Origin of the sequence: Pseudomonas sp. B6(2017), assembly GCF_002112765.1 — a bacterium.
Taxonomy (GTDB): Bacteria; Pseudomonadota; Gammaproteobacteria; order Pseudomonadales; family Pseudomonadaceae; genus Aquipseudomonas; species Aquipseudomonas piscis.
In genome coordinates this window covers 55280-220191 of the sequence record NZ_NEIQ01000015.1, presented here as the reverse complement: position 1 = coordinate 220191, position 164912 = coordinate 55280, and the positions used below count along the sequence as shown (strand labels likewise).

128 protein-coding genes, 1 tRNA gene and 2 pseudogenes (1 of these 131 cut by a window edge) are annotated in these 164912 nt (G+C 64.3%); 77 read left to right on the top strand and 54 right to left on the bottom strand.

What is annotated here, in order from left to right; all coding sequences use genetic code 11:
- From CAG11_RS34185 to CAG11_RS33330, 4 genes and pseudogenes are all read left to right on the top strand, one after another.
- A pseudogene (locus CAG11_RS34185) lies at positions 1–138 on the top strand (RNA polymerase subunit sigma-24); the annotation flags it as partial.
- Positions 139–472: 334 nt separating this feature from the next.
- On the top strand, positions 473–1360 hold the full coding sequence (locus tag CAG11_RS24670) for a helix-turn-helix transcriptional regulator (RefSeq protein ID WP_085598398.1): 888 nt from the start codon (positions 473–475) through the stop codon (positions 1358–1360).
- 234 nt (positions 1361–1594) lie between these two features.
- Positions 1595–2608: a Fic family protein gene (locus CAG11_RS24660; protein WP_085598394.1), complete on the top strand. Its 1014-nt coding sequence runs from the start codon at positions 1595–1597 to the stop codon at positions 2606–2608.
- A 190-nt stretch (positions 2609–2798) separates the two neighbouring features.
- Positions 2799–3782 (top strand): hypothetical protein, encoded by a 984-nt coding sequence (locus CAG11_RS33330; RefSeq protein WP_143494747.1) that lies wholly within the window; start codon positions 2799–2801, stop codon positions 3780–3782.
- Here the strand turns inward: CAG11_RS33330 and CAG11_RS24655 are convergent.
- A complete protein-coding gene (locus CAG11_RS24655) occupies positions 3760–4218 on the bottom strand; it encodes a very short patch repair endonuclease (protein WP_085598392.1) in 459 nt (152 codons plus the stop codon). The two genes, CAG11_RS33330 and CAG11_RS24655, sit on opposite strands and share 23 nt — an antisense overlap.
- 29 nt (positions 4219–4247) lie before the next feature.
- On the opposite strand from CAG11_RS24655, the gene CAG11_RS24650 reads away from it, so the two are divergent.
- The 5 genes from CAG11_RS24650 (at position 4248) to CAG11_RS24630 (ending at position 13022) form a co-directional block, all read left to right on the top strand.
- Positions 4248–5849 carry a DNA cytosine methyltransferase gene (locus CAG11_RS24650; RefSeq protein WP_085598390.1) on the top strand — a complete coding sequence of 534 codons (1602 nt, stop codon included), beginning with the start codon at positions 4248–4250 and terminating at the stop codon, positions 5847–5849.
- A gap of 88 nt (positions 5850–5937) precedes the next feature.
- Positions 5938–7383 carry an ATP-binding protein gene (locus tag CAG11_RS24645; RefSeq protein ID WP_085598388.1) on the top strand — a complete coding sequence of 482 codons (1446 nt, stop codon included), beginning with the start codon at positions 5938–5940 and terminating at the stop codon, positions 7381–7383.
- A 13-nt stretch (positions 7384–7396) separates the two neighbouring features.
- Complete coding sequence (locus tag CAG11_RS24640) at positions 7397–10201, top strand: Z1 domain-containing protein (protein WP_085598386.1); 2805 nt, start codon at positions 7397–7399, stop codon at positions 10199–10201.
- Positions 10201–11214, top strand: coding sequence for a PD-(D/E)XK motif protein (locus CAG11_RS24635; protein WP_085598384.1), 1014 nt, complete (start codon positions 10201–10203; stop codon positions 11212–11214). The genes CAG11_RS24640 and CAG11_RS24635 overlap by 1 nt, the downstream gene beginning before the upstream one ends.
- Entirely contained in the window at positions 11214–13022 is a 1809-nt protein-coding gene (locus CAG11_RS24630) for an AIPR family protein (RefSeq protein WP_085598382.1), read from the top strand. Before CAG11_RS24635 ends, CAG11_RS24630 begins: the two co-directional genes overlap by 1 nt.
- 54 nt (positions 13023–13076) lie before the next feature.
- Here the strand turns inward: CAG11_RS24630 and CAG11_RS24625 are convergent, their stop codons facing one another.
- The 7 genes from CAG11_RS24625 to CAG11_RS24595 all read right to left on the bottom strand — a co-directional run bounded on the left by CAG11_RS24625 (position 13077) and on the right by CAG11_RS24595 (position 18164).
- On the bottom strand, positions 13077–13358 hold the full coding sequence (locus CAG11_RS24625) for a fructose-bisphosphate aldolase (protein WP_085598380.1): 282 nt from the start codon (positions 13356–13358) through the stop codon (positions 13077–13079).
- A gap of 397 nt (positions 13359–13755) precedes the next feature.
- Positions 13756–14106: a YkvA family protein gene (locus CAG11_RS24620; protein WP_085598378.1), complete on the bottom strand. Its 351-nt coding sequence runs from the start codon at positions 14104–14106 to the stop codon at positions 13756–13758.
- Positions 14107–14224: 118 nt separating this feature from the next.
- On the bottom strand, positions 14225–14644 hold the full coding sequence (locus CAG11_RS24615; protein ID WP_085598376.1) for a DUF6691 family protein: 420 nt from the start codon (positions 14642–14644) through the stop codon (positions 14225–14227).
- On the bottom strand, positions 14641–15081 hold the full coding sequence (locus CAG11_RS24610) for a YeeE/YedE family protein (RefSeq protein ID WP_085598375.1): 441 nt from the start codon (positions 15079–15081) through the stop codon (positions 14641–14643). Before CAG11_RS24610 ends, CAG11_RS24615 begins: the two co-directional genes overlap by 4 nt.
- A gap of 70 nt (positions 15082–15151) precedes the next feature.
- Positions 15152–15979 (bottom strand): sulfite exporter TauE/SafE family protein, encoded by an 828-nt coding sequence (locus tag CAG11_RS24605; protein WP_053128943.1) that lies wholly within the window; start codon positions 15977–15979, stop codon positions 15152–15154.
- Complete coding sequence (locus tag CAG11_RS24600) at positions 15976–17253, bottom strand: FAD/NAD(P)-binding oxidoreductase (protein WP_085598373.1); 1278 nt, start codon at positions 17251–17253, stop codon at positions 15976–15978. The genes CAG11_RS24605 and CAG11_RS24600 overlap by 4 nt, the downstream gene beginning before the upstream one ends.
- 26 nt (positions 17254–17279) lie before the next feature.
- Complete coding sequence (locus tag CAG11_RS24595; protein ID WP_085598371.1) at positions 17280–18164, bottom strand: MBL fold metallo-hydrolase; 885 nt, start codon at positions 18162–18164, stop codon at positions 17280–17282.
- Between the two features lie 253 nt (positions 18165–18417).
- On the opposite strand from CAG11_RS24595, the gene CAG11_RS24590 reads away from it, so the two are divergent.
- On the top strand, positions 18418–19731 hold the full coding sequence (locus tag CAG11_RS24590; RefSeq protein ID WP_085598369.1) for a sigma-54-dependent Fis family transcriptional regulator: 1314 nt from the start codon (positions 18418–18420) through the stop codon (positions 19729–19731).
- A gap of 105 nt (positions 19732–19836) precedes the next feature.
- On the opposite strand, the gene CAG11_RS24585 is transcribed toward CAG11_RS24590, so the two are convergent.
- Positions 19837–20367 carry a GNAT family N-acetyltransferase gene (locus CAG11_RS24585; protein ID WP_085598367.1) on the bottom strand — a complete coding sequence of 177 codons (531 nt, stop codon included), beginning with the start codon at positions 20365–20367 and terminating at the stop codon, positions 19837–19839.
- Positions 20368–20532: 165 nt separating this feature from the next.
- Here CAG11_RS24585 and CAG11_RS24580 point away from each other — a divergent pair, with 165 nt between their 5' ends.
- The 4 genes from CAG11_RS24580 (at position 20533) to CAG11_RS24565 (ending at position 23444) form a co-directional block, all read left to right on the top strand.
- The gene (locus CAG11_RS24580) at positions 20533–22032 is read left to right on the top strand and encodes a helix-turn-helix transcriptional regulator (RefSeq protein ID WP_085598365.1); all 1500 of its coding nucleotides are present in this window, start codon (positions 20533–20535) and stop codon (positions 22030–22032) included.
- Between the two features lie 135 nt (positions 22033–22167).
- Positions 22168–22419 (top strand): CsbD family protein, encoded by a 252-nt coding sequence (locus CAG11_RS24575; RefSeq protein WP_085598363.1) that lies wholly within the window; start codon positions 22168–22170, stop codon positions 22417–22419.
- 1 nt (position 22420) lies between these two features.
- Entirely contained in the window at positions 22421–22681 is a 261-nt protein-coding gene (locus tag CAG11_RS24570) for a DUF1652 domain-containing protein (RefSeq protein WP_085598361.1), read from the top strand.
- Between the two features lie 157 nt (positions 22682–22838).
- Positions 22839–23444 (top strand): trimeric intracellular cation channel family protein, encoded by a 606-nt coding sequence (locus CAG11_RS24565; RefSeq protein WP_256578684.1) that lies wholly within the window; start codon positions 22839–22841, stop codon positions 23442–23444.
- A gap of 73 nt (positions 23445–23517) precedes the next feature.
- On the opposite strand, the gene CAG11_RS24560 is transcribed toward CAG11_RS24565, so the two are convergent.
- Both CAG11_RS24560 and CAG11_RS24555 read right to left on the bottom strand, forming a co-directional pair.
- Positions 23518–24909 (bottom strand): HAMP domain-containing sensor histidine kinase, encoded by a 1392-nt coding sequence (locus CAG11_RS24560; protein ID WP_085598357.1) that lies wholly within the window; start codon positions 24907–24909, stop codon positions 23518–23520.
- Complete coding sequence (locus tag CAG11_RS24555) at positions 24887–25570, bottom strand: response regulator transcription factor (protein ID WP_053128966.1); 684 nt, start codon at positions 25568–25570, stop codon at positions 24887–24889. The genes CAG11_RS24560 and CAG11_RS24555 overlap by 23 nt, the downstream gene beginning before the upstream one ends.
- A 180-nt stretch (positions 25571–25750) precedes the next feature.
- Here CAG11_RS24555 and CAG11_RS24550 point away from each other — a divergent pair, with 180 nt between their 5' ends.
- The 6 genes from CAG11_RS24550 (at position 25751) to hcnC (ending at position 31000) form a co-directional block, all read left to right on the top strand.
- Positions 25751–26101, top strand: a complete 351-nt coding sequence (locus tag CAG11_RS24550) for a hypothetical protein (RefSeq protein WP_068578310.1) — start codon at positions 25751–25753, stop codon at positions 26099–26101.
- A 40-nt stretch (positions 26102–26141) separates the two neighbouring features.
- Entirely contained in the window at positions 26142–26537 is a 396-nt protein-coding gene (locus tag CAG11_RS24545) for a hypothetical protein (RefSeq protein WP_085598356.1), read from the top strand.
- Positions 26538–26726: 189 nt separating this feature from the next.
- Positions 26727–27668 (top strand): hypothetical protein, encoded by a 942-nt coding sequence (locus tag CAG11_RS24540; RefSeq protein WP_085598354.1) that lies wholly within the window; start codon positions 26727–26729, stop codon positions 27666–27668.
- 371 nt (positions 27669–28039) lie between these two features.
- Positions 28040–28357, top strand: a complete 318-nt coding sequence (gene hcnA / locus CAG11_RS24535; RefSeq protein WP_053128978.1) for a cyanide-forming glycine dehydrogenase subunit HcnA — start codon at positions 28040–28042, stop codon at positions 28355–28357.
- Positions 28354–29763 (top strand): cyanide-forming glycine dehydrogenase subunit HcnB, encoded by a 1410-nt coding sequence (gene hcnB / locus CAG11_RS24530; protein ID WP_085598352.1) that lies wholly within the window; start codon positions 28354–28356, stop codon positions 29761–29763. The genes hcnA and hcnB overlap by 4 nt, the downstream gene beginning before the upstream one ends.
- Entirely contained in the window at positions 29756–31000 is a 1245-nt protein-coding gene (gene hcnC / locus CAG11_RS24525; protein ID WP_053128984.1) for a cyanide-forming glycine dehydrogenase subunit HcnC, read from the top strand. The genes hcnB and hcnC overlap by 8 nt, the downstream gene beginning before the upstream one ends.
- Positions 31001–31223: 223 nt before the next feature.
- Here the strand turns inward: hcnC and CAG11_RS24520 are convergent, their stop codons facing one another.
- From CAG11_RS24520 to CAG11_RS24440, 16 genes are all read right to left on the bottom strand, one after another.
- Entirely contained in the window at positions 31224–32204 is a 981-nt protein-coding gene (locus tag CAG11_RS24520) for a D-glycerate dehydrogenase (protein ID WP_085598350.1), read from the bottom strand.
- Positions 32205–32222: 18 nt separating this feature from the next.
- A complete protein-coding gene (locus CAG11_RS24515) occupies positions 32223–33518 on the bottom strand; it encodes an MFS transporter (protein ID WP_085598348.1) in 1296 nt (431 codons plus the stop codon).
- Positions 33519–33592: 74 nt separating this feature from the next.
- Positions 33593–34549, bottom strand: a complete 957-nt coding sequence (locus tag CAG11_RS24510; RefSeq protein ID WP_085598346.1) for a sugar kinase — start codon at positions 34547–34549, stop codon at positions 33593–33595.
- On the bottom strand, positions 34542–35324 hold the full coding sequence (locus CAG11_RS24505) for a sugar phosphate isomerase/epimerase (RefSeq protein WP_085598344.1): 783 nt from the start codon (positions 35322–35324) through the stop codon (positions 34542–34544). Before CAG11_RS24505 ends, CAG11_RS24510 begins: the two co-directional genes overlap by 8 nt.
- Positions 35325–35483: 159 nt before the next feature.
- Entirely contained in the window at positions 35484–36509 is a 1026-nt protein-coding gene (locus CAG11_RS24500; RefSeq protein WP_085598342.1) for a LacI family DNA-binding transcriptional regulator, read from the bottom strand.
- A 170-nt stretch (positions 36510–36679) separates the two neighbouring features.
- A complete protein-coding gene (locus tag CAG11_RS24495) occupies positions 36680–37321 on the bottom strand; it encodes a DUF1345 domain-containing protein (RefSeq protein WP_085598340.1) in 642 nt (213 codons plus the stop codon).
- A gap of 125 nt (positions 37322–37446) precedes the next feature.
- Complete coding sequence (locus CAG11_RS24490; protein ID WP_085598337.1) at positions 37447–38061, bottom strand: glutathione S-transferase; 615 nt, start codon at positions 38059–38061, stop codon at positions 37447–37449.
- A 226-nt stretch (positions 38062–38287) separates the two neighbouring features.
- A complete protein-coding gene (locus CAG11_RS24480) occupies positions 38288–41965 on the bottom strand; it encodes an AAA family ATPase (protein ID WP_085598335.1) in 3678 nt (1225 codons plus the stop codon).
- Positions 41962–43206 carry an exonuclease SbcCD subunit D C-terminal domain-containing protein gene (locus CAG11_RS24475; protein WP_085598334.1) on the bottom strand — a complete coding sequence of 415 codons (1245 nt, stop codon included), beginning with the start codon at positions 43204–43206 and terminating at the stop codon, positions 41962–41964. Before CAG11_RS24475 ends, CAG11_RS24480 begins: the two co-directional genes overlap by 4 nt.
- 87 nt (positions 43207–43293) lie before the next feature.
- Positions 43294–44928 carry a BatD family protein gene (locus tag CAG11_RS24470; RefSeq protein ID WP_085598332.1) on the bottom strand — a complete coding sequence of 545 codons (1635 nt, stop codon included), beginning with the start codon at positions 44926–44928 and terminating at the stop codon, positions 43294–43296.
- On the bottom strand, positions 44925–46667 hold the full coding sequence (locus tag CAG11_RS24465) for a VWA domain-containing protein (protein WP_085598330.1): 1743 nt from the start codon (positions 46665–46667) through the stop codon (positions 44925–44927). The genes CAG11_RS24470 and CAG11_RS24465 overlap by 4 nt, the downstream gene beginning before the upstream one ends.
- Positions 46664–47740, bottom strand: coding sequence for a VWA domain-containing protein (locus CAG11_RS24460; RefSeq protein ID WP_085598328.1), 1077 nt, complete (start codon positions 47738–47740; stop codon positions 46664–46666). Before CAG11_RS24460 ends, CAG11_RS24465 begins: the two co-directional genes overlap by 4 nt.
- Entirely contained in the window at positions 47733–48227 is a 495-nt protein-coding gene (locus CAG11_RS24455; protein ID WP_085598326.1) for a DUF4381 domain-containing protein, read from the bottom strand. Before CAG11_RS24455 ends, CAG11_RS24460 begins: the two co-directional genes overlap by 8 nt.
- On the bottom strand, positions 48224–49165 hold the full coding sequence (locus CAG11_RS24450; RefSeq protein WP_022644091.1) for a DUF58 domain-containing protein: 942 nt from the start codon (positions 49163–49165) through the stop codon (positions 48224–48226). Before CAG11_RS24450 ends, CAG11_RS24455 begins: the two co-directional genes overlap by 4 nt.
- Before the next feature lie 5 nt (positions 49166–49170).
- Positions 49171–50130 carry a MoxR family ATPase gene (locus CAG11_RS24445; protein ID WP_022644092.1) on the bottom strand — a complete coding sequence of 320 codons (960 nt, stop codon included), beginning with the start codon at positions 50128–50130 and terminating at the stop codon, positions 49171–49173.
- A gap of 282 nt (positions 50131–50412) precedes the next feature.
- The gene (locus CAG11_RS24440; protein WP_085598324.1) at positions 50413–50766 is read right to left on the bottom strand and encodes a hypothetical protein; all 354 of its coding nucleotides are present in this window, start codon (positions 50764–50766) and stop codon (positions 50413–50415) included.
- Between the two features lie 521 nt (positions 50767–51287).
- Between CAG11_RS24440 and CAG11_RS24435 the strand changes: the two genes are divergently transcribed.
- From CAG11_RS24435 to CAG11_RS24415, 4 genes are all read left to right on the top strand, one after another.
- The gene (locus CAG11_RS24435; RefSeq protein WP_085598322.1) at positions 51288–56147 is read left to right on the top strand and encodes an NAD-glutamate dehydrogenase; all 4860 of its coding nucleotides are present in this window, start codon (positions 51288–51290) and stop codon (positions 56145–56147) included.
- A gap of 334 nt (positions 56148–56481) precedes the next feature.
- Positions 56482–57900: an aldehyde dehydrogenase family protein gene (locus CAG11_RS24430; protein ID WP_218191785.1), complete on the top strand. Its 1419-nt coding sequence runs from the start codon at positions 56482–56484 to the stop codon at positions 57898–57900.
- Between the two features lie 252 nt (positions 57901–58152).
- Positions 58153–59292, top strand: coding sequence for an NADH-dependent flavin oxidoreductase (locus CAG11_RS24420; RefSeq protein ID WP_085598318.1), 1140 nt, complete (start codon positions 58153–58155; stop codon positions 59290–59292).
- Positions 59293–59511: 219 nt separating this feature from the next.
- Complete coding sequence (locus CAG11_RS24415; RefSeq protein WP_085598316.1) at positions 59512–60708, top strand: MFS transporter; 1197 nt, start codon at positions 59512–59514, stop codon at positions 60706–60708.
- A 221-nt stretch (positions 60709–60929) separates the two neighbouring features.
- Here CAG11_RS24415 and CAG11_RS24410 read toward each other — a convergent pair whose 3' ends face one another.
- The 4 genes from CAG11_RS24410 to CAG11_RS24395 form a co-directional block, all read right to left on the bottom strand.
- Positions 60930–61730, bottom strand: a complete 801-nt coding sequence (locus CAG11_RS24410; RefSeq protein ID WP_085598314.1) for an META and DUF4377 domain-containing protein — start codon at positions 61728–61730, stop codon at positions 60930–60932.
- A gap of 376 nt (positions 61731–62106) precedes the next feature.
- A complete protein-coding gene (locus CAG11_RS24405) occupies positions 62107–62517 on the bottom strand; it encodes a cupin domain-containing protein (protein WP_085598312.1) in 411 nt (136 codons plus the stop codon).
- Positions 62518–62622: 105 nt separating this feature from the next.
- Positions 62623–64056, bottom strand: a complete 1434-nt coding sequence (locus tag CAG11_RS24400; protein ID WP_085598310.1) for a PLP-dependent aminotransferase family protein — start codon at positions 64054–64056, stop codon at positions 62623–62625.
- A gap of 90 nt (positions 64057–64146) precedes the next feature.
- Positions 64147–65511 (bottom strand): glycosyltransferase family 39 protein, encoded by a 1365-nt coding sequence (locus CAG11_RS24395; RefSeq protein WP_085598308.1) that lies wholly within the window; start codon positions 65509–65511, stop codon positions 64147–64149.
- Between the two features lie 324 nt (positions 65512–65835).
- Between CAG11_RS24395 and CAG11_RS24390 the strand changes: the two genes are divergently transcribed.
- Positions 65836–66462 (top strand): FMN-dependent NADH-azoreductase, encoded by a 627-nt coding sequence (locus CAG11_RS24390; protein WP_085598306.1) that lies wholly within the window; start codon positions 65836–65838, stop codon positions 66460–66462.
- Positions 66463–66487: 25 nt separating this feature from the next.
- On the opposite strand, the gene CAG11_RS24385 is transcribed toward CAG11_RS24390, so the two are convergent.
- Entirely contained in the window at positions 66488–66802 is a 315-nt protein-coding gene (locus tag CAG11_RS24385) for a hypothetical protein (protein ID WP_085598304.1), read from the bottom strand.
- A 205-nt stretch (positions 66803–67007) separates the two neighbouring features.
- Here CAG11_RS24385 and CAG11_RS24380 point away from each other — a divergent pair, with 205 nt between their 5' ends.
- From CAG11_RS24380 to CAG11_RS24370, 3 genes are read left to right on the top strand one after another with little or no spacing between them, the layout of a single operon-like run.
- Positions 67008–67703, top strand: coding sequence for an STN domain-containing protein (locus tag CAG11_RS24380; RefSeq protein WP_306108871.1), 696 nt, complete (start codon positions 67008–67010; stop codon positions 67701–67703).
- Positions 67700–68245, top strand: coding sequence for a sigma-70 family RNA polymerase sigma factor (locus CAG11_RS24375; protein WP_053129044.1), 546 nt, complete (start codon positions 67700–67702; stop codon positions 68243–68245). The genes CAG11_RS24380 and CAG11_RS24375 overlap by 4 nt, the downstream gene beginning before the upstream one ends.
- A 38-nt stretch (positions 68246–68283) precedes the next feature.
- Positions 68284–69234, top strand: a complete 951-nt coding sequence (locus tag CAG11_RS24370; RefSeq protein ID WP_085598302.1) for a FecR domain-containing protein — start codon at positions 68284–68286, stop codon at positions 69232–69234.
- A 108-nt stretch (positions 69235–69342) separates the two neighbouring features.
- On the opposite strand, the gene gspJ is transcribed toward CAG11_RS24370, so the two are convergent.
- Entirely contained in the window at positions 69343–69954 is a 612-nt protein-coding gene (gene gspJ, locus CAG11_RS24365) for a type II secretion system minor pseudopilin GspJ (RefSeq protein WP_085598300.1), read from the bottom strand.
- Complete coding sequence (gene gspH, locus CAG11_RS24360) at positions 69951–70412, bottom strand: type II secretion system minor pseudopilin GspH (protein ID WP_022644106.1); 462 nt, start codon at positions 70410–70412, stop codon at positions 69951–69953. Before gspH ends, gspJ begins: the two co-directional genes overlap by 4 nt.
- A gap of 118 nt (positions 70413–70530) precedes the next feature.
- Here gspH and CAG11_RS24355 point away from each other — a divergent pair, with 118 nt between their 5' ends.
- Positions 70531–70965: a type II secretion system protein N gene (locus CAG11_RS24355; RefSeq protein ID WP_085598298.1), complete on the top strand. Its 435-nt coding sequence runs from the start codon at positions 70531–70533 to the stop codon at positions 70963–70965.
- Positions 70966–70968: 3 nt separating this feature from the next.
- Here CAG11_RS24355 and gspI read toward each other — a convergent pair whose 3' ends face one another.
- Positions 70969–71355, bottom strand: coding sequence for a type II secretion system minor pseudopilin GspI (gene gspI / locus CAG11_RS24350; protein WP_085598296.1), 387 nt, complete (start codon positions 71353–71355; stop codon positions 70969–70971).
- Between the two features lie 247 nt (positions 71356–71602).
- Here gspI and gspG point away from each other — a divergent pair, with 247 nt between their 5' ends.
- From gspG to CAG11_RS24305, 9 genes are all read left to right on the top strand, one after another.
- The gene (gene gspG, locus CAG11_RS24345; RefSeq protein WP_085598408.1) at positions 71603–72082 is read left to right on the top strand and encodes a type II secretion system major pseudopilin GspG; all 480 of its coding nucleotides are present in this window, start codon (positions 71603–71605) and stop codon (positions 72080–72082) included.
- Between the two features lie 7 nt (positions 72083–72089).
- Positions 72090–73073 carry a type II secretion system minor pseudopilin GspK gene (gene gspK, locus CAG11_RS24340; protein WP_085598295.1) on the top strand — a complete coding sequence of 328 codons (984 nt, stop codon included), beginning with the start codon at positions 72090–72092 and terminating at the stop codon, positions 73071–73073.
- A complete protein-coding gene (gene gspL / locus CAG11_RS24335) occupies positions 73070–74290 on the top strand; it encodes a type II secretion system protein GspL (protein WP_085598294.1) in 1221 nt (406 codons plus the stop codon). The genes gspK and gspL overlap by 4 nt, the downstream gene beginning before the upstream one ends.
- Positions 74283–74849, top strand: a complete 567-nt coding sequence (gene gspM / locus CAG11_RS24330; protein ID WP_085598293.1) for a type II secretion system protein GspM — start codon at positions 74283–74285, stop codon at positions 74847–74849. Before gspL ends, gspM begins: the two co-directional genes overlap by 8 nt.
- Positions 74846–77239 carry a type II secretion system secretin GspD gene (gene gspD / locus CAG11_RS24325; RefSeq protein ID WP_085598292.1) on the top strand — a complete coding sequence of 798 codons (2394 nt, stop codon included), beginning with the start codon at positions 74846–74848 and terminating at the stop codon, positions 77237–77239. The genes gspM and gspD overlap by 4 nt, the downstream gene beginning before the upstream one ends.
- Before the next feature lie 67 nt (positions 77240–77306).
- On the top strand, positions 77307–78728 hold the full coding sequence (gene gspE / locus CAG11_RS24320) for a type II secretion system ATPase GspE (RefSeq protein ID WP_085598291.1): 1422 nt from the start codon (positions 77307–77309) through the stop codon (positions 78726–78728).
- The gene (gene gspF / locus CAG11_RS24315; RefSeq protein ID WP_053129059.1) at positions 78728–79939 is read left to right on the top strand and encodes a type II secretion system inner membrane protein GspF; all 1212 of its coding nucleotides are present in this window, start codon (positions 78728–78730) and stop codon (positions 79937–79939) included. The genes gspE and gspF overlap by 1 nt, the downstream gene beginning before the upstream one ends.
- A 517-nt stretch (positions 79940–80456) precedes the next feature.
- The gene (locus CAG11_RS24310) at positions 80457–81635 is read left to right on the top strand and encodes a substrate-binding domain-containing protein (protein ID WP_085598290.1); all 1179 of its coding nucleotides are present in this window, start codon (positions 80457–80459) and stop codon (positions 81633–81635) included.
- A gap of 349 nt (positions 81636–81984) precedes the next feature.
- Complete coding sequence (locus tag CAG11_RS24305; protein ID WP_085598289.1) at positions 81985–94512, top strand: filamentous haemagglutinin family protein; 12528 nt, start codon at positions 81985–81987, stop codon at positions 94510–94512.
- Between the two features lie 61 nt (positions 94513–94573).
- Here the strand turns inward: CAG11_RS24305 and CAG11_RS24300 are convergent, their stop codons facing one another.
- Complete coding sequence (locus CAG11_RS24300; RefSeq protein WP_256578690.1) at positions 94574–95470, bottom strand: alpha/beta fold hydrolase; 897 nt, start codon at positions 95468–95470, stop codon at positions 94574–94576.
- Between the two features lie 44 nt (positions 95471–95514).
- Positions 95515–96312 carry a crotonase/enoyl-CoA hydratase family protein gene (locus tag CAG11_RS24295; protein WP_053129065.1) on the bottom strand — a complete coding sequence of 266 codons (798 nt, stop codon included), beginning with the start codon at positions 96310–96312 and terminating at the stop codon, positions 95515–95517.
- Positions 96313–96477: 165 nt separating this feature from the next.
- Here CAG11_RS24295 and CAG11_RS24290 point away from each other — a divergent pair, with 165 nt between their 5' ends.
- Positions 96478–97044, top strand: coding sequence for a TetR/AcrR family transcriptional regulator (locus tag CAG11_RS24290; RefSeq protein ID WP_085598287.1), 567 nt, complete (start codon positions 96478–96480; stop codon positions 97042–97044).
- 44 nt (positions 97045–97088) lie between these two features.
- On the opposite strand, the gene CAG11_RS24285 is transcribed toward CAG11_RS24290, so the two are convergent.
- Entirely contained in the window at positions 97089–97544 is a 456-nt protein-coding gene (locus CAG11_RS24285) for a hypothetical protein (RefSeq protein WP_022644122.1), read from the bottom strand.
- Positions 97545–97690: 146 nt separating this feature from the next.
- Between CAG11_RS24285 and CAG11_RS24280 the strand changes: the two genes are divergently transcribed.
- Positions 97691–97990, top strand: coding sequence for a MafI family immunity protein (locus CAG11_RS24280; protein ID WP_085598407.1), 300 nt, complete (start codon positions 97691–97693; stop codon positions 97988–97990).
- A 10-nt stretch (positions 97991–98000) separates the two neighbouring features.
- On the opposite strand, the gene CAG11_RS24275 is transcribed toward CAG11_RS24280, so the two are convergent.
- Positions 98001–99206, bottom strand: coding sequence for an MFS transporter (locus tag CAG11_RS24275; RefSeq protein ID WP_085598286.1), 1206 nt, complete (start codon positions 99204–99206; stop codon positions 98001–98003).
- A 120-nt stretch (positions 99207–99326) separates the two neighbouring features.
- Between CAG11_RS24275 and CAG11_RS24270 the strand changes: the two genes are divergently transcribed.
- On the top strand, positions 99327–100235 hold the full coding sequence (locus tag CAG11_RS24270) for a LysR family transcriptional regulator (protein WP_085598285.1): 909 nt from the start codon (positions 99327–99329) through the stop codon (positions 100233–100235).
- A 14-nt stretch (positions 100236–100249) separates the two neighbouring features.
- Here the strand turns inward: CAG11_RS24270 and CAG11_RS24265 are convergent.
- Positions 100250–100324: transfer RNA gene (locus tag CAG11_RS24265), tRNA-Gln, on the bottom strand.
- Between the two features lie 169 nt (positions 100325–100493).
- Positions 100494–101198, bottom strand: coding sequence for a hypothetical protein (locus CAG11_RS24260; protein WP_085598284.1), 705 nt, complete (start codon positions 101196–101198; stop codon positions 100494–100496).
- Positions 101199–101396: 198 nt separating this feature from the next.
- On the opposite strand from CAG11_RS24260, the gene CAG11_RS24255 reads away from it, so the two are divergent.
- The 4 genes from CAG11_RS24255 (at position 101397) to CAG11_RS24240 (ending at position 108472) form a co-directional block, all read left to right on the top strand.
- On the top strand, positions 101397–102992 hold the full coding sequence (locus CAG11_RS24255; protein WP_085598283.1) for an FAD-binding oxidoreductase: 1596 nt from the start codon (positions 101397–101399) through the stop codon (positions 102990–102992).
- A gap of 4 nt (positions 102993–102996) precedes the next feature.
- The gene (locus tag CAG11_RS24250) at positions 102997–104592 is read left to right on the top strand and encodes a glycerol-3-phosphate dehydrogenase/oxidase (protein WP_085598282.1); all 1596 of its coding nucleotides are present in this window, start codon (positions 102997–102999) and stop codon (positions 104590–104592) included.
- 13 nt (positions 104593–104605) lie between these two features.
- Entirely contained in the window at positions 104606–106177 is a 1572-nt protein-coding gene (locus CAG11_RS24245) for an FGGY-family carbohydrate kinase (RefSeq protein WP_085598281.1), read from the top strand.
- 168 nt (positions 106178–106345) lie between these two features.
- Positions 106346–108472, top strand: a complete 2127-nt coding sequence (locus tag CAG11_RS24240) for a TonB-dependent receptor domain-containing protein (RefSeq protein ID WP_085598280.1) — start codon at positions 106346–106348, stop codon at positions 108470–108472.
- Between the two features lie 36 nt (positions 108473–108508).
- Here CAG11_RS24240 and CAG11_RS24235 read toward each other — a convergent pair whose 3' ends face one another.
- Positions 108509–109006 carry a hypothetical protein gene (locus CAG11_RS24235; RefSeq protein ID WP_085598279.1) on the bottom strand — a complete coding sequence of 166 codons (498 nt, stop codon included), beginning with the start codon at positions 109004–109006 and terminating at the stop codon, positions 108509–108511.
- 128 nt (positions 109007–109134) lie between these two features.
- On the opposite strand from CAG11_RS24235, the gene CAG11_RS24230 reads away from it, so the two are divergent.
- Positions 109135–109506, top strand: coding sequence for a hypothetical protein (locus CAG11_RS24230; RefSeq protein WP_085598278.1), 372 nt, complete (start codon positions 109135–109137; stop codon positions 109504–109506).
- Positions 109507–109629: 123 nt separating this feature from the next.
- A complete protein-coding gene (locus CAG11_RS24225; RefSeq protein ID WP_256578692.1) occupies positions 109630–110178 on the top strand; it encodes a hypothetical protein in 549 nt (182 codons plus the stop codon).
- A gap of 60 nt (positions 110179–110238) precedes the next feature.
- Here CAG11_RS24225 and CAG11_RS24220 read toward each other — a convergent pair whose 3' ends face one another.
- The 4 genes from CAG11_RS24220 to CAG11_RS24205 form a co-directional block, all read right to left on the bottom strand.
- Entirely contained in the window at positions 110239–111948 is a 1710-nt protein-coding gene (locus tag CAG11_RS24220; protein ID WP_085598276.1) for an amidase, read from the bottom strand.
- 294 nt (positions 111949–112242) lie between these two features.
- Positions 112243–113100, bottom strand: a complete 858-nt coding sequence (locus tag CAG11_RS24215; RefSeq protein ID WP_085598275.1) for a tetratricopeptide repeat protein — start codon at positions 113098–113100, stop codon at positions 112243–112245.
- Entirely contained in the window at positions 113097–113510 is a 414-nt protein-coding gene (locus CAG11_RS24210) for a hypothetical protein (RefSeq protein WP_085598274.1), read from the bottom strand. Before CAG11_RS24210 ends, CAG11_RS24215 begins: the two co-directional genes overlap by 4 nt.
- 19 nt (positions 113511–113529) lie before the next feature.
- The gene (locus CAG11_RS24205; RefSeq protein WP_085598273.1) at positions 113530–114375 is read right to left on the bottom strand and encodes a suppressor of fused domain protein; all 846 of its coding nucleotides are present in this window, start codon (positions 114373–114375) and stop codon (positions 113530–113532) included.
- Between the two features lie 124 nt (positions 114376–114499).
- Between CAG11_RS24205 and CAG11_RS24200 the strand changes: the two are divergent.
- Positions 114500–114697, top strand: a pseudogene (locus CAG11_RS24200) (polyamine ABC transporter substrate-binding protein); the annotation flags it as partial.
- Positions 114698–114888: 191 nt separating this feature from the next.
- On the opposite strand, the gene CAG11_RS24195 reads toward CAG11_RS24200, so the two are convergent.
- Together CAG11_RS24195 and CAG11_RS24190 are read right to left on the bottom strand one after the other, a co-directional pair.
- Positions 114889–116412 carry an NAD(P)/FAD-dependent oxidoreductase gene (locus CAG11_RS24195; RefSeq protein ID WP_085598405.1) on the bottom strand — a complete coding sequence of 508 codons (1524 nt, stop codon included), beginning with the start codon at positions 116410–116412 and terminating at the stop codon, positions 114889–114891.
- The gene (locus CAG11_RS24190) at positions 116412–117440 is read right to left on the bottom strand and encodes a LysR family transcriptional regulator (protein ID WP_085598272.1); all 1029 of its coding nucleotides are present in this window, start codon (positions 117438–117440) and stop codon (positions 116412–116414) included. The genes CAG11_RS24195 and CAG11_RS24190 overlap by 1 nt, the downstream gene beginning before the upstream one ends.
- A gap of 484 nt (positions 117441–117924) precedes the next feature.
- On the opposite strand from CAG11_RS24190, the gene CAG11_RS24185 reads away from it, so the two are divergent.
- From CAG11_RS24185 to CAG11_RS24150, 8 genes are read left to right on the top strand one after another with little or no spacing between them, the layout of a single operon-like run.
- Entirely contained in the window at positions 117925–118191 is a 267-nt protein-coding gene (locus CAG11_RS24185) for a phosphopantetheine-binding protein (RefSeq protein WP_085598271.1), read from the top strand.
- Between the two features lie 13 nt (positions 118192–118204).
- Complete coding sequence (locus tag CAG11_RS24180) at positions 118205–119554, top strand: NAD(P)/FAD-dependent oxidoreductase (protein WP_053129118.1); 1350 nt, start codon at positions 118205–118207, stop codon at positions 119552–119554.
- A gap of 36 nt (positions 119555–119590) precedes the next feature.
- Positions 119591–126982, top strand: a complete 7392-nt coding sequence (locus CAG11_RS24175) for a type I polyketide synthase (protein ID WP_085598270.1) — start codon at positions 119591–119593, stop codon at positions 126980–126982.
- Between the two features lie 49 nt (positions 126983–127031).
- Positions 127032–132356, top strand: a complete 5325-nt coding sequence (locus CAG11_RS24170; RefSeq protein WP_085598269.1) for a type I polyketide synthase — start codon at positions 127032–127034, stop codon at positions 132354–132356.
- A gap of 49 nt (positions 132357–132405) precedes the next feature.
- Positions 132406–134040 carry an NAD(P)/FAD-dependent oxidoreductase gene (locus CAG11_RS24165; protein ID WP_085598268.1) on the top strand — a complete coding sequence of 545 codons (1635 nt, stop codon included), beginning with the start codon at positions 132406–132408 and terminating at the stop codon, positions 134038–134040.
- 1 nt (position 134041) lies between these two features.
- On the top strand, positions 134042–135184 hold the full coding sequence (pltE, locus tag CAG11_RS24160) for an L-prolyl-[peptidyl-carrier protein] dehydrogenase (protein WP_085598267.1): 1143 nt from the start codon (positions 134042–134044) through the stop codon (positions 135182–135184).
- The gene (pltF, locus tag CAG11_RS24155) at positions 135181–136677 is read left to right on the top strand and encodes an L-proline--[L-prolyl-carrier protein] ligase (RefSeq protein WP_085598266.1); all 1497 of its coding nucleotides are present in this window, start codon (positions 135181–135183) and stop codon (positions 136675–136677) included. Before pltE ends, pltF begins: the two co-directional genes overlap by 4 nt.
- 2 nt (positions 136678–136679) lie before the next feature.
- Positions 136680–137462 (top strand): thioesterase II family protein, encoded by a 783-nt coding sequence (locus CAG11_RS24150; protein ID WP_085598265.1) that lies wholly within the window; start codon positions 136680–136682, stop codon positions 137460–137462.
- Between the two features lie 5 nt (positions 137463–137467).
- Here CAG11_RS24150 and CAG11_RS24145 read toward each other — a convergent pair whose 3' ends face one another.
- Positions 137468–138103 carry a TetR/AcrR family transcriptional regulator gene (locus CAG11_RS24145; RefSeq protein WP_085598264.1) on the bottom strand — a complete coding sequence of 212 codons (636 nt, stop codon included), beginning with the start codon at positions 138101–138103 and terminating at the stop codon, positions 137468–137470.
- Between the two features lie 112 nt (positions 138104–138215).
- On the opposite strand from CAG11_RS24145, the gene CAG11_RS24140 reads away from it, so the two are divergent.
- The 7 genes from CAG11_RS24140 to CAG11_RS24110 all read left to right on the top strand — a co-directional run bounded on the left by CAG11_RS24140 (position 138216) and on the right by CAG11_RS24110 (position 146016).
- Positions 138216–139229 (top strand): HlyD family efflux transporter periplasmic adaptor subunit, encoded by a 1014-nt coding sequence (locus CAG11_RS24140; RefSeq protein ID WP_085598263.1) that lies wholly within the window; start codon positions 138216–138218, stop codon positions 139227–139229.
- Complete coding sequence (locus CAG11_RS24135; protein WP_085598262.1) at positions 139226–140995, top strand: ATP-binding cassette domain-containing protein; 1770 nt, start codon at positions 139226–139228, stop codon at positions 140993–140995. The genes CAG11_RS24140 and CAG11_RS24135 overlap by 4 nt, the downstream gene beginning before the upstream one ends.
- A 9-nt stretch (positions 140996–141004) precedes the next feature.
- Positions 141005–142147 carry an ABC transporter permease gene (locus tag CAG11_RS24130; protein WP_085598261.1) on the top strand — a complete coding sequence of 381 codons (1143 nt, stop codon included), beginning with the start codon at positions 141005–141007 and terminating at the stop codon, positions 142145–142147.
- Between the two features lie 4 nt (positions 142148–142151).
- Positions 142152–143270 carry an ABC transporter permease gene (locus CAG11_RS24125; protein WP_085598260.1) on the top strand — a complete coding sequence of 373 codons (1119 nt, stop codon included), beginning with the start codon at positions 142152–142154 and terminating at the stop codon, positions 143268–143270.
- Between the two features lie 21 nt (positions 143271–143291).
- On the top strand, positions 143292–144788 hold the full coding sequence (locus tag CAG11_RS24120) for an efflux transporter outer membrane subunit (protein ID WP_085598259.1): 1497 nt from the start codon (positions 143292–143294) through the stop codon (positions 144786–144788).
- Between the two features lie 65 nt (positions 144789–144853).
- Positions 144854–145459, top strand: coding sequence for a LysE family translocator (locus tag CAG11_RS24115; protein WP_085598258.1), 606 nt, complete (start codon positions 144854–144856; stop codon positions 145457–145459).
- Positions 145460–145578: 119 nt separating this feature from the next.
- Positions 145579–146016 (top strand): HIT family protein, encoded by a 438-nt coding sequence (locus CAG11_RS24110; RefSeq protein WP_085598257.1) that lies wholly within the window; start codon positions 145579–145581, stop codon positions 146014–146016.
- A 16-nt stretch (positions 146017–146032) separates the two neighbouring features.
- Here the strand turns inward: CAG11_RS24110 and CAG11_RS24105 are convergent, their stop codons facing one another.
- Positions 146033–146476 (bottom strand): hypothetical protein, encoded by a 444-nt coding sequence (locus tag CAG11_RS24105; protein ID WP_085598256.1) that lies wholly within the window; start codon positions 146474–146476, stop codon positions 146033–146035.
- On the bottom strand, positions 146473–146688 hold the full coding sequence (locus tag CAG11_RS24100) for a hypothetical protein (protein WP_085598255.1): 216 nt from the start codon (positions 146686–146688) through the stop codon (positions 146473–146475). The genes CAG11_RS24105 and CAG11_RS24100 overlap by 4 nt, the downstream gene beginning before the upstream one ends.
- Positions 146689–147101: 413 nt before the next feature.
- Here CAG11_RS24100 and CAG11_RS24095 point away from each other — a divergent pair, with 413 nt between their 5' ends.
- The 11 genes from CAG11_RS24095 to CAG11_RS24045 all read left to right on the top strand — a co-directional run bounded on the left by CAG11_RS24095 (position 147102) and on the right by CAG11_RS24045 (position 158042).
- A complete protein-coding gene (locus tag CAG11_RS24095) occupies positions 147102–147704 on the top strand; it encodes a transposase (RefSeq protein WP_053129140.1) in 603 nt (200 codons plus the stop codon).
- A gap of 32 nt (positions 147705–147736) precedes the next feature.
- Positions 147737–149425, top strand: a complete 1689-nt coding sequence (locus CAG11_RS24090; protein ID WP_177409167.1) for a ShlB/FhaC/HecB family hemolysin secretion/activation protein — start codon at positions 147737–147739, stop codon at positions 149423–149425.
- Positions 149426–149446: 21 nt separating this feature from the next.
- Positions 149447–151264: a DUF2341 domain-containing protein gene (locus CAG11_RS24085; protein WP_085598254.1), complete on the top strand. Its 1818-nt coding sequence runs from the start codon at positions 149447–149449 to the stop codon at positions 151262–151264.
- Between the two features lie 11 nt (positions 151265–151275).
- Positions 151276–151698 carry a biopolymer transporter ExbD gene (locus CAG11_RS24080; protein WP_053129146.1) on the top strand — a complete coding sequence of 141 codons (423 nt, stop codon included), beginning with the start codon at positions 151276–151278 and terminating at the stop codon, positions 151696–151698.
- 3 nt (positions 151699–151701) lie between these two features.
- Positions 151702–152418: an energy transducer TonB gene (locus CAG11_RS24075; RefSeq protein ID WP_085598253.1), complete on the top strand. Its 717-nt coding sequence runs from the start codon at positions 151702–151704 to the stop codon at positions 152416–152418.
- A 39-nt stretch (positions 152419–152457) separates the two neighbouring features.
- On the top strand, positions 152458–154164 hold the full coding sequence (locus CAG11_RS24070; RefSeq protein ID WP_085598252.1) for a putative porin: 1707 nt from the start codon (positions 152458–152460) through the stop codon (positions 154162–154164).
- A 17-nt stretch (positions 154165–154181) separates the two neighbouring features.
- A complete protein-coding gene (locus CAG11_RS24065; protein ID WP_085598251.1) occupies positions 154182–154829 on the top strand; it encodes a DNA repair protein in 648 nt (215 codons plus the stop codon).
- Between the two features lie 19 nt (positions 154830–154848).
- Positions 154849–155349 (top strand): YbjN domain-containing protein, encoded by a 501-nt coding sequence (locus CAG11_RS24060; protein ID WP_085598250.1) that lies wholly within the window; start codon positions 154849–154851, stop codon positions 155347–155349.
- Positions 155346–156305, top strand: a complete 960-nt coding sequence (locus tag CAG11_RS24055) for a peptidylprolyl isomerase (protein WP_085598249.1) — start codon at positions 155346–155348, stop codon at positions 156303–156305. The genes CAG11_RS24060 and CAG11_RS24055 overlap by 4 nt, the downstream gene beginning before the upstream one ends.
- Before the next feature lie 177 nt (positions 156306–156482).
- Positions 156483–157460, top strand: a complete 978-nt coding sequence (locus tag CAG11_RS24050; protein WP_053129155.1) for a LysR family transcriptional regulator — start codon at positions 156483–156485, stop codon at positions 157458–157460.
- 72 nt (positions 157461–157532) lie between these two features.
- Positions 157533–158042 (top strand): GNAT family N-acetyltransferase, encoded by a 510-nt coding sequence (locus CAG11_RS24045; protein ID WP_022644239.1) that lies wholly within the window; start codon positions 157533–157535, stop codon positions 158040–158042.
- Between the two features lie 142 nt (positions 158043–158184).
- Here CAG11_RS24045 and CAG11_RS24040 read toward each other — a convergent pair whose 3' ends face one another.
- Genes CAG11_RS24040 through CAG11_RS33670 form a run of 3 tightly spaced genes read right to left on the bottom strand, consistent with a single transcriptional unit; the run spans position 158185 to position 162648 of the window.
- Positions 158185–161277: an efflux RND transporter permease subunit gene (locus tag CAG11_RS24040; protein ID WP_085598248.1), complete on the bottom strand. Its 3093-nt coding sequence runs from the start codon at positions 161275–161277 to the stop codon at positions 158185–158187.
- Positions 161278–161286: 9 nt separating this feature from the next.
- Positions 161287–162441 carry an efflux RND transporter periplasmic adaptor subunit gene (locus tag CAG11_RS24035; protein WP_053129161.1) on the bottom strand — a complete coding sequence of 385 codons (1155 nt, stop codon included), beginning with the start codon at positions 162439–162441 and terminating at the stop codon, positions 161287–161289.
- A gap of 60 nt (positions 162442–162501) precedes the next feature.
- On the bottom strand, positions 162502–162648 hold the full coding sequence (locus tag CAG11_RS33670) for a hypothetical protein (RefSeq protein ID WP_022644243.1): 147 nt from the start codon (positions 162646–162648) through the stop codon (positions 162502–162504).
- Between CAG11_RS33670 and CAG11_RS24030 the strand changes: the two genes are divergently transcribed.
- The 3 genes from CAG11_RS24030 to CAG11_RS24020 all read left to right on the top strand — a co-directional run.
- Complete coding sequence (locus tag CAG11_RS24030) at positions 162647–163348, top strand: response regulator transcription factor (protein WP_022644244.1); 702 nt, start codon at positions 162647–162649, stop codon at positions 163346–163348. The two genes, CAG11_RS33670 and CAG11_RS24030, sit on opposite strands and share 2 nt — an antisense overlap.
- A gap of 4 nt (positions 163349–163352) precedes the next feature.
- A complete protein-coding gene (locus CAG11_RS24025; RefSeq protein WP_085598247.1) occupies positions 163353–164651 on the top strand; it encodes an ATP-binding protein in 1299 nt (432 codons plus the stop codon).
- A gap of 93 nt (positions 164652–164744) precedes the next feature.
- On the top strand, positions 164745–164912 hold the beginning of the coding sequence (locus CAG11_RS24020) for a class I SAM-dependent methyltransferase (protein WP_085598246.1). 609 nt of this gene lie beyond the right edge of the window; the window shows 168 of its 777 coding nt (coding positions 1–168); it begins with the start codon at positions 164745–164747; its stop codon lies beyond the right edge, outside the window.

Here is a 164912-nt window from a genome sequence, read left to right as displayed (position 1 = left end):
GGGGTGGTGTTGCGCGGGGAGGGGGAGGTGGTGGCGGTGGTGAGTTTTGGGTATGACGCGGAGGGAAGGGTGAACCGCGTCTTTATCATGCGCAATCCGGATAAGTTGGTGGGGTTGGGGAGTGGGGTGTTGGTGTGAGGCTCACATTGCGCAGCCCTGGGGCTGCGGGCCAACAAACCAAGGCCACTGATCCTATTGTAGGAGCAGCCGGTGGACGCTTGATTGCTCGCGATGCTCGTTAACGATGACCGTGGATTGACTGGATAAACGCAGCTTTTTAAGCCCGTCACCAAGAGTGTCTCAAGACCCTTCATACCTAAGAGAACCCGTTCGCATCTCGTGAGCCTATCGAGATGTTTACGTCAGCGTTCCGGCCTCGTATCACGTATGAGCATGTATCTGTCGATAGATATATTGATGTTTACTCGTTTTCAGAGTAAAAACACATTTTAAGTGTTTTTGAGGGCGAGTGATGGAGCGATTGAAAGAGTTGCGTAAGGCCTTAGGCCTAACTCAGGCGGTATTAGCGGATCATCTAAATGTCTCGCAGCAGACAGTTGCTCGATGGGAGCGAGGGGATGCTGAGCCAAATTTCGCTATGTTGAGGGACATCGCAACGCTAATGGGGACGAGCGTGGACGACTTGCTGGAGTATTCAGTCGGGCGGGCCAAGATACCCTCACAGCATTGGAACCCTCAGGACGAAAATATTGACGGATTTTGGGGGCATATCGGGCTTCTTCTTCCCGGGAAGGCAAAAAGCCAGTGGTATCCGATTACCGAAAGCGAGTGTGGAAGGGTTAGTCGTTTACTGTCGGAGCGGCATTCCTCTTCAGGTTGGCTACTGCTTAGCACGCTTAACAATAAAATTTTGATAGTAAATCCTGATCTGATGCAGAGGATTCGGTTTTTGGATGATGCTGCTGATCAGCCTGATGATGGTGACTGGGTGCTTTCCCTCGATAGCTATCAGGGTTGGGGGGCAGAAATTTACCGTGGAATAGGTGAGTATTTTTGGGACGAGGAGGAGTTCGAGTCCAAAAACTCTCTGGCTATGAAAAAGATTATTGGTGATCTTGTTGAGGAGCATGAGCTCGATGAGAAAGCTGCTTATGAACTTCTTGAGCATACAAAAGTTTATCTGAACAACGGATCTCTAATTAGCTTCAAAGCAGATCGGTCCGATGCCTATCAGCTTGCTATTGAGGCTGATTGTGCAACCCCGTCCACAATACGCTTAGAAAATGCTTACAGCGGGGAGTTGAATTATTTTGCTCCCATGCATGTTGCTTTAGTGGAGGCGCCGCTAACGGAATACCTCGAAGCTGCGCGAGAAATGATGGAGGAGTTAGAGAGTTAAAGAGATAGGCATTGAAAATGGCTCGAAAAGCCACGAGCCCGGTATCATGCAGCCCATCCTAGGCCGTATCTTCGTGATCGGTTTTTCATTTTCCATTGCGCAATTCATCTGCATCGACAGTAGGAATCAGTCCATGACGGGCCAAGAGGCCGCCAGCACTCTCACCGACGGCCAGAACGTGGGAGGTTTGTGCTCGCACCGGCGCAAGCCACTCACAACACAACGGACAACCCCATGAGCCGCTACCGGCCGCCGTTGACCCTAACCCCAACCATGCTCGCCTTGGTCGCCGAGATCAGCGAGCTGGTCGGGCGACTGTCGGCGCGGCATGAGTCGACCCTGACGCCACAACTGCGACGGGGTAATCGTATTCGCACCATCCAGGCTTCGCTGGCCATCGAGAACAACACGCTGACTATCGAGCAGGTCACGGCTGTGCTGGATGGCCGACGGGTGCTAGGCCTGCCCCGTGAGATCCAGGAGGTGCGCAATGCCTTTACCGCCTATGAGGCCATGTCCGGCTGGCAGCCAGACTCACGGGCACACTTGCTGGAGGCTCATGGCCTACTGATGCACGGGCTTATCGACGATGCCGGGCGGTTGCGTCGTGCCGGAGTAGGCATCTACCGAGAGGAGAGGCTGGTGCATATGGCCCCGCCGCCGAGTCGTGTGCCCACGCTGGTGGACGACTTGCTCCGTTGGTTGTCCAGCACTGACCTGCACCCACTGCTTGCCAGCTGTGTATTTCACTACGAATTCGAATTTATCCATCCGTTCGCCGACGGTAACGGGCGGATGGGGCGCTTGTGGCAAACGTTGATATTGAGTCGATGGCGTCCCGTTTTGGCCTGGCTGCCGGTGGAGACGGTGATTCGCGAGCAACAGGATGCTTATTACGCTGCCCTGAGTGCCGCGGACCAACAAACCGAGGCCACGCCTTTTGTCGAATTCATGTTGCAAGCGTTGCAGCAGGCGCTGCTTGATAGCAGCCAAAGCGACCAAGTAACCGATCAAGTAAGCGACCAAGTAGCTCGACTGCTTCAGGTGCTGAATGGCGGTGTTGCCCTCAAAGCGGGGGAGCTGATGCAGCAGTTGCAATTGGCACATCGCCCCACCTTCCGTAACAACTACCTGAACCCGGCATTAGCCGCTGGACTGGTTGAAATGACGGATCCAGATTCGCCACGCAGTCCGGTACAGAAGTATCGACTGACTGCAGAAGGGGGGATGTGGATGGCCAATAACTAGATGACCCAATTTTGTGAGGTCGGGTGAAGCAGTGGTCTGCTTGAGGAGGCAATGAGCTGTCAGAGGGGTAGGGCGAAAATCCGGTACGACTCAACTCTTCTTGGAGGTAGCGGCTTTTCTAGGCATGATAGGGCATGTGGCCATCATGCGTTGTCGAGCATTGCTAGCCGTTCGACTAGGCGAAAAAGATATGGAAGAGACGATAAGAGTAATATGTGGTGGACGTGAAATTGACCGCATTACACACTCTTTCAGAAAGGATAGAGATCGGTCTGTTGTCATCTACAGAGAACAGCTTTGGCCGGTAGAAGGTGGCTGTATCTATATTGAAAAAGAAAGCGGCACGGCAGATATTGATAGGCGACTCGATGCTGCCGAATGGAGAGTGCTTGTCACGCGTCTATTGCCAGTCTCACTTCCGATTCTAAGAGAAGAGTGCTTCTCACTTCTTTGTACGCAGTTTGGAGATAACCTCCCAGACAGTATTGTGCGTGCAATATCTTCATTGACATCCATGGAGCTCGAACAGGAAGCCCGCGAGCTATTAGTGTGTTTCCTATGCGAGAAACACGACTCGGAAAGATTAAGTAGCCTGTTGCAGACTCAACTACCTACTAATGAGGTATCAAATGCGATCGCCCTCTGCGCTAACACAGTTGATGGTTTGGAGTCGGAAATAGAAATCAGGTTAACTATTGAAGACGAAAGCCTGGAGGATTGGGACTGGGCTGCCTCAGATGAGACGCAAACTCCAGAAATAGACGATATGGCACTGAGGATCGCTGCAAGCCGAATTCAGGGAGCTATCGGATCTTATGCTTCTGAGGAAAAGGGTGCAGTAATTCCTGATCTTACCCAACCTTTTAACGACGCTCTGTGGACTGAAAATCCAATCTTTCCTCCACTTGCAAGTGTAAGAACGCCTGAAGAGAGTGCTCTTGTGGAGCGCACTGCCAAGCTCAGCACAGTAGCTCAAGATGTCCTGAGATACTTTGCAGACAATCCGGGAGATAGAGCTGCTCACGCGGAGTTGGTGCTGGGGTACCACGTGGTGGATATCAATAAGCTTCTATCGGGCTCTCTGAACCACTATCTGAAAAAATCCGGATCTGGTGGATGGGAGTGCCATCCGTGGGTTTCAGATATTTTGCTCATCTTGGATAAGGCTTCGTGAGTGGGTTATTCACCAATTTTGGTGAATCAAGCTCCCTCAAACATTTAAGTAGTGCTGGTAATGCTACCTCGGGAGTTTTGAGCTCGCATTCCCATACGGTGAAAACCCGCCATCCGGCTCTATCCAGCTCCTGCAGTACCTTGCGATCTCTATCCACGTTGGATTCCAGTTTTTCTATCCAGAAATCAACACGTGTTTTGGGCAATACGGCGTACCTGCAGCCGGCATGGCGATGCCAAAAACATCCGTGCACAAAAATACAGACTTTCAGTCGAGGCAGTATGATGTCTGGTTTTCCCGGCAGGTCTCTTCGATGAAGCCGGAAGCGGTAGCCATGTGCATGCAGAAAGCGTCTGACAACCAGCTCCGGTCTGGTGTCTTTCCCCTTGATGCCTGCCATCATGCGGGATCTTGTGGCTTGGTCAACGATATCCATTTCGTATTTTCTCAAAACAGCGTGGTTTCATGAGTCGTAGCTATCCCATTCAAGTTGTGGATCTTTTTGCCGGCCCTGGTGGTCTTGGGGAGGGATTTTCCTCTCATTCGGACATTAATGGTGAAACCTTTGAGATAAAGGTCTCCGCCGAAATGGAGGTTTCTGCGCATTCCACCCTTCGGCTCCGGGCCTTCTATCGACTGCTGAAGAATAAACAGCCCGAAGCCCTCGAGGACTACTACAACTTTTGTGAAACTGCTGATGTGCCTGAGCCCCATACGCCCAGGAGTCTGGAAGCATGGAGGCATGCGGACAATGAAGCACAGCTGTTGGAGCTGGGTACCGAAGAGGGGAACACCAGGCTCGACAAAATTCTGGCAAGCCGTCTCGATGAGACAAGGCCATGGGTTCTTATTGGCGGGCCTCCATGCCAAGCCTACTCAATCGTAGGCCGAGCAAGAAACCGCGGGAAGTTGGATTATCGTGCAGAAAATGATCATCGACATTTTCTTTATCGCGAGTATCTGAGAATTATTCAGAAAAAGAGGCCTGCAGTTTTCGTGATGGAAAACGTGAAGGGCATTCTTTCCTCACAGGTCGCTGGCGAGCAGATGTTTCCCCAGATTTTGCGGGATCTTGCTGACCCGGATGCGGCGTTTGGGGAAAGTGGCAATGGCCCGAAGTACAGAATCTGTTCTCTTGTTGCCGATGATATTTACGAAAGCGGAGCAGATTCTGACAGCATCAAACCAAGCAACTACATTATTTGTGCAGAGGAGTACGGTGTCCCCCAAGCTAGGCATCGAGTGATACTTCTCGGTGTTTCCGAGGAGTATCTGGATGCACTGGGCGATCATAAGCTATCCCCTGTCTCTGGACCGACAATAGATCAGATAATCGGTAGTCTGCCGCCATTGCGCAGTAGCCTTACTCGGCTGAAAGACTCTCCTGATGCCTGGGCGGAGATTGTGCGTCAGCACCTGAAGGAACTGAATCATGAATGCCTTCAGCTGGTAAGTGAGACACCTGAAAGGCTTGTGCTGGCAACCAGACTCGGCATTCTTGCCAGCAGTTATGACAGCCGCGACATGAGCCCCGGGGGGCTGCGGGTACTGAAAAAGAACGCCTGGAGTGGAGTAACGGGAACTCCTCTTGATGGCTGGCTGCAGGACCCGAGACTGAAGTATTGGCTCAACCACGAGGCTAGGGGGCATATGAGCTCCGATCTGCGCAGGTATGTTTACGCTGCCGCTTTTGCCGAGATTTACAAGGATTCGCCCAAGGGGCACCAAGATTTCAACCTTCCCGGGCTGGCGCCTGATCACAAGAACTGGACGACGGGCAAGTTCAGTGACCGTTTTCGTGTCCAGAGAGCAGGTATTCCCTCTACCACAATAACCAGCCACATCGCGAAGGACGGTCACTACTTTATTCATTACGATCCGAAGCAATGCCGAAGTCTGACTGTTCGCGAGGCTGCACGACTGCAGACTTTCCCCGATAACTACTTCTTTCTCGGAAATAGAACACAACAGTTCCATCAAGTTGGTAATGCGGTTCCGCCGCTTTTAGCTCGACAAATTGCAGATGTTGTTGCCCGGATCGTTAGGCGTGGAAAAAACGCGAAGTAGGGTCAAATCCACCATTGCAGGTATGACAGGGAGCGTTATTTTGTCACCCACATTCAAGAGCCGAAATGCTCCGCCCAAGGCCAGTGCAATGGTCGAGGCATTGCGAGGGCTGGGCTACAATACGCAGACGGCACTGGCTGACATCATTGATAACAGCATTGCTGCAGGGGCTTCAGAGGTCAGAGTTGAATTCGTCTGGGCCCAGACAGATAGTCGAATTACCTGCCTTGATAACGGTGCCGGAATGTCCGCAGCCGAGCTTGATCTTGCCATGAGGCTGGGAGAGCGCAACCCGCTGGAAGAGCGATCAACATCCGACCTTGGTCGTTTCGGGCTGGGCCTCAAGACTGCATCATTTTCACAATGTCGCAGACTTACCGTGGCAACTATTGGTGTGGATGGGATGCAGTCTCTGCGTTGGGATCTCGACTATCTGGCGAACAGTTCCGATGGTGGCTGGCACTTGCTGGAGGGGTCCCACCCCGGTTCTGAAGGGTTTGCCGAGCCACTTTCCGAAGCTGGCTGCGGGACCTTGGTCCTTTGGGAGGAACTGGACCGGATTATTACTCCGGGAAGCACCGTTCAGGACTTTCTGAACCTGGCCGACAAGGTCGAGCAGCATCTTGGAATGGTGTTTCACAGGTATCTGGAAGGGAGTCGACCACGCCTCAGAATTCTGCTCAATGGCCAACCAGTAAAACCATGGGATCCCTTCATGACGGACCATCCGGGAAAACCCTACAATCCTCCCATATTCAGGCACCCGACCCTAAAGGGGATCGAGGCTGAGTGTCATGTTCTACCACACAAGGACATGCTCTCTGGCGAGGATTTTGAAGTATTGGGCGGTCCTGAAGGCTGGACGGCTCAGCAAGGGTTTTATGTTTATCGAAACGAACGCCTTCTGGTTGCAGGCAGTTGGCTAGGCCTGGGAGCCGGCAGATCCTGGACAAAGGATGAAGCTCACAGATTGGCAAGAATTCGTCTGGACATACCCAATTCTGCCGATGCCGACTGGAAGATCGATATCCGTAAATCTACTGCCAGACCTCCGGTTTACCTACGCGACTGGCTGACCCGTCTTGCCGAAGCGACCCGTGGACGGGCACGCCGAGCCTTCGCTCACAGAGGCAGGCCCACGTTGCTTGGTAATAAACAGGTTGCCGAGGCCTGGAAGATCGAGCGCCTCGCGAGTGGAATACGGTACCGGATAGACAGCGATCATCCCGCGATAAGAGACGTCCTAGATGATGCGGGGGGGCTGCTTCCGCAGATCAGAGCGATGCTGCGGATCATCGAGGAGACAGTCCCTGTTCAGAGGATATGGATCGATACGGCGGAAAACAGGGATACGCCCTGCACAGGCTTTGAGAAGACCCCGTCCAGTGAGGTCAATGAGGTTTTGATGGTCATGTACCGTAGCATGATCGAGAAAAAGGGATATTCGCCTTCTTCTGCCAGAGAGCAACTTCGGACAACGGAGCCTTTCCATGCTTTCCCTTCATTGGTAGATGCCCTGCCCGACAATTTTTAAGGAGCTGCGACGGATGTCTGAAGACAACAAATGGAGCATGGTCAAGTTTGTCCAAGAGATGATTGCGGACGAGCAGGGCAAGTCGGCAATTACACCTGCACTTATTTCGCAAAAGATCGACATGGTGCTAAGGATCATGCCGAACAAGGCTGAAGGGTTGGATCGTGAGGCCGTCACTGACGAACTTATCAGGCGGTTCAGTATCTGGGTCGGAAAGGAGTCCTCTCTTGTCGACATGGCCGGGCATGTGCCCTGGTTGACCAGCGAGGTCAAGAAGGAGTGGCGTTACTGGCGCCGCTATAGAGAGTGGCAGGAAAAGAAGTTGCCATGGAGTGCTGTGGAGGCACTCGATGAAACCACCGACAATGTTCTTTCCATGCTGGAGGACCCTAGGCGTGAAGGTCCCTGGGATCGTCGTGGCATGGTGGTCGGCCACGTGCAGTCGGGCAAGACCGGAAACTATACGGGGCTTATCTGTAAGGCGGCAGACGCTGGATACAAAATCATCATTGTGCTGGCAGGGCTTCACAACAACCTGCGCTCCCAGACTCAGATGCGACTGGATGAGGGGTTTCTCGGCTATGAAACCAGTCCCATAGAGGGAGAGGGAAACGTGGCCATCGGAGTTGGAAAAATTGATCCCTCTCCTGCATTGCGTCCCCAGTACGTTACCAACAGGACAGAGACTGGAGACTTCAACACCAAGTTCGTGAAGAATCTAGGTGTCTCGCCCGAGCAGAAACCGTGGCTGTTCGTCGTCAAGAAGAACAAGACAGTTCTGCAGCGTTTGCTGAAATGGATTCACAAGCATGTCGCAGAAACGACGGACCCGGAAACCGGCCGCCCACTGGTAACCCATCTCCCTCTGCTGATCGTTGATGACGAGGCAGATCATGCCTCTGTGGATACCGGTGAGAAGGTAATGGACGAAAACGGCCAGCCGGATCTCGAACATGAGCCCACGGCAATCAACAGGCTGATTCGCCAGATACTGCATTCCTTCTCGAGAAAGGCCTATGTCGGTTATACGGCCACACCGTTTGCAAACATCTATATCCACGAGCAGGGAGAGACGGCAAAGGAAGGGCCCGATCTGTTCCCGGCAGCATTCATAACCAATTTGTCCGCGCCGTCCAGTTACATCGGTCCGTCCAGGGTGTTCGGACTGGCGGGAGAGAATGGGCGCATCGGCACTCTTGATCTGGTTCGTCCAGTCACAGACCACTGTTCCTCTGACGGAAAGGGCGGCTGGATGCCTGCCGGCCATAAAAGCAATTACGTGCCTTCTGATGTCATGCCTCCTTCGCTGGTCGAGGCAATACAGGCATTCGTACTGGCATGTACCATTCGCCAGTTGCGGGGGCAGGGCGCCGAACACAGCTCGATGCTAGTACACGTCACGCGATTCAACCTGGTTCAGCAGCATGTACACGGGCAGGTTCGCAATTACGTTATGCAGCTGAAGCAGCGGCTCAGAAGGCGCATCGACCATGAGGGTGTGTTGGCCGAAATGCGTAGTCTGTGGGACAGAGACATCCTGGCGACAAGCCACGAAATTGAAACGCAGATGGGAAAGGACTATCAGCGCAAAGCCGACAATTGGCTCGAGATAGAGCGAGCGTTACCGGATCTGCTGGAACAGATCGATGTGCGCATGATCAATGGTACTGCAAAGGATGCGCTGGACTATGTCGACAGCGCCACGGGATTGAAGGTCATTGCAATTGGAGGAGACAAGCTGGCCCGAGGTCTTACGCTTGAAGGTTTGTGTGTCAGCTATTTTCTTCGGGCTTCCAAAATGTACGACACGCTGATGCAAATGGGGCGTTGGTTTGGCTACCGCCCGGGTTATCTGGACTTGTGTCGTCTCTACACCACGACGGATCTGGTTGAATGGTTCGAGCACATTGCCGACGCAGCGGAAGAGCTGAGAGCAGAATTTGACTTCATGATGGAAAGCGGGCTGACCCCACGTCAGTACGGTCTCAAGGTTGTCTCTCACCCTGTATTGATGGTGACTTCACCCCTGAAAATGAGGACCGCCAAAACCCTGCATCTGTCTTTCAGTGGAGATATTGTCGAGACGGTCAGCTTCTTCAGGGACTCCAATCTGCTCAGACAGAATATTGCGGCTTTCAACTCTCTTGTATGCGCCATGGGCAAGGGATCACCGATTCCTCCGCAGAGCCGAAACGGTCGGAGTGATAAATGGAGCGGTGTGAGCTGGAGTGGTGTCGAGGCACAGCCCGTCATTGACTTTCTGAGGGCGTACCAGACACACCCGGATTCCCGAAAAGTGAGAAGTGATCTGCTTGCGAATTTCATCGAGGAGATGAGTCGGTCGGGCGAGCTTACCTCTTGGACTGTCGCAGTAATTGGTGGTGGTATTGCTGATCCAGAGGATGTTGCGGGGTTTCCGGTGAAGCGAATGAAACGGATGAATAAGTCTCAGGGAGATGAAAGCAAATACTCCATTGGCCGCCTGTTATCTCCTCCTGATGAAGCTTTGGACTTTGATGAATTATCGTGGAATGCCGCACTTGAGTGGACTTGTACAGACTGGAAGTCCAGAAGCAAGGAAATGCCCGAGATACCAAGTGGACCTTGCATTAGGCGTGTTCGTGGTCAGGGACGTGGAAAAGTAGCGCCGCATCCCGAAAGAGGGCTTCTGCTTATGTACCTTCTTGACCCAAAGGAATCTAAAGTCTCGGGAGTTGATGTACCTGTAGTTGCATTTGCAATCAGCTTTCCTTCCAGCAATGCGGGAAAATCGGTGCCCTATGTCGTCACTAATCTTATGTGGGAGCAGCAACAATAATGGCGGCAGTGAGTAGTTCCGAGTTGCTTGGTATCTGGCGGGCCCTCCCCGGAAACGCGTCGGTCCCAGGATGGCGGTCGATTGATCTCTTTCAGAAAGCAACAATCAGAGTTAAGGCAGCCAGGCATGCGCCGGGAAATGAAGAGGCGGTTCTGGTCGGTTTTGCAAACTGCAGAACGGCGCCTACCTCGCAGTTGCCTCAGGGGCAGGGATTTCGCATTGAAAGTGTCGGGTTGGGTGAGGCCGCAGGTGATCACCACTGGCTTGCAATCATTCGTCAGCCTGAGGGTAGCCTGGAGCTGTTTGCAGCCGTAGTCTCCGATTTATGCGGACTGCTTGATTCCGGCAATGGCTGTACCGAAGAACTTGTGTATCAGCGACTGCTTGGAAGAGTGCGCGGGTGGCAGGAATTCATGCGAAAAGGACGAGAGGGGCTGGGGCCTGAGGCCGAGCTGGGGCTTGTGGGCGAGCTCTGTTTACTGCGGCATCTGATTGATGAAGGCGTGTTGCTTTTCTCGGCAGTGCAGGGGTGGAAAGGGCCGCTCGACGGGCTTCATGACTTTCAAATTGGCATGGGGGCGATAGAGGTCAAGTCCACAATGGCAACGGACGGCTTCCCGGTGAGAATTGCCTCCTTGGACCAACTTGACGAGTCCCAGTGTCCGCCACTCTTCCTTGCCGCACTTCGCTTCGGATCAGCGGATTCGGGAATGTCACTTCCCGAGTCTGTGACAGATCTGCGCTGCCTGCTGGAGCCTGATCCCGCAGCGGCCAGGCTTTTCGAACAGGCACTTCACCAGGCTGGGTATCTGGATATGCATGCAGAGAACTACAGTCGTCGTTTTTCGTTGAGCGAAATAAGGATGCATCTCGTTGATGCGGAGTTCCCGAGGCTGACGCCTTTCAGCGTCTCGACAGCCATTCGTCGAGCGCAGTACGAGCTCGATTTGGCATTGATACCGGCTGATAACCATCCGCTGGCGGATGTGCTTGAGCAACTTGGAGTCATTTGATGGAACTTGTGGATTTTTTGCGGGACACCCAAGCATCGGTCCGAGAAGAAATTGTGAAGGATGTTGCTCCGGGGGAACTCCCTGTGCCAGCAGAGGCTGTATTTACTGAACATGTGATGACTCATATGGCTGACGAAGGAATAACCTTTGAGCCAACAGTCTGTCATTACGGTGCCAAGGTCGGATCTTACAAGGTCAAAATCAGTGGCTACTCGGTCTCGGATACAACCGACGAACAGGGAAATCCTGACCGACTGGATTTGTTCGTGAGTCTCTACAAGGGACTTGAAGACATTGAAGATATTCCGGACCCTGAAATCGGTAGAGCGGCCAAACAAGGGCTGCATTTTCTCAAGTTCTGCGCCACGGGAAAGCTTTCAAAGGAGCTTGATGAAACGAACGAGGCTTATCCGCTTGTCACGGAAGTTGAGCGTATATTCAAAACTCTGGATAGCATCCGGATTTTCGTAATTACCGATGGTCAGGTTAGGACAAGGAACTATGCCCCCCAAGATATCGAGGGCAAACAGATTCGCCTTGAGGTCATGGATATTCAGCGTTTGTTCAACCATTGGCAGCAGGGGCGGCCGCGGGATGAACTGGTGGTCAACTTTCAGGATCTCTGTGGTACTGCATTGCCGAGTGTATGGGTCCCCGGGGCGGGCAATGATGAATACGACTATGCCCTGACGGCAATTCCTGGCGAGGCTCTGCGCTTTCTCTACGAGAAATACGGGCCGCGCATTCTTGAAGCAAACGTACGTTCCTTCTTGGGGGTTGGTAGCAGAGGAGTAAACAAGGGAATCCGTGACAGTTTGCGGAATAACCCAGATCGATTCATGGCCTATAACAATGGCATTGTTGTTGTAGCCGATGCTGCCAAGCTGGATCGTACATCAGACGGATCGACTGGCATTCTATGGCTTCAGGGAATGCAAATCGTCAATGGGGGACAGACTACAGCCTCCATCTACTTCGCCAAGAAAAAAAGTCCCGACATAGATCTCGGCAGTGTCCGAGTTCCTGCGAAGATTATCGTGCTCCGGAATGGCCAGGGTGATGACGAGGAATTGATCTCGAATATCTCTCGCTATGCCAATAGCCAGAACGTTGTAAAGCAATCAGATCTTTCAGCAAACAAGCCGTTTCACCGAGAGCTGGAAAAGCTATCCATGCGCACATATTGCCCGGATGGTGTAGGACGCTGGTTCTATGAGCGCTCGGCTGGCAGTTACAAAGTGATGCTCGAAAAAGAGGCGACAACGGTTGTTCAAAAGAAAAAACTGCAGGTAGCAATTCCCCCCTACCGCAAGGTCACCAAACCGGATCTGGCAAAGTTTTTGTTCACTTGGGAGCAGAAGCCTCACATTGTAGGGCTGGGCAGTCAGAAAAACTTTCAGGCCTTCATGGATGAGCTGGGAGAGCGGGAAAATGCTGGAGTGGACGTGATTCCGGATCAACGCCAGTTCAAGGATATGATTGCAAAGGCCATTTTGTTCAAATCTGCTCAGAAGGTGATCAGGCCTCTGTTCCCAGCATTCCAAGGCAATATCACTGTGTACACAGTCTCGGTTCTTGCACTTAAACTCGGACATAATTTCAACTTTCACCAAATTTGGCAGGCTCAGGCGATTTCACCTGAACTACAAAGACAGTTGGCTACTTGGGCCCATGAAGTAAATGAAGCGCTTCACCGTGGTGCGGGTGGGAGGATGATTTCCGAATGGGCCAAGAAGCTCGAGTGTTGGTTACAGGTCAAGGAGTTTAGTTTCTCGGAAGCAGCTACTGATATTCCAGAGATATCCTGAATTGTTCTGATCGCTAAAGAAGCCGGCGACGAACCGGCTTCTTTAGTTAGTAAATCACACGCTAAAAGCCCGCGTCTCAATCACCGCCAACACATCCCGCACATCTTGCAGCAACAATCGGGCGGTATTGGTCACGGTGCCAATGTCCTTGTCGCTGGAGTCGCGCAGTCCAGCGCAGGCCATCAAATTCAGATAATCCAGCGTAGTGAGCAACCGCTCGCTGGCGCATGCATGCAGATCCTCTAGCGGGGCGTGGCTGTCGACAAACAGCACTGGTCCATCGCTGGCGATCGGGGTCAGGGGAATAAAGCGTTCAGAGTGATCCTGGGGATTCATGGTGTCGTCCTTTTCAAAAAAATAGAAAAGTTGCCACCTACTGCTGCGAATCAATGGGGTGGCAGCTGTACGCGGGTTCGCAGACCGAGGAAAAGAGTAAACCCGGCAGGCCCGAAGGCCTCCCACGCACAGCCGCCATAAAGCGAAACGCAGGCGAGTGTGCCTGAGTTGTCATTGACGGTGTAGTTCGACTTTTCCGCTGAGGCTGCGAAACCCCATCACCGGCCAGGCCGGCGACGCCAAAAACTATAGGGATGCCGCGCACCAGGAACAACGGCGCCGCTGTAGGACGGATCCTGATTTGCGGTAGGGGCGGGCTGAGTTGCTGAGCTTGCCATGCATCCGATGCTGGCTCGCCTTGGCGCAGGTGCGGTGCGCTCCACCCCGCAGCGCCAGCTCAATCCCCCAACTCCCCAAACCACTCCACCAACCGTCCGGCCGCTTGCTGCTTGACCTCCTGATTGATATGCGCGGCCACCGCCGCGATCGACAGGCTCAGCACACCGAGGTCGTCGGCGTAGCCGGCGCCAGGCAGCAGGTCGGGGATGAGGTCCAGGGGCAGGATGAAGTAGCCCAAGGCCCCGTAGATGGTGCCCTTGGCCCAGGTTGGGGTTTGCGGGCGTTGGGCGGCGTAGTACAGCCACAGGGCCTTGGTGATCAGGATGCGGCCGACATGCAGGGCGTAGCGGCTGATCTTGCGCCAGAGGCAGCGGTGGAAGCTTTGTTCCAGGGCGGGGAGGGTGGCCATGGCGGACTCCTTGTGGGTAACGGGCGCCAGGTCATGGTGGCTGCTGCGTTTGTGCGCTGGCAGCGGAGAGAACTTCCCTGGGAACTGCTGGCAGCCATGGGCGCCGCTTGGGGTGCCCTCAGGCCCGGCGCCAGCCTTCCAGGTAACTGAACAGTCGCATCCCCAATAGCATCGCCAGCACGAACACCCAGGCCTGCCAATGTCCGCTGGGCAGCAGTACCAGCGCCGGGCCGGGGCAGATGCCGGCGATGCCCCAGCCGATGCCGAACACCAGGCTGCCGCCGATCAGGCGGCGGTCGAGGGGGCGTTTGCCTGGCCGTTGCATCGGTGCGCCCAGCAGGGAGTGCGAGCGTTGCCGGGCCCAGCGCATGGGCCACCAGGCGCTGGCGATGGCGCCGAGCATCACCAGGGCCAGGGACGGGTCCCACTGGCCGGCGAGGTCGAGAAAACCCAGGACCTTGGCCGGGTTGGCCATGCCGGCCAGCAGCAGGCCGAGGCCGAACACCAGGCCCGCGGCAAAGGCGCTGAGGCGCTTCATGGCAGTAGCCCCAGCAGGTGACGGGTGACCCACACGGTGGCGAAGCCGGTGGCCATGAAGCACAGGGTGGCGATGATCGAGCGTGGCGCCAGCCGGGAGATCCCGCAGACCCCATGGCCGCTGGTGCAACCGCTGCCATAGCGGGTGCCGAGGCCCACCAGCAGGCCGGCGCCGATCAGGCCGAGGGTGTCGCTGTGGAATTCCACGGGCGGCAGGGCCGCGAACAGCCCCCACAGCAGCGGCGCCAGCAGCAGGCCGAGGATGAACAGGGCCTTTTCCGCCCAGCCTTCGCCGGTCGGTTGCAGCACGCTGGCCAGCAGGCCGCTGATGCCGGCGATACGGCCGTTGGCGGCGATCAGCCAGCCGGCCGAAAGGCCGATCAACACGCCGCCGGCCAGGGCCGACCAGGGGCTGAAGTGCAGCAGGTCGATGGACATGCAAGGGTTCCTCACGTCAGGAAGAGAGCCAGCCCGCCACAGGCCATCACCCGTGGCGGGCCGGGATGCTTCAGTGGGGCAACAGGCCCAGGGCTCCGCCGGCCAGGAGCAGGGCGGCGCAGATGCCGGTGACGGCGAACAGTTGCTGCAGCCGTGGCCCGGCCAGGTGGCTGGCGATCTGGCGGCCGAGCACCAGGCCCAGCACCGCGCCGAGGGCGAAGGGCGCGCCCACCGCCCAGTGCATCACGCCGCTGAGGCTGGCGGTAACCACGCTGCCCAGGGACACCAGGGCGATCACCGCCAGGGAGGTGGCGACGATGCTCTTGCTGTCCAGGTTGGTGTAGCGGCTCAGCGCCGGGATGATCACGAAACCGCCACCGACTCCCAGCAGCCCCGACAGCAGTCCGGAGAGCAGGCCGGTGAAGGTCAGCGCCCGGGCGCAGGGCAGGGTCCAGCGTAGCCGGCCCTGGGCCGGGTTGAGTACGCAGGGCTGGAACGCCGGGCGTGGCGCCGGCCGGCCCTGTTTCAGCTCCAGGCTGGCCTTGCGCAGGATGCGCCCGCAGGCGTACAGCAGCACCAGGGCGAACAGCAGGGCCAATGGCAGGTTCGGCAGGCGATGGGCCAGCCACAGCCCCAGCGGCGCCATGAGGATGCCGATGCCGGCGACGAACCCTGCGGCGCGATAACGCACGATGCCCTGGCGCAAGCCGAGGATGGCCCCGACGCTGGCGGCCAGGCCCACCGCCAGCAGGCCGATGGGGGCGGCCTCGACCATGCTCAGGCCGAGGCCGAACACCAGCAGCGGCACCGCGAGGATGCCGCCGCCGGCCCCGGTCAGGGCCAGGATCGCGCCGATGATCGCCCCCAGGCCCGCACCCAGCAGACTGTGTTCATTCATGCTTGGGAGGTGTCCGTGGCCAGGGTCGGGTGCGCCAGCCATTCGTGGCCCTTGAGCATGCCGCGCCAGTACAGCGGCGGCAGGATCATCTCCTTCAGCCACCAGGCGCGCCGGGTCGGCTGGCGCCCGTCCAGCAGCCAGGCGGGAAAGCTGGGGGCCAGCTTGCCGCCGTAGGTGAACTCGGCGAGGACGATCTTGCCCCGTTCCACGGTCAGCGGGCAGGAGCCGTAGCCGTCGTAATGGGCCAGCCGGGTCAGGCGCTTGAGGGCCACCAGCACGTTGTTGGCCACCACCGGCGCCTGCTTGCGCGCGGCCGCGGCGGTCTTGGCATTGCTGGTGTTGGTGGCGTCGCCCAGGCCGTGGATATTGGCGAAGCGCTTGTGGCGCAGGCTGTGGGGGTCGACATCGACCCAGCCGGCGGCGTCGGCCAAGGGGCTCTGGCGAATGAAGTCCGGGGCGCACTGCGGCGGCACCACGTGCAGCATGTCGAACGGCCGTTCCAGGGTTTCCTGGGTGCCATCGGCCAGGGTGCGGACGAAGGTCGCGCGTTTGGCCGGGCCGTCCACCGCTACCAGGTTGTGGCCGAAGTCCAGGTCGATGGCGTACTTCTTCACGTATTCCATCAGCGCCGGCACGTAGTCGGCGACGCCGAACAGCACGCCGCCGGCGTTCATGAAGCGTGGCTTGATCGCGCCCAGGCGGCCCTGGCGCAGCCAGTGATCGCAGGACAGGTACATGGCCTTTTGCGGCGCGCCGGCGCACTTGATCGGCATCGGCGGTTGGCTGAACAGCGCCTGGCCCTCTTGCAGTTGCTGCACCAGCTCCCAGGTGTAGGGCGCCAGGTCGTAGCGGTAGTTGGAGGTCACGCCGTGCTTGCCCAGGGTCTGGGGTAGGCCGTCGATGGCCGCCCAGTCGAGCTTGAGGCCGGGGCAGACGATCAACTGGTCATAGGCCAGCACGCGCTCGTCGGCCAGCACCAGGGCATTGTGCTCGGGCTCGAAGCGGCTGACCGCCTGGCGCAGCCACTTGACCCCCTTGGGAATCAGCGAGGCCATGTCGCGGCGGGTGGATTCGGCGCTGAACACGCCGGCGCCTACCAGGGTCCAGCCGGGTTGGTAGTAGTGGGTGTCGGCGGGGTCGATGATCGCCACGTCCAGGTGGGGATCGCGGGACAGCAGGCTGGCGGCGACGGCGATACCGGCGGCACCGCCGCCGACGATCAGCACCTGGTGGCTGCCGTCGACGGCACGCGGGGCAGGGTGGATGGGACGCATGGCAAGGTCTCCGTATGGAGTAATCGTTATAGGGTGTTCAGGGGGATCTTCAGGTAGCTCACGCCGTTGTCCTCGGGCTCGGGGAAGTGCCCGCTGCGCATGTTGACCTGCACCGAGGGCAGGATCAGCACCGGCATGTCCAGGGTCGCGTCACGGGCTTCGCGCATCTTCACGAAGCTGTCCTCGTCGACGCCCTGGTGGATGTGGATGTTGTTGGCCCGCTGTTCGGCCACGGTGGTCATGTATTGCAGCTCGCGGCCGTTGGGCAGGTAGTCGTGGCACATGAACAGCCGCGTTTGCGGCGCCAGGGCCAGGATCTTGCCGATGGAGCGGTACAGGGTTCGCGCGTCGGCACCGGGGAAGTCGCAGCGGGCGGTGCCGTAGTCGGGCATGAACAGGGTGTCGCCGACGAAGGCCACCTGCTCTTCGCCCACCTGTACCAGGTAGGTCATGCACGCCGGGGTGTGCCCCGGGGTGTGCATGGCCCGGGCGGTGAGCTGGCCAATGGCGAACTCGCTGCCGTCGGCCAGCAGCACGTCGAACTGGCTGCCGTCGCGGGCGAACACCGGGGCTTCGTTGAACAGCGCGCCGAAGACTTTCTGCACCCGGGTGATCTGGTCGCCGATGGCCACCTGGGCCCCGAGCTGCTCCTTGAGGTAGGCGGCGGCCGAGAGGTGGTCGGCGTGGACGTGGGTTTCCAGGATCCAGTCGACCTGCGCCTCAAGCTCCCGGACCCGGGCCACCAGGCGGTCGGCGGACTCGGTGCGGGTGCGGCCGGACTTGGGGTCGTAGTCCAGCACGCTGTCGATCAGGGCGCAGCGGCGCGTGGCGAGGTCCATCACCAGGTAGCTGATGGTCCAGGTGTGGCTGTCGAAAAAGGCTTCTACACGCAGCGTGTCGCTGATGATCATGGGGCACTCCGGCAATGAAGGGCGAGGGCAGTCTGCGCTGCCGCTCCTGCCTTGGACTGTCAATAAACGTGCCAACCCGGCATAGCGCCGGCCGGCACCCGTTACTGGGTGTGCAAGCTTGCCAAGGCCCTGTTCCGGGGCTTTGGGCGGGGTGACTGTCACCCGGAAGTGGCAGTGAGTTGGCAGTGAGTGGCAGGGAATGGCAGTAGCGGGCGCCTTGCTTTAAGCTTTCGCCATTGCCCTGGAGCCTGTCATGTCCCTGATCGCCACCGACCTTGCCAATTCGCGGATGTCTGCCCTGGTGTCCTACCTGGAGCACGATCCTCAACCGAGCATAGTGCTGGACACCGACTACAACATCATTGCCGCCAACGCGGCCTACCAGCGCCAGTTCGGCGTGGCCGGCAAGCCCCATGTGGGCGCCAAGTGCTACCGGGTGTCCCACCAGTTCGCGGTGCCGTGCGACCAGGCCGGCGAGCACTGCCCGATGCGCAAGGCCCACGATAGCCGGGTGCCGGAACGCATGCTGCATATCCATCACACCCCGCGCGGGCCGGAGCACGTGGATGTGGAGCTGCGGCCGATCATCGATGCCAGCGGGGCGGTGGTGGCCTATGTCGAGCGCCTGAGTTCGGTGGCCGTTGCCTCGGTGCAGCCGCAGCAACATGGCCTGGTGGGGCGCTCGCCGGCGTTCAATGAAGCCCTTGGCGCCCTGCAACGGGCAGCGCCGGCGCCGATCCCGGTGCTGCTGCAAGGCGAATCGGGTACCGGCAAGGAGTTGTTCGCCCGCGCCCTGCATGACGGCAGCCCAAGGGCCGGCGGACCGCTGGTGGTGGTGGACTGCACCGGCCTGACCGAGAGCCTGCTGGAAAGCGAGCTGTTCGGTTACGAGAAGGGCGCCTTCACCGGGGCCCTGCAACGCAAGATCGGCCTGGCCGAAGCGGCCCATGGCGGCACGCTGTTCCTCGATGAAATCGGCGAGGTGCCGCTGGCGATGCAGGTCAAGCTGTTGCGGTTGATCGAGTCCGGTAGTTTTCGTCCGGTGGGCAGCCTGCGCACCGTGCATTCGGACTTTCGCCTGGTGGCCGCGACCCACAAGCCGCTCAAGGAAATGGTCGCGGCCGGCACCTTCCGCCAGGACCTGTACTACCGCATCAGCGCCTTCCCGATCCGCTTGCCGGCCCTGCGCGAGCGCAGCGACGACCTGCCGCTGCTGATCGACAGCCTGCTGCGCCGGCTCGACCCGGGGGCGATGTTGCGGCTCGATCCGGCGGCCCTGGAGCAACTGCGGCTGTACGCCTTCCCGGGCAATATCCGCGAGTTGCGCAATATCCTGGAGCGGGCGCGGCTGTTCAGCGACGACGGGGTGATCCGCCTGCAGGACCTGCCGCCGGAGCTGCGCAGTTCCCAGCCTGCGGCCCCGGTGGCCCGGCGTCGCGGCGGCAAGGACCTGGAGCAACTGGCCCACGCCCTGGAAGTGTTCGATGGCTCGCGCGCCGAACTGGCCAAGGCCCTGGGGTTGAGCGAACGCACCCTGTACCGCCGGCTCAAGGCCCTGGGCCTGTAGCCGCTAGATATCGTCTCGTGTAGCCGCGCCGCCAGAGGGCGGTTGGCCGGGCGCTGGCTGAAAGGCCCGGCGGGCCTTGGCGCAGCTTCGCAGGCGCAGCAGCGCCTACAGGGTGGGGGTGGGCAGGTCGCAGGCCATGACCCACATGCCGATCTGTTCCAGGTCGGTGCTGAAGGGTACTTCGCCGACCTGGCGCAGGCCGGCGCTTTCATAGAAGCGCCGGGCGCCGACGTTGCTCTTGAGCACGTCCAGCCACAGGCAGCGCGCGCCGCCCTGGCTGGCCCGTTGCAACACGTGGTCCAGCAGCAGCCGGCCATGGCCCTGGCCGGCCTGGGACTTGAGCAGGTAGATCTTCTGCAACTCGGCCCCGACCTTGCCGCTGCCGGGCATGGGCCGGTTCCAGTTGAGCTTGGCGAACCCGATGGGCATCTGCTGCGCGTTGAGGGCCAGCAGCCACATATGTTGGTGCCGGGCGGCCAGGGATTGCTCCAGCAACTGGGGCGCGAAGTCCTGGTCGAGAAAACGCTGCATGCCCTCGGCGCTCCAGATCGAGGCGAAATGCTCGCGGTAGGTGGCGCGGCCTATGGTCTGCAACGTTTCCAGATCGCGGTGTTCGGCTTCACGGATGGTGATCATGCTGCGTTCCTTGCCAGGTCGGGGTGGCGCAGCTTACTTCGAGCCTGCGTGCCAGGGCCAGAGTGACAGGGTGCAATGCCCGGGCACGATGGCGCCGGCCCGTGGTCGTAATGGCAGTTGCCCTTGTCCCTTGCCCGGCCATTGCCGTGGCCTTCAGGAGATGCCATGAGCCAGGCCGTACTTGCCACCGAAACCAATCGCCGCCAATTGCAGCAGATCATCTCGGGACTGTCCGACGGGGTGATCCTGATCGAAACCGATAAGGCCAGGAGCCTGCTCTGGGCCAATGAGGCGGCCCTGGCCATGCACGGGGTCAGCGAAGTCAGCCAGCTGGGCGCCAATGCCCGGGAATACGCCAAGCGTTATGCCTTGCGCTATCGCAACAACCATCCCCTGGCCCTGGACAGCTACCCCATCAGCCGGGTGGCCGCCGGCGAGACCTTCAGCGATGTGGTGGTGGAGGTCCAGGCCGAGATCGACGGCCAGTCCAGGCATTGGGTGCACCGGGTGCGCAGCATGATCCTCACTGATCGCAGCGGCGTCCCGGAATCGCTGGTGCTGATTCTCAGCGATGCCACCGACTGGGCCAGCGCCGAGCAGCGCTTCGAGAAGACCTTCAGCGCCAACCCGGCGCCGGCGGTGATCTGCCGCCTCAGCGACCTGCGCTACATCAAGGTCAACCAGGGCTTCCTGGAAATGACCGGCTACGCCCGGGACCAGGTGATCGGCCGTTCGGTGTACGAGCTGGATGTGCTGGAGGACGCCGAGCACAAGGACCTGGCCATCGAGCGCCTGGGGCAGGGCGCGACCATTCCGCAGATGCAGGCCGAGCTGCGCCTGCCCGAAGGCGGCAGCAAGCTGGTGATCGTCGCCGGCCAGCCCCTGGATATCAACGACGAAGACTGCATGCTGTTTTCCTTCATGGACCTGGAGCCGCGGCGCAAGGCCGAGATCGCCCTGCGCCAGAGCGAGGAGCGCTTCGCCCGCTCGTTCCGCCTGACCCCGGTACCGACCCTGGTGTGCAGCGCCGAGCAGCAGATCGTCGACGTCAACGAAGCCTTCCTCAACACCTGCGGCTACAGCAGCGAGGAGCTGCTGGGCAAGACCATCGACAGCATCGGTTTCATCGCCGAGCAGGCGGCGGCCCGGCAGTTGTTCGGCCAGCTGGAGAAGAGCGGCCACGTCATGGGCCAGGACCTCAAGGTGCGCAAGAAGGGCGCCGAGCTGATCGACTGCGTGGCCTACGCCGACACCGTGGTGATCCAGGACCAGCCCAGCTACCTGCTGGTGCTGATGGATATCAGCGATCGCAAGCGTTCCGAACTGGAGCTGGTGGGCGCTATCGAGGAGGTGATGCGCGACGCTTCCTGGTTCAGCCAGACCCTGATCGAAAAACTCGCCAATGTCCGCAACAGCCGTGGCCCTGGCGCCCCGGGCCCGTCCTCGGCCGACCTGACCGCCCGCGAACGTGAAGTACTGGGGTTGATCTACCAGGGCCTGGCGGACAAGGAGATCGCCGCCCAGTTGCAACTGGCCCTCAATACCGTGCGCAACCACGTGGCGACCCTGTATTCCAAGCTCGGCGTGCATAGCCGTGGCGAGGCCATCGTCTGGGCCCGCGAGCGTGGGTTGTTCGCTGGCGCCCTGGTGGGCGGGCCGCGTTGAGCTGGTGCACATGCACTAGTGCGGCTAGTGCATATGCGCCTTTTGCCAAGCGTCGCGGCTTCTTAGGCTGTGAGTGTGCGCAGGTCCGTTGTTGGAACCTGGCGCCCGATCAACCACAGCGAAAGGACAATCGACATGGCGAGCGAACAGCTCAAGGGCAAGGTGGACAAGGCGGCCGGCAAGGCCCAGGCGATGGTGGGCGAACTGCTGGACGATGAGCCGATGCAGGCTCGGGGCATGGCCCGGGAAGCGGCAGGCCAGTTGCAGGAGCACTACGGCCAGGTGCTGGACCGGGGCTTGCAGTGGGCCCGGGAGCGTCCGCTGGCCAGCGCGGCGTTGTTGGCGGGTGTCGGCCTGCTGGCCGGCCTGTTGCTGCGGCGTCGCTGAGATGCCCGGGGTGATTACCCAGGCGCAGCTACGGGCCTGTATCGAACAGCGCCTGGCGCCACTGGCTTGCAGCTTCACCACGGCGGGCGACGGCACCCTGACCCTGCGGGTGTTCGAGCCCCACAGCGGCCGGGTCGACCTGGTGGCCAGCGGGCTCAGCCTCAAGGCCCTGCGCAGCGAGGCCGATGTGGCGAAGATGATCGACGAGCTGCTCTATGAGCTGGACAGCAACTCCCTGGGGCGCATCGGCCTGACGCCCTGAGCCTTCTCGATGGCGGCGCCGCTGGCGCTGGACTATAAGCAAAGGGTCGCTGGCCGCGCTCGCGGCCGGCCTTGCGAGTCGGCTCCATGTCCGCAGTCTTTCCCTGCTCCGATCGTGGTGAACCGTGAACGCCCGGGTCCAGGGTGTGCCCGGTCGTTTGGACAATATCGTCCTGGTGGCGGATCTGGCCGGGACCGCGGTGTTCGCCGTGGAAGGCGCGATCAGTGCCATGCGCGCCCAGCTCGAGCTGCTGGGGGTGATGGTGATCGCCTTTATCGTCGCCCTCGGCGGTGGCGTCACCCGTGACCTGTTGATCGGCGCCAGCCCGCCCAAGGCGGTGGCCGACTGGCGCTATCCGGCCCTGGCCCTGGTGATGGGTGGGCTGGCCTTCGTGTTCCATGAAGGGGTGCTGGGGATTTCCGAGCCGTTGCTGATTCTGCTGGATGCGGCGGGGCTGGGGCTGTTTGCCGTGGCCGGCACGCAGAAGGCCTTGAACGTCGGCATCTCGTCGTTCGTGGCGACCCTGATGGGCACCGTGACCGGGGTCGGTGGCGGGGTGATCCGCGACATCGTGCTGGCGCGCATTCCCCTGGTCTTGCAGGTGGATTTGTACGCCAGCTCGGCCTTCGTCGGCGCGGCAACTCTGATCCTCGCCCGACGCCTGGGGCTGGCACCCATGGCTTGCGCCTGGTTGGCCGGCAGCGCGTGTTTCGCCCTGCGCATGCTCTCGGTGCACTACGGCTGGCAATTGCCCCGGGCCTGACTGGCGCAGACCGCTGCGTGTGGCCGCTGCCGCAGGCTGCGCATGGGCGCGCAGCGGCCACAGGGGGCAGCGGCTATTCGGTGATCAGGTTGGGGTGGCAGTCCAGGCTCAGGCGGGCGCCGCCGCGTTCGCTGGTGCCGACGTCGAGCTTGAAGCCGTGCAGGTCGACGATCGCCGCGACGATCGACAGGCCCAGGCCAAAGCCGCCCTGGGCGTTGTTTTCGTCGACCCGGTAGAAGCGCCGGAACACCGCGGCGCGCTCCGCCGGGGGAATCCCGGGGCCGGAGTCGAGTACTTCCAGGCGCGGGCTGCCGCCGTCGTCCAGGCCACGCAGGATCACCTCGCCACCCGGCGGGGTGAACTTGATCGAGTTGCTCAACAGGTTGGCCAGGGCCTCGAACAGCAGCGCCCGGTCGCCGATCATGCGCGGCAGGCTTGGCGGCACCTCCAGCACCAGGCTCAGGCGGCCTTCCTCGGCCAGGGGCAGGTAGAAGTCATGCAGCTCTTGCAGCAGCGGCAAAGGGTCGAGCTCGAGAAAACCCGAACGGCGCCGACGGTCTTCCAGTTCCGAGATCCGCAGCAACCCGCGAAAGCGCGCCATCAGGGTGTCGGCTTCCGCCAGCAACTGGTCCATCTGCAACGCCTGGGGCGAGCCTTCCTCGGCCTGCTGTTGCAGGCGATAGAGCTGGGCCCGCAGGCGGGTCAATGGGGTGCGCAGATCGTGGGCGATGTTGTCGCACACACCCTTGACCTCATGCATCAGCCGCTCGATGCGTTCGAGCATGGCGTTGACGATGGCCGCCAGCATGTCCAGCTCGTCGCGCCGATTGGACAGCGGCAGGCGCCGGGTCAGGTCGCCGGCGACGATGGCGTCGGCACTGGCCTGGATCTGCCGGATGCGCCGCAACGGCCGGCGCCGCAGCAGGTGCCAGCCGGCCGCGCCGGGAATGATGGTCAGGGAAATCCCCCAGAGCAGGGCGTGGAGGATGATGCGGGTCACCGCGAACAGCGAGCCGTTGTCGCGCACCAGCACCAGCCAGCGGCCGTCGCGGGTCAGGGTGGCCACCGCATCGCAACTGTCCCGGGGCAGGCTCGGGTCGTCGGAGTCGATGCAGTTTTTCAGCTCGTGGATCTGGCCATCCAGGGGCAGGTCCTCGGGGATCTCGCGGATCGGCCCGCTGAGCGGCCGGCGCTGGGCGTCGAACAGGCCGTAGGCGTCGATGGCGCGCATGTCGAAGGTCATGCTGGTGGCCAGGGCCTCCACCAATTGCTCGCCCTCGAAGCGGGCGAACAGGTGCTGGCGCTGCATCAGCGAGTGCTTGGCCAGGCTGTCCAGGTAGTTGGAGACCTCGTAGTACAGCACCCCCATGAGGATGCAGCTCCAGGCCACGAACAGCGAACTGTAGAGCGCCAGCAGGCGGCTGCTGGAAGAGCGCCAGCCCTTAGAGGGGTTCAGCGATGACATAACCCGAGCCTCGCACGGTGCGGATCAGCGGGGCCATGCCGGGTGGGTCGATCTTCTTGCGCAGGCGGCCGATGTGCACGTCGATCAGGTTGGTCCCCGGGTCGAAGTGATAACCCCAGACCTCCTCGAAGATCATCATCCGCGAGAGGATCTGCCCGGTGTTGCGCATCAGGAATTCCAGCAGCTTGTATTCGGTGGGCAACAGGCTCAGCAGTTGCTCGGCGCGGGTCGCCTCGCGGCTGATCAGGTTCAGCTCCAGGTCCGCCACCCGCAGGCTGGTGTCGAAATCCTTGACCGTGTTCTTGCGCCGCAGCAGCACCTCGACCCGGGCCGCCATCTCGTCGGAGGCGAAGGGCTTGGTCAGGTAGTCGTCGCCGCCGGCGCGCAGGCCGCGCACGCGCTCGTCGACATCGGACAGGGCGCTGATCATCAGGATCGGCGTCGACACGCCGATGGTGCGCAGGGTGGTGACGATGGCCAGGCCGTCCAGCTCAGGCAGCATGCGGTCCAGGGTGATCAGGTCGTAGTCGCCGCTGACGGCGCGCACCAGGCCTTCGCGGCCGTTGTCCACCCAGTCCACGTCCAGGCCGTGGCTGCTCAGTTCAGCGACGATTTCCCGGGCCGTCACGGCGTCGTCTTCAATGGTCAGAATGCGGGTCATGGGCGGAGCACCTGTTGCAAGGGTTCATGGCACAGGAGGGCATTCTGCCAAGAAACCGCGGCCTGGATTCTAAAAAAACTTTCATCTATCGCACTCACCCCATCATGGTCAGTGAAATCCAGCGTCACTGGGCCAGAACGCTGATATCATCTGGCCACTTTTTTGCCAGGAGGCACGAGCATGGGCAGGGTGATCCAAATGGGCAGCAAACCCGCTTCATTGCTGTGCCTGGGCCTGCTCCTTTTGCTGGGCAGCAGCGTTGCGCTGGCGGGCAACCAGCCCTGTTCCGGGCGCAAGGGCGGCATCGCCCGCTGCGATGGCGAGTTGTTCCTGTGCCGTGATGGCTCCATCAGCGCCTCGAAGAAAAACTGCGCGCTGATGTTCGGCGAACCTGCACCCAGCCCCCGGGCGCAACCGTTGCTGCGCGACGCCGAGGGCTGCAGTTGCGGCTCCGGCAGCTTCTGCACCGGGCCCAGGGGCGGGGTCTACTGCCTGACGCCCAGTGGCAATAAAAGCTACAAGCGGCGCTAGCCAAGCCGGCGCCGGATCCTTCCATTCCAGACTATCGACGATGAACAAGACCTCCCGTTTCAAACGCCTGGGCTGGCTGCTGCTGGTGAGCCTGGTGCTCAACAGCCTGAGCCAGATCCTGTTGGCATTGCCCGCGGCCATCGCCCTGGTGGGCGCCGTGCCGCATCATGCCTGGAGCCTGTTGGTGACCACGGGCGTCAAGATCCTCCTGCTGACGCCGCTGACCGCCGTGATCCCGGGCCTCTTGATGCTCTTCGGCCTGCGCTTTGGCGCCTGGGCCTGCCTGCCGATGTGCATCCTGCTGATGATCCTGGGGCCCTGGCCTGGAACCAGCATCGGCCAGTTCCTGCTGGGTTACTGGATCATCGCCTTGCTGGGCCGCTTTGCCTGGCTCAAGGGGCGCGACCTGTACTACTACGTCCGGGCCAAGGCCTGAGCCTGACCGTGCAGAACGCCCGCCGGACAACCGATCCAGTGGGCAATCTGCCCGGCCCCTGGCGTTTTGTTCGCGCTGCAACCTACTGAAAAACAAAGCATTCATTGGTTTCGTGCAACTGGCATGACGACTGCAATCCTCTGATCGAGACTTGCTTCGTCACCTTCATCTGCCAGGAGCAGAACAACAATGAACAGACCTTCTGAACACCTGCTTGCTACCACCGATGTCTCCAGCCATGGCTCGGGGGTGTCATGGTCGGCGATCTTCGCCGGCGCCGCGGCGGCTGCGGCCCTGTCGTTGATCCTCTTGCTGCTGGGCCTGGGCCTGGGGTTCTCCTCGGTGTCGCCCTGGACCGGCAGTGGCCTGGGCGCCAAGGGCCTGGGTATCTCCAGCATCGTCTGGTTGGCTCTGACGCAGATTGTCGCTGCGGCCCTGGGCGGCTACCTGGCCGGGCGCTTGCGGGTGAAATGGGCCAACCTGCACGGTGACGAAGTGTATTTTCGCGACACCGCCCATGGCTTCCTGGCCTGGGCCGTGGCGACCCTGGTCACCGCGACGTTGCTGGTAGGCACCGTTGGCAGCCTGGTTGGCGGCGGCCTGCAGGCTGGTGCGCAGTTGGCTGGCGGCGTTGCAGGAGCGGCGACCCAAGTGGCCGGTCAGGCGGCCAGCCAGGGTTCCCGGGAGGATTATGGCTACTTCGTCGACAGTCTGTTTCGCGATGATCGCCCGGTGGCAGTGAGTGACGATGCGGCCCGGGGCACCGTGTCGCGCATCTTCGTGCGGACCCTGGGCAACGATGGTCAGTTGGCTACCGAGGACCGGGCCTACCTTGCGCAACTGGTGGCCCAGCGTACCAACCTCGGCCAGGCCGAGGCCGAGCGGCGGGTCGATGAAGTGTTCGCCAAGGCCCACCAGGCCGTGGAACAGGCCAAGCAAGCGGCCAGGGAGGCAGCCGATACCGCTGCCAAGGTCGCTGCATGGTCCTCGCTGTGGATGTTCATCGCACTACTGTGCGGCGCTTTCTTCGCCAGCCTGGCCGCGCTATACGGCGGCCGTCGTCGGGACGCGGTGGTCTGGGTCGAGACCGACCTCCAGCCACGTACCACAGCGCCCCTTGCCACCCATTGATCAGGAGATATCCCCCATGCGCTCATTACTCTTGTGGTTCCTCGGCGTACCTATCCCGGTAATCATCCTGATTGCCCTGTTCATGCATTGATGCCCGCGCGTTGATGCCACTGTGAACCGCTGCCGGCCTGTGCCCGCAGCGGTTTTTTTTGCCCCTGGCCCGAGACGTCGGGACACTGGCGGCATTTTCATGACGTTGCGCGGGCATTTGCTTGGCCCAAGTCAATACTCGTGTCCGACAAACCGACTAGATTGGCCCGCGCCTGGTTCTGGCAGAGTCTCCGGAACCGTGACGTTGCCACGTCCCCGCGCCGGGACCCGGACGGCAGGATGCCGGCAACCGCCTTTCACTTCTTCACGGATGAACCGCAATGCGTCAGATAGACCGCAACTTCGATATTCAGCCGCTGCAGCATGCGGACATGACCATCAGCCTCAATGGCCAGCCGGTCACCGCCGCGCTGGGCGAGACCGTCCTCAGCGTCATCCAGGCCACCGGCCTGCGCCAGGTGGCCCGCAACGACCATGGGCAATTGGTGGGTGCCTACTGCGGCATGGGCGTGTGCCATTGCTGCCTGGTGCAGATCGATGGCCGGCACAAGCGCCGGGCCTGCCAGACCCTGGTCAAGCCAGGCATGCAGGTGCAGACCCTGACCAACCGCATCAATGAAACGGAGCCCAGCCTATGAGCCAGAATCCGCTAATCGTCGGCGGTGGCCCGGCGGGCATGGCAGCGGCCATCGAGTTGGCCGAGCACGGCGTGCACAGCACCCTGATCGAAGAGGCTTCGCGCCTGGGCGGGGTGGTCTATCGCGGGCCACTGCGCGATGGCGTACAGCTGGATTACCTGGGGCCGCGCTACAGCGAGATGCTGGCCAAGCTGCACGGCGACTTCGGCGACCATGAACAGATGATCGACGTGCGCCTCAACAGCCGGGTGATCGGCGCCGAAGGCAGCCATAGCCTGATGCTGCTCGATGGCGAGGAACAAGTGCAGGAAGTGCCCTACGGGCAACTGGTGCTGGCCGCTGGCTGCCACGAACGCAGCGTGCCGTTCCCCGGCTGGACCCTGCCCGGGGTCAAGCTGCTCGGTGGCCTGCAATTGCAGATCAAGAGCGGGGTGGTCAAGCCCCAGAGCCCGGTGGTGATCGCCGGCACCGGTCCGCTGCTGCCCCTGGTGGCCTGCCAGCTGCATGCCGCAGGCGTGCGCGTGGCCGGAGTCTACGAGGCCAGTGCCCTGGGCAAGATCGCCAAGCAGAGCCTGGCCCTGCTCAACAAGCCACAGTTGTTCCTCGATGGCTTGAGCATGCTGGCCTACCTGAAGCTACACGGCATCGCCCTGCGCTATGGCTGGGGCGTGGTCGAGGCCCAGGGCCAGGATGCCCTCAGCGTAGTGACCGTGGCCCCGTATTCCAGCGACTGGCAGCCGGACATGTCCCAGGCCCAGCGCATCGCCGCCCAGACCCTGGCCATCGGCTACGGCTTCATTCCGCGCACCCAGCTCAGCCAGCAGATGGGCCTGGAGCACAGCTTCAGCGACGACGGCTACCTGCGGGCCAACGCCAACGTCTGGCAGCAGAGCAGCGAGCCGCACATCCACCTGGCCGGCGACATGGGCGGCATCCGTGGTGGTGAAGCGGCGATGCTCAGTGGCCGTATCGCAGCGTTGTCGATCCTGATGCAGCGCGATGTGTTGAGCAACGAAGCGGCCCTGCGCCGGCGCCAGGGCTACGAGCGCAAGCTGGCCTCGATCCTGCGTTTTCGCGGTGCGGTGGACCGCTACACCGCACGTGGTGTCGGACAGATAGAACTGCCCAAGGGCGACACCGTGATCTGCCGTTGCGAGCACACCACTCGCAACGATATCGAACGGGCCCTGGCCCAGGGCGTCGAGGACATGGCCAGCCTGAAGATGCGCACCCGGGTGAGCATGGGCGACTGCCAGGGACGGATGTGCGTGGGCTATTGCAGCGACCGCCTGCGCCAGGCCACCGGGCGCAAGGATGTGGGCTGGATTCGCCCGCGCTTCCCGCTGGATCCGATTCCATTCTCCGCCTTTGCGCCGGCCGACCAGGAGGTCTCCAAGCATGACTAAGCACTATGACGTGGTAATCGCCGGTGGCGGCGTGATCGGGGCGTCCTGCGCCTATCAGCTGTCCAAGCGCAAGGGCCTGAAGGTGGCCTTGATCGACTCCAAGCGCCCGGGCAATGCCAGCCGTGCCTCGGCCGGCGGCCTGTGGGCCATCGGCGAATCGGTGGGCCTGGGTTGCGGGGTGATCTTCTTTCGCATGATGTCGGCCAACCGCAAGCGCGAGGCCCAGGGCTCGGCGGTGGTGGTGGACTCCAGCACGCCGCACATCCTGCCGCAATCGTTCTTCGACTTCGCCCTGCAGTCCAACGAGCTGTACCCGCGCCTGCACCGCGAGCTGATCGGCTTGCATGGCATGGACTTCAAGTTCGAGCACACCGGGCTCAAGTTCGTCATCTACGACGATGAAGACCGGCTGTACGCCGAGCATATCGTCGGCTGCATCCCGCACCTTTCGGAGCAGGTGCGCTGGCTCGACCAGGCAGCCCTGCGCGCCTCCGAGCCGAGTATCAGCCATGAGGCCCAGGGCGCCCTGGAGTTCCTCTGCGACCACCAGGTCAACCCGTTCCGCCTCACCGACGCCTACACCGAGGGCGCCCGGCAGAATGGCGTCGACGTGTTCTTCAACACCAACGTCACCGGTGTCTTGCACCAGGGCAACCGGGTCACTGGCGTGCAGACCGCCGAGGCCGGGGTGTTCCATTGCTCGACCCTGATCAACGCCGCCGGCGCCTGGGCTGCGGAACTGAGCCTGCAGGCCACGGGGATGGAGATCCCGGTCAAGCCGGTCAAGGGCCAGATCCTCCTGACCGAGCGCATGCCCAAGCTGCTCAACGGTTGCCTGACCACCAGCGACTGCTACATGGCGCAGAAGGACAACGGCGAGATCCTCATCGGCAGCACCACCGAGGACAAGGGCTTCGACGTGACCACCACCTATCCGGAGATCAACGGCCTGGTGCAGGGCGCGGTGCGCTGCATTCCCGAGCTGGCCCAGGTCAACCTCAAGCGCTGCTGGGCGGGGCTGCGTCCCGGTTCGCCGGATGAGCTGCCGATCCTCGGGCCGATGGACGGGATCCAGGGTTACCTCAACGCCTGCGGGCACTTCCGCACCGGCATCCTGACCTCGGCGATCACCGGGGTGTTGCTGGACAAGCTGGTGCACGAGGAGGCGCTGCCGCTGGATATCACGCCATTCCTGGCCCGTCGCTTCGCGCTGGAGCCGCAGAAGAAACTGGCGTAGCGCGCCTGGCCTGAACGCCAGCCAAGCCGGCCCGCCGGTGCAAGGTTTCGTTGAGCAACATGCTCGCGAACCTTGCGCCGGCGGGCCTTTTTGTTTCTAGCGCAGTCGTTGTCGCAGGGGGGGCGATTGCTGGAAGGTCCTGCGGACCTTGGCGCAGCTTCGCAGGCTCGGCAGCGGCTACAGAGGCTGCGCACGGTCGCGCAGCGGCCACAGGGGCGCCGAGTTATTGGCGGTTCCAGGCCGCCGGGTTGACCAGGTTCGCCGGGCGATCGCCGGCCAGGGCAGCGAGGATATTGTCCACCGCGCAGCGCGCCATGGCCTCACGGGTTTCGAAGGTGGCCGAGCCGATATGCGGGGTGGCCACCACATTGGAGAGTTGCAGCAGCGGCGAGTGATGATCCAGCGGCTCTCGTTCGAACACGTCCAGCCCGGCGCCGCGAATGCGCCGCTCCTGTAGCGCTTGGATCAACGCCGCCTCGTCCACCACCTTGCCCCGGGAAATATTGATGAAGATGCTTTCGGGGCGCATCAGGGCGAATTCCCGGGCGCCGATCAGGCCTTGGGTCTGAGGGGTCAGCGGCAGGGTCAGGCAGATGAAGTCGGCCTCTTGCAGCAGTTGCTCGAGGCTGCGATAGCGGGCGCCGAAGCGTTGCTCCACGGCCGGCTTGGGGTGGTTACTGTGGTAGATCACCGGCATGCCGAAGCCGAAGTGCCCGCGCTGGGCCAGGGCCTCGCCGATACGGCCCATGCCGATGATGCCCAGGGTCTTGCCGTGTACGTCGCTGCCAAAATGCGCCGGGCCGATGCTGTGGTTCCACTGGCCGGCGCGAACCATGCCGGCCAGCTCCACCACGCGCCGGGCACTGGCCAGGATCAACGCGAAGCCGGTGTCGGCGGTGGTCTCGGTTAGCACGTCCGGGGTGTTGCTCAGCAGGATGCCGCGCCGGGTCAGGTAGTCGATGTCGTAGTTGTCGACCCCCACCGAGACGCTGGCCACGGCTTCCAGCCGGGGCGCCAGGTCCAGCAATGCCGCATCCAGGCGCAAGCTGGCGCCCAGCAGGCCATGGGCCTCGGGCAGGGCCTGGCGCAAGTGCTCCAGGCCGGTATCGTCGAGGTTTTCGATCAGGGTGACCGCCACCTGTTCCTGCAGGCGAGCCATCAGCGACGGCGAGAGTTTCTTGTACAGCAGCAGATGTTTTTTCATGGAAGTCTCTGTGGCGATTCAGGAGTGGGCCAGGCGCCGGCGCAGCGCCAGGGGTTTGGCCTGCGGCGTGCTGGCGCCGGGCTTGAGCAACAGGGTGAGCAGCACCGACAGCAGCAGCGCGCCGCTCATCAGCAGGTAGGAGGCCGCCGGCGAACCGGTGGCGCTGTTCAGGTAGCCCACCAGGTAGGAGCCGCCGAACGAACCCAGGGCGCCCATGCTGTTGATCAGCGCCATGGCGCCGCCGGCGACGTTGGCCGGCAGGATCTCCGGGACGATGGCGAAGAACGGCCCGTAGGGCGCGTACATGCAGGCCCCGGCGATCACCAGCAGGCCGTAGGACCACCAGAAATGCTCGGCCCCCAGCAGGTACGAGCCATAGAAGGCGAAGGCGGCCACCAGCAGCGGTGGCCAGACGAAGCGCTTGCGCTTCTGGGTCCGGTCCGACCCCCAGGACACCCCGAGCATGGCAATCACCGCCGCCAGGTAGGGCAGGGCCGAGAGCCAGCCGGCTTCGACCATGTCCATCTGCGCGCCATGCTTGAGGATCGATGGCAGCCAGAGAACGAAGCCATAGACGCCGATGCTCCAGCAGAAGAACTGCAAGGCCAGGATGATCACCTTGGGCGAGCGGAAGGCTTCGGCATAGTTCTTCACCGCCTTGATGCCTTGCTGCTCGGCGGCCAGGGCGTTCTCCAGGTCCTGTTTTTCCTGCTCGCCCAGCCACTTGGCCTGGCTCGGCCGGTCATCGGCCAGGCGCCACCAGATGAAGGCCCAGAGCACCGCCGGCAGGCCTTCGATGATGAACATCCAGCGCCAGCTGAAATGCTCCACCAGGTAACCCGACACCACCGACATCCACAGCATGGTCACCGGGTTGCCAAGGATCAGGAAAGTATTGGCCCGCGAGCGTTCGGCCCGGGTGAACCAGTGGCACAGGTAGACCAGCATCGCCGGCATCACCGCGGCCTCCACCACGCCGAGCATGAAGCGGATGCCGATCAGCATGTAGGCATTGGCGACGATGCCGGTGAGGGTGGCCAGGCCGCCCCAGAGAATCAGGCTGACGAAGATCAGCTTCTTCACGCTGCGCCGCTGCGCGTAGATCGCCCCCGGCACCTGGAAGAAGAAATAGCCGAGGAAGAACAGTGCGCCCAGCAGCGACGACAGCCCGGGGGTGATGTTCAGGTCGGCGGCCATTCCCGAGGCGGCGGCGAAGCCGTAGTTGGCACGGTCCAGGTAGGCCAGGCTGTAGGTGATGAAGACGATGGGCATGATGTACCACCAACGGCGGGCGGCGAGTTTGAGCGTATCCATGGCAGTTCTCCTGAGCTTGTTGTTCTTGTCGCAACAGGTGGTTGTTGGGTTCTTGGCCTCGAGGCCGGCCGGCTCTAGAGCGCGGCCGCCAGGCATGGCCGGTCGGTGGGCAGTTCATGGCGGTAGGGCAGGCCCTCCATGTCGCCACGGCTCTGCACCGCGCGGCTGCCGCTCCAGTTGGCCCGCTGCACCGCCTCGACCATGCCGCAGCTTTCCAGCAGGGCGCTGACCAGGCCCACGGCGAAGGCATCGCCAGCGCCCACGGTGTCCACCACCTGGGGCACCGGCACGGCATCGACGAAGCCGGCATCCAGTTGGGTGCGGTAGTAGGCGCCATGGGCGCCGAGCTTGATCACCACTGCCTCGGCGCCCTGGTCCAGGTAGAAGGCGGCGATGTCCGCCGGATCCTCGTAGCCGGTCAGCAGCCGGCCTTCGCCCAGGCCCGGCAGCACCCAGTGGGCCAGGGCCGCCAGGCGGTTGATCTCGCGGATCATCAACGCTTCGCTGGCCCACAGGCTTGGGCGCAGGTTGGGATCGAACGACACGCTGCGCCCGGCGGCGCGCTGGGTGCGCATCAGGTAGTGGGTCAGTTCCCGGGTCGCATCCGACAGCGCCGGGGGAATCCCGGTGGCGTGCAGGTGCCGGGCGCGCAGCAGCGCAGGGGCGACGTCGCTGATGTTCAGGTGGCTGGCCGCCGAGCCGCGACGGAAGTACTCGACCCGGGGATCATCGCCGGTCTCTTCCCGGGACTTGAGCTGGAAGCCGGTCGGGTGCAGTGGATCGCAACGCACGAAGCGGCAGTCCAGGCCCTCGGCCTTGAGGGTGTCGAGCACAAAGCGGCCCAGGGAGTCGTTGCCGACCCGGCTCAGCCAGGCCACCTTGAAGCCCAGGCGCGACAGGCCGATGGCCACGTTGCTGTCGGCACCGGCGATGCGCTTGTGGAAGTGCTCGACCTGGGCCAGGTCGCCGCTGTGTTCGGCGACGAACATGGCCATGGTCTCGCCAAAGGACAGGATATCGATCTCAGGCATTGGTGTTCTCCAGTCGCGACTGGCCCAGGCGGGCCAATTGCTCGACCTGGGTCGCGGTCACCCGCACCAGGTCGTCGCCCTGCAACGGGTATTCCACGGCCCGGGTAATACCTTGGGTCATGTGCCGCAGCAGTTGTTCCCACTGATGCAGTTCCGGGCTGCCGGGCGGTATCGCCACCAGCTTGCCGTCGACCCGCTGGCGCACCGCCTTGCAGTGCACGTAGCCGACATGCCGGCCCAGCACGCGCGCGGCGTTGACCGCCGATTGCTCCTGCCATTGCCAGTTGCCGATATCGAAAGTCATGCGCAGCGGCAGGTTGAGGGTTTCCACGGCGCTGAAGAACCGCTGGAACGGCTCGATGCGCCCGCCGTGGGCGGTTTGGTCGTTCTCCACCAGCAGCTGCAGCGGCTGGCGGAACAGCAGGCTGGCCAGGCAGCGCAGGTCGTGATGCTCATTGAAGTGGCCGAGGGATACCTTGAGCTGGCGGGCGCCGAACTCCCGGGCCCGCTGCAAGGTGGCGGACAGCTCCGGCGCCGGTTCGCTGCGCCCCGGCTGCCACAGCTCCAAGGGCGAGGAGTACACGCTGTCCAGCCCGTGTTCACGGGCGCCCTGGGCCAGCTCGGCGGGGTTCTCGCCGCTCAGCAGTTCTTCGCGCCATTCGATGCAGGACGCCCCGGCGGCGGCTACCAGGGGGATGAAGTACCCCTGGCCGTGCTGGCGCACCAGGTCCGCGCCGTAGCTGGACAGGCTGATGGAAACGGGTGATCTAGTCATGTTGCCTACCTCTGAAACCGGTTTCATTTTTGTTCGAGTCAATACTGCGTTGCTGTCTGTCCCTGTGCTTGCTGCACCTTGTGGCCGCTGCGCGCCCATGTGCAGCCTGCGGCATCGGCCATACGCGATGCACCCAGGCTCGTACGGCCTTCCACAGTCTTATCCTCGGGCCTGGCAGGTAGAGCCGCGGACGATCAATTGCGCGGGGAAATCCACTACCCGCGCCGGGCCGCTATCGCCACGCAGGCGCTTGAGCAGGCATTCGAAGGCGCTGGCGCCGATGGCCGCCGTGGGTTGGGCCAGGGCGGTGATGCCGTTGCCCACCAGTGGGTACCAGTCCAGATCATCGAGGGCGATCAGGCCCAGCTCGCCGAACAAGGGACGATCAAGCTGGCGCAGGGCATTGGTGGCTGCCAGGGCAGCCACGCCATTGGCGCAGAACAGCGCCTTGGGCCCGGCGCCGGGACTGTCGAGGAAGGTCTGCAGGCCGGCAGTGAGCCCGGCGCCGGTTTCCAGCACCTGGCCACGCAGGGACGGATGGCGGACGATCTCGGCGTGGAAGCTGGTGCTGCGCTCCAGGCGCGAGCTGGTGCCGTCATGGGGTTCGCTGACCAGCAGCAGGTCGCGGTAGCCCTGTTGTTCCAGGTGCTCGATGGCCAGGTGCACCGCCGCCGGGTTGTCCAGGCCCACGAGGTCAGCCTGCAACTGCGCCAGCTTGCGATCCACCAGCACCATGGGCATTTCCTCCTGCAATTGCTGCAATTGGTCCAGGTGGTGGCCCAGGGTGTTCACGATCAGGCCTTCGATGTTGTAGGCCCGCAGGTTGGCCAGGTGCCGGGCTTCCTGCTGGTCGTCGCGGTCGGTGTTGCACACCACCAGGCTGTAGCCGTGCAGGCGGCAGGCGGTTTCCACGCCGTGCATCACCGCAATCGAATAGGGGTTGCGGATATCGGCCACCAGCATGCCGATCAGGCGCGTGCGCCCGCGCTTCAGGCCGCGGGCCATCTGGTTCGGGCGATAGCCCAGTTCGCTGATGGCTTGCTCGATGCGCAGGGCGATGGCGTCGGAAAGCAGGGCGCGGTCTTCGCCGATGAAGCGCGACACACTGGCCTTGGAGACCCCGGCACGGTGGGCGACATCGAGCATGGTGACGCGGCTGCGCTGGGCGGCGGAAAACTGATTCACGGGCGCTGACCTTGTTCTTGGAATTATCGGTTCGCAGGATCTGTGAGGTTGGCCTGAAACCGGTTTCAGGAAACCGCAGAATCGGTTGCGCCGTCAAGTCTGTTGCAGGGGGAAAACAGCCCGCGTTCTTTGCCCAGCTGACCAGCGGTGGGCTGCGAGCCGCTGCCGGGCTAGCTGAACAGCCCGGCGGCGATATTGATGGAAAAGCCCAGGATCGCGGTGTTGAACAAAAAGCCGATCAGCGACTGGGCGAGGACGATCCTGCGCAGCTCGCGGGTGGCCACGCCGACGTCCGAGGTCTGCACGGCCACGCCGATGGTGAAGGAGAAGTACAGGAAGTCCCAATAGTCGGGATCCTTGAGGTTCTCGGCGAAGCGCAGGGCCGGTTCCGGGCCGTCCCAGGTGTAGTAGAGGCGGGCGTAGTGGACGCTGAAGATCACCCCCACCAGCAGCCAGGAGCCGATCACCGTCAGGCCGGTGAAGCCGTAGTGCAGCAGGCGCTGGGTGGTGTCCAGGTCCTTGCTGCCCACCAGTTCCAGGGTGATGGCCACCAGGCTGGCGATGGCGGCGACGGAGACGATCAGCAGCACCAGCCCGGCGTTTTCGTCCTCGGCCTCGGCGATGCGCTTGACCTGGTCGGCCCGGGCCCGGACCGTGAGCCAGAACATCAACGCCAGGTAGGTCCAGACCGCCACGTTCCAGCCGATGAGGATCTTGCCGGTGAGGGTCTGGGCCGGCACCAGCAAGCCGGCGATGCAGCCGGCCAGGACACCGAAGGTCAGGCGGGGATGGGTACGGATCACGATGGACATGGCGACTCGCCGTTGCAGGACAGGTGCTGAACCTTAGCACGGCAGTTTTGCCGGTTTCGCCTGGTGGTAGCTGCGCAGGCCTGTAGATACCGTCATGCCCGTTACCGGGCAAGCGCAACTCGGTGTCAGGCGGGCTTGGCCATGATCGCGCTGAACAGCTCGGACTCCAGCCAGCCCTGCAACCAGGCTTGCAGCGCCGGGTAGGGCGCCTGGGCGAACCAGTCGCGGTCGACATGGGCGAACTGGCGGACGAAGGGCAGCAGGGCCGCGTCCGCCAGGCTTGGATGGCCGCCCAGCAGATAGCGCTGCTGGCTCAGTAGCCGCTCCAGGCGCGCCAGGAACAGTTCGCCCTGGGCCCGGTAATGCTCCATCGGTGCTTCGGGGTAACGCTCGGCGTACTTGTAGCGATTGAGGTGGACCTTGAACACCTGGTCGTTGTCCTCGATCAGCCCCGCCATCTGCGCCCGGGCTTGAGGATCGCCCAGCAGGCGCCAGTCCCCGGGGTCATTGTGTTCCAAGGCCCAGAGCATGATCTGCAGGCTTTCATCGATCACCTGCCCACCGACGTTGAGCACCGGCACCGTGCCCTTGGGCGACAGCGCCAGCATTTCGGGTGGCTTGGCCTTGAGGCTGACTTCGACTATCCGTGGTCTCACCCCGGCATAGCGCAGGGCCAGCCGGGCGCGCATGGCATAGGGGCAGCGGCGGAACGAGTAGAGGGTGGCCTGGGCGTCGTTCATTTCACCTCCGGGTGGCTTAGGGTCTGTTGCCGTTTCGCCGCGACCGCGCCGGAGCCGGTTTTAGCGCGGGGCTAGGCACGAGACGCGAGGTTTGGCCGTCCAAATGAGCGTTCGAGTAACGACGTACCGCGCTAAAACTGGCCCGTCCCTTCGGGTTGCGCGGCAAATGGCGCCATGCGTCGTTGCGGGACTTGGCAAGGGAACAACCATTGCCTGCGTTCCACGCCTAGCCTGGCGCCATTTGTCGCGGCAACGCGGCTTGCGGCGAAACGGCAACAGACCCTAGTCCATTGCCCTGGCGGCTGACCTGGATCTGCACCGCGATGCGCTCGTGCATCTCCTGCACGTGGGAGATCACCCCGACCTTGCGGCCCTGGGCCTGGAGGCCGTCGAGGGCGTCCATGGCCAGTTGCAGCGACTCGGGGTCGAGGCTGCCGAAGCCTTCGTCGATGAACAGCGATTCGATCTTCAAGGTGCTGGAGGCCATGGACGCCAACCCCAGGGCCAGCGCCAGGGACACCAGGAAGGTCTCGCCGCCGGACAGCGAATGCACCGAGCGCAGTTCGTCGCCCATCTCGGTGTCCAGCACCAGCAGGCCGAGCATGCTGCCGCCGCGCTTGAGGCGATAACGCCGCACCAGCTGGCGCAGTTGTGCGTTGGCGTGGTGCACCAGCAGGTCGAGGTTGTAGGCCTGGGCGATCTTGCGGAACTTGTCGCCCTCGGCCGAGCCGATCAGGGCGCTGAGCCGGGCCCAACGCTGCCATTGCTCGTACGCCTGGGCGATGCCCTGGGCCAGGGCCTGGTTGGCCTCCTGGCGGCGTTGATCTTCGCTCTGCCGGGCGCGCAGCTCGGCCACTTGCTGTTCGTCGGCCAGCGCTTGTTGCGAAGTGGTTTCCAGAGCTTGGGCCAGCTCCTCGGCTTCCAGGTTGCCGTTGTGCTGGGCCTGGTGCTGCTCCAGGCGCTGCTGGCGCTCCTCGAGCAGTACGCGGGCCTGCTCGATGGCCTTGTCGTTGGCCTGCAGGCGCTCGCGCAGTTGGCGGACCTGGCTGTCGTCCAGTTCCAGCAGCCCTTGCAGCCCGGCGTCGTCGAGTTTCGGGTGCTGGGCGCGCCACTGCTCGATGCTGGCGGCCAGTTGCTGCTGCTCGGCTTCCAGGGCCTGGCAGCGCTCCTGGCCGGCCTTGAGCTCGGCGGCCAGCTGGATCAGCTGCTGTTGCAGTTCCTGCGCTTGCTGCTGGGCCGCGGCCTGGGCCATGCGGGCCTGCTCGACGCCCTGTTCCAGCTGCTGCTGCCAGTGCTCGGCGCTGTCGTGGGTTCCCAGCAACTCGGCCAACCGCTGCTGACACGCCTGTTGCTGCTGGTGCAGGGCCTCGGCCTGCTGCCGGGCGTCGTGCAATTGCTGCTGGCGGGTCTGCTGGCGGTCTTGTTCCTTGTCCAGGGCCAGCTGGCGCTGCTGCTGTTCCTGGGTTTCATCCTGCTGTTCGCGCAGTTGCTCGATGCGTTGCAGCACTTGCTGGTCCAGCTGCATGAAGCTCGCCGCCGGGTCACGGCGCAAGCCGTCGAGCAGCTCGCCGGGCAGCCACTGGCTGAAGCCGCCGAGCTCTTCGTCCAGGCGCTGGCGATCGGCGTCCAGCTGCTCGCGCTGCTTCTCCAGTTGCTGGGCGGCCCGCTGGCTGGCATCGACGGCGGCCTGCAACTGGCCTTGCAGGCGTGCGGCATCCTTTTGCAGGGTCAACAGGGCGTCCTGGCGCTGCTCGTCCTGGCCGATGCTCTGTTGCAACTGCTCCAACTGCCGTTGCAGCCAGGCATCGCGCTGGGGCGGGTCCTGGTCCAGCAGCTGGGCGCCCAGGGGATGGGCTTGCAGGCTCGGGGCCATGGCCTGTTGTTGGGTGGCCAGTTGTTCCTGTTGCTGTAGCAGGTCTTTCTGCTGGGCGATCAGGCCCTGGACCTGGGCACGCAGTTCGGCCAGTTGCTCCTTGAGCCCATCCACGACTTTCCGGGCGGCGGCTTCTTCGTTTTCGTCATGGCGCCCAAGGCTCTGCAGCAGGGCCTCGGGTTGGTGATACGGGTGCTCGACACTGCCGCATACCGGGCATGGCTGATCGTCCTGCAGCTGCGCGCGCAACTCTTCCACACTGGCGCTGCGGGCCAGGCGCTGGCGCTCCAGCAGGGCCTGGGTCACGCTCAGGGCCTGCTCGGCCATCACCAGCTCGGCCTTGGCCTGGATCCCGATCTTGTTCAGCTCCTCGCGCTGGGTCGCCGCGGTTTGTTGCTTGTCCTGCAGCGCCTGGGCACGCTGGTCCAGCTCCTGCTGCTGGGCCCAGAGCCGGGCCAGGTCCTCGAACGAGCGTTGCTGCCTGCGGTTGTCCTGGAGCAGGGTGCCCAGCAATTGGATCTGCTCGGCCACGGCCTGGGGTTCGGCGCCGGCTTCGCGGTACAGCAGCTCCAACTGCGACCGCTGCTCGCCCAATTGGCGGGCGGCGGTTTCGGCGCGCTGCTCCAGGCCCGGCAGTTCCGCCTGGCCCTGGTTCAGGCGATTACCGATCTGCACCAGCTGTTGCAAGCGCCCGCGATAGGCATCCCAGGCTTCGCTCAGAGGCGCGAGGGTGGCGCTGTGCTGCAGTTGCCCGGCGATCCGCTCCAGGCGCTCGGCCACCAGGCGTTGCTGTTCCTGCAAGTGCTGGATGTCCTGCTGGCCCTGGGTGTTGGCCTGCTCGGCGCGCTCCCGGGCCTGGGTGGCCTGGGCCAGCTCCTGCTCCAGGCGTTGCAGGTTGCCTTGTTCGGCAAAGGCTTCGCGCAGCAATGGGGCCTTGTCGTTGGACTGTTCCTGGGCCTGGGCCAGGCTGGCGGTACTGTCCTGGACCTGTTGCTGGTGCGTTGCCTGCTGCTGTTGCAACTGCGCTTGTTGCGCCTGCTGTTGCTCGATCCGTTGCCGCAGGGGCTCGAGGGTTGCGCTCAGTTCGACCTGGCGCAGGAACTGATGGCGTTGGGGCGCCAGTTGTTCCAGGCGCTCCAGGCGCAGGCGCTCGGGGGCCAGGACCTTTGCCTCTGCCTCGGCTTCCTGCAACTGTTCGGCGGCGCTGTGCCGGGCCTCCTGCCACTGGCGCAATTCCTTGAGCCAGCCGTGCTGGGCCTCCAGCTGCTTGAGTTGCAGTTGCCGGCCCTTGAGCTGGTCACGGGCGGCGCCCAACTGCTGGTCCAGTTCGGCACGTTCTTCGTCTGGCAGCGGGGCAACGCCGCTGGCCTGGGTGGTGAGGGCCTTGTGCGCTTCGTCGGCTTCCTTGGCCTTGCTGAAGGCGCGCTTGCCCAACTGGCTGTAGATCGCCGTATTGGTGAGCTTTTCCAGCAGTTCGCTGCGCTCTTTGTCGTCGGCCTTGAGGAAGGCGCTGAACTCGCTCTGGGCCAGCATCACAGCCCGGGTGAATTGGGCGAAGTTGAGCCCCAGCTTGGATTCGATCAGTTGTTCGTAATCGCGCTTGCTACTGGTCAGCAATTGATTGTTGTCCAGATCGGTGAGGCTCTGTCGGCTGGCTTGCAGCTTGCCCGTGGCCTTGTCCCGGGCCCGGTTGGTTTCCCAGCGAGCGCGGTAGCGGTGCCCGTCAATGCCGAAAAAATCCACTTCGGCGAACCCGCTGCCGGTGCCACGGCGCAGCAGGGTGCGTGGGTCGCCGGTGGAGATATCGCTGTCGATTTCAGGAACCTTGTTTTCCTTGGCGATGTTGTTCAGCCGAGGCACGGCGCCGAACAGCGCCAGGCACAAGGCGTCGAGCAGGGTGCTCTTGCCGGCGCCGGTGGGTCCGGTGATGGCGAACAGGCCGGCGCTGGCCAGGGGTTCGGCGGTGAAGTCGATCTCGAACGGGCCGGCCAGGGAGGCCAGGTTCTTCAGGCGGATGGCCAGGATCTTCATGGCTGCTCACCTTCGTGCTGGACGTCCTGCAACAGCAGGGCGAAATCCTTGAGGGTCTGTTCATCCGCTTCATTGGCGTAGGCATCGCGCCAGGCCCGGCGGAACAGTTCTTCGGGGCTCAGTTGATCCAGTTCGATCAGCTGGCCGCCACTGTCTTGAGTGTCGTGCGCACCCTGGCCGGCGTATTCGGCCGCGATCCTCACCAGGCGCACGGCCTTGCCTTGCAAGGCGTTTTCCACCTGCTGGCGCAGGTCCGGCTGCGGTTCGTCCAGGCGTACCCGCACTTCCAGCCAGGGCTGGCGCTGCTCCTCGGCCAGCAGGTCGATGTCCGGCAGGGCGCCGAGCTGGGCCAGGATCTCGCCCAGCGGTGCCGGGCCCAGGCGTTGCAGGTTGACGGCCCGCGGGATCAGCCGCGGCTCGACGCTGAGCAACTGCTCACCGTCCAGGCGAATGTCGAGGATCTGGTGCTTGTAGTCGATCTCGGAGAACGACAGCGGGATCGGCGAGCCGCTGTAGCGGATGCGTTCCTCGCCGTTGACCTTCTGTGGCTTGTGCAGGTGCCCCAGGGCCACGTAGCTGATCTGCGGGCCGAACAGGCTGGCGGGCAGGGCCTCGGCGTTGCCGATCACCAGGCTGCGTTCGGAGTCCTCGGAAACCGCGCCGCCGGCCATATGCGCGTGGCTCACGGCAATCAGCGCCTGGCCCGGTTGGCGGCGTTCCTCGGCCGCGGCGATCAACCACTCATGGACCTGGGCGATGCCCTTGAGGTAGTCCTCGCCCAAATGGCGACCGGTGACTTCCGCCGGCCGCAGGAAGGGCAGGGCCAGGCACCAGGCCGCGATCTTGCCGCTGGTATCGGTCAGCGGTAGCAGCAGGCGCCCGGCATCCAGCTGGCCGTCATCGAGCCACAGCACCCGGCCCAGGGCATGGGCGCGCAGGCGCCGCATCAATGGCGCTGGCAGTTCGATGCGCGAGCCGGAGTCGTGGTTGCCGGCGATCATCACGATGCTCAGGCCAGGTTGCTGCTCGTGGGCGCTGACGATGAAGTCGTAGAGCCGTTCCTGGGCTTTGACCGGTGGGTTGACGGTGTCGAAGATATCGCCGGCGATCAGCAGCGCGTCCGGCTGCTCGTGCTTGAGCTGGCGCAACAGCCACTCGAGGAAGCAGGCGTGTTCGAAGTCGCGCTCCTGGCCATGGAGGTTCTGGCCCAGGTGCCAGTCGGAGGTGTGAAACAGACGCAAGGCAAACTCCAGGAAAAGCAGCTACCAGCTGCAAGTGGCAAGCTGCAGGCTCAAGCGGTTCTTGTCGCTTGGGCCATGCAGCTGCATTTATTTGGGATAGAGCGGCGGCAGGCTGATGGTATCGGCCTGGGGCGCCTGGACCCGCTCGGCGGTGGGAATGGCACGGATCGCCCGCCACAGTTCCTCGCCTTGCCAGTACTGGCCGCTCTCGCTGTAGAGGGCGCCGTTGAGGCCGTCCAGGGCATCGGACAGCGGGACGAAGCGTGCCGCCATCTCGGCCAGGGTCTCGGGCTGCTGGCGGGCCCAGGCGTCCAGGGCCTGGCGGGTGGCCTGGGGATCGTTGGCCTGGCAGGCGCGCTTGAGGTCGTCCAGCAGCGAGCGCGGGCTGGGGCCGCTCTGGACCACCCGGGCCACCGCCGGCTGCGAACGGGCACGCCACCACAAGCCGAAGCCCAAGAGGGTGGTGCAGGCCAGCAGCAGGGTGCTCAGTTGCCACAACCACAGGCTGTCGCTGACCGGGCCGACCTGGGCGGTACTGGCCGGGGCGTCCACCACCAGGCTCGGGTTGTCCGCCACCTGCAGGGTACGAGCCGGCAGGCTGCTGGTTTCCAGGCGATCGGCCTGGGTGTTCCACCAGGTGACTTCCAGGGCTGGCAGCTCGACGTTGCCGGTGCGGGTCGGCACCAGGGCCTGGCGCTCTTCGCGGATACCCAGCACGCCTTGCTCGACCTGCTGGTTGCTCAGCTGCGGCTGGTCCGGGTAGCTGCGCAGGCCGTTGATCTCGGCCATGGGCAGGGGCGGCAGTTGAGCGCTGGACAGGCCTTCGGCGCGCAGGGTCAGGCTGCGGGTCAGGGAGTCGCCGACCTGGGGATGTTCGGGCTCGGGGCTCCAGCTTTCGCCCAGGCTCAGGCTGCGCGCCGGCAGCCAGGGGACGTCGGCGGGATAGGCCGCAGGCTTGGCCATCACCGGCAGTTCCATCTCGGCCGAGCTGACGTGGATCAGCTTGCCGGGCCGGGCAGCCTGGGGCGTGGCGTCCTGGCTGGTGCCGGGGTTGGCCAGGGTGGCGCTGAAGGTCAGCGCCGGGATCTGCAAGACGCCGCTGTGCTGAGGATAGATCGCATAGCGCATCTCGATCACGCCGTGGCGCACGCCGTTGATCAGCTTCTCGTAGGTGCGCGCTTCTCCCAGTTGCTCGACCCGGGCATCGCTCAGTTGCAATGGGCTGAGGCTGCTGTCGTCGAACAGCGGCACCGAGTGATAGACGTGCAGGGTCAGCAGGGCCTGGGCCTGGACATAGACCTTGGGCTGGTCCAGCTCGGCATCGATGAACACCGGCTCCAGGTGCGCCTGCTGGTCCTGCTCGGGGCTGGCGTTGACCTGCAGACTCAGGGCCTGGCTGCGCAGCTCGCCCAGTTGCACAGGCTCGATGGCCAGGGTGCCTGTGTGGCGCGGCAGCAGGGTGACGATCCAGCGGGTGCTGGCGTGACTGTCGCCCAGGCTGTTGAGCTGGTTGACCTGGCGCGTGCCGCGGACTTCGAACTGCGCTTGCAGGGGCGCGAGGTCCGGCTTGCCGAACTGGGTGACGTCGGTGGACTCCAGGGTCAGCTCGACGGTCTCCCCGGCGTTCACCTGGCTACGGTCCAGGCTGGCGAGCAGCCCGGCAGCCTGGGACTGCGCGGTCCAGCAGGCGAGGGCAAGCAGAAGGGCGGTGCAGCGGGTCATCGAGTTTTTCCCTGATCCTGATGGGTTTGCTGTTCGTACCAGAATTTACGCCTGAGCAGTTCTCCCGGGTCGTCCGGGATCTTGCGCAACCATTGCTCCAGTGCCTGTTGGTGCTCAGCGTCCAGGCTGTCGTCCACCGGGCGCAATGGAGTGGTGGTGTGGGCATCGTCCAGCTCGCTGCCGGGCACTTCGCTATGGCCGGGCGCTTGCGGGTCGGCCTGGGTCGCGTCTCCAGGACCTGGTGGGTTGCTGGCGGACGCCGGTGGCGTCTCGCTGCCCGGTACTGGCGTGCTGGCGGTGCTGCCGGATTCGGGCCGGGCATTGTCCTCGGCATCCGGGCTCTGCGGTTTCACCTCTGGCAAGGGCTCCGCTGCCCGCCGCTGTTGCAGCAGCTGCTGGACCAGGGCCAGGTTCTGCTGCGCCGGTAGCAGCTCGGGTTGCAGTTCCAGGGCTTGCTCATAGGCGTCGATGGCCGCTTCCAGCTCGCCGCCATGGGCCAGGGCGTTGCCACGATTGTAATGGGCGCGGGCGTCGTTGCCTTCGGCGAAGCGCTCGGCGGCGGCATTGTAGTTGCCGGCCTCGTACAAGGCCACGCCCTGCCATTGGCGGTCCTGGAAATGTCGCGCGGCCTCGGCCGGGCGCTGTTGCTGCAGCAGGCGCTCGCCTTGCTGGTCCGGACGCAGCCACAGGTCGTTGAAGTCCAGGGCGTAGCTGGGTTGGGGCAGGCCCAGGCACAACAGCGGCAGGCAGAACAACCAGCCCCGGCGCCCGGCGCAGGCGGCCAGCAGCAACAGTGGCAACAGCAGCCAGTAGCCCTGGTCGGCCCAGGTGTCCAGGCGCAGGGTCTGGCCGTCGTCGCGCATGCCCCGGGGACCGCCCAGCAAGCCCAGGCCGCGCAGGTCGTTGTCGTCCAGGCGGGCCTGGCGGTAGCGCCCGCCGACTTCGCCGATGAATTGCTTGAGCCCGGGGCTGTCCAGGCGCGAGACCAGGATCGCGCCCTGTTCGTCCTTGAGGTAGCTGCCGTCTTCCAGCGGCACCGGGGCGCCATCGCGGCTGCCGATGCCGAGCATCAACAGTTGCGGGGCATCGCCGTCCAGGGCCTGGCGAATGCCCTGGCGCTCCTGTTCGCTGAGGGACGAGGCCAGCAGCAGCACCCGCCCCTGGCCGAGGGCGCCCTGGTCCAGCAGCTTGAGGGCCTTGCGCAGGGCCAGGTCGGCGCGCTGGCCGGCCTCGGGCATGATCGATGGCTTGAGGGCATCGAGCAGGTTGCGGCTGGTGGCCAGGTCATCGGACAACGGCACCAGGGTGTGGGCGCTGCCGGCATAGACCACGATGGCGGTCTGGGCGTCGCTGCGCAGGGCCAACAGGTCCAGCAGCTTGTGCCGGGCCTGGTCCAGGCGGTTGGACGGCACATCGCCGGCGAGCATCTGTGGCGTCAGTTCCAGCAGCACCACCAGCGGGTCGGCGGGTTTCTGGCTGGTCTGCTCGACCCGCTGCCAGCTGGGCCCCAGCAGCGCCAGTACCGCCAGCAGCCAGGCCAGGCCCAGGGCGACCCATGGCAGCTTGCTCTCGCGGCCGTTGCCGCCGCTGAGCAGGGCGGCATGGAAGGCCGGTGGCAGGATCATCTGCCAGCGGCCGGCGCGTTTCTGCCGGTGCCAGAGCTTCCACAGCAGCAGGGCCAGCAGTGGCAACACCAGCAACCACCAGGGCCGGAACCAATGGGGCCAGAGTCCGATCATCGACGCCTCCGCAGACGCAGGCGCTTGAGGCGTTGCCGCCAGTGAGGCAAGGGTTGCAGGAAATGCTCCTTGGTGAGGAAGCGTTGCAGGGGGTTGTGCGGCCAGCGTTCGCGCAACACCAGCAACACGCTGAGCAGCAGGGCCGCGGCCAGGGGCCAGTGATACAGGGCCTGGGCCGGACGGGCCTGGGTCGGTTGCTGGGCCACCGGCTCCAGCTGGTCGAGGGTGTCCTTGATGGCCGCCAGTTCCTGGCCGTCGCGGGCGCGGAAATAGCGCCCGCCGGTGACCTCGGCCAGCTCCTTGAGCGCCGGCTCGTCCAGGTCCAGGCTCGGATTGATGCCGAGGATGCCCAGGGTGGCGCTCTGGTCCGGGTCGGCGCCGATGCCGATCGGGTAGATCTTCACGCCTTCCTCGGCCGCCAGGCGCGCCGCGGTGATGGGGGCGATCTGGCCGCCATTGTTGGCGCCATCGGTGACCAGGATCAGCACCCGGCTCTGGGCCGGGCGCTGGCGCAGGCGCTTCAGGGCCAGGCCAATGGCGTCGCCGATGGCGGTGTTCTTGCCGGCGATGCCGATCTTCGCCTCATCCAGCCAGACCCGCACGGTGTGCCGGTCGAAGGTCAGGGGCGCCTGCAGGTAGGCCTTGCTGCCGAACAGGATCAGGCCCACCCGGTCGCCCTCGCGGTGTTCGAGAAAATCGCCCAGCAGGTGCTTGACCAGGCCCAGCCGGCTGACGTCCTCGTCCTGCCACTGCATGTCGGGGAAGTCCATGGAGCCGGAGACGTCCACCGCCAACAGCAGGTCGCGACCGCTGGCCGCCACCGGCAGTGGTTCGCCCAGCCATTGCGGACGGGCCGCCGCCAGCAGGAGCAGCATCCAGAGCAGGATGAAGCGCGCCTGCTGGCGCCAGGCCGGCAGGTTGGCCCTGGCGCGGCGCCGGGCCAGGCCCTCCAGGTCGCCGAGGAAGCTGACCTTGAGCGCCGGCTCGCCGCTGTCGGCCACCGGCAGCACCAGGCGCAGCAGCCAGGGCAGCGGCAACAGGGCGAAGATCCACGGCCAGGCGAACTCAAACATGCTTGCGAATCCAGGTGTCCACCGCCTGGGTCAGGCCGGCGATGGCTTTGTCGTCGAGCTTGCACTCGGGCTTGTAGGCGCCTTCCACCAGCACCATCCAGCGGGTCAGGCCGGCGGCCGGGCAGCGGTTGTCGAGGAACGCCAGCCATTTGCGGCCATTGAGGGTATGGCTCTGGCTGTTGGGGTAGTGGTTGCGGCACAGGCGCTTGAGCAGCCCGTTGAGCGCTTGCAGCCAGGCCCCGGCCGGGGCACCGTCGTAGGGTTTGGGCAGCAGTGCCAGTTCCGCCAGGGCGGCCAGGCGCACCGGGTCCAGGGGCTGTTCGGCGCGGCTCGGGGCCTTCTTGCGTGGCCACAGGTGGCGCCAGTGCCAGAGGGCGAAGGCCAGGGCCGGCAGCAGCACGGCCAGCAGCCACCAGCCCGGCGCCGGCGGCCACAGGCCCACCGGTGGTGGCGGCAGCAGGGGTTGCAGTTGTTCCAGGCTGCTCATCGGCCGGCTCCCGGACGCTGCGGGTTGAGGTACTCGCGCAGCTGCTCGACCATCTCGCTCTGGGTGCTCAGGGGCATCAGCAGGACCCGCAGCTTCTGCGCCAGGCGCTCCCAGCGGGCGATGCGTGCCTCGCTCTGGGCGCGGTAGGCCTGGCGCAGTTCATAGCTCAGGGTATCGAGTTCCAGCTGTGCGCCGCGCTCGGCGAAACGCATCAGGCCGGCGGCGGGCAGGGCATGGTCCAGGGGGTCGGACAGCGGCATCAGCAGCAGGTCGCAATGACGCGACAGCAGGCTCAGTTGTTGCTCGGCGGCATCGCTCAGGGCTCGCTCGTCGCAGATCACGATCACCAGGCTGCCGGGGCGCAGCACTTCGCGGCCGCGCAGCAGCGCGGTGCCCAGGGCGTCGCGCTGGGGCTGGGCGTCGGCGTGCAGCGACTGGTTGACCCGCACCAGGCGGTTGAGCAGTTGCAGCAGGCTCTGCTTGCTGCGCCGGGGCTTGATCTCGTAGTGCTCGTCGTCGCCAAAGACCAGGCCACCGACCCGGTCGTTGTGGCCCAGGGCGGCCCAGCCGATCAGGCTCGCGGCCTGGGCGGCGAGCACCGACTTGAACATCAGCCCGGAGCCGAAGAACAGCTGGCGGCTCTGCTCGACCATGATGAAGATCGGCCGCTCGCGCTCTTCGTGGAACAACTTGGTGTGGGGTTCCTGGGTCCGCGCGGTGACGCGCCAGTCGATGGTGCGCACGTCGTCGCCGGCCTGGTAGACCCGTACCTGGTCGAAGTCCACCCCGCGCCCGCGCAGCTTGGAATGGTGCAGCCCCACCAGCGGGCTGCGCTGGCTGGGCGTGGAGAACAGCTGCACCTCGCGCACGCGGTGGCGCATCTCGATCAATTCACCGAGGGTGATGCGGATGCCGGGTTCGGCGCTGGCGTGGGTCATGGAGGTCAGGCGACGGCAACGACGTCGAGGATGCGCTGTACCACACGGTCCTGGTCGATGCCTGCCGCTTCTGCTTCGAAGGACAGGATGATGCGATGGCGCAGCACGTCGAACAGCACCGCCTGGATGTCCTCGGGGCTGACGAAGTCGCGTCCGGCGAGCCAGGCGTGGGCCCGCGCGCAGCGGTCCAGGGCGATGGAGCCGCGGGGGCTGGCGCCGTAGGCGATCCACTCGGCCAGCTCCGGGTCGAACTTGCCCGGGGTGCGGGTGGCCATCACCAGCTGCACCAGGTATTCCTCCACCGCGTCGGCCATGTACAGGCCGAGGATTTCCTTGCGGGCGGCGAAGATCGCCTGCTGGCTGACCCGGCGCTCGGGCAGGGTCTCGCCGTTCAAGGCCTCGCCCCGGGCCTGCTGGAGGATCCGGCGCTCTACTGCTGCATCCGGGAAGCCGATCTTGACGTGCATCAGGAAGCGGTCGAGCTGGGCTTCGGGCAGTGGGTAGGTGCCTTCCTGCTCGATGGGGTTCTGGGTCGCCATCACCAGGAACAGCGGCGACAGTTCATAGGTGCTGCGTCCAACGCTGACCTGGCGCTCGGCCATGGCCTCCAGCAGCGCCGACTGGACCTTGGCCGGGGCCCGGTTGATTTCGTCCGCCAGCACCAGGTTGTGGAAGATCGGGCCTTGCTGGAACACGAAGCTGCCGGTTTCCGGGCGATAGATCTCGGTGCCCGTGATGTCGGCTGGCAGCAGGTCGGGGGTGAACTGGATCCGATGGAACTGTGCTTCGACGCCGTCGGCCAACTCCTTGATGGCCTTGGTCTTGGCCAGCCCCGGAGCGCCCTCGACCAGCATGTGGCCGTCGGCGAGCAGGGCGATGAGCAAGCGCTCGATGAGTTTGTCCTGGCCAAGGATCTGCGTTGAAAGAAAGGTTCGCAGCGCCAATAGCGCTTCACGATGTTCCATCGGTGACTGTTCCTGGAGAGGGTGCGCCCCGGGCGGTGCGAGAACGCCAGGGCTGGGGGCGATACTTTAATCCATAGCGGGCCCCGCCGACTAACGGGGAAAGAGTGATTTCGAAAAAATCCCGGCTTTTTCCCAAGGCGGCTGGCACGACGTGAGCCTGGTGCCCGCCAGGCGGGCATGCGCAGCGGCTACATGAAGCCCCGGGCTACCCGAGGCTGGGCGTGGCCCTGTAGCCGCTGTCGAGCTTGCGAGGCTGCGCCCGGCCGCTGTCCGGGGTGGGTATCAGAGCTGGCTGATGTAGGTGCCCGTACCCTTGAGGATGTTCTTGAGGGTCAGTTCCACTTCGGCCAGGTCGGCGGCGCTGGTGGCGTGGTGGATGTGCAGGTGGTCCGAGCCGTTGAGGGCATCGGCGTCGGTCGCGGCGATCTCGATCAGCAGGGTGGTGGGGCTGAGGGTCACCTTGACCCCGTCCAGGGTCGAAGGCTCGCCGTCGAGGGTGATCTCCAGCTCGTCCTCGTCCGGGTAACGGCTCATCAGGAACATCTCGCCCTGGGTGCTGTGGCAGCAGAGCATGGCCATGTTGTCTTCTTCGTCATCGCAAGGGTTGGCGATCAGGTGGGCGGTGGTCATCTGCATGGGCACATTCCTGGGGCAGGGCAAAAGAGAGGATTCTGCCAGCCCGGGGGAATTTCTGCTGGGTTGTCTGTCAGTACGGCAGTTGTGAACGCCTGGTGCGGATGAGTCATTTTGCGCACGCAAGTCCGGTCCGTGCATGGAAAACCCCGGGTTTTCCGCCAGCTGCTGCTAGTGTTGTTCTGGGCGTGACTGCCCGGTTGCGTGCCTTTGACCGAATATGTCGCAGCATCGCAAGCAGCTGTCGCATCGCACTCGTTAAGCTGCGCAGCGGACAATTTGTTCTCAAGTGCAATAGGTTGCGTCTGTTTTGTGATGATCACCTGCCAGGGCATTGCCCCGTTCGCCCTGGCCGATGCCCATCCCGGGAAGGAGTGAATGTGACCTGCGCGTCTCGTCCAGCTTCATTCACCAGGCATCCTGCAACCTCTGCCCGAGATTCAGGAACAGGATGCGCCGGCGCCCCCCCAGCGGGGCCGAACACGACGCTACCATCAATAACAAGCCCAAGCGGAGTACCACAGATGGCGTTCTTCACCGCAGCCAGCAAGGCCGACTTCCAGCACCAACTGCAAGCGGCACTGGCGCAGCACATCAGTGAACAGGCACTGCCACAAGTGGCGCTGTTCGCTGAACAATTCTTCGGCATCATTTCCCTGGACGAACTCACCCAGCGTCGCATGTCCGACCTGGCGGGCTGCACCCTCTCTGCCTGGCGCCTGCTTGAGCGCTTCGATCACGCGCAACCGCAAGTGCGCGTCTACAACCCCGATTACGAACGTCATGGCTGGCAGTCGACCCACACCGCGGTGGAAGTCCTGCACCATGACCTGCCATTCCTGGTGGACTCGGTCCGTACCGAGCTCAACCGTCGCGGCTACAGCATCCACACCCTGCAGACCGCGGTACTCAGCGTGCGTCGCGGCAGCAAGGGCGAGCTGCTGGAAATCCTGCCCAAGGGCACCCAGGGCGAAGGCGTGCAGAAAGAGTCGCTGATGTACCTGGAGATCGACCGCTGCGCCAACGCCGCCGAACTGAGCGTGCTGGGCAAGGAGCTGGAGCAGGTGCTGGGCGAGGTGCGTGTCGCCGTAGCCGACTTCGAGCCGATGAAGGCCAAGGTCCAGGAGCTGATCCAGAGCATCGACAACAGCCAGTTCGCCATCGCTGCCGACGAGAAGTCCGAGATCAAGAGCTTCCTCGAGTGGCTGGTGGACAACCACTTCACCTTCCTGGGCTACGAGGAATTCGTGGTCGGTGCCGACCAGGACGGCGGGCATATCGAGTATGACCCGAACTCCTTCCTGGGCCTGGCCAAGCTGCTGCGCGCCGGCCTCACCGGCGACGACCTGCATATCGAAGACTATGCCGTGAACTACCTGCGCGAACCGACGCCGCTGTCGTTCGCCAAGGCGTCGCTGCCCAGCCGCGTGCATCGCCCGGCCTACCCGGATTTCGTGTCGATCCGCCAGATCGATGCCGACGGCAAGGTGATCAAGGAATGCCGCTTCATGGGCCTCTACACCTCCTCGGTGTATGGCGAGAGCGTGCGGGTGATCCCGTACATCCGCCGCAAGGTCGAGGTCATCGAGCAACGCTCCGGCTTCCAGCCCAAGGCCCACCTGGGCAAGGAACTGGCCCAGGTCCTGGAAGTGCTGCCCCGTGACGATCTGTTCCAGACGCCGGTGGACGAGCTGTTCAGCACCGTGATGTCCATCGTGCAGATCCAGGAACGCAACAAGATCCGGGTATTCCTGCGCAAGGACCCGTACGGCCGTTTCTGCTACTGCCTGGCCTACGTGCCGCGCGACATCTATTCCACCGAAGTGCGGCAGAAGATCCAGCAGGTCCTGATGGAACGCCTGCAGGCCACCGACTGCGAGTTCTGGACCTTCTTCTCCGAGTCGGTCCTTGCCCGCGTGCAACTGATCCTGCGGGTCGACCCGAAGCAGCGCATCGACATCGATCCGCTGCTGCTGGAGCGCGAAGTGGTGCAGGCCTGCCGCAGCTGGCAGGACGACTACGCCAGCCTGGTGGTCGAGAGCTTCGGCGAAGCCCACGGCACCAACGTCCTGGCTGACTTCCCGAAAGGTTTCCCGGCCGGCTACCGCGAGCGTTTCGCCGCCCACTCGGCGGTGGTGGACATGCAGCACCTGCTGAGCCTGAGCGAAAGCAACCCGCTGGTGATGAGCTTCTACCAGCCACTGGGCCAGGTGACCGGCCAGCGCGAGCTGCACTGCAAGCTGTACCACGCCGATACCCCGCTGGCGCTGTCCGACGTGCTGCCGATCCTGGAAAACCTCGGCCTGCGGGTCCTGGGTGAGTTCCCGTATCGCCTGCGCCACAACAATGGCCGCGAGTTCTGGATCCACGACTTCGCCTTCACCGCCGCCGAAGGCCTGGACCTGGACATCCAGCAGCTCAACGACACGCTGCAGGACGCTTTCGTCCACATCGTCAGCGGCGACGCCGAGAACGACGCCTTCAACCGCCTGGTGCTGACCGCCGGCCTGCCATGGCGCGACGTGGCGCTGCTGCGTGCCTACGCCCGCTACCTGAAGCAGATCCGCCTCGGTTTCGACCTGGGCTACATCGCCAGCACCCTGAACAACCACACCGATATCGCCCGCGAGCTGACCCGGTTGTTCAAGACCCGCTTCTACCTGGCCCGCAAGCTGACCCAGGAAGACCTGGACGACAAGCAGCAGCGCCTGGAGCAGGCGATCCTCACCGCCCTGGACGATGTCCAGGTGCTCAACGAGGACCGCATCCTGCGGCGCTACCTGGACCTGATCAAGGCCACCCTGCGCACCAACTTCTACCAGCCCGATGCCAACGGCCAGAACAAGTCGTACTTCAGCTTCAAGTTCAATCCGAAGCTGATCCCCGAGCTGCCCAAGCCAGTGCCGAAGTTCGAGATCTTCGTCTACTCGCCGCGGGTCGAGGGCGTGCACTTGCGCTTCGGCAACGTCGCTCGCGGCGGCCTGCGCTGGTCGGATCGCGAGGAAGACTTCCGTACCGAAGTCCTGGGCCTGGTAAAAGCCCAGCAAGTGAAGAACTCGGTGATCGTGCCGGTGGGCGCCAAGGGTGGCTTCCTGCCGCGCCGCCTGCCGCTGGGCGGCAGCCGTGACGAGATCGCCGCCGAAGGCGTAGCGTGCTACCGCATCTTCATCTCCGGCCTGCTGGACATCACCGACAACCTCAAGGACGGTGGCGTGGTGCCGCCGGCCAACGTGGTTCGCCACGACGACGATGATCCGTACCTGGTGGTGGCGGCCGACAAGGGCACCGCGACCTTCTCCGACATCGCCAACAGCATCGCCATCGACTACGGCTTCTGGCTCGGCGACGCCTTCGCCTCCGGTGGTTCGGCCGGCTACGACCACAAGAAGATGGGCATCACCGCCCGTGGCGCCTGGGTCGGCGTGCAGCGCCACTTCCGCGAGCGTGGCATCAACGTCCAGGAAGACCCGATCAGCGTGGTGGGCGTGGGCGACATGGCCGGCGACGTGTTCGGCAACGGCCTGCTGATGTCCGACAAGCTGCAACTGGTGGCGGCGTTCAACCACCTGCACATCTTCGTCGACCCGAATCCGGATCCGGCCACCAGCTTCGTCGAGCGCAAGCGCCTGTTCGACCTGCCGCGCTCGGCCTGGAGCGATTACGACGCCAGCATCATGTCCGAGGGTGGCGGCATCTTCTCCCGTAGCGCGAAGAGCATCGCCATTTCGCCGCAGATGAAGGAACGCTTCGACATCCAGGCCGACAAGCTGACCCCGACCGAGCTGCTCAACGCCTTGCTCAAGGCGCCGGTGGACCTGTTGTGGAACGGCGGCATCGGCACCTACGTCAAGGCCAGCAGCGAAAGCCACGCCGATGTCGGCGACAAGGCCAACGACGCCCTGCGGGTCAACGGCAACGAACTGCGCTGCAAGGTGGTGGGCGAGGGCGGCAACCTGGGCATGACCCAGCTGGGTCGCGTCGAGTTCGGCCTCAACGGCGGCGGCTCCAACACCGACTTCATCGACAACGCCGGTGGCGTGGACTGCTCCGACCACGAAGTGAACATCAAGATCCTGCTCAACGAAGTGGTGCAGGCCGGCGACATGACCGACAAGCAGCGCAACCAGCTGCTGGCGAGCATGACCGACGAAGTGGCGGGCCTGGTCCTGGGCAACAACTACAAGCAGACCCAGGCCCTGTCCCTGGCTGCGCGTCGCGCCTACGAGCGGATCGCCGAGTACAAGCGCCTGATGGGCGACCTGGAAGGCCGTGGCAAGCTGGACCGGGCCATCGAGTTCCTGCCCAGCGAAGAGCAGCTCAATGAGCGCGTCGCCGCTGGCAAGGGCCTGACCCGTCCGGAGCTGTCGGTGCTGATCTCCTACAGCAAGATCGATCTCAAGGAGCAGCTGCTGGGCTCCCTGGTGCCGGATGACGACTACCTGACCCGTGACATGGAAACCGCGTTCCCGCCGACCCTGGTCAGCAAGTTCGCCGAAGCCATGCGCCGTCACCGCCTGAAGCGCGAGATCGTCAGCACCCAGATCGCCAACGACCTGGTCAACCACATGGGCATCACCTTCGTGCAGCGCTTGAAGGAGTCCACCGGCATGAGCCCGGCCAACGTGGCCGGCGCCTATGTGATCGTGCGCGACATCTTCCACCTGCCGCACTGGTTCCGCCAGATCGAGGCCCTGGATCACCAGGTCTCGGCACAGGTGCAGCTGGAGCTGATGGACGAGCTGATGCGCCTGGGTCGTCGGGCCACCCGCTGGTTCCTGCGTAGCCGTCGCAACGAGCAGGATGCCGCCCGTGACGTGGCGCATTTCGGTCCGCACCTGGCAGCCCTGGGCCTGAAGCTCGACGAGCTGCTCGAAGGTCCGACCCGTGAAGGCTGGCAGTCGCGCTACACCGCCTATGTCGAGGCTGGCGTACCGGAGTTGCTGGCACGCATGGTGGCCGGTACGACCCACCTGTACACCCTGCTGCCGATCATCGAGGCTGCCGACGTCACCGGGCACGACGCCGCCGATGTGGCCAAGGCCTACTTCGCCGTGGGCAGTGCCCTGGACCTGCCGTGGTACCTGCAGCAGATCAGCGATCTGCCGGTGGCCAACAACTGGCAGGCCCAGGCACGCGAAGCCTTCCGCGACGATGTGGACTGGCAGCAGCGGGCGATCACCATCTCGGTCCTGCAAATGGCCGATGCGCCGCAAGACATGGAAGCCCGCGTGGCCCTGTGGCTTGAGCAGAACCTGAGCATGGTCGAGCGCTGGCGCGCGATGATGGTGGAAATCCGTGCCGCCAGCGGCACCGACTACGCCATGTACGCAGTGGCCAACCGGGAACTGCTGGACCTGGCCATGAGCGGCCAGTCGGGCCTGTAAGCCACCGACCCCGCTGCAACGCAAAAGCCCCGTATCGCAAGATACGGGGCTTTTTTCATTTCACGATGGCTTCTGGCCTGGTAGTTCGCTGGGCTACGCCCAATCCTTCCCGTGGTGGTTTGCGGTAACCGGTGGCCGAGAGCAGATTGCAGGATCGGGTGAAAAACTCGGACGTTTGTTCGTTCCCAAGGCCAGCTCGCGCCCATAAAGTTCTAGGCAGTTCTTCACAGCCCTTGGCGGTCTCAGTCCGGAAATACTGCCTTCGGAAAATTGGATTCTTCTGAAGCGTCGCTGGAGTCCACACCACTGAACTTCGCACTCAAGGACTTCCATTATGGCCACACTCCATCCCGATATGACTTCTCGCCTGGCAATGAATAACTATCGCACGTTCAATCCTGCGACCGGCGAGCTACTTCAGGAATATGCGACCCTCAACGATGCGCGGGCACGCCTTCTGCTCGAGGAGGCGCACGAAGCATATCTGGCGTGGCGCAGCGAGCCGCTTTCACGTCGAATCGAACTGTTCCGGAATCTAGCCAACATCATCGATGCCAACATCGATCGATTGGCCAGGCAGATTACCGTCGAGATGGGGAAGCCGCTGGAGCAAGCGAAATTCGAGGTCAGAATGCCTTCGGCCATGCTTCGGTATTACGCCGATCATGCTGTGGAACTCTTGTCTGATTCACCTGTGGCGGTCTCGGGTTTTTCCAGGGTCTACACACGACGCGAGCCTGTTGGCGCCATCGTTTGCATCGAGCCTTGGAATGGACCGCTGTACCAGGCCATGCGGGCGGCCGCGCCCAACTTGATGCTGGGCAACACCATCGTGCTCAAGCCTGCCGAGATCACTGCCGGATCGACCCTCATGCTGGAAGGGCTTTTTACCGAGGCAGGATTTCCCGAGTCGGTGTTCCAGGTTGCCCTTGCCTCCAAAGAGCAGATCTGGAACTACATCGCCGACCCTCGTGTGCGAGGAGTGACGTTGACCGGCTCGGACCGCGCTGGAGCGGTGATCGGCGAACAAGCCGGACGGCATATCAAACCGATGGTGCTCGAACTGGGCGGATCGGATCCGTTCATCGTGCTTGATTCTGCCGACGTGGTTGCCGCCGCCGCTACGGCAGCTATGTGCCGGCTGGCGCTGGGAGGGCAAATCTGCATTTCACCCAAGCGCGTCATCGTGACCGAAAAGGTGGCTGACGCATTCATCAATGCCTACAGCGAGATTTTCCGGAACCAGAGGATCGGTGACCCACTGGATCGGCAAACCACATTAGGCCCGCTGTCCAGTCCCATGGCCGTTGACACGCTGCAGGCGCAATACGATGACGCCATCGCCAAGGGGGCAAAGGTATTGGTCGAGGGTGGACGCATGTTCGGGGCGGGCGCCTACTTCAAACCAGCGGTCCTGGCCGGAATCACCCCCGACATGCGGCTCCATCGCGAGGAGGCTTTTGGTCCCGTCGGCATCATTTATCGCGTTGCCGGTGCCGAGGAAGCAGTCGCGCTGGCCAATCACAATCCATATGGCCTCGGTGGCACGGTTTATGGCCTGGATCTCGAGGAAGCAAACTGGGTCGCGCAGGCATTGGACACCGGGATGGTGGGCATCAACCAATATCTTGGGGCGCCGATCGAGATACCGTTTGGTGGCACCAATGCCTCTGGCGTCGGCCGCGAACTGGGAAGCACCGGCATGGATGCGTTCTCCAATATCAAGACTTACGCGCTGGCCTGCCTGCGCTGAGCCAGGCTCATGCAGGAGCACTTGGGGCGCACCCTGAACGGTCGGGCAAGGCACAAGAAATTGCCCAGATACCAACCAATTTCTTGTTCCACCAGCAGGGCAGAGTCGGCTTGTTCGTATCGGCCGATGCCGTGCCAGAGCCCTGTCACGCTAGGTGCGCAGTGCTGCAGGAGGTCAGCATGCAACATGCCGGATGCGCCTTCGTCCAGGTGAATCTTCTAATCAATCGATTCCAGGTAAACAGAGAACACCATGAGTCGTTTACATTCCAAGTTGTTTGAACCTCTCGCACTTGCCGATGGCATCACGTTGCGCAACCGTGTCGTGATGTCGCCCATGACCACTTGGTCAGCCACTGAGGATCTACAGGTCTCCACCGCCGAAGAAGCCTATTATCGACGCCGGGCGAAGGACATTGGCCTGGTCATTACAGGATGTGCACAGGTCACCGCGAGTGGCATCGGGTTCCCTAACGGTTTCTCAGCAACGGATGATTGCTTCATCCCTGGTCTGAGACGGCTTGCAATGGCGGCAAAAAGTGGTGGTGCCCCGGCGATCCTTCAGCTCTACCACGCCGGGAACAAGGCTCGACCGGAGCTCGTTCCCAATGGCGATGTGGTCAGTGCCAGTGCTGTTCCCACGATAGCTTCGTCGTTCAGCCTGGCGCTCACGCCGCGGGCATTGCAAGCCGATGAAATCGAGCAGATCGTAGAAGCCTTCGGCGATGCAACACGGCGGGCTATCGAAGCCGGGTTCGATGGCATCGAACTGCATGCAGCGCACGGTCTCCTGATGCAGAACTTCCTCTCGCCCACCGCCAATATCAGGCAGGACAAATGGGGTGGCTCGTTGGAGAACCGGATGCGTTTCCCGCTCGCGATCGTGACGCAAGTGAGCCACGTGATCGCTTTGCATGCCGATCGGCCATTCGTGCTTGGGGTCCGTCTGTCTCCTGAAGAATCGGATGGTTACCGGATCGACCAGACATTTGCATTTGTCGATCGTCTTCTGGAGCAGGGGGTGGATTACATCCATGTCTCGCTTGCCAGTCTGCTGGATGATCGTCCTTATGATGATCCCGATGGGGCACTCACCATCACCCGTGTCGTCGAGCGGGTCGCTGGGAGGGTTCCTGTGCTGGCGGCCGGCGCGATTCAGACGCCCGAGCAAGCCGAGCAGGCGCTGGAAACGGGTATTTCCGGTGTTGCCATCGGCCGAGGGATTATCATCGACCCCGACTGGGTCGACTTGGCACACAGTGCTCGTGAAGTTGAAACCGAGCTCGATCCTGCAAAAATCAGCGCGCTTGAAATTCCGCAGAACCTTTGGGAAAAAATCCAGGACGCACCAGGCTGGGTACCTTTGAAGGATGTTCAGGTTGCATCGAGTTAGCTTGGCTCGGACGTCACTCCAAGTCTGGATTGTCGAAGACGAAAACCGTGCGGCACCGGGACAAGCGCTGCCTTGGAACACGCGGCGATGGCCTCGGATGGACAGCGGTTGATGTGCTGATCTCTAACCTGGATGAAAGGATGGTTGCATGAAAGTACTGTCGTTGAGTCGTCGACACTTTCGACGAAGCGCTGTCCGATTTTTCCTGGTCGCGCTTCGTTGAATAGCCCAGGTCTTTCCATTTCCGGCCAGTCGGTCCTGGTGTTCACCGCTCTTGCCGGAATCATGCCGATGACGGCCTTCGTTGCCTTGATCGTACCGATAGTACGCACCTTGGGGCTGGCCGAATGGCACGCAGGACTATCGGTGACCGCATCGGGCTTGTTGTGGATGCTGTCTGCGCGTGGCTGGGGCGCGCTTGGCGATCGTATTGGCCGCCGTCGGGTACTGTTGATCGTGCTGAGTGCCTATGCGCTGGTCTATGTGGTGATGGCGTTATTCGTGGACCAGGCGTTGCGTGATCCGCCGGCGGTGTTGGTCTCGGTTGCTGTGCTGGTGGCGACTCGCGGGCTGATCGGCTTGTTCTACGCTGGAATTCTACCGACCGCGACCGCGATCATCGCTGACCTGGTGCCTGCGGGACAGCGCGCCAGTTACATGGCCCAGTTGGGGGCGGCCAATGCACTGGGGATGGTGGTTGGTCCAGCAGTGGGCGGCTGGATTGCCTACGGTGGTTTGGCGTTGTCGCTGTACGTGGCTGCAGCACTACCTTTGCTGTCGTTGTTGACGGTGTGGTGGTTGCTACCAGCATCTGCTGCTGTTGCCGTGGAGAGGAGCGGGGGACGGCGCCTGTCGCTCAGTTGGAGCGATGAGCGGCTGCTGCTGTCATTACTGACTTCCCTTGTGGTAACGGCAGCGATCAGCATCGCACAGGTGGTGGCGGGCTTCTTCGCCTTCGACCGACTGCAGTTGTCGGCAGCCGAAGGCGCTCGGGTGACTGGGCTAGTGCTGGCTGCGCTTGGCGTCGGCATAGGTCTCGCGCAAGCACTGGTAATGAACTTGCGGAAGGTTTTGCCGGTACGCTGGATCATGCTCGGGTCACTGGTTTCGACGATCGGCTTTGCGTTGGTTCCACTGGTTCAGAATCAATGGCAGCTGCTGGCCGCACATGTACTGGCGGCCTTCGGAATGGGTTTGTTGTTTCCATCGTTTCAGGCGCTCACCGCTGACTCGGTCGAGGCTCATGAGCAGGGAGCCGCAGCCGGTACAGTCGCCGCAGCCCAGGGGTTGGGCATGGTGGTTGGCCCGCTGATCGGCACGCTGCTCTATCGCTGGTCGCCCAATGCTCCATATTTGCTGATAACGCTGGTGCTGGCGGCGTTGTTGCTGGTTGCGAGCATGCGACAGCAACGCTGAAGATCTCGATCGAGTTGGTTGTATAGCGGTTCCCCAGGAGCAGGTGCCTGGAGAGATGGGAGCAGTGACCGATTGATCGATTGGCGGGCGCCTGTTTGCGGCATTGGCTGCCAGCATGGGTTTGTTGCGATGCTGGGCCGGCCAGCTTCCATGGGGAGGGGTATCGTGATCGGCTGCTCAGCGATGACAGGCCGGAGCTACCGGCCTGTCCGGAACAGTGCTTACTTGGTCTTGCCCGAGGCGTCCTGCTCGACCACCAGGTCCAGCACATAGACCTGCGACGAGGCGTCGGCTGGCGGGTTCTTCCACTCGTATTGCTTGACCCGCAGCACGGTACGCACGCCGGCGTGGTGCTCGTAGCCCTGGATCGAGTCGTACATTGGCTCCCAAGTGCCCTGGGTCGGCAGTTGCAGGCCGGCGTCGTCATAGCGCCGCTCGCGCACTTGCAGGCACTGGTGGTTGGGGATCAGCGGGTGGCTGCACTTGACGGTCTTGGCGGCCACTTCCAGGAACTTGATCTGCCCCTGGCTGCCGTAGCGGGTCTCCGGGGTTTCTTCGCCCTGGAACTTGAGCACCGAACCGTCCTGGGTGGTCAGTTGCAGCGTCGGCTCGGGAGTGTCGCCGCTGACGGTGGTACGCAGGTCGCCCTTGAGCAGGCGACCGACCTCGCTGTCCAGGTCCATCAGGCTCTTGTCGCAGGCCATCATGGTCGAAGCCAGCTGTTGCACCTTCAGCACGCCGTTCTGGTAGCTGTAGCCACCGAACTGGCCGTTGCAGCCGCCGCTGATGTTCAGGTTCTGGTCGCCGAAGGTCAGGCGCAGCTTGCCCTGGGTGCCCTTGGCCATGGCTGCGATAGGCTTGCCCGAGGCATCGGTGGCCGATACCAGGTTCCAGTAATAGGCCGGGAGCGCCGGCTGGGCGGCGGCGGGCATGGAAGGCGATCCTTCATGGGAGGTGGAAGCCGGAGTGCAGGCCTGGAGCAGGGCGGCGCACACGGCAACGAGGAGAATATTCTGTTTCATGGTTCGCTCTTTCAGCCTTGATTGAGTAGGTGCGGCAGCCTGCGCAGGCAGGATGCGCGCGCCGGTAAACAGGGGTACGAGGTCGCTCGAAGAGGGTAGCGCACTGCGCAATCCGATGGTCCCGAAGGCCGGATCGGGCGACCTCGACCGTTACCGATAGCGATGGGACAGCATGCTGGCGATTCGGTTTCACCTGGGTGTTTGCCCGGTAGTGTTACCAAATCTTGCAACATGCTGGGTGCGGCCGCCGCCGCAGGCTGTGCAGGGGCGCGCAGCGGCGTGGAGCGGGGGGATGGGATTGTCCTGTCGGACGGCGGGCCTTGTCGCAGTTTCGCCGGCTCAGCAGCGGCCACGGGTGGGTGTGGCCGATACAGGATCAATGCTCCAGGGGCGTCAGCACTTCGTCCTTGGTGTCCATCAGCATGAACACCAGCAGCTTGGCCGGTTGGGTCTGGCTGGCGTTGGCCGAGACCGGATGCTGTGAACCGGCAGGCTCGAACCAGGACTGCCCGGCCTGGTAGGTGATGCTCGGGCCATCGTTGACCCGGGAGGTGATGGCGCCTTCGAGCACGTAGGCCATGGCCGCCCCGGCATGGCGGTGGGGCACGGTAGCCTGGCCCGGGGCGTAGTCGACGGTGAGCATCATGGCCTTCTTGCCCGGCAGGTTGGCCAGGGCCTGGTCCTGCAGGATCGCCAGCTTCTCCTTGCCGTACACCGGCTCGTGGGCGGTGGCCGCCACAGAGCTGATCAGCGCGAGAGTGGCGAGGGCGGCAGTCAGGGTTTTCATCTTCGGTTTCTCCAGCGGATCGGAATGTCCTTTCAGGCTAAGCCCTGGGCGCCGGGGGCCCTATAACCAATCCCGGCGAAGACACGCAGACCAATCCACCGCCCCTCAGGTGATCTGCTGCAGGATGTCGCGCACCTTGTCCAGGGCCGGGTCGATGTCCAGGGTCTCGATGGCGCCGAAGCCGATGAACAAGCCCTCGCGGACCGGGCTGTCGTGGAAGAACTCCTGCAGCGAATAGAGTCCCACCTCGACCTTCTTCGCCAGATCCAGCAGCAGCGGAATATTCACCGGCACCTTGCACAGCGCGGCCATATGGAATCCCGCCGTGCAGGGCACCGCTTCCAGCCAGGGCGCCAGGTCGCCCTGCAGGCGCAGCAGGATGCGCTCGCGGCGCCCGGCATACACCGCGTGGCAGCGGCGGATGTGCTTTTGCAGGTAACCCTCGTCGATGAACTTGGCCAGGGCCCATTGGGGCAGGGTCGGGGTATGGCAATCGCACAGCTGCTTGGCCTTGATCACCGCCGGCAGGATGGCCGGCGGCAGCACCGCATACCCCAGGCGCAGCTGGGGCAGCATGCTTTTGGAGAAGGTCCCGACGTAGGCCACCACGCCACGGCTGTCCAGGCTCTGCAAGGAGTCGGTGGGCCGGCCCTCATAGCGGAACTCACTGTCGTAGTCGTCCTCGATGACGATGGCCCCCAGCTGTTGCGCGCGCTCCAGCAGCGCCTCGCGGCGCGCCTGGCTCATGGGCATGCCCAGGGGGAACTGATGCGACGGGGTGACATAGATCAGCCGCACGCCATCGGGAATTCGCGCCACCTCGATGCCCTCGGCATCCACCGGCACCCCCACGACCCGCGCACCCTGGGCCTGGAACAGCAGGCGAGCCGGGGTATAGCCCGGGTCCTCCATGGCCACCAGGCTGCCTGGCTCGAGCACCACCCGGGCGATCAGGTCCAGGGCCTGCTGCGCGCCATTGCACACCACGATGTCCTGGGCGGTGCACACCACCCCGCGGGAAAACGCCACGTGCCCGGCTATGGCATTGCGCAAGACCGGCAGGCCCTCCGGCTGGCTGTAGAAGCCGCCGGCCTGGGCCATGCGCCGCAAGGCATCCTGGGTGCAGCCGCGCCAGTGGTCCTGGGGGAATTGCGCGCGGGTGGTGGCGCCACCGATGAATTCGTAGCGCAGGGTGCCTTCCAGGGTCGGGTGGCGCAGCGGCGAGGGGATTGTCTGCCAGCGCTCCAGGCTCTGGACGCAGGCCAGGTCCTGGGCACTCTGCTTGCGTTCGGCCTTGACTGGGCGCGGGCTGACGAAAGTGCCCCGGCCGATCTTGCCCACCAGGTAGTTTTCATAGGTCAGCAGGGCGTAGGTATCGGATACCGTCTTGCGTGAGATGCCCAATTGCGCGGCCAGCAGCCGGCTGGGAGGCAACTGGGCGCCGGCGGCCAGGCGCCCGGAGTCGATGGCACCGCGCAGTTGCTGGTAGAGCTGCTCGGCCAGGTCCTTGCGGCCGTTGATCACTACGTGAAGTTCCATTGCCATGCCCGGGTCTGATTGATCGGCGCAAGGTTACTCGTCCCGTGGTCTTTCGTGTAGTTGCCCGGCCGCCAGCCAGCCGGGGCAAGCTCACCAGAACCAGTAGGGCAGGAACTTGGGGGTCGGCTCTATGGCCAGTTCCTGGTGGAACGTGATGGGGTTGAAGAAGAACGCATCCAGGGCAAGAAAGGCCGCGACACCATATGCCAGGACGATCAACTGGCGATGGGGATGTACGTAGTAGTTGCGGTCGACGAAGTAACGCACCACGGTGAGTACGACAAAGCTTGCGAATACGCCGAGATAGTTCGGTTGTAACGGCTTGGCACCGTAGAAGTTGTATATCCACACTGCCACGGCCAGCCCGGCGCCAATGGCGGGCAACTTCAGGCAGAACCCCAGTAGCCAGTTCCTGGCGCGGGCGAACATATCGTTCTTGTCGACGAAGATATAGGCGGCCAGCAAGGCGATGGCGGGGGTGATGGAAACGATATAGCGAGCCTTCTTCGAGTTGGGGATGGTGAAGAACAGGATCAGCGCCACGAACCATAGCGCCAGGTAGAGCAGCAACTCGCTATCGGCCTGGCGCTGGGCGCCGAAGAATGTCTTGTACTTCCTGAAGATGACATTCAGGGCGAAGAATACCGTGACGCCATAGGTGATCAGGCCGCCAGTGAAGTAGAAGTAGTAGCGGGGCTTGTGATCGCTGGCGACCCGCTCCAGGCCCTGCATCATCAGTACTTCATGCATGAAGGCCGGGCCGCCCTGCACATGGGCGGCAAACGCCAGCAGGGCCACGCCGACGATGAGCAGCAGGCCCGCGACCAGGCCGAACAGCAACAGCATGCGCCACTGCCGGCTCAGCAGGTAATAGCCGCCCACCACGATCGCCGGGCCGATCAGGCCGATGGGGCCGCGGAACATGAAGCCCAGGGCCAGCCCGACAAATACCAGGGCCAGGCGCCAGGGCTGGCGCTTCAACTGGCCGGAGTAGGCCAGGTAGAAGCACGCCACGCTGACCAATGCGGGATAGACATCCAGCGCCAGCGAGTTGACCGCATCCAGAAATCCCCAGGTCAGCAGTGCAAAGAGCACCCCGTACAGGCCCCATTGCTTGTCGTGCAGCGCTCCCAGCTTGTAGATGAAGACCAGGATCAGTGCCGCGCTGATGCAATAAGGCAGGCCCATCGACAGTATCGACAGGCGGCCGAAAGGCAGTGAGGACAAGTAGATGAGGAAAGTGTTGGCGATGGTGTAGTCAGGGTAGGGCTGCAAATCATCGGCAATGGGAAACAGCGTCATGCCGTGCTGGAGCATATAGTCGGCAAAGTCGACGAAGCGCGTGGTGTAGTTGAGAATTCCAGGCTTGTATTGCAAGCCCATGAACAGCGCAAGCGCTACTAGAAAGATACTCAGGCAAGGTCTTTGGCTGACCTGTCTCATCAAGTTGCTCATGCGCTCGTTACTTCCGGAATATACAAATATGCGGTGGCCATCGGTCCGACACCATAGAGCAACATGACTGTCTGCTTGCTGAACTGCTGCGGAACATGGTCGCGCAATCTAGTCGGCGCCAAGTTACAGGCGGGTATAAGTATCCGGCTTGAGAGTGGTCTGCCCTGAATCCCGTGGATTGGCTATAGGGCAATGTCGCGGCGACCGTTAGCCTGTTCGGCGCCGATACCGCACAGGGACTTGCCAGGATCGCCCGCCAGCGGGATCGGCCAGTCATCCAGCGTTCGCGCTGGCCTCCTTGTTTTCTGCGATACAGGTATTCCCATGAAGTTGCTTCACGTCGACGCCAGCGCCAAGGGCGAGCGCTCCAACTCCCGTGCCCTGGGCCGTTATTTCATCGAACAGTTGCAGGAGCAGGGGCTGGACCTGGAAATCGACTACCTGGACCTGGCCCGGGAGGCTCCGGCGGCCGTCACCGAGGCGTTCGCCATCGCTACCTATACCGCGCCGGCGGCCCGCACGCCGCAGATGCGCGAGACCCTGGCCGCGTCCGATGTCTTGTGTCAGCGCCTGCTGCAGGCCGATGCCTGCCTGTTCGCCATGCCCATGTACAACTGGTCGATGCCTTCGACCTTCAAGGCCTTCATCGATGCCATCACCCGTACCGAGCTGACGTACCTGAACACCCCGGACGGGATCGTCGGCCAGGTGAACCGGCAGAAGGTACTGTTCCTCACCAGCCGTGGCGCCGACCTGCGCCAGGGCACTCCCATGGCCTGGATGGATGCGCTGACCCCGGCGCTGCGGGCCGCCTTTGCCTTCATCGGCGTGCAGGATCCACGGTTCGTCGATGCCCAGCCGTTGCAGTTCGCCAACCCCGAGGCGCGCAGCGAAGCCCTGGAACGGGCTCGGCAAGAACTGCGGCAAGTAGCCGGGCAATGGGCGGCCTGAGCTACTGGCGCTAGCCTCTGGCCGTTCAAGGACGCTGTTGCGGGGTGACCGAGTTGCCGAAGGTGTTGCCCATGCGCACGCCGGTGGCAGCCGGGGTCGACAGGCCGAGCTGGTTCGGCGGGCGTTTTTCCACCGGTTTGCGCATCGCCTCGGCATTGGCCCGGGCGGCCTTGGCCGCTTGCGGGTCGTTGCCCATCTGCCGGCTCAGGCAGTTGTAGTCGGGGGCCTTGTAGCCGCCGACGCTGACCTCCACGCACCCCTCGCGTGCTTCCTCGGCCTGGGCCACCCAAGGCAGGACGCTGAGCAACAGGCTTGCGGCATAAAGACTGAATCGGTTCATGAGGGCCTCCTGGCTGGCCCGGGAAAGCGGGCTTCGATAGCGACCGAGTGTAGAGCAAAGGCCGTGCTGAAAAAGTGATGGTTTTTTTGCCGTGGCCGTAACACCAGATTCATAAACTGGCCTCAGGATGACGCTTTTCAGGGATTGGAAGGCAGTGCAGCGACGCAGAGCGCAGGTCGGGCGATGGACTTCATTGCACGGGAGCTTGGCGACCTGTGTGCTGGGGTTCGCGTTGTGGCTGCAGGTGCCCGAAAGCTGGGCCCAGGACAGTCCGCAAGGGCCGCCCCGGGTCGATTCCCAGGCCCTGCTGGCGCTGGATATTCCGGCCCAGGACCTGGCCCAGGCCCTGGAATTGTTCAGTCGTGCCACCGGGATGGCGGTACTGGTGGACCGGGAATTGGCTCGAGGCCGGCGCTCGGTGGGGGTCAAGGGGCGCTACAGCGCTCGCGAGGGGCTCGGCCGTTTGCTGGCTGGCAGTGGCCTGATGGCTCGTTACGCCCGTAGCGACGCCTTCACCTTGCAAGTGCCGCCGGCCAACCAGCCGGCGGCGCAACCTGCGGCGGGCGGCGGGCGCGGGGCGCGGCTCAACAGCAGCTATGCCACGGCCTTGCAGCGGGCGGTGGAGCGCAGCTTGTGCGCTTCGCCGCTGACACGGCCGGGCAGCTTCAGGGCGCTGTTGCAGTTGTGGGTGGGGGCCGATGGCAGGGTGCAGCACAGTCGCCTGGTCGGCAGCACCGGCGACTGGCAACGGGATGAGGCGCTGGTGCAGCGCCTGGCACAGATTCGCGTCGAGCGTCAGGCGCCCAGCTCGTTGAGCCAGCCGCTGACCTTACTCTTGGTACCGGACACGACAGGGAAACGCATGGATTGCAAGGAATGGGAAGGAGCTTCCGGGGTATGAAGAACACCGGGCACAGTGCGATGGTCAGGCTGTTCCTGACGTCCTACGAGGACTTCCGGGTGCGCTTGCGCAGGCGCCTGGGATCCGAGGACCTGGCCAACGATGTCCTGCATGAAACCTACCTGCGGGTCGACCGCATGGAAGAGCCGCCGAACCTCGCCCAACCCAACGCCTACCTGTATCGCATGGCCCTGAACATCGCCGCCGACCGGCGCCAGTCCGACGCTCGCCTGCTCACCGGCGAGGAGGTCGAGGAGCTGCTGCAGGTCGCCGACGAGGCCCTGGATCCTTCCCGGGTGGTGGGTGGCCAGAAGGAAATCCAGATCCTGCTCAAGGCCCTCTACGAGCTGCCGGCACGCCGCCGGCGGATCTTCATCGCTGCGCGCCTGGAAGAGGCGCCGCACCTGGAAATCTCCCAGCGCTTCGGCATTTCCACACGGATGGTGGAGAAGGAACTCAAGGCCGCCCTGGGCCATTGCGCCCTGCGTCTTGAAAGAAAAGTCATTCAGCGGTTCGGTCCCGGGGCCGGAAAACCGTCCTAGACAAAGAGTCCCTGATCAATCCGTGAGTATCTGCGCGCTTGAACATCTTTAGCATTTCTTCTCCCCGGGCCTCGGCGGACCAGCAACTACTGAGCGAAGCCCGGGACTGGCTGGTCCTCCTGACGTCGGGCCGGGCCACCGCGGCCGACGCCCGGGCGCTGCGCCAGTGGTGCGCGCAGAGCCCGCAACACGCGGCTGCCTTCGAGCAGGCCAAGACGCTGTGGCATGGCTTGCAGCCGGCGGCCCAGCGCCTGGAACAGCAGGCGCGCTCCCGGACTTTCGGGCGCCGGGCCTTTCTCGGCGGCGCGCTGGCGGCCTCGGCGGCACTGTTCATGGTGCGCATTACGGTGCCCGGCGGTTTTGCCGGGCTCACGGCGGATTTTTCCACCGAGGTCGGCGAGCAACGGCGGGTGGACCTGGCCGATGGTGTGAGCCTGGAACTCAACACCCAGACCCGTATCAGTCGCCGTGAACTGGCGGCGGGAGAGCAGGGCATCGAGTTGCTGGAGGGCGAGGTGGAGGTCTTCAGCCAGGGTGTGCAGGCGCTCAAGGTCCAGGCCGGGGACGGTTGGCTGAGCGCGCGCCAGGCGCGTTTCAACCTGCGCAATACCGAGCGCCAGGTGTGCGTGACCTGTATCGAGGGCAGCCTGCAGGTGGAGGTGGCCGGGCGCAGCATTCGCCTGGACAGCGGCCGCCAGCTGACCTACGACGAGCGTGGCGTGGGCCAGCCAGTGGCGGTGGACCCCCATGCAGTGCTCGCCTGGCGCGAGCAGGTGCTGGTGTTCGACAACGCCACGCTGGATACCGTGGTCCGCGAGATCAACCGCTACCGTCCCGGGATGCTGGTATTGCTCAATGCCGAGCTCGGCAAACGCAAGGTCCAGGCGCGTTTCAACCTCAATCAACTGGCCGGCGTGGCGCTGTTGATCCGCGACGCCTATGGCGCCAAGTGCACCGAGTTGCCTGGCGGCGTGGTCCTGCTCAGCTGATACCGTCTCCGCGCTCGGCCTGAGCTGCCGCCGATATCCGCTACGCGACCGTGGATCCCGACGGACCTGACCCACCGCCGGTGTCCGCCAAGTGCTCCAGGACCGGGCTCAATCCAGCGGCCCCAGTACCTGGCGGTAGCGTTCTTCGCCTTGGGGTGTCTGGCGCACCAGGCGGATCTCCAGGCCGGCGGGGTTGTCCTGGCGGTTGCCGCTGAGCTGGCGCCAGCCTTTATCCGGGTTCCACACACGCACCTGCAGATCGCTGACCCGCTCCAGCACCGCCACGCCGTCGCGCGGCGCCGGCAACGGGTAGCGATCACGGGCCTCGGCCTCCGCGCGGTACAGGGTGTCGCCCTTGAGCCACCAGCGCACCCGTTGCAGGCCTTCGCCAGAGGTGGCGGCGCTGCGGATCACTTCCAGGCGAAAACCCTTGCTGTCGGAGCTGCGCACGCTCAGGGGCGCCGGGGTCTCGGGTTCGGCATTCTCGCTTTCACCAAGCTGCGGCTCGCGCAACTCGATGGCGGCCCGCTGGGCCACGTCGCGGTCCAGCTGGTTGAGCGCCCGCAGCAACGCCTCGGTCTGCTCGGTGCCGGCCTTGAGGTGGGCGTCGGCCCGGCTTACGCTGTCCAGGCCGCGCCAGGCGATGAGGCTGACTAGCGCCATGAGCATGATCGCCACCATTACCTCGATCAGGGTGAAACCTTCCTGGCGACTGTTCATGGCTGCTCCACCACGCGCAACTGGCCGGCCGGCGTGCGCTCCACCCACAAGCTATGCTGACCATCGGACAGCACGACCCGAACCGGCGGATTGATCCATTCGGCATTGAGCACCAGGCGCTGGCGCGGCTCGATGCGCACGTCCATGGCGGCGGTATCCCAACGGCGCGGGCGCAGTTGGCTGTCATGGCGGAAGTCGTCGACGCCGCTGCCGCCATCGGCCGGACGGTCGAAGGCGAACCCCTTGGCATTGGCCCGCCAGGTGATGGGCCGGCCATCGGTGCGGGCTTCGGCCTGGGCCACTTGCAGCAGTTGCGCCAGGCGCTCGGCGTCCTTGCGCAGTTGTTGCAGCGGGTCGGGCTTGATGCTCAGGCCCACGGCGGCGCTGGCGATGCCAATGATCACCAGCACCACCATCAGTTCGATCAGGGTGAACCCCTGTTGCTTGCCGCTCTGCATCACGTTGCACTCCTTGGCGATGGGTCCAGACTGCCCGAGGCAGATGATCGTCCAGTGAAATAAAACCGTGAGAATTGAGCTGTAGGCTGCGGGGACGGACAAACAGGAGGTCCTGCCCATGCTACGCGCGATGCTCAACCCTTCTTCAGCCCCCCGGCTATTGCAGTACACGGCCCTGCTGGCGGCCCTGGCCGGTGTCGCCACCTGGTCGTCGCTGCTGCTGACCCCGGCCGAGTCCCAGACGCCGACGGCCGCGCCCCAGGTGCTCGCCGCACGTGCCGACAGCCCGGCCCTGCAGTGGTTCGCCAACCAGCCGGCGCAGGTGGATATCAAGGTCTGCGGGGTCATGGCCGGGGCCCGGGGGGCGGTGGCCATCCTCAGCCTCAACGACGGGCCTGCGCGCAGTTTCCTCGCCGGTGAACGGCTGACCCAGGGCGTGCGCCTGGCTGCCATCGAGGCCGATGGCGTGCTCATCGAGCGCGGCGGCGAGCAATCGCGGGTCAAGGTCAGCAAGCTGCCGGACTCGCCAACCCTGCCACGGTTGACCCGCTGAGCCTCACTGGCGCGGCGCCTGTGGCCGGCTGACCAGGCTCTCCAGCCGTGCCAGGGGTGGCGCCTCACGGCTGCGGTCGCGTACCTGCACGCTGACCCGCAGCAGGCCCGGCGCAATGCCGGGAACTATCGCCTGCTCGCAACGCAGCTTGAGCCGGCCCTGGTCGCATTCGAAACTCTTCAGGCCCGGATGCAGATTGCCCTCCAGGCGCAGCTCGGCCAGGCGGCTCTGGGCCGCCAGCAGGGCCAGGGACTTGTCGCGCAACAAACCGTTGCCCTGGGTCATGAGGCCCGCCACGCGCACTGCCGCCGACATCGCCACGGCGATGATGGCCAGGGCTACCAGGACCTCGATCAGGGTGAAGCCAGCTTGTTTGGACACCGCTCGCATGGGCTGCTCGAAACCGGGAAACAGCCTCGCAGACTAGCCCGCGGGCTTGACGGAATGGCGACCGAAACTCCCGAGGTTTTTCAATACCACTGACATATCTTCTTGCAACACTGCGCGACGAATCGAACTCAAGCCAAGGAATGTCGAGATGGATATCGCGCATGAAACGTCCCCACCCCAAGCCTGCGGAGCGTTGCCGACAGGCCGGGAGATCGCCTCGCCAGGCCAGGAGCAGGAAGCTTGTGGTGTGGTATGCCAGGCCACCGGCCAAGACGCCGGCGGCAGTTCGGCATGGCGCTCGCGGACCCGGGGCAGCCGCGCCCAGCGCGGTTTCACCCTGATCGAGATCATGGTGGTGGTGGTGATCCTCGGGGTCCTGGCCGTCATGGTGGTACCCAAGGTCCTGGATCGTCCGGACCAGGCACGTGCCACTGCGGCCAAGCAGGACATCGCCGGTCTGATGCAGGCGCTCAAGCTGTATCGCCTCGACCATGGCAGCTATCCGAGCATGAACCAGGGCCTGAAGGTCCTGGTGGAACGCCCGGCCAATGCCAAGGACAGCAACTGGCGTTCCTACCTGGAGCGCTTGCCCAACGATCCCTGGGGGCATCCTTATCACTACCTCAACCCGGGGGCCAACGGCGAGGTGGACGTATTCTCCCTCGGCGCCGACGGCCAGCCCGATGGCGAAGGCGTGAATGCCGACATCGGCTCCTGGCAGTTGTAAGCCGGCCATGAACAGCCGTTCGCCCAGTGTGGCGAAGCAGCATGGCATGGCCATCATCAGCGCCTTGCTGATCGCCGCGGTGGTGGCGGTGATCGCCGCGGCGATGCTCACCCGCCAGACGTCCTTCATGCGCACGGTGGAGGCCGAGCAGGGGCGGGTGGTGGGCAGCGCGGTGTTGCAGGGTGGGCTTGAGTACAGCCGGCAACTGCTCTGGGATGCGCGCCAGCGCGATGTCCTGACGCGCCTCGACCAGCCCTGGGCGCGGCCCATCGGCGACCAGGCGCTGGGTGGGTTCAACGACTCCTTCCAGGGGCGCCTGCAAGACCAGCAGGGCAAGTTCAACCTGCGCAACCTGGTGTTCCAGGGGCAGGTGGATGCGGTGCAGTTGCAGGGGTTCGAACAGCTGTGCCAACTGATCGGCATCGATTCGGCCCTGGGCCGGCGCATCAGCCAGCGGGTGATCGCTTCCTACCCCCAGCGCCTGGACAGCCCGGACAGTGCTGCCAAGGTCCGTGGCACCTTCGACAGTGGTCGCCTGACCTCGCCCGGCGCCGAGGCACGGGTGCTGCCGGCCCGCCAGCCGATGCTGCGCAGCGTGGAAGAGCTGCGGGGGCTGTCGGGCATGAGCGAAGCCTTGCTGCTGCGCCTGGCCCAGCACGTCAGCATCTTGCCGGGCAATACCTGGGTCAACGGCAATACCGCTACCGCCGAGGTGTTGGCCGCGGTGGTGCCGGGCCTGGCGCTCTCGCGGGCCAGGGCCCTGGTGGCCGAGCGCGACGCCGGGCACTGGTTCATCAACCGTGGTGATTTCGTCAACCGCCTGCGCATGCCGGAAGTGGCGGTGGAGCAAGTGCGGGTCGGCATCACCAGCGAATGGTTCCTGCTCCAGGGCCAGGCTCGCCGCGACCAGCGCCGGGTCAGCCTGCAAGCCCTGCTGCACCGCCCCGAGGACCGCATGCCCCAGGTTATCTGGTCGCGGGTGGGCGTATGAGCCGCTTGCGCATTGTCTTGCCGAGCCTGGCTGAGCTGGGCCAGGCCGGTTATCCGGTGCAGCACCCAGTGGATTTTGCCCGCCTGGACCGCCATGGCCGGGTCAGCGCCAGCGGACGTTGCCCCCTGGAGCAACTGGGGGCCATGGGCAAAGGCGCCAAGCCACTGCCGGTGGAGTGTTTCCTGCACCCCCAGGACAGCCTGTTGACCAGCATCGAGTTGCCGCAACTGCCGCCGGCGCGAATCAAGGCGGCGGTGGCTTGTGCCGCCCAGGCGCTGATCCTCGGTCCCATCGAGCTGATGCATATAGCCCACGGCCCGCGTGAGGCCGACGGCCAAGTGGCATTGGGCTGGCTGCCGCTGGAGCAGTTGCAGGCCCTGGGACGCTGGCTGGAACAGGCCGGCCTGAAGCTGCAGGGCCTGTACCCGGCGCCCTATGCCCTGGCGGTACCAGCGCCCGGACAACTGAACCTGTGTGCCGTGGATGGCTTGCTGGTCCTGCGGCATGGCTTGGCGCTGGGCAGCGTTCAACCGCTGTTGGCGCAGGACGCGGACGGCGCCTTGCCGGCCAGCCTGGAGCAGCTGCGCGGCACGGCTGGCGAATTGGCCTGGATCGGTGACCAGGCGCCGGCGGGGATCGCCCAGCAGCCGGCCGAGCAACGCTGGAACGGCGCTGTCCCGGCCTGGAGCCTGCATGCCGGGGCGTTGCCCGGGCGTGTCGCGGCCAAGGGCTGGGGCCGGGCCCTGGGCTGCTGCGCCCTGGCGTTGGCGGTCTGGGTGCTGGGCCTGAACCTGTATGCCGCACGTGAAGCGGAGCAGGGGCAACGACTCAAGACCCAGATGAACCAGAGGGTGCGCCAAGTGTTCCCCGAGTTGCCGGTGGTGCTCAATCCACTGCAGCAGGCCCGCCAGCAACTGGAGGCTCGGCAGAGCGGCTCGACGGGGGATCCGGCCCAGGGTTTTGCCAGCCTGTTGCAGCAGGCCGCCAGCGCCATGCCGTTCATGGTCGGCAGTGTCCAGAGCCTGAGCTATGCCCAGGAGCGCCTGCAGCTGGAAATGCTGCCCGATGCACCGCGAGTCACCGATGACAGCTGGCAGGGCGCACTGACCCAGGCCGGCTACAGCGTCCAGCGCGAGGCCAATGGCTGGACCCTGGCTCCTGCTGGCACGCGTTCCGCCGACGCCATGGAAACCCCGGAGGGCGACGATGATGAATAAAGCCCTGTTGGCACAGTACCGGGCTCGCTGGAGCGCGCTGCGAACCCGCGCCCGGGCCTATTGGAGCAGCCTGGCCCTGCGCGAGAAGCGCTTGCTGGCCGGCACCGCCGCCGGCCTGCTGGCCTTGCTGGGCTGGTCGCTGTTGATCCAGCCGGCCCTGCGCAAGATCGACTACTGGCAGGTCGAGACGCCCAAGCTGCGGTCCCAGGCCGAGGCCCTGGAGGTGCTGTTGCACGAAGTGGCGGCGGGCCCGGGCCAGGTGGCTGGAGCCGATCTGGAACAGGCCTTGCGCCAGACCCTGGACGGGGCTGGCCTCAAGGATCACTACCAATTGCAGCAGAGCGATGAAGCCGGCCCCGAGAGCTGGCGGTTGACCTTCGAGCAGGCCCCGGCGGATGCCGTGGTCGGCTGGTTGCTGGGCTCGCCCCGGCAGCTTTCGCTACAGGTGGTGGAGGCTCGCCTGCAACGCGCAGGCACGGCCGCCGCCGATGACTCGGCAGGCACACTGTCCGGGACCGTTCGCATGGATCAGGCGCAGGGCGCTAAGGAAGCTTCATGAAGTGGTCAGGTTCCAAATACGTGCGCCAGTGTCGCAAGGCCGCACCTTTCCTGCTGCTGGCGCTGGGGGCCTGCAGCACCACCCAGTCCACCCCGCCACAGCCGACGCTGGTGGACAGCGAACTGGGCCAGCCCCTGGCCGATACCCGGCGCGGTGGCGATGCCCTGGCCGACCGCCAGCGCCTGCAGGCCCAACAGGCCCAGCGGCCCAAGGTGCTGCATCCGGTGACCAACAGTCGGGCCCAGGCCACGCCGCGCAGCACCAGCGTGCCGCGCAATCCGCTGGGTGACCAGCCCGTGCAATTGAACTTCGTCGAGGCCGACATCCAGGCGGTGGTGCGGGCCTTGTCCCGCTCCACCGGCCAGCAGTTCCTGGTCGATCCACGGGTCAAGGGCAACCTGACCCTGGTCAGCGAGGGCCAGGTGCCGGCGCACCAGGCCTACGACATGCTGCTGGCGGCGCTGCGCATGCAGGGCTTCAGCATGGTGGACGTCGGCGGCGTGGCCCAGGTAGTGCCAGAGGCCGATGCCAAGCTGCTGGGCGGGCCGATCTACAGCGCCGACAAGCCGGCCGGCAACGGCATGCTGACCCGCACCTTCCGCCTGCAATACGAAAACGCGGTGAACCTGATCCCGGTACTGCGGCCGATCGTTTCGCCCAACAACCCGATCAATGCCTACCCGGGCAACAACACCATCGTGGTCACCGACTACGCCGAGAACCTGCAGCGGGTGGCGCAGATCATCAATGGCATCGACACCCCCAGTGCCATCGACACCGATGTGGTGGCGGTGCAGAACGGCATCGCCGTGGACATCGCCACCATGGTTTCCGAGCTGCTGGAAAGCCAGGGCAGCGACCAGACCCAGAAGATCAGCGTGATCGGCGATCCGCGTTCCAATTCCATCATCATCCGCGCCGGCAGCCCCGAGCGCACCGAGCTGGCGCGCAACCTGATCTACAAGCTGGACAACGCCCAGAGCAACCCCAGCAACCTGCATGTGGTCTACCTGCGCAATGCCCAGGCCGGCAAGCTGGCCCAGGCCCTGCGTGGCCTGCTCACGGGGGAAAGCGACAGCGGCGGCAACGATGGCGCCCGGGCCATGCTCAGCGGCATGGGCGCCAGCACCGGCAGCGGCCAGGGCAGCAGCCAGACCGGCAACAGCGCCAGCACCTCCGGCAATAGCAGCCTGGGCACCGGCAGCAGCGGCGCCACCAGGGGTTACGGCCAGGGCGGCAGCAGTAGCAGCGGCCTGGGTAGCAATGGCCAGCAGAGCGACCAGAACACCGCCTTTAGCGCCGGTGGCGTGACCATCCAGGCCGATGCCACCACCAATACCTTGCTGATCTCCGCGCCTGATCCGCTGTATCGCAACCTGCGGGAAGTGATCGACCAACTGGATCAGCGCCGCGCCCAGGTAGTGATCGAGAGCCTGATCGTCGAGGTCAACGAAGACGACGCCAACGAATTCGGCGTGCAGTGGCAGGCCGGCAACCTGGGGGGCAAGGGTGGTTTTGGCGGGGTCAACCTCGGCGGCAGCGGCGTGGTGGGCAACCCGGGCAGCAAGACCAGCATCGATGTGTTGCCCAAGGGGCTGAACATCGGTGTGGTCAATGGCACCGTGGACATCCCGGGGATCGGCAAGGTGCTGGACCTCAAGGTCCTGGCCCGGGCGCTCAAGAGCAAGGGCGGCTCCAACGTGCTGTCGACGCCGAACCTTCTGACCCTGGACAACGAGGCCGCGAGCATTTTCGTCGGCCAGACCATTCCTTTCGTCACCGGCAGCTATGTCACCGGGGGTGGCGGCAACAGCAACAACCCGTTCCAGACGGTGCAGCGCGAGGAAGTGGGGCTCAAGCTCAACGTGCGGCCGCAGATTTCCGAGGGCGGCACGGTCAAGCTGGATATCTACCAGGAGGTCAGCAGCATCGATGCGCGGGCCTCGGTGGCGGCCGGCACGGTGACCCAGAAGCGCGCGATCGACACCAGCATCCTGCTCGACGACGGGCAGATCATGGTGCTCGGCGGCCTGCTGCAGGATGGCTACACCCAGAGCAACGACGCGGTGCCGTGGCTGTCGAGCATTCCCGGGTTGGGAGCGCTGTTTCGCAATGAAAGCCGGAGCATCAACAAGACCAACCTGATGGTGTTCCTGCGGCCCTACATCATTCGTGACAGCGGCGCGGGGCGCAGCATCACCCTCAACCGCTATGACTTCATGCGCCGGGCCCAGGGCCAGTTGCAGCCCGAGCACAGCTGGGCGATGCCGGACATGCCGCTGCCGCAACTGCCGCCGGCGGCCAAGGCGATCCCCGGGGCGCAGCCGGTGTCGTTGCAGGACGCGCCCCAGGGCATACGGGCCACCATTCGCGCGGTACCAGTGCAATGAGCCAGGCATCAGGTCTGAGTCATAGCCTGCTTCGTGCGGGGATTCCTGGACGGATGGAGGTTTGGCGATGACCTCCAAGCTCCCCTACGCCTGGGCCAAATCCCAGCGCATCCTGCTGCGCCACGACGAGCAAGGCGCGGTGCTGCTGGTGTGCCCCTCGACCCCTGGCTGGTCCATCGCCGAGGCCCGCCGCCAGTTCGGCCCGGCGCGCCTGGAGCAGGTGCGCGATGACGAACTCGATGGCCTGCTGGCCACCGCCTATGCCGACACCGGCAGCGCCGCGGCGGTGGTCGGCGCGGCGGAGAACGAGGTGGACCTGGACCGGCTGATGCAGGACATGCCGGAGATCACCGACCTGCTGGACACCCAGGATGGCGCGCCGGTGATCCGCATGATCAACGCCTTGCTCACCCAGGCAGCGCGGGACGAGGCCAGTGATATCCATATCGAGCCCTACGAGACCCACTCGGTGGTGCGCTATCGGGTCGACGGTACCCTGCGTGACGTGGTTTCGCCGCGCAAGGCGCTGCATGGTGCCCTGGTGTCGCGGATCAAGATCATGGCCCAGCTGGATATCGCCGAGAAACGCCTGCCCCAGGACGGCCGGATCGCCTTGCGCGTCGCCGGGCGGCCCATCGATATCCGCGTCTCCACGGTGCCAACCGGCCATGGCGAGCGGGTGGTGATGCGCTTGCTGGACAAGCAGGTCGGGCGCCTGCAACTGGAGACCCTGGGCATGGACCCGGCGCTGCTGGCCCGGCTCGACGGCCTGATCCGCCAGCCCCACGGCATCGTCCTGGTCACCGGACCCACCGGCAGCGGCAAGACCACCAGCCTCTACGCGGCCCTGGCCCGGCTGGATGCCAGCACCAGCAACATCCTCACCGTGGAGGACCCGGTGGAATACGACCTGCCGGGCATCAGCCAGATCCAGGTCAACGCCAAGATCGACATGACCTTCGCCCTGGCCCTGCGCGCCATCCTGCGCCAGGACCCGGACATCATCATGATCGGCGAGATCCGTGACCTGGAGACCGCGCAGATCGCAGTCCAGGCGTCCCTCACCGGGCACCTGGTGCTGGCCACCCTGCACACCAACGATGCCGTGTCGGCGGTCAACCGCCTGATCGACATGGGGGTCGAACCGTTCCTCCTGGCCTCGTCGATGCTCGGCGTGCTGGCCCAGCGCCTGGTGCGGCGCCTGTGCAACCAGTGCAAGGAACCTGATCCGGCCAACCCCGGCACCTGGCGTCCGGTGGGTTGCCCGGCCTGCAACCAGATCGGCTACAGCGGGCGTACCGGGATCCACGAGCTGTTCTGCATCGACGACGATATCCGCAGCCTGATCCACCAGGGCGCCGATGAGCAGGCGTTGCGCGCTTCGGCCCGGCGCGCCGGGATGTTCAGCATGCGCGAGGACGGCGAGCGCTGGGTGCGCAGCGGCGCCACCGCGCCGGAAGAAATCCTTCGTGTGACACGGGACGCCTGATGAATCGCTATCGCTACGAAGCTGCCGACAGCCTCGGCAAGATCGAATCCGGGCACCTGGAGGCCGACAGCCAGAGCGCGGCCTTCGCCAGCCTGCGCAGCCGTGGCCTGACGGCCTTGCAGGTGCAACTGGACGGCAACCAAGGCGCAGCCGGGGCAGGGGGCATGTTCAGCCCGAAGCTCTCGGACAACGACCTGGCCTGGGCCACCCGCCAGTTGGCCAGCCTGCTGGGGGCCAGCCTGCCGCTGGAGGCGGCCCTGAGTGCCACGGTGGAGCAGGCCGAGCGCAAGCACATCGCCCAGACCCTGAGTGCGGTGCGGGCCGACGTGCGCAGCGGTATGCGCCTGGCCGAGGCACTGGCGGCCAGGCCCCGGGACTTTCCGGAAATCTACCGTGCGCTGATCGCCGCCGGCGAGGAGTCCGGCGACCTGGCCCAGGTCATGGAGCGGCTGGCGGACTACATCGAGGAACGCAACGGCCTGCGCGGCAAGATCCTCACGGCCTTCATCTATCCCGGGGTGGTGGGCCTGGTGTCCATCGGCATCGTGATCTTTCTTTTGAGCTACGTGGTGCCCCAGGTGGTCAGTGCTTTTTCCCAGGCCCGCCAGGACTTGCCTGGGCTGACCCTGGCGATGCTCGCCGCCAGCGACTTCATCCGCGCCTGGGGTGGCCTGTGCTTCGCCGCCCTGGTGGCCGGGTTCTGGGGTTGGCGGATCTACCTGCGCAATCCCCAGGCCCGCTTGAGCTGGCATAGCCGGATCCTGCGCCTGCCCCTGGTCGGACGCTTCGTGCTGGGCCTGAACACCGCGCGCTTCGCCTCGACCCTGGCGATTCTCGGCGGCGCTGGCGTGCCGTTGCTGCGGGCCCTGGAGGCGGCACGCCAGACCCTGTCCAACGACCGTTTGAGCCAGAGCGTCAGCGAGGCTACCGCCAAGGTCCGCGAGGGTGCCAACCTGGCGGCGGCGCTGCGGGTGGAGAAGGTCTTCCCGCCGCTGTTGATCCATCTGATCGCCAGCGGCGAGAAGACCGGCGCCTTGCCGCCGATGCTCGAGCGGGCGGCGCAGACCCTGTCCAGCGACCTGGAGCGCCGGGCCATGGGCATGACCGCGCTGCTGGAGCCGCTGATGATCGTGGTCATGGGCGGCGTGGTGCTGGTGATCGTCATGGCGGTGCTGCTGCCGATCATCGAGATCAACCAGCTGGTGACTTGATCGGGGCGAGGGCGCTCGCACCGTTCGGCCGTGGCCGGCAAACCCATTGCACTGGTCTGCCGGCCATGGATGCCTGCTTGTTCCGAGGCATCAAGTTGCCCGGTACGAGTGTTCGCTCGCACCGCGAGGACCGGGCCGGCAGATTCTTTTTCCAGGCCGCTCCCCGCGCTCCCGACCCTTGCGACAGGCATTCTCGGGTTCCTCGTTCTGTCATGTTCCAGCCTCGCTCCCAGAGGCTACGGCGCCTGGCGGAAGATGCCGGTCCAGGCAGTGGAAACCTGGCTGTCATCTTGGGCGAAAGGGCCTTAAAAAAGCGCAGTGGACACCCGAGGATCTTTTGCAGGAACAGCCGGTTTCTCCCGAGCATTTTTCCTTTAACTGTCACCGGAAGCTGCGAACTTCTCTCCCCATGGCCTCACCCATCAAGCCCTCTGGATCAAGGCTTCTGGCCCGAGCGCCATGGCGTCATGCAAGAGCTATTCACCCAACGTACGAACACGACGAAAGGAGATTCTTCATGTTTAAGCGCAATGTTCTCGCGGCATCCCTGACCCTGGCCGCCCTGTGCTCGGCACAGGCTGCAATGGCTGACATCAACGGCGGTGGCGCTACCCTGCCACAACCGCTGTACCAGACCGCTGGCGTTCTGACTGCCGGTTTCGCTCCCTACATCGGCGTAGGCAGCGGCAACGGCAAGGCTGCCTTCCTGAACAACGACTACACCAAGTTCGTGGCCGGCACCACCGGCAAGAACGTGCACTGGGCCGGTAGCGATTCCAAACTCAGCGCCACTGAACTGGGCAACTACTTCACTGCCCACCAGGCTGCCTGGGGCAAGCTGATCCAGGTGCCTTCGGTGGCCACTTCGGTTGCCATCCCGTTCAACAAGGCTGGTACTGCGGCCGTTGACCTGAGCGTCAACGACCTGTGCGGCGTGTTCTCGGGCCGGGTCAACAATTGGAGCCAGATCGCCGGTGCTGGCCGTACTGGTCCAATCACCGTGGTCTACCGCAACGAAAGCAGCGGTACCACCGAGCTGTTCACCCGCTTCCTGAACGCCAAGTGCGCTGAAACCGGCACCTTCGCCGTGACCACCAACTTCGCTTCCAGCTACTCGGGTGGCTTGCCAGCCGGCGCCGTGGCCGCTGTGACCAGCCAGGGCGTGATGGACGCGCTGAACGCTGGCGACGGTCGCGTTACCTACATGAGCCCTGACTACGCCGCGCCTACCCTGGCTGGCCTGGACGATGCCACCAAGGTGGCCAAGGTCGCCGGTGTTTCGCCAGCTCCTGCCAACGTATCGGCTGCCATCGGCGCTGTTCCGGTACCTGCGGTGGCTGACCGTGGCGATCAGAACCTGTGGGTTCCGGTCTTCACTTCCCAGGCCAACATCGACGCCAACCCTGGTGACAAGAGCCTGCGCCTGTACCCAACCAGCGGCTACCCGATCCTGGGCTTCACCAACCTGATCTTCAGCCAGTGCTACGCCGACGCGACCCAGACTTCGCAAGTACGGGCTTTCTTCAGCCGTCACTACGGCGCTCTGGCGAACAACGACACTGCAATCAACAACAACCGCTTCGTGCCACTGCCAGCTGCCTGGAAAACTGCCGTACGTGACTCGTTCGTCACTGCTTCCAGCGGTCTGAGCATCGGTAACGCCAGCGTTTGCAACGCCATCGGCCGTCCGCTGTAACTGACGCGTTCGATACCCGCAACACCTGGATCAGCAACGGTTTCGACCGTTGCTGATCTTTTCATTCAGGGTCGCCTGGCCTGTTCATCGCCAGGCTCGCCACGCAGTTTTGGCGCTAACCGCTGTGACGGCAGCGCGGACTCGCTCCGAGCTTGCTCGCGGCCACCGGGATGGTCGACCAAGGGCGTCTTGGTCGCCGACGGGCGAGCGTTACACCCAAAACATGAATTTTCCATGACAAGCGTTCGGTCGTGTCCCTTGGCAACGGCCTATCCCTAGAGCAGTGACGCGCGCCCTGGGTCGTACAGCGTCGCGCACCCCTGGGCGTCATAACAAAGGATGAGTAGTAATGGTTCGCTGCAAACCACCGGTTAACACCCCTGGCCTGGATTCCCAGGTGTCGATCCTGCGGCTCAAGCCCCTGGCCCAGGCCATCGCCCTGTTGTTGATGGCCGGCAGTGCCAATGCTGCCCCGGCCTTCAGTTCCGGCTGGTTCGCCGACAAGGGCGCTTCCCAGGCGGCCACTGCCGCGCGTACCGGCAGCCAGATGCCGGGCATGCCGCCACCGCTGTCCCAGCAGGTGCGGGTCAACCAGCAATTGCAGCGTTCGCTGGGCAATCTCAACTCCACGGTGGCGGCCATCGCCGCGCAACAAGCGGCCCAGGCAGCGGCTCGCCAGGCTGCGTTCGGCAGTGTCAGCGCTATTCCCGACGGCCTGGGCCAGGGTGGGTTGAAGGTCGACAACAGCCTGACCCAGGGCTGGATCAACGCCAAGGGCCCGGTGCAGAGCCAAGCCGGTGGCAAGACCACGGTGACCATCGAGCAGACCGCCGACAAGGCCATCCTCAACTGGGAAACCTTCAACGTCGGGCGCAACACCACGGTGGATTTCCAGCAACAGTCCAACTGGGCGCTGATGAACCGGGTCAATGACCCCAATGGCCGACCCAGCGAGATCCAGGGCCAGGTCAAGGGCGCCGGCACGGTGATGATCATCAACCGCAACGGCGTGGTGTTCAGCGGCACCAGCCAGGTCAATGTGCGCAACCTGGTGGCCGCCGCAGCCACCATCACCGACGAGCAATTCAGCAAGCGTGGCTTGTATGTCGACGCCAACGGCAGCCAGCCGACCTTCACCGACGCCGCCGGCAAGGTCCTGGTCCAGGCTGGCGCCTTGATCCAGACCCATGCCCCGGCTACCTCCACCGATGCCGGTGGCTACGCCTTGCTGTTGGGCAGCGAGGTGCAGAACGCCGGGACCATCGTCACCGCCAAGGGCCAGACCGCCCTGGCCGCCGGCGACAGTTTCTACATCCGCCGCGGGGTCGGGACTGAGGGCAACCAGCGTTCCACCACCCGCGGCAATGAAGTGGCCACCTCGCTCAAGCCGGGTAGCAGTGCCGGCAAGGTCAGCAACAGCGGCTTGATCATGGCCGCCACCGGCGACATCACCCTGACCGGCCACCAAGTGCTGCAGAACGGCGTGGCCCTGGCCAGCACCTCGGTGGATACCCGGGGCACCATCCATTTGCTCAACTCCGCCAGCGACGGCACCGGTAGCGTGACCCTGGGGCAGGGCAGCACCACCGCGATTCTCCTGGATAGCAGCGGCAGCAGCGCCCTGGACAGCCAGCGCAACAGCGGCCTGGGCAATCTGGACGGCACCTCGAGCAACCTGATCACCGGCCAGTTCAACAATCTCAGCAGCGTCGCCGATCGCACCGACCAATCCCGGGTGGAGATCGTCAGCGGCGGCACCGTGGACTTCCAGAAGGGCTCGATCACCCTGGCCACCGGTGGCCAGGTGGCGGTCAGCGCCGGGCAGCGCAGCCTGGTGCGCGATGGCGCGGTGATCGACGTCGCCGGCGCCGTCGGGGTCAAGGTGGCGATGGAATCCAACAACATCAAGATCAACGTCCAGGGCAACGAGCAACGCGATTCGGCGGGTAACCGTGACTCCGGCAAACTGATCAACAACGATGTGTGGGTCGACCTGCGCGAGCTGATCTTCGTCCCGGCGGGCACCAACGGTTACGCCAGCGACCGCTGGTATACCGCGGGCGGTCTGCTGGAGGTGGGTGGCTACCTGGGTACCCAGCGGCACAGCATCGGTGAATGGATGGCCCAGGGTGGAACCCTGACTTTCACTGGCAAGGATGTGGTGACCCAGTCCGGCGCCCAGTTGAACCTGTCCGGCGGCACCGTGGACGTACAGGGCGGCTATATCCAGCAGACCTGGCTCAAGGGGGTGGACGGGCGCTTGTATGAGTTGTCCCGGGCCCCGGGAGACTTGCTCTATGCCGGGATCTACAAAGGCTATGTGGACAGCAGCCCGCGCTGGGGGCGCACCGATTACTACTACAACCCGCTGATTGCCCAGCAACAGCGCTATGAGGCGGGTTACACGGTGGGCCGTGATGCCGGCAAGCTGGTGATCGGCACCGGCAACGCGGTGCTCGAAGGGCAACTGGTCAGCGATGTGTTCAAGGGCGACCGGCAGATCCAGGCGCCAAAGCCCAATCTCGATGGCTACCAGCAATCGCACAAGGCGGCAGCCCAGCGCGCGCAGCTGATCATCGGCAGCTACACGCCGATCTACAACAAGGCCAGCGGTGTCCTGCGCTATGCCTTGAGCCCCACCGTGGACCAGGTGCTGATCGACGCCAAACAGCAGAAGATCGCCGACGGCCTGGACCTGGACAGCGCCTTGCCAGCCGACCGCCAGGGCCGCTTGGTACTCGACAGCGACCAGCTCAATGGCCTGCAACTGGGGGCGATCAAGGTCGGCGCCCGGCAGCAGATCCAGGTCGATGGCGCGCTGACCGTGGCCGACGGTGGCGACATCACCCTGTTCGGCCCCCTGGTCAAGATCAACGCCAACCTCAGTGCCCACGGCGGCAGCATCAACGCCGGCAACGTGCTGAGCCAGGTGGATGTGAACCGTAATTTCGTGGTTGGTGACGTGATCCTCGCGCCCACCGGTGGCGCCCAGGCCCGGGTCGATGTCGCCGGTGGAGTCAAGCTGGATGTGTCGGGGCGTTGGAACAACCTGGCCCTCGACCCGCTGAATAACGGCGGCGTACCGTTCAGCAACGGCGGCAAGGTGTCGCTGCGCAGCAGCGGCGATCTCAACCTGGCCAAGGGCAGCCTGGTGGATGCCAGCTCCGGCGCTACCATCGCTATCGACGGCAAGCCCAGCGGTGGCAAGGGCGGCGACGTGACCCTGGCGGCCGACGGCAAGCTGGACGTATCAGGGGAGCTGCGCGGCTATGGTGTCAATGGCGGCGGCACCCTGGCGCTGCAGGCACACAAGGTATTGATCGGTGCTGGCAGCAGCGTGCCCGAGGCGGGCACGCTGCAACTGGCGCAAGACTTCTTCAACAAAGGCTTCTCGGCCTACGACATCACCGGCAATGAAGGGCTGAAGGTGGCCGAGGGTGCCAAGGTCGATGTCACTGTCCCGGTCTATCGTTTTGGCGAGCAGGCGAGCAATGCGGCCACCGGTAGCGCCCCGGCCAGCGTGCTGGAGCCCTGGCTGCCGGAGTTGTACCAGCAGGATGCGACCAAGAGCGTACTGACCCAGCGCCGTGGCGCCGGGCTGACCCTGACCGCCGGCAACCAGTACTCCACCGGCGCGCAACTGGCGACCACCGAGCTCCGTGTTGGCCAGGGCGCGGTGATCAATGTCGATCCGGGACAAGCCATCAACTTGCGCAGCGTCGGCCAGTTGACCATGAACGGCATCCTCAACGCCTGGGGCGGCAGCGTCAGTCTCGGTGGCCTCACCGTGGCCAGTTCCGAGGCGGCCAACGCTGCCGGCCATGGACGCTCGATCTGGGTCGGTGAGCAAGCGCTGATCGATGTCGCGGCCCGGGCAGCGAGCGCCGTGGACAATCGTGGGCGCAGCTATGGCCAGGTGCGCAATGGCGGCAACATCAGCATCGGCGGCGAGATCGACCTGGCCACCGGCATCGCCAAGGCCAGTGACCTGTTCGTGGTGGTGCGTGATGGTGCGCGGCTGGATGCATCCGGCACCCAGGCCGCCCTGGACATTCCCGGGCAAGGGCGGGTGCAGGTCGCCAGCAATGGCGGCAGCATCAGCTTCGCCTCCAACAATGGCCTGTACCTGGACGGCAGTTTCGTCGCCCGGGCCGGTGGTGCCGGTGCGGCGGGGGGTAGTTTGTCCGTGGCCCTGGAAAGCCCGTACTACACCAAGAACGCGGTGACCGACCGGGTGCTCAAGGCTCGCGAACTGGTAGTCAGCCAGACTCACCAGGCCAACGTCCTGCCAGGATCGCCAGAATCTGCGGCCAGCGCTCTAGAGTATGGCCGTGGCCGCCTCGGTGCGGATCAGGTGGCGGCCGGCGGCTTCGATAACCTGGCCTTGCTGAGCAACGGCCTGTTGGGCTTCGATGGCAATGTGTCGCTGAACATGGGGCAGAGCCTGCGCCTGTACAGTGGCGCCCTGGGCCTGACGGAAGCCGCCGCGGCCAACAGCCAGGTCAATCTGTCGGCGCCTTATCTGTTGCTGGCGGGCATCCTCGCGCCGCCGGAGGCCAAGGACCAGTATGTGCGTGCGGTGGTCTCCATCGGCAGGCCGTCGGAACGCGCCACCCAGGCGCTGTTCAGCGCCGCTGGCAGCCTGATCGATGTGCGCGGCAATGTGATGTTCGGCAGCAAGGGCGACCTGCGCCAGGCCAACGGCAGCCTGGTGAACATCGAACGGCGAGGCTTCGATCACGTCCAGCTCGATAGCCAGGGCGACCTGCGCTTCCTCGCCGGCGCTGGCGCCGATGTGATCGCCAAGGGTATCAGCACCCAGCTTCTGACCCAGGGCGACATGACCCTGCGCGCCGCCCAGTTGTATCCGGGTACCGAGGTCGGGGCACGGGTGGTCGCCGGTTACAAGTACGATTTCGCAGGCCTCGCATTCGATCCGACCCGGACCCTCACTATCGCGCGTAATGGCAACGCTGACCTGGCCGTGCCGTACTCGGCCTTCGGCCGCCTGCAACTGGGCGCCGCCAATATCAAGCAGGGCGGCGTGGTGCGCGCCCCCCTGGGTTTGATCGAGATCGGCAACCTGGGCAGCAGCAAGGTCGAACTGTTGCCGGGCAGCCTGACCTCGGTCAGCGGCAAGGGCCTGGTGCTGCCCTATGGCGGCACCGTCGATGGCCAGGTCTACAAGTACAACGGCAAGACCGTGAACTTCGTAGGCCAGGGCGGGTTGGTCAATGAAAACAGCGAGCTGAGCGTCGGCGTGATCCTGGGCGGCAAGTCGGTGAAGGTACAGCAAGGGGCGACCCTGGACCTGTCCGGCGGCGGCGAGTTGCTGGGCGCAGGCTTCATCTCCGGGCGCGGCGGCTCCACCGATGCTCGCTACAGCCCACTGGTGCAGATCGGTGCCAACGGCGGCCTGGTCCTGCCGGGCCTGGCCAGCAACCCGATCTACGCCATCGTTCCCGGTGCTCAACCCGGCTACGCGCCGGTGGCACCGGAGGGCGGCGCGGTAGACCCGCTGATCGGCCAGCAGGTGACCATCGGCGCCGGAGTGCCCGGGCTGGCGGCGGGTACCTATACCCTGATGCCGTCCACCTATGCCCTGATGCCGGGGGCCTTCCGTGTGGAGATCAACGGCCTGGCGGGACTTGGCAGCGAGGGCTCGGCCCAGCAGATGCGCAATGGTTCCTGGAGCACCGCCGGGCGCTTGTCCATCGCCAACACCGGGATCGGCAACAGCGTCGCCAGCCAGTTGATCCTGACCTCGGCCGATACCCTGCGCCATTATTCGCAGTACAACGAGACCAGCTACGCACAATTCGCCATGGCCGACGCGGCCAAGCTTGGCGTGCCGCGGCCCTTGTTGCCGGTGGATGCCAAGACCCTGAAGTTGGCGCTGGAAGCCGGCGCCGGAACCGACGCGTTCTCTTTCCAGGGCACTGGCCGCTTCGAGGCTGCAACGGGGGGCTTTGGCGGTACTGTTTCGGTATTGAACAGGAGCAACGGCAGCGGTATCGAAGTGGTGAAGGCCGGGCAGTCGGCCACTGACGGTTTTACCGGGATCACCCTGGATGCCGACAGTCTCAATGCCTTGGGTGCCGCACGCCTCATGCTCGGCGGCCTGACCCTGGTCAAGTATGGCCAGAGCGGTAACCTCATCACCCTGGCCGAGGGCACCAACACCAGCAATGGCTCGATCATCCTGCGCCAGGGCGCGGCCCTGGCGGCGCCGGAAGTATTCCTGGTGGCCAACACCGGCCAGATCCTGGTGGAGCAGGGCGCCTCGATCAACACCATCGGTCGTGGCAAGGCCAGTTATGACGCGCGAGACGGTTTCACCTATCAGGTGGGCAACATGCTGGCGGTCTCCAATGGCCTGCTCAATGTGGTGAGTGCGCCTGCAGCCCTGCAGCCCAGCAACGGTATCAAGGTGGGAAGTTGCGGCAGTGGCCTTTGCACCGGGCAGACCTCTTTGTACTCCGAGGGCAGCATCGTTGCCTTGACCGACAAGACCTTCGAGCTGGGGGACCAGGTGCGCTATGGCACCCGGCACCTGAACCTGGGCTTGAGCAGCATCAATGTGGGCAGCCCCGAGGCCCTGGCTGCGGCAGCCGCGGGTAATCGCCTGCCCGCCGGCATGACCCTGACCCAGCAAGTGCTGGATCGCCTGTTGCGTGGCGATAGCCAATTCGGTGCCCCAGCCCTGGAGACCCTGCAACTCTCGGCCCGGGACAGCTTCAACTTCTATGGCAGTGCGGGCCTGGATACCTACGATCCGGTCACCGGCAAATCGTTGCTGAGCAACCTCATGCTCTCGACTCCGGCCATCTACGGTTCCGGTGGCGCCAATGACGTGGCCAGCATCCACACCGCCAACCTGATCTGGCAGGGGGCTGTGAATCCGGCTGGGGCGGTGGTGGCCGGCGGCGCCGGGACGGGCAGTGGGCGCCTGGATATCAACGCCGAGCGCATCGAGTTCGGCTACGGTGCCTTCGCCCAGCCGAGCACCACCAAGACTTTCGATCGCCTGGCCCTGGGGTTCGCCAACGTCAACCTCAACGCCAGCCAGCGCATCACTGCCAACCACAAGGGCAGCCTCGCGGTGTACCAGAGCCAGGGCGGCTACGACCCACTCAAGGGTTTTGCCTACAGCGGTGGCAACTTGACTATCCGCACGCCGTTGATGACCGGCGAAGCCGGTTCGGTGAACCGCATCACGGCCGGTGGCGCCATCGATATCGGGGCCACGGCCGGCACTCGTGGCCAGGCCAATGGCCAGGGGGCCGAGTTGTCCTTGAGCGGTGACAGCATCCGCCTGGCCAGCGCGGTGGTCCTGCCCAGCGGCAAGGTGACCCTGGATGCCCGTGGCGATGTGCAGCTCACCGATGCTGCGTTGATCGATGTGGCCGGGCGTGCCATCGCCTTCAACGACCTGACCAAGTACGGAGCCGGCGGCGAGGTGTTGCTGCAGAGCCGTACCGGCAATGTATTGCAGGCGGCGGGTTCGAGCATCGACCTGTCGGCGCAGAACAACCAGGCCGGCAAGTTGCGCGCCGTGGCCCTGGACAGTGGCGCGGGGCTGGTGGACCTGGCAGGCAAGATCCTTGGCACCAGCAGTGGCTCTTACGATGCCGGCGGCACCCGGGTGCCGTACCTGGGCGGCGCGGTGGAAATCCAGGCCCAGCGCCTGGGTGGCAGCGGTACCCTGGACGAGCAGTTCGCCGCTCTCAACCAGCGCTTGAACCAGGGCCAGGTGTATGGCGCGCGCAGCTTCCAGCTCAAGCAGGGCGACCTGACCATCGGCAATGGCCTGAAGGCCAACAGCATCAACGTCTCCCTGGATAACGGCAGCCTGCGGGTCAATGGCCTGGTGGATGCCAGTGGCGAGCGGGTCGGCAGTATCAACCTGGCGGCCGGCAATGGCCTGGTCCTGGACTCCGGCGCGGTGCTCGATGCCCATGGCAGCAAGCTGCGGGTGGACAGCTACGGCAAGATCATCGATGCGCCCAACCGTGCCACCGTCGCCTTGGGTTCCGGCAAGGGCCAGTTGACCCTGGCCGATGGCGCGCGCATCGACCTGCGCCATGGTACGGATGTAGCGGTCGGTAGCGCTGCGGGACAGAACGACGGCCGCAGCCGTGGCACCCTGGAGCTCAATGCCCCACGGATATTCAAGCCCGATGGCAGCAGCGACGATATCGCCATCGATGCACGGGGTCGCCTGGATATCCAGGGAGCGCGCTCGATCGCGGTCAACGGCATGGTCAGCTACGACGATGCGCCGCAGAAGAACGATGCCGCCAGCGGCCGTCCTTATCAGGAAATTACCCAGGACTACCTGGACCAGAAGCATCAGTTGAGCAGCGCCTTCATCAACGCCGCCCTGCAGAACAGCAACCTGATGCAGAACAAGCTGGCCGGGCTGAACAACGCAGGTTATGCCGACGCCTTCCACTTGCGCCCCGGGGTCCAGATCGTCAGCAAGACCCCTGACGGCGACCTGGTGGTGCAGGGCGACCTGGACCTGTCCGGCTACCGCTATGCCAGCGTCAACCCCCACAGCCAGAAGACTTCGGTATATGGCTCGGGCGAGGTCGGCGCCTTGGTGTTGCGCGCTGGTGGCGAGCTGAGTATCTACGGCAGCATCAACGATGGCTTCGCCCCGCCACCGCAGACCGTGGACGACAAGGGCTGGGTGCTGTTGCCGGGCGTGGACTTCAGCGGTGGCAACATCATCGTGCCGGGCACCGGGGTGACCCTGGCCGATGGCACCAGCTTTCCGACTGGCGCGATCCTTAACTACGACCTGCCGATCAAGGGCCTGACCCTGGCGGCGGGTACCCGCTTGCCGGTGACCGCGACCCTCGACCAGAACCTGGTCCTGCCGGCCGGCACCATCCTGGCGGCGGCCATACGTGATGCCGCCGGCAACTTGCTGTTCGCCGCCGGAACCCTGTTCAGCGAAGCCCAGACCCTGGCCGTCGGTACCCAGCTGGAGGCCGGCAGCCTGCTGGCCCAGAACACCCGGGTCAAGGCCATGACCTGGCCCAAGGGCGTGGGCCTGCCAACGGCCGTTGGCGGCCAGGTGTTGCTCGACGGCAGTCAGCCGTTGGCCAAGGGCGCGCTGATTCCGTCCGGCACCAACGTCAAGCTGCCGGACGGCGTCAGCTCCATCGCCTTGCGTACGGAGGCGGTGGGGCGCCAGGGCAAGCTCTGGGCCATTGCGCCGATGCTGGCCGAGGGTTCGCAGTCCTGGTCCCTGCGCCTGGTGGCCGGGGGGGATACCACGGCGGCCGACAGCCGTATCCTGCAAGCCAACCCGGGTAATGGCGACTTGCATCTGGCCGACAGCCACTACGGCATGTTCGCCAAGGAAATGCCGGCCAAGGGCGTGCAGACCTGGACCCAGCAGGCCGTGGACGATCTGGCTGGGGCCGGGATAGTGGTCAAGGCTGGCGAGCCGATCGATGAGCAGATGCTGATCGACCTAGGCCAGACCTCCATCGAACAATTCTGCCAGGACACTCCGGCTTATTGCGCGATCAAGGCCAGCTATGCCTGGACCCAACAAGCGGTAGATGACCTGGCCGGGGCCGGGATAGTGATCAAGGCCGGTGACAGAATCGATGAAAAGATGCTGCAGGACCTGGGACAGTCTTCCGTCGAATCTTTCTGCCAGGACAACCCGGCGTATTGTGTTGCCATGGCGGACAAGGAGTATGCCCCCACGCCATCAAGCACCGGTTTCAGCGTGATTCGCACCGGTACTGGCGATCTGGAACTGCTCAGTGCCGGCAACCTGAGCATGGACTCGCTGTATGGGGTCTACACCGCGGGTACTTCCTCACTGGCCACTGCGCCAGGTTCTCCTTACAACCAGGCCAAGGCTCCAGGGCGGGGCACCACGGTGCTCAACGACGTGAACAGCTACTTCGAGAAGTTCGTCGATGGCGGTAGCGAAAGCCTGTACCGCGCCTGGTATCCCGATGGGGGTGGCAACCTGAGCCTGCGGGTCGGCGGCAACCTGACCGGCAACATCGTGGATACCGCCGCGCAGTCCCAGGCCCGGCCCAATCCCCAGGACAGCGGCCATGACTCGACCCAGGTCGGCAACTGGTTGTGGCGCCAGGGGGGAGGGCAATCCTTGCCGACGGCCTGGTGGATCAACTTCGGCAGCTACACCGCCACCGCCACTGCCGACCAGTTGGTGGGCTTTACCGGTTTCGGCACCCTGGGCGGTGGCAACCTCGATGTGCGGGTGAGCGGCGATGCCGGCGTGCTGAAGCCGCTGGCCGGCAGCGTGCTGGAACGATCGGCCAACCCACGCACCCAGGGGCTGGTGCTGGCGATAGGCAGCACCGGCAGGGTCACCGCCGATGGCGGACTGCAATTGACCGGTGGCGGAGACCTGCGCTTTGAGGTGGGTGGAGGCCTGAACCCAGGCAGCAGCCTCACCAAGCAAAGCCAGATTGACGGCGTACTGCTGAATCTGCGCGGCAATGCCCAGGTGCTCGGGGCTTCGGTGGGCAGCCTGGACCTGCACTATGGCAGCCGTCCGGAAGACCGCAGCGCGGGAGAAACCCGGGCCTTCGATCCTGTACGGGCCACCACCGCCCTGGCGGCAGGGGGGATCACCCTGGTGCCGGGCGATGCCACGTTCAATCTGTCGACCCGCGGTGACCTGGTACTGCAAGGGGTGATCGATCCGGGACGCACCTCGTTGATGAACGGTTATGCCCTGGAGGGTATCCAGGGTTCCGGGAAAACCTGGTTCTCCCTGTGGACCGACCGCACCGCCATCGACCTGTATTCTGCAGGCGGCAATGCCACGCCGATGATGACGGCGGTGGAAACCGACCTGGCCGTCGTTTATCCGTCGATCCTGCGGGTAACGGCCGCCAGCGGCAGCCTGTACTACGGCAGCGCGAAAGGGGTCGGTACGGTGAACAACAACCACTCGACCCTGGTGCTGGCGCCTTCGAACAACAGCCAGCTGCAGTTGTTGGCGGGGGATTCGATCTATGGCGGGAACCTCTCCATCAACCAGTCTTTCGCCGCGCCCACCACCCTGGCGACACCCTTCAACCCGGCCTATGCGGCATGGAATGGGAGCGGGGTGCTGATCCCCGGCATGGGCAACCTGTCCGCGGATGCGAACCTTGCCGGCGACAGCTATCCACTGTTCACTTTCGGTTCTCCTTCGGCCACGGGTGGCTGGCGACGCAATAGCGGTCCGGCGCGTTTTTATGCGCTCAAGGGCGACCTGCTGGCGGTCGGCAGTGGTCGTAGCCTGGTGTTCACCGATAGCGATCCGCGTTTTGGCCAGACTCGTTATGAGGGCGGCGGCGCGGTATGGATGATGGCCGGGCGCGATATCGTCAGCAGTGGAACCTCCCAGGACGGTGCTCGAGTAGATGGTAATAAGCTTGGCTATTACACCTTCACTGGCAACCTGTTCATTCACGACGACCCCAGCGATATCTCCATCGTCAGTGCCGGGCGCGACGTCCTCTACAGCAACTTCAACGTCGCCGGCCCCGGCACCCTGGAGCTCACCGCGGGGCGCAACATCCTGATGGAGGACAAGGTCAGCGTCACTAGCCTCGGCGCCGTGGCGCCGGGGGACAGCCGCCCGGGGGCGAGCATCGTGATGCAGGCCGGGGGCGGTGCCAGCGGGCCGGATTATCGGCGTTTCGTCGAGGCTTACCTCGACCCGGCCAACCTGGCCGGTAGCGGCGAATCCCTGGCGGGCAAGCGGGTGGCCAAGACCTACGAGGGCGAGTTGCTGGCCTGGCTGGCCGAACGCTTCGGTTTCGTCGGCAGCGCCGCCGAGGCTCGGGCCTACTACGCGGCCTTGCCGGCGGAACAGCAGCGGGTGTTCGCCCGGGATGTGTATTTTGCCGAGCTCAAGGCCGCTGGCCGCGAGTACAACGAGGAGGGCGGGGTACGCCAGGGCAGCTACGCCCGGGGCCGGGCGGCGATCGCCGCGTTGTTCCCGCAGACCGACGTGGCCGGCAACCCGATCACCTACAAGGGCGATATCACCCTGTTCGGTGGCTCCGGGGTGCATACCAACTTCGGCGGCAAGATCCAGATGCTGACTCCGGGCGGGAGCCAGACCTTCGGTATCGAAGGTAATGCACCGCCGGCCTCGGCGGGGATCATCACCCAGGGCGCGGGGGACATCCAGCTGTACTCCCAGGGCAGTATCCTGCTGGGCCAGAGCCGGATCATGACCACCTTCGGCGGGGCCATCATGGGCTGGTCGGCCCAGGGCGACATCAACGCCGGCCGGGGCTCCAAGACCACCGTGGTCTACACCCCGCCCAAGCGGGTCTACGACAATTGGGGCAACGTCAGCCTGGCGCCATCGGTGCCCAGCACCGGTGCGGGGATCGCCACCCTGGCACCGATTCCCGAAGTGCCGTCGGGCGATATCGACCTGATCGCACCTTTGGGTACGGTCGATGCTGGCGAAGCGGGGATCCGGGTTTCGGGCAGTGTCAACGTCGCGGCCTTGCAGGTGGTCAACGCCGCGAACATCCAGACCCAGGGCAAATCCTCCGGGATCCCGGTGACCGCGACGATCAACACGGGTGCCATGACTTCGGCCAGCGCCGCGGGCTCGGCGGCTTCCCAAGCCGCACAAGATGCGGTCCGCAACCAGCAGGCGACGGCCAGGCAGGGCCGGGCATCCATCGTCACCGTGGAGGTGCTGGGCTTTGGTTCCGAGCAGGTGCAGCGTCCGCGCGAGGAAGCCAGCCAGGCCCCGGCCTACAACCCCGACAGCCCGGTGCAGGTACTGGGCGCCGGCCCGCTCAATGAGCAGGCGCGGGCTCGCCTCACCGAAGAGGAGCGCAAGCAACTGACGCTATAAGGTTCTCTCGTGGTAGCAACGCTTTGGGGGCGATCATCGATCGCCCCTTTTTTTGTCCGGATCAGTTCGGCAGCGGGGTGGGCTGGCCCAGCAGCCAGTCGAGGATATCGTCCCACAGGGGCTGGGCATCGTCGCGGAAGTAACCCATATGGCCATAGGGGCGGGCACCGGCTGGCGGCTTGAGATCGAGCCGGGTCATGGGGGCGTTGCAGTAGCCCTTGGCGAAGGCATCCAGCGAGCGCGGCGGGGCCCAGGGATCGTCCACCGAGGTGGCGAACAGGCAGGGCGTGCGTACGCTGGCGTAGAGCTCGGCCAGGTGTGCCATCTGCGGGTCGTCGAAGTAGTAGTGCGGGTATTCGCACCAGCGCTTGAGGTCGCGGTAGACCCCCAGCGGCAGGTCCTCGCCCATGCCCAGGAGGCTCCAGGCCATGTAGCCCTTGTATGCCACCAGCGGTGGCAGGACGAGCTTCCATAGCAGGCGCATTTTCAGCGCCTCGCGCCAGTGCATCCAGCCGCTCCAGCCGGCACCGCTACCCAGGCTGTAGCAGGCGCTGACGGCCTGGTGGTTGGGTAGCAGGCCGAAGGCGTGGCCGCCGAAGGAGTGCCCGACCCAGTACAAGGGCAGCGCGTCGTGGCGCAGCAGTTCCACGGCCGCTGCCAGGTCCTGGTAGGCCCAGTCCAGGAAGGACATGGCAAACCCCTTGAGGCTCCCGAAGCGGGATTGGCCGATGCCCCGGTAGTCCAGGGTCAGCACGTTGAAACCGCGGCGCGCGGCATGTTCGGCGAAGCGCCGGTAGAAGCGCTGCTGGACACCGGCGGCGCTGGCCAGGAGCAGGTTGCCCCTGGCAGTGCCGATGGCCGGGTAGCGCAGGGCGCCCAGGCGATAGCCATCGGCGGCCACCAGGGTCAACGGCTCGCTGCTGGCGGACGGCTGATCGGTACGGACTGCAATGTTCAATACAGGCATCCTTGAGGCAGAGGTTCGGGAGCGGGCTGGGTGGTTCAACGGCCGAGGAACACCGGCTGGCGTTTTTGTAGCATGGCCATCACGCCCTCGCGAGCATCCTCGCTGCGCACCTGCTGCATGAGCTGCGGGTTGAGCTGGGCCAGGGCCGCCTCTTCTCCCTGCTCCAGGGCGAGGAAGGCCGACTGCAAGGTCGCCCTGACTGCCAACGGCGCCGCCTTGGCGATGCGCTCGGCGTAGTCGATGGCCCGGGCCAGCAGGTGTTCAGGGGCCACTACCTCGACCAGTAGGCCCATGTCCAGGGCCGTGGCCGCGTCGAACTCCTCGCCGGTGAGCATGTAGCGCATGGCCCGGGTCCAGCCGGCCACCCGGGGAAAGCGCAGTGTGGCGCCGCCGGCCGGGGAAATGCCGCGCAGCACTTCCAGCTGGGCGAAGCGTGCATTGCTGGCGGCGATGGCGATATCGGCATTGAGCAGCAGCTCGATGCCGGCGGTCCAGCAGGCGCCCTGTACCGCAATCACCACCGGTTTGCTGCGCCGTGGCCCGATCACGCCCCAGGGATCGATGCCGTCTTCGGGGTAGGCGATGCCGCCACTGGCCAGCTTCGGCGTCAGCTCCATCAGGTCCAGCCCGGCGGTGAAATGCTCGCCGTGGGCGAACAGCACCGCGCAGCGCAGTTGTTCATCACGCTCGTATTCGCCCAGGGCCCGGGACAGGTCCTCGAGCATGGCGCTGTCGAAAGCGTTGCGCTTGGTGGCCCGGTCCAGGCCGATCAACAACACCTGGCCTCGTTGCTCCCGGGTGACCCGACCCGCTGTGCTAGTGGCTTGGCTCATCTTGGCGCTCTCCTGAAATACGTTTGTTGGTTGAGTGAGCGCCTGGCAAGTTATTGACCAAGCGTTCGGTTATTGAAACTAAACAAACATTCGGTAACCGTCAAATTGAGGCAGGGCCGCTTATACCTTAGAATCACTGGCCGTGATCCCGCCCAGGAGTGAGCCATGCGCCCCCCGAAGATTTCCCGCGACGAACTGCTCCAGCGCTGCGCCAGCACCTTCAAGCGCCTGGGGTATCACGGCACGACCATGGATACCCTGGCCGCCGCTTGTGGCCTGACCAAGGCCTCGTTCTATCACCATTACCCGAACAAGGAATCGCTGTTGCGCGATGTGCTGGAACAGACCCACCAGGTCATCGCCGGGAGCTTGTTCGCCGTGGCTTTCGATGAGCAACTCACCCCGGGCCAGCGCCTGGAAAAGATCGGGCGCAAGTCCATGAAGCTGTTCCAGGACGGGGCCATCGGTTGCCTGATGGGGGTGATCGCGGTGGATGCGACCTATGGCAAGAGCGAGCTGATGCAGCCGATCCGGGCCTTTCTCGATGATTGGGCCAAGGCCCTGGCCCAGCTGTTCGTTGCCCGGTACGAACCGGAGCAGGCGCTGGCCATGGGAAGGCAGTTGGTGGCGGACTACGAAGGGGCGATCTTGCTCGCGCGGATCTATGGCGAGCCGGCCTATATCGAACAGGTGACCCGGCGGGCCCTGGCGAGCCTCGGCGAGGGCCTGTAGCCGCGGCGGCTGCGCACGGGCGCACAGCCGCCACAGGCCGGGGGTCAGGGAACCGTGGCGATCATGCAGCCCATGTAGCCGGCCTCGTGGTAGATGACCCAGGTCTTGTTGGCCGTGGCAAAGTCCCGCAGACCGTGCTTGGCCACGTCGCTGTATCCCAGGGCCACTGCCCAGCGGGCTTCCACCGGTTCGGTGTATTTGGTCAGTTTGGTGATGTCCTTGCGAGTTTCGGCCAGCAGCCGGTTACCGGCATTGGTGGCGCTCTCGACCTTCAGCTCGATGGCGTAGTCTTCGACGCCCTGGCGCGCCAGGACATCCAGGCGCAGGTCCTGGTTGGGCTTCGGATAGGGTACTTCCCGGGCAGCGCTCAGGTGGGCCGCGCGCAACAGCATCAGGAATTCCACCTGGAACCACACTTCCCAGGCGGCTCCGGTACTGATGGCCGCTTCGATGCGGGCGTGGTCGTTGAGGATCAACTGGCTCAATTGGGTGTTTTTCATGGGGCATCGCTCTTTGCAGGGGAGATGCACAGAGGAACGGGACGCAGCAGGGGTTGTGAAGGCTTGGCGGCGTGACGGGGGCCGGTTGGCAAATCCCGCGGGCGGTACCCGACAAGCGATTTCCAGAAAACGAGGAGTGTATGAGCATGCCTGTATCGATCGACCCTTGGCGAACCGACTTGATCCAGGTGCTGGACGAGGCGTCGTGGCTCATGGCCCAGGCCTACCAGCAGTTGGGTGGCCGGGTGCCGCCGGAACATGCATTGGCCCAGGCGGGGCTGGAACACGGACGGGAGATCGTCCTTGACTACCTGGAACATAACGAGGCCGGCCTGGCTTTCGAGCATCTGCGGTACATGATCGAGGAGCCGCCCCTGGTCTTGTCCGAGGCGGCCCGGTGCGCGTTGCTGCGTATTGCCCGGTACCTGGGCCAGGCACCTGCCTGAGCGCTGCCCTTCAGTCCGCAGGCCTGGCTTGCGCCTGCCCGAGGTTGGCGGCGCCCAGGCAGTAGAACAGCCCGCCGCCGACGACGAACAAGCCCAGCATCCAGAAGATCGCCTGGGGTGGCTGGCTGGCCAGGACCAGGCCGCAGAGCATCGGTCCCAGGGCGCCGCCGAGGTTGGACAGGTTCTGTGCGCCGTAGTACAGCCCGCGCAGGTGCTCGGGGGCGATGCAGTCGATGAACATGTACTCGGCAGGGAAGACGATGATCTCGCCCAGGGTGAACACGGCCATGGCCAGCACCCACAGCGCCAGGCTGCTGGCCATGGCGAAGCCGCCGATGCCCAGCAGGAACAGGCCCAGGCCAGTGGCCAGCCACAGGTTCAGGTGCTGGCGCAGGATGCGCCGGCCAATGGCGTACTGCAGGCAGATCACCAACAGTGCGTTGGTGGCCACCAGGGTGCTGATGGTGGTGTAGGCAACCTCAGCCGAGGTGGTGATCACCAGGTACTGCGACAGGTAGGCCGAGAACTGGCCGAAGACCACGGCGCTGAGCAGGCCGCCCAGGGTGAAGCAGACCAGGCGGTAGTCCGCCAGCAATTGCTTGCCCAGGGCCAGGAACGCCAGGGGTGGCTGGGCGGGTTCAGTGACGAGCGGGACTCGCTCGCCCCGGGCCAGGTACAGGCAGAAGAACCCGCCACCCAAGGCCGCGGACAGCACGAAGGGCAGGCTGATATCCAGCTTGGCCAGCCCGGCGCCGAGGAACGGGCCGATCGCGTAACCGATGTTGGTCAGGGTGTACTTGATGGAAAATCCCGTGCTGCGCTGGTTTTCCGGGAGCTGCCGGGCCAGGCCGGCCTTGATGGCGATATCGAACACCGCGTAGGCCAGGTTGATCGCCAGCAGGCACAGGTAGAACGACCAGAGGTTGCGGGCGGCGAAGCTACCGACGAAGCCCAGGGTGAACACCGCGCAGCAGTACAGGACCAATCGATGGTTGGCCATCCTGTCCACCAGGAAACCGCCATAGAGGCTCAACACCGATCCGATGATCAGGCTGCTGCCCAGCACCAGGCCGATTTCGGCGACATCCAGCTGGAAGCTGCCTGCCAGGTAGATCACCAGGTAGGGCAGGGTCACCGCCCGGGCCAGGGTCAGCACCAGGGTACCGGCCAACATCAGGTTGAGGGCCGCCGGATAGTGTTTCAGGGTGCGCAGCATCTGTGCCTCTTGCAGTGATACCGATGGAGTGCTGATCAGCTTACTGTGGAATCTGGTTCTGTTTTATGATGCTTTTTATCGACTGAGGTGAATCAGATTCATTAATAGACAGGATGCCAAATGTTTTCCTCCGAACGCTTGAAGGGTATCGACGTGTTTGTCTGCGTGGCCGACTGTGGCAGCTTCAAGGCGGCCGGCGAACGCTTGAACCTCACGGCGTCGGCCATCAGCAAGGCCATCGCCCGCCTGGAAGCGCGGCTGCAGGCGCGATTGTTCCGGCGTACCACCCGCAGCCTGGCCCTGACCGATGCCGGCCTGGCGTTCTATCGCACTTGCAGTGGCGTGCTGGCCGAACTGGAAGAGGCCGAGCTCGAGCTGCAGGCGCAACAGCATGAGCTGCGCGGCAAGCTGCGCATCGACCTGCCGGGGGCATTCGGCCGGGCCCAGGTCCTGGGGCCGATTCTCGAATTTGCCCGGGAGCATCCGCAGTTGCAGCCCCATGTGACCTTCTCCGAACATCTGGCCAATCCCATCGAGGCCGGGGTCGATATCGCCGTGCGCCTGGGTGGCCCCGACCTGTGGCCGGCGGAGCTTGGGCATCGGTACCTGGGAACCGAGCAATACCTGTTCTGTGCCGCCCCGGGTTACCTGGCGCAACGTGGCGAACCAGCGGTGATCGCCGACCTGGAGCGGCACCAGTGCATCGCCTATGGCTGGGCGGACGGGCGCGTGCACCCCTGGAGCTTCGCCACCAGCGAGCCGGGGCAGATCGAGCGCCGGTTGATTGCCGCCAGTTGCGTAGTGGGTGCGGGGGAGGGCTTGCTGATGGCGGCGCTGGGCGGTTATGGCATCGCCCACTTGCCGTCGTGGCTGGTCAAGCGCCAACTGGAAGATGGCAGCCTGGTGGAAGTCCTGCCGCATCTGGCGACCCGAGGGCAGACGATCAACCTGCTATGGCTGAAAAGCCGGCAGGGGTTGCCCAAGGTCAACGCGATGCTGGAGTTCCTGGCGCAAAGCCTGGTGGAGTGAACTGGGAAGGAAAATGGCAGGGGCGGCTGGATTCGAACCAACGCATGGCAGGATCAAAACCTGCTGCCTTACCGCTTGGCGACGCCCCTGTAGCTGTTGCGACGTTACTTGCCTGAAGTGCCGGTCCGGGGAGGACCGCTGCAAGAACGGGCGCAAATTTAACAACTCGCTGGCAGTTTGGGAAGCCCCCAGCGCAAAAAAAATCGGTTTGAAAACAGCTGCTTAGTCCTGCACGGGAGTTCTTTCCCCGATTGACACTCAATCGACGAGGTAGGCGTCCTGGGTATCCTGCAGCGGCCGGGCGTGCTCCAGGGCCCGGCGAATGGCAATGAGCTCCGCGCCCGCGAGCACTCGCCGGCCAAATTCATAAGTATTCCCGCCGGGGCCAAGATGCACCGATAACAACCCGCTGACCTGGTCACCGATGATCTCCAGGATCATCTCCATCATGCCTTCGTTGCCATTGGCGGCGCTCAGGCAGGTCAATCCGCCGACGTCGGCGCGCCCGCACCCATGGGCTTCATCCCAGCTCAGGCAAGCGCCCTGCGGCCTGCCGATGCCAGGCAGGCTCCAGGCCTGCTGGTCCAGCGGCTGGGCCTTGAGTGCCGCCAGCAGTGGGGTACAGGCCAGGACCTGCAAGGCAAAGCGCTGCCGGCCCCGGTGCAGGTCATGCATCGGCTGGGCGGGTGACTGTTGCGGCCCGCTGACCCTGGCCCGCAGCAAGTGGCTGTGGGCCAGTTCCGAAGGTTGTTCGCTCCAGCCGTTGATATCGCTCACGGGTGGGTGCCAGATCAACTGCAGGGTCTCACCGACCAGCAGCCGATCCTGCGGCTCGAAGAACGCCGAGATGCCCTGGCCTACTTGCGGCAGCAGGTCGCGCAGGCTCAAGGCCGGGGCGCCATAGTCGATGCCCAGGTCCGGGGACCAGAACAACGGGGAGCAGGTTCTCAGCGAGGCGGGCATGGGGCGATTCTATCCTGGGGACGGGTAGGGGATTGTTCGGCAGCACAGGCGACTTGTCACCTGCCTCGCTCCTGGCGCGGGCGTGGCTGACTCAATCGGCTACACCAACTGGCTCGATGCGACCGTGACAGGTGGCAGCGGCGCACTAGTATAGGGAGCCTTACGCAAGATCTATAAGAACAGCAGAAGGACATACGCATGCGACGCTGGAATGGCTGGGGGGATGCATCCACGGTGGTCGAATTGCCGGCCGAAGGCGCGGGCTTTCTCGCCGAGCGCCTGGGGCCGGGATTCAGGTTGCCGGAAGCTTCCCTGGAACAGGCCCTGGCCCGGGTACCTGCATCGCGGTTACCGACCCACCCGCTGTACAGCATCGAGCCCCAGGAGCGGCTGTTGCACGCCCGGGGCCAAAGCCTGGCGGACTGGCTGGCGTTGCGTGAAGGCGAGCTGGAGGTCTATCCGGATGCGGTGGCGTTTCCTGAAACCGCCGCCCAGATCCGCCAGTTGCTGGCATTGGCCGAAGAACATGACTGGTGCCTGATCCCCTATGGGGGCGGCACCTCGGTGGCCGGCCACATCAACCCCCTTTGGTCCGAACGGCCGGTGCTGACGGTGTCCCTGGCGCGCATGAGCCGCCTGCTGGACCTGGACGAAGACAGCCTGCTGGCCACCTTCGGCCCCGGCGCCAGCGGCCCCCAGGTGGAGAGCCAGTTGCGCGCCCGGGGCTACACCCTCGGGCACTTCCCGCAGTCCTGGGAGTTGTCGACCCTCGGCGGTTGGGTGGCCAGCCGTTCCAGCGGCCAGCAATCGCTGCGCTACGGGCGCATCGAACAATTGTTCGCCGGCGGCACCCTGGAGACCTTCGCCGGACCGATGCCGATCGCCACGTTCCCGGCTTCCGCCGCCGGGCCCGACCTGCGTGAAGTGGTATTGGGCAGTGAAGGGCGCTTCGGGATCATTTCCGAGGTCAAGGTACGGGTCAGCCGCTTGCCGGACGACGAGCGTTTCTACGGGGTGTTCCTGCCGGACTGGCCCCAGGCCCTGCAGGCTGTGCGGGCCTTGGCCCAGGCCCGGGTGCCGTTGTCGATGCTGCGCCTGTCCAACGCCGTGGAGACCGAGACCCAACTGGCCCTGGCCGGCCACCCGACGCAGATCGCCTGGCTGGAAAAGTACCTGGCGCTGCGGGGCGCGGGTCAGGGCAAGTGCCTGTTGACCTTCGGCGTGACCGGCAATCGCCGGCAGAACGCCTTGTCCCTGCGCCAGGCGCGCCAGCATTTGAAGGCCTTTGGCGGGGTGTTCACCGGCACCCTGCTGGGCAAGAAGTGGGCGCAGAACCGCTTTCGTTTTCCCTACCTGCGCGAAAGCCTGTGGAATGCCGGCTATCTGGTGGACACCCTGGAAACCGCTACCGACTGGAGCAATGTCGATACGCTTTTGCAACGCATCGAGAACAGCCTGCGCGACGGCCTGGCCGCCGAGGGCGAGCAGGTGCATGTGTTCACCCACCTGTCCCATGTCTATGGCGAAGGCTCGAGCATCTACACCACCTACGTGTTCCGTCCTGACCGCCAGTACCCGGCGACCCTGGCCCGCTGGCAGGCTCTCAAGCATGGCGCCAGCCAGACCATCGTCGAGCACCAGGGCACCATCAGCCACCAGCATGGGGTGGGCAAGGATCATGCACCCTACCTGCCACGGGAAAAGGGCGCACTGGCCATCGAGACCCTGCAGGCCCTGAGCCGCCATTTCGACCCGGCCGGACGCTTGAACCCCGGCACCCTGCTGGAGCAGTAAGGCCATGGGCCAGGACTGGAACGGCCAATGGCGGCAACAGGCGCTGCCGAGCCTCGCGGCGCAGCGCTGGGACCTGATCGTGATCGGCGGCGGCATCAGCGGCGCCGGGATCCTGCGTGAGGCGGCCCGGCGTGGTTGGCGCTGCCTGTTGCTGGAGCAGCGGGATTTCGCCTGGGGCACCTCCAGCCGGTCTTCGAAGATGGTCCATGGCGGCTTGCGCTACATCGCCAAGGGCCAGTGGCGCCTGACCCGGGACTCGGTGCGCGAGCGCCAGCGCTTGTTGCAAGAGGCTCCCGGGCTGGTGGACCCCATGAGCTTCCTGATGCCCCATTACCGGGGCCAGTTTCCCGGGCCGCGGGTGTTCGGCAGCCTGCTGAGCCTGTATGACGCCCTGGCCGGACGGCGTAACCACAGGTTCCACGATGCCGGGCAGTTGCAGTTCCTGGCGCCTGGGGTGAAGACCCCGGGCTTGCTGGGCGGCACCTGTTTTCTCGACGCCTTGACCGACGATGCGCGGCTGGTGATGCGGGTATTGGCCGAGGCCCGGGCCGATGGCGCCCAGGCGTTCAATGGCCTGCGCGTGACCCGCTTGTTGCGTGATAACGGGCGGGTTTGCGGGGTCGAGGTGGATGACAGCGAAGGCGGTGCCCCACGCCAGCTGCGCAGCGAGAGCCTGGCGGTGGCCACCGGGGCCTGGGCCGAGCGTTTGCGTCCGGCGGATGCCGGGCGTCAACTGCGACCGTTGCGTGGCAGCCACCTGTTGCTGCCGGGTTGGCGACTGCCAGTGGCCCATGCCTTCAGTTTCATGCATGCCGAGGATCGCCGGCCAGTGTTCGTCTTCCCCTGGGAAGGCGCCACCGTGGTCGGTACCACCGACCTGGACCATCGCGAAGACCTGGACCTGAGCGCCAGCATCAGCCACCAGGAGCTGCATTACTTGCTGGCGGCCTGCGCCCAGCAGTTTCCCGAGGCGCGGATCGTCGCCGGCGACGTGCTTTCGACCTGGGCCGGGGTGCGCCCGGTGGTGGCCGCTGGCGGTGCGGACTCCGAGGACAAGCCCTCCAACGAAACCCGCGAGCATGTGCTGTGGCAGGAGCCGGGATGCGTGACCCTGGCCGGCGGCAAGCTCACCACCTTCCGGCCCCAGGCCATCGAGGTGCTGGCCGCTTGTGGGGCGATGATCGGACGCAGTGTCAGCGACGACGGCGCCCCGGTGTTCGCTCCGGTCCCGACCGTGGAGATTCCCGGCCTCAACGGCGCCCAGCAGCGGCGCCTGGCCGGGCGCCATGGTCGCGACCTGCCGCGGCTGGCACAACTGGTGGAGCAGGTGGGCCACGAGTGCGTCGGCGCCAGCGACACCCTGTGGGCCGAGCTGGCCTTTGCCGCCGAGGCGGAAATGGTCCTGCACCTGGACGACCTGCTGCTGCGCCGCACGCGCCTGGGCCTGCTGCTGGCCAAAGGGGGCGCCAGCTACCTGCCAGCCATCCGCAACCTGTGCCAGGAGCGCCTGGGCTGGAGCGACGCCCATTGGCAAGCCGAAGAACAGCGTTACCTCGCCCTGTGGCAACGCCACCACAGCTTGCCCAGCACTGATGCCTAACCAAGAGAGCCCCATGGATAATCACAACAACAAGCGGGACTACCTGCTGGCTATCGATAACGGAACCCAGAGCGTACGCGCATTGCTGTTCGACCTTCAGGGCAACCTGATCGGCAAGGGCAAGGTGGAGCTGGAGGCCTACTACTCGACCCAGCCCGGTTGGGCCGAACAGGACCCGGACTACTACTGGGCCAAGCTCGGCGAAGCCTGCCAGATCCTCTGGCAGCAGACCGGCATCGACCGTTCGCAGATCCGCGGGGTGTCCCTGACCACCCAGCGCGGCACCCTGATCAACGTCGATGCCCAGGGGCGGGCGCTGCGCCCGGCGATCCTCTGGCTGGACCAGCGCCAGGCCGAACTCGAGGGCAAGCTCAAGGGGCCCTGGAGCTGGCTGTTCAAGCTGATTGGCGCCGAGGCCACGGTGGATTACTTCCGCGCCCAGGCCGAAGCCAACTGGGTGGCGCAGAAGCAGCCTGACATCTGGGCCGCCACCGACAAGTTCCTGCTGCTGTCGGGGTTTCTCACCCATCGCCTGACCGGCCATTTCGTCGACTCGGTGGGGTGCTGCGTGGCCTACCTGCCGTTCGACTACAAGCGCCTGCGCTGGGCCGCTCCCAGCGATTGGAAATGGCAGGCCCTGGCGGTACGCCGCGAACAACTGCCGACCCTGCACAAGCCTGGTGAAACCCTGGGCCGGATCACCGCCGAGGCCAGTCGCCACACCGGCATTCCCGAGGGCCTGCCGCTGATCGCTGCGGGAGCCGACAAGGCCTGCGAGGTGCTGGGCTCCGGGGTCCAGGATTCCACCACGGCCTGCGTCTCCTACGGCACCACGGCCACCATCACCACCACCCGCTCGCGTTACCTGGAGGTGGTGCCGCTGATTCCGCCGTATCCGGCAGCGGTGCCGGATCACTACAACTGCGAGGTGATGATCTTCCGTGGCTATTGGATGGTCAGTTGGTTCAAGCAGCAGTTCGGCCTGCGCGAGGTGCAGCAGGCGGCGGAGCAGGGGCTGGAGCCGGAACAGTTGTTCGACGCCCTGGTCCAGGCAGTGCCGCCAGGGTCCATGGGCCTGACCCTGCAACCCTACTGGTCGCCGGGTATCCGTGAGCCGGGGATGGAGGCCAAGGGTGCGATGATCGGTTTCGGCGACGTGCATACCCGGGCGCATATCTACCGGGCGATCCTCGAGGGCCTGGCCTATGCCTTGCGCCAGGGCATGGAGCGCATGGAGAAACGCTCGAAGCTCAAGATCACCCGCCTGCGGGTGGCCGGTGGTGGTTCCCAGAGCGATGCGGCGATGCAACTGACCGCCGATATCTTCGGCCTGCCGGTGGAGCGTCCGCATGTCTACGAGGCCTCGGGACTGGGCGCGGTGATCGCCTGCGCGGTGGGGTTGGGGCTGTACCCGGATTTTTCCACGGCCATCAGCGCCATGACCCGGGTCGGCGCGGTGTTCGAGCCCCAGCCCCAGGCCCGGCAGATGTACCAGCGGTTGTACAGCCAGGTGTACTTGCGCATGTACCGCCAGCTCAAGCCGCTGTACCAGAGCATCCGCGAGATCACCGGTTATCCGGCCTGAGGTAGGCCCCGATCAGGCGGGCGTCGAGGCTCGCCTGCCATCGCTCCATGCTCCCTTGCGCCGGGCCGCCCCCGCGTCCTGGCAAAAAAGCCAAATCGGCCTGTGTTTTCTTCGTTCATTCCTGCGTCGCAACCTTCACTGTCCATTGCCCACGCCGGAGTCGTACCGATGCTTTCGCCCAGAACCCTGCCCACCACTTTGTTGGGCCTGGCCCTTGCCTGTCCGGCCATGGCCGAGCCCGGGGGCCTGGAACTGGCTCCGGCACAGGTCCTGGGACAAGGCCAGGAGGACGCCGGGCAGGGGGCTGAAGAAGCCCGGGCGCGGCTGGCCCAGGTTCCCGGCGGGAGCAACCTGGTACAGGTGAGCCGGCCATTGCAGGGGCGGGTGGCCAGCAACCAGGACGTGCTGGCCTACCAGCCTGGGGTCTATGCCCAATCGGCGGGCAACGAAGGGGTGAAGATCTCGATCCGTGGCTCGGGCATCAACCGTGCCCCCGGGGCCCACGCCTCGGGGCTCTACACCCTGCTCGACGGCCTGCCCCTGACCGGCCCTGGCGGTACCCCCTACGAGTTGCTGGAGCCACTGTGGGTCGACCGCGTGGAGGTGCTACGCGGGGCCAACGGCTTCGATCGCGGCGCCCTGGCCCTGGGCGGCGCCATCGACTACCTCAGCCATACCGGCTACGACGCGCCGCTGTTGCAGGTGCGCTACGTCACCGGTAGCCACGGCTACCAGCAGCGCCAGGTCAGTTCCGGGCAAGTGCTGGGGGACTTCGACTACTACGTCTCGCTGACCGATTCCAATGCCGACGGCTACCAGCGCCATACCGCCAGCGACAGCCGGGGAGTCATGGCCAACTTCGGCTATCGCTTGAATCCGAACCTGGAAACCCGTTTCTACCTGCGCTATCGGCAGACCGACAACGACCTGGCCGGGCGGGTGACCAAGCATTCCATCGAGCATTCCCCCAGGGCGGCCAACCCGGCCTATGTGTCCCGGGACGACCGGCGCAAGCAGCCGGGCAGCACCTTCGTCGGCAACAAGACCACCTGGTACATCGATGACGATTCGAGCCTGCAGGCCGGCCTGGTCTACCACGACTACCCCATGGACCTGCGCGAAGGCCCCAACCGCCTGAAGGTGGCCTACAGCGATGTCAGCGGCACCCTCGACTACAAGCGCCGCGACACCCTCTGGGGCCTGGAGAGCCGTAGCACCCTGGGCCTGCGGGTGACCAAGCACCTGCCCAACGACGGCGCCAGCGAGTTCGTGCGTATCCCCACCGGCAATACCAATAATTACGCACCGGGCACGCGGATGCGCAATTTCACCTACCAGGGTTCGGACAGCGTCGTGCATTTGAGCAATGACCTGGAGATCGCCGACGACCTGTGGCTGACCACCGGCCTGGCGGCCATCTACACCCGCCGCGAGAGCGCGGTGACCTATCCTGCGGGCGGCGGCAAGACCAGCCTCGGCGACTGGGACTATGCCCCGCGCCTGGGCCTGCGCTACCAGTTGAACCGCGATGTGCAGTTGTTCGGCAACCTCAGCCGTTCGGTGGAGGCGCCGCATCCCTGGTCGCTGATCTATAGCTCCAACATTCGCTTCCCGACCGGCAGCGGCGTCGCCACGGGAACCCAGCGCGATCCAATCAAGCTGCAGAACCAGACCGCCACCACCCTGGAGCTGGGTGGCCGTGGCGACAGCGCCCTGGGCCAGTGGAGCCTGGCCTGGTACTACGCCCAGATTCGCCATGAACTGTTGTCGGTATGGCCGGATGACAACGCCACCATGCCTTATGAACTCAACGCCAGCCCCACGGTGCACCAGGGGGTGGAGGCCAGCCTGGAGAGCGAGCTGTGGTCGCGGCCCGGGGTGGGGCGCCTGGGCCTGCGCCAGGCCTACACCTTCAGCGACTTCCACTACCGCGACGATCCACGTTTTGGCACCAACCGCCTGCCGGGCCTGCCGATGCACTACTACCAGGGCGAGTTGCGCTACGACTGGCCGCAGGGCTTCTTCGCCGCCGTCAACACCCAGCTGGTGTCCAAGGTGGCGGTGGACTACGCCAACAGCTACTACGCCGACCCCTATGCGCTGTTCGGCGCGACCCTGGGCTACAACGCGCCGAAGAACGACTGGCAGGCCTGGGTCGACCTGCGCAACCTGACCGGCCAGCGTTATGCCGCCACCGTCACCCCGGGCTACGACGACAAGGGCCTGGATGCCGCCCGTTCGACCCCGGGCGAGGGCATGGGGGTGTATGTCGGGATGTCCTGGAGCCTGCGCTAAGGCCGATGGTTGTGCCGGTAGCGACGGCGTGCCTGGTCAGTTGCGAAAGTACAGCTCGTCCAGTTGCCGCCGGCGTATCGCCAGGTACTCCTCCCAGACCTTGGGGAAATCCTCGTCCCGGGTCAGGGGGAAGGTCAGGTAGATGAACTTGCCGATCACCCGGATGTACTGGCGCTCACGCTTGAAGGTCGGTTGTTCGCAGACCGAGACGCTTTCATCGTAGCCAGGATGGTGGTGATGGATGTTCACCCGGTGCGGGGCAAGCATGGAGCGGGCGAAGTCCAGCACCCAGCCGTGGTCCGGCCCCATGGCCAGGTAACCCTGGGTGCCGTCTTCGGAGAGGCTGATGCAGGAGCGGGCCTGGGCGCCATCTTCGTCGTTGACCAGCACGATCTGGCTGTCGAAGTAGCCGATGCGCTGTTGCCCGGGGCCTTCCAAGAGCAGGCTCCAGCCTTCGGCGCCCATGCGAAATTCGCCACGGTAGGTGAACCGGGCAGTCCAGCCGTTGGCCAGGGGAACATCGTGGTTGTTCATCGGTGTCCTAGGGGCAAAAGGGTCGGCAGTAGGGTACAGGGCGCCAGCGAGGTTTGACGAGGCCGGACTGTTGGTGCCGGGGCGCGCATCCATTAGCATGGCCGCCGCGCAATTTCAGGAGAACCACCATGCACGCAGGGGACCTGCAACGGATCTACGAATTGCTGACCGGATTGCTGCGAGCGATCCAGGGCGGCGAGCCCGGTGCTTTGGCGCAGTACGGCATCAGCACCGCAATTTATGAGGAAGTGCTCGAGGAACTGGAGGCTGGCGCGGCTTGCCTGGCCAGCCTCGCGCTACCCGACTGGGAGATGGCGCTGGCGCCCGACAGGAGCGGGCGAGTGGACTTTGACTGCTACCCGACCCAGCAGCCGGGCACGCTGCGGGTGACGTGCCGGCTGTGGTCCGCAGGCCGGCCCGGCGAGCTGAGCCTGACGGCCGACTATTGCCCAGGCCAGGCCGCTTCGCCGCTGCAGTTCAGGCTGCTGGAGGTGCAGTAGCCGCTGCAGGTCAACGCGGTGTTCGATAAGGCTATCTAGCTTGCCCGGAGTGCTTTACATTCGCCGCCCTGACGAATGGACGTCAGGCCAGGTGTGAGAGTTGATCGGGAGGATCAGGCTGTTATGCACAGATTTGCACACATGATCGATGACCAGTGGCTCGAGCACAGTTACCCGCCGGTTTTCGAGATCGCGCCCTTCAACGGCGGCGAGCGGGTGGTGGCCGGCGTGCCGGGGTCCGATCCGCAGGTGCTCCTCAGCCTGGCCCGCTGTCTCACCCAGCCGCTGCTGTTGCTGTTCGTGTTGCACACCAGCCGCGAAGACGTGCCGGTAGGCCGCTACATGAGCCCGATGCTGTCCCTGGCCGAGGTCGCGGACTTCATCGATGAGTTCAAGCCATTGCTATGTGGCGACAGCCGCTTCGACTTCTGGGTGCACTCGCCCGAAGACCAGGCCACGGTGGTCTGGGACCGGCACAACCTGGTCTACGCCTACGGCCCGCTGGAAAGTTATGCCAGCGCTCTGTACGGCCTGGGGTTCGGCCATGGCGAAGCGCAGATTCCGGTGCCCCATATGCATTACTACCATCCGCAACTGGATGAGCTGTGCAGGCAGTTGATCGCGCGGTTCGACTGGCAGCATTCGCCGCTGCAACCCGTGGATGAGCAGTGAGGCCTTGAGCGGGCAGGAATGAGGATCGGGGCCATGGCGGCCCCGATTGCGTTTTTTGCGTTACTGCGTGGCCAGCTTGGGCGTGCGCGGCGGCACCAGGCGCTTGCTGCCGGTGGACTCGTAGGCCGAGGCCAGGCGCAGCAGATTTGCATCGTCATAGGCCCGGCCGGCGAAGGTCAGGCCCACCGGCATGCCGATGTCCGCCATCACGCCCATGGGCACGGTGACGGTGGGCACGCCCAGGTGGCGGATGGCGAGGTTGCCGTTGGCCACCCAGATGCCGTTGCTCCAGGCGATGTCCGCCGACTCGGGGTTGATGTCGGCATCCGCCGGGCCGACGTCGGCGACGGTGGGGAACAGCACCGCGTCCAGCCCTTGGGCGTCCATCCAGTCTTCCAGGTCGAGCTTGCGGGTCTGCTCCAGGCCGCGCAGGCCGTCGGCCAGGGTGGCGATCTGGTCCCAGGTCTTGAGGCCGCGCTTGGCCATGTTGACGTACTCGTCCATGCCCGCCGCCAGGTCATCCTCGCGATTGGGCAGGGTGCCCGGGTCATGGGGGAAGATCTGCGCTCCGTCGACATCGGCCAGGCGGTTGAGCTTGGGGTCGTCGTTGGCCCGCAGGAAGTCGTCGAAGGCCCAGCCCGAGAGCTCCCACAGCTCGTCATGGAGGAATTCCTTGCTGACGATGCCGCGATTGAACACGGTGGGCGCGCCGGGGCGGTCGCCTTCGCAGTTGGATACCAATGGGAAGTCCACTTCCAGCACCTCGGCGCCAGCGGCTTCCAGGGCCTGGCGCGCCTGGCGCCAGAGTTCGATCACCGACTCGCGGGTGACGATGCGCTGGCCGGTGGGGCCGCCGATCCCCGGCTTGGCGCTGGTGCCAGCCTCGGCGTCGGCATTGATGTACATGCGCGGCACGCCGAAGCGCTTGCCCTTGAGGGCCCCGGCATCGGCCGCCAGCTGCGGGTAGGAAGCGGGACGCACGCTGGCCACGGCCGGAATCGGCACCCAGGGCTGCAGGCGCCACAGGTCACCGCGTTTATCCGGGTCTTCGGCGACTACCACGTCCAGCACTTCCAGCAGGTCGGCCATGGTCCGGGCGTAAGGCACCACCACGTCCATGGTCGGGGTCAGCGGCCAGTTGCCGCGCACCGAGATCACGCCGCGCGAGGGGGTATAGGCACACAGGCCGTTGTTGGAGGCCGGGCCACGACCGCTGGACCAGGTTTCCTCGGCCAGGCCGAAGGCGCTGAAGCTGGCGGCGGTGGCGGTGCCGGCGCCGTTGGACGAGCCGGAGGCGAAGGGCGCGGTCAGGTACTGGGCGTTGTAGGGGCTTTCGGCGCGGCCATAGACCCCACGCTGCATACCGCCGTTGGCCATGGGCGGCATGTTGGTCTTGCCCAGGCAGATGGCGCCGCCGGCGCGCAGGCGCTCGATGGTAAAGGCGTCGCGCTGGGCCACCAGGTCCTTGAAGGCCGGGCTGCCGGACGCGGCGGTCAGGCCCTTGACCAGGTAGCTGTCCTTGGCGGTGTAGGGAATGCCGTCCAGTGGCCCGAGGAGCTGGCCCTTGGCGCGGCGGGCATCAGAGGCTTGTGCTTCCTCCAGCGCCTGGGGGTTGCGCACCACCACGGCGTTGAGGGCGGTGGCAGTGGCGGGGCCGTCGTAGGCATCGATCCGCGCCAGGTAGGCCTGGACCAGTTCCACGGCGGTGGTCTGGCCGGACTCGAGGGCGGCACGCAGTTGGGCAATGGAGACTTCGGTGACTTCGATCATGCGGGTTCTCGTGGTACGGCTTGGCGCGGCAAGGGTTGAGTCGGGGCTTGGGTTGATACCAGTCAGCCAAGCGAGGTGATCTTCTGTAGGAGCGCAGCTTGCTCGCGAGGGTCGTGAACGGTAGCGCCTGTTTACTGGGTAAACCCAGCGCTCTGAAGTCCATCGCGGGCAAGCCTCGCTCCTACCTTGCCTTGACTGATCGGCATTGGGGCTTGGGGGCCTTTTTAGCACCAAGTGCCCGTCAGCGGAATCTCCGCTCGATCGCAGGTGCGCACTTTGGGCCAAAAGGCCGGGTCATCTGGCATGTGGGTCGATATGGGCCTTTACCCGCCAGTCATCCTGGCCGGCCTGGGGGATTGGCTGGCCGACAAAACGATAGCTACCCAGGTTCTGGAGGATGGTTTGGTCCAGGGACGTGTCGCCGGAGCTTTCCAGCAGCTTGAGCCGCGGCTCAGCGGAGCCGGGCACGAACTGCACCTCGACCACCGCGGGCTTTACATCAGGTCCGAGCTTGAGCTTGCCGAGCGTTCGGTGCTGGAGCAGTCGCAGCTTGAGGCTGAGCCGGCTCCTGGCGGAGTCGGTCCAGACCTGGTTGTACCGCGCTTGTTGCTCGGCATTGAGCTCCAGGCCCTGGTCACGCAGCCGGTCGATGCCTTTGCAGGCAGCGTCGCCGCTCTGCTTGAGAACGCTGAAGTACATCTGCTGCGCGCCTGGAAGATCCTGCGGGCCGCCTTTGCCTTCTTCCATCAACCTGGCCAGGGCCAGGGTACTTTCCTTGCTCCCCACCGCCGCGGCGCGCTGGTAGTGATCCCTGGCCAGGAGGTAGTCGCCTTCTTGTTCGTCCAGGCGCCCGAGATGGTGGTAGGCCCTTGGGTTTGTCTGGGCCTGCGAGAGATACAGGGCTTTGGCCCGGGCAGTATCCTGCGCGACTCCATGACCGCGTTCGTACAGGGTGGCCAGCAGGGTCTGGCACATCGGATTGCCGGCTTCGCCCTGGCGGCGGATATAGTCGAGCATCTCCCGGGAGATGGTCTCCTGGTCGCGGTAGTGCCAGCAGCGCAGGCCGACCATGGAATCGTTCTGGGCGTTGGGGCCGCTCTGGCAGCCACCAAGCAGGCTGCCGAGCAGCAGTAAGGCAAGGATCTTGTTCATGGCAGGATTGGATTGAATAAGCCCAGGTAGTCCAGGGTCGTGGTGCCCTGTAGGGCAGGTTGCTGATTATCCAGCGCGGCGCTGGCGACGAGAATGAAATGGCTATGTTCGCTGGCGATTTGCGAGTGCAGTCGTTGGCGCTCGGCTTCGCTGCTGATCAGCGATTCCAGGTAGCGCGGGTATTCTTCCCGGGGCAGCAGTTCGATGAAATCCGAGTCCAGGTGCAGGCCCAGCTCTTGCGCCAGGCGCCAGGAAGGATTGCTGTCCTCCCAGGCCTGGTATTGAGCATCACTGGCCTCGGGGCCGGGTTCGGCTTCCCATTGCTCGAAGGCGAACAGCTCGGCCTCGGCGTGGCTGGCGAAGCGGGCGGCAAACAGATGAAAGGTGAAGAACGACGGCTGTTCCGACATCGACGGGCTCCTGGCTGGCTCAGATCACGCTGGCGCGTTGCAGATGGCTGACATGGCCCAGGCCGGCGGCCTCCAGCCGGGCGACCAGGTCCTGGCGGGCCTGGGCGCCGCCATTGCGCACGTAGTCCAGTTCCGATGCGGTGATCAGCACCACCGGTACCAGGAGCACCGGCGACAGCGGCATGTCGGCCACGGTGGTGGGGAAGCTGGCCGCGGGGCCGCCGATCAACACCCCGGCGCAGTCATCGGCGCTGACGAAATGCGCGGGCAATTGTTCGCTCATGGAGCGGGACTGGCTGACCCCGGGCAATTCCAGGGACAGCACGCCATGACGCTCCAGCCGCGGGCGATACCCTCCGGCATTGGCCACCGTCGCCGCCACGCAGCGCAGCAGCTCGAAGCACCAGCTGGCGGCGAAGGGGTGCACTTCGCCCAGTGGCCCCTGGGCGTGGGCGGGGATATCCGGGGTATCGATGAACAACTCCATTTCGAAGCCGTTGCCCAGGTCTTCGCCTTCGACGCCATCGAACGGATCGGACAGGCCCTCGGTGGCGAGGATGATGCTGTGGGGGCGACGCACGATGCGATAGGCCTGGCGCGTCGAGGGCCAGTCAGGGCCACCGGTGAAACTGGGGCTGACGGCGAAACCCAGGACGTCCTGCTCACAGGTCCCTATGGCTTGCCAGTGGCGGTCCAGGCTGGCGGCGCCGGCGTCGAGCAGGGCGATCAGTGCCTGCTCTTCGGCGCTGGGCTCATAAGGCGTCGGGGCCGGGCTGGAGCCTTCGGGTTCGCTCTGGGGTTGAGCTTCTTGGCGGGTGGTGGCAGGTGTCTTGAAGGCGTTGAGCAGTTTGTGCAGGAGATTCAACGGGCGGTCCTTGCTGGCATTGGAGTTGTTCGAGGGCGTTGGCCGGGGCGCATTGTGCCGGGTTGGCGAGGGCCTGGAAACCTGTAGCGAGGGGCATTTTCCTTGATGACGGACGCAGGTCAGCGCCAGGACCTCGAGTCCCAAGCTATATCCCAAGGCCAACAAGGACGCGGCCGAGTTTGTCGAGCAGGCATTGCGCGACAACCCATGGATCTATCCGGACAAGCCAACCCTGGCCCCACGGGTTCCGCTGGAACCCTTGCCGCTGACGCTGGAGCGCATCCGCACCCGGGTCGGGAGCAAAGTCAAAAGCGCCATCTGAAGAGGTTTTGCGTACAAACAACCCAGGTCCTTGCGACCAGCGCGCGGCATGGGCTGGTCACTTCAGGTTGCCTGGGTTCGCCCGGGGTTTGTCTCGACGGTCCTGGTCGTATCAAGGGATGGGTCGTACCAGCATCTTTGGCCACAGAAGGAGTCGTCATCCTACGCTGGCAGGCAGTGAAGGGGCGCCGATCAATCCGCGAGTACCGGAGCCTTGACGATGAATCGGTTGGAAATTCTCGAATAGCCGAAGGGCAGTAACTGAGGCTCGTGTTCCTTGAGCAATTCATGTAGCACCCGGGCTGTTTCCGTAGCTGGCAAACACTGGTCCCGGGCCTGGCGCACGACCTGGCATGACTGTTCGAACAGGCGCTCATAGGTAGGGGAGTCCAGGGAAATGCGGCCGGGAAAGCGTGCGGTTGCAAGTGCCAGGTCGAACTGCTGGCCGTCGTCGTACTGCTGCAGTTCATGCAGCAGGCCTTGCAGGAACACGCAGCACAGGTTCGAACCACTCAGCCAGACCCGATGCCATACATTCCACAAATGAAAATCCTTGAACGCCTCGTAGGAGCAGGATACCAACTGGTCGTTGGTGCTGATGGCGTTCAGGCAATGTTGTTCCACGTCGATGAAGTTTGCCCTTTGCCAATCGTCCTTGCGAGCGGCCTCCAGCACCTTGGGAGCCAGGCGCAGGATCGACTCGAAGGTGGTGATCAGGCCCCTGGAGAACAGCGGATCGATGAACCCCGCGGCTTGCGGGAGCAGGCAGAAGCGATTGCCGACGCACTGCGTACTGCGATAGTTGATACGCGGTGCATAGATCCACTCCCGGGCGTTGACCGCGTCCTTGAAGTGCTCGGCGATGGCCGGATACTTTTTCAGCAGCTTGCGAAATTCGACTTCGGGAGCCTCCGTGGGGCGATATTTGGCATGGTTGAACTGGAATCCGACGCTGCATAGCAGGTTGGTGCCCTGGGGATGATTGTTGAAGGGAATGACCCATAGCCAGCCTTCCTCGAAGATGTGGTGCAAGGTGCTCTGGAACAGCTGGATGGGCGAGCGGCTGCGCGACAAAGGAGCCAGGGCGTCTTCGTAGCTCTTCACGTTGAGCATATGGGTGAAGAACGAGCAGGTATCGGTCTCCAGGCCCTCCGTTGTGCGCACGCCCAGTTGGCGGGCGAGCGGGGCGCCCTGGGCTGCGGCATCGATGATGAATGATGCTTGCACCACTTGCTCGGCAGGCAGCCTGACCTGGACCGCGCTGGCATCGAGGTTGATGCCCTCGATCCGGATGTTCTGTCTCAGCTCGGCACCGTACTTCAGGGCGATCAGCAGTGCGAAGGCATCGACATCCTGGCGGAACAGATGTGCTTCCGGTGCATCCAGCGATGGTGCGACGAGGTGTTCGGGAGAAGAGGGGGCGCCCGCCTGGTGCCAGGCGAAGCTGAACCCCAGCTTGAGCCCACAGGCGCTCGACCCGACGTGTTGGATGATCTTGTCCGGGCTCGAAAGGTACTCGATTTCCGGTATGCCGAAGCGCTGTGAGAGCAAGCGCAGCAGCAAGCCGCTTTCCGGCGTCATGGCTTCGCCGATGGAAAACCTGGGGTGCTGGGCTGCATCCAGCATCAGCACCTTCAGGCCGGACTTGGCCAGGATAGCTGCCGTCAGGGCGCCGCTGATTCCGCTTCCGATGATAATCACGTCGTACTTGTTCATCATGCTCGGCTCTTGTTCTGCATGGTGGAAGTCCAGGACAGCGATGCCTGCAGCGCGCTGTCGAATGGCAGGGGCGGTATGGCCAGGGGCGCCGCCGTGGTAAAAGGCCGGTCCCAGTACGGCGGATTGCCGATCGAACGCTTCAGTTCGTTGATGAACAGGCTGGTCTTGGCCGGGACCACGCTGCTGCGAGCCCTCAGGGCATAGATCGCTCCATGCTGGGGAGCGCTTACGCTGTATTCATCGAGAAAGGAAACCAGCTGGCCACTGGCGATCTGTTCATATACCAGCCAGGTCGGCGCATGAATGATGCCGATGCCCTGCAGAGCACCATCGACCAGCAACTCCGCACTATTGACCGACAGCCGGCTATCGGGGATGAGCTTCCTGAGCACTCCGCCGACCTTGAACTGCCAACTCAGGGACAGGTTGCTGCAACTGCTGTGGATCAGGCAGGCATGTTGGGACAAGTCGTCCAAGGTCTGCGGGCAACCGTGCTGCCTGATGTATTCGGGGCTTGCGCAGAGCACCCGGCGCATATCCGCGAGCCTCGAAGGGATCAGGTCGCTGTCCGGCAAGATGCCGAGCTTGATGCATACATCGACATTGTCGATCCTCGGATCGGCAACCTTGTCGTCGAGGGAAAAGTCGATCTTCAAACCTGGATGATGATTCAGGATCCGACTCAACAAGGGCGCGACATGGCGGCGCCCGAAGGCGACTGGAGCTGAAACCTTGAGAACGCCCATCGTCGACGCCGTATGCTCTTTTACTTCAGTCCTGGCATGTACGATGCTTCTGGAGATGTTTTTTGCATGTTCAAGGAAGATCAGCCCTATATCAGTGAGTATCAGGCACTTCGTTGAACGGTTGAACAGGCACGTCTCCAGCTCTTTTTCCAGGCTGTTTATTCTACGCATGACCGAGGAAGGGGGGATTCCAAGTAGCCTGCCAGTCTCGGAGAAGCTACCCGTTTTGGTAACGGATATATAAAGGTCTATGTCATTGACAACGCCTAGTGCCTTCATTTCTAAATCCTTTTAGAATCTGTAGTGTCTTATTTTTGTAAGGACGATTTACAGATAAATCATGTCCTCCTCCTTAGTAAGGCCAGCCTTTTTTTTTGTCAAGTCGCGTGGATTGCCGTCTTTATTGCGCTTGATAAAAATCAATACATAAGGTTTCAAAGCGGTACTGATGTTCCGGATCGAATCCTCGCAACGGTTAAGTTAAAGGGCGGGGTTGCGCTATCTTGGGCGAAATGAGTCTAGTGGCTAATTGCAATAGATGGCCGATTTATGCTTGGGCGACCCTTCAGGCCAATGACTGATGGGATGCTGTCATTTTTGTGAAATATTGTTAGTTGCCGATCCAGTTACCCCCGAGAAGGTCCTCACCTTTGCGAATGTGCAAAGGCGCTTTGCAAAACAGACTATTCACAAGTGCTCTCTTATTGTCGATCTTGTGCGGGTTCTTCCAACCCACGAGTGTCGACTTCAGGAGTGTACGTCTATGGACGGAGCGGAAATAAAAGAGCGAATTCGTCGTTACATCATGAAGGACTTGATCGGGCCAAGTGCGAAAGATGACGAACTGGATGACCAGACTCCATTACTTGAGTGGGGCATTCTAAATTCAATGAATATCGTCAAGCTGATGGTCTACATCAGGGATGAAATGGGCGTGTCCATCCCAAGTACGCACATTACCGGTAAGTACTTCAAAGATCTGAATGCAATATCCAGGACAGTTGAGCAATTAAAGGCCGAGTGCGCATAACAGGGAGTGTGCAATGAACGATCATGATTATGACGTAGTAATTATCGGGGGCGGGCCGGCCGGTTCGACGATGGCGTCCTACTTGGCCAAAGAGGGTGTCAAGTGCGCAGTGTTCGAAAAGGACTTGTTCGAGCGCGAACATGTCGGCGAGTCGTTGGTTCCAGCCACCACTCCGGTACTGCTGGACATCGGCGTGATGGAAAAGATCGAGAAGGCCAACTTCCCGAAGAAATTCGGGGCTGCCTGGACTTCGGCCGACTCGGGACCTGAAGACAAGATGGGCTTCCAGGGGTTGGACCATGATTTTCGTTCGGCGGAAATTTTGTTCAATGAACGCAAGCAGGAAGGTGTCGACCGTGATTTCACCTACCACGTCGATCGCGGCAAGTTCGACCGTATCCTGCTGGAGCACGCCGGTTCGCTGGGGGCCAAGGTGTTCCAGGGGGTAGAAGTCGCCGACGTCGAGTTCATCAGCCCAGGCAATGTCATCGTCAACGCGAAGCTGGGCAAGCGCAGTGTCGAGATCAAGGCGAAGATGGTAGTCGACGCCAGTGGCCGTAACGTATTGCTGGGCCGGCGCCTGGGCCTGCGAGAGAAAGACCCGGTTTTCAACCAGTTCGCCATCCATTCCTGGTTCGATAATTTCGACCGCAAGTCGGCGACCCAGAATCCGGAGAAGGTCGACTACATCTTCATCCACTTCCTGCCACTGACCAATACCTGGGTCTGGCAGATCCCGATCACCGAGACCATCACCAGCGTCGGTGTGGTCACGCAAAAGCAGAACTACACCAACTCCAATCTTTCGTACGAGGAGTTCTTCTGGGAAGCGGTCAAGACCCGCGAGAACCTCCATGACGCCCTCAAGGCGTCGGAGCAGTTGCGCCCATTCAAGAAAGAGGCGGACTACAGCTACGGCATGAAGGAAGTGTGTGGCGACAGTTTCGTCCTGATCGGCGATGCCGCGCGGTTCGTCGACCCGATCTTCTCCAGTGGTGTCAGCGTGGCTTTGAACAGTGCACGTATCGCCAGTGGCGACATCATCGAGGCGGTGAAGAACAACGACTTCCAGAAGTCCAGCTTCACCCGCTACGAAGGCATGATCAGGAACGGCATCAAGAACTGGTACGAGTTCATCACTCTCTACTACCGCTTGAACATCCTGTTCACCGCATTCGTCCAGGACCCACGCTATCGCCTGGATATCCTCCAACTGCTCCAGGGTGACGTCTACAGCGGCAAACGCCTGGAGGTGCTGGACAAGATGCGCGAGATCATCGCCGCTGTCGAAAGCGATCCGGACCACCTCTGGCACAAGTACCTGGGCGACATGCAGGTCCCTACCGCCAAGCCTGCTTTCTAAGAAACGACACATACCCCAGTCGAAGGAGATGACTGAATGGATGCCCGTGCGCCCATGGATTTCGAACCCATTGCCATCATCGGTAGTGGTTGCCGCTTCGCCAAAGGCGCAACGACACCCGAAGCATTCTGGGAACTCCTTCGTGCTGGGACCGATTTCATCGGACCGGTACCCACTCAACGCTGGGACTCGGAGGCAATCTACGACGAGTCCGCCGCGCAAACCGGTACGACCTACTGCAAGGTCGGGGCGTTCTTGCAAGATGTCGATCGCTTCGACGCCCATTACTTCGGTATCTCGGCCTCCGAGGCCAGGGAAATGGACCCGCAGCAGCGCCTGTTGCTGGAGGTCGCTTGCGAGGGCGTGGCACGTGCCGGCATGACTCGCGAGCAGCTCAAGGATAGCCGCACCGCGGTATACGTCGGGATGCTGGGCATGGATTACCTGGCATTGCACTCACGCGAGGCGGGGGTCGGGCAGATCAATCCCTACTATGCCGCCGGCAAGGAGTTCAGCTTCGCTGCCGGGCGTATCGCTTATCACCTGGGGGTGCACGGCCCGGCGATGACCGTGACCACTGCTTGCTCCTCATCCTTGGTCGCCATGCACTTGGCTTGTCGTGCCTTGCAAGCCGGTGAAGCGGACCTGGCCCTGGCGGGCGGGGTGAACCTGATGCTGGCCCCAGACCTGACGATCTACATGAGCCAGATCCGGGCGATTTCCCCCAGCGGCCGGTGCCGGGTGTTCGATGCCGCTGCCGATGGCATTGTTCGAGGCGAGGGTTGCGGGGTAGTGGTGCTCAAGCGCCTGGCGGATGCCATGCGCGATGGTGATCCGATCCAGGCGGTGATCAGGGGCTCGGCCATCAACCAGGATGGCGCCAGTGCTGGCCAGACCGTGCCCAATGCCAACGCCCAGGCTGCGGTGATCGCCGAGGCGTTACAGGTTGCCGGGTTGACGGTGGAGGATATCGACTACGTCGAGGCCCATGGCACAGGAACGCCCTTGGGCGATCCCATCGAGCTGTCCTCCCTGGCCCAAGTGTTCCAGGGCCGTGAACGCTCGCTGATGGTGGGATCGGTCAAGGCCAACATGGGGCACCTGGACGCGGCGGCCGGCATGGCCAGCGTACTCAAGGCCATGAAGGTCCTGGAGCACGCCGAGGTGCCCCCGCAACTGCATCTCACGCGCTTGAACGAGCTGGTGGACTGGAAGCGTTCCAGGCTCTGCATCCCCACGACGCTCGAGGCCTTGCCCAAACGCTCGCTCCTGGCCGGAGTCAGCGGTTTCGGACTCAGCGGCACCAATGTCCACATGATCCTGGAGGACGCCAGGGCCTATCGTCAGGCGCGATCGCAACAAGTGCCTGCGGCACAACTTCGGCCCTGGATCCTTCCGGTATCGGCCAAGGCCGCCCAGGGCGTGGTGGACCAGGCCAGGGCCTATGCCGACCAGTTGCCGGAGCAGGATGATCGGCAACTGCGAGCCTTCGTCGCCAGCGCACTACATCGCCGGGAACATTTCGCTTTTCGTCGTGCGGTGGTCGGTGTCGATAGTGCTCAGTTGAAAAGCCAGCTGGCACAACTGGCGCTCCCCTGCGCGGCATGCGCCACGGACGAGCAGAGCGAACCAGCGGCGGTCTTCGTCTTCACCGGGCAGGGCGCCCAATGGGTCGGCATGGGCCAGGACCTGCTGGAGCGCGAACCGGTGTTCCTGTCGATGATCCAGCGTTGCGACCAGGCCATGGCCCTATGGGCGGACTGGTCGATCGAGGCCGAATTACGCAGCGCAGAAGGCGCATCCCGGTTGCACCTCACCGAGTTTGCCCAGCCATGCATCTTCGCCATCCAGGTGGCGCTGGCCGAGTGCCTGGGCCAATGGGGCGTGAAGCCTGCGGCTGTGGTCGGGCATTCCATGGGCGAGGTGGCTGCCGCCTATTGCGCTGGAGCCCTGGACCTGGAATCGGCGGTACGGGTGATCCATTTCCGGGCCCAGGCCATGAAGGGCACATTGGGCCAGGGCCGCATGTTGGTGGTGGGGCTGGCGGCGCAACCGCTTCAGGCGCGCTTGGCGGTGGATCGGCAGCTGGAGTTGTCGGTGGTCAATAGTCGTAACAGCTGCGTGGTGTCCGGCAGCCCTCAGGCGGTGCTGGAGTTGGACCGGCAGTTGCGCGAGGAAGGTGTCTTCACGTACCTGATGCCGGCCGAATATGCCTTCCACTCCTACCAGATGGATACCTGTCTGGAAGCCATTCGCCTGGGGCTGGATGGCCTGGCGGCTGGACCGGCATCTATCCCATGGGTCTCCACCAGCGCCATGCCTGATGTCGCAGCGATAGCCGATGTCCAGTACTGGCTCGACAATGCCCGCGGCGCCGTGCGCTTTGACCGGGCTATCGAGCACCTGGTCGACCAGGGACATCGATTGTTCGTCGAACTGGGACCGCACAAGGTGTTGGCGCCATCGATCAACCAGATGTTGGCCGACCGCGGTGTCGAAGGGCTGGTTTGCGGGGCACTGCACAAGCAGGGCGACGCCGCCACGGAACTGGCGGCAATCCTCGCTCGACTGTACGAGCAGGGCGTGGCGCTCGACTGGCAAGCCTATCAGCCCAGGGAACAGGCCTTCGACCTGCCGGCTTATCCTTGGCAGCACCAGAGTTTCTGGTTCACCCCTGCGCCGGTGGCGCCCCTGGTCGAGCCGTTGATGGACCTGCGAGCGCAAGTAGTGGTCTATGACGCCCAGGGCAATATCCGCGCCCAGGCCCATGATTTGCTGCTGAGCCAGCCCGGACAGGCGGAACCCGACTTGCAGGTGGCGATGTCGGTCGCAGCACGGGAACCGGTGGGGACAGTCATGGCCGCCGACGTACGCAGCCAGATCAAGACCCTGCTGACCGAAATCATCGGTGCGGCTTGTGTCGATCCGGACCCGGATCGTGGATTCTTCGAGCTGGGCCTGGACTCCATTTCCCTGGTCGAATTCAAGCGCAAGCTGGAGCAGCGCCTTGGTCTCAAGCTTTCGGCCACCGTAGGTTTCGACCATCCCACGCTCAATCGTTTGAGCCACTATCTGCAAGGGTTGTTGTCCAGCCAAGCGCAAGCCGCCTCGGCAGGCATAGGGGGTGAAGCAGGAAACGCAATTGCGAGCGACTGCCCGGCGCAGATCGCCGTGGTGGCCATGGCTTGTCGGTTTCCCCAGGCGGACAGCCCCGAGGCGCTCTGGCAATTGCTGCTCGAACAGACCCCGACCGTAGTGCCAGTGCCTCAGGAGCGGTTGGTTGGTGCGGTGGCCTGCGACGCTTTCCCGCGCTTTGCCAGCCTGATCGAGCGCCCTGAGGGATTCGACGAAGATTTCTTCCGGATTTCCCCCAAGGAGGCCAGGAGCATGGATCCGCAGCAGCGCCTGCTGCTGATGGTGGCCTGGGAAGCCTTGGAACGGGCCGGCCTGAGTCAGGAAAAGCTGCTCGACCAACGGGTTGGGGTGTTCGTTGGCGCCAACTCCCACGACTACGAAGCCAGGGTCTTGAACTGCCCCGAGGGCGTGGATGCGCACTACGGAACGGGTAGTTCGTTTTCCGCCATCTGCGGACGCCTCTCGCATTTTCTCGGCGTGCGCGGCCCGAGCCTGACCGTCGATACTGCTTGCTCGTCTTCACTTGCCGCCATCCACCTGGCCTGCAACAGCCTGCGCAGCGCGGAGTGCGATGTGGCCATCGTCGGCGGGGTGAACGTCATCGCCTCGGCGGCGATCTTCCAGTCCATGGGGCAGGCCGGTGCATTGGCGGCGGACGGTATCAGCAAGACTTTCGATGATCGCGCCGATGGTTATGGCCGGGGAGAGGGTTGCGGCGTGGTCATTCTCAAGCGCCAGGCCAGGGCCGAGCAGGATCGGGACCCCATCGTCGCCACCATCCTCGGTTCGGCGATCAACCATGATGGTGCCTGTGCCGGCCTGACGGTTCCCAACGGACCGGCCCAGGAAGCGCTGATCCGGGACGCACTGGCCAACTCGGGGGTGCGGCCCGAGCAAGTCGGCTACGTGGAGGCCCATGGTACCGGGACCGTGCTTGGTGACCCCATCGAACTCAATGCCTTGCATAACGCCTATCGCCAGGGATGCGCCGATGGTACGCCGGCGCTGACCGTCGCCTCGCTCAAGGCCAATATCGGCCACCTGGAGGCAGCCGCCGGCATTGCCTCGCTGATCAAGGCCTGCCTGGTGGCAGAGCGGGGCCTGGTGCCGCCGCAGCCCCACCTGCATATCGCCAATACCCGGGTGGCGTGGGAGCAGATGAACCTCAAGCTGCCCCGCCAGGCGGTGGCCTGGCCGGAACCGAGCGAGGCGCGGATCGCCGGGGTCAGTGCCTTTGGTTTTACCGGTACCAACGTACATGTATTGCTCAAGGGACATCGCTCGCTCCCCGTTGCGCCGTTGTCGTGCGATGCCGAGCCCGTGGCCTTGTGCTTGTCTGCGGCTACTGCGGCGGCCTTGGCGGCCCTGGCCGGTCGTTACCTGGACTTCCTGGGCGAGACTGGGCATGCCGCCCAGGAGATCTGTTCCAACGCTCTGGTACGCCGCACCTGGTTCAAGGAGCGCTTGGTGGTTCATGGGCGCAACTGCCAGGAATTGCGCGAGGCGTTGCAGGCCTGGCTCGATGGCTCTTCGGTAATTGATGACAAGGTGCCAGGTTGCGATGAGCCCTGGGCGCTCCTGGCCGATGCCTTCATGCGCGGGGAGCGGACGTCCTGCCCCGAGCGTTTGCCAGAAGGGCATCGGGCACTCGAGCTACCCGGCTACCCCTGGCAGCTCAACGATTACTGGCTCGACACCGTTGGCCCAGCGTTGCCCGGTCAGCCGTCGCGAGCATTACCGGCTCATCCCTGCCTGCATTCTCTGGCACGTCCGACGAGCGACATCTGGTACTGGTCTGCATTACTCGACCCCCAGGGTGATTACTACGAGCCCCTGGCTGGCCGGGGCCAGGAGTTCAAGCCGCACTGGCTGCTTGATGCGGTGCTGCAGGCCATCCGGGAAACACCACGGGGCCTGCAGCAGATTCGCGACCTGCGCATTGCCCGTGTAGGCCTGGCCGCCGGGCAGCCTGTGATCTCGCACCTGACCCTGCACCTCCAGGCGTGCGGTGCCACTTTCGAGCTGGCGGTGCAGGGCGTCCATGACGAGGTCCGCCAAGTGTGCATGAGCGGAACGCTGCAGGAGTGTGAGATGCCTCTGCCAGGCGAGCTGGAGGCGTCTGGCGAACAGTGCCTGGAAGTTTCCGAAGATGGCTTGTCCGGATTGTCGGTAGGCTCGGCAGCTGGGCCGCGCCAAGCACTGAGCCACTTCGCTGCGTCCCTGGCGCCGGAGCAACGGCAAGCGGACTTGTTGGAAAACGCGATCAAGCTCTTTGAGGGTGCCAGTGCCGCGACCCTCCTTGGGTTTTCCCGGATCCAGGTGCTTGCCGGCCTGCCGTCGAGCCTGAGGGTGGTACTGGCTCCTGGGGCGGATGGCAAGACGGGTTGCCTGCAAGCTTTCGACTTGCAGGGGTGCCGGGTCGCTCTATTCGAGGCGCCACTGTTCGCCGAACCTGGTTCGCGATACCTGGCCGAGATCGCTGAGGCAGCGCCCGAAGTACCGATGATCCGCCGGGAGTGGCGCGACTATCCGTTGCCCGAGACCAGCGAACCGGTTCCGGGATATTGGTTGGTGCTGGCTCGGCAGGCCGGGGATACACGACCGCTGCAAGCGGCCTTCCAGGCAGGGCATTGCTCGATCGAGATCATTGCCTTGCAGGACGGTACGCAACCGTTACCGCAGCGGCTTGCCCAGGTGTTGCGCCGGGTCGGCACGGACGCTTCCTGTCGCGGGCTGGTAGTACTTGGTGCCGCCGGTGCTGTGGCTGGGGAGGGCTGCAGCCTGTCGCCAGCGCTGCTGGCCGGCACCGACGTGATGCAGGCCCTGGCCGCTGCTGCGGCGAGCGGTGCCAAGCCCGCCAAGCCGATCTGGTTCGCCGTGGCCGGCAGCCAGGCCAATGAGCCGGTGGCGGCCGCGAGCCAGGCTGCATGGCAAGGAGCGGCGCATATCTTCGCCCTGGAGCATCCCGCCTGGTGGGGTGGACTGGTCAGCCTCGACGGGCGCGACAGGAGAAGCTACGCCAGTCTTTGCCGGCTGCTGCGCGGGCAACCCAGCCATGACCATCTGGCGATCGAAGGTGTTCGGATCCGGGCCCAGTACCTGGTGGAGGAGCCAGCTGCTGCTGTACGGCCGCTGGACCCGCCACCGCTGGCGGGAACGGTGCTGGTGCATGCCTGCCCCGGAAGCGACCTGGAACCGGTACTCAAGGCGCTTGCGCGGCGCGGGGCAGCGCGGGCGTTGCTGCTCAGCCACGCTCCGGAACAAGTGCGCTGGTCGCAACCAGCGCCGCTGCCGCTGTCGACAGCCATGTTGCCGCAGGAGGCAGGCTTGGCCTTGGCGCAGCTTCTTGGCTCACTGCGCGCGCAGGGCCCCATCGCCGGCTTCGTTCATCTGGGCACTGACTGGCGCACCGTGGCCCTGGCCCGAGCGGAGTTCGGCTCCCAGGCGCAGGCGCTCGCCCGCCAGCTTGAAGTCCTGCAACAGATCCACCAGGCCTTGGACGACCCTCGGGCGTTCTTCCTGATCATGGGCAGCGCCACCTCCCTGCTGGGCGGTGCGGGTTTTGCCGCTTGTGCCATCGCCGATGCCTATGCCGCCTGGATCCACGACCAGCGTCTTCGCCAGGGCCTCGCTTGCCAAATGCTGCAGGTGACGCAAAGCGAGCGTGAACTGGAGCACGACGCCAACGCCAGGGCGGCGCTGCAAGCCAGCGGGCTGCAACCGCTGAGCCAGGTTCAAATCGAGCAGGGCATCCTGCGCCTGCTCGAGGGCGGTCATGGCCAATACGGCCTGCTCAATGTCGAGTGGCCACAACTCAAGCGCCTGTACCAGAGCATCCTCCCTTGGCCGCTGCTTGAGCACATGGGCATGCAGGACATCGAGCAAGACTCACGCCTGGACGAGTTCGCCGGCATGCCTCCCGCGCGCCAGAAGCGAACGATGCAGGCGCTGGTGTGCGAAGTGATAGGGCAGGTGTTCGGCATCACCGATGGCCGGGACCTGGACGTACGCAAGGGATTCTTCGACATGGGGATGTCCTCGGTCATGTCGCTGGACCTGCGCGCCAGGCTCAACCGTGCACTGGGCATCGACCTGCCGTCGACCTTCGGTTTCGAGTACACCTCCATCGAGCAGGTGACGAATTACCTGATGGACCAGCTCTTGGAGTCCGCACCGGTTGTCGCTGCCCAGAGTGCCGCACAGGCAGGGCAACAGCAGGACCTGAAGCAACTGTCTCGGGCGCAGCTGATTGGCGCACTCGAGGATGAGCTGCGGGATCTTGCCAATTACTAGCCCGGCAGTTGCGTGGCGACTGCCAGAGAATCACCGATCGAGGCCTTTTATGGATAACGATATCCGCGATGCAAGCAAGGACCAGCTGCAAGAGAGCCTTGCTCAGGCGATCACCACCATCCGTGCGCTCAAGGACAAGGTCGCCGGCAAGTCCCAGGTATCCGGCGAGCCCATTGCCATCGTCGGCCTGGGCTGCCGGTTGCCGGGGCATGCCGATAACCCCAGGCGTTTGTGGAGCCTGTTGAAGAACGCCACCGATGCGGTGGGAGACATGCCCACTGACCGACTCTACGGTACGGACTACTACGACCCCGATCCACAGGTGCCTGGCAAGGCCTATGTCATGCGTGGTGGATTCATCGATGCGGTGGACCAGTTCGACCCGACCTTCTTCGGCATCTCGCCAAAGGAAGCGCAAGGAATGGATCCGCAACAGCGGCTGGCCCTGGAAGTAGCCTGGGAGGCCCTGGAGCATGCCGCTATCGCTCCCGACAGCCTGCACGGCAAGAAAATGGGGGTGTTCATGGGCGTCAGCACCAATGACTACGTGCGCCTGCGTCAGCAACTGGGCGTGGCCGAGGACGTCAATGCCTACCAGTTCTATGGCGAGACCAGTTTCGTCGCCGGGCGCATCGCCTACACCCTGGGCTCGAGGGGGCCGGCGGTGGTGCTCGACACCTCGTGTTCCTCGTCCCTGGTGGCCCTGCACCAGGCCTGCAACAGCCTGCGTAATCGCGAGAGCGACGTGGCGCTGGCCGGCGGGGTCAACCTGATCCTGTCGCCCTACGGTTTCATCCTCGTCAGCAAGTTGCGTGCGGTAGCGCCCGATGGGCGCTGCAAGACCTTCGATGCCGCGGCCGATGGCTACGGGCGTGCTGAAGGCTGCGTGATCCTTGCCCTCAAGCGCTTGAGCGATGCGGTACGCGACCAGGATCCGATCATGGCCGTGATCGAGGGCAGTGCGGTCAACAACGATGGAGCCAGCAGCGGGATCACGGTGCCCAATATCCATGCCCAGGAGGAAGTCATCCGGCTGGCGCTGGGCCAGGCCGGGCTCCAGGGTGTGGAGGTGGACTATGTCGAGGCCCACGGCACCGGTACGGCCCTGGGCGATCCGATCGAACTGCGTGCACTGCATGCGGCGCTGGGCCAGCAGCGCGATGGTGCGAAACCGCTGCTGGTCGGTTCGATCAAGGCCAACATGGGGCACCTGGAGCCAGTCGCCGGGGTCACCGGGCTGGCGAAGATCCTCTTGTGCATGCAGCACGAGGCCCTGGTGCCACAAGTGCATTTCCATACTCCCAACCCTCGAGTGGAGTGGGATCGCCTGGCTCTGAAGGTGGTCACCGAAGCCACGGCCTGGCCGCGTCAGGGCAAGGCGCGCCACGCCGGGGTCAGCTCGTTCGGCGTTACCGGGACCAACGCCCATGTGGTGGTGGGGGACCCGCCGCCCAGGACGCGTGGTGCAGGACACGGCAGCCCCTGGCAACTGCTGACTATCTCGGCCAAGGGCGAAACCCCGCGACGCCAGGTTGCCGGGCGCTACGAGCGTTTCATCGCCGAGCATGACGAGCTCGAATTACGCGACCTGTGCTACACGGCGAACCTGGGGCGCGCGCATTTCGGCCATCGCTTCGCGGCCGTTGCCGATAGCCGCGATGGGCTGCGCGAGCAATTGGCGGCTTATGCATCGCGCAAGGTCATTGGCAACGTCTTCGACGGCCGCTGCCAAGGGGCCCCCGAGGGCCTGGTCATGCTGTTCCCCGGTCAAGGTTGCCAGTACCGTGGCATGGCCCGGGAACTGTATGAGCACGAACCGTTCTTCAAGGCCCGGATCGACGAGTGCCGAGCCCTGCTCGGCCCGATGATGGAGGTGGATCTGCTCACCCTGGTGCTCGACGACTCGGCCGCCAGCGAAGGCTACCTGGAGCAGACCCGTTACGCACAGCCAGCCATATTTGCCGTCGAGTACGCCCTGGCTCGCCTATGGATGCATTGGGGAATCGCTCCGGATGCGGTGTTCGGCCACAGCTTTGGCGAAATCAGCGCCATCTGCGTGGCCGGAGCGATTTCCCTGGCCGATGCCTTGCGCATGGTGGAGGCGCGTGGTCGCCTGGCGCAGCAACTGATGACCGCGGGCGGGGCAATGTATGCCCTTGGCATGAGCGAGGAGCAACTGGGCGCGGTGCTCCGGGAGTTGCCGGGTACTAGCGTCGAATTGGCCGCGGTCAACAGCCCGCAGGACCTGGTGGTAGCGGGTCCGCAGGCTGAGGTGCAGGCGCTGGCCGAGCGCCTGCGGACCAGTGGCTGCAAGGTGCGCAAGCTGGGCGTGTCCCATGCCTTCCACAGTGCCGCTACCGAGCCGATGCTCGAAGCATTCCGCGAGGAGGTGAAGCAGCTTCGTTTCAGTGAGCCGCGTATGCCCGTCATCGCCGGCGTCACGGGGCAGGTGCATACCCTGTCGAGCCTGAGTTCGCCTGACTATTGGTGCATGCATACCCGCCAGGCCGTGAGGTTCAGTGCTGGCGTCACTACCTTGCGTGAAGAGCTGTCGGTCGGGACGTTCCTCGAGGTGGCCCCCGATGCGGTTCTCACGCCGCTGATCGGCCGTGATGAAGGCGCAGGCGAGGTCCTGGCCATCCCCTGCATGCGTCATGCCGGCGAGCCCTCGCGGGACCTGCGTATCGCTGCAGCGCAGCTCTACGTCGCTGGCTACGATCTCGACTGGGCGAGACTGCACGAGCATGACGGCGCACTGCGCCAACCCATGCCCAGCTATGCTTTCCAGCGTCAACGCTATTGGTTCGACGTAGCCCAGGGCGCATCGTCCGGCGTCTCATCGGCCCCGCCCGGCTCATCGAGCTTAATGGGGCACCCGGTCAAGGCACCGACCCCGGCGTTCGAGGCGACCCTGGACTGCGCCCGACTGCAGGCGTTGGGAGCTGAGTGTCGCGATGACTTGGTGTTGTTACCGCCTGCCCGCCTGCTGGCGGCTTTCACGGCCCAGATCATCGACCAGCTGCAACTGGAGTCCTGCGCTATCAGCCTGGCGAGCATGCCCCAGGCCCTGGTCATGCATCCGGATGACCAACTGAACCTGTTCACCGAACTCAAGCCGCTTGCAGGCTCGGCCTGGGAAGTGCGCTGCTTTGCCTTGAGCGACGCGGCCAAAGCCGCCACTGCCGATTGGCAAGCGGTCTTGTCGCTGACCCTGCAAGCGCACCCCGTCAGCGCCGGGCCACTACCGGGTGCGGAGCAGGAGTCGACGCATGAGCCGGGGTTCGTCTACCACATGCAACTGCCGGCAGAAACCGACGGCCACGGCAACCGCTTGGCCCAGGTGCTGGAGTACCTTGGCCAGGCGATACCGGATAACGCAGGCGCAACGGTGGCAGGTCTTTGTTGCTTGTTCTGCACGCGGGCCAGCATGCACGAGGTGCAAAGCCTGGCCCTGGTCGCTAGCCCGGCGGATCCGCAACAGTTCGATTGCACCTTGTATGGCAGTGCTGGCCAGCCTGTGGGGCGGCTGGAGGGCGTGAGCCTGGCCGCGGCAGGCAACGAGCAGGCGCTGTGTGGCCCCCTTTGCCAGCCAGACGTGCTCTACAGTCTCGACTGGCTGGAGCGCCCGCGCAAGCAGGCCGACGTGCTTCGCCCGGATCGGTTGTTCACCCTGGTCGCGAGTTCACCGGAGCTGGCCCAGCCACTGGTCGAGCAGCTGCAGTCGGCCGGGCACCGGGCGTTGGTCATGTCTCCCCAGGCACTGCTCGAAGCCAGTCGAGTCGCCCTGGCCCAGGCCCCGGGCCAGTCTCCTTCGCTGGACAGCCAGGCGCTGGCCGCCGAGATCATCGTGCTCGACGGCAAGGACGTCGTCGATGCCCATGGCACCAGCCTACAGGAGCTGTCGAACCTGTCGGCGCAGCTGTTTCACCCCGTGCTGGAGCTGGTCCAGTCACTGATCGCCCTGGGCGAGCGCGGCGGCCGGCTGTGGCTAGTCACCCAGGGGGCGAACGCCGTCGGCCTGGCGCCCGGGCAAGCCATGCAGGTGGCGACGGTACCCTTATGGGGGCTTGGCAAGACCATCGCCCTGGAGCATCCCGAGCACTGGGGCGGCCTGATCGACCTGGCTCCCGACGATCATGATTGGGCCCGGGCGTTGGCTGCACAAGTCATCGATCCCGATGGGGAAGACAAGATCTGCCTGCGCCCCGGCAAGCGTTATGTCCAGCGCCTGAATCACTTCAGTGAGGCTCGCTTGCCCAGCCGCGGTTATGTGCCTTGCGCCCAGGGTAGCTACCTGATCACCGGCGGCATGGGCGGGATCGGCCTGGCCATGGCCCAGTGGCTGCTGGACAAGGGGGCCGCCGAGGTGGTGATCACCGGCCGGCGTCCGCTGGAGCGGGTGGGCGCCGAGTTGGCGCGATTCGGTGCGCAGGCTTCGCAGGTTCGCTACGTGCAGGCGGATATCACCTCGCGCCAGGACATGCTCGGGGTATTCGCAGGGTGCGCATCGCCAGGCCTGAAGCTCAAGGGCATCTTCCATGCGGCGGGTATCTCCATTCCCCAAGACCTCGAGGATATCGATAACGAGAGCTTCGATCAGGTCATGCGGCCAAAGGTTGAGGGAACCTGGTTGTTGCATGAACTCTCCCTGGACCAGGACCTGGAGTTCTTCGTCATGTGCTCGACGATCGCCAGCGTGTGGGGGTCGCAGCACGTGGCCAGTTATGCCGCCGCCAATCAGTTCCTCGATGGCCTGGCCTGGCACCGCCGGAGCCAGGGTCTGCAGGCGCTGGTGATCGACTGGGGGCTCTGGGCCGGAGGCAGCCACCTGTTCGACGAACAGGTCCTGAACTTCCTCACCAGCGTCGGCCTGAAACAGATCGTGCCGGCGCAGAACATCGGCCTGTTGTCGCGGATTCTAGCCAGCGGCATGACCCAGCTAGTGGTATCGGGGGTCGACTGGGATCGCTTCAAGCCACTGTTGGAGTCCCGCGGCCCGCAGCCCCTGCTGGAGTACATCCGCAGCCAGGTGCCGGCCGCCAGGGTCGCCGAAAGCACCGGTGGCGACATCCTGGAGCGGCTTTCGGCCACCGACGAGGCCGGAGTGCTGGCCTTGCTCGATGGCTACGTCTGGGAGCAGTACGCCCAACTGCTCGGGGTCAAGACCGAGCAAGTGCGGGCCAAGCTCGAAGACGGCGGCAGCCTGATGGACTACGGCCTGGATTCGTTGCTGGTCATGGACATGGTTGCCCGTTGTCGCCGCGATCTGAAGCTGGAGATCAAGGCTCGTGAGTTTCTCGAATGCCCGGGCCTGATGTGGCCGGATTTCCTGGCCCGCTCGATAAGGGAACAGGGTTGCCTGGCCGAGGCCTGAAAGGCCTGCGGCACAGATACCTGAAGAATGATCTGCCATTGAGGTGGTTATGAATGATGCGCTGTTTGGCCAGGTGCCAAACCATTACGACGTTCTTTTGGCCGGCAACAGTATCAGTGTGACGATGCTCGCTGCCTGCCTGGCCAGGAACGATGTCCGTGTCGGCTTGCTGCGCAACCGGCACCTGCCGCCCGACCTGACGGGCGAGGCGACGATTCCTTATACGTCGATGATTTTCGAGTTGATCGCCGACCGCTATTCGGTACCCGAGATAAAGAATATTGCCCGTACCCGCGATATCCACCAGAAAGTCATGCCGTCTTCCGGGGTCAAGAAGAACCTCGGATTCATCTACCATCAGCCAGGCCGAGCAATGGACATGGGCCAGGCGCTGCAATTCAACGTGCCTTCCGAACATGGCGAGAACCACTTGTTCCGGCCTGATATCGATGCCTACCTGCTGGCTGCTGCAGTGCGTTATGGCGTGCAACTGGTGGAGGTGGCGGATGCCCCGCGGGTCGTGCTCGACGATCGTGGAGCCAAGGTGGCGGTGGCGCAGGGAGGCTGGGTCAGCGCCGACTTCATCGTCGACGGCAGCCCGGCCGGGCAGATGATCGCCCGCCACGCCGACTTGCCCTCGGAGGCCTGCACCATGCAGGCCCGGACCCGGGGATTTTCCACCCATATGCTCGGGGTGGTGCCGTTCGATGCCTGCGTTGAAGACGATTTCCCCGGCCAGTGGCATGAAGGCACGTTGCACCATGTGCTCGAGGAAGGCTGGGTCGGGATCATTCCTTTCGACAACCACGCGCATTCGCGTAACCCCTTGGTCAGCGTACTGGTGTCGGTACGCGAGGATGCCTGCCAGGGTGCCGACGGCGACCAGGTGCTGGCAGGGCTGGTCGACAAGTATCCCGGGTTGGCCAAGCACCTGGGCGGTGCCCGGCGAGTACGGGAGTGGGCGGTTCGCGAGCCGCTGCGCGAAGTGTGCCCTTCGGCGCTCGAGCGCCGCTGCCTGATGTTCGACGAAGGCGCGGCGACCAATGACTTGCTGTTCTCGCGCAAGCTTTCCAATGGAGCGGAGCTGGTACTGGGCCTGGCCCATCGCTTGATCGATGCCGTGCGCAGCGGGGATTACCGCAGCCGGGCGCTGCGCGAGTTCATCGTCACCCAGGACAGCATCATCAAGCTGAGCGACCGGATCGCGGCAGGTGCCTATGTCGCGTTTCGCGACCCCGAGCTTTGGAACGCCTTCGCCCGGGTCTGGCTGCTGCAGTCGATCGCCGCCACCATCACTGCGCGCAAGGTCAACGATGCCTTCGCCAAGTCCCTGGATCAACGGGCTTTCGAGGAGATCGACCGACTGGCCGAGGATGGCTTCTGGATGCCCCTGTACCAGGGCTACAAGGATATTCTCAACACTACCCTGGACCTTTGTGATGACGTCGAAAGCACCAAGGTTTCCGCGGCGCAAGCTGCAAGTTGCATTTTTGCGGAGCTGGCCAAGGCCAGTTTTGTACCGCCTATCTTTGATTTTGCTAATCCTCACGCTCGTGTCTATCAACTGACCACCCTACGAAAGCTCAAGGCGCTCTGGTGGGGCCTGATGCAGGTGCCTTCGGAGGTCGGCCGGCTGATCTTCTATCGATCCTTCAGAAAACCATCCATGCGCAAGGAGAGTTGAAATGGACTTCAACTATGATGTCGCCCAGAAAAAACACGTTGCCATGATCGCCGAACTGTGTGCCGGCCAACTGGCCGAGAGCCGCAACCCACATTCGAGCTATTTCACCGCCCAGCAGTGGGCGGCTTGCGGCGAGGCTGGCTTGTTGGGGTTGTCGATTCCCCAGGAGTACGGTGGTCAGGGCCTGGGGGCGTTATCGACGGCCATTGCGATGCATGCCTTCGGCCTGGGCTGCACGGATATGGGATTGGTTTTCGCAGCTGCGGCGCATCAGTTCGCCTGCGCCATGCCCATCGCCGAATTTGCCTCGACGCAGGTCAAGCGCGAGGTCCTGCCCAAGCTGGCCAGTGGCGAGTTCATCGGTTCCAACGCGATCACCGAACCCGAAGCGGGCTCGGACTCCAGCAACCTCAAGACCCGGGCCTGGCCCCAGGCGGACGGCAGCTACCGGCTCAGCGGCCACAAGAGCTTCGCCGGCAATGCGCCGATCGCCGACATCTTCGTCACCTATGCCACCAGTAACCCCGAGTACGGCGCCCTGGGGGTCAGCGGGTTCGTGGTGCAACGCAACACTGCGGGTATCAGGGTCAGCGATCCATTGGCCAAGGTGTGCCTGAAGAGCTGCCCGGCCGGCGAAGTGTTCTTCGACGATTGCCAGGTTCCCGAAGCCAATCGCCTGGGTGAGGAGGGGCAGGGCCGGCAGGTGTTCCAGAGCTCGATGGGTTGGGAACGCGCCTGCCTGTTCGCGGGATTCCTGGGCATGATGGAACGGCAGCTGGAGCAGGTTATCGAGCACGCCCGTACCCGGCGCCAGTTTGGCAAGGCCATCGGTGACAACCAGGCGGTCTCGCACCGCATCGCCCAGATGAAGCTGCGCCTGGAGTCGGCCCGGTTGCTGCTGTTCCGGGCGTGCTGGGGCATGGACCAGGGCGATCCGGGGCAACTGAACATCGCCTTGTCGAAGCTGGCGATCAGCGAGGGTGCGCTGGCTTCGAGCATCGATGCGATCAGGATCTTCGGCGGCAGGGGCTGCCTGGAGTCCTTCGGTATCGAATCGATGCTGCGTGACTCCATCGGCACCACGATTTTCTCCGGCACCACCGACATGCAACACGAGATCATCGCCCGGGAGTTGAAGCTATGAAGCTGCTGCATGAACGGGTGATGCATAGCGCTGCGCGCTATCCGCAGCACTTGGCCGTGGTGGACGAAAACCAGGGGCTGAGCTACGAGGCGCTGGAGGCGAGGACCCGGGAATTCGTCGCCATGTTCTGTGCCCTGGGGGTGCGCCAGGGCCAGCGGGTCGTGCTGTGGGCACACAAGTCGGTCGATCTGGTGGCGGTGATGCAGGCCGCCCTGCGCTTGGGCGTGGTGTATGTTCCGGTCGATCCGATGAGCCCGGTGGCGCGTCTGCAAAAGATCGTCCATGACTCCCAGGCAGTGCTGCTCATCTGCACCAGTGCGCGCCTGGAGGAGCTCGTTGCATCCGAACTGCAGCAGGTGCGTTGCGTGGTGTTGGACGATGTAGCCAACGCTCGTCACTGGCGCAATATAGAGGCAGGTTCCGGTGTGGTGCCGCAACTCGATATCCAGCCCGATGACCTGGCCTATATCCTCTATACCTCCGGCTCTACAGGCGTGCCCAAGGGCGTATCCCTCAGCCATGGCAACGCTCTGGCGTTCGTCGATTGGGCGTGCTCCAGCTACGGCTTCGAGGCGGGCGATCGTTTCGCCAACCATGCGCCGTTTCACTTCGACCTCTCGGTCCTGGATCTCTATGGCGCGCTCAACAGCGGCGGGACGGTCTACCTGGTGCCCGAGTCCAGCGCCTACTCTGCGCGATTGCTGACCGAGTTTGTCAGGTCCCATGAGATCACGGTGTGGTATTCGGTGCCCTCGGTGCTCATGTTGATGATGCAGGACGGCCACCTCCTGAGCGATCTGCAAGGAACCTTGCGGGTCGTGTTGTTCGCCGGCGAGCCTTTCCCGATCAAGCACCTGCGCGAACTGCGTAGTGCCTATCCCGATGTGCGCCTGGCGAATCTGTTCGGCCCTACGGAAACCAACGTGTGCACCGCGTTCGAGGTGACTGCCATCGATCCCCGGCGCCTGTTGCCGGTGCCCATCGGCACTGCGGCGTCCGGCAATCGCATCTGGGCGCAGAAAGACGATGGCAGCCCCTGTGCCGTTGGCGAAGAGGGCGAACTGATCGTCCAGGGACCTACGGTCATGTTGGGTTATTTCGGCAAGCCGGCGCATCAGGGGCCCTACAAGACCGGAGATATGGTCAAGCAGTTGGCGGATGGCAATTACGAATACCTGGGGCGGCGCGACGACATGCTCAAGTTGCGTGGCAACCGTATCGAGCGTGGGGAGGTGGAGGCAGCGTTACTGGCCCATCCCCAGGTCAGCGAGGCGGCGGTACTGGTGACCGGGGAGGGAATGAATGCCCAACTGTGGGCGGTGCTGGTCCCCGAGGGGCAGGCCCGGCTGTCGATCATCGACCTCAAGCGTCACTGCGCCCAGCGCCTGCCGCGCTACATGATCATCGACCATTTGCTGTGCCTGGATGCGCTACCGCGCAACGCCAACGGCAAGGTCGATCGCTTTGCCCTGGCCCGGCGAGTGGAGGGTTGAACATGCGGACTCCGTCACGCTTGGACCAGGAGCTGTGGTTTCCCTATGCCAGCCGGCCACGGGGCAAGATGCGGCTGTTTACCTTCCCTTACGCCGGAAGCGGGGCATCGGTATTCCATCGCTGGTTCCTGCCGCTGTACGACCAGGTCGACTTGTATGCGTTGCAGCTACCGGGACGGGAGGGGCGCAGCCGGGAGGCTCCCTATGTCGACCTGCAAGTCGCGGCCCATGCCGTGGCCGACTGTCTGGAGCAGTTCAGCGACGATATTCCCTGCTGTTTCTTCGGGCATAGCATGGGGGCATTGCTGGCGTTCGCGGTCGCCAATGTGCAGCAGCAGCGCCGGCAGCGGCTGCCCCTGCAACTGGTGTTGTCAGGCATGGTCGCACCCCATCTGCCGCAGCGGGTGGAGCCCTTGCACCAATTGCCGGCACAGCAGGCCATTGCAGTGCTGCAAGCCATGGGAGGCGTGCCAGCTGTGGTGCTGGCCGAGGAAGACCTGATGCAGATGTATCTGCCCATCATCCAGGCGGATATCGCGATGGTTCATTCCTATGGCTGTGTCCATGCCGGGCCAGTGGAAGTCGACATCACCTGCTTGAGCGGCGCCCAGGACTTGATCGCCCCGCCCGAGCCCATGGGGCAATGGCGGGAGTACGCGGGCTGCAGTTTCGAGCAGTTCGTTTTCCCCGGCGGGCATTTTTTCCTCGATGGTCAGGTCATGTCTCGGGTGAAGTCCGTCCTGGGCGGAGCCATGCACCAAGCGACCGGCAGCCTGGTGAGTTGAGCGGCTCAGGGGGCGATGGAGGCCAGGCCGGATCGGGCGAACAGCTTGAGGTGCGTTTTCAGGGCGTGCGCATCGTGCTGCAGCACGGCCTGCAACGGACTGGCTTGCTGGCGATCGATCACCGCCAGCATCAGGCACGGCGCAATGATGCTGATGACGCACCGGGCCAGCGCCGGATCGCCCGGAGCGAAGCCGGTGATCTGGCTGATGATGGCCTCCAGCAGGCGGAACTTGGGCATCACTTCTTCTTGGATGAGGCTGGAAAAATGAACCGTAGGCGACAGTATTTCCCGGGCGCAGACCTTGCTTTGCCAGCTTTGTTCATCCAGTACCCGGCCGACCAGGGTATCGATGAACACATCGAGCTTGGTCTGTGCCGGTTCGTCGCTGCGGGCGATGCGCGCCAGGACCTCGACGTCGATCAACTGTTGGTGCCCCTCTATCAGCACCACTTTGTACAGCTCTTCGCGGCTGCCGAAGTGGTAGTTGATGGCTGCCAGGTCGGCGCCGGCTTCCTCGCAGATCAGCTTGCTCGCGGTAGCGGCATAGCCATGCTGGGCGAACAGCCGTGCTGCCACTTCGAGGATGCGTATTCTGGTGTGTTCGCCATCGCTTCTGCTGGCTCTGCGTCGAGTGCTCATGGGGTTCCTCATGGTCGGGCATAGGGGGTTGCTTCACGGCCAGTATCTGTTATTTTTCAATTTCAATTCAAATTGAATTTTAACTAGGCCTTGGCAAACAAAGGACTCATGGATGAAGAAGCAGTTGATTGCAGGGGTTGCCGTGCTGCTGGCGGTAACGGCAGGAGTTTCCTGGTTTCTCCTCAAGCCCGAAGAGTCGGACGGCCGTCTCAAGCTTCATGGCAACGTCGACATCCGCCAGGTATCCCTGGCGTTCGAAGGCAGTGAACGGATCGCCGCGCTGCATGCCGAGGAGGGCGACCTGGTGCAGGCTGGCCAGGTATTGGCTGAACTCGACACGCGCACTCTGCGCCTCGAGATTGCCCGCTCCAGGGCCCGGATCAATGCCCAGGAACAGGCATTGCTGCGCTTGAAGAACGGTACCCGGCCCCAGGAGATCGAGCAGGCTCGGTCGCGGTTCGAGGCAGCCCAGGCCGAAGCACAATTAGCCCAGTTGGAACACCAGCGCCTGCGGCGCATCGCCGACGATACCCAGGGCAAGGGCGTGAGCCAGCAGCGCCTGGACCAGGCGGCCGCCCGTCTGCGGGTGGCCAAGGCCCAGGTTCAGGAACAGCGCGAGTCCTGGGCCCTGGCCAAGATCGGCCCACGGGACGAAGACATCGCCCAGGCAGCAGCCGACCTGCAGGTCTCCAGGGCCGATCTCGACCTGCTGGAACATGACCTCGCCCGGGCCCAGCTCAAGGCCCCGACCCAGGCCCGGATACGCACCCGCCTGCTCGAGCCTGGCGACATGGCCTCTCCGGCGCGACCGGTATTGGCCCTGGCGCTGACCGATCCGAAATGGATCCGTGCTTATGTCAACGAACAGCAGCTCGGACAGGTGCGGCCGGATCAGCCAGCGCGAGTGTTCACCGACAGTTTTCCCGACCAGGCCATCGACGGCCGGGTGGGGTACATCTCCTCGGTCGCCGAGTTCACCCCGAAGTCGGTCGAGACCGAGGACCTGCGCACCAGTCTGGTCTACGAAATCCGGATATTGGTCAAGGATCCTGGTGACCGCTTGCGCCTGGGCATGCCGGCCACCGTCTACCTCGACCAGGCGCCGGGTGCCGGGGACACGCCATGAGCGCCGCAGTGGCTACAGTCCAGGCATCCGAACTGGTCAAGCACTTCAAGGCCGGCGCACGGCAACAGGTGGCCCTGGACCGGGTATCCCTAGAGGTCCCCAGTGGCCAGTTGAGTGCTCTGGTCGGTCCAGACGGCGCGGGCAAGACCACCTTGCTGCGGCTGATCGCCGGATTGATGCAGGCCGACGCGGGCCAGTTGAGCGTACTGGGCCTGGATGTCGGCGCACAGCCACAGCAAGTACAGGACCGCATCAGCTACATGCCACAGAAGTTCGGGCTCTATGAGGACCTGACTATCCAGGAGAACCTGGAGTTGTATGCCGATTTGCATGGTGTCTGCGGCCCGGAGCGCGACCAGCGCTTTTCCCGGCTCTTGCACATGATGGACCTGGAGCGGTTTCGTGGACGCCTGGCCGGACAGCTTTCCGGTGGCATGAAACAGAAGCTGGGATTGGCCTGCACTTTGGTCCGCTCCCCGCAGCTGTTGCTGTTGGATGAGCCTACGGTAGGGGTGGACCCGCTGTCGCGCCGGGAGCTATGGAGCATCATCGAGCAGTTGATCGAGCAGGAGAACCTGACGGTGCTGATCAGCACCGCCTACATGGACGAGGCCCAGCGCTGTGCCCAGGTCTTCGTGCTGTACCAGGGCCAATTGATCGCCCAGGGGCCACCCGAACAACTGTGTCAGCTGGCCCAAGGCATGTGCTATGGCATCGCACCTCCCAGCGGTACTGCCGCCAGGTCGTTGCAGGCCGGCCTGCTCGATGACCGCGAGCATGTGGTCGATGCGGTGCCGGAAGGTGGCCAGGTGCGCTTCATCCGCAGCGCCCAGGCGGAGTTGGCACAGATCGAACCCCTGGCCGGCCTCGCCGAGCCCCGGCCCCTGGCAGCGCGCCTGGAGGACGGATTCATGGTGCTACTCAGGCAGCAGGTCCAGGAAACCGTCGCGGTGGATGCGGCGCAACAGCCAGCGGCCAACGACAGCCAGGAGGAGGTGGGGGCACAGCGTCCGGTGGTCATCGAAGTACGCGATCTGGTGCGCAAGTTCGGCGATTTCACGGCAGTCGCAAGCACCTCGTTCCAGGTCCTGAAGGGCGAGATCTTCGGCTTGCTCGGCCCCAACGGGGCGGGTAAGACCACCACCTTCCGCATGCTCTGCGGCTTGCTCCCGGCATCCAGTGGCTACCTGGAGGTGGCCGGGGTCAACCTGCGTACCGCGCGGGCTGCGGCACGCCGTCGCATCGGCTACGTGTCGCAGAAGTTCGCCTTGTACGCCAACCTGTCGGCCGTGGAGAACCTGCGCTTCTTCGGCGGCGCTTATGGACTGCATGGCGCCAGGCTAAGGACCAGGATGGAGCGGATGCTCGAGCAGTTCGAACTGGGCGAACAACAACATGTGCGCAGCGGCGAGCTGCCAGGTGGCTACAAACAGCGCCTGGCGATGGCGGTCGCTTTGCTGCACGAGCCGGAGATCCTGTTTCTCGATGAGCCAACCAGCGGCATCGATCCCCTGGCCCGGCGGGCCTTCTGGCGGCGGATCACCGCCTTGGCGGCAAGCGGTACGACGATCGTCATCACCACCCATTTCATGGAGGAGGCCGAGTACTGCGATCGTATCGTGATCCAGGATGCCGGGCGCTTGCTGGCCCTGGGCACCCCGGAACAAGTCCGCCACCAGGACAACCAGGCACTGGCCGACATGAACAGTGCATTCATCGCCGTTGTCGAGCGAGCCCGGGCCCAGGCCCGCGCCGCGGCGCACTAAGGAGCCAGCATGTCCGACTTCAATGGAGCGGGTTCGGGTTTGTGGCGCAGGCTACTGGCGCTGACCAGGAAGGAGTTCCGCCAGTTGCTGCGAGACAAGAGCAACATGGCCATCGGTGTGATCCTGCCCATCGTGCTGATCCTGATATTTGGCTACGGCTTGTCGCTGGATATCCGCAACACGCCCTTGGCAGTGGTCCTGGAGGACAGCTCGCCCGCGGCCAGGGACGTGGTAGCCAAGCTGGAGAGCTCGGCCTACTTCTCGGTCACTCGGGTCACCAGCATGGTCGAGGCACAGGCACTGATGGACAAGCGCCGGGTCGATGGCATCGTTCGGGTTCCAGCCGACTTCTCCAGGCGGCTCGAACAGCACGACGCTCGCTTGCAGTTGTTGCTGCATGGCGCCGATGCCAACAGCGCCGCGACCCTGGGGCGTTATGTCAGGGGGGCGCTGGCGGTCTGGCAGCAGCAGTATCTGGAACGCACCAGGCAGGCCCCGCCCTCGGGGCGGGTGCTGGTGGTGGAGCGGATGTGGTTCAACGCCGCCAACAGTAGCACCTGGTATCTGGTTCCGGGGCTGATCGCCCTGATCATGACGCTGGTGGGGGCTTTCCTGACCTCGTTGGTGCTGGCCCGGGAATGGGAACGGGGCACCCTCGAGTCGTTGTTCGTCACTCCGGTCAAGTCGATCGAGATCCTGCTGGCCAAGATCATTCCGTATTTCGTCGTAGGCCTTTTAGGTTTGGTGATGTGCCTGGTCTCCGCTCGGCTGTTATTCCAGGTGCCGATCCAGGGCTCGTTGTTGCTCCTGCTATTGAGTTCCATGCTGTACCTGCTGGTGACCCTGGGCATCGGCCTGTTGATTTCGGCCAAGACCCGCAATCAGTTCCTGGCCAGCCAGATCGCGATCATCTTCAGCTTCCTGCCGGCGTTGATGCTTTCAGGGTTCCTGTTCGACCTGCGCAATGTGCCGACCTTCATCCGCTTGGTCGGTTCGATCCTGCCGGCGACTTACTTCATGGAGCTGGTGAAGACCTTGTTCCTGGCCGGCAACAACTGGGCGCTGGTGGCGAAGAACCTGACGATCCTCGCGGTCTATGCGGTGTTCCTGTTGAACGCAGCACGCCTGTGCACGCGCAAGAAGGTGGGCTGAGCCAATGGACAAACTGATGAGCTTCCTACGTGAACTGTTGTTCCTGATCCAGAAGGAAATCCTCGCTATCGTCAAGGACCCGGCCAATCGGGTGATCCTGATCGCCCCGGCGATCGTCCAGTCCTTGCTCTTCGGTTATGGCGCGACCTACGACCTGAACTACGTGCCCTATGCCGTGCTGGACCAGAGCCAGGGGCGTACCTCGCGGGAACTGATCGCCCGTTTCGATGCTTCCGGGGTCTTCGCCCGTACGGCGACGCTGACCAGCGTCGGCGAGATCGCCCCGGCCATCGATAATGGCCAGGCGCTGCTGGTGCTGCACATCCCTGCGGACTTCGAGGAGCGCCTGGCCCGCCAGGACAATGCCAGCCTGCAGCTGGTGCTGGACGGCCGCAACTCCACGACCGCCGGGATGGCGGCCGGGCATATCGCCAACCTGGTGGGTGACTTCAACCAGCAGTTCCTGGGGGCCGCCAACGCTCCCCTGCGTTTGGAAACACGTGCCTGGTTCAACCCCAACTTGCAGACTCGCTGGAACATCGTGCCCGGCCTGATCGCCGCCTTGAGCATGATCCAGACCCTGATGCTGGCGGCGCTCTCGGTGGCCAGGGAACGTGAGCAAGGCACCTTCGACCAACTGCTGGTCACGCCGCTCACCCCTTTCGTGATCTTGCTGGGCAAGGCGCTGCCATCGGTGCTGATCGGCCTGCTGCAGTCGAGCCTGATCCTCCTGGTCGGATTGTTCTGGTTCAAGATCCCCATGATCGGTTCCGTGCTGGACCTGTACCTGGGACTGTTCGTGTTCACCAGCGCCTGCGTGGGGATCGGCCTGTCCATATCCGCCCTCTCGGCCAACATGCAGCAGGCCATGGTGTACACCTTCGTGCTGATGATGCCGCTGATCCTGCTGTCCGGCCTGATCACCCCGGTGCATAGCATGCCCCAGGCCTTGCAGCTGCTGACCTACCTCGACCCGTTGCGCTTTGCCATCGACCTGGTCAGGAGGATCTACCTGGAAGGGGCGACCCTGTCTGATGTCTCGGCGAACCTGGTGCCCATGTTCGCCGTCGCGCTGGTGACCCTGCCACTGGCCGCCTGGCTGTTTCGCAATCGATTGGTTTGAATTGGCTTGATAAGGAACGTCATGAAAACGATTCATGCTGGATATCTGCTCAACGGGTTGGCAGCGACCTTGCTGATGGCTGTCTCGGCCTGCACTGTCGGACCTGACTTCAAGGCGCCCGAGGTGCACAGCCCCGAGCGATGGACGGATTGGCACAGTGGGCCGGAGTTGCCGGCAGCACCTGGAACACCATCCATGGCCGTTGTACCTGGCAACGACGGTAACTGGTGGCAGGTATTTGGCGATCCGATCCTGGACCGCTTGCAGACCCGAGTGCGGGAGGACAACCCGGACCTGCATACCGCGTTGCTGCGGTTTACCCAGGTCCGGTTGCAGCGCCAGATCGTCGCATCCCTGGAAACACCCGAGGTGTCTTTCTCCGGCGCGGCCTCCAGGAATCGACAAAGCCGCTACGCCCCGAACAATCGCATGCTCGAGGCCTTGGGTGGCGACCGCAAGACCCTGGAAAAGGCCCTGACCGATCCCTACAGCCTGTACCAGGCCGGGTTCGATGTTTCCTGGGAGCTGGATCTCTGGGGGCGGGTGTCGCGCCTTGGCGAAGCAGCCGAGGCCGAGGTCGATGGTGCAGCCGCGACCCTGGACGATGTACTGCTCAGCGTCTCCAGCGAACTGGCGAGAAACTACATCGAGGTGCGTACCGCGCAGAGCCAGACCAGCCTGCTGGAGCAGGAAGCGAAGATCCTCGCCGAGCACCTGCAAGTGGTGACGGTACAGGCTCGTGAAGGTGAGGAGGACGGTTTTGCGGTGGAGCGCCAGGAGGCGCGACTGGCAAATTTGAACGCCCAGATACCCGGCTGGAAGGCACGGCAGACCCAGGCCGCCAACCGCATCGCCGTGCTGCTGGGCGAACGCCCTGGCGCCCTGGACGCTTTGTTGGGCGGCACACCCAGGCCGGCCCCTGGCAACTCATTGCCGGACTTGCGGCTGGGGCTGCCGGCCGAGCTGGCTCGCGAGCGTCCGGATATTCGCGCCGCGCAAGCCCGGCTGCACCAGGCCACGGCCGGCATCGGAGTAGCCGAGGCAGAACTCTATCCCAGCGTGATGCTCGGGGCCGACTTCGGCTTCGAGTCCTATAAAGGCGGCAAGTTTGCCGACTGGAGCAGCCGGACCTGGTCGGTAGGGCCGCGCCTGGACCTGCCGCTGTTCGACCGTGGGCGTCGCAGCAAGACCGTGGTCTTGCGCAAGCTCGAACAGCAGGAAGCGGCCGTGGCGTTTCACCAGACTGTGCTGGCGGCATGGCAGGAGGTGGACGATGCCTTGAGCCGCTACCACAACGAGTACCAGCGTGTGGCACACCTCAAGGACAGCTACGACAGCAAGGCTCGCAGCTACGAATGGACCCGTGCCCGGTACGTCGCCGGGGACGCCAGCTACCTGGACCAACTCGATGCCCAGCGTTCCCTGCTCGATGCCCAGCGTGACCTGGTCGATAGCGATAGCCAGCTCAGGACGCACCTGATCAGCATCTACAAATCCATGGGTGGGCACTCCATCTGACCCATTGCAACGCAGTAGCCGTATTTCCTCTAACAAGAACAACTTTCCTGACGGAATAGGAAAACATGCAAATGGACGACCTCTACAAGATCGCACTGTTCTCATCCCTGATACTGATAGTGCCGGGGCCCTCGAATACCTTGCTGCTGGCTTCGGGCTTCAAGTTCGGTGTATTGCGCTCTTTGCCCCTGGTGCTGATCGAGATGCTCGGCTACACCGTCTCGATCTGTACCTGGGGTTGGGGTCTGGTGTTGTTGTCCCAGGACCATCCATGGTTGATCCACCTGATCAAGCTGGCCTGTGCCTGCTATATCGCGGCCCTGGCGCTGAAGACCTGGAAGACCTCGACCAGTGGCACCCATCAGGTCGAGCGCTTCGACAGTTGGCCGCGCCACTTGCTGATCGCGACCGTACTCAATCCCAAGGGGTTGATCTTCGCCAGCGTGATTTTCCCGGCCGCTTCGTTTGCCAGCCTGGGGAGTTTCGTTCCTTCATTGAGCGCATTCTTCCTGGCGTTGGCACCCATCGCCTTGCTTTGGGTCTCCCTCGGTGCAGGCATTCGGGCGCAGTATCTGGGCCGGGTATCGGGCCCGTTGTTTTCCAGGGGCACGGCCATCGTCCTGGCGTTGTTCTCGGCCACGTTGACCTACACCGTCGTGCGGGCGGTGTAGGCCGGTTCCAGGCGTTGGAGAAGCATGGAGTGGCGGGTATAGAGTTGCTCGCCCTCGAGCGAAGCTTGAGCACTCCGTGCCCGGCGGCCGATGCCGGGACCAACATCAAGGGAAAATGAATGTCGCTGATTTCGCAACGTGTCGAACTGGCCCGCCAGGGCGCCAATGACAAGGTGATTTGCCGGATGCCTTCGGGCTGGGCGGTCATGGGGGATGTGCAGTTCCTGCCGGGTTACTGCCTGCTGTTGCCGGACCCGGTGGTGCCTAGCCTGAACGACCTCGATACCCAGGCCCGGGCCGCCTACCTGCTGGACATGGCGCGTCTTGGCGATGCGGTGCTGGAGGCCACCGGGGCGTTGCGCATGAACTACGAGATCCTCGGCAATTCGGAGCCGGAGCTGCATTGCCATCTCTTTCCCCGCTATGCCTCGGAGCCGGAGGGCAAGCGTCGCATGCCGGTCTGGTTCTACGATTGGAAAACCGCCGTTGCCTATGCCGAGGCGGAGCATGGTGCGTTGCGTGAGCGCATAGCCCGCCTGTTGCAATCGACCAGCTGAGGTTCGCGCCGGCAGGTCAGTGCGCTGAGTGTCGGTGAGCGACGGGAAACGTCAGGCCGGTGATGGTCACTGTGGTCCTCGCGACGAGGACGCTGGCGATCTCGTTGATGACCAGCTCCAGTGCGCTGGTATTGGGGAACAGTGCATACAGCAGTTCGAAGTAGAGGTAGTCCTTGATCAGATCGGCTGCCAGTTGCGGCTGGTTCCCCAGCAGATCCTCGAACTTCGGGTAGTCCAGTCGCTGCAATTGCACGATGTCGGCAAAACCCTGGGCCAGGTCGTCTTCCCGACATTGGCTGATGAACCCATCGGCGCATTGGATAAAGCTCTGGGCCAGCTCCCAATGGTCTATCAGCAGCTCAAAGGGGGTTGTCTCAAGGGATGTAGCTTCGCCGAAACCCAGGCTCCGATAGCCGACCCGCCGAGGCTCGATGAGCTTGTTTGCCGAAGTGAACTTCATGGGTGGGTTCCGGTTTTGCCAGTGGCAGGTCGGCCCGCGCCAGCGTCGAGCGGGCCGGCCTGGCCAGGGATCGCGCTGGCAGCCCAGTCGCTGCCGCTGGCGGGCAGGGCGATACCGGGCTGGGGCTGCAGCTCGACGGCGCTATTTACGCTGGCCTGGCTGGCTTCGGTGCGGTTGGCCAGTTGCGCGGGGCTGAAGTGAAGTTCGTCCATGTTGCCGAGTAGTCCTGGGGGTTGCGCGAGTCTACTCCGCCACCAGCAAAAAGCTACGGCGCACCAACTGTGTAGCCGCTGTCGAGCCTGCGAGCCTGCAATCGGTCGTGCAGCGGCCGTAGAACCTCGACTCACCTGACCCACTGCCAGGGTGCCCGCTGCGCGGTCATGCGCAGCCTGCGGCAGCGGCTACACGGGGCTGCGGCTCACCGCGCAGCGGCCGCAGGACCCGGACCCACCGTGCCACCTGGCGGACGGCTTCAGGCCGCTGCCCAGTTTGTGAATGAAGCTTTTATGACAAAAGTTCGGTAGCACATCGCCACGCACGTCTTGGGTATGTAACGCGCTTGAGGGGGCCGCCAGGCCACTTTTTTAAGCCGAGGCGGGACGCCGGGAGTGAGGCTATGGGGACTATGGAACGCTACTCGAAAGTGGGCATGCAGGAGCTGGACCAGCGGTTGTCGAAGATCGTCGAGGCGGCGCGCAAGAAGCCGGTCTCGGTCTATCGCTATGGGGCGCCGTGGGTCTGGATCGTCTCCCAGGATGACTGGCAGGGCGCCTTGAAGGAGGTGTCCAGCTACATCCCGCCAGGGCACTCGCTGGTGCTGCTGCGCCCGCAGATCGAAGAGCTGCTGGACCGCCATGCCGAGTTGTTCGAGACCCTCAATGCCGAGGCCGGCCTGTGCATCGCCCCACGCACGGTGATGCACATCCTGTTGCTGCAGCTTTTGTACTCGGTGCCCAGCGAACAGCAGCTCTACGAACAGCTGAACTACAACCTGCTGTTCCGCTGGTTCGTCGGCCTGGGCCTGAACCAGAAGGTCTGGAGCTTCAGTGTCCTGAGCCGCGATATCGCCGCGCTGTTGAACAACCCTCGGGCGGTGCACCTGATCCACAAGATCATCGGTGAAGTGTTCTGCAAAGCCTTGCTGCAGATGCCGGAGTTCTCGCTGAACTTCGCGCTGCTGCATACCTGGCTGGCACGTCACGACAACACCTCGATCACCAGCAATTGAATCGGCCAAACGCTGTGCAGACGGCGACGGCAATGCGCGTGTGCGCGCCAATTTTCAGACTTCTAGGGGGCGGTGTGGAGTATTCGGGCAAATCAGGACGACCGGGCAGTAGCGGGCGCTGGTGGCCGTTGTGCGGCTGGTTGGCATGGCTGGCGCTGGCGCCGGCGGTGCAAGCCGAGGAGGGCGGCCAGGTGCCGGCCGAACCCGCGCAGGAGGCCCAGGTCCCGGCGCGCTTGGTGGACGTCAACGAGTACTTCGTGCGCGGCAATACCGTGCTCGACGCCAGGGCCATCGAAGAGGCGGTGTATCCGTTCCTCGGGCCGCAGAAGGCCTTGAGCGACATCGAGGGCGCCCGCGACGCCCTGCAGAAGGTCTACCAGGCCCGTGGCTACCAGTCGGTGTATGTCGAGTTGCCGGAGCAGAAGGTCGATGACGGCATCGTCTACCTGCAAGTCAGCGAGACCAAGGTCGGCCGGGTGCGCGTGGTGGGCGCCAAGCACTACTCGCCATTGGAGATCCGCGAGCAGGTACCGGCGCTGCAAGAGGGCCAGGTGCCGGACTTCGCCACGGTGCAGAACCAGCTGGCGGGGCTCAATCGCGGCGCCGGGCGCCAGGTCATGCCCCTGGTGCGCGAAGGCCAGCGGCCGGGGACCATGGATGTGGACCTGCAGGTGGAAGACAAGAATCCCTGGCGCGCCAGCATCGGCCTGAACAACGATTACAGCGCCGATACCGAGAAGCTGCGCACCGTGGCCAGTGTCGGCTACGACAACCTCTGGCAACTGGGCCACAGCGTTTCCCTGACCTTCTTCACTGCGCCCCAGGACACCTCCAACGCCAAGGTCTGGTCCGGTTCCTATACCGCTCCCTTGAGCGATCGCTGGAGCCTGCAGTTCTCCGGCTACCAGTCCGACAGCAACATCGCCACCATCGGCGGCAGCAACGTGCTGGGCAAGGGCCATTCCTACGGGGTCGCGGCGATCTATGCCTTGCCGGCCAGCGACAGTTGGGCCAACTCGCTGTCGGCGGGCGTGGACTTCAAGGACTTCGACGAAGAGATGCGCTTCGGCCGCAGCAGCGACCAGATCCCGCTCAAGTACGCACCGCTGACCTTCGGCTACAACGGCTACCGCTACAGCGAGAAGTCGCAATTGAGCCTGGGCCTGAACCTGGTGATCGGTACCCGGCGTTTCTTCGGTTATGGCAGTGATGCCGGCGAGTTCCACTACAAGCGTGACGAAGCCAGTGCCAGCTTCTCGGTGCTCAAGGGCGATGCCAGCTTCACCTATACCTTCGCCAACGACTGGCAATCGGCGTCCAAGACCGCTTTCCAGCTGGCCTCGGGCCCGCTGGTCTCCAACGAACAGTACTCCGCCGGTGGCGCCACCTCGGTGCGTGGCTACCTGGCCGCCGAGCGTACCGGCGACGAAGGTTGGCTGTTCTCCCAGGAACTGCGCACGCCGTCCCTGGCCAAGTTCCTCGGCAGCTACGTGCAGGAATGGCGCTTCTACGCCTTCGCCGAAGGTGCGCGCCTGAGCCTGCACGAGCCACTGCCCGAGCAGGAAGACCAATACAGCCTGGCCAGTGTCGGCCTGGGCACCCGCGCCAGCTTGAGCAAGTGGCTGTCCGGCAGCCTGGACTGGGGTTACCCCCTCAAAGACGGCCCCAACACCCAGAAATACGACCCGCGCCTGCACTTCAGTGTGCAAGCCACGTTCTGACTTTTTACGGAGAACCCTTCCATGCAACGCTTATTCCTGAGCCTGTTGATCTGCCTGGGCTTCGTGCTCCCGGCCACGGCCCATGCCTGGTGGCAGGACGACTGGCATTACCGCAAGCAGATCAGTGTCGATACCACGCCCCAGGGGGCGGCCATCAACGAGGCCCTGGGCCGTACCGCGCTGCTGGTACGCCTGCATACCGGCAACTTCACCTTCGACGGGGTCAAGGAGGACGGCTCCGACCTGCGCTTCGTCGCCGCCGATGACAAGACCGTGCTCAACCATCAGATCGAGAGCTTCGACCCCCTGATGGGCATGGCGCTGATCTGGGTCGACGTACCCAAGGTCGAAGGTGGCCAGCGCCAGGACATCTGGATGTACTACGGCAACCAGAAGGCTCCGGCCACCGCCAACGGCCAGCTGACTTTCGATCCCAGCTACACCGCCATCTACCACTTCGAGGGCGGCAACGGCATCCCGGCCAAGGACACCACCGCCTATGGCAACACCGCGCAGGGTGCCACCGGGGCGAGCATCGATGGAGTGATCGGCCGTGCCCTGCAGTTCAGTGGCCAGCCATTGCTGCTGCCGGCCAGCCCCTCGCTGCAGCACAATGCCGGCGGCGCTTTCACCTTCAGCGCCTGGGTCCGCCTGGACCAGGCCAGTGGCGAACAGCTGCTGCTGGCCCGGCGCGAAGGCGCCGGCAGCCTGCTGGTCGGGGTCAACCAGGGCATGCCGTTCGTGGAAGTGGACGGCCAGCGCGCCGTATCCACCCAGCCCTTGAATCCGGGGCAATGGCAGCACCTGGCCCTGAGCGGCGAGGGCAGCCGCCTGGCGCTGTACGTCAATGGCCGGGAAACCGCGAGCCTGGCCCAGGCCATTCCGTCGTTCAATTCGCCGCTGGCCATCGGCGCCGACCTGCCGGTCGCGGCAGGGGCGGAGGCCAGCCATTTCCTGCCGTTCACCGGGGCCATGGACGAGCTGCGCCTGTCCAAGGTGGCACGTCCCGCGGCGCTGCTTTTGGCCGATGCCAGCGCCCAGGGCGCCGAGTCGAAACTGGTGGCCTACGGCGTCGATGAAGAGCAGTCGGGCTTTGGCTTCGGCAGCCTGGGCTTCTTGCTCAAGGCGGTGCCGGTGGACGCCTGGGTGATCATCCTGGTGCTGGTGGCGATGATGATCCAGTCGTGGGTGATCATGCTGCGCAAGAACCGCATGGTCAGCCGGGTCAGCGCCGCCAATACGCTGTTTCGCGAGCAGTTCGCCAAAGTCGGCACCCGTCTTGAGATGTTCGCCGATGACCAGGCCCTGGCCGAGCGCCTGGAGCACTCCTCGCTGTGGCGCCTGTACCTGGTGGCGGTCAAGGAGATCCGCACCCGCCGCGAGCAGGGCGCCGATACCTCGTCGGTGTCGGCGGCCACCATCGAAGCCATCCGCTGCTCCATGGACGGGGTGCGCACCCGCGAGAACCAGCAGCTGAGCGCCAAGCTCTCGACCCTGTCCAACGCCATCGCCGGCGGTCCCTACATCGGCCTGTTGGGCACGGTGCTGGGGATCATGGTGGTGTTCCTCGGCACCGCCATGGCCGGCGACGTCAACATCAACGCCATCGCCCCGGGCATGGCCGCGGCCTTGCTGGCTACCGCCATGGGCCTGTTCGTCGCGATCCCGGCACTGTTCGGCTACAACCGCCTGATCACCCGCAACAAGGAAGTGGGGGCCGACATGCGGGTGTTCGTCGACGAGTTCATCACCCGCCTGGCGGAGCTGCACGGCGAGAGCCAGCAGCATGAGAACGCCCACTGGCGGGTCAGCCACAGCAACGCATCGGTCCCGGCCTGAGGAGAACTGCCATGGCTTCCGTGAACGCCTCCCATGACGACGAAGACGATGCCGCCGTCGACAGCATCAACATCACGCCCCTGGTGGACGTGCTGATGGTGGTGCTGGTGATGTTCATCCTCACCGCCACCGCCCAGGTCTCGGGCATCCAGATCCACTTGCCCAAGGCCAGCGCCTCGGTGTCGTTGTCGGAGGCCAAGACCAAGGCCATCTCGGTGAACGACGGCGGCCAGGTGTTCCTCGATGCCTACCCGGTGACCCTGGGCGAGCTGGAGGAGCGCCTGCGCATCGAGAAGGCGCAGAACCCGGACTTCCCGATCATCGTCCGCGGCGATGCCACGGTGCAGTACCAGAAGGTGATCGAGGTCCTCGACCTGTTGCGCCGCCTGGAGCTGTCCCAGGTCGGGCTGGTTACCGGCAAACCCCAGGGCTGAGTCATGAGCGCACAACAACCTATCCAGCTCCCGCCGGTTCAGCCAAAGCAAAAAGCCGTGCGCCTGCTCAAGTGGGGCCTCGGGCTGCTGCTGGCGGGCGTCGCCGCCTGGCTGCTGTGGCAGTGGGCCAACGACATGGCCGGGGTGCGCCGGGAAGCGCCGAAGGTGCCGACCATCATCCCGTTGCCGCCACCACCGCCGCCACCTCCACCGCCGCCGGAGAAGCCCAAGGAGCCGGAACCGGTGGAGGAGAAAGTGCCGGAGCCCGAGCCCACGCCGACCCCCGAGGAGGTCAAGCCCGAGGAAGAGGCACCGCCATCGCCGGCGGACGACCTGGCCAACCCGATGCAGATCGATGGCGACGCCCAGGCGGGCGGCGACGCTTTCAACATCGGCGCCGGCAAGGGCGGCGGCATGGCTGGCTCCGGTGGCGGCGGCCTGGGCACCGGAACCTACAAGCAATACCTGGCGGCGACCTTCCAGCGCGCGCTGCGCGAGGATGCGGAGTTGCGCAAGAAGGCCTATTCGCTGCAGGTGGACCTGTGGCTGGGCGCTGACGGCCAAGTCACCCGGGTGCTGCTGGCCCACTCCAGTGGCGATGCCCAGACCGACGAACAGGTGCTGGCGGCGCTGCGGGCCACGCCGCGCTTGAAGGAGCGCATGCCGGCTTCCCTGACCTTGCCTGTGCGCCTGTCCCTCAAGGGCCGGCGTCCGGATTGATCGAACCCCTTTTGCAGTTTCTACAGGAGTTGTGTGCAGATGATTTCCACCCTGAATCGATTGACCCTGGCGCTCGGCATGGTCGCCCTGGGCCTGGCCGGGCAGGCCACGGCCGCGGCGGCCGCGCCTTCGGAGAACGCCACGATCAACCTGATCCGTTTGTTGGTGCAACAGGGGGTTTTGAAGCAGGAGCAGGCCGACGGCCTGATCGCCCAGGCCGAGAAGGAGGCCCAGCAGGCTCGCCAGGCCAACGCCGCGGTGGCTGCGGTGGCCGCCGGCGGACCTGCGGCCGCGCCGGGGGACGTGCGGGTGCAATACGTGCCGGCCATCGTCCGCGACCAGATCCGCGACCAGGTCAAGGCCGAGGTCATGGCCACCGCCAAGCAGGAGAACTGGGCCCAGCCCAACACCTTCCCGGACTGGATCTCGCGCATCACCTTCGATGGCGACATTCGCCTGCGCAGTGAGTCGCGGTTCTTCGCCGACAACAACAGCAACGAGATCGTCGACTACGCCAAGCTCAACGACAGCGGCCCCTACGACGTCAACAAGGACACCAACAGCAAGCTGCCGCCGCTGCTCAACACCCGCGAGGACCGCGACAACCTGTTCCGCCTGCGGGCGCGCTTGGGGATGAAGGCGGTGATCTCGCCGGAATGGACCGCGGGTATCCGCATCGGCACCGGCTCGGACAACAACCCGGTATCCACCACCCAGACCCTGGGCGGCGGCTTCGGCAAGAAGGACATCTGGCTCGACCAGGGCTACCTGACCTGGAAGGCCACCCAGGACCTGACCCTGACCGGCGGGCGGATCGCCAACCCGTTCTATTCCACCGACATGCTGTACTCCAACGACCTGAACTTCGACGGCGTGGCGGCGATCTTCAACCACAAGCTCGACAGCGACTGGGGGCTGTTCGGCACGGTCGGCGCCTTCCCGGTGGAGTACACCAACGACACGTCCACCAGCAACGGCTTCGACAAGAACGAGAGCGACACCAAGTGGTTGTTCGGCGGCCAGATCGGCGCCAACTGGAAGATCAACCGCAGCAACAGCCTCAAGGGCGCCTTGGCTTACTACCGCTTCGAGGATATCGAAGGCCAGCGCTCCAGCCCTTGCACGCCCTGGGCCGGCGCCCCGGGCTGCGATACCGACGGTTCGCGGGTGGCCTTCATGCAGAAGGGCAACAGCGTGTTCCTGTTACGCAACATCGCGCCCAACCCGGCCACTCCCGGCCTGACCCCGCAACCGCAATACGTGGGCCTGGCCTCGAAGTTCGATGTGCTGGACCTGAACCTTTCCTGGGACACCGAGCTGCCGGATGACCTGCGCCTGCGCACCCAGGGCAACTACATCCGCAACCTGGCCTACGACAAGGCCGAGATGCTCAAGCGCAGCGAAGGCCAGATCGTCAACAACATCAACCGCAATGGCGAGTTCGAGAGCGGCGGCAATGCGCTGATGCTGCAGTTCACCCTGGGTAATGCCCTGGAAATGAAGAAGGCCGGCGACTGGAACCTGCTGGCCGGCTACAAGTACATCCAGCCCGACGCCTTGCCCGACGGCTTCAACGACTCTTCGTTCCACCTGGGCGGGACCAACGCCAAGGGCTACTTCCTGGGCGGCAACTACGGCATCGACAAGAACATCTATGCCACGGCCCGCTACATGAGCGCCTCGGAAGTCTACGGGCCGCGTTATGAAGTCGACGTCATGCAGCTTGAACTCAATACGCGCTTCTAAGCGCAGGGAGGAAGGTTATGAACAGCCGGACGAGGGCAGGGGCCGTGGGCCTGTTGCTGGCCTGGGGCGTGCTGGCCAGTGTGCCCGCCGCTGCCGAAGGCATGGAAGAGCGCCTGCGCACCCAGTTGCGCAGCACTACCCAGCAGTTGCAGGCCCTGCAGAGCGAGCAGGCCCAGGCCGCCGCCGCGCGGCTGGCCGCGGAAAACGCGGCCAAGGAGGCCCAGGCCCAGGTCAAGCAGCTCACCGCCGAACTGGCCAAGAGCCGTGGCGTGGCCGAGCAACTGGCCGGCCAGCAGCAGAACCTGCAGAGCCAGGCCCAGGCCCGGGCTGCCGCCAACAGCGAGCAGCTGGGCAAGTTCAAGAAGGCCTACGACGAACTGCTGGTGCTGGCCCGGGGCAAGGAGGCCGAGCGGGTCAAGCTGCAGGCGCAATTGAACGAACGTGACACACAAGTGCAGCAATGTGCAGTCAAGAATCAACGGATGTACGGCGTCGCCAAGGAAATCCTCACGGCCTACGAGAAGATCGACGTGGCCGAGGTGGTCAAGATCCGCCAGCCTTTCGCAGGTAGTGCTAGGGTCAAGTTCGAGGAACTGGCCCAGGGTTTCGGCGATGACCTGTACCAGACTCAGTTCGACGCCCCACGGGCGGCGAGCGCTCACTGATTACCAAGGAAGAACAGACATGACACAAGCAACCTTGATCACCAGCGTCACCACCGACAGCGTGACCGACCTGCTGCAAGGCGCCGGTTACCGGGTCAACCACACCGAACAGAACGGTATCGTGCAATTGCTCAGTGCCAGCCAGGGCATCGGCTACGCCGTGCGCTTCGGCAACCCGGCGGCAGAGGCCGGGCACTACGTGGACTTCACCTATAGCTGTGCGTTGCGCGTCCAAGGCGAGTTGCCGGCCGGCCTGGCGGAGCTGTGGAACGCCTCGCGGCGCTTCGCTCGGCTGTCGTTGCAGGGTGAATTCCTGGTGATGGAAATGGACGTGGTGGTGGCCGGGGTCAGCGATACCCACCTGCGCAGCCAGCTGGAGCTGTGGGACCGCCTGCTCCAGGAATTCATCGTCTATCTGCGTGAATACAGCCAGCAGGCGGCCCAACTGCAGGCCCAAGCCCAGGTCGAGCCAGCCGGCACGCCGCAGGCCAGTGGCGCGGCAGAGGCGGCGGTCCTGTGAAGAAGCCGACCCTGGTGGTCGGTGCCGGGGCGCTGACCCTGCTTGGCCTGGCCCTGGGGCTGGCCTTGCGTCCGGGCAGCGATCCGGTGGCGGCCCAGCAGCCGGCCCCGGCGGCGCTGCAGCAGCAATTGGCGAATACCCCGGCGGTGGCGCGCCTGGGTAACCAGCAGGTGGCGGTGGCGGAGCTCCAGGCGCTGTTCGCCAGCCTGCCGGAGGAGGCCCGGGCTCAACTGCGCGACAATCGCCCGGCCCTGGAGACCTGGATCCGTTCGCGCCTGGCGCAGAAGGCGGTGCTGGAGCAGGCCGATGCCCAGGGCTGGCGCCAGCGCCCGGAAGTGGAGCAGCAAACCCGCGCTGCCACCGAGCAGATCGTCTTTCGCGACTACATGCAGTCGGTCAGCCAGGTGCCGGCGGACTACCCCAGCGCCGCCGAACTGCAACAGGCCTACGACAGCGGCAAGTCGGCCTGGCTGACCCCGCCGTTGTACCGGGTCAGCCAGGTCTTCCTGGCGGTGCCCGAGCCCCAGGCGCTGGAGCAGGTGCGGCGCCAGGCCCAGGAGATCGCCAGGAAGGCCCAGGCCGCGCCCGGTGAGTTCGCCGCCCTGGCTGCGCAGTATTCCCAGGACCCGGACAGTGCCCGGCACGGTGGCGACTCGGGCTTGCAGCCCCTGCAGCAACTGGTGCCGCAGGTGCGTGGCGCCGTGGCCCGGCTCAAGGTCGGCGCGGTATCGGAGGTGGTGCAGAGCGCGGCGGGTTTCCATGTGCTCAAGCTGACCGAGCTGCAACCGGCGCGTACCGCCAGCCTGGACGAGGTGCGTGAGCGCCTGGTCCAGGCCTTGCGGGCCCAGCGCCAGGAGCAGATCGCCAAGGCCTATCTGGAGGGCATGCTCAACACCGCGACGCTGAGCATCGATGGCGCGGCGCTCAACCAGGCACTGGAGGAAAAAGCTCAGTAACCGGCCCGCGTGGAGCGGGGCCAGCGGCGGGCGCCATCTTGCGGGGCGTCGTGATCCGGTCCACGCGGTTTCAGGGCAGGGCAGGAAGTGGGATGTGGCGCGTGCCGTCACGGCCCGCTTGCTGCCAACACCGGCGCAAGCCAAGGACGCAACACTCAACAAGACAGGGAGTCACCGATGTCATTTCTCGAACCTGCTCCACACCAGGGCGTTGTTCCCTACAGTGTTCCCCAGGAACCCCGGGAAGCCTGGCTGGCCCTGGCGGCCGGGATCGATCCGGAGGTCGCGCAGTATTTCCTGGTGAGCGCCCGTTGCGGTTGCTTCATGCAGGCAGCCCGCAGCCTGAACATCAAGGCCACCTTGCTGCGCAAGCAGCTGGCGTTGCTGGAAGAGCACCTGCGGCGTGCGTTGTTCTGCTACCAGGGCAACGCCTTGAGCCTGAGCCGCGAAGGCCTGCAACTGCAGGCCCAGTTGATCGCCCTGGCCCACCAGCGGCGCCTGCCGGTGATCGAGCAGCCGCTGATTCGCCTGGCGGTGGCCGAGACCATCCTGCATGACATCCTGGGTCGCGACCTGATCGCCCTGTTGCGGCGCAACGCCAGCGCGCGCCTGGAAATCATCTCCATCGACAGCGACCTGTCGCTGCGGGCCCTGAGCGCCGACCTGGTGCTGTGGCTGGGGGCCGCCGACTCGCCCTTGCCGGGGCCTAGCTTCGCCATTCGCGAACCCATGCCCCTGGCGCGCATCGACTACCTGCCGCACATCGCCAAGCGCTACTCCCGGGTCGCGGCGCGCCCCGACAGCGTCGACGACCTGACCGACTACATGCTGGTGCAGTGGCAACACGACCGGCAGATCGAGCCCTTCCGCCCCTGGAACAGCCTGGTGGATTCGCGGCTGGCGGGGGTGGTGCACGTGCATTCCTATGAGCTGATGCTGGAGATGATCCGCTGCAGCGCCTGTATCGGCTTGCTGCCGCAGTACATCAGCCGCTTCGACCGGGGCTTGACCGCCTTGCCCGGGTTGTTCGGCGAAAGCATGCAGCGCCGCGCCTGGCTGGCGATGAACGCCCAGGTGCAGCACGAGGAAGAAGTCCAGCAACTGGTGGACCTGATCCTGCATACCTTCACCGAGCGCGAGGACTGGTTTGCCTGAGGGAGGCGCTCGTCATGGCTGGGCCCGGCGTTTTACACTCGATGGCCATTCCAACGACAAGGACGCCCCGTAATGCCCAGTTCTCCCGCCAGCATTGTCATCGAGCGTTTCAGCGAGGCTCATCTTGATGGCTTGACCGCGCTCTACAGTGAACCGACGGTGGCCAGCCAGACCCTGCAGATGCCTTACCAGTCCCCCGAGCTGTGGCGCAAGCGCCTCGGGCTGGACAACGAGCGGCTGGTGTCCCTGGTGGCCCTGCACCAGGGCGTGGTGATCGGCAATTGCAGCCTGGAGCAGATCGGGCGGGTGCGGCGCTCCCATTGCGCGAGCTTTGGCATGGGGGTGGCGCGGGCCTGGCAGGGCCAGGGCATCGGCAGCCGCCTGCTGGCGGCGGTGCTGGAGGTGGCGGACAACTGGATGAACCTGCGTCGGGTCGAGCTGACGGTGTACGCCGACAACCTGGCGGCCATCGGCCTGTACCGCAAGTTCGGCTTCGAGACCGAGGGCCAGTTGCGCGACTACGCGGTGCGTGACGGTCGCTACGTCGATGTGCTGGCCATGGCGCGCCTGCGCGATCGGTAGCTGCTACCGAACCTGCGAGGCAGCGACTGGGCGCATAGCGGCCGTGGAGCCGCGATCGGCCTGGTGCTCCGCTGGCGCCCGCTGCGCGGTTGTGCACAGCGGGCGCCAGCGGCTACTCCTGCCGCGAGCGGTCGTGTAGCGGTTAGCGCGAGTTGCGCTTCACCAGTTTCATCACCACCACGAAGAACACCGGGACGAAGATCACCGCCAGGGTCGCGGTGATCATCCCGCCGATCACCCCGGTGCCGATCGCCTGCTGGCTGGCGGAGCTGGCGCCGGTGGCGATGGCCAGGGGCACCACGCCGAGGATGAACGCCAGGGAGGTCATGACGATCGGCCGCAGGCGCAGGCGGGCGGCCTGCAGGGTGGCGTCCAGCAGGTCATGGCCCTCGTCGTACAGGCTCTTGGCGAACTCGATGATCAGGATCGCGTTCTTCGCCGACAGGCCGATGATGGTGATCAGGCCCACCTTGAAGAACACGTCGTTGGGCATGCCGCGCAAGGTCACCGCCAGTACTGCGCCGAGTACGCCCAGCGGCACCACCAGCAGCACCGAGGCCGGGATCGACCAGCTCTCGTAGAGCGCCGCCAGGCACAGGAACACGATCAGCAACGACAACCCCAGCAGCAGCGGGGCCTGGCTGCCCGACAGGCGCTCCTGCAACGACAGGCCGGTCCACTCCAGGCCCAGGCCGTTCGGCAGCTGGGCCACCAGGCGTTCGATTTCCTGCATGGCTTCGCCGGTGCTGCGGCCCGCTGCCGGCTCGCCGGAGACGTCCACCGCCGGGTAGCCGTTGTAGCGGGTCAACTGTGCGGGGCCCATCTTCCAGCTGGCGCTGACGAAGGACGACAACGGCACCATCTTGCCGGCGCTGTTGCGCACGTTCAGGCGCAACAGGTCCTCGACCTGGCTGCGCTGGTCGCCCTCGGCCTGGATCACCACCCGCTGCATCCGGCCCTGGTTGGGGAAGTCGTTGATGTAGGCCGAGCCCAGGGCGGTGGACAGCAGGCTGCCGATATCGCCGAAGGACACGCCCAGGGCATTGGCTTGCTTGCGGTCGATCGCCAGTTGCACCTGGGGTGCCTCGGCCAGGGCGTTTTCCCGCACGTTGGCCAGGATCGGGCTCTTTTGCGCGGCCTGCAGCAGTTCGGTACGAGCCTGCATCAGCGCTTCATGGCCGACGCCGCCACGGTCTTGCAGGCGGAACTCGAAGCCGCTGGAGGTGCCCAGGCCATCGATCGGCGGCGGCAGGATGGCGTAGGCCACGGCATCCTTGATTTCGCCGAAGGCTGCGGTGGCGCGCTCGGCGATGCTCATCGCCGAATCGTCGCGGCCCCGTTGCGACCAGTCCTTGAGGGTGGTGAAGGCCAGCGCCGCGTTCTGCCCGTTACCCGAGAAACTGAAGCCGAGGATGATGGTGCTGTCGCCCACGCCCGGTTCCGAGGCGTTGTGTGCCTCGATCTGTTCCACCACGCGGATGGTGCGGTTCTGGCTGGCACCCGGTGGTAGCTGGATATCGGTGATGGTGTAGCCCTGGTCCTCGACTGGCAGGAACGAGGAGGGCAGGCGCACGAACAGCAGCGCCATGACCACCAGCAACGCCAGGTAGATCAGCAGGTAGCGCCCGCTGCGCTTGAGCGCATAGGCCACGCCACCCTGGTAGCTGTCGGTCAGGCGCTCGAAGCGGCGGTTGAACCAGCCGAAGAAGCCGCCACGCTCGTGATGCTCGCCGGCGGCGATGGGCTTGAGCAGGGTCGCGCACAGGGCCGGGGTCAGGGTCAGGGCCAGGAACGCCGAGAACAGGATCGAGGTGGCCATGGACAGCGAGAACTGCTGGTAGATCACCCCCACCGAGCCTGGCATGAAGGCCATGGGGATGAACACCGCCACCAGCACCAGGGTGATGCCGATGATCGCGCCGGTGATCTGCTGCATCGCCTTGCGCGTGGCTTCCCGGGGTGGCAGGCCCTCGTTGGCCATGATCCGTTCGACGTTCTCCACCACCACGATGGCGTCGTCCACCAGGATGCCGATGGCCAGCACCATGCCGAACATGGTCAGCACGTTGATGGAGAAACCCAGGGCCAGCATGGTGGCGAAGGTGCCCATCAGCGCCACCGGCACCACCAGGGTCGGGATCAGGGTGTAGCGGATGTTCTGCAGGAACAGCAGCATCACCAGGAACACCAGGACCATGGCTTCGAGCAGGGTGTAGAGCACCTTGGTGATCGAGACCTTGACGAACGGCGAGGTGTCGTAGGGGATCTTGTATTCCACTCCGGCGGGGAAGTAGCGCGACAGCTCGTCCATCTTTGCCCGGATCAGGGTCGCGGTGTTCAGCGCATTGGCCCCGGGAGACAGCTGCACGCCGACGGCGGTGGACTGCTTGCCGTTCAGGCGCGTGCCGAACTGGTATTCCTGGCTGCCCACTTCCACCCGCGCCACGTCGCCGATACGCACGGTGGAACCGTCGGGGTTGGCCTTGAGGACGATGTCGGCGAACTCTTCCGGGTTGCTCAGTTGGCCCTTGACCAGCACGGTGGCGGTGATTTCCTGGCTGGAAGGGCCGGGCAGGTCGCCAATGCTGCCTGCCGGTACCTGGGCGTTCTGCGCGGCCACGGCGGCGTTGACGTCGGCCGGAGTCAGGTTGAAGCCGATCAGCTTCTGCGGATCGAGCCAGATCCGCATGGCCCGTTCGGCGCCATACAACTGGGCCTTGCCGACGCCATCCAGGCGGCGGATCTCGTTCAGCACGCTGCGCGCCATGTAGTCGCTGAGCGCGACCTCGTCCAGGCGCCCGTCATTGGAGCTCAGGGTGATCAGCAGCAGGAAGCCGGCAGAGACTTTCTCCACCTGCAGGCCTTGCTGGGTCACGGCCTGGGGCAGGCGTGGCTCCACGGCCTTGAGGCGGTTCTGCACGTCCACCTGGGCCAGCTCCGGGTTGGTGCCCGGCTGGAAGGTGGCGGTGATGGTGGCACTGCCCAGGCTGCTCTGGGACGAGAAGTACAGCAGGTGGTCGGCGCCGTTGAGCTCTTGCTCGATCAGGCTGACCACCGACTCGTCCATGGTCTGGGCCGAGGCACCCGGGTAGGTGGCGGCGATCTCGATCTGCGGCGGGGCGACGTTGGGGTACTGGGCCACCGGCAACTGGGGGATCGCCAGGGCGCCGCCGATCAGGATGAAGAAGGCGACCACCCAGGCGAACACCGGGCGGTCAATGAAGAATTGCGGCATCTGTACTACCTATTGGCCTGGGTTCTGGACGTGCGCGAGGGGGGCGTCATCGATCTCGACCTGCTCGCCGGGACGGGCGTGCTGCAGCCCTTCGACGATGATCCGGTCGCCGGGCTTGAGACCGTCGGTGACTATCCAGCGGTCTTGCTGCACGCCACCCAGGTGCACCGGGTGCTGTACCACGCGGTTTTCGGCGTCAACCAGCAACACCTGGGCGATACCGGCGCCATCGCGCTGGATGGCCCGCTGCGGGACGCTGATGCCCTGGCGGTTGACCGCCTGCTCCAGGCGGACCCGGACGAAGCTGCCGGGCAGCAGGTCCAGTTCCGGGTTGGGGAACTCGCTGCGCAGGGTGATCTGGCCGGTGCCGGGGTCGACGCTGATATCGGTGAACAGCAGCTTGCCCGGTAGCGGATAGAGGCTGCCATCGTCCTGCACCAGGGTGGCCTTGGCCTGGTCCTTGCCGACCTGCTGCAGTTGGCCGGCGCGCAGGGCCCGGCGCAGTTCGTTGAGCTCGCGGGTGGACTGGGTCAGGTCGGCGTGGATCGGATCCAGCTGCTGGATCAGCGCCAGGGGCGTGCTTTCGCCCTGGCCCACCAGGGCACCTTCGGTGACCAGGGCGCGGCCGACCCGACCGGAAATCGGCGCGGTGACGGTGGCGTAGCCCAGGTTCAGCCTGGCCCGCTGCACCGCGGCCTGGTTGGCGGCGACTTCGGCATCGGCCTGGCGCGCGGCGGAACGGGCGTTGTCGTATTCCTGGCCGCTGATGGCCTGGTCGGCAATCAGCCGCGAGTAGCGCTGCTCCTGCAGGCGGGCCTGGAACGCGGTGGCCTCGGCCTTGCGCAGGCTGGCCACGGCGCTGTCCAGGTCGGCCTTGAACGGCGCCGGGTCGATGCGGAACAGTACGTCGCCCTGCTTGACGTCCGAACCTTCGCGGAAGGTCCGTTGCAGCACCACGCCGGCCACCCGGGCGCGGACCTCGGCAATGCGCGGCGCGGCGATCCGCCCGCTCAATTCGCTGGTGATGGACAAGGCCTGGCTGCGCACGATCTCGGTGCGGACCTTGGCCGGCGCCGGTTTCTGCTCGCTGCCGGACTGGCCGCAGGCGCTCAGCGTCGCGGCCATGACCAGCAGGCAAAGCGGCGCGAAGAGTTTGTTCGACATACTGATACCCCAATGATGAACCCGGCATGCTAAGGGCATGGCGGTTAAGGCGCTGTGAAGCTATGTAGCCGCTGTGTGAAAAAATGTGAAGCGCACGAGCCTGTCGAGGCCGCGTTGTATATGCTTGGCAACCTTGCTGCTAGTTCCCGGCGCATCTATGGATAACGCCGGTTCTTCGTATTTCTTCAATAAAGATTTCTCTTCCATGGCCAATATCCTCCTTGTCGAAGACGACCCCGCGCTCTCCGAACTGATTGCCAGCTACCTGGAGCGCAACGGCTACCAGGTCAGCGTCATCAGCCGTGGCGACCAGGTGCGCGAGCGGGCCCGGAGCAACCCGCCGGACCTGGTGATCCTCGACCTGATGCTGCCGGGCCTGGATGGCTTGCAAGTGTGCCGGCTGCTGCGGGCCGACTCGGCCAGCCTGCCGATCCTGATGCTGACCGCCCGCGACGACAGCCACGACCAGGTGCTGGGCCTGGAAATGGGCGCCGACGACTATGTGACCAAGCCCTGCGAGCCGCGAGTGCTGCTGGCCCGGGTCCGGACCCTGTTGCGCCGCAGCAGCCTGGGCGAGCCGCAGACCGCCAGCGACCGGATCCTCATGGGCAACCTGTGCATCGATCTATCGGAACGCACCGTGACTTGGCGCGACCAGCTGGTGGAACTGTCCAGCGGCGAATACAACCTGCTGGTGGTGCTGGCCCGGCATGCCGGCGAAGTGCTGAGCCGCGACCAGATCCTCCAGCGCTTGCGCGGTATCGAGTTCAACGGCACCGACCGTTCGGTGGACGTGGCCATCTCCAAGCTGCGACGCAAGTTCGACGACCACGCCGGCGAGGCGCGCAAGATCAAGACCGTCTGGGGCAAGGGCTACCTGTTCAGCCGTTCCGAGTGGGAATGCTGAACCCATGCTGCGCATCCTGGTCCGGCTGTACCTGATCACCATCGTGGCCTTCAGCGCCGCGATGTACCTGGTCCCTGACCTGGTGATCAAGGTGTTTCACCAGCGCTTCATCGATTACAACCTGACCAAGTCCCGGGGTTTGCAAGAACTGATCGCCAGGCAGTTCCGCGCCCAGCCCCCGGCGCAATGGCCGGCGCTCGCCCGGGAGATGGACGAGGACTTCCGCCCATTGCAGGTGGCCCTGGTACGTATCGACGACCCCGATTTCAGTGCCGACGAACGGGCCCGCCTGCTGGCTGGCAAGAAGGTGGTGCGGGTTGGCGACTGGGGCTCGCGGACCCTGGCGGTGTCGCCGTTGCACGACCAGTTGGCGGTCAAGCTGGTGATGCCGCCGGACCCGCTGGACGTCAACCTGCTGTACTGGAGCATCAACGTCCTGATCGGTGCGGTGCTGCTGGCCTGCCTGCTGTTGTGGGTCCGGCCCCACTGGCGTGACCTGGAGCGCCTCAAGCGCACCGCAGAGCGCTTCGGCAAGGGCCACCTGGACGAGCGTACGCAGTTGCCGGCCAGCTCCAACATCGGCAGCCTGGCCCATGTGTTCGACACCATGGCCGGCGATATCGAGCAACTGCTGAACCAGCAGCGCGACCTGCTCAATGCGGTATCCCATGAATTGCGCACGCCCCTGACCCGGCTCGACTTCGGCCTGGCCCTGGCGTTGTCCGACGACTTGCCGGCAGCCAGCCGTGAGCGCCTGCAAGGGTTGGTGGCGCACATCCGCGAGCTGGATGAGCTGGTGCTGGAGCTGCTGTCCTACAGCCGCCTGCAGAACCCGGCCTGCTTGCCGGAGCAGATCGAGGTGGCCCTGGATGAGTTCATCGACAGCATCCTGGGCAGCGTCGACGACGAGCTGGAATCGGACCTGGTCATCGACGTGCTGCTGCATGGCACCCTGGAGCGCTTCATCCTGGACCCGCGCCTGACTGCGCGGGCCCTGCAGAACCTGTTGCGCAACGCCACCCGTTATTGCGAGAAACGCATTCAGGTCGGGGTGCTGGTCAGCGACCAGGGGTGCGAGATCTGGGTCGACGATGACGGTATCGGCATCCCTGACGACGAGCGCGAGCGGGTGTTCGAACCTTTCTATCGCCTGGATCGCAGCCGCGATCGCTCCACTGGTGGTTTCGGCCTGGGCCTGGCCATCAGTCGCCGGGCCCTGGAGGCCCAGGGTGGCACCTTGACGGTGGAAGCCTCGCCACTGGGCGGCGCGCGGTTTCGCCTGAGCCTGCCCACACCCCGTTGAGGGGCACGGGCATAGCTGACATTTGTTTCATCCCGGTCGTGGCCGGTGAGGGTTTATCCTCAAGCGCCAGCATCCGTGACCAGGAGGTGTTCCGTGAACGATCAGCCCATTCACCATGCAGCGGCCGACGGCTACCAGCAGGCTGCCGACACTTATGTCCGGGGACGTCCCGGTTATCCGCCGGAACTGGACCCCTGGCTGCGCCAGGCGCTGGGCCTGCGCGCGGGCAGGGTAGTGGTGGACCTGGGCGCCGGCACCGGC

Excerpts from the sequence above, each read along its gene's own strand:
- CAG11_RS24670 (WP_085598398.1), top strand. The coding sequence starts at position 473 with ATGGAGCGATTGAAAGAGTTGCGTAAGGCCTTAGGCCTAACTCAGGCG.
- CAG11_RS24660 (WP_085598394.1), top strand. The coding sequence starts at position 1,595 with ATGAGCCGCTACCGGCCGCCGTTGACCCTAACCCCAACCATGCTCGCC.
- CAG11_RS33330 (WP_143494747.1), top strand. The coding sequence starts at position 2,799 with ATGGAAGAGACGATAAGAGTAATATGTGGTGGACGTGAAATTGACCGC.
- CAG11_RS24655 (WP_085598392.1), bottom strand. The coding sequence starts at position 4,218 with ATGGATATCGTTGACCAAGCCACAAGATCCCGCATGATGGCAGGCATC.
- CAG11_RS24650 (WP_085598390.1), top strand. The coding sequence starts at position 4,248 with ATGAGTCGTAGCTATCCCATTCAAGTTGTGGATCTTTTTGCCGGCCCT.
- CAG11_RS24645 (WP_085598388.1), top strand. The coding sequence starts at position 5,938 with ATGGTCGAGGCATTGCGAGGGCTGGGCTACAATACGCAGACGGCACTG.
- CAG11_RS24640 (WP_085598386.1), top strand. The coding sequence starts at position 7,397 with ATGTCTGAAGACAACAAATGGAGCATGGTCAAGTTTGTCCAAGAGATG.
- CAG11_RS24635 (WP_085598384.1), top strand. The coding sequence starts at position 10,201 with ATGGCGGCAGTGAGTAGTTCCGAGTTGCTTGGTATCTGGCGGGCCCTC.
- CAG11_RS24630 (WP_085598382.1), top strand. The coding sequence starts at position 11,214 with ATGGAACTTGTGGATTTTTTGCGGGACACCCAAGCATCGGTCCGAGAA.
- CAG11_RS24625 (WP_085598380.1), bottom strand. The coding sequence starts at position 13,358 with ATGAATCCCCAGGATCACTCTGAACGCTTTATTCCCCTGACCCCGATC.
- CAG11_RS24620 (WP_085598378.1), bottom strand. The coding sequence starts at position 14,106 with ATGGCCACCCTCCCCGCCCTGGAACAAAGCTTCCACCGCTGCCTCTGG.
- CAG11_RS24615 (WP_085598376.1), bottom strand. The coding sequence starts at position 14,644 with ATGAAGCGCCTCAGCGCCTTTGCCGCGGGCCTGGTGTTCGGCCTCGGC.
- CAG11_RS24610 (WP_085598375.1), bottom strand. The coding sequence starts at position 15,081 with ATGTCCATCGACCTGCTGCACTTCAGCCCCTGGTCGGCCCTGGCCGGC.
- CAG11_RS24605 (WP_053128943.1), bottom strand. The coding sequence starts at position 15,979 with ATGAATGAACACAGTCTGCTGGGTGCGGGCCTGGGGGCGATCATCGGC.
- CAG11_RS24600 (WP_085598373.1), bottom strand. The coding sequence starts at position 17,253 with ATGCGTCCCATCCACCCTGCCCCGCGTGCCGTCGACGGCAGCCACCAG.
- CAG11_RS24595 (WP_085598371.1), bottom strand. The coding sequence starts at position 18,164 with ATGATCATCAGCGACACGCTGCGTGTAGAAGCCTTTTTCGACAGCCAC.
- CAG11_RS24590 (WP_085598369.1), top strand. The coding sequence starts at position 18,418 with ATGTCCCTGATCGCCACCGACCTTGCCAATTCGCGGATGTCTGCCCTG.
- CAG11_RS24585 (WP_085598367.1), bottom strand. The coding sequence starts at position 20,367 with ATGATCACCATCCGTGAAGCCGAACACCGCGATCTGGAAACGTTGCAG.
- CAG11_RS24580 (WP_085598365.1), top strand. The coding sequence starts at position 20,533 with ATGAGCCAGGCCGTACTTGCCACCGAAACCAATCGCCGCCAATTGCAG.
- CAG11_RS24575 (WP_085598363.1), top strand. The coding sequence starts at position 22,168 with ATGGCGAGCGAACAGCTCAAGGGCAAGGTGGACAAGGCGGCCGGCAAG.
- CAG11_RS24570 (WP_085598361.1), top strand. The coding sequence starts at position 22,421 with ATGCCCGGGGTGATTACCCAGGCGCAGCTACGGGCCTGTATCGAACAG.
- CAG11_RS24560 (WP_085598357.1), bottom strand. The coding sequence starts at position 24,909 with ATGTCATCGCTGAACCCCTCTAAGGGCTGGCGCTCTTCCAGCAGCCGC.
- CAG11_RS24555 (WP_053128966.1), bottom strand. The coding sequence starts at position 25,570 with ATGACCCGCATTCTGACCATTGAAGACGACGCCGTGACGGCCCGGGAA.
- CAG11_RS24550 (WP_068578310.1), top strand. The coding sequence starts at position 25,751 with ATGGGCAGGGTGATCCAAATGGGCAGCAAACCCGCTTCATTGCTGTGC.
- CAG11_RS24545 (WP_085598356.1), top strand. The coding sequence starts at position 26,142 with ATGAACAAGACCTCCCGTTTCAAACGCCTGGGCTGGCTGCTGCTGGTG.
- CAG11_RS24540 (WP_085598354.1), top strand. The coding sequence starts at position 26,727 with ATGAACAGACCTTCTGAACACCTGCTTGCTACCACCGATGTCTCCAGC.
- hcnA (WP_053128978.1), top strand. The coding sequence starts at position 28,040 with ATGCGTCAGATAGACCGCAACTTCGATATTCAGCCGCTGCAGCATGCG.
- hcnB (WP_085598352.1), top strand. The coding sequence starts at position 28,354 with ATGAGCCAGAATCCGCTAATCGTCGGCGGTGGCCCGGCGGGCATGGCA.
- hcnC (WP_053128984.1), top strand. The coding sequence starts at position 29,756 with ATGACTAAGCACTATGACGTGGTAATCGCCGGTGGCGGCGTGATCGGG.
- CAG11_RS24520 (WP_085598350.1), bottom strand. The coding sequence starts at position 32,204 with ATGAAAAAACATCTGCTGCTGTACAAGAAACTCTCGCCGTCGCTGATG.
- CAG11_RS24515 (WP_085598348.1), bottom strand. The coding sequence starts at position 33,518 with ATGGATACGCTCAAACTCGCCGCCCGCCGTTGGTGGTACATCATGCCC.
- CAG11_RS24510 (WP_085598346.1), bottom strand. The coding sequence starts at position 34,549 with ATGCCTGAGATCGATATCCTGTCCTTTGGCGAGACCATGGCCATGTTC.
- CAG11_RS24505 (WP_085598344.1), bottom strand. The coding sequence starts at position 35,324 with ATGACTAGATCACCCGTTTCCATCAGCCTGTCCAGCTACGGCGCGGAC.
- CAG11_RS24495 (WP_085598340.1), bottom strand. The coding sequence starts at position 37,321 with ATGTCCATCGTGATCCGTACCCATCCCCGCCTGACCTTCGGTGTCCTG.
- CAG11_RS24490 (WP_085598337.1), bottom strand. The coding sequence starts at position 38,061 with ATGAACGACGCCCAGGCCACCCTCTACTCGTTCCGCCGCTGCCCCTAT.
- CAG11_RS24480 (WP_085598335.1), bottom strand. The coding sequence starts at position 41,965 with ATGAAGATCCTGGCCATCCGCCTGAAGAACCTGGCCTCCCTGGCCGGC.
- CAG11_RS24470 (WP_085598332.1), bottom strand. The coding sequence starts at position 44,928 with ATGACCCGCTGCACCGCCCTTCTGCTTGCCCTCGCCTGCTGGACCGCG.
- CAG11_RS24465 (WP_085598330.1), bottom strand. The coding sequence starts at position 46,667 with ATGATCGGACTCTGGCCCCATTGGTTCCGGCCCTGGTGGTTGCTGGTG.
- CAG11_RS24460 (WP_085598328.1), bottom strand. The coding sequence starts at position 47,740 with ATGTTTGAGTTCGCCTGGCCGTGGATCTTCGCCCTGTTGCCGCTGCCC.
- CAG11_RS24455 (WP_085598326.1), bottom strand. The coding sequence starts at position 48,227 with ATGAGCAGCCTGGAACAACTGCAACCCCTGCTGCCGCCACCACCGGTG.
- CAG11_RS24450 (WP_022644091.1), bottom strand. The coding sequence starts at position 49,165 with ATGACCCACGCCAGCGCCGAACCCGGCATCCGCATCACCCTCGGTGAA.
- CAG11_RS24445 (WP_022644092.1), bottom strand. The coding sequence starts at position 50,130 with ATGGAACATCGTGAAGCGCTATTGGCGCTGCGAACCTTTCTTTCAACG.
- CAG11_RS24440 (WP_085598324.1), bottom strand. The coding sequence starts at position 50,766 with ATGCAGATGACCACCGCCCACCTGATCGCCAACCCTTGCGATGACGAA.
- CAG11_RS24435 (WP_085598322.1), top strand. The coding sequence starts at position 51,288 with ATGGCGTTCTTCACCGCAGCCAGCAAGGCCGACTTCCAGCACCAACTG.
- CAG11_RS24430 (WP_218191785.1), top strand. The coding sequence starts at position 56,482 with ATGGCCACACTCCATCCCGATATGACTTCTCGCCTGGCAATGAATAAC.
- CAG11_RS24420 (WP_085598318.1), top strand. The coding sequence starts at position 58,153 with ATGAGTCGTTTACATTCCAAGTTGTTTGAACCTCTCGCACTTGCCGAT.
- CAG11_RS24410 (WP_085598314.1), bottom strand. The coding sequence starts at position 61,730 with ATGAAACAGAATATTCTCCTCGTTGCCGTGTGCGCCGCCCTGCTCCAG.
- CAG11_RS24405 (WP_085598312.1), bottom strand. The coding sequence starts at position 62,517 with ATGAAAACCCTGACTGCCGCCCTCGCCACTCTCGCGCTGATCAGCTCT.
- CAG11_RS24400 (WP_085598310.1), bottom strand. The coding sequence starts at position 64,056 with ATGGAACTTCACGTAGTGATCAACGGCCGCAAGGACCTGGCCGAGCAG.
- CAG11_RS24395 (WP_085598308.1), bottom strand. The coding sequence starts at position 65,511 with ATGAGCAACTTGATGAGACAGGTCAGCCAAAGACCTTGCCTGAGTATC.
- CAG11_RS24390 (WP_085598306.1), top strand. The coding sequence starts at position 65,836 with ATGAAGTTGCTTCACGTCGACGCCAGCGCCAAGGGCGAGCGCTCCAAC.
- CAG11_RS24385 (WP_085598304.1), bottom strand. The coding sequence starts at position 66,802 with ATGAACCGATTCAGTCTTTATGCCGCAAGCCTGTTGCTCAGCGTCCTG.
- CAG11_RS24375 (WP_053129044.1), top strand. The coding sequence starts at position 67,700 with ATGAAGAACACCGGGCACAGTGCGATGGTCAGGCTGTTCCTGACGTCC.
- gspJ (WP_085598300.1), bottom strand. The coding sequence starts at position 69,954 with ATGAACAGTCGCCAGGAAGGTTTCACCCTGATCGAGGTAATGGTGGCG.
- gspH (WP_022644106.1), bottom strand. The coding sequence starts at position 70,412 with ATGCAGAGCGGCAAGCAACAGGGGTTCACCCTGATCGAACTGATGGTG.
- CAG11_RS24355 (WP_085598298.1), top strand. The coding sequence starts at position 70,531 with ATGCTACGCGCGATGCTCAACCCTTCTTCAGCCCCCCGGCTATTGCAG.
- gspI (WP_085598296.1), bottom strand. The coding sequence starts at position 71,355 with ATGCGAGCGGTGTCCAAACAAGCTGGCTTCACCCTGATCGAGGTCCTG.
- gspK (WP_085598295.1), top strand. The coding sequence starts at position 72,090 with ATGAACAGCCGTTCGCCCAGTGTGGCGAAGCAGCATGGCATGGCCATC.
- gspL (WP_085598294.1), top strand. The coding sequence starts at position 73,070 with ATGAGCCGCTTGCGCATTGTCTTGCCGAGCCTGGCTGAGCTGGGCCAG.
- gspM (WP_085598293.1), top strand. The coding sequence starts at position 74,283 with ATGAATAAAGCCCTGTTGGCACAGTACCGGGCTCGCTGGAGCGCGCTG.
- gspD (WP_085598292.1), top strand. The coding sequence starts at position 74,846 with ATGAAGTGGTCAGGTTCCAAATACGTGCGCCAGTGTCGCAAGGCCGCA.
- gspE (WP_085598291.1), top strand. The coding sequence starts at position 77,307 with ATGACCTCCAAGCTCCCCTACGCCTGGGCCAAATCCCAGCGCATCCTG.
- gspF (WP_053129059.1), top strand. The coding sequence starts at position 78,728 with ATGAATCGCTATCGCTACGAAGCTGCCGACAGCCTCGGCAAGATCGAA.
- CAG11_RS24310 (WP_085598290.1), top strand. The coding sequence starts at position 80,457 with ATGTTTAAGCGCAATGTTCTCGCGGCATCCCTGACCCTGGCCGCCCTG.
- CAG11_RS24305 (WP_085598289.1), top strand. The coding sequence starts at position 81,985 with ATGGTTCGCTGCAAACCACCGGTTAACACCCCTGGCCTGGATTCCCAG.
- CAG11_RS24295 (WP_053129065.1), bottom strand. The coding sequence starts at position 96,312 with ATGAGCCAAGCCACTAGCACAGCGGGTCGGGTCACCCGGGAGCAACGA.
- CAG11_RS24290 (WP_085598287.1), top strand. The coding sequence starts at position 96,478 with ATGCGCCCCCCGAAGATTTCCCGCGACGAACTGCTCCAGCGCTGCGCC.
- CAG11_RS24285 (WP_022644122.1), bottom strand. The coding sequence starts at position 97,544 with ATGAAAAACACCCAATTGAGCCAGTTGATCCTCAACGACCACGCCCGC.
- CAG11_RS24280 (WP_085598407.1), top strand. The coding sequence starts at position 97,691 with ATGCCTGTATCGATCGACCCTTGGCGAACCGACTTGATCCAGGTGCTG.
- CAG11_RS24275 (WP_085598286.1), bottom strand. The coding sequence starts at position 99,206 with ATGCTGCGCACCCTGAAACACTATCCGGCGGCCCTCAACCTGATGTTG.
- CAG11_RS24270 (WP_085598285.1), top strand. The coding sequence starts at position 99,327 with ATGTTTTCCTCCGAACGCTTGAAGGGTATCGACGTGTTTGTCTGCGTG.
- CAG11_RS24260 (WP_085598284.1), bottom strand. The coding sequence starts at position 101,198 with ATGCCCGCCTCGCTGAGAACCTGCTCCCCGTTGTTCTGGTCCCCGGAC.
- CAG11_RS24255 (WP_085598283.1), top strand. The coding sequence starts at position 101,397 with ATGCGACGCTGGAATGGCTGGGGGGATGCATCCACGGTGGTCGAATTG.
- CAG11_RS24250 (WP_085598282.1), top strand. The coding sequence starts at position 102,997 with ATGGGCCAGGACTGGAACGGCCAATGGCGGCAACAGGCGCTGCCGAGC.
- CAG11_RS24245 (WP_085598281.1), top strand. The coding sequence starts at position 104,606 with ATGGATAATCACAACAACAAGCGGGACTACCTGCTGGCTATCGATAAC.
- CAG11_RS24240 (WP_085598280.1), top strand. The coding sequence starts at position 106,346 with ATGCTTTCGCCCAGAACCCTGCCCACCACTTTGTTGGGCCTGGCCCTT.
- CAG11_RS24235 (WP_085598279.1), bottom strand. The coding sequence starts at position 109,006 with ATGAACAACCACGATGTTCCCCTGGCCAACGGCTGGACTGCCCGGTTC.
- CAG11_RS24230 (WP_085598278.1), top strand. The coding sequence starts at position 109,135 with ATGCACGCAGGGGACCTGCAACGGATCTACGAATTGCTGACCGGATTG.
- CAG11_RS24225 (WP_256578692.1), top strand. The coding sequence starts at position 109,630 with ATGCACAGATTTGCACACATGATCGATGACCAGTGGCTCGAGCACAGT.
- CAG11_RS24220 (WP_085598276.1), bottom strand. The coding sequence starts at position 111,948 with ATGATCGAAGTCACCGAAGTCTCCATTGCCCAACTGCGTGCCGCCCTC.
- CAG11_RS24215 (WP_085598275.1), bottom strand. The coding sequence starts at position 113,100 with ATGAACAAGATCCTTGCCTTACTGCTGCTCGGCAGCCTGCTTGGTGGC.
- CAG11_RS24210 (WP_085598274.1), bottom strand. The coding sequence starts at position 113,510 with ATGTCGGAACAGCCGTCGTTCTTCACCTTTCATCTGTTTGCCGCCCGC.
- CAG11_RS24195 (WP_085598405.1), bottom strand. The coding sequence starts at position 116,412 with ATGAACAAGTACGACGTGATTATCATCGGAAGCGGAATCAGCGGCGCC.
- CAG11_RS24190 (WP_085598272.1), bottom strand. The coding sequence starts at position 117,440 with ATGAAGGCACTAGGCGTTGTCAATGACATAGACCTTTATATATCCGTT.
- CAG11_RS24185 (WP_085598271.1), top strand. The coding sequence starts at position 117,925 with ATGGACGGAGCGGAAATAAAAGAGCGAATTCGTCGTTACATCATGAAG.
- CAG11_RS24180 (WP_053129118.1), top strand. The coding sequence starts at position 118,205 with ATGAACGATCATGATTATGACGTAGTAATTATCGGGGGCGGGCCGGCC.
- CAG11_RS24175 (WP_085598270.1), top strand. The coding sequence starts at position 119,591 with ATGGATGCCCGTGCGCCCATGGATTTCGAACCCATTGCCATCATCGGT.
- CAG11_RS24170 (WP_085598269.1), top strand. The coding sequence starts at position 127,032 with ATGGATAACGATATCCGCGATGCAAGCAAGGACCAGCTGCAAGAGAGC.
- CAG11_RS24165 (WP_085598268.1), top strand. The coding sequence starts at position 132,406 with ATGAATGATGCGCTGTTTGGCCAGGTGCCAAACCATTACGACGTTCTT.
- pltE (WP_085598267.1), top strand. The coding sequence starts at position 134,042 with ATGGACTTCAACTATGATGTCGCCCAGAAAAAACACGTTGCCATGATC.
- pltF (WP_085598266.1), top strand. The coding sequence starts at position 135,181 with ATGAAGCTGCTGCATGAACGGGTGATGCATAGCGCTGCGCGCTATCCG.
- CAG11_RS24150 (WP_085598265.1), top strand. The coding sequence starts at position 136,680 with ATGCGGACTCCGTCACGCTTGGACCAGGAGCTGTGGTTTCCCTATGCC.
- CAG11_RS24145 (WP_085598264.1), bottom strand. The coding sequence starts at position 138,103 with ATGAGCACTCGACGCAGAGCCAGCAGAAGCGATGGCGAACACACCAGA.
- CAG11_RS24140 (WP_085598263.1), top strand. The coding sequence starts at position 138,216 with ATGAAGAAGCAGTTGATTGCAGGGGTTGCCGTGCTGCTGGCGGTAACG.
- CAG11_RS24135 (WP_085598262.1), top strand. The coding sequence starts at position 139,226 with ATGAGCGCCGCAGTGGCTACAGTCCAGGCATCCGAACTGGTCAAGCAC.
- CAG11_RS24130 (WP_085598261.1), top strand. The coding sequence starts at position 141,005 with ATGTCCGACTTCAATGGAGCGGGTTCGGGTTTGTGGCGCAGGCTACTG.
- CAG11_RS24125 (WP_085598260.1), top strand. The coding sequence starts at position 142,152 with ATGGACAAACTGATGAGCTTCCTACGTGAACTGTTGTTCCTGATCCAG.
- CAG11_RS24120 (WP_085598259.1), top strand. The coding sequence starts at position 143,292 with ATGAAAACGATTCATGCTGGATATCTGCTCAACGGGTTGGCAGCGACC.
- CAG11_RS24115 (WP_085598258.1), top strand. The coding sequence starts at position 144,854 with ATGCAAATGGACGACCTCTACAAGATCGCACTGTTCTCATCCCTGATA.
- CAG11_RS24110 (WP_085598257.1), top strand. The coding sequence starts at position 145,579 with ATGTCGCTGATTTCGCAACGTGTCGAACTGGCCCGCCAGGGCGCCAAT.
- CAG11_RS24105 (WP_085598256.1), bottom strand. The coding sequence starts at position 146,476 with ATGAAGTTCACTTCGGCAAACAAGCTCATCGAGCCTCGGCGGGTCGGC.
- CAG11_RS24100 (WP_085598255.1), bottom strand. The coding sequence starts at position 146,688 with ATGGACGAACTTCACTTCAGCCCCGCGCAACTGGCCAACCGCACCGAA.
- CAG11_RS24095 (WP_053129140.1), top strand. The coding sequence starts at position 147,102 with ATGGAACGCTACTCGAAAGTGGGCATGCAGGAGCTGGACCAGCGGTTG.
- CAG11_RS24090 (WP_177409167.1), top strand. The coding sequence starts at position 147,737 with ATGCGCGTGTGCGCGCCAATTTTCAGACTTCTAGGGGGCGGTGTGGAG.
- CAG11_RS24085 (WP_085598254.1), top strand. The coding sequence starts at position 149,447 with ATGCAACGCTTATTCCTGAGCCTGTTGATCTGCCTGGGCTTCGTGCTC.
- CAG11_RS24080 (WP_053129146.1), top strand. The coding sequence starts at position 151,276 with ATGGCTTCCGTGAACGCCTCCCATGACGACGAAGACGATGCCGCCGTC.
- CAG11_RS24075 (WP_085598253.1), top strand. The coding sequence starts at position 151,702 with ATGAGCGCACAACAACCTATCCAGCTCCCGCCGGTTCAGCCAAAGCAA.
- CAG11_RS24070 (WP_085598252.1), top strand. The coding sequence starts at position 152,458 with ATGATTTCCACCCTGAATCGATTGACCCTGGCGCTCGGCATGGTCGCC.
- CAG11_RS24065 (WP_085598251.1), top strand. The coding sequence starts at position 154,182 with ATGAACAGCCGGACGAGGGCAGGGGCCGTGGGCCTGTTGCTGGCCTGG.
- CAG11_RS24060 (WP_085598250.1), top strand. The coding sequence starts at position 154,849 with ATGACACAAGCAACCTTGATCACCAGCGTCACCACCGACAGCGTGACC.
- CAG11_RS24050 (WP_053129155.1), top strand. The coding sequence starts at position 156,483 with ATGTCATTTCTCGAACCTGCTCCACACCAGGGCGTTGTTCCCTACAGT.
- CAG11_RS24045 (WP_022644239.1), top strand. The coding sequence starts at position 157,533 with ATGCCCAGTTCTCCCGCCAGCATTGTCATCGAGCGTTTCAGCGAGGCT.
- CAG11_RS24040 (WP_085598248.1), bottom strand. The coding sequence starts at position 161,277 with ATGCCGCAATTCTTCATTGACCGCCCGGTGTTCGCCTGGGTGGTCGCC.
- CAG11_RS24035 (WP_053129161.1), bottom strand. The coding sequence starts at position 162,441 with ATGTCGAACAAACTCTTCGCGCCGCTTTGCCTGCTGGTCATGGCCGCG.
- CAG11_RS24030 (WP_022644244.1), top strand. The coding sequence starts at position 162,647 with ATGGCCAATATCCTCCTTGTCGAAGACGACCCCGCGCTCTCCGAACTG.
- CAG11_RS33670 (WP_022644243.1), bottom strand. The coding sequence starts at position 162,648 with ATGGAAGAGAAATCTTTATTGAAGAAATACGAAGAACCGGCGTTATCC.
- CAG11_RS24025 (WP_085598247.1), top strand. The coding sequence starts at position 163,353 with ATGCTGCGCATCCTGGTCCGGCTGTACCTGATCACCATCGTGGCCTTC.